The 170455-nt window shown below is 74.9% G+C and carries 138 protein-coding genes and 1 pseudogene; 69 read left to right on the forward strand and 70 right to left on the reverse strand.

The window, feature by feature from the left end; genetic code table 11:
* The first annotated feature begins 103 nt into the window (after positions 1–103).
* Positions 104–856, forward strand: a complete 753-nt coding sequence (locus AB0F71_RS16825) for a class I SAM-dependent methyltransferase (RefSeq protein WP_360234083.1) — start codon at positions 104–106, stop codon at positions 854–856.
* 129 nt (positions 857–985) lie between these two features.
* On the forward strand, positions 986–1942 hold the full coding sequence (locus AB0F71_RS16830) for a phosphatidylinositol-specific phospholipase C (RefSeq protein ID WP_360234086.1): 957 nt from the start codon (positions 986–988) through the stop codon (positions 1940–1942).
* 15 nt (positions 1943–1957) lie between these two features.
* Here the strand turns inward: AB0F71_RS16830 and AB0F71_RS16835 are convergent, their stop codons facing one another.
* The gene (locus tag AB0F71_RS16835; RefSeq protein ID WP_360234089.1) at positions 1958–2932 is read right to left on the reverse strand and encodes a DUF2690 domain-containing protein; all 975 of its coding nucleotides are present in this window, start codon (positions 2930–2932) and stop codon (positions 1958–1960) included.
* A gap of 375 nt (positions 2933–3307) precedes the next feature.
* Here AB0F71_RS16835 and AB0F71_RS16840 point away from each other — a divergent pair, with 375 nt between their 5' ends.
* Positions 3308–3892, forward strand: coding sequence for a helix-turn-helix domain-containing protein (locus tag AB0F71_RS16840; protein WP_360234091.1), 585 nt, complete (start codon positions 3308–3310; stop codon positions 3890–3892).
* A gap of 127 nt (positions 3893–4019) precedes the next feature.
* Here the strand turns inward: AB0F71_RS16840 and AB0F71_RS16845 are convergent, their stop codons facing one another.
* From AB0F71_RS16845 to AB0F71_RS16870, 6 genes are all read right to left on the reverse strand, one after another.
* Positions 4020–4784 (reverse strand): D-Ala-D-Ala carboxypeptidase family metallohydrolase, encoded by a 765-nt coding sequence (locus AB0F71_RS16845; protein ID WP_360234094.1) that lies wholly within the window; start codon positions 4782–4784, stop codon positions 4020–4022.
* A 79-nt stretch (positions 4785–4863) separates the two neighbouring features.
* The gene (locus tag AB0F71_RS16850; RefSeq protein WP_360234096.1) at positions 4864–5583 is read right to left on the reverse strand and encodes a peptidoglycan-binding protein; all 720 of its coding nucleotides are present in this window, start codon (positions 5581–5583) and stop codon (positions 4864–4866) included.
* A gap of 280 nt (positions 5584–5863) precedes the next feature.
* Positions 5864–6952, reverse strand: a complete 1089-nt coding sequence (locus AB0F71_RS16855; protein WP_360234099.1) for an N-acetylmuramoyl-L-alanine amidase — start codon at positions 6950–6952, stop codon at positions 5864–5866.
* Positions 6953–7228: 276 nt separating this feature from the next.
* On the reverse strand, positions 7229–7987 hold the full coding sequence (locus AB0F71_RS16860) for a DeoR/GlpR family DNA-binding transcription regulator (RefSeq protein WP_360234102.1): 759 nt from the start codon (positions 7985–7987) through the stop codon (positions 7229–7231).
* A 105-nt stretch (positions 7988–8092) separates the two neighbouring features.
* The gene (locus AB0F71_RS16865; RefSeq protein WP_360234104.1) at positions 8093–8959 is read right to left on the reverse strand and encodes a class II fructose-bisphosphate aldolase; all 867 of its coding nucleotides are present in this window, start codon (positions 8957–8959) and stop codon (positions 8093–8095) included.
* A gap of 73 nt (positions 8960–9032) precedes the next feature.
* Positions 9033–9905, reverse strand: coding sequence for a sugar isomerase (locus tag AB0F71_RS16870; RefSeq protein WP_360234107.1), 873 nt, complete (start codon positions 9903–9905; stop codon positions 9033–9035).
* 221 nt (positions 9906–10126) lie between these two features.
* On the opposite strand from AB0F71_RS16870, the gene AB0F71_RS16875 reads away from it, so the two are divergent.
* Positions 10127–11335 carry a 4-hydroxybenzoate 3-monooxygenase gene (locus AB0F71_RS16875; RefSeq protein WP_360234110.1) on the forward strand — a complete coding sequence of 403 codons (1209 nt, stop codon included), beginning with the start codon at positions 10127–10129 and terminating at the stop codon, positions 11333–11335.
* Positions 11336–11386: 51 nt separating this feature from the next.
* Positions 11387–13132: a methyltransferase gene (locus AB0F71_RS16880; RefSeq protein WP_360234113.1), complete on the forward strand. Its 1746-nt coding sequence runs from the start codon at positions 11387–11389 to the stop codon at positions 13130–13132.
* 67 nt (positions 13133–13199) lie between these two features.
* Here AB0F71_RS16880 and AB0F71_RS16885 read toward each other — a convergent pair whose 3' ends face one another.
* From AB0F71_RS16885 to AB0F71_RS16905, 5 genes are all read right to left on the reverse strand, one after another.
* Complete coding sequence (locus tag AB0F71_RS16885; RefSeq protein ID WP_360234116.1) at positions 13200–14846, reverse strand: multicopper oxidase domain-containing protein; 1647 nt, start codon at positions 14844–14846, stop codon at positions 13200–13202.
* Between the two features lie 120 nt (positions 14847–14966).
* Positions 14967–15665: a hypothetical protein gene (locus tag AB0F71_RS16890; RefSeq protein WP_360234119.1), complete on the reverse strand. Its 699-nt coding sequence runs from the start codon at positions 15663–15665 to the stop codon at positions 14967–14969.
* 166 nt (positions 15666–15831) lie between these two features.
* Positions 15832–17067 (reverse strand): hypothetical protein, encoded by a 1236-nt coding sequence (locus AB0F71_RS16895; RefSeq protein ID WP_360234122.1) that lies wholly within the window; start codon positions 17065–17067, stop codon positions 15832–15834.
* A 31-nt stretch (positions 17068–17098) separates the two neighbouring features.
* On the reverse strand, positions 17099–18370 hold the full coding sequence (locus AB0F71_RS16900; protein ID WP_360234125.1) for a hypothetical protein: 1272 nt from the start codon (positions 18368–18370) through the stop codon (positions 17099–17101).
* Positions 18371–18476: 106 nt separating this feature from the next.
* Positions 18477–18701 (reverse strand): hypothetical protein, encoded by a 225-nt coding sequence (locus AB0F71_RS16905; RefSeq protein WP_360234128.1) that lies wholly within the window; start codon positions 18699–18701, stop codon positions 18477–18479.
* A 283-nt stretch (positions 18702–18984) separates the two neighbouring features.
* Here AB0F71_RS16905 and AB0F71_RS16910 point away from each other — a divergent pair, with 283 nt between their 5' ends.
* A complete protein-coding gene (locus AB0F71_RS16910) occupies positions 18985–19884 on the forward strand; it encodes a hypothetical protein (RefSeq protein ID WP_360234131.1) in 900 nt (299 codons plus the stop codon).
* The gene (locus AB0F71_RS16915) at positions 19884–21236 is read left to right on the forward strand and encodes a hypothetical protein (protein ID WP_360234134.1); all 1353 of its coding nucleotides are present in this window, start codon (positions 19884–19886) and stop codon (positions 21234–21236) included. The genes AB0F71_RS16910 and AB0F71_RS16915 overlap by 1 nt, the downstream gene beginning before the upstream one ends.
* Positions 21237–21326: 90 nt before the next feature.
* On the opposite strand, the gene AB0F71_RS16920 is transcribed toward AB0F71_RS16915, so the two are convergent.
* From AB0F71_RS16920 to AB0F71_RS16940, 5 genes are all read right to left on the reverse strand, one after another.
* Positions 21327–22340 (reverse strand): hypothetical protein, encoded by a 1014-nt coding sequence (locus AB0F71_RS16920; protein WP_360234137.1) that lies wholly within the window; start codon positions 22338–22340, stop codon positions 21327–21329.
* A complete protein-coding gene (locus tag AB0F71_RS16925) occupies positions 22337–23338 on the reverse strand; it encodes a hypothetical protein (protein WP_360234140.1) in 1002 nt (333 codons plus the stop codon). Before AB0F71_RS16925 ends, AB0F71_RS16920 begins: the two co-directional genes overlap by 4 nt.
* Positions 23339–23567: 229 nt before the next feature.
* Complete coding sequence (locus tag AB0F71_RS16930; RefSeq protein WP_360234143.1) at positions 23568–24041, reverse strand: ATP-binding protein; 474 nt, start codon at positions 24039–24041, stop codon at positions 23568–23570.
* A 185-nt stretch (positions 24042–24226) separates the two neighbouring features.
* Positions 24227–24670, reverse strand: a complete 444-nt coding sequence (locus tag AB0F71_RS16935) for an STAS domain-containing protein (protein WP_360234146.1) — start codon at positions 24668–24670, stop codon at positions 24227–24229.
* Between the two features lie 142 nt (positions 24671–24812).
* A complete protein-coding gene (locus tag AB0F71_RS16940) occupies positions 24813–25736 on the reverse strand; it encodes an RNA polymerase sigma factor SigF (RefSeq protein ID WP_360234149.1) in 924 nt (307 codons plus the stop codon).
* A gap of 206 nt (positions 25737–25942) precedes the next feature.
* Between AB0F71_RS16940 and AB0F71_RS16945 the strand changes: the two genes are divergently transcribed.
* From AB0F71_RS16945 to AB0F71_RS16970, 6 genes are all read left to right on the forward strand, one after another.
* On the forward strand, positions 25943–26386 hold the full coding sequence (locus AB0F71_RS16945; RefSeq protein WP_360234153.1) for an SRPBCC family protein: 444 nt from the start codon (positions 25943–25945) through the stop codon (positions 26384–26386).
* Positions 26387–26460: 74 nt separating this feature from the next.
* Positions 26461–26829, forward strand: coding sequence for a PRC-barrel domain-containing protein (locus tag AB0F71_RS16950; RefSeq protein ID WP_360234155.1), 369 nt, complete (start codon positions 26461–26463; stop codon positions 26827–26829).
* A gap of 98 nt (positions 26830–26927) precedes the next feature.
* Entirely contained in the window at positions 26928–27323 is a 396-nt protein-coding gene (locus AB0F71_RS16955) for an SsgA family sporulation/cell division regulator (protein WP_360234158.1), read from the forward strand.
* Between the two features lie 118 nt (positions 27324–27441).
* The gene (locus AB0F71_RS16960; RefSeq protein ID WP_360234161.1) at positions 27442–27645 is read left to right on the forward strand and encodes a hypothetical protein; all 204 of its coding nucleotides are present in this window, start codon (positions 27442–27444) and stop codon (positions 27643–27645) included.
* Between the two features lie 108 nt (positions 27646–27753).
* Complete coding sequence (locus tag AB0F71_RS16965) at positions 27754–28902, forward strand: mechanosensitive ion channel domain-containing protein (RefSeq protein WP_360234164.1); 1149 nt, start codon at positions 27754–27756, stop codon at positions 28900–28902.
* Between the two features lie 120 nt (positions 28903–29022).
* Positions 29023–29856, forward strand: coding sequence for a hypothetical protein (locus AB0F71_RS16970; protein WP_360234167.1), 834 nt, complete (start codon positions 29023–29025; stop codon positions 29854–29856).
* A gap of 6 nt (positions 29857–29862) precedes the next feature.
* Here AB0F71_RS16970 and AB0F71_RS16975 read toward each other — a convergent pair whose 3' ends face one another.
* Positions 29863–30729 carry an NAD-dependent protein deacetylase gene (locus AB0F71_RS16975; protein ID WP_360234170.1) on the reverse strand — a complete coding sequence of 289 codons (867 nt, stop codon included), beginning with the start codon at positions 30727–30729 and terminating at the stop codon, positions 29863–29865.
* Positions 30730–30997: 268 nt separating this feature from the next.
* Between AB0F71_RS16975 and AB0F71_RS16980 the strand changes: the two genes are divergently transcribed.
* Both AB0F71_RS16980 and AB0F71_RS16985 read left to right on the forward strand, forming a co-directional pair.
* Positions 30998–32164: an alanine--tRNA ligase-related protein gene (locus AB0F71_RS16980; protein ID WP_360234173.1), complete on the forward strand. Its 1167-nt coding sequence runs from the start codon at positions 30998–31000 to the stop codon at positions 32162–32164.
* 196 nt (positions 32165–32360) lie between these two features.
* Complete coding sequence (locus AB0F71_RS16985) at positions 32361–35345, forward strand: BTAD domain-containing putative transcriptional regulator (RefSeq protein WP_360234176.1); 2985 nt, start codon at positions 32361–32363, stop codon at positions 35343–35345.
* 88 nt (positions 35346–35433) lie between these two features.
* On the opposite strand, the gene AB0F71_RS16990 is transcribed toward AB0F71_RS16985, so the two are convergent.
* The 11 genes from AB0F71_RS16990 to AB0F71_RS17040 all read right to left on the reverse strand — a co-directional run bounded on the left by AB0F71_RS16990 (position 35434) and on the right by AB0F71_RS17040 (position 49100).
* Positions 35434–35697, reverse strand: coding sequence for a hypothetical protein (locus tag AB0F71_RS16990; protein ID WP_360234179.1), 264 nt, complete (start codon positions 35695–35697; stop codon positions 35434–35436).
* Between the two features lie 123 nt (positions 35698–35820).
* On the reverse strand, positions 35821–37404 hold the full coding sequence (locus tag AB0F71_RS16995) for a SagB/ThcOx family dehydrogenase (RefSeq protein ID WP_360234181.1): 1584 nt from the start codon (positions 37402–37404) through the stop codon (positions 35821–35823).
* 55 nt (positions 37405–37459) lie between these two features.
* Positions 37460–39484 (reverse strand): TOMM precursor leader peptide-binding protein, encoded by a 2025-nt coding sequence (locus tag AB0F71_RS17000; protein ID WP_360234184.1) that lies wholly within the window; start codon positions 39482–39484, stop codon positions 37460–37462.
* Positions 39477–41429 carry a hypothetical protein gene (locus AB0F71_RS17005; RefSeq protein ID WP_360234187.1) on the reverse strand — a complete coding sequence of 651 codons (1953 nt, stop codon included), beginning with the start codon at positions 41427–41429 and terminating at the stop codon, positions 39477–39479. Before AB0F71_RS17005 ends, AB0F71_RS17000 begins: the two co-directional genes overlap by 8 nt.
* A gap of 5 nt (positions 41430–41434) precedes the next feature.
* Complete coding sequence (locus AB0F71_RS17010) at positions 41435–42580, reverse strand: thiopeptide maturation pyridine synthase (RefSeq protein WP_360234190.1); 1146 nt, start codon at positions 42578–42580, stop codon at positions 41435–41437.
* The gene (locus AB0F71_RS17015) at positions 42573–43574 is read right to left on the reverse strand and encodes a lantibiotic dehydratase C-terminal domain-containing protein (RefSeq protein WP_360234193.1); all 1002 of its coding nucleotides are present in this window, start codon (positions 43572–43574) and stop codon (positions 42573–42575) included. The genes AB0F71_RS17010 and AB0F71_RS17015 overlap by 8 nt, the downstream gene beginning before the upstream one ends.
* Positions 43567–46320, reverse strand: coding sequence for a lantibiotic dehydratase (locus tag AB0F71_RS17020; protein WP_360234197.1), 2754 nt, complete (start codon positions 46318–46320; stop codon positions 43567–43569). The genes AB0F71_RS17015 and AB0F71_RS17020 overlap by 8 nt, the downstream gene beginning before the upstream one ends.
* A 185-nt stretch (positions 46321–46505) precedes the next feature.
* The gene (locus AB0F71_RS17025) at positions 46506–46670 is read right to left on the reverse strand and encodes a hypothetical protein (RefSeq protein ID WP_360234200.1); all 165 of its coding nucleotides are present in this window, start codon (positions 46668–46670) and stop codon (positions 46506–46508) included.
* A gap of 203 nt (positions 46671–46873) precedes the next feature.
* The gene (locus AB0F71_RS17030; protein ID WP_360234203.1) at positions 46874–47275 is read right to left on the reverse strand and encodes a TIGR03618 family F420-dependent PPOX class oxidoreductase; all 402 of its coding nucleotides are present in this window, start codon (positions 47273–47275) and stop codon (positions 46874–46876) included.
* A 113-nt stretch (positions 47276–47388) separates the two neighbouring features.
* A complete protein-coding gene (locus AB0F71_RS17035) occupies positions 47389–48018 on the reverse strand; it encodes an MBL fold metallo-hydrolase (protein WP_360234206.1) in 630 nt (209 codons plus the stop codon).
* Entirely contained in the window at positions 48015–49100 is a 1086-nt protein-coding gene (locus tag AB0F71_RS17040) for an S-(hydroxymethyl)mycothiol dehydrogenase (RefSeq protein ID WP_360234209.1), read from the reverse strand. Before AB0F71_RS17040 ends, AB0F71_RS17035 begins: the two co-directional genes overlap by 4 nt.
* A gap of 656 nt (positions 49101–49756) precedes the next feature.
* On the opposite strand from AB0F71_RS17040, the gene AB0F71_RS17045 reads away from it, so the two are divergent.
* The gene (locus AB0F71_RS17045) at positions 49757–50977 is read left to right on the forward strand and encodes a cytochrome P450 (protein WP_360234212.1); all 1221 of its coding nucleotides are present in this window, start codon (positions 49757–49759) and stop codon (positions 50975–50977) included.
* Complete coding sequence (locus AB0F71_RS17050) at positions 50974–51249, forward strand: ferredoxin (protein ID WP_360234215.1); 276 nt, start codon at positions 50974–50976, stop codon at positions 51247–51249. The genes AB0F71_RS17045 and AB0F71_RS17050 overlap by 4 nt, the downstream gene beginning before the upstream one ends.
* Before the next feature lie 109 nt (positions 51250–51358).
* On the opposite strand, the gene AB0F71_RS17055 is transcribed toward AB0F71_RS17050, so the two are convergent.
* Positions 51359–52606, reverse strand: a complete 1248-nt coding sequence (locus tag AB0F71_RS17055) for an aminoglycoside phosphotransferase family protein (protein ID WP_360234218.1) — start codon at positions 52604–52606, stop codon at positions 51359–51361.
* A gap of 187 nt (positions 52607–52793) precedes the next feature.
* The gene (locus tag AB0F71_RS17060; RefSeq protein ID WP_360234221.1) at positions 52794–53780 is read right to left on the reverse strand and encodes a helix-turn-helix transcriptional regulator; all 987 of its coding nucleotides are present in this window, start codon (positions 53778–53780) and stop codon (positions 52794–52796) included.
* Between the two features lie 342 nt (positions 53781–54122).
* Between AB0F71_RS17060 and AB0F71_RS17065 the strand changes: the two genes are divergently transcribed.
* From AB0F71_RS17065 to AB0F71_RS17115, 11 genes are all read left to right on the forward strand, one after another.
* On the forward strand, positions 54123–55520 hold the full coding sequence (locus tag AB0F71_RS17065; RefSeq protein WP_360234224.1) for an IS256 family transposase: 1398 nt from the start codon (positions 54123–54125) through the stop codon (positions 55518–55520).
* 348 nt (positions 55521–55868) lie between these two features.
* A complete protein-coding gene (locus AB0F71_RS17070) occupies positions 55869–56027 on the forward strand; it encodes a hypothetical protein (RefSeq protein ID WP_360234227.1) in 159 nt (52 codons plus the stop codon).
* 118 nt (positions 56028–56145) lie between these two features.
* Positions 56146–56358, forward strand: a complete 213-nt coding sequence (locus AB0F71_RS17075) for an MbtH family protein (protein ID WP_360234230.1) — start codon at positions 56146–56148, stop codon at positions 56356–56358.
* Positions 56359–56514: 156 nt separating this feature from the next.
* Positions 56515–66282 carry an amino acid adenylation domain-containing protein gene (locus AB0F71_RS17080; protein WP_360234233.1) on the forward strand — a complete coding sequence of 3256 codons (9768 nt, stop codon included), beginning with the start codon at positions 56515–56517 and terminating at the stop codon, positions 66280–66282.
* Between the two features lie 187 nt (positions 66283–66469).
* Positions 66470–80065, forward strand: a complete 13596-nt coding sequence (locus AB0F71_RS17085) for an amino acid adenylation domain-containing protein (protein WP_360234236.1) — start codon at positions 66470–66472, stop codon at positions 80063–80065.
* A gap of 83 nt (positions 80066–80148) precedes the next feature.
* Positions 80149–81195 (forward strand): SAM-dependent methyltransferase, encoded by a 1047-nt coding sequence (locus AB0F71_RS17090; protein ID WP_360234239.1) that lies wholly within the window; start codon positions 80149–80151, stop codon positions 81193–81195.
* On the forward strand, positions 81195–82235 hold the full coding sequence (locus tag AB0F71_RS17095; protein WP_360234242.1) for an aminotransferase class I/II-fold pyridoxal phosphate-dependent enzyme: 1041 nt from the start codon (positions 81195–81197) through the stop codon (positions 82233–82235). The genes AB0F71_RS17090 and AB0F71_RS17095 overlap by 1 nt, the downstream gene beginning before the upstream one ends.
* A 58-nt stretch (positions 82236–82293) precedes the next feature.
* Positions 82294–83598, forward strand: a complete 1305-nt coding sequence (locus tag AB0F71_RS17100) for an MFS transporter (protein WP_360234245.1) — start codon at positions 82294–82296, stop codon at positions 83596–83598.
* Between the two features lie 170 nt (positions 83599–83768).
* Entirely contained in the window at positions 83769–84893 is a 1125-nt protein-coding gene (gene hppD / locus AB0F71_RS17105; protein ID WP_360234248.1) for a 4-hydroxyphenylpyruvate dioxygenase, read from the forward strand.
* Positions 84890–86041, forward strand: coding sequence for an alpha-hydroxy acid oxidase (locus tag AB0F71_RS17110; RefSeq protein ID WP_360234251.1), 1152 nt, complete (start codon positions 84890–84892; stop codon positions 86039–86041). The genes hppD and AB0F71_RS17110 overlap by 4 nt, the downstream gene beginning before the upstream one ends.
* Positions 86038–87336 carry a PLP-dependent aminotransferase family protein gene (locus AB0F71_RS17115; RefSeq protein WP_360234254.1) on the forward strand — a complete coding sequence of 433 codons (1299 nt, stop codon included), beginning with the start codon at positions 86038–86040 and terminating at the stop codon, positions 87334–87336. The genes AB0F71_RS17110 and AB0F71_RS17115 overlap by 4 nt, the downstream gene beginning before the upstream one ends.
* A gap of 55 nt (positions 87337–87391) precedes the next feature.
* Here AB0F71_RS17115 and AB0F71_RS17120 read toward each other — a convergent pair whose 3' ends face one another.
* Positions 87392–88243 carry a PhzF family phenazine biosynthesis isomerase gene (locus AB0F71_RS17120; RefSeq protein ID WP_360234257.1) on the reverse strand — a complete coding sequence of 284 codons (852 nt, stop codon included), beginning with the start codon at positions 88241–88243 and terminating at the stop codon, positions 87392–87394.
* A gap of 110 nt (positions 88244–88353) precedes the next feature.
* Complete coding sequence (locus AB0F71_RS17125; protein WP_360234260.1) at positions 88354–88509, reverse strand: hypothetical protein; 156 nt, start codon at positions 88507–88509, stop codon at positions 88354–88356.
* A 20-nt stretch (positions 88510–88529) separates the two neighbouring features.
* On the opposite strand from AB0F71_RS17125, the gene AB0F71_RS17130 reads away from it, so the two are divergent.
* Positions 88530–89843, forward strand: a complete 1314-nt coding sequence (locus AB0F71_RS17130) for an MFS transporter (RefSeq protein ID WP_360234263.1) — start codon at positions 88530–88532, stop codon at positions 89841–89843.
* Positions 89844–89952: 109 nt separating this feature from the next.
* On the opposite strand, the gene AB0F71_RS17135 is transcribed toward AB0F71_RS17130, so the two are convergent.
* Positions 89953–92724, reverse strand: coding sequence for a SpaA isopeptide-forming pilin-related protein (locus AB0F71_RS17135; RefSeq protein WP_360234266.1), 2772 nt, complete (start codon positions 92722–92724; stop codon positions 89953–89955).
* Between the two features lie 290 nt (positions 92725–93014).
* On the opposite strand from AB0F71_RS17135, the gene AB0F71_RS17140 reads away from it, so the two are divergent.
* From AB0F71_RS17140 to AB0F71_RS17150, 3 genes are all read left to right on the forward strand, one after another.
* The gene (locus AB0F71_RS17140) at positions 93015–93818 is read left to right on the forward strand and encodes an MBL fold metallo-hydrolase (RefSeq protein WP_360234269.1); all 804 of its coding nucleotides are present in this window, start codon (positions 93015–93017) and stop codon (positions 93816–93818) included.
* A 16-nt stretch (positions 93819–93834) separates the two neighbouring features.
* Positions 93835–94257: a nuclear transport factor 2 family protein gene (locus AB0F71_RS17145; protein WP_360234474.1), complete on the forward strand. Its 423-nt coding sequence runs from the start codon at positions 93835–93837 to the stop codon at positions 94255–94257.
* Positions 94258–94375: 118 nt separating this feature from the next.
* Complete coding sequence (locus AB0F71_RS17150; protein WP_360234272.1) at positions 94376–95608, forward strand: FAD-dependent oxidoreductase; 1233 nt, start codon at positions 94376–94378, stop codon at positions 95606–95608.
* Here AB0F71_RS17150 and AB0F71_RS17155 read toward each other — a convergent pair.
* Positions 95605–96789, reverse strand: a complete 1185-nt coding sequence (locus AB0F71_RS17155; RefSeq protein ID WP_360234275.1) for an SPFH domain-containing protein — start codon at positions 96787–96789, stop codon at positions 95605–95607. The two genes, AB0F71_RS17150 and AB0F71_RS17155, sit on opposite strands and share 4 nt — an antisense overlap.
* 54 nt (positions 96790–96843) lie before the next feature.
* A complete protein-coding gene (locus tag AB0F71_RS17160; RefSeq protein WP_360234277.1) occupies positions 96844–97080 on the reverse strand; it encodes a hypothetical protein in 237 nt (78 codons plus the stop codon).
* 173 nt (positions 97081–97253) lie between these two features.
* Between AB0F71_RS17160 and AB0F71_RS17165 the strand changes: the two genes are divergently transcribed.
* Positions 97254–97670, forward strand: a complete 417-nt coding sequence (locus AB0F71_RS17165; protein WP_360234279.1) for a DUF3592 domain-containing protein — start codon at positions 97254–97256, stop codon at positions 97668–97670.
* A gap of 51 nt (positions 97671–97721) precedes the next feature.
* On the opposite strand, the gene AB0F71_RS17170 is transcribed toward AB0F71_RS17165, so the two are convergent.
* Both AB0F71_RS17170 and AB0F71_RS17175 read right to left on the reverse strand, forming a co-directional pair.
* Entirely contained in the window at positions 97722–98402 is a 681-nt protein-coding gene (locus AB0F71_RS17170) for a GPP34 family phosphoprotein (protein WP_360234282.1), read from the reverse strand.
* 54 nt (positions 98403–98456) lie between these two features.
* Positions 98457–99014: a hypothetical protein gene (locus tag AB0F71_RS17175; RefSeq protein ID WP_360234285.1), complete on the reverse strand. Its 558-nt coding sequence runs from the start codon at positions 99012–99014 to the stop codon at positions 98457–98459.
* A 163-nt stretch (positions 99015–99177) separates the two neighbouring features.
* Between AB0F71_RS17175 and AB0F71_RS17180 the strand changes: the two genes are divergently transcribed.
* The 3 genes from AB0F71_RS17180 (at position 99178) to AB0F71_RS17190 (ending at position 102596) form a co-directional block, all read left to right on the forward strand.
* On the forward strand, positions 99178–99783 hold the full coding sequence (locus AB0F71_RS17180; protein ID WP_360234288.1) for a hypothetical protein: 606 nt from the start codon (positions 99178–99180) through the stop codon (positions 99781–99783).
* A gap of 77 nt (positions 99784–99860) precedes the next feature.
* Entirely contained in the window at positions 99861–100850 is a 990-nt protein-coding gene (locus AB0F71_RS17185; protein ID WP_360234291.1) for a trypsin-like peptidase domain-containing protein, read from the forward strand.
* Between the two features lie 60 nt (positions 100851–100910).
* Positions 100911–102596, forward strand: a complete 1686-nt coding sequence (locus tag AB0F71_RS17190) for an alkaline phosphatase family protein (protein WP_360234294.1) — start codon at positions 100911–100913, stop codon at positions 102594–102596.
* Positions 102597–102707: 111 nt separating this feature from the next.
* Here AB0F71_RS17190 and AB0F71_RS17195 read toward each other — a convergent pair whose 3' ends face one another.
* From AB0F71_RS17195 to AB0F71_RS17205, 3 genes are all read right to left on the reverse strand, one after another.
* A complete protein-coding gene (locus tag AB0F71_RS17195; RefSeq protein WP_360234297.1) occupies positions 102708–103310 on the reverse strand; it encodes a GNAT family N-acetyltransferase in 603 nt (200 codons plus the stop codon).
* 277 nt (positions 103311–103587) lie between these two features.
* On the reverse strand, positions 103588–104004 hold the full coding sequence (locus AB0F71_RS17200; protein WP_360234300.1) for a hypothetical protein: 417 nt from the start codon (positions 104002–104004) through the stop codon (positions 103588–103590).
* A gap of 3 nt (positions 104005–104007) precedes the next feature.
* On the reverse strand, positions 104008–104565 hold the full coding sequence (locus tag AB0F71_RS17205) for a universal stress protein (RefSeq protein WP_360234303.1): 558 nt from the start codon (positions 104563–104565) through the stop codon (positions 104008–104010).
* A gap of 235 nt (positions 104566–104800) precedes the next feature.
* On the opposite strand from AB0F71_RS17205, the gene AB0F71_RS17210 reads away from it, so the two are divergent.
* The 7 genes from AB0F71_RS17210 to AB0F71_RS17240 all read left to right on the forward strand — a co-directional run bounded on the left by AB0F71_RS17210 (position 104801) and on the right by AB0F71_RS17240 (position 111562).
* On the forward strand, positions 104801–105094 hold the full coding sequence (locus AB0F71_RS17210) for a hypothetical protein (protein WP_360234306.1): 294 nt from the start codon (positions 104801–104803) through the stop codon (positions 105092–105094).
* A gap of 63 nt (positions 105095–105157) precedes the next feature.
* The gene (locus AB0F71_RS17215) at positions 105158–105505 is read left to right on the forward strand and encodes a GntR family transcriptional regulator (protein WP_360234309.1); all 348 of its coding nucleotides are present in this window, start codon (positions 105158–105160) and stop codon (positions 105503–105505) included.
* Complete coding sequence (locus AB0F71_RS17220) at positions 105502–106506, forward strand: DUF1648 domain-containing protein (RefSeq protein WP_360234312.1); 1005 nt, start codon at positions 105502–105504, stop codon at positions 106504–106506. The genes AB0F71_RS17215 and AB0F71_RS17220 overlap by 4 nt, the downstream gene beginning before the upstream one ends.
* A 180-nt stretch (positions 106507–106686) precedes the next feature.
* Entirely contained in the window at positions 106687–108426 is a 1740-nt protein-coding gene (locus AB0F71_RS17225; RefSeq protein ID WP_360234315.1) for an ABC transporter permease subunit, read from the forward strand.
* Positions 108427–108439: 13 nt separating this feature from the next.
* Entirely contained in the window at positions 108440–109759 is a 1320-nt protein-coding gene (locus AB0F71_RS17230) for a nitrate/sulfonate/bicarbonate ABC transporter ATP-binding protein (protein ID WP_360234318.1), read from the forward strand.
* A gap of 117 nt (positions 109760–109876) precedes the next feature.
* Positions 109877–110647: a hypothetical protein gene (locus AB0F71_RS17235; RefSeq protein WP_360234321.1), complete on the forward strand. Its 771-nt coding sequence runs from the start codon at positions 109877–109879 to the stop codon at positions 110645–110647.
* 138 nt (positions 110648–110785) lie between these two features.
* Positions 110786–111562, forward strand: coding sequence for an SAM-dependent methyltransferase (locus tag AB0F71_RS17240; protein WP_360234477.1), 777 nt, complete (start codon positions 110786–110788; stop codon positions 111560–111562).
* A gap of 44 nt (positions 111563–111606) precedes the next feature.
* Here AB0F71_RS17240 and AB0F71_RS17245 read toward each other — a convergent pair whose 3' ends face one another.
* Together AB0F71_RS17245 and AB0F71_RS17250 are read right to left on the reverse strand one after the other, a co-directional pair.
* Positions 111607–112269 carry a response regulator transcription factor gene (locus tag AB0F71_RS17245; protein ID WP_360234324.1) on the reverse strand — a complete coding sequence of 221 codons (663 nt, stop codon included), beginning with the start codon at positions 112267–112269 and terminating at the stop codon, positions 111607–111609.
* Positions 112266–113462: a sensor histidine kinase gene (locus tag AB0F71_RS17250; protein ID WP_360234327.1), complete on the reverse strand. Its 1197-nt coding sequence runs from the start codon at positions 113460–113462 to the stop codon at positions 112266–112268. Before AB0F71_RS17250 ends, AB0F71_RS17245 begins: the two co-directional genes overlap by 4 nt.
* Before the next feature lie 125 nt (positions 113463–113587).
* On the opposite strand from AB0F71_RS17250, the gene AB0F71_RS17255 reads away from it, so the two are divergent.
* Positions 113588–114499: an ATP-binding cassette domain-containing protein gene (locus AB0F71_RS17255; RefSeq protein ID WP_360234330.1), complete on the forward strand. Its 912-nt coding sequence runs from the start codon at positions 113588–113590 to the stop codon at positions 114497–114499.
* Positions 114496–115383 carry an ABC transporter permease gene (locus AB0F71_RS17260; protein ID WP_360234333.1) on the forward strand — a complete coding sequence of 296 codons (888 nt, stop codon included), beginning with the start codon at positions 114496–114498 and terminating at the stop codon, positions 115381–115383. Before AB0F71_RS17255 ends, AB0F71_RS17260 begins: the two co-directional genes overlap by 4 nt.
* On the opposite strand, the gene AB0F71_RS17265 is transcribed toward AB0F71_RS17260, so the two are convergent.
* Complete coding sequence (locus tag AB0F71_RS17265) at positions 115346–116902, reverse strand: MFS transporter (protein WP_360234336.1); 1557 nt, start codon at positions 116900–116902, stop codon at positions 115346–115348. The two genes, AB0F71_RS17260 and AB0F71_RS17265, sit on opposite strands and share 38 nt — an antisense overlap.
* Before the next feature lie 192 nt (positions 116903–117094).
* Here AB0F71_RS17265 and AB0F71_RS17270 point away from each other — a divergent pair, with 192 nt between their 5' ends.
* From AB0F71_RS17270 to AB0F71_RS17290, 5 genes are all read left to right on the forward strand, one after another.
* Complete coding sequence (locus tag AB0F71_RS17270) at positions 117095–119164, forward strand: MDR family MFS transporter (RefSeq protein WP_360234339.1); 2070 nt, start codon at positions 117095–117097, stop codon at positions 119162–119164.
* 193 nt (positions 119165–119357) lie between these two features.
* Positions 119358–119774, forward strand: coding sequence for a hypothetical protein (locus tag AB0F71_RS17275; protein ID WP_360234342.1), 417 nt, complete (start codon positions 119358–119360; stop codon positions 119772–119774).
* Between the two features lie 35 nt (positions 119775–119809).
* On the forward strand, positions 119810–120415 hold the full coding sequence (locus AB0F71_RS17280; protein WP_360234480.1) for a LysR substrate-binding domain-containing protein: 606 nt from the start codon (positions 119810–119812) through the stop codon (positions 120413–120415).
* An 81-nt stretch (positions 120416–120496) separates the two neighbouring features.
* Positions 120497–120655: a hypothetical protein gene (locus AB0F71_RS17285; RefSeq protein WP_360234345.1), complete on the forward strand. Its 159-nt coding sequence runs from the start codon at positions 120497–120499 to the stop codon at positions 120653–120655.
* Positions 120656–120927: 272 nt separating this feature from the next.
* Complete coding sequence (locus AB0F71_RS17290; protein WP_360234348.1) at positions 120928–121365, forward strand: hypothetical protein; 438 nt, start codon at positions 120928–120930, stop codon at positions 121363–121365.
* Between the two features lie 19 nt (positions 121366–121384).
* Here the strand turns inward: AB0F71_RS17290 and AB0F71_RS17295 are convergent, their stop codons facing one another.
* From AB0F71_RS17295 to AB0F71_RS17305, 3 genes are all read right to left on the reverse strand, one after another.
* The gene (locus AB0F71_RS17295; RefSeq protein WP_360234351.1) at positions 121385–122365 is read right to left on the reverse strand and encodes a 1-phosphofructokinase family hexose kinase; all 981 of its coding nucleotides are present in this window, start codon (positions 122363–122365) and stop codon (positions 121385–121387) included.
* Positions 122362–123390, reverse strand: a complete 1029-nt coding sequence (locus AB0F71_RS17300) for an ROK family protein (RefSeq protein WP_360234354.1) — start codon at positions 123388–123390, stop codon at positions 122362–122364. Before AB0F71_RS17300 ends, AB0F71_RS17295 begins: the two co-directional genes overlap by 4 nt.
* A gap of 141 nt (positions 123391–123531) precedes the next feature.
* Complete coding sequence (locus AB0F71_RS17305; protein WP_360234357.1) at positions 123532–124575, reverse strand: zinc-dependent alcohol dehydrogenase family protein; 1044 nt, start codon at positions 124573–124575, stop codon at positions 123532–123534.
* Positions 124576–124684: 109 nt separating this feature from the next.
* Here AB0F71_RS17305 and AB0F71_RS17310 point away from each other — a divergent pair, with 109 nt between their 5' ends.
* The gene (locus AB0F71_RS17310; protein WP_360234360.1) at positions 124685–125602 is read left to right on the forward strand and encodes a LysR family transcriptional regulator; all 918 of its coding nucleotides are present in this window, start codon (positions 124685–124687) and stop codon (positions 125600–125602) included.
* A gap of 49 nt (positions 125603–125651) precedes the next feature.
* Here AB0F71_RS17310 and AB0F71_RS17315 read toward each other — a convergent pair whose 3' ends face one another.
* On the reverse strand, positions 125652–126689 hold the full coding sequence (locus tag AB0F71_RS17315; RefSeq protein WP_360234483.1) for an aldo/keto reductase: 1038 nt from the start codon (positions 126687–126689) through the stop codon (positions 125652–125654).
* A 132-nt stretch (positions 126690–126821) separates the two neighbouring features.
* Between AB0F71_RS17315 and AB0F71_RS17320 the strand changes: the two genes are divergently transcribed.
* The 4 genes from AB0F71_RS17320 to AB0F71_RS17335 all read left to right on the forward strand — a co-directional run bounded on the left by AB0F71_RS17320 (position 126822) and on the right by AB0F71_RS17335 (position 130476).
* Positions 126822–127442: a TetR/AcrR family transcriptional regulator gene (locus AB0F71_RS17320; RefSeq protein WP_360234363.1), complete on the forward strand. Its 621-nt coding sequence runs from the start codon at positions 126822–126824 to the stop codon at positions 127440–127442.
* 109 nt (positions 127443–127551) lie between these two features.
* Positions 127552–128253 (forward strand): C39 family peptidase, encoded by a 702-nt coding sequence (locus AB0F71_RS17325; RefSeq protein ID WP_360234366.1) that lies wholly within the window; start codon positions 127552–127554, stop codon positions 128251–128253.
* A 220-nt stretch (positions 128254–128473) separates the two neighbouring features.
* Positions 128474–130003 carry a HAMP domain-containing sensor histidine kinase gene (locus AB0F71_RS17330; protein ID WP_360234369.1) on the forward strand — a complete coding sequence of 510 codons (1530 nt, stop codon included), beginning with the start codon at positions 128474–128476 and terminating at the stop codon, positions 130001–130003.
* Complete coding sequence (locus tag AB0F71_RS17335; RefSeq protein ID WP_360234372.1) at positions 130000–130476, forward strand: GerMN domain-containing protein; 477 nt, start codon at positions 130000–130002, stop codon at positions 130474–130476. Before AB0F71_RS17330 ends, AB0F71_RS17335 begins: the two co-directional genes overlap by 4 nt.
* Positions 130477–130524: 48 nt before the next feature.
* Here AB0F71_RS17335 and AB0F71_RS17340 read toward each other — a convergent pair whose 3' ends face one another.
* Positions 130525–131592 carry a TerD family protein gene (locus AB0F71_RS17340; protein ID WP_360234375.1) on the reverse strand — a complete coding sequence of 356 codons (1068 nt, stop codon included), beginning with the start codon at positions 131590–131592 and terminating at the stop codon, positions 130525–130527.
* A gap of 58 nt (positions 131593–131650) precedes the next feature.
* Complete coding sequence (locus tag AB0F71_RS17345; RefSeq protein ID WP_360234378.1) at positions 131651–132949, reverse strand: cytochrome P450; 1299 nt, start codon at positions 132947–132949, stop codon at positions 131651–131653.
* A gap of 69 nt (positions 132950–133018) precedes the next feature.
* On the opposite strand from AB0F71_RS17345, the gene AB0F71_RS17350 reads away from it, so the two are divergent.
* Positions 133019–134392, forward strand: a complete 1374-nt coding sequence (locus AB0F71_RS17350) for a pyroglutamyl peptidase (RefSeq protein WP_360234381.1) — start codon at positions 133019–133021, stop codon at positions 134390–134392.
* Positions 134393–134446: 54 nt separating this feature from the next.
* Here AB0F71_RS17350 and AB0F71_RS17355 read toward each other — a convergent pair whose 3' ends face one another.
* Entirely contained in the window at positions 134447–134932 is a 486-nt protein-coding gene (locus AB0F71_RS17355) for an inorganic diphosphatase (RefSeq protein ID WP_360234486.1), read from the reverse strand.
* 148 nt (positions 134933–135080) lie between these two features.
* On the opposite strand from AB0F71_RS17355, the gene AB0F71_RS17360 reads away from it, so the two are divergent.
* Positions 135081–135905: a hypothetical protein gene (locus tag AB0F71_RS17360; protein ID WP_360234384.1), complete on the forward strand. Its 825-nt coding sequence runs from the start codon at positions 135081–135083 to the stop codon at positions 135903–135905.
* A 170-nt stretch (positions 135906–136075) separates the two neighbouring features.
* Here AB0F71_RS17360 and AB0F71_RS17365 read toward each other — a convergent pair whose 3' ends face one another.
* The 3 genes from AB0F71_RS17365 to AB0F71_RS17375 form a co-directional block, all read right to left on the reverse strand.
* Positions 136076–136501 carry a hypothetical protein gene (locus tag AB0F71_RS17365; protein ID WP_360234387.1) on the reverse strand — a complete coding sequence of 142 codons (426 nt, stop codon included), beginning with the start codon at positions 136499–136501 and terminating at the stop codon, positions 136076–136078.
* 66 nt (positions 136502–136567) lie between these two features.
* On the reverse strand, positions 136568–137299 hold the full coding sequence (locus tag AB0F71_RS17370; protein WP_360234390.1) for a Mut7-C RNAse domain-containing protein: 732 nt from the start codon (positions 137297–137299) through the stop codon (positions 136568–136570).
* Positions 137300–137500: 201 nt separating this feature from the next.
* The gene (locus AB0F71_RS17375; protein ID WP_360234393.1) at positions 137501–138787 is read right to left on the reverse strand and encodes an MFS transporter; all 1287 of its coding nucleotides are present in this window, start codon (positions 138785–138787) and stop codon (positions 137501–137503) included.
* Between the two features lie 625 nt (positions 138788–139412).
* On the opposite strand from AB0F71_RS17375, the gene AB0F71_RS17380 reads away from it, so the two are divergent.
* Together AB0F71_RS17380 and AB0F71_RS17385 are read left to right on the forward strand one after the other, a co-directional pair.
* On the forward strand, positions 139413–141647 hold the full coding sequence (locus AB0F71_RS17380; RefSeq protein WP_360234396.1) for a molybdopterin cofactor-binding domain-containing protein: 2235 nt from the start codon (positions 139413–139415) through the stop codon (positions 141645–141647).
* 15 nt (positions 141648–141662) lie between these two features.
* Complete coding sequence (locus AB0F71_RS17385; RefSeq protein WP_360234399.1) at positions 141663–142127, forward strand: (2Fe-2S)-binding protein; 465 nt, start codon at positions 141663–141665, stop codon at positions 142125–142127.
* Between the two features lie 19 nt (positions 142128–142146).
* Here the strand turns inward: AB0F71_RS17385 and AB0F71_RS17390 are convergent, their stop codons facing one another.
* The 8 genes and pseudogenes from AB0F71_RS17390 to AB0F71_RS17425 form a co-directional block, all read right to left on the reverse strand.
* Entirely contained in the window at positions 142147–142770 is a 624-nt protein-coding gene (locus AB0F71_RS17390; protein ID WP_360234402.1) for a TIGR03086 family metal-binding protein, read from the reverse strand.
* A gap of 120 nt (positions 142771–142890) precedes the next feature.
* Positions 142891–143646: an SDR family oxidoreductase gene (locus tag AB0F71_RS17395; protein WP_360234405.1), complete on the reverse strand. Its 756-nt coding sequence runs from the start codon at positions 143644–143646 to the stop codon at positions 142891–142893.
* Between the two features lie 144 nt (positions 143647–143790).
* Positions 143791–144507 (reverse strand): methyltransferase domain-containing protein, encoded by a 717-nt coding sequence (locus tag AB0F71_RS17400; RefSeq protein ID WP_360234408.1) that lies wholly within the window; start codon positions 144505–144507, stop codon positions 143791–143793.
* Between the two features lie 147 nt (positions 144508–144654).
* The gene (locus tag AB0F71_RS17405) at positions 144655–145428 is read right to left on the reverse strand and encodes a transglycosylase family protein (RefSeq protein WP_360234411.1); all 774 of its coding nucleotides are present in this window, start codon (positions 145426–145428) and stop codon (positions 144655–144657) included.
* A 554-nt stretch (positions 145429–145982) separates the two neighbouring features.
* The gene (locus AB0F71_RS17410) at positions 145983–146651 is read right to left on the reverse strand and encodes a response regulator transcription factor (RefSeq protein WP_360234489.1); all 669 of its coding nucleotides are present in this window, start codon (positions 146649–146651) and stop codon (positions 145983–145985) included.
* A 201-nt stretch (positions 146652–146852) separates the two neighbouring features.
* Positions 146853–148520, reverse strand: a complete 1668-nt coding sequence (locus AB0F71_RS17415) for a histidine kinase (RefSeq protein ID WP_360234414.1) — start codon at positions 148518–148520, stop codon at positions 146853–146855.
* 36 nt (positions 148521–148556) lie between these two features.
* The gene (locus tag AB0F71_RS17420) at positions 148557–151163 is read right to left on the reverse strand and encodes a SpoIIE family protein phosphatase (protein ID WP_360234417.1); all 2607 of its coding nucleotides are present in this window, start codon (positions 151161–151163) and stop codon (positions 148557–148559) included.
* 179 nt (positions 151164–151342) lie between these two features.
* Positions 151343–151880: pseudogene (locus tag AB0F71_RS17425) on the reverse strand (Uma2 family endonuclease).
* A 149-nt stretch (positions 151881–152029) separates the two neighbouring features.
* Here AB0F71_RS17425 and AB0F71_RS17430 point away from each other — a divergent pair.
* Both AB0F71_RS17430 and AB0F71_RS17435 read left to right on the forward strand, forming a co-directional pair.
* Positions 152030–153355, forward strand: a complete 1326-nt coding sequence (locus tag AB0F71_RS17430) for a PQQ-binding-like beta-propeller repeat protein (protein ID WP_360234420.1) — start codon at positions 152030–152032, stop codon at positions 153353–153355.
* A 41-nt stretch (positions 153356–153396) separates the two neighbouring features.
* Positions 153397–154032: a uridine kinase gene (locus AB0F71_RS17435; protein ID WP_360234423.1), complete on the forward strand. Its 636-nt coding sequence runs from the start codon at positions 153397–153399 to the stop codon at positions 154030–154032.
* A gap of 5 nt (positions 154033–154037) precedes the next feature.
* Here the strand turns inward: AB0F71_RS17435 and AB0F71_RS17440 are convergent, their stop codons facing one another.
* The 4 genes from AB0F71_RS17440 to AB0F71_RS17455 all read right to left on the reverse strand — a co-directional run bounded on the left by AB0F71_RS17440 (position 154038) and on the right by AB0F71_RS17455 (position 157339).
* Positions 154038–154901, reverse strand: coding sequence for a DNA-formamidopyrimidine glycosylase family protein (locus AB0F71_RS17440; protein ID WP_360234426.1), 864 nt, complete (start codon positions 154899–154901; stop codon positions 154038–154040).
* 99 nt (positions 154902–155000) lie between these two features.
* Positions 155001–155453: a universal stress protein gene (locus tag AB0F71_RS17445; protein ID WP_360234429.1), complete on the reverse strand. Its 453-nt coding sequence runs from the start codon at positions 155451–155453 to the stop codon at positions 155001–155003.
* Between the two features lie 146 nt (positions 155454–155599).
* Positions 155600–156622 (reverse strand): zinc metalloprotease, encoded by a 1023-nt coding sequence (locus AB0F71_RS17450; RefSeq protein ID WP_360234432.1) that lies wholly within the window; start codon positions 156620–156622, stop codon positions 155600–155602.
* 114 nt (positions 156623–156736) lie between these two features.
* A complete protein-coding gene (locus AB0F71_RS17455; protein ID WP_360234435.1) occupies positions 156737–157339 on the reverse strand; it encodes an AAA family ATPase in 603 nt (200 codons plus the stop codon).
* A gap of 278 nt (positions 157340–157617) precedes the next feature.
* Between AB0F71_RS17455 and AB0F71_RS17460 the strand changes: the two genes are divergently transcribed.
* Entirely contained in the window at positions 157618–158049 is a 432-nt protein-coding gene (locus AB0F71_RS17460) for a HEAT repeat domain-containing protein (RefSeq protein WP_360234438.1), read from the forward strand.
* Between the two features lie 241 nt (positions 158050–158290).
* On the opposite strand, the gene AB0F71_RS17465 is transcribed toward AB0F71_RS17460, so the two are convergent.
* Positions 158291–159217: an LLM class F420-dependent oxidoreductase gene (locus AB0F71_RS17465; RefSeq protein WP_360234441.1), complete on the reverse strand. Its 927-nt coding sequence runs from the start codon at positions 159215–159217 to the stop codon at positions 158291–158293.
* A 142-nt stretch (positions 159218–159359) separates the two neighbouring features.
* Between AB0F71_RS17465 and AB0F71_RS17470 the strand changes: the two genes are divergently transcribed.
* Positions 159360–159713 carry a DUF6401 family natural product biosynthesis protein gene (locus AB0F71_RS17470; RefSeq protein ID WP_360234444.1) on the forward strand — a complete coding sequence of 118 codons (354 nt, stop codon included), beginning with the start codon at positions 159360–159362 and terminating at the stop codon, positions 159711–159713.
* Between the two features lie 422 nt (positions 159714–160135).
* Here AB0F71_RS17470 and AB0F71_RS17475 read toward each other — a convergent pair whose 3' ends face one another.
* Entirely contained in the window at positions 160136–160942 is an 807-nt protein-coding gene (locus AB0F71_RS17475; protein WP_360234447.1) for a hypothetical protein, read from the reverse strand.
* A 387-nt stretch (positions 160943–161329) separates the two neighbouring features.
* On the opposite strand from AB0F71_RS17475, the gene AB0F71_RS17480 reads away from it, so the two are divergent.
* Positions 161330–162025 (forward strand): alpha/beta fold hydrolase, encoded by a 696-nt coding sequence (locus AB0F71_RS17480; protein ID WP_360234450.1) that lies wholly within the window; start codon positions 161330–161332, stop codon positions 162023–162025.
* Positions 162026–162208: 183 nt separating this feature from the next.
* Here the strand turns inward: AB0F71_RS17480 and AB0F71_RS17485 are convergent, their stop codons facing one another.
* Complete coding sequence (locus tag AB0F71_RS17485) at positions 162209–163360, reverse strand: citrate synthase/methylcitrate synthase (RefSeq protein WP_360234453.1); 1152 nt, start codon at positions 163358–163360, stop codon at positions 162209–162211.
* Positions 163361–163518: 158 nt separating this feature from the next.
* Here AB0F71_RS17485 and AB0F71_RS17490 point away from each other — a divergent pair, with 158 nt between their 5' ends.
* The 3 genes from AB0F71_RS17490 to AB0F71_RS17500 all read left to right on the forward strand — a co-directional run bounded on the left by AB0F71_RS17490 (position 163519) and on the right by AB0F71_RS17500 (position 167279).
* A complete protein-coding gene (locus AB0F71_RS17490) occupies positions 163519–164817 on the forward strand; it encodes a citrate synthase (RefSeq protein ID WP_360234456.1) in 1299 nt (432 codons plus the stop codon).
* Between the two features lie 222 nt (positions 164818–165039).
* Positions 165040–165783, forward strand: coding sequence for a response regulator transcription factor (locus AB0F71_RS17495; RefSeq protein ID WP_360234459.1), 744 nt, complete (start codon positions 165040–165042; stop codon positions 165781–165783).
* Positions 165780–167279 (forward strand): HAMP domain-containing sensor histidine kinase, encoded by a 1500-nt coding sequence (locus tag AB0F71_RS17500; RefSeq protein ID WP_360234462.1) that lies wholly within the window; start codon positions 165780–165782, stop codon positions 167277–167279. The genes AB0F71_RS17495 and AB0F71_RS17500 overlap by 4 nt, the downstream gene beginning before the upstream one ends.
* Here AB0F71_RS17500 and AB0F71_RS17505 read toward each other — a convergent pair.
* The gene (locus tag AB0F71_RS17505; protein ID WP_360234465.1) at positions 167236–168330 is read right to left on the reverse strand and encodes a helix-turn-helix domain-containing protein; all 1095 of its coding nucleotides are present in this window, start codon (positions 168328–168330) and stop codon (positions 167236–167238) included. The two genes, AB0F71_RS17500 and AB0F71_RS17505, sit on opposite strands and share 44 nt — an antisense overlap.
* Positions 168331–168560: 230 nt before the next feature.
* On the opposite strand from AB0F71_RS17505, the gene AB0F71_RS17510 reads away from it, so the two are divergent.
* The gene (locus tag AB0F71_RS17510; protein WP_360234468.1) at positions 168561–169181 is read left to right on the forward strand and encodes an isochorismatase family protein; all 621 of its coding nucleotides are present in this window, start codon (positions 168561–168563) and stop codon (positions 169179–169181) included.
* A 257-nt stretch (positions 169182–169438) separates the two neighbouring features.
* On the forward strand, positions 169439–170455 hold a 1017-nt coding region (locus AB0F71_RS17515), incomplete at its 3' end, for a winged helix-turn-helix domain-containing protein (protein WP_360234471.1).

The following is a 170455-nucleotide window of genomic DNA, read 5'->3' on the forward strand; positions in this document are numbered from 1 at the left end:
CCCGGAGAACCGGGCGGCCATTCTCCAGGAGCCATCGAGGGCAACCACGCCATCAGCCACACCCGGTCCTCCCGGACCGACCAACATTCTTAAGGGCCCCGCCATGAGCGTGACGAATCGGTACCGGGACGCCTGGGAGGGCTTCTGGAGCGAGGCGCCCGAGGAGCCCGGGGCGGTGATCTGGGACGCCGAGCCGGCCCTCACCGCGGAGCGCCACCTCGCCCTGTTCCGGCCCCACCTGCACGACCCGCACCTGCCGGTGGTCGACCTGGGCTGCGGCAACGGCCGCCAGACCCGCTTCCTCGCCGAGCACTTCCCCCGGGCCGTCGGCGTCGACCTGTCCGGCACCGCCGTCGAGCTCGCCCGGCGCCAGGACCGGGCCGGACGGGCCGAGTTCGCCCAGCTGGACGCCACCGACCCGGCCGCCGTCCGGGCCCTGCACGAGCGCCTGGGCGATGCCAACGTGTACGTGCGCGGGGTGATCCACCAGAGCGAGCCGGCCGACCGCCGACCGGTCGCCGAGGCGGTCGCCACCCTGCTCGGATCGCGCGGCCGGGCCTTCCTGGTCGAACTGGCCGAGTCCGCCAAGGAGGTGCTCAGGGGGCTCGCCCAGTCCCCGGCCGGGCCGCCCGCGAAGCTGCGCCCGGTCCTCGCCCACGGACTCACCCCCGCCGAGGTGGCCGACGCGGCCTTCGACGGGCTGTTCCGCTCGGCCGGCCTCACCGTCCTCGCCAGCGGAGAACTGCCGCTGTCCCTCACCGAGTTCACCCCCGAGGGCGAACGGATCGAGCTGCCCGCCTGGTGGCTGATGGTCGGCCCGGACGGCCCGGACGGCCCGCTGCCCGACCCGCGCTGAACCCGTTGACGCCGCGGCGGCGTTGGACGAGTGTCAGGACGGACGGTCGTCAGGACTGACCAGTCGTCAGGACGGACGGTCGCCAGGACTTGTCGTCGCAGCCGCTCGCGGGGCGGAGGGAGCCGGGCCATGGGCATCGCACGTCGTGATCTTCTCAGGTGGGGCGCGGGGGCGGGCGGTGCGGCCGCCGTCGGCGGCCTGCTCGGGGCACCCGCCGCCCGGGCCGCGGGCGGCCCGGCCACCCCGGGCGGGGTGCCGACGGACAGCTGGATGGGCCGGCTGGACGGCAGCCTGTCCCTGCTCGACCTCACCGTCCCGGGCACCCACGACTCCTGCTGCCAGAACCCCTGGTACGGGACGGAGTGGTCGCACACCCAGAACTGGGGCATCCCGCAGCAGTTGCAGGAGGGCGTCCGCTTCCTCGACATCCGCTGCAACGGCCTCCAGGGGGCGCCCGACGAACTCGGGATCTACCACTCCGACAACTACCAGCACATCCGGCTGCAGGACGTGCTCGACCAGTGCCGCGCCTTCCTGACGGCGCACCCGGGCGAGACGCTCCTGATGCGCCTGCGCAACGAGCGGGCCGGCGGCCAGGCCCTCGACGACCCGGAGTTCCAGCGGCGGGTCGACCACTACCTGGACACGCTGGGCTACCGCGACCTGTTCCACCTCTACGGCTGGCCCACCCTGGGCGCGGCCCGCGGCAAGGTGGTGCTGCTCGCCGACTTCGCCAACCCCTGGGGCCTGATCGACTGGTCCAGCGGCCAGAACGCCTGGTTCGACACCCAGGACGTCTGGCAGACCGGCGGCACCGACCCGCTGGGCGACAAGGGCCGGTACGTCGTCGCCCAGTTCGACAAGGCCTTCGCCAATCCGCAGTATCCGCGGATGTTCGTGAACTTCCTCAGTTACGCGGGCGGCTACTGGCCCCGGACCAGCTCGCAGGCCGTGATGGACCGGGCGGTCTACCCGTACCTGAGCGCGCGCACCCGGCAGCGCGCCCGGTTCGGCATCGTCCCGATGGACTTCCCGGACCTCCATGTGAACGTGCTGCAGATGCTCGTGGACAAGAACTTCGTGTGAACACCGGAGGGACCGTCAGGAGGAGGGCGTCGCCGTCGGCGTGAGACCGGGGGCGGTGGTGGACAGGGCCTGTGCGCGGGCGGCGGGGCCGGAGAGCGGCAGGGTGCAGTTGTCGCCGTCCTTCTGGTGGCCGCACACCTGGAGGATGGTGCCGGGCGCATCGGCGTCCACCATCATCGAGTAGTTGTCGTAGCCCCAGTGGATCAGAGCGGTCTCCTGCCCGCCGGTGCCGGTGGAGACGGTGGCGCTGTCCCCGGGGGAGCCGTCGGTGATCCCGGCCCAGGCGGCCCGGCAGCGCGGGCTGTAGTGGAGGTACAGGACGACCTTGCCGATGGTGCCGGTCAGCACGGTGTGGTCGTCGGCCTCGCACCCCATGGCCTGCGGGTCCTTGCCGGCGCAGCCGACGGACTGACAGAGCTGGGCGGGCAGGGCGCCCGTGCTCACCGCGGGCGGGGCGGGCGAGCGCCCCGAGGAGGAGGCGGCGGCGCTGCCACCGCCGTTCAGGCCGTGCAGGTAGAGGCCGGCGACCAGGAGGAGCACGGCGACGGCGGCGACCGTGACCAGGGCCTGCGGCCGCCGCCAGAGGGCGACGCGGGCGACGGGGAGGGACACCGGGACGGGCAGCGGGACGGGTACGGGGTCGGCGGCGGGGGCAGCAGCCGCGGTCGGCTCCACGGCGGTCGCGGCGGCCACGGCGGTCACTGCGCCGGGCGCGGACTCAGCGTCCCGCGCGGCCTCGGCCTGCCGCAGCAGGGAGGTGAGCAGCACGGCGTCGCAGTCCAGCGCGGCGATCAGGCCGGCCAGGGCCTGGGAGGTGATCAGCCGCTTGCCGTTCAGCCAGCGTTCCCAGGACGCCTTGCTGAGGTAGGTCAGCCGGCCGAGCTCGGCGAGCGAGATCCGGTGCGCGTCCTTGACGGCACGCAGTTCCTCGACCAGGCGTCGAGCGGGCTCCGAAAGATCGTCAGGGAGCGGTTTCCAGTGCTGACTCACGTGGGGGGCACCTCTGGCGGGTCGACGACAGGCGCGAACTGATCTTCTTTCGGATGATCAGTTTAATCTCTCCGTCCCTGGGCTCCCGCCCGGTTCGGCGCCACGTCCCGCGGAACGTCTCAAGGGATTCCTGATCCGCGTCCCAACCCGCAGCTCAGGGCCCCGGGGACGACGCACACCGTCTCAGAAGCCCCGGAGACGGTCGAAGATCGGTGCCCGATCCCGCAGAGTTGGCCGCGCCGGGTAGCCCAGAAGTCAACACCGGTTCTGGCCCGGGTAAAGACCTCGACGCAGCCAGAGCGGACGGGGGCGCTCGGTGCGGTTTTGGATCAATGCACCACAACGGTCATCTCAGAGGAAGTTCGGGGAAACCTCATGGGCCGCCACTACGCGTCCGAGATCACGTCACCATCGCCTGAGTCACTCACATCACTCACGTCACGCACATCGCCCACGTCACCCACCTCGCCCGCAACGGTCGCAGCACCCACCGCGGCGGTATCGGCCGCTACGGCCGCCGACCGGCTCGCCGGTGAGCTGCAGTCCTTGAAGAACGGTTCGGGATTCACCTACGCCCGGCTCAGCGAACGCACCCACTACGCGAAGTCCTCGTGGGAGCGCTGGGTGAACGGGAAGCAGTTCCCCCCGCGCGACGCGGTGCACAGCATCGCGACCGTCTGCGGGGGCGATGCCGAGCTCCTGCTGGAGCTCTGGCACCTCGCGGAGAGCCGACGCCTGATGTCGGCCGCGCCGGATGCCCCCGCGCCCGGCGCAGCCAGCTCCCCAACCGGGACGGCCGACGGACCGTCGGCCGACGCCCCGGGCGGGGAGGACCACCCGGAGTGCCCGCACCGTCGGCAGGCCGCCCTGCTGCGGCGGGTGGCCCTGGTCTCCCTCGCGGTCGGCGCGGGCGGGGTCCTGGCGGCCGCCGGCCGGCGGTCCGTCCGGCGGGAGGCCTGACCTCCCTGGTCCCTGTGGGCAGCACAGGAACCTCGACGAACCCGCCGGCACCACCGGCACCACCACAACAGAGCGGCACCGCGCCCTTGGGGAGGGCGCGGTGCCGCCGCCGGCGTGGCGTCCGCCGTTACGCGACGCCGTCCTGCCACCACCAGAAGCCCGAGCCGTAGCCGGAGTGCTCGATCCGGCTGTCCACGTGCTGCCAGGAGACGGTGTGGGTCTCCAGGCCCGAGAAGCCGCAGGTCTCGGCGATCCGGTAGACGTCCAGCGTGGACAGGCCGGAGACCGCGGTGTCGGCCGCCACCCCGTAGGTGTGCATGGAGTTGGAGGCCCCGCCCACGGAGGCGTTGTACGCGGTGCTGCGGAAGCCGGAGTTGATGGTGACCGCGCGGTCGCCCGCCTTCTTCCGCAGCGCCTCCAGCTTGTACATGGTGCGGCGGACGTTCTCCTTCACCTCGTCGGCGCCGACGTTGCCGCCGCCGAAGCCCGAGCCGTCGTGGCTGGTGAACTCGGACCAGTTGAAGTGGGCGGTGGAACCGTCCGACTTCTCCAGCGAGTTCAGCACGCCGAAGGTCTGCGGGCCGGCCACGCCGTCCGCGCTCAGCCCGTAGGCGGCCTGGAACCGGCGCACCGCGGCCGCGGTGCCGGGGCCGAAGGAGCCGTCCACGGCCACGTAGGTCTGCGAGGCGGAGTCGGCCGCCCAGCCCGCGACCCGGATCTGGAGTTCGGCCACGGCCGAACCGGAGGAACCCTGGCTCAGGTTGCCGGACCAGCCGTAGGCGGCGGCCGGGCGGGCGAGGCCGAGGTCGGCGACCGCGGCGAGCCCGGCGGCGGCCACCGCGCCGGTGCCGTAGCGCAGCAGGGCGCGACGGTTGAGGGAAGAGCTGTTCACCACGTGCTCCTTCGAGGAGTCGACAGGGAAGGGCGTCGGACGGGGCGGTGCGGGTGACCGGTCAGGACCTGCCGTCCGGTCAGTACCAGTTGTGGGCCTGCCAGAAGCTCCAGGCCGAGCACGGGTCACCGTAGCGGCCCTTGATGTAGTCCAGGCCCCACTGGAGCTGGGTGGCCGGGTTGGTCTGCCAGTCGGAGCCTGCGGAGGCCATCTTGTCCCCGGGCAGCGACTGCGGGATGCCGTAGGCGCCGGAGGAGGGGTTGGTGGCGTAGACCTTCCAGCCGCTCTCGTGGGTGTAGATCTGGTCCAGGCAGCCGAACTGGCCGCTGACGCTCCAGCCGTGGCTGGGGAACTTCCACTGCGCGGTGATCTGCACCGTCCGGGCGACGCCCATCGCGTTCATGGTGGCCGGGCCGGCGATGCCGTCGTTGCTCAGGTTGTGGGAGTGCTGCCAGGTGCTGACGGCGCTGGTGGTGCCCGCGCCGTAGGCGCCGTCGGCGCCCGAGCCGGCCACCCGCTGGACCTCCTCGACCTTGTTGTGCAGGGCGAGTTCGGTGCGGCCGCCGTACACGCCGTCCTCGTCGAGGCCGTTGTCGTGCTGGAAGCTGCGGACGGCGGCGGCGGTCTGCGGGCCGTAGTTGCCGTCGACGCCGCTGCTCGCGAGGTAGCCGATGCCCACCAGGTTGCGCTGGACCCAGGTGGTGCTGTCGATGGCCTGGGCCTGTGCGGGCAGCAGGGCCAGCACGGCGGCGGCGAGCACGCCTGCGGCGAGCGCGCGCAGGGCCGGGGTTCTCTTCACGGTCGATCCCATTCCGTCGGGTGCCTGTCGGTCGATCAGGCGGTGCCGACCACTCTCGGGGGGCGGCCGCCCGTCCCTCCAGCAGTCGGCGGCACCAGGGACGTCCCGGGCCCGCCGGGGACGGTGGGCAGCGGCCGTGGGACGGGCGTGGGACGGGCCCGGCCGGGAGCGGGAGCGGCGTGGGACGGGCGTCGGAGACGCGTGGGACGCGCCGCGGAGACGCGTGGGACGCCGGTGGCCGGCCCGTCGGCGCGGACGGGCCGGCCACCGGGAGGGCGGGTCAGGCCAGCAGCCGGCTCCAGGTACGGGCGTCCACCAGGCCGTCGGCCGGCAGCCCGGCGGAGGACTGGAAGGAGGTCACCCCGGCCTGGGTGCCCGGGCCGAACGCGCCGTCCACGCTCACCTGGATGCCGTGCGCGACCAGCTGGCTCTGCACGGCCTGCACCGCGCTGCCCGAGGCACCGCGGGCCAGCGGCGCCACGGCCTGGCTCCAGGTCTGGTTGCCCGCGACGCCGTCGGCCGAGGCGTGGGTGGTGTTCTGGAAGGCCGTGACGGCGGCCTGGGTCGCGGGCCCGTACGCGCCGTCCACGGTCAGCGACTGGCCGCGCTGCACCAGCAGGTACTGCAGCGTCCTCACCTGCTCGCCCGAGGCGCCGCTGCTGAGCACCGGCCAGACCGGGCCGGTCGGGTCCCCGCCGATCCGCGCGGCGACGTCCCGGCGGATCTGCGGGATCAGCGCGTAGAGGCGGTCCCCGGGGCACTCGGTGTTGTTGAAGTCCCGGTGCCCGTAGACCTGGTAGGCGCGCAGCCCGTACTGCTGGCAGATGTAGGTGATCAGGTCGATCAGCGCGGCGTACTGCTGGCTGCGCGGGTCGACGGTGCTGTACGTGCCCTCGTTCTCGATGCCGATGGCCACCGTGTTCTGCGCGGTGCAGTGGGCGCCCTCCACGTGCTGGCCGCCGCCGCGCAGGGTCGCCAGGCTGCTGTGGCGGCCCTCCATGATGTAGGCGCCGCGGCTGACGGTGAAGTGCTGGCCGGTGTCGATCCAGTGCTCGCTGTCCATCTGGTAGGTCTGCATCGAGCGGGCCAGCGCGAACGCGGCGGCCTGGGAGTAGTCCGTCACGTTGGGCGTGGCGGTGTGGTGGACGATCACCTTGTCCGGCGCGCCGGACACGAAGTTGAGCGGGCTGCTCGCCGGGCGGGCGCCCCAGGCGCCGGTGTCGGCGATCACCGGGCCGGTGGCGGCGGAGGCCACCCCGCTGGTCAGGGCGGAGCCGAGCAGGGCGCCGGTGCCGACGGCGAAGGCGCCGGCCAGGAAGGTGCGGCGGCCGGGGCCGACGGGGGCGGAGGCGGGGTCAACGGCGTTCATACGGGACTACCTGGTCCTTCGGGGGGCGGGAGGAGACGGAAGGACCCCCTGCCCCGGGCCTGCTGACGGCGCGGGGGCAGGGGGCCTGCACGGCAGTCACGCTAGGAGCGGCGCGAGCCGGTCCGCCACGCTTCGCCGTCCCCTCCCGCGTCCCAGCGCCGTCCCGGGACGACGCCGCCCGGGTCCTGGACGCCGGGCCCCGCTCGCCAGGCCCTGACTGTCAGGCCCCGCTCGTCAGGCCCTGACTGTCAGGCCCCGAGTGCCGGACCCCGCTCGTCAGGCCCGCCGCACCCGGACGCCGCTCTCGGCGATCGCCTGCTCCTGGGCGTCCGGCAGCCCCGCGTCCGTCACCAGGTCGTGGACGTCGGTGAGCGGGCAGATCGAGGCGAAGGTGACCCGGCCGACCTTGGTCCGGTCGGCGAGCACGACGGTGTGCGCGCTGCTGCGCAGGAACGCCCGGTCGGTCTGGGCCTCCATCTCGTCGTGGGTGGTGCAGCCCTGCTGGACGGTCAGCCCGTCCACGCCGATGAAGGCGAGGTCCAGGTGGTACTGGTCGAGCATCCGCTCGGCGGCCGGGCCGACCAGCTCGTAGCTGGCCGAGCGGGCCAGGCCGCCGATCACGACCAGGCGGACCTCGGGGCGGACGATCAGCTCCGCGGCGATGTTCACCGCGTTGGTGACCACGGTGAGGTTGCCGCGCTCGGCGAGCACCCGGGCCAGCTCGGTGGTGGTGGTGCCACCGGTCAGGCCGACCACGGCGCCGTCCGGCACCAGCTCGGCGGCGGCCCGGGCGATCCGGCGCTTCTCCTCCGCCTGCTGGTCGCTCCGGTGCCGCAGCGGGATCTCCAGGTTGACCGCCCCGGTCACCGCACCGCCGCGGGTGCGCTGGAGCAGCCCCTGGTCCTGCAGTTCCTGCAGGTCCCGGCGCACGGTCGCGTCGGACACCCCGAGCAGGTCGGAGAGCGTCCGCACGTCCGCGCTCCCCGCCTCGGCGATGTGCGAGACGATTCTGGCGGCGCGATCAGCTTTGAGCATGGACGGAGTGTAGTTCAGCCCGGGTCGACGGTCGGTGACTGCACCCGCGAACAGCTCCGCGCACCCTCGCGCAGCGAACCGCGCACCCCGGCGGCGGGCGGCGGTTCAGGGCGAGACGGCGGCCCGGTCCGCCGGTCGGGGCGCGGTCAGGAGGCCGAGCAGCCGGGTGACCTCGCGGGCCACCGCCGCCCTCCCCTCCCCCAGGTACGTCCGGGTGTCCACCAGTGCGGGGTCGGCGGCGAGCCGGCCGCGGACCGCCTCGGTGAAGGCCTTGTTGAGGTGGGTGGCGATGTTGACCTTCGTCATCCCGTGGGCGACCGCCGCCGCGAGCACCGGGTCCGCCACCCCGGAGGAGCCGTGCAGCACCAGCGGCACCGGGACGGCGGCCCGCAGCGCGGCGATCAGCCCGAGGTCCAGCGCGGCGGTGCGGGTGAGCATGGCGTGCGAGGTGCCGACGGCCACGGCCAGCGCGTCGACGCCGGTGCGGGCCACGAACTCGGCGGCCTGCGCCGGGTCCGTCCGGGCGCCGGGGGCGTGCACCCCGTCCTTGCCGCCGACCTCGCCGAGTTCGGCCTCCACCCAGACGCCCGCCGCCCGGCACTGCCGGGTCACCTCCGCGGTGGTGCGTACGTTCTCCTCGTACGGCAGCGCCGAGGCGTCGAACATCACCGAGCCGAACCCCAGGGCGAGCGCCTCCGCCACCAGCGACCGCTCGGTCGCGTGGTCGAGGTGGACGGCCACCGGCACGGCGGCGGCCCGGGCCACCGCGAGCGTCGCCGCGCCGATCGGCGCCAGGCCGCCGTGGTAGCGCACCGCGTTCTGGCTGAGTTGCAGCACCACCGGTGCCCCGGCGGCCTCGGCCCCGGCGACGATGGCCTCGGCGTGTTCCAGCTGGATGACGTTGAACGCCCCCACGCCGTGGCCGCCGCTCACCGCGGGCGCGACGATCTCTCCGGTTCCGATCAGGGTCACGGTGCTCCTCCGGGCTGTGCCGTCAGTGGGCGGGCGGGGCCGGCCGCGGGCGGGTGCTCCGCGGGCCGGCCGGTCACGGCTGGTCCAGCACGATCGAGCGGGTGAGGTGGCGCGGCCGGTCGGGGTCGAGGCCGCGCCGGACGGCGAGGCCGACAGCCAGGCGCTGGACCCGGACCAGTTCGGCCAGCGGGTCGAGTCCGGGCACGCTGATCGCGGCCCCGGTCGCCCCGGCCTGGTCGACCAGGCCGGTCGGCGGGGTGTCCAGGAACCAGACCAGGCCCTCGGGGCCGCTGACGCTGATCGGGCCGTGCCGGTACTCCATCGCCGGGTAGGCCTCGGTCCAGGCGGCGGAGGCCTCCCGGACCTTGAGCGCGGCCTCGTTCGCCACCCCGCAGCTCCAGCCGGTGCCGAGGAAGGTGAACTGCCGTGCCTCCAGGGCGCCCCGGGGCAGCGGCTCGGCGAGCGCCGTACGGGCCTGGGCGGGCAGGTCGGCGGGGGCGGCGCCGAGGTGGGCGCGCAGCAGGACGAGGGCGGTGGTGGCGAACCTGGTCTGGACGACGGACCGCTCGTCGGCGAACTCCAGCGCCACCAGGTGCCGGGCGGCGGCGCCGACCGGGGTCCCGGGGTCGGCGGTGATCGCGACCGTCTCGGTGCCGCCCACCCGGGCGAGGGCGTCGAGCACCTCGGTGGTGGTGCCGGAGCGGGTGAGCGCGACGATCCGGTCGTACCGGCGGCCGAGCGGGAACTCGGAGGCGGCGAAGGCGTCGGTCTCGCCGAGTCCGAGGGATTCGCGCAGCGCCGCGTAGGCCTGGGCGATGTAGAGCGAGGTTCCGCAGCCGATGACGGCGACCCGCTCACCGGGTTCGGGCAGGTGTTGCGGGGCCAGTTCCAGGGCGCGCTGCCAGCAGTCGGGCTGGCTGGCGATCTCTTCGTCGACGTGGGCCATCAGGTCCTCCTGCGCGAGACTGCACGATTGTGCGTAAAGATGATCGATTTATAGTCGAGACCTCCATCATTGCGCAACAGTGCGCAGTCCCGATCAGCTTCGAGCAGCACGCCTCGCGGCCGGTGATGGTGTGAAGAACCGGCGAAGATCATCACCCTATTCACCGATCCGAGCGATTTCGGCGCCTCGTTGTATCCGGCGGTGGCTATGCTCCCCGTACTGTGACTGAACGTCAGACGAGCCGAACAGCCCAGGAATCCGCCGATGTCGTCATCCTCGGCGCCGGACCGGCCGGACTCACCCTCGGGAACCTCCTCCACGCCGCCGGAATCGACTGCGTCGTCCTCGAACGGGCCGACCCCGACCACGTCCGGACCAGGGCCCGGGCCGGGTTCCTCGCCGCCAACACCGTCCGGGTGCTGGACCGCCACGGCCTCGCCGACGGCCTGCACCGCCACGGGAAACCGCACGGCACCTGCGAGTTCCGCACCGAGGACGGCAGCTTCCGCCTCGACTACGGCGCCCTCGGCCGCCGCGAACTCCACACCGTGTACCCCCAACAGGACCTGGTCGCCGACCTCCTGACGCACTACCTGGCAGCGGGCGGCCGGATCGCCTTCGAGACCGAGGCCCAGGTCGTCGAAGGCACCGACGGCCCCGACCCCACCGTCACCGTGCGAGACCCCGAAGGCCGCCCCGCCCGCTGGCGGGCCCGCTACGTCGCCGGCTGCGACGGCCGCCACGGCGCGGCCCGGCGCTCGCTGCCCGCCGGCACCCGCCGGTACCAGCGCGACCACGGCGTCTCCTGGCTCGCCCTGCTGGCCGAGGCGCCCCCGAGCATGGACGCCGTCGGCTACGCGATGCACCCCGACGGCTTCGCCGGCCACATGACCCGCACCGCCGACATCACCCGCTACTACCTCCAGTGCCGGCCCGGCACCCCCGCCGACGCCTGGTCGGAGGACCGGATCTGGACCGCGCTCGACCGGCGGCTGCGCGCCGACGAGCACGGACCGCTGCAGCACGGCCGGATCCTCCACCGCTCCGTCGTCCACCTGGAGTCGGACGTGCTCGACCGACTCCGGTACGGCTCACTGCTGCTGGCCGGGGACGCCGCCAGCCTCCCCGCCCCGGCCGCCGCCAAGGGCGCCAACCTGGCCGTCCTGGAGGCGGAACTGCTCGCCGAGGCACTGATCGACGAGCTCCGCCGGGGCGACGCCCGGGCACTCGACCGGTACTCCGCGCGCTGCCTCACCCACATATGGCGGGCCCAGGAGTTCGCGCACTGGATGATCCAGCTCCTGCACTCCCCCGTCGGCCAGGCAGCGGAATCGTTCTTCCACGAAGCCATGCGGCGCTCCCGCGTCGAATCCCTGCGCACCTCGCGCACCCACCAGGACTGGTTCGCCGAGAACTACGTCGGCATCTGACCCGCCCTGCCCACCGGGCGCCCCCGCCCCCGCACCGAGGACACCCTCCCCATGACCGCGACACCCCCGGACGACACCGCCCGCCTGCGTGCGACGGCCGAGTTCGTCAGGGAGCACGACACCGCGAGCCTGCTCCCGCTGCTGCTGCCCGACCTCGACGGACCGGAACTGCGGGCCGTGGCCGACCGCTGCCGCTTCTCGCACGCCGCCCTGCTCGTCCTGCCCCCGGACGGCGCCGCGCTCCGCTCCCAACTCGCCTCCTGCGGACTGGAACCCGACGCACCCGCGCAGCCCAGCGTGGTGGTCCGCAGCCGGCTCGCCCGGCGGCACGGCCGCGCCGAGGCCGAGCTCGACGTCAGCATCCTGCGCCCGCCGGTCTCCGGCCCCGACGGGGAACGCAGCGTCGAGGTGTTCGTGCTCACCGTGCCGCCCGGCTCCGACCTCGCCGAACTCGCCGCCCACGAGCGCGCCCACGAGCACGAGGCCCACCTCGCCTTCGACGTCGCCCACCCCGACCCGCTGGCGCTGCGCGGCCTGTGCGCATTGCTCACCCGGCACGGCGCCGCCCCGGACGGCGGCGGCTACAACCCCCACGAGGACTCCACCGTCCTCTACTTCACCACCCCGGGCGGCTCCCGCACCGGCTACCGGCGGGTCGAGCTGCACGCCCACGGCGACCACCGCACGGTGCTCGCCGACCACCTGGGCGAGGACCCCACCCAGCGCTCGGCCGAGACCCTGCTGCACCAGCTCACCGGCGCCTGGACCACCCAGGCCCTGGCGGTCAGCGCCCGGATCGGCCTGCCCGACGCCCTGGACACCCGCACCGCCACCGCGCCGCGGCAGCTCGCCGACGCACTCGGCGCGGACCCGCGGAGCCTCGCCACCCTGCTGCGCTACCTCGCCATGCTGGGCGTCGTCGCCGAACACCCCGACGGCTACCGGCTCACCGGCACCGGCGCCCTGCTGCGCGCCGACGCCCCGGCCTCGATGCGGCCGCTGGCGCTGATGTACGGCGGCCCGTTCTACCGGTCCTTCGCGGAGCTGGAGCACACCGTGCGCACCGGGGAGGCCGCCTTCGACCACCTCTTCGGCGAGAACCACTTCGACCACTTCGCCCGCGACCCCGAACTCGCCGAACTCTTCGACCTGTCGATGGTCGCCGGCTCCCGGATGTTCGACCCGCTCCCGGACCACCCCGTCATCACCGCCGCGGGTTCCCGCACTCCCGCCGGCACCGTCGTCGACATCGCCGGCGGCAACGGCGAACTGCTCGGCCGGCTGCTCGCCGCCCACCCCCGGCTGCGCGGCGTTCTGCTGGAACGCCCGCACGCCGTCGAGGCCGCGCGCCACCGTCTCGACGCCGCCGGGCTCGGCGGGCGCTGCGGGTACCTGACCGGCGACTTCGCCGACGTCCCCGGCGACGGCGACGTCTACGTGCTGTCCCGGGTGCTGCACGACTGGGACGACGGGCGCTGCGCCGAGATCCTGCGGCACTGCGCCCGGGCGATGCCCGCCCACGCCGACCTGCTGATCGTCGAACGGCTGCTGCCCACCGACGGCTCGCCCTCGCTGGCCACCGCGTGGGACCTGCACATGATGGTCAACACCGGCGGCCGCGAGCGCCGCGCCGACCACTACGGCCGGCTGCTCGCCGACGCCGGGCTGCACCTGCTGGAGCACCGTCCGCTCCCGCTGGGCGCCGCCGTCCTGCACGCCCGGCGGGCCGCCGTCCCGACCCCGACCGGCCCGGCCCCGACCGGCCCGTCCCCGGCCCTGGCCCGCACCGGCGCGTAGTCCTCGGGTGCCCCGCCGCCGTCGCCCCGCCGCCATCACCCCGGCGGCGGGGCACTCCGACCGCGGGTCAGGACCGGCGCGGCGCCACGTACTCGACGGTCTGCATCATCCCGAGGTCCTCGTGCTGGAGCTGGTGGCAGTGGGCGACGGCCCGGCCGGTGAAGTCCTCGTACCGGACCAGGAAGGTGACGGTGTCGCCCGGTCTGCCGCCGGCCAGGTCGACGGTGTCCTGCCAGACCGGCGGGTCGAGCCGCTCGCCGTTGCGATGGGTGACCAGGACGTGGTTCGTGTGCAGGTGGAAGGGGTGGTGGAAGGCGGGGTTGGTCTCGGCGGTGCGCAGCGTCCAGCGCTCGACGGTGTCGAGCTCCAGGGTGTGGTTGACGAAGCCGGGGTCGAACAGGCCGTAGGCCGGGTCCCGGCTGGGGTCGCCGCTGGGGTCGGCGGCGGGGGTCGGGTTGCTCCCCAGCATCCGGAAGGCGTTGGGGAACGCACCCGGGAAGACGCCCGGATCGACGTGGAAGAGCACCTCGCGGTCCGCGTCCGGGTTCGCGATGTCGCCCTCGTCGAGGAACGGCTTGCCGGCCGGGAGCGTGGTCGGCAGCTCCATCGGCGGGTCGACCGCCTCGCCCGTCACCTCGACCGTCATCAGCGGCGCGGTCAGCCCCTCGACCCGCAGGTCGTAGCTGCCGGGGTCGTCGACCCGGACCAGGACGTCGGCCCGGCCGCCCATGGTCAGGCGCACCGCATCGGTGGCGACCCCGGCCGGGAAGGTCACGCCGTCCTGGGCGATCTGGTGGAGGGCCAGGTCGCCGCCGTCGCCGGTGAGCCGCAGCACCGGCGCGGTGAACGCCGTCGCGCAGACCAGCCGCCAGCGCTGCACCTCGCCCGGGCGCAGCGTCACGGTGGGGCCGACCGCGCCGTTGACGGTCAGCACGGCCGGGACGGCGGCCAGCGCGTTGCCGGAGTCGAAGTCGGGGACCGTGCCGTCCTTGAGGCGCAGCTCGTTGAGGCAGACCACCAGGTCGGCGGCGGCCGCGATCTCGGGGACCTCGTCGACGTCGCCCTCGATGATCAGGACCCCGGCCATCCCGCCGACGATCTGCACGGAGGTGGCCCCGTGCAGGTGCGGGTGGTACCAGTAGGTGCCGGCCGGGTGGTCGGCCGGGACGTCGATGGTCGTCACGTACTGCGGTTCCGGGGCGCCGGCCTCGACCTCGTCGGCGGTGCGCGGCTCGAACACCCGGAGCACGTTGTCGGCCTCCCCGGTCGGGTCGACGTGCAGGCCGTGGGTGTGCAGGTTGAAGCTGTTGAAGCCGTGCGGCCGGTTGTGGTCGCCGTCGTGGGGTTCGTTCGGCGGCAGGCCGTTGACCTGGGTCAGCCGCAGGGTGTCCCCGGCGCGCAGCCGCAGGGTCGGACCGGGGATCGCCCCGTTGTAGGTGCGGGTGGTGACCGTCCCGTAGCCGGGCACGACGGTGTCCGTGAACCGGACGTCGAGCGTCTGCTCCAGCACCGCCCCCGCCCGGTCGGGCAGCCGCCGCGCGGTCCGCACGGCGGGCTGCGGGAACGGCTGCGGGAACGGCTGGGGGAACGGCTGCGGCGCGGGGGCGGCCGCCGCGTGCCGCCGGGAGAGGATCCCCTCGGACGCGGCCACCAGCGCGGCGGTGGGCAGCGCCTTGAGCAGCGACCGACGACTGATTCCGACATTTTCGCTCATGGTCGGGCAATCTAGGTCAACCCGTCCAGGCGGTCCGGAAAGCACACCGGGCACCGCCGGACATTGCCCGATCATGACCTCGGCCCGGCCACCTGACAGCCACCTGACGACCACCTGACCTCAGCCGGACCAGACGGTCACCGTCGCCTCCAGCTGGTAGTCCGCCGGGGCGATGGAGTCGACCTTGATCAGCGCGGTGCGGCCCCCCGGGGTCCTGAGGCAGATCATCGTCCCGACACTGACGTGGGCCGAGTCACCCGGATGGCTGGCGGCCCAGTCCGCGCAGGCGGCACCGGAGGGCGGCGCCTGGCCGGTCCAGATGCCGAAGCTGTCGTGCTCCGAGTTGATCTCCTCGCGCACCACCGCCGTCGTGGCGGTGAAGCCCGTCGCGTAGATGCCCTGGGGGAAGCCGGGGTGACGCCCCGGCGGGGTGAGGTCGAAGTCCGCCCCGCCCTCCATCGTGATGGCGACCTGGCCGCTCCAGACCACGGCGGGCCCGGCCGAGGAGGGCTGCGCGGCCGAGGAGGGCGGCGCGGCCGTGACCCCACCGGCGGTGGTCGCCACGGCGGTGGCCGGCCCCGCAGCCGCACCGCCCGGCCCCGACCCCGCGCTCACCGGCGGCGCCGTCGGCGTGCCGTCGTTCGGCAGGATCGCCGTTCCCAGGATCAGCGCCAGCACCCCGACCGCGACCACCCCGACCCGGGCGCCCCAGCTCTGCGGCCCCGGCAGGTTGATCCCGGCACCGCTCGCCGCCTCCTTCGCGAAGGCCACAACGAAGCAGAGCAACCCGAACACCCACAACGTGATGGTTCCTGCCACGGACCCCGTCCCCTGCCTGCGCCACCCAACGCGAACGCGCAGATGCTACAAGGAAGCTGACATCAGGGCAGGTCATTTCCCCCGAGGCCGGTCCGCCACCGACCACGACCGCCCGGCCCCGGCGGGAGGCAACGCCGGGGCCGGGCGGTCGTCCGCCGCCGGAGCGTCAGTTGGCCAGGCTGAAATCGCCGCCGACCGGGGCGGCGATCTTGTCGACGCCGGTCAGCGCGGTGAGCGAGGTCACCGGGCTGCTGCTGTCCGTCGTGGTGCCGTTGGCCAGCTGGCCGGAGCCGTTGGCGCCCCAGGACTGCACGGTGTTGTTGCCCAGTAGGGCGACGGTGTGCTCGCGGCCGCCGGCCACCAGCTGCACGCCCATGACCCCGGGGACGGGCACGGGGGTGATCCGGTAGTCGGTGGTGCCGTCGCCGAGCTGGCCGGAGGTGTTCTGGCCCCAGGCCTTGAGCTTGTTGTCGCTGTCGGTGACGGCCAGGCTGTGGTTGCAGCCCGCCGCGAGCTGCGAGACCCCGCCCAGCCAGATGCCCTGGGTGTCGACCGGGGTGTAGCGGCTGATGGTGCTGTTGTCACCGAGCTGGCCGGTGGCGTTGTAGCCCCAGGCCTTCACCGCATTACCGCTGGTGGGCTTGGACGGGCCGCTCGGCGGGCCGACCAGGGCCAGGTTGTGGTTGCAGCCGGCGGCGATCCTGGTCACCCCGGTCAGGTTGCTGACCGGGGAGGGGACGTTGCGGCTGGCCGAAGTGCCGTCGCCCAGCTGGCCGTTGATGTTGTAGCCCCAGGCCCAGACGGTGCCGTCCTCGCGCAGCGCGAGGCTGTGGTTGAGGCCGCCCGCGATCGCGACCACCTTGTTGAGGCCCTCGACCCGCACCGGCACGCTGCTGTCCGTGTTGGTGCCGTTGCCCAGCTGGCCGTAGTTGTTCTTCCCCCAGGCCACCACGGTCTGGTCGGCCAGCAGCGCGAGGCTGTGCGAGCCGCCCGCGGCGATGTCGGTGGCGTTGGCGAGGTTGACCACCTGGCCGGGCGCGTTGTGGCTGAACACCGAGCCGTCGCCCAGCTGACCGGAGCCGTTGGCGCCCCAGGACTGGACCGTACGGTCGGTCAGCAGCGCCAGGCCGTGGCCGTTGGTGGGCCCGGCACCGCCGGCGGCGATCTTCACCACCTCGGCGCTGGTCAGCCCCAGCACGGTGGTGGCGGTGGTGCGGAAGTCCGTCCAGGTGCCGTCGCCGAGCTGGCCGGAGCGGTTGTTGCCCCAGGACTTGAGGCGCTTCTCCTGGGCGTGCGCGGTGCCGGCCGGCACCGCCGCCAGGCCGAGCGCGGTCAGCGCGGCCACCGCGGCGGCGAGCGCCGGACGCTGCCGACTCCGCTGCACGGTAGGGGAGTTCGTCATGTGCTGCCTTCCTGCATGAAGGGGTGGGAGGTCAGCGCGCGAGGCTGAAACTGCCGCTGGAGGGGGCGGCGACCATGGCGACGCTGCCGGACTTGGCCAGCACCTGCACCGGGGTGAGGCGCTGGGTGGTGGTGCCGTCGCCCAGCTGGCCCTTGTCGTTGAGGCCCCAGGACTGGACGGTGCCGTCGCCGAGCACCGCCAGGTTGTGGCCGGCGCCGGAGGCGATGCCGACCACACCGGCCGCCCCGAGGACGGGCACGCTGGTGTTGCGCTGGGTGGTGGTGCCGTCGCCGACCTGGCCGTTGGCGTTGTTGCCCCAGGCGCGCAGGGTGCGGTCCTGGAGCAGGGCGACACTGTGGGTGGCGCCGGCGGCGAGCGCGGTGACGTTGGTGAGCTCCAGCACCTGCACCGGGTAGGGCTTGTTGTTGTTGACGGCCGGAGTGGTGGTGGTCGCGGTGTCGTCGCCCAACTGGCCCTTGTCGTTGAGGCCCCAGGACATCACCGTGCCGTCGGCGAGCAGCGCCAGGGCGTGCGAGGCCCCGGCGGTGATGCCCTTGACGGTGGTCAGCTCGGGCACCTGGACGGCGGTGGTACGGGTGGCCGGGGTCGGGTTGGGCACGGTGGCGGTGGAGCTGGCCGGCCTGGGGGTGACGCCGAGCTGGCCCTTGTCGTTGTTGCCCCAGGTCTTGACCGTGCCGTCCTTGAGCAGCGCCATGCTGAACGTGTCGCCGGCCGCGATCGCCTTCACGTCCGCGAGCCCGGCGACGGTCACCGGGAGCGAGGCGTTGGTGGTGGTCCCGTCGCCCAACTGGCCCTTGTCGTTGAGGCCCCAGGACATCACCGTGCCGTCCTTCAACAGGGCGAGGGCGTGCGAGCCGCCCGCGGCGATCGCGTCGACCCCGCCCAGCCCGGCGACCAGGCCGGGCACCGCCCACTCGTCGGTGGTGCTGGTGGCGCCGTTGCCCAGCTGGCCCTTGTCGTTCTTGCCCCAGGCCTCGACGGTGCCGTTGGCGAGCAGGGCGAGGCCGAAGCCGCTGCCGGCCGAGCCACCGGTGCCCCCGGCGGCGACGGAGTTGAGCTCGGCCCCGGACAGTCCGACCACCGAGGTCGGGGTGAGCCGCTGGGTCTTGGTGCCGTCGCCCAGCTGTCCGCTGGTGTTCAGCCCCCAGGCGCGCAGCCGCAGGTCGTACGCGGAGGCGGCGGAGGTGGGCAGCGCGACGGAGCCCAGCAGGGCCAGGCTCGCCACCAGGGCGGGGGCGGCGGTCGCGGGCAGGGCGCGGAGCTTGCGGTGCAGCGGGTGCATCTCTTCCTCACGTTCGGGCGGGTACGGGGGCATGGGGATGCCCGGGCGACGGCAGGAGGGTGCCGCCGCTCGGGGTCGGGCCGGCGGTGCGTCAGAGGCAGGTGCGTCAGAGGCAGGGGCGCGCCGGGCCGCGGCGGACGGGCCCGCCGATGACCAGGGCGGGCGGCGGCAGCGGACGGTGGTGGGCCTGGGTGGCGGCCTCGCCGCAGGGCGACACCGGGCGCACCCCGGCCGGGGCGGCCGCGGCGGCGGGGGTCGCGCCCAGCAGGGGCAGGGCAAGGAGCAGGACGCAGATCTTCGGGGCTCGGGCCGTTCCGGAATGGGGTGACATGTCGTCCCTCGCGGTGCGGCCGCGCGACGGCACGGCCGCACGGCCTGGATGGGAATGAAGATCGGATTCCCGGAATACCTGCCCCGTGATCGGAACGGCCGTGCGGTATCGAACGGGTTTCCACCTTGTTGGCTCAGCCCGATCGTTCGTCGTCGCCCTATCGGACCGTCAGCTGTTGCGGACAGTGACCGGGGCCCGAAGCATGGACCGCCGGGGCCCGGTGATCATCAGTCGCCTCGATCGCAACTGCCCGCCACATCCGCCGAATTCAGTGGGAGAGACCGTGCCGCGAGCGAAACGAGCCAGACTTCTTGCCGTCACCCTCGGTGGCGCCATCGCCCTGGCGACCCCGACGCCCTCGGGGGCGGAGGACACCCAGCCGGCCGTGGTCCCGAACGGCACGTTCTCCTCGCCCACCGTCCCCGCCGGTACCACCTGGGTCCCGGGCGTCGACGGCTGGACCGGCGGAGGGGTCGGCTCGGCCGCCCGCGCCGCCCACCCGCAGGGCTTCCAGGCCGCCTCGCTGCACTGGGGCAGCAAGGCGGTCCCGCTCAGCACCCGGCTGCGCGGCGTACGGACGGGTGCCACGGTGACGCTGACCTGGGACGACAACCCCGACAGCTGCCCGCCCCAGGGCGCCGCCAAACGGACGTACACCGTGTCGGTCGCGGGCCCGGCCAACACGCCCGGCGCTTTCAGCACCAACACCCCCAACGGCAGCGCGAACTGGTACCTGGGGCGGGCCTACTCCTTCACCGCCGCCGAGGACGCACCGCAGATCACCTTCGCCTCGACGACCACCGACTACCTCAACTGCGGCCTGCTCATCACCAACGTCGCCGCCAAGCAGACCGCCCCGCTCCAGACCCCGCCCCGGCAGGACCCGTGCTCAGGAGACGCGGCCAGCAGCCCCTCCTGCAAGGACGTCGCCGACAACAAGGACCAGATCTCCAAGTGCCCGCCCAGCAACAAGGACTGCCTGGCGAGCGTCGCCGGGAACGGCAAGGAGCAGCACGACGGCATCGACAAGGAGACCCAGGCGCTGGACGCCTTCAACAAGGTCCCCCGCGACCAGGACCCGAACACGGCCGTCTCCGAGCTGTGCACCCTGCCCAACGCGCTCACCGACGGGGTCAAACCCGGTGACGCCGTCATCCCGCCGAGCGACTGGTGGGTCTGCTGATGGGGCGCCGCCTGCTGCTCCGCACCGGGTCCTCCCTGGCGGCGGCCGGCCTCGCCCTCGCCGCCGGGCCGCCCGCGCGGGCCGCCGACACGGTGGACGTCCCGGTGGCCAACGGCACCTTCGCCCAGCCCGTCGCGCCCGACAACGGGACCGCCGCCGGGCACACCGACTGGTCACCGGAGAACAACGGCGTGGTCTTCGGCAAGGCCCTCGCCCAGCACCCCTCCGGCTACCAGGCGGCCTCGCTCAACTGGAACGGCGCCGCCCTCGCCCTGCGCACCCGGCTGTGGGGCGTGAAGGCGGGCTCGCACATCACACTGAGCTGGGACGACAGCCCGGGCGTGGACCGGCGCTGCACCTCCGCGCAGCTCAAGGACGGCCAGACGTACAACGTCTCGCTGATCGCCCCCGGCAACCCGCCGGACCCGCAGATCACCACCAGGGGCACCGACACCGTCGGCACCGCCAGCTGGACCACCGGGCGGACCTTCGGCTTCGACGCCCCCGAGGACAACCCGATGGTCTCCTTCGACTCCGCCGAGCAGCGCGACTCGCGCTCCTGCGGCCCGCTGATCACCAACGTCACCGCCCGGCAGACCCCGGCCCCGGTCGACCAGAAGGTCCGCAAGGAGCAACTGCCCGCCCCCAAGGCCTACAAGGGCAACGAGCCGCTGGAGCCGGGCATCGCGGTGGACGACTGCGAAGGCGCGGCGGCCAACTGCGTGTTCACCGTGGACAAGGGGTCCTCCTACCAGTACTACGGCCAGACCAGGATCATCGGCGAGGTCTACCTCAACTGCAGCCGCAACGCCGTCGTCGACGACCGGCGGATCGAGGTCACCGAGCCGCCGTACGACAACCTCACCCAGTACTACGCGCTCAAGGGCACCCCGCTGACCCCCAACCGCTCCGACATCTCGCAGAGCCGCCCCAACCTGGCCGCCCAGGCCGCCGCCGGGTTCAGCGCGGCGGGCGGCAACCCGGCGGCCGTCTCCACCGGCAACCCGCTCACCTGGAGCCGGACCAGCACCAAGGGGATCAACCCCACCATCCAGCCGGGCGAGGTGAGTTGGATCGAGGTGCAGCCGGCCCGGGAACGGGTGACGGGCAGTTTCAGCAACGCCCGCAACAAGTACCGGCTGGACGCGATCTTCGACGTCCCGGCCACCTCCCTGCCGGACCGGTACTTCCAGCGCACCGGCCCGCTCACCGACGTCGAGCTCCAGCGCTGCGGCTCCGCCCGGCCGACCGCCGGCACCCCGGACAACGGCGCCGGGCCGGACAAGCGCCTGCTGGCCGTCGACGCGCCGCCCGCCGGGGTGGCGACCAGGACCGTCCCGCTCAACCCCTGAACCCGCTCAACCCCTGAACCCGCTTGCCCCCCTTGAACGGCCGCCCGCCCGTGCGTACGGGCGGGCGGCCGGACCGCTGGACGGCGGGGGTCAGACCAGCGGTGCCCAACTCCCCTCGGGTGTCCGCCGGTACCGGGCGGTGGGCCGGGCTCCGCCCCGGTGCGGCGGCACCTCGACCAGGCCGCCCTCCGGGGCAGCGGCCGCCGCGCGGCCACCCGGGCCCGGCGTGGGGTCGGGCGCCGGGGTGAAGCCGGGACGCACCGTGAGGCAGTAGTTCAGCGCGCTGAACGTCTGCGCCACCACGGTGCTGACGTTCACGCTCGACGGGCTGTCCACCACGATGTTCTTCACCAGCTTGCCGGTGCCGTTCACGCTCAACTCGCCGACCGTGCGGGTCATCGCGTTCAGCACCCCGAACTGCAGCTCGTCGCCCGACTTCACGGTGAACTTCACCTGGGTGGTCTCGGTGCTGGTCCGTTTCCAGGTGTGCGAGTACGCGGCCTGGAAGGCGAGCGCGTAGCTGGCCTGCGCGCTGAGCTTGAGCTCGGCGGAGCCGGAGACCGTGCCGCCGACGCCGATCGAGGCGCCGTTGACGACGTCCGTGGTGGGGCCCTTGTCCGCCGACGGGCCGTGGTCCGTGTGGCTGATCCCGGTGGTGTTGTCGACGCCGGCGCTGGCCTCCACCGTGGTGGTGTTGTCGACGGTGCCCACCAGGGTCGCGCTGCCGGAGATCTCGCCCGCGATGTTGTCGGTGGTGCTCGACTCCAGCGACACCGTCCGCTCCACCGTCATCGGCTTGTTGGTGCAGTTGATCACCGCGTTCCCGGCCGAGACCACCGCCGTGGTGCGCTCCCGGGAGAGCCCCGGGATGATCCGGAACGAGCACCCGTGTTCCTGCCCGCAGCCGTGCGCCACGGCGCGGGCGTCGGGCAGCGGGGCGCCCCCGTCGAAGGCCTGAGCCACCAGGGGCGCGTCCGGATCGGCCGCCGGGGCGTCGGCGCCGCCCTCGGCGAGGGCGGGCGCGACCGAGGCCAGCAGGGTGGCCAGCGCGGCCGTCAGGACCAGCGAGCGGTACGGCACGGCGTGCCCCGCCCGGCGCTTCACCGCTGCTCCCAGGTGGCCTGCGCGGTCCGGACGTACACGGCGTCCGGCGCCCGCCCCGGCGGCTCCGGCGCGGTCTCGATCAGCCCGCCGCCGGCCGACCGGCGACCGCCCGGGCCCGGGTTGCCGCCGGAGCCCGAACTCGGGCGCAGCGAGAGGCACTTGTCCGGCCGGGCGAAGGTCTGGGCGACCACCGAGCTGACGTTGACGCTGGAGGGGCTGTCCACCGTCACGTTCTTGATCAGCTTGTCGGTGCCGTTCACCGCCAGCTCCCCGACCGTGCGCGCCGTCGCGTTCAGCACCCCGAACTGGATCTCGTCACCGGGGCTGACGGTGAAGACCACCCTGGTGGACTCGGTGCTCTGGACCTGCCACTCGCGCGAGAAGGAGGCCTTGAAGGCCTGGGCGTAGGTGGCCTTGGCGCCCAGGTGCAGCGCGTTGGAGGCGCCGACCGTCACCGGGAAGGCGACGGTGTTCTCCACCTTGTCCTCCGTGTACGGGCCGGTGTCCTTGTTCGGCCCGACCTGGTTGACACTGTTGGTCATGCCCGGCTTCACGGTGCCCGTGGCGGCGGCGGTCACCGTGGTGTCCACCCCGCCCTCCAGGGTGGCGGTGCCGGAGATCGCGCCGCTGATGTTGTCGGTGCTGCTGGTCACGAAGGTGACGGTGCGGTCGATCTCCATGTCCGAGTCGGTGCAGTTGATCGCCGCGTTGCCCACCGAGAGCACGGCGCCCATGAACTCGCGCGGCGCCCGGTCGTACATCCGGAAGCTGCACGCCGAGGGCTTGTCGCACAGCCTGGTCACCTCCGCCGCGGAGGCCAGCGGCTTCTCCCCGGCCAAGGCCTGCGCCACCGGGAGCGCCGGGCGAGCGGCCCCGCCGCCGTCGGCGGCGCCGCTCGGCACCGCGAGCGGGACCAGGACGGCTATGGCGGCCCCGGGGACCAGCAGGGCGAACCGGGCGGCGTACCGCCACGTCGGCGGGCGTGCGGAGACGACCACGGATGCTCTCCTCTTCCTCGGAGGGTGGGTGCCGACCGGGTCGGGCCGGGCCCGGGCCGGTGGTTCCGGTGCCCGGGTGCTCCCGTGCCAGAGTGCCCGGGTGCTCCGGTATCAGGGTGCTCCGGTGCCCGGGGTGCGTCGGCTTCCCCATCCTCCGCGAGAGTCGCATCGCAAGCGAACGGTCGGCGCGTGATCGTGCGCCATTCGATGATCCGTCAGTGCGCGCCCGTCAGTTGCCGGGCCGCTCCGGAGGCCGGGCGTCGATCTCGGCCCAGACCGTCTTGCCGTCGTCGTGCGGCACCGCGCCCCAGCGGGTGGCGGCCTTCTGCACGATGAACAGCCCGTGCCCGCCCGGCAGGCCCGGGCGGTGCGGCCGGCGCGGCTCGGGCAGGTCGGTCGAGCGGTCGCTGACCTCGATCCGCAGCCGGGCCGCGGAGGCGTCCAGGACGAGGTCGACGGGGCCGCCCGCGTGCAGCATGGCGTTGGCGACCAGTTCGGCGACCAGCAGCACGATGTCGTCCTCGGCCCCGCCCGGGCCGGTCGGCCAGGACCAGTCGGCGACGGCCTGCGCGGTGTACGCCCGGGCCCGGGCGACGGGCTTGGGCTGCCCGGCCAGGTGCAGGCGCCGGCGCTGGCCGCCGGGCGGCAGGGTGGGTCCGGTGCCCGGCCGGTCGCCGTCCAGGGTGGCCCGGCTGGTCGTCATGTGCGGGTTCCCCTTCGGTTCCGGTTCGGTTCCCGTTCGGTTCCGGCGCCGTGCTCCCGGCGCCGGGTGCCGCTGTGTACGGCTGTGTACCACTGCGTACCGCTGTGTTCCACGTCGTTCCGCTGTCGTCTGCTCGGTTTCCCGACCACAAACGAATTATGCGTGCCGACGGGCGGCCGCGGCGCTCACCGGGGTGCGGTGGCCGCGGCCTCCACGGTCGGGTGGAGCGAGAACACGGCGTCCGTGCAGGTCAGTTCCAGCAGCCGCTGCACCGTGACGGACGGCGCCGCGAGCCGGAAGTCCACGTCCGCCGCCGCGGCCGAGAGCCGGGTCTGCAGCAGCAGGTTGAGGCCGGAGGAGTCGCAGAAGCCGACCTGGGCGAGGTCGACGACGAGCAGCGGCGGGCGCTGCTCCACCAGTTGGTCGAGGGTGCTCCGGGCGGGGGCCAGGGTCTCGATGTCGAGATCGCCGGCCAGGGCGCAGACGGCCGCCCCCGCGTCGGTGCACCAGGTGTGCACGGCCAGGTCGGGCCCGAGCGGGGCGCCCGCCCCGGAGGCGTCGGAGGGTGCGGTGGTCGGCGGCACGGTCACGGACTCGTTCTCTGCGGGCATCGTCTTCTCGGCTGGCATCGTCGTCGTGTTCCCCTCAACGGGTGTGCTCCACGAGCGTACGCACGCCACCCGGCCCGGGACCAGGCCGGGGGGCAAACCGGCCGGGTGGCGGTGGGTGGCGTGCGTCGTGTGGCGGTGCGCCCGGTGACCGTGCGGCGGTTCAGTCGGCGGTGAGGTCCGCGCGCAGGTGTTTCAGGGTCCGGCTGAGGAGCCGGGAGACGTGCATCTGGGACAGCCCCAGGCGGGCACCGATCTGCGACTGGGTGAGCTCCTCGCCGAAGCGCATCGACAGGATCTGCCGGTCGCGTTCCGGCAGGGCGGCGACCAGGGGCTTGAGCACGATCAGGTTCTCCACCGTGTCGAACCGCGGGTCCTCCTCGCCGAGCCGCTGGGCGAGCGGGCCCAGCTCCTCCTCACTCTCGGTCACCGGGGCGTCCAGGGATCCCGCGGTGTGGCCGTTGGCGGCGGCGAGGCCCTCGACCACCTCCTCCGGCGACAGGTCGAGGTGCTCCGCCAGCTCGGCCACCGTGGGCGCCCGGCCCAGCCGTTGGAACAGCACGTCGCGGGCCTTGGCAAGGGTGATGCGCAGTTCCTGGAGGCGGCGCGGCACGTGCACGGCCCAGGTGGAGTCCCGGAAGTGGCGGCGGATCTCGCCGAGGATGGTCGGCAGCGCGAAGGTCACGAACTCGGCGCCGTGGTCCGGGTCGTAGCGGTCGATCGCCTTGATCAGGCCGAGCGAGCCGACCTGGAGCAGGTCCTCCTCGGGCTCCTGGCGGTTGCCGACCCGGCGGATCGCGAAGCGCACCAGCGACAGGTTGAGCTCGATCAGCGTGGCCCGGACGTACGAGTACTCGGGAGTGCCCTCCTCCAGCGTGGCGAGCCGGGCCAGCAGCACCCTGGTCAGCTCCCGCGCGTCTGCGGGGGCGACCTGCTGCGGGTCCTCGATGCCGGCGAGCTCGGGCAGTTCCGGGTGCCCCGGGAGCCCGGGGAGCCCGTGGACGACGGCCCGGCGGGCGGCCGGCGCGGCCTGGTCCGGGGCCGGGGCGGTCACGCGGTGGAGGAGTTCGTCACTGGTCGTGGCCATGTCGGTCCTTTCCCCTCGGCGTACGGTCCGTCCCCGGGTACCCGCCGTGGACCGTTCCATGCCGGTTCCCCTTGTGAGGATTGCGTGAACGAACGACCCGGGCCGCGCTGCGGTGACACTCGCCACACTCCGCGCATGCCGCCCGGGGAACGGGGCACCCGGACGGGACAGGACCGGAGCGCGAGGAGGAGAGGGAGGACCGGACGATGGGACGGATCGAGGAATCGGTCGAGATCGCGGCGCCGCTCGGCGAGGTCTACCGGCACTGGGTGCACTGCGAGGACTTCCCGCAGTTCATGCGCGGCGTGGTCAGCGTGGACGTCACGGGCGGCGGCGCCAGCAGCTGGGTGGTCGAAACGGCCGGCGGCCGCCGGGAGTTCGAGGCCGTGACCACCGAGGTGGTGGAGGGCGAGCGGGTGGCCTGGGACGGCGGAACGGGCCCGGTGCGGCACAGCGGCGTGGTGACCTTCCACCACGTGGACGACCGCACCACCCGGATCATGCTCCAGCTGGAGGTCGAACCGCACGGGCTCTGGGCCCACCTCGCCGAGGCGCTCGGCTTCGTGGACCGCCGGATCATCGACGACCTGAACGACTTCAAGCACCACGTCGAGCGGGACACCGCGCCCGGCACCGCCCCGGGGGCATGAACGCCCGGATCGGGGGCAGCCGAGCCGTACCGGCCCGAACGGGACCGGACGGGACGGAACGAACGGAGGCAGTCATGACCGCACGCCGCACCATCTGGGAATTCCGCACCTCCGCCGGCCACACCGCCGGCACCGACCTCATCGGCTTCCACGTCGAGGCCACCGACGGCGCGATCGGCAAGGTCGACAAGCTGTCCGAGGAGGTCGACGAGCAGTACCTGGTCGTCGACACCGGGCCGTGGATCCTCGGCCGGCGCGTGCTGCTCCCGGCCGGGACCGTGACCCGGATCGAGATCGGCGAGCGGAAGGTCTACGTCGACCGCTCCAGGGACGAGATCCGCAACAGCCCCGACCTCGACGCCGGCGGGCCCGACCAGGAGATCGACACCCGCGGGCGCTTCGGGCCCTACTGGGACCCGTACTACGGCGGCCGGATCCTCTGACCGGGCCGCCCGAAGCACAGACCGAGCAGTCAGCGACGACGGACGGGGGGCGGCCCCAGGCTCCCCCCGTCCGGACCACCCGGGAAGGGGAACCCTCCATGGAACGTCTCACCACCCGGATCACCATGCGACTGATGACCGGCGACGACCGCAGCCGGGACCTGGACGTCGACTGGTCCTACCGGGACGACGAACCCCACGCGGCGGAGCTGGACTTCACCTCCTACCAGGCGAACGCGGTCTGGTCGCTCTCCCGCGACCTGCTGCTCGCCGGGCTGCACGCGCCCGCCGGCGAGGGCGACGTCCACGTCACGCCGTTCGACGACACCCACGTCCTGATCGCGCTGGCCGGCGCCGAGGGCGTCGCCCTGCTCGCGGCCCCCGCGGCGGCGGTCGCCGGCTTCCTGGCCCGGACCGTACGGCTGGTCCCGCCGGGGCAGGAGCACGAGCGGATCGACTGGGACCGCGGCCTGCACGACTTACTGGCCGCCTGAACCACCGGCGGCCACCTGCACCGACTGCACCGAACCCGACGAGTGCACCGAACCCGCCGAGCCCGGCGGACCCGCCGGGCCGTACGGCACGGCACCGCACCGAGAGGAGCACCCGCCCATGACCACCGCCCCCGCCCGCCCCGGTCAGCCGCCGCCCGCGCCGGAGCCCCCGGCGCCGCCGTCCAGGCCGCTGCTGCCCGACCCGCCGCCCCCGCCCGGCTCGCCCGTCCCCCCGCCGGGCCCGCGCCCGGTGCACCGGCCGGCCCCCGAACCGGCCGCCCCGCAGCCGGGCCGGCCCCACCCGGTCGAGCCGCCCGACTGAACCGCCCGACCGAGCCGGCCGACCGAACCGGCCCGCCCCCGGGCCCCGGGCCCCGGCCCGGGCCCCCTCCCCCAACTCGCCTGCCAGCAGCGGAAAGGAGAGCCGCAGATGTGGTGGAGCCTGCTCCGCCTGGCCGTCGTCGGCGTCGCGGCCGCCCTCCTCACCTACGGCCTGGACCGGGCCGTCCGGTCGGCGGCCCGGCGGCTCTCGGCCCCCCGGGGTGTCGGTGACGTGCCGGAGGTGCTGCGCCGGTGCCGCCACCCGGTGCTGGCGCTGACGGCCTGTCTGCTGCTCTCCGCCGCGCTGCCGTGGATCGCCGCCCCGCCCGCCGCCCGCGAGGGGCTGCGGCACCTGGCGGTGATCCTGGCGATCACCTCCGGCGGCTGGCTGTGCGGCCGGCTGGTGGCGATCCTGGCGGAGGGCGCCGCCCGGCTCGCCGTGCACCGCCGCGAGCCGGCCTGGGCGGGCCGCGCCCGGACCCAGGCCGTCCTGCTCGGCCGGATCTGCCAGGCGGTGGTCGCCGTGGTGACCCTGGGCGCGGTGCTGATGACCTTCCCGGCGGTGCGCGGCGTGGGCACCAGCCTGCTGGCCTCCGCCGGACTGGTCGGCGTGGTGGCGGGCGTGGCCGCCCAGAGCACCCTGGCCAATGTCTTCGCCGGGGTGCAGCTGGCCTTCGGCGACCTGGCACGGATCGGCGACGTCGTGGTGGTGGCCGGTGAGTGGGGGACGGTCGAGGAGATCACCCTGACCGCCGTGGTGATCGAGACCTGGGACCAGCGGCGGCTGATGATGCCGATGTCGTACTTCGTCGGGCGGCCGTTCGAGAACTGGTCCCGCCGCTCCAGCCGGATCACCGGCACCGCGCTGCTCCACCTCGACCACCACGCCCCGATCGGGCTGCTGCGCGAGGAGTTCGAGGACTACCTGGCCAAGTGCGAGCTCTGGGACGGCCGGGGCAGCGCCCTCCAGGTCGTCGACACCACGCCGACCACCATCGTGGTCCGGGTGCTGGCCACGGCGGCGGACGGCAGCGACGCCTTCGAACTGCGCTGCCGGCTCCGCGAGCACCTGATCGGCTACCTGCGCGACCGGCACCCGTACGCGCTGCCGCGCATCCCGGTGGCGGAGGCGCCCGCGCGGGACCCGGACGGCCGGGGGGAACCCCGCACCCCCCGGCCGGGTCCGGGCCCGGGTCCGGGCCCGGACCCCCGCACGCCGCCGCCGCGCACACCCCCGCCGCGCACGCCGCCGCCGTGACGGCCCGGCCGATCAGCCGGAGGCTCCGCGGCAGCCCGTCGGCGGATCCGTCCGACCCACCGGCGTCCGTCCGAGCCGTCGGCGTTAGGGTGAACGGATCGAATGATCACCAGGAGAGTCATGACCGCCGCCAAGCCCAGCGTCCTGCTCGTCACCGACCTCGCCTACCAGGCCCGGGGGCGCCGCTACTGCGACGAGGACATCCAGCTCTCCGCCCGGCTGCGCGAGGACTTCGACCTCGCCCTCTGCCACCCGCTCGACGCGGCCGCGCTGCTGGACCACTTCGACCTGGTACTGGTCCGCAACAGCGGTCCGGTGCTCAACTACCGCGCCGCGTACGAGCGCTTCCGGGAGCAGGCACTCGACCGCGGCACCCGCGTCTACAACCAGCTCACCGGGAGCGCCGACCAGGCCGGCAAGCAGTACCTGCTCGACCTCACCGCCACCGGGCACCCCGTCATCCCCACCGTCGACCGCGTCGCGGACCTCGACCGGCTGCCCGTGGTGCCCGAGTACGTCGTCAAGCCGAAGCTCGGCGCCGACTCCATCGGCCTGCGGGTCGTCCCCCGCGAGCGGCTCGACACCGTCGCGCAGGCCCGGGACGTCCTGATCCAGCCGCTGGTGCCGTTCCGCTACGAGGTCTCGTTCTACTTCGTCGACGACGCCTTCCAGTACGCCCTGCACGCCCCCGACCCGGAGCGGCGCTGGCACCTCGAACCGTACGAACCCACCGCCGCCGACCTGGAGTTCGCCCAGAGCTTCATCGCCTGGAACAGCATCGAGCACGGCATCCAGCGGGTCGACGCCTGCCGCACCCCGGAGGGGGAGCTGCTCCTGGTCGAGCTGGAGGACCTCAACCCCTACCTGTCGCTCGACCTGGTCGACCCGGCCGTCCGGGACCGCTTCGTCGACGCCCTCAAGGCCGCGCTGCACGCCTTCGTCAGGTCGTCCTGACGCCCGTCACCCGGCCCTGACCTGCCGGGCGGCCTCGGTCAGCACCGCGCCCAGCGGCAGGTCGACCCGGGCCACCGCCAGCTCGTCCCCGCGGGTCGCGCCCTGGTTGACGATCACCACCGGCGTGCCCGCGCGGGCGGCCCGGCGCACGAAGCGCAGCCCCGACATGACCGTGAGCGAGGAGCCCAGCACCAGCAACCCCTGGGCCGCGTCCACGAGTTCGAAGCAGCGCTCGACCCTCGGCCGGGGCACGCTCTCGCCGAAGAAGACCACGTCCGGCTTGAGCACGCCCCCGCACGCCGCGCACGGGGCGACCCGGAAGGCGGCCACCGGCTCCGGCGCCAACTCGGCGTCGCCGTCCGGGTTGACCCGGGCCGGGCCGTCCCGGAAACCGCCGTTCAGCTCCTCCAGCCGGCGGTCCAGCTCGCTGCGCGGGCTGGTCCGGCGGCAGTCCAGGCAGACCACCCGGTGCAGCCCGCCGTGCAGTTCCACCGCCGTACGGGTGCCGGCCGCGCGGTGCAGGCCGTCCACGTTCTGGGTGATCACCGCCGAGACGTGCCCGGACCGCCGCAGCTGCTCCACCGCCCGGTGCCCGGCGTTCGGCTCGGCCCCCGCGATCGCCCGCCAGCCGACGTGGCTGCGCGCCCAGTACCGCTGCCGGGCCGCCGCGCTCCCGGTGAACTCCTGGAAGGTCATCGGCGCCGCGCGCCGCCGGCTGCCCGTCTCGCCCCGGTAGTCCGGGATCCCGGACTCGGTGGACAGGCCGGCCCCGCTGAGCACCACCGCCCCGCGCCCGGCCAGCAGCCGCACCAGCGCCGCCAGGCCGGCCGCATCGGCCGCCGTGGCGCCGGGAGTCGTCGCGAACGCGTCCATGCCGTCCAGGGTAGGACGGCGGCCCGGAAAACCGGTGGTCGCCGGTGGGGCCGGGCGTTACCCTCGGGGGCATGGACGTCATGGACCGAAGCACCAGCGCAGCCGCGCGAGCCGCCAGCTCGCCGGTTGCCGCCGCCTGACGTACCCCCTCCCCCGGCGACCGGAAACGGTCCGCCGGTGGTGTTCCCGGGGCGTTCGCTCCCCCGGTCCCGATGATCGCGCGGCTCGTTCTCCGGCGCCTCCCTCCCCCCGAGAAGGAGCCACCGCCATGAACACCGACCAGCTCGTCCGCGTCTTCACCGAGTACTTCGAGGAGCGCGGCCACCGCCGGATCACCGGCTCCACCCTGCTGCCCCCGCCCGGCGACCCGGTGCTGTTCACCACCTCCGGCATGCACCCGCTCACCCCGTACCTGGAGGGCCGTCCGCATCCGCTCGGGAGGCGGCTGGTCAACCGGCAGCGGTGCCTGCGCACCACCGACCTGGACGAGGTCGGCGACCGCACCCACCTCACCGTCTTCGAGATGCTCGGCAGTTGGTCGCTGGGCGACTACGAGGGCCCGCAGAGCCTCGACTGGGGCTACGGACTGCTCACCGACGGCCTCGGCATCGACCCGGGCCGGCTCCACGTCACCGTCTTCGGCGGGGACGACCGGGTCGGGCCGGACACCGGCTCGCTGGAGCTCTGGCAGGACCGCGGGGTCCCGGTCGAGCTGACCGTCGAGGACAACTGGTGGTCCAACGGGCCGACCGGCCCCTGCGGCCCCGACTCGGAGATCTTCCTCTGGACCGGCGACACCCCGCCGGAGTCGACCCCGACCCGGGACGACCGCTGGGTGGAGGTGTGGAACCACGTGATGATGCGTCACCGCCGGCTCGACGACGGCTCGCTGGTGCCGCTCCCCCAGCGCAACGTGGACACCGGGCTCGGCCTGGAGCGGCTCTCCTCGCTGCTCCAGGGCCGCTCCTCGGTCTTCGAGTGCGACGTCTTCGACCCCTGGCGCCGCCTGCTGCCGCCGCTGTGGGAGCTGGACGAGCCGTCGCTGCGCCTGGTCGGCGACCACCTGCGCTCGTCCGTCGTGGTGATCGGCGACGGCGTGCTCCCCGGCAACACCGGCCGCGGCTACGTGCTGCGCCGTCTGGTCCGCCGGGTGCTCACCGTGCTGCGCCGCGACGACCCGCGGCGCGGGCTCGGGGACCTGCCGCAGGAGCTGGTGCGGCACACCCTGGACCGCTTCGGCCAGGACGTGGACCCGGAGTCGGTGCGCCGGGTGCTGCTCGACGAGGAGCAGCGCTTCGACCGCCTGCTGGAGCGCGGCCGCCGGCTGCTCTCCAGCCCGCGCTTCCGCGGGCCGCTCGGCGAGGACGACCTCCGCTACCTCCACGACACCCACGGCCTGCCGCGCGAGCTGGTCCTCGAACTGCGTTCGCAGTGACGGACGGTGGCGGGGGCGGTACGGCCGGCCGTGCCGTTCCGCCCCCGGCACCGCCCCCGGGCCCCGCCCCGGACCCCGACCCCGGCCCCGGTCGCCGCCGCCGAGGGGCGCTGACCCGACCGGCGCGGCGGCCCTGGTGGATCGGGCTGGTGCGTGTAAGGTAAGTCGACTTTTCGGGGGGCGGGGGAAACGGAACGTGGTTCAGGACGAGTGCGCGCCGGCACGGCTGCGGTTCAGCCTGCTGGGGCCGATCGGCATCGAGGCCGACGGACGGGCCGTGCCCCCGGGCCCGCCCCAGCAGCGGGCGATGCTGGCGGCGCTGCTGCTGCGGGCCGGTCGCCCCGTCACCCTGCGCGAGCTGCTCGACGCGCTGTGGGGCGCCGAACCGCCCTCGTCCGCGGTGATGGTCCTGCGCACCTACGCCTGGCGGATCCGCCAGCGGCTCGCCGGCCCGGACGCCGACGGGCCCAACGGCACCCGCCCCAACGGCACCAGCGCCGACGGCGGCGCGCCCGTGGCGCAGCTGCTCAGCTCGGTGGGCGACGGCTACCGGCTGTCCGTACCGCCTGAGTCCGTGGACGCCCACCGGGCGGAGCGGCTGGCCGCCACCGCCGCCCGCGCCTGGCGCAAGGGGCGGCAGAAGGAGTGCGCCACCCTGCTCACCGAGGCACTGTCCCTGTGGCAGGGCGAGCCACTGGCCGGCGTGCCCGGGCCGCTCGCCGAGGCCGAGCGCTCCCGCCTGGCCGAGCTGCGGCTGACCCTGACGGAGCAGCGCTTCGCCGCCGAGCTCGCCCGCGGCCGGCACCACGCCCTGGTGTCCGACCTCACCGCGTTCGTCCAGCAGCACCCGCTGCGCGAGCAGAGCTACGGCTTCCTGATGCAGTCCCTGTACGCGGCCGGCCGACAGGCGGACGCACTCGCCGTCTTCGCCCGGGCCCGGCGGACGCTGGGCGAGGAACTGGGGATCGACCCCGGCCCGGAGCTGTGCGGGCTGCACGGCCGGATCCTCGCCGGCGACCCGGGCCTGCTGGCGCCCGCCCCGGCCGCAGTCCTCACCCCGGCGCCGGAGGGCGTCGTCCGCCCGGCCCAACTTCCGCCGGACATCTCGGACTTCAGCGGCCGTGCCGAGGCCGTCCGGCAACTGGCCGCGGCCCTGACCGGCGCCGACCGGACCGTCCTCGGCGTGGTCTCGATCAGCGGCATGGGCGGCATCGGCAAGAGCACGCTGGCCGTCCGGGTCGCCCACCAGGTCCGCGACCACTACCCCGACGGCCAGTTCTACGCGGACCTGCGCGGCACCAGCGGCGAACCGGCCGACGCCGCCGCCGTCCTGGGCAGCTTCCTCGGCGCGCTCGGCGTCGCCGCCACCGAGCTGCCGCGCGCCGTCGAGGACCGCTCCCGACTGCTGCGCAGCCTGCTCGACGGCCGCCGGGTCCTGCTGCTGCTCGACGACGCCCGCGACCTCACCCAGCTGCGCCCCCTGCTGCCCGGCTCCGGCGACTGCGCGGTGATCGTCACCGGCCGCACCCGGGTCCCGGGGCTGTCCTCCCGGGCCCACCTCGACCTCGACGTGTTCGCCGTCGACGAGGCCCTGGACCTGCTGCGGCAGGTCATCGGCGGGCCGCGGGTGGCGGCCGAGCCCGCCGCCGCCGACGACGTGGTCGGCCTCTGCGGCCGGCTGCCGCTCGCCGTGCGGATCGTCGCCGCCCGGCTGGCGGCCCGGCCCCGCTGGGCACTGGCCCGGCTGGTCACCGCGCTCACCGACGAACGCCACCGGCTCGACCAGCTGCGTGTCGGCGGCCTGGCCGTGACCACCGTGTTCGAACTCGGCTACCGGCAGCTGAACGGCGTCCAGGCGTACGCCTTCCGCACCCTCGCCCCCTTCACCCGGCCGACGATCGCCCTGGACGCGGCGGCGGCCGCGCTCGGACTGGGCCCGGAGGACGCCGAGGAGGTACTGGAGTCCCTGGTGGACGCGGCCCTGCTGGAGTCGCCGCAGCCCGGCCGGTACCGCTACCACGAACTGCTGCGCAACTACGCCGAGCAGCGGCTGCTCCCGCCCGAACGGCCACCGGTGGCCGCCCGGCTGCTGCGCTTCCTGCTGGCGGGCGCCGTCGCGGCGTTCCAGCGGGCCGTGCCGGGGGATCCGGTCGGCACCACCTTCACCGTCGCGGGCGCCGCCCGCTTCGCCGACCTGGCCGGGGCCAGGGCCTGGGTGGTGCGGGAGTTCGACGGCATCGCCCACGCCGTCGGCGCGGCCGTGCGCTCCGCCCCCGATCCCGCGCTGCTCGACGTCGCCGCCGATCTGCTGGTCGCGTGCAGCGCCTTCGGCCGGGACATCTCCTCCGGCCGGCTGGGTTCGGTCGCCCGCGAGGTCGCCGAGGCCGCCGAGTCGGCCGGCCACCACCGGGCGGCCGGCCGGGCTCGCTTCGTCTGCGGCAACGTGGCCGTCCAGGCCACCCGGCTGGACGAGGCCCGTGAGCACACCACCCGGGCGGCGGACTCCTGCCGGCGCGCGGAGGACACCGTGATCCTCCGGCAGACCTGCAACGACCTCGGCGTCATCGCGCTGTTCCAGCAGCGCTACGCCGACGCGGTGCGCAACTTCGACCAGGCGCTCGCGCTGGCCCGCCTCCTCGGCCACCGGTCCGGGGCGCTCGCCACCGCGCTGAACGCCGCCGTCGCCCGGCTGCGCAGCGGCGCCGCCGAGGAGGCGGTGGCGATCTGCGACGAGGAACTGCTGGCCCTGCGGGACGTCCCGGACAGCCACGGGGCCGCCCACGCCCTGGGGATCCGCGGCCGCGCACTGCACGAACTCGGCCGCCACGACGAGGCGTTGGCCACCTACCAGGAGTGCCTGGAGCTGTGCCGCACGGCCGGGCTGCCCCGCCAGGAGGCGATGGCCCGCTACCGGCGCGCCGACACGCTGCGGGTGACCGGCCGACCGGCGGAGGCCCTGACGGAGGCCCGGGCGGCGGTGACCCACCTGGAGGGCGCGCGCGACGGCGAACGCGACCTGGCGTACGCGTTGCAGGTCCTGGCCCGGACCGAGGCCGAGCTCGGCGACCGCGCGGCGGCCGAGGAGCACGCGGCCCGGGCGTACGGGTCGCTGAGCGCGCTGGGGCTACCGGAGGCGGCGGAGGCCCAGGAGCTCCTCGACCGGCTGCGGTCCGGGGCCTGAGCGGCGGACCTCCCGGATCGCCCGGATCGCCCGGATCTCTCGGGGATCCGCCGCGCTCGGGGATCCGCCGCGCTCGGGACCCGAGGGCTCAGAGCTGCTGGCCGGGCGGCAGCGGCCTGGAGGCGATGGTGTTCCACTCGTCGGTCACGTCGATCCGCAGCCGGGGGTTGCCGGTCTCGCCGTCCGGGGCCGTCGTCCCGGACTGGAGCGTGGCCGCCGACGGCGACGGCTGGGCGGAACGCTCCGCTGCGGCCGGGGCCGCCTGGGCGGCCGTGGCCGCGAGCAGGACGGCACCGGTGGCGAGGCCCAGCAGCGTGGCGGCGCGCTCGGCGGCCTTGGGAACGCGGTTCATGGGGGGACTCCAGTTCGTTGCGGAGGCGGTTGCGGAGGCGCACCGGAAGGTGTGCCGACTCGGTGAGCTTCGCAGCCGCCGATAGACAAATGATCAACGCGCCTCCCGGGCGGCCCGCAGGCCCTACACCGGGAAGCCGAGCGTCGGGCCGGGCCTGGGGGTGCCGATGTGCAGGGCGCTCAGGCTGGTCAGCCCGTCGGCGGGGAGGCCGAGGGCCTCGTCGGTGGCGGCGCAGGAGGCGTCGGACCGGATCCGGGCGGACAGTCCCAGTGCGGCCGCCGCCAGGGCGGCCCGTTGCAGGGCCAGCCCGGCCTCGATGTGCGCCAGGCGGTACCAGCGGTCGCCGTACGCGTCGATCCCCGCCTCCAGGGCGGCGACCGGCAGGACCGTCAGCGGCGCCTCCAGGTAGTCCAGCCGGGTCGGTGGCGCGGCCAGCCCGGCGGCGATCCGTTCCGGCGCGCCGGGCGGGACGGGCAGCGGGACCAACTCCCCGCCGCGGTACGCGTAGCAGCCCGGGGCGAGGCCGGTGACGTCGCGGACCACGCAGCACAGCGCGACCGCCGCGGGTGCCGTCGCGACCCCGGCGAGGTCGCCGGGGTACCCGGCGGCCGCGGCACCGAGCACCGCCGCCACCGCCCGCCGGTCCATCGGCACCGGGAGGAACCCGTTGCTCGCCGAGGCGCGCCGCGTGACCCCCGCGCGGAGTCCGGCCGGGCCCAGGGGGGCGGCGTCGGGCAGCCGGACCGCCGGCTCGGCCCCGGGCGCGGGCGCGGGCACCGGCCGGGCGGGTTGGACCGCGTCCGGCCGTTCGGCCAGCGAGGCCCCGTGCACGGCGGCGGTGTAGGGCAGCAGCCCCAGGATCGAGGTCGGCGGTGTCACCGGCACGGCCGCTGCCGACGGCGCCGACGGCGGTTCGTCCGGGCCGGGGGCGGGGCCGGGGCCTGGGTCGGGGCCCGAGCCTGGACCTGGGCCGGGCGCCGGGGCGGCCGGGTGGCGGAGCGTCAGGACGGCCGTGACGCTCTGCCGGTACGGGTCGAGGCCGAGTAGCGCGTCGACCGGCCGGTCGTCCTGGCGCAGCCGCACCCCGACGGTGGCGCCCAGCGACTCGGCGACCGTCTGGGCCTGGGCGAGCAGCACCCCGGTCTCCTGCTGTTGCAGCCGGTAGCCGAACTCCCGGTACTTCACGGCACTTCGCCAGAACACCGCCGTGAGCACGAGGACCAGGTCGGGCGCCTCGCCGGTGCCCGGGGCCAGGGCCCTGCGGTGGTCCCCCGGGCGGACGGCGACCAGCCGGTGCCCGACGCCGTCGTAGTGGTACACCGCCGCCGGCCGTCCGGGGGCCGCGCCGAGCGCGAGGTAGGCCTCGATCGGGTAACGGGCGCCCCCGCTCGGCGCCGGGCGGCAGTCGCCCTGGCCGGGCGGTGCGGCGAGCGCGGTGCCCGTCGCCGGGTCCACCGGGTACATCCAGTTCGCCCTGGTCCGGCCGAGCAGTTCGCGCATCAGCGTGCCCAGGACGGCCGGCCAGTCGGGCGGGCCGTCCGCCGGTTCCCACGGCAGCGGCACGGTGGGGCGGTCGGCGTGGACGAGGGTCGCGGGCGGGAGCGGGCCCGGGGACTGCGGGAGCGGTCCGGGGTGGCGGCCGTACGGCAGGTAGGCACGGGCCGCCGCCCCCGGTGCCGGGTCGGTGGGAGGAGTGCTGGGTGACACGGATGACCTCTATGGAGTGTCGGGGGGTCGGTCGCGGCGGTTCGGTCGCGGCGGTTCAGGGGAACGGGTGCGGGTCCGGGTTGAGGTCCGCCGGGGTGAGGTCCCGGTCCCGGTGGCCCAGCAGCCGGGGCACCGTCAGCAGCCGCGGCAGCCCGTGGGTGCGCCGGAACCGGTGCCCGAAGGTCATCGGCAGCGTGCCGGGGACCAGCACCTTGACGCAGGACAGCCCGCCGGCCCGGTGTTCGGCCGAGGTCTGGTCGACCACCACCACGTCCAGACCGGTGCCGGTGAACCGGCCGACCAGTTCGGTGAGGTCCCCGATCAGGTCCCGGTGCTCCGGCCAGGGGGTACCGGCGGCCACGGCGGCCAGCGGCACGGGCGGCGCACCGGCGCCGAGGAAGCCCAACCGCTCCCGGGCGGCCGGGTGGCCGTACAGGGTGGCGTGGTCGTCCATCGTCCGCACCTCGGCCGGGTCCGCCAGCATCCGGGCCGCCCGGTCCGGGTCGTGCCGGCGGTCGGCGCCGGACAGGAAGCCGGTGAGCTCGGAGAGGCTGCGCAGCAGGGCCCGTTCGGCCGTCAGCGCGGTGCCCGCGCCGCAGAGCAGGTTCAGCCCGCGCGGTGGGGCGGATCCGGCGGCGGGGTCGGCCTCGGCCAGCACCCAGAAGGCGGGGACCCGGTGCTCGGTGGCGGTGGCGAACGCGCGCAGCCGGTAGCCGAGCCGGTGCCGGGCGAGCTCGGCGAGCAGCGGGATCCGGCGGTCGGCGGCCGAGGCCAGGTCGACCTCCGGCGCGGGCAGCCGGGCGTACCAGGTGAGCAGGAAGGCGTCGCGCTCGGCGACCTCCAGCAGCCCGTGCAGCACCGCCTCGGCCGGGCAGTTGCCGAGGGCGCAGCCGTTGGAGGTCTCGAACACGAAGGAGTCGTCGAGTCGGCCGCGGTTGTAGTAGGCGTAGCTCTCGGGCACCAGGACGGGCAGGCCCCGGGCGAAGGAGTACCCCCACACCCAGCGCAGTTCCCGGTCGGGGGTGTACGGCGCGAACGGGAAGCCGGGGAGGCCGTGCTGCTCGGGGTGGTGCAGACCGAGCCGCCGGGGGTCCACGGCGTGGTCCGCGATGTCGCGGAACCGGGCCGTGACGGTGGTGCGCCGACCGCGCGGGGCCTCGCCGCCCAGGCGCTCCAGGGCCTCCAGGACGGCGGCGAGCCGGGTCGAGCCGAGGTCGGTGGCGTGGCCGTAGCCGTTGGCGCTGGCGTGCACGGCCCGGGAGGGGGCCGTCCGGGCGGTGGCGCACAGGGCGGCGGGGGTGGACCAGGTGTCCACCGATGCGATCACGCCGGTGACCGGGTCGACGTAGCGGTCCGCGAGGACCTCCGGGTCCGGCTGCGCGGTGCGGGGCACGTCCGGGTGGAGCTTCGGCGCGGGCGGCAGCGCGAGTACGGCCGCCGCCGCGCTGTCGGCGGGCAGGGCGCCGCAGTCCGGGCAGTACGGGTGCGGCAGCAGGGCGCTGCGGGAGGTCTCGCCGCTGTCCGCCGCCACCCGCAGCACCGCGTCGGCGGTGCGGGGCGTGACGGGGGCGGGGGCGTGGGTGGAGGCCGGGTCGGCGAACGCGGCGAGCCGGGCCGTCTCCTCGGTGACGAGCTCCCGGACGGCGTCGAGCAGCAGCGGGTTGGTCCGCAGCGCCGGCAGGTCGGGCGGGAGCAGCTCACGGCAGGCCGGCTCCGCGCTGTTGTCGCGCTCACGCAGCTCGGCGCAGCCCGGGCAGCCGGGACGGCCGGGGAGACCGGCGGGCCCGAGCACCACCTGTCCGGCGAGCAGTCGGACCGGCAGCCAGGGGCGGCCGTGCGCTGCCGCCCAGGCCCGTCCCCGGCGCAGCGGCTCGCGGTCGCCCGGGCCGACGGTGGTGACCACCAGGACGTCCGGGACGTTCGGGATGTTCGGGACGTCCGGGCCGGGCTGCCCCAGGGCCTCGGCGGTGACGGTCCGCCAGTCGGGGTCGGCGGCGAGCCAGGGCGAGCCGAGCAGCGCGACGGTGACCGCGCCACGAGTGCCACGAGCGACGCGAGCGGGTGTGCGGAGGTCAGTCACGGAGCAGCACCACCCGGGTGAGGTCGGGCAGGACCGCGGTCGCCTGCGGGTCGAGGTCCAGCGGTACGGCGACGGCCCGCAGGCCGGTGGTGGTCCGCAGCGCCGCGGCCAGCGCCGCCAGGTCCGGGGCGACGGCCGCGGGGCGGGCCGAGCGCCGTGGCGCGAGCTCGGGCTCGCGCCCGGGCACGCCGATCGGCGGAACCGGCTCGGGCCGGTAGCCGGGCTGGTCCTCCGTCCTGGACTGCCAGGCCAGCAGCGCGCGTTCGGCCGAGCGGGCCACCGCCTCGGCCAGGTCGCGCCCGGCGGCGGCGACGGTGTCGCCGCCCAGCCGGGTGGCGCAGGCCGGCACGCCGGTCGCCGCGGTGAGGTCGTAGAGGGCGGGCTCGCCGACCGTGCCGAGCAGCCGCAGCAGGTGGCCGGTGCGGGGGGCGGCGGCGAAGTCCGCCGGATCGAGCGCGGTGGTCCCGGCCCTGGCGCCGCCGGGCGCCCCGGCCAGCAGTGCCTCCACCTGGTCGGCGAGGCCGAGCCAGCGCGCCTCCTCGGGCGAGCGGCCGCCCGCCGTGCCGCGCGGCCGCTGCCCGGCGGTGCGGTCCGGGAACGCGGTCGACAGCGGCACCGGGACGGTCCGGCCGTCGGCCAGGTCCACCCCCTGGAGGGTGGTGCGGCCCTCGTCCGCGGCCCGGCCGGCGGTCGCGTCCGCGGCGTAGGCCGCCAGACCGGCCAGCACGGCGCCGACCCGCGCCTCGTCCCGTTCGAGGCCCGAGCCGACGGCCGGTACGTCCAGCGGCTCGCCCCGGTAGCCGTGCGGGACGGCCCGGCAGACCCAGAGCGGGGACTGGGTGAAGTCGGCCTCGTCCACCGCGCCGAGCAGGCCGGTCCGGGCGTCGACGACGCGCGCCGCGCGGGCCAGCAGGTCCGCGTCGGCGTCCGCATCGGCGTCCGCGTCGGCGTCCGCGGGCTGCGCCGCCGCGCCGACGGCCACGGCCGCCGGGTGGGGCAGGACCGGGTGGCGGGAGCCGGCCAGGGTGTGCAGGTCGGTGCGGGCCAGGGCGGGGGCGGCGGAGGTCCCGGGGGCGGGCGGCAGGTCGTCCAGGCCGGTCAGGGCGCGGAACAGGCCGAGGACCAGCCGGTGGGCGAGCAGCCCCGGGACGGCGCCGCCCAACGGCGCCTCGCGGTCGCCGTCGCGCGGCGGCAGCAGCCGGTGCCAGCCGGATGCGGCGGCCCCGGCGTCGGCCGGGCCGAACCAGGCCTCGCCGCCGCCGAGCAGCAGCTGGGCCGGGGTCAGGCCGGCGGCGGCGCAGTGCTCCGCGGTCGCGATCAGCGCCCGGCGGGCGGCCCCGAAGCCCCCGTGCGCCGTCCGGACCTCCAGCACGGCCCCGACGCGCGGCTGCTCCGGCAGGTCCGACCCGTCCGTCAGGTGCACCCGCTGGGCCTGGTCCCGTCGCTGCGCCGACGCGGCCCGGCTCAGCTCACCGAACGCGGCCGCCTCGGCGACCACCTCGACGTCCCGGCACCCGGTCCGCAGCAGCGCGCGCAGCGCCGCCGCCCGGAGCGGCCCGTCGGCGACCAGTCGCACCCGGGTCTCCCGGTAGCGCTGGAAGCGGTGCTCGGCGGAGTCCAGCGCGTAGCGCAGGAACGCGATCTCCGGTGCGTACTCGCGCAGTTCGTGCTCGGTGAGGCCGTGCGGCAGGTCCTCCCGGGCGTCCTTGACGAAGCCCAGCCGGTGCAGCAGCAGCACGAGGTCCCGTACGGCGCCCTGCTTGTCCGCCGGGAGCGGGGCGGTCAGCTCGTCCAGGGTGCGGCGGCCGGTCAGGTGCGGGGTCAGCCGTCGCAGCCACTCGTACGCCTGTGGTCCGGGCAGGACCCAGGAGCGGTGGCCGGCGTGCAGGTAGGCGCCCTCGGGGACCGGCACGCAGCGGACGTCGTCGTTGAGTTGGGGTCGCATCCGGCTCAGCTCCGCTGCGGGTCGGTGGGTGCGGGGACGGGTTCGGGGACGGGTTCGAGGGCGGGCTCGCCGGGATGGCGCTCGGCGTAGGCGCGGGCCCGCTCCAGCGCGCTGACCCCGAAGGTGGACTCGACGGTGCGGGCGGTCAGGTAGCAGAGCAGGAAGCGCTGGGTCATCGAGAGGCCCAGCCGGTCGAGGTGGGTGTACAGCTGGTTGATCGCCAGCCGGTGGCCGCGGAACCACGTCGTGGACATCACCTCGCTGCGGTACGACTCGTTGCCGAGCAGCAGGCCGAGCAGTTCGCCGAGTCGGGGCTCGGCGAGCAGGGGGGTGCGGGCGGCGTGGTCCAGGTCGATCAGCCCGCCCTCCAGCAGCGGCAGGGCGGCGGCCTTGCGGTCCCGCACGTACCCGGCCCACTCGGCGACGAAGGGCAGCTGCCCGGTGCCGTCCAGGGTGTCGAGCACCGCGGCCAGGTCGCGGCCGAGTTCGCCGCGCAACTGCTGGAACCGTGCCTCGAAGGCGGCCCGGACGGCGGCCGGGTCCGCGCACTGGGCGAAGAAGCCCTCGGCGTGCGAGGCGAAGGACATGAAGCCCCTGGACACCGGCGGCAGACTGGTGTGCGCGAAGGCGAACATCAGCCACAGCGCGGGCCGCAGCCGGCTGTGGCCGGTGCGGCGGACGTGCTCCAGCACGGGGAAGGCGAGCCGGCTGCTCGCGGCGTGGCCCGCGTCCAGCAGTTCGGCCAGCAGCGGGCTCCCCAGGACGTGCCGACGGTCCTCGTACGGCTCGGTCTGGAGGGTGTTGTCGGGGTACCACGGCGACAGCGGGCCGCGCTCGTCCAGCAGCGCCGCCCTACGGGCGTGGCCCGCGGTCTCCCGGGCCTCGTCCAGGACGGCGGTGGACGGGCTGCGCCGCAGGAAGGCGGCCAGCCGGAGTTCGGCGGCCGGCTGCACGATCTCGCGCCAAGCACTGTCCGTGGTACGGAAGTTGAGCCGTACGTGCGGGCCGCGCCGCCAGTGGCGCTGGAAGTACGGCTGCTCGATCACGTCGGCGAGTTCGGCGAACAGGGGGCGCACGGCGTCCAGCAGCAGCGCGTCCTTGTCGTCCTGGTAGTAGCGGATCTGGAGGCTGCGCCAGTCGGTGTCAGTCACGGTGGTACCCGGTCCTCGCGGGGTCGGTGGATGGGTCGGCGCGGCCGGCGCCGGAGGGGGCCGCGGTCAGCCCGGACTCGACGAGGCGCCGGATGCGCTGCTCGACGCCGTGGTCGAGGCCGAGCCGGTTGTGCAGCAGGTGGACGCAGCGCAGCAGCACGGCCAGCACCGCGCGCTGCCCGGGCGCGGCGGAGCCGGGCGTCGGGACGGCGGTGGGGTGGGGGGCGGTGATCCGCAGCCGGCCGCGGGCGTGCAGGCCGAGCAGTTCGGCCCGCAGCTCGCGCACCGAGCACAGCCAGCGGTCCTTGGGGCCGCTGCCGGTGGCCGGGCCGTCGGCCTGCCGCCAGCCGCGGGCCACCCGGTCCGCCATCGCGGGGTCTGGCGCGCCGCCGGGGCGGGCCCGCAGCGCGGCGGCCAGCCGGCCCCGGTCGGGCTCCCAGGCCGCGAGCGTCAGGATCAACGCGTCCGCGCCGAACCCCGCACGCTGCGGCCCGGTCGCCCCGTCGGCGAGCAGCCCGAGCGCGAGGTCGCTGGAGAGGGTGAAGTGCCGCTCCACCGCGCGGACCGCCTCCGGCCCGCCGAACACCGCTTCCTCGGGCCGGTACCGGATCTCCTCGACGGCGTCGTGCTCGCGCACCGACCGGTCGTGCTCGGCGAGCCCCTCGGCGGCGGCCAGCCGCTCGGCCCAGGCCGCGTAGTCGGCGGGCGGCATCCGCCCGGCGGACGGGTGGGCGTCGAGGTGCCGGCCCAGCGCGGTCCGGGCCCGCTCCCGCACCGCGGCCGCCCGGGCGGCCGTGCGCGGCAGCAGCCGCAGCCGCAGGTGCGGGCCGCCCTCCCAGTAGCGCAGGTAGAAGTACTCGTCGATCAGCCCGTCCCGCCGCAGTTCGGCGACCAGCGGCCGGACGGTCCGCACCAGCAGCGCGGTGGCGTCGGCCGTGCTGAACGCGTGCAGGCTCAGCCACTCCCGGCCGCTCCCGCGCCCCGGCTCAGCCACGACCGGCCCCCGCCGTCCGAGCGGCGGCACCGGGGTCGGCGCACGGGTCGGCGCACGGGTCGACCTCGACCACGTACTCCACGACCCGTCGTCCGAGGCCGCCGAGGACGGGCGCGGCCGCCGGGTCGGGCAGCGCCTCCTGGAACAGCAGGACGCGGTCGGGGCGGGTGAGCAGGCGGTGGAACAGCAGGACCAGGTCGGGGTTCGCGAGGTCGAGGAACATCGGCTTGCGGTCGCGCAGTTCGCCGAGGTCCCCGGGGCGGCGCGGCTCCCGGCCGCCGGCCGACCGCTGCGGCGCGGGGCGGTCGGGGACGGCCCGTACGAAGGTGCGTTCCGGTACGCCGTGCCGGCGGGCCCAGTCGGTCAGCCGCAGCAGGTAGTGGGCCTCGTGCTCGCCGCGGCTCTGCCGTGGGACGGCGTCGGCCCGCACGCACCACGAGGCCCGGGCCACGACGACCCGGCCGACGGCGGTGCGCGGCCGGTGCAGGACCTCGCGGGAGTGCTCGGCGGGCGTGGTCGTCAGCAGCTCCCACAGCCCGGCCGAGGGCCCGGGGGTCTCGCCGAACAGCCTGACCAGGAGCAGCATCAGCGGCGGCAGCAGCCGGTCGGCCATGGTGCCCAGGTGCAGCGGCCGGACCTCCGGCCCGTCGGGTCCGTGGCGCAGCACGAGCCGCCGCCGGAGCGGGTCGTGGTCGACGAAGAACTCGGCGGCGGGCAGGCGTTCGGCGGCGGGCCGGGCGCTGTCGACGCCCGGGATGTCGATCTCGAAGCGGACACCGTCGGCCCGCAGGTTGAGGTTGCTGCCGAAGGCGCCGCCGCTCTCGGCGAACAGCACGCCGCCCGGGACGTCTGCACCCAGGTCGGTGTCCGCCGTCCGGTCGGCGAAGTCCGCCGTCCCGTAGGCGAGCTCCGGCAGGGCTCGGCGCAGCCTGGCGGTGCCGTGCCCGTGGCCGGCGCCGACGCCGTTGAGGACGAGGTCGAGGTCGCCGTCGTCGTCCCGGCCGGCCTCCTGCACGTAGCAGGACAGCCGCCCCGGGGCCGACCGATCGGGCGCCAGGTCGGCGAGCAACCGGTCGACGGCACGGGCCGGGAGGCGGACGACGCCGTCCCCGTCGGCGGGGTGGTCGCGCAGGAAGGCGATCGCCTCGGCCCGCAGCCCGGCGAGCTCCCGGACGGCGGGCACCGGGCTGGCGCCCGGCGGGTGCCCGGCGGCCGTGGCCGGGTTGAGCAGTGCGCCCAGTTCGGCCGCGGCGCTGCCGGGCCGGGCGTCCCGGAGCCGGGTGACCAGGGCGCGGTGGAACAGCGGGAACGGGACGGGCCCGGCGTGGTCGGCGAAGACCTCCGCCGCGACCAGCCGCAGTGCGGCGTCGGGCCGGAACAGCGCGAGCAGCCGCCCGACGGCGGCGAGGTCCGCGAGCGCGCCCGCCCAGCGCCCGGGGTCGCCGTGCAGGACGACCTCGGTGAAGACGGCGTTCTCGTGGAAGAGGTTCTTGCGGGGCGGCGCCTGGGTCCGGTCGCCGGGCGTGCCGTGGGTCTCCAGCAGACCGGTGATCTCCCGGTCCACCCGCCGGTGCAGCGCCGTCCGGACCGCCGCCGACTCCCCGGGGTAGGCCGTCAGGGCGCGCCGGACGGCCTGCAACTCCCGCTGCCCGTCCGGGAGTTCCCAGCGTTCGAGGTGGCGCAGCAGTTCGCCGAGGTGGTCCGGGGACTGGTCGGCGAACGGCAGCGCCGCCTCCAGCAGGCCGACCTCGACCAGCTTGGCAAGATAGGCCGTCGCCGCCGCCGTGTCGGGCCGGGCGGCCGGGCGCCCGGCGCGGGCCGCGAGGTGGTCGCGCAGTTCGGCGCCGGTGCGCGGGCCGCCCGCCCGCAGGAAGTCGACGCAGGCCCGGGTCGCCCCGTCCGCGGCGACCGACAGCACCCGCTCCGACCAGCCCGGTGCGACGAACCAGAAGCGGCCGTCCTCCTCGCACAGCGTCGGGTTGACCCGCAGCACCCGGCCGCGCGGCGGCGTGCGCGGTCCGGCCAGCGCGTGCGCCAGCCGCTGCATCACCCAGACGTTCGGCTCGACGACACTGCGCCAGGCCGTCGCCCCGGTCGGCGCGACGGCGGAGCCGCAGCGGCGCCACTCGCCGAGGCCGGTCACGGTGAAGGTGGCGTACGGGCTGGTCTTGGCGGCCGCCCGGGCCAGGTACTTGACCAGGCGCAGCCTGGTGCGGCGGGCCAGCTCGGTGCCGGCCGGGGCGTCGAGCCACGCGGTGAGCGCGTCCGAGAGCATCGGGTTGCCCTGGACCAGCCCGTGACGGAAGGCCGGGGTCGCGGCGTGGCGGCGCACGGCTGACAGAGCGTCCGGGAGGTCGCGGTCGTAGCGGTCCGGGAGCGCCGCGAAGTCCTTCCGGTGGGCGCGCAGCGCCGCCAGCCAGGCGTCGATCCGCTCGGTGAGGACGGCCGGCAGGGCCTGCCGGACCGCGTCCGACCAGACCGCCGGACCGGGCGCGCTCGCGCCGTGGAGGCTGCGGCGCAGCGCCACCACCCGCGGTTTCAGCTCGGAGCCGGCCAGCGCGCCGATCACCGGGTGGAGGGCGTCGGCCAGCAGTGCGCCCTCGCGGGCCAGCCGGTCGCGTTCGGCGAGCAGGTGGTCCACGGCGGCTCGGACGGCCGGTCGGCGCAGCTCGTACAGGGCGTCGGCCGGCAGGCCCGCGACGCGGACGGCGAACCGGCTGACGGCAGGGGTGGTGGGGGCAATCACGGTGGGAACGCCGTTTCGTCTCCAGAGGGTCCGACGGCTCTTCCCAGCGCGCCGGAGGGGTACCGCCGGTCAGTCACCGGTGGTCGTGGTGGCGGGAAGCGTCCCGCGGGCCCCCGCCGGGTCCGACGGGACCCGCGGGACGCTCCTCAGTGGCTACCCGTGAGCCGGGTGCCCTGCCCGGTCGATCAGGTCAGGCTGAAGTAGCAGTGGCAGCCGTAGGGGGCGCAGGAGGCGCCGACCTCGGTGTGCGCACTGTCGGTGGCCAGCGAACCGATGGCGTCGCCCTCGGCGAGCTCGATGCCGGTGACGTCCAGGGCGTCCAGGTCGAGCGAGTTCAGCTGCATGTCCATGGTGACGGTCCTTCCTCTCGTTCCGTCGGCCCGTTCGGGCTGACAGGAGAACCTTCACAAGCGCCGATCTACAGCCGATATACGGAAGTGCCGTCAGGTCATGGGCGCCCTGCACCAGGGCCTCGCCCGGCCGGCGGACGCGGGACCGTCCGGCGCGGCGCGCGGCGAGGGGCAGGGTGGGGTGCGGCCCGGTGGCGGTCGGGTCAGGGGCGGCCGAGGACGGCGGTGACGGTGATCTCGATGACGACCCGGTCGGGGTTCTCGCGCGGCGGGCGGTAGCGCTCGGCGTAGCGGCGCTCGGCGTCGGCGACCTGCTCGGCCGAGTCGCGCAGCACCGCGACGCCCTCCAGGGTGGACCAGCGGGCCCGGTCCACCTGGCAGACCGCGACGCGCAGTCCCTCGGGGCCGGCCGCCGCCACGTTGCGGGCCTTGCGGCTGGTACGGCTGGTGATCACCCGGGCGGTGCCGGTCGCCGGGTCGAAGGTCACGCCGACCGGCACCACGTGCGGCGTGCCGTCGGGCCGGGTGGTGGTCAGGGTGGAGATGTGCCGCTCGCGCCAGAAGGCGAGGAAGGCGTCGTCGAGGTCACGCGGGTCATGGGCCATGATCGCGATCGTACGACCCCCGGGGCGGCGCTCCGCCCGGGGGCCGTACGACGTGCGGCAGGCGGCCTGGGCCTCGGTGGCCGCGGGCGGTCCACTCCGGCAGGGCCAGGGCCTCAGTGGCCGCGGGCGATCCACTCCGGCAGGGCCGGGGCCTCGGCGCCGATGGTGGTCGGGTCGCCGTGGCCGGTGCGCACCACCGTGTCGGCCGGGAGCGACAGCAGCCGCTCGCGGATGGACTCGATGATGGTCGGGAAGTCCGAGAAGGAGCGTCCGGTCGCGCCCGGGCCGCCGTGGAACAGGGTGTCGCCGGTGAACACGGTGCCGAGGCCGGGGGCGTGGAGGCAGACCGCGCCGGGCGCGTGGCCCGGGGTGTGCAGCACGGTCAGCTCGGTGCCGGCCACCTCGATCCGCTGCCCGTCGGCGAGTTCGCCGTCCGGGAGCCGGTCGGGGTGGGTGAGCTTCCACAGCGGGAGGTCGTCCGGGTGCAGCAGGATCGGCGCGCCGGTGCGCGCGGCCAGGGCCGGGGCGGCGTCGATGTGGTCGTTGTGGGCGTGGGTGGAGACGATCGCCAGCAGCCGGCGGCCGCCGAGCGCGGCCTCGATGGCGTCGGCGTCGTGCGCGGCGTCGATCACCACCGCCTCCTCGTCGTCGCCGACGATCCAGACGTTGTTCTCCACCTCCCAGCTGCCGCCGTCGAGTTCGAAGGTCCCGGCGGTGACCAGGCGGTCCACCCGGGCGGTCACAGGATCACCACCGAGCGGAGGACGTCGCCGCCGTGCATGCGCTCGAAGGCCTGCTCCACCTCGTCGAGCCCGATCCGCTCGGTGACGAAGGCCTCCAGGTCCAGGCGGCCCTGGAGGTGGAGGTCGATCAGCATCGGGAAGTCCCGGGAGGGCAGGCAGTCGCCGTACCAGGAGGACTTGAGCGCGCCGCCGCGGCCGAAGACGTCCAGCAGCGGCAGTTCCAGGGTCATCTCCGGGGTCGGCACGCCGACCAGGACGACGGTGCCCGCGAGGTCGCGGGCGTAGAAGGCCTGCTTGTACGTCTCGGGCCGGCCGACGGCCTCCACCACGACGTCGGCGCCGTTGCCGCCGGTCAGCTCCCGGATCGCCTCGACCGGGTCGGTGGTACGGGAGTTGACGGTGTGGGTGGCGCCCAGGGAGCGGGCCTTCGCCAGCTTGCGGTCGTCGATGTCCACCGCGATGATCTTCGCCGCGCCGGCCAGCCGGGAGCCCATCACGGCCGCCCCGCCGACGCCGCCGCAGCCGATCACGGCGACGGTGTCGCCGCGGCCGACGTTGCCGGTGTTGATCGCGGCGCCGAGGCCCGCCATCACGCCGCAGCCCAGCAGGCCCGCGACGGCCGGGTCGGCGGCCGGGTCGACCTTGGTGCACTGGCCGGCCGCGACCAGGGTCTTCTCGGCGAAGGCGCCGATGCCCAGCGCCGGGGACAGCTCGGTGCCGTCCAGCAGCGTCATCTTCTGCTTCGCGTTGTGGGTGGCGAAGCAGTACTGCGGGCGCCCGCGCTCGCAGGCCCGGCACTGGCCGCACACCGCGCGCCAGTTGAGGACGACGAAGTCGCCCGGCCCGACCTCGGTGACGCCCTCGCCCACCGACTCCACGACGCCCGCGGCCTCGTGGCCGAGCAGGAACGGGAACTCGTCGTTGATGCCGCCCTCGCGGTAGTGGAGGTCGGTGTGACAGACGCCGCACGCCTGGATCCGCACCACCGCCTCGCCGGGCCCCGGGTCCGGCACCACGATCGTGGTCACCTCCACGGGTGCGCCCTTGGCGCGCGCGATGACTGCCTTGACCTGCTGGGCCATCCGATTCCACCTCCGTCGGCCGGTACGGCTACGCACCGGCGTGACCTGCGACAAACGACTGCGGGAGAACTCTAGAAGCACTTCCGAAGGAGTGCCTACGAAGGGTAGCGCCCGCCCGGCCGGGGGCACGTGCCACGGGCATGTCCGGCAGTCCTGCCCGGCCCACCCGGCGCTCGCCCCCGCGCGGGCCCCGCGCGGCCCCGGTTCGGCCCCGGCGCGGCCTCGGACCAGGGGCGCGCGGGCGGCGCTGAGCGCCCGTCAGCGTGCCACGAACTGCCCGGAAAGCGCCGCCGTTGGCTGGAAGTGCCGCAGACGGGCACCCCGCCGTCCACGTACGGTCGTAGCAGAGACGGTCCACGCGACCACGCTCAGCACACCCGCCCCACCTGACGGCACGCCACCGCGCGCCGCTCGTGCCGGGCGCGTACCGACCGTACGCCCCCGCACGTTTCGCGCCATCCCGCGCCATCCCGGGCACGGGCCCGCGCCCCCGCGCGGGCAGCGTTCCCGGTCCCACCGCGTCCCACCGCGTCCCACCCGCACCGCCGGCCCCGAGTCGAGCCGCCCCGGCCGAACCGCCCGTCCCCGCACGAACCCCGGATCCACCCCCCGTCGGGCCGCCCCGCGCGGTCCCTGCCCTGGAGTCTGGAGTACGGATGTCCACCGAGAACAGCGCGACCGGTGCCGGCACCGGCACCGCCCCGCTCCCTCCGCTGCACTGCCTGCGCCACCTGGAGCCCGGTCCGCCCCGGCTCGCGGCGCTGCCCACCGGCACGCCGGTCTGGCTGGTCAGCCGGCACGCCGACGTCCGGCAGGTGCTCACCGACCCGCGGCTCGGCCGCGCCCCGCTCTACGCGCCGGACGCGCCGCCGCTCATGGTCACGCCCAACATCCTGGACGACCCGCAGAGCATGCTGAACATCGACGGCACCGAGCACCAGCGGCTGCGCCGCACCGTGCAACGGGCCTTCACCCCGCGCGCGATCGCGCGCTGGAAGCCCTGGGTCGCCTCGGTGATCGAGTCGCTGATCGACGAACTGATCGACCACGGCTCCCCCGCCGACATCGTCGCCACCTACACCCGGCCGCTGCCGGTCCTGGTGATCAGCCGGCTGATGGGCCTGGACAACCTCGACAGCAAGCGGCTCGCCCACTGGAGCGACCACGCGCTCTCCACCACCGCCTACAGCGCCGAGGCGATCGCCACCGCGATGACCGAGTTCGCGGCCTTCGGCGCCGAGGTGATCGCCGAGCGCCGTGCGGCGCCCGGCGAGGACCTGGTCAGCAGCCTGCTGGCGGCCGCCGCCGAGGACGGCTCGATCACCGAGGGGCAACTGATCGCCCTGGTCATCGGACTCGTGGTGGCCGGTCACGAGACCACCATGACCAGCCTCGGCAACGCCCTGGTCTACCTGCTCGAGGACGGCCGGGACGCCTGGCAGCGGCTCGCCTCCGACGAGGCCAGCGCCGCCGCCGCGACCGAGCAGATCCTGCGCGCCGTACCGCTCGGCGACGCCGCCGAGCACATGCCCGGGCTGCTGCGCCGCACGGTGGAGGACGTCGAGATCGGCGGGGTGGTCATCCCGGCCGGCAGCGTCGTCGCCGCCGACACCGGCGCCGCCAACCAGGACCCGGAGGTCTTCACCGGGGACCTGCGCACCGAGCTGTTCTCCCCGCTGGCCGCGCCGATGCTCACCTTCGGCGCCGGACCGCACCACTGCCTGGGCGCCTGGCTGGCCCGGATGGAGCTGGAGCTCGCCCTGCACCGGCTGGCCCGGCGGCTGCCGGCGCTGCGGATGGCCGACGCGGCCCGGGACATCGACTGGCGGCGCGGGCTGCTCACCCGCAGCCCCAACACGCTGAGGGTCACCTGGTGACGGGGCCGACCGGGCCCGCCGACACCGCGGCGGCCGAACCCGTGCTGGTCCGGGTCGACCGGGACCGCTGCATCGGCTCCGGGATGTGCGCCCTGAGCGCCCCCGAGTCGCTGGCCCTCGACACCGACGGGCAGGCCCGGCCGGTGGCCGGGTACGCGGACGGTGGCGCGGAGTTGACGGACGGGCTGACCGAGGCGGTGGAGTACTGTCCGGTCGAGGCGCTCACCCTGCTCTCGGCCCGCGGCGGCCACCGGATCGAACCGCCCGAGTGACCCGCCGGACCGGGCGAGCGCACAGCCCCGTGACGCAGTGATCCCGTGACCCCGTGACCCCGGTGGCGCCTGCTGAGACTGCGGCAGCAGGCGCCACCGGGCCGGTCGGTCAGAACGGGGAGGACGGTCGGGACGCGGCGGCCAGGGCGGCGCGGAGTTCGGCGGCCGGGTCGCCCTCGTGGTACGGGCGTTCGCTGGGCTCGATGTGGTCCAGGAACTCCTGGTAGCGCAGCGCGTAGGCCACGTGGTGGAGCGGAGCGGCGAGTTCGAGGGCGCGCTGCGGGTCCGAGCCCGGGGCGTGCTCGCGCCAGGCCGCCGTCCAGACCTCGGCGTGGTGGCGCCAGGCCGCCGGGGTGAGGTAGGCCCGGGGGCGCAGCCCGTCCAGGGCCGGGTGGCCGAGGCAGGCGTCGGCGTAGTCGACCACGACCGGGCGGGCGGCGCCGGTGCGCCAGTTGCCGGGGTGGAAGTCGCCGTGCAGCAGCGTCTCCGGGAGGCCGCAGGCGGCCAGTTCGTCCAGCAGCGCGGGCAGTTCGGCGGCGAACCCGTGCAGCCGGTCGCGTTCGGGCGCCGTCAGGTCGGTCTCGGCGGGGAGCCGGTCCAGCAGCGTCGTCAGCTGGGCGTGCAGGGTGGCGGGCGTGCGGTCGCGCAGCCCGGCCAGGGCCATGGGCCGTCCGGCCAGGGCGGCCTGGGCGGCGACGAAGCGCGGGACGACGTCGGCGACGGTCGCCTCGTCCGGGCTCCAGCAGTCCTCGCCGGGGACGTGGTCGAGCAGCAGTCGGCCGGCGGCCGGGTCGGCGGCGAGCACCGGCGGGACGAGGGTGGGGTCGACCCCGCCGAGCAGCGCGATCACCTCCCCCTCGGCGGCGTTGAACTCCGGGCCGGTGGTCTTCAACCAGGCGTCGGCACCGGTGGGGGAAGGGAAGCGGAAGAGGGCGGACAGGTTCCAGGTCCGGATCTGCCGCGCGGCCCCGGTCGGCCGGCCGAGGTCGGCGAGCCGCTCCTGCGCCCAGCCCAGCGCCGAGCGCAGCCCGTCCGGGGTGGCCCAGGCGGCCCGCCGGGCGGCGGGGGCCAGCAGGGCGGCCGTCCCGGCGTCCGGCGGGCGGGGTGTCAGGGCGGCGGGCGCCCGGAGCGCCTCGGCGTGGTAGCGGACCCGGCCGCCGTGGCCCGGGTCCGCGCTGTGCCCGTCGAGCAGTCTGGTCACCAGGACCGGCACGCCGGCCAGTTCGGTGGCCCGGGCGACCACGCCGTCCACCGCGGACCACCAGCCGAGGTCCGTCTCGAAGGGGCCCAACTGCCCGTAGTAGGCGCTTCCGTGGGTGAGGTCGACGGTCACGGTCCGGCTGTTCGCTCGCTGCATCCGAGCAGCTTCGCCCACGGCGCGAGGCGGCGGCGACCGGTTTTCCCCGGGGCCGGACCTGCTCGCCGCCGGGGGCCGCGGTGAGGCTGCGCTGCCCGAAGCCTCCTGCTGGGGTTCCGCCCGGTCCGTCCCACCGGGGAGCGCCACCCCGGTCCGCGTCACCCGGGCGCTGTCACCGGGGCCGACGTCAGAGGTCGTCGAGCGGCTCGTCCAGGACGCCCTCGCGCGCGATGATGTAGCCGAGGTGGCCCCGGCTGCGGCTGCCGAGGAGCTCGCTGGCCTTCTGGATGTGGCTGGAGACCGTACGGGTGCTCATCCCGAGGCGGGTGGCGATCGCCTCGTCGGTGAAGCCGTTGACCATCAGCCGCAGGACGTTGCGGCGGGTGCGGTCGGTGAGCAGCTGGGGGCGGTGGTGGCCCTCCAGGTAGGTGACGGGCTCGGCGCGTTCCCACATCAACTCGTAGATCTTGAGCAGGTACTCGACCAGGGGCGGGAACTGGATGAGCACCGCGGCGGCCTCGCGCTGGGCGCCGGCCGGGATGAAGGCGGTGGAGCGGTCGCAGATGATGACCCGGTCGAAGACCTCGTTGAGGGTGCGCACCTGGGCGCCGCGGGCGGAGACCTGCTCGATGTAGGCCAGGGTCGGGCCGTGCGAGCGGACGGTGTGCTGGTACAGGGTGCGCTGGCGGACGCCGCGTTCGGCGAGGGCGAGGTCGCGCGGGAGGGCGGCGGCCAGGTGGTCGGCGCCGCGTCCGCCGCCGGGCTGGGCGGTGCGCAGTTCCTCGGTGCAGTCGGCGACGGCCTTCTCCAGCGCCGGGTTGATCTCTTCGCCGGCCAGCTGGCGGATCGGGAGCTGGGCCTGTCTCATCACGTCGCGGTAGGCGTGCTCGGCGGCGGTGAAGGCGGTGCGCAGTTCGGCGAGCTGCTCCTGGTGGGCCAGCACGGCGAGTTCGAGCGGCCGGGTCAGGCCGGTGACCGCGAGGTCGGGCGGGACGGGGGCGAGCCGGTGCCCGGCGCCGGGCAGGGTGCGCAGCAGGCCCATACTGAGCAGGCATTCCGGGGCCTGTCCGGCGACGGCGCCGCCCTCGGCGAGTGCGACCCGGTAGAACTCGACCCCCCGGTCACACAGTTGGGGTGTCCCCTTTTCCGTGCTGGTGTCCTGGCATGGGCACATCTGGGCATCCTTCCGGCTTCGGCATTGCGCTTTCACGAATGCCCGCACCGGCAACAGCCAGACGTCCGGAAGGGCAGGATGGTGCTCACCTGCCGTTCGGACGCATCCCCCCCGGGCCACGACAGCCGCGAGTGTACGCGCTAAGGACGCGGAAATCAGCGGTTGTCGGCGAAACCGGGCATGCCCGGCAACGGCGTCCGACGGTGGTGACGGCGAGGACGACCGTACCCGGTTGCGGTAACGGGCGGGTGGCCGCCGCATTGCGCGCGTCGCCCCGTCAGGGCGGCCGGAGCGAAGGGCCGGTGAACCGGCCCGGCCGACGGACGGACGGAGGGCACCCCCTTGTTGCGAGCTGATCCCGACCCGCCCCCGCCGGTGGAGACCCCCGGCCCGGTGGACCCGGCCCGACTGGTGGATCCGGCCCGACTGGTGGACCCGGCCCTGCTCGGGGACCCGGCCCGGCTGGTGGATCCGACCGGGCTGGTGGACCCGGCCGGGCTGGTGGACCAGCGGCTGGTGCGGCAGCTCGCCGAGGCTGCCGCGGCCCAGGTCGGCGCGGGCTCGGTGCAGTTGCTCGGCGACGGCGGCCTGCTCCAGGCGCTGGCCAAGCAGTTGATCGAGCGTGCGTTGGAGCTGGAGTTCCAGGAGCACCTGCGCGGCCCGGGCACCAACAACCCCGCGGTGGCGGCCGGCGGCCCGGGCGGATCCGGCGGACCGTCCGGCCACCGTGGCCCCAACGGCCCGAACGGCGCCCGGGCCAGGCGCTTGCTGACCGAGATCGGGCCGGTCGAGGTGCGGGTGCCCCGGGACCGGGAGGGCAGCTTCGCCCCCCGTACGGTCCGCCCCCGGGCCCGTCGGCTGCCGGGGCTGGACCGGCTGGTGGTCTCGCTCACCGCGCGCGGCCTCAGTTCGAGCGAGCTGGTGGCGCACCTGGCCGAGGTGTACGGGGTGGAGATCAGCCGGGAGACCGTCTCGGCGATCACCGACCAGGTGCTCGACGAGCTCGACGACCGGCGCGGGCGCCCGCTGGACCCGGTGTACCCGGTGGTCTTCGTCGACTCGGTGCGCAGCGGGCGTTCGGGCGGCCCGCTGGTGCACCTGGCGCTGGGGATCTCCACGGACGGGCTGCGCGAGGTGCTGGGCCTGTGGCCGGCCGCGGACGGCGAGCAGTGGCCGCAGGTGCTGGCCGGGCTGGCCGAGCGCGGGGTGCGGGAGGTCTGGGTGCTGGTCGGCGCCGCCGGTGCGGGGCTGACCGAGGCGGCGGCCGCGCGGTGGCCGCGTACCGTGGTGCACACCTCGGTGGCGCACCTGCTGCACGCCGCGCTGCGGCACGCGCCGGGCGAGGACTGGGGCGGGCTGGCCCAGGTCCTGCTCGAGATCTGTACCGCGCCCACCGAGGCGGCGGCGCTGGAGCGGTTGGGCCGGGCCGAGCGGGAGTGGGGGCCGGGCCACCGCGAGGTGTTCCGGGTCTGGCGGGCGGCGTGGCCGCTGCTCGCCCCGGGGTTCCGGTTCGGCCCGGAGGCGCGGCGGCTGCTGGCGGGCGGCGGGGCGCTGGAGCGGCTGCACGCCCGGCTGCGCCGGATCGAGCAGGCCGCGGGGCGGGTGCGGGACGAGCGGGCCGCGCTCAAGCGCGTCTATCTGGCGACCCTCGCCCTGGAGTCGCCGGCCGGGGCCCGCCGGCCGTGGACCGGGGACTGGCCGGCCGTCCGCGCCGAGTTGCGCCGTGGGTCTCGACAGTGACGCTCAACTACCTTGTTCTTAACTGCAGTTGAGATTGCCTCAGCAAGCCCGGCGGTGACCTGTCGCGGGCGCCACCGACCTCCGTCGACCCCCGGCTCCCGACCTCCGGGGTGGGGTTCCGGCCATGGGCCGGACCTCCGTGCGCCCGCCCTCCCACCACTGATCTGACAGACCCAGGTGCTCTTTGCATCAGTTCTGCCCGATTTTGGCACAGTCTGTTCACGCTTCCGGTTCCCGCATTGCGTGATCCCGATAACGGCCAGAGCTTCCACGCCAGTTTGGGCCTCGGCAGGATTCATTCACAGCGAGGAGCGCACACACCGCCCGCCTCAGGAAGAGGAATTCGCCATGACGAATCTTGCCGATCGCATTCACAAGATGCTCGGAATTCTCGCCGTTCTGCTGGTCGCCGGGATCGGCCTCCAGATCCACGCCGCACCGTACCAGTCCACCGTTGCCGCAGGTCCCTCGGCCGTGCACGGGGACGACTCCGGCTGGGGCCCGTGAACGCACTGGCGCAAACTCGGGGCGAACTCGGTGAACCGCCGGCCGACATGAGCCGTTCACCGCGCGCCGAGGAAATTCCCCCCTCCTCGTAATTCTCCGAACAGAGAGGAAACCGACGATGGCGAACCCGTTCGACGACCCCGAGGCCGACTACCTCGTCCTGGCCAACGACGAGGGCCAGCACTCGCTGTGGCCGGTGTTCAGCCCGGTGCCCGACGGCTGGCACCAGGTCTTCGGCGCGGCCCGCCGGCCGGAGTGCGTCGAGTACGTGGAGCAGCACTGGCAGGACCTGCGGCCGAAGAGCCTGATCGCCCACCTGTCCGGCCACTGACCGGCCGTCACTGAGGAGCCTCAGTAGGGCCACCGGTTCACGGGACCACCGCCACCGAGCGGCCGTCACCGACGCACCGCCGTACGGCCACTGGCCCACCACGCCGACCGGGCCGACCGCCCGCGGGTCACGCAGCAACGAGGGAGAGAGAACCAGATGTCCGGGGACCAGCAGACGCACAGAACCGACCCGCGGCCGGGACCGGCCGAGGTGCTGTGTCGACTGTTCGCGGAGGTGCTCGGCCGGGAGTCGGTCGACCCCGCGGCGGGCTTCTTCGAGCTGGGCGGCGACCGGCCCGCCGCCGTACGGCTGCTGGCCCGGGTGCGCGCCGAGCTCGGGTTCCGGGTGCCACTGCCGCTGCTGCTGGACGCGCCGACCCCGGCCGACCTGGCCACCCGGCTGGCCGACCCGGCCCCGACCGCTCCCGACCCGCGCCCGACCCTCACCTCCCTGGTCGACGCCCAGGTCGCCCGCACCCCGGACGCCCCCGCGCTGTACGCCGGGTCCACCACCCTCACGTACGCCGAACTGGACGCCCGCGCCAACCGGTTGGCCCGGGTGCTCGCCGCCCGCGGCCTGGGCACCGAGGACGTGGTCGCGCTCGCCCTGCCCAAGTCCCCCGAGGCGGTCGCCGCGATCCTGGCCGTGGCCAAGACCGGCGCCGCCTGGCTGCCCGCCGACCCGGCCTACCCCGCCGAGCGGCTGCGCCACATGCTCACCGACTCCCGCGCCGCGCTGGTGCTCACCACCGCCGGCACCGCCGAGCGGCTGCCCGACACCGGCGCCCCCCGGCTGCTGCTCGACTCCCCCGAGCACCTCGCCGAGCTGGCCGACCGGCCCGGCACCCCGTTCACCGCGGCCGAGCGGGTCCGGCCGCTGAGCGCCGACCACACCGCGTACGTCATCTACACCTCCGGCTCCACCGGCCTGCCCAAGGGCGTGGCCGTCACCCACACCGGGCTGCCCAGCATGATCGGCACCCAGGTCGCCGTCACCGGCGTCGGCCCCGGCAGCCGGGTGCTCCAGGCCGCCTCGCTCAGCTTCGACGTCTCCGTCTCCGACCTGGCCGTGGCGCTCACCACCGGCGCCGCGCTCGTCCTCCCCCGCGAGCAGAGCCAGCTGGTCGGCGAGGCGCTGGCCGAGCTGATCGACCGGTACGGCGTCACCCACGCCGACCTCGCCACCGCGATGGCCGCCACCCTGCCGGACGCCCCGCTGCCGACCCTGCGCACCCTGATCGGCGGCGGCGAGGCCATCCCGCGCGAACTGGCCGCCCGGCTAGGCCGGGACCGGCTGATGCTCAACAGCTACGGGCCGACCGAGACCACCGTCATCGTCACCATGAGCGAGCCGCTCACCGGCACCGAGCAGCCCCCGATCGGCCACCCCTGCCAGGACGCGCGGATCCACCTGCTGGACGAGCGGCTGCGCCCGGTGGCGCCGGGCGCCGTCGGCGAGCTGTACGTCTCCGGCCCGCACCTGGCCCGCGGCTACCTGGGCCGCCCCGGCCTGACCGCCGACCGCTTCGTCGCCTGCCCGTTCGGCGCCCCCGGGAGCCGGATGTACCGCACCGGCGACCTCGGCGCCCTCCGCCCGGACGGCCAGCTGGACTTCCTCGGCCGGGCCGACGACCAGGTGAAGATCCGCGGCTTCCGGGTCGAACTCGGCGAGATCGAGCAGACCCTCTCCGCCCACCCCGGGGTCCGGCAGGCCGTGGTGCTGGTCCGCGAGGACCGCCCGGGCGAGCGCCGGCTGGTCGGCTACACCGTCGGCGCCGCCGACCCGGCGGAGCTGCGCGCCCACTGCGCCGGGCAGCTGCCCGACCACATGGTGCCCGTCGTCGTGGTGCTGGACCGGATGCCGCTGACGCCCAACGGCAAGGTGGACAAGCGCGCCCTGCCCGCGCCGGTGCTCGGCACCGCCGAGGAGGGCGGCCGGGCCCCGGCCGGCGAGGTGGAACACACCCTCGCCCGGCTGTTCGCCGAGGTGCTGGGGCTGCCCCGGGTCGGGGTCACCGACTCCTTCTTCGAGCTCGGCGGCGACTCCATCGTCGCCATCCAACTGGTCTCCCGGGCCCGGCAGGCCGGACTCCGGCTCACCCCCCGCGCCGTCTTCGAGGCGCCCCGCGTCGAGGCGCTGGCCCTGCTCGCCCGCCCGCTGGAGGGCCCGGTCGCCGTCGAGCCGGCCGAGGCGGGCCTCGGCGAGGTGCCGCCCACCCCGATCGTGCACTGGCTGTCCCGGCAGCAGGGCGCCGTCGGCAGCTTCTACCAGTCCACCCTGCTCACCCTCCCCGCCGGGACGGGGCACCCGGAGCTGGTCACCGCTCTCCAGGCGCTGCTCGACCACCACGACCTGCTGCGCGCCCGCACCTCCCCGCTCGCTGAACGCCCCTGGACGCTGCACGTCCCCGCCCCCGGCGCCGTCCCCGCCGAGGGCCTGCTGCGCACCGCCACCGGCCCGGCCGAGCCGGACGCCCTGCGCGCCGCCACCGAGGCCGCCCGCGACCGGCTCTCCCCCGAGGACGGCCGGATGGTCCAGGCCGTCCGCTTCGACGCCGGCCCGGACCGGCCCGCCCGGCTGCTGCTGGTGATCCACCACCTGGTGGTGGACGGCGTCACCTGGCGGATCGTCGAGGAGGACCTGCTCACCGCGCTCGCCGCCGCCCGCGCGGGCCGCACGCCCGAGCTCCCGCCGGTGCCCACCTCCTTCCGGCGCTGGGCCCAGCGGCTCACCACCGAGGCCCGCAGCGACCGCCGGGCCGCCGAACTCCCGTACTGGCAGGCCGCGCTGGCCACCCCGGACCCGCTGCTCGGCGCGCGCCCGCTGGACCAGGCGAAGGACACCTACGCCACCGGCGGCGCCCTGCGCGTGGTGCTGCCCGCCGACACCACCCGGGCCCTGCTGACCGAGGTGACCGCCGCCTACCACGCCCAGGTCAACGACGTCCTGCTGACGGCGCTGGCCCTGGCCCTCACCCACTGGCGCGGCGACTCGGCGGACCACGACGGCGCCGTGCTGGTGAACGTCGAGGGGCACGGCCGCGAGGAGGTGGTCGAGGGCGTCGACCTGCACCGCACCGCCGGCTGGTTCACCTCCGTCTACCCCGTCCGGCTCGCCCCCGGCCCGCTCAGCTGGGCCGAGGTCACCGACGCCGGACCGGCCCTCGGCCGGGCCCTCGGGCTGGTGAAGGAGCAGCTGCGCGCCGTCCCCGACAACGGCATCGGCTACGGCCTGCTGCGCCACCTCAACCCGGCCACCGCCGAGGTGCTCGCCGAACACGCCGATCCCCAGGTCGAGTTCAACTACCTCGGCCGCTTCCAGCCCGAGGGCGTCAGCGCCGAGGACGTGCTCGCCGGGGCCGAGGCGATGACCGAGGGCGCCGCCCCCGACCTCGCGCTCGGCCGGGTGCTCGGCCTGGACGCCACCACCGTCGACACCCCGCAGGGCCCGCTGCTGGTCGCCCAGTGGTCCTGGGCCGGCGAACTGCTCGACGAGGACCGGGTACGGGCACTCGCCGAGGCCTGGTTCACCGCCCTGCGCGCGCTCGCCGAGCACGCCGAACGGCCGGACGCCGGCGGGCACACCCCCGCCGACTTCCCGCTCGTCTCCCTCGACCAGGACGAGATCGACCGGCTCGCCGAACTCCACGCCCCCGCGGAACTGGTGGACGTCTGGCCGACCTCCCCGCTGCAGCAGGGCATGGCCTTCCACGCCGCGTACGACACCGAAGGCGCCGACGTCTACACCTCCGTCTGCACCTTCGACCTCACCGGCCCGGTCGACGCCGACCGGCTGCGCGCCGCCGCCGAGGCCCTGCTGCTGCGCCAGCCCAACCTCCGGGCCGGCTTCCACCAGCGCCCCGACGGCCCGCCCGTCCAGGCCGTCCCGGACCGGGTCGAACTGCCCTTCACCGTCCTCGACCTGACGGGCCACGCCGATCCGGAGGCCGAGGCCGACCGGATCGCCGCCGCCGAGTACGGCCGCCGCTTCGACCTCGCCCGGCCGCCGCTGCTGCGCTACACCCTGCTCACCCTCGCCCCCGGCCGGCACCGGCTGATCGCCGCCGCCCACCACATCCTGCTGGACGGCTGGTCCACCCCGCTGTTCGCCGAGGAGCTCTGGGCCCTCTACTTCCGGCAGCCGCTGCCCCCGGCCGCCCCCTACCGGGAGTACCTGCGCTGGATCACCGGGCGCGACGGCGCCGCCGCCCGCGACGCCTGGGCCCGGGCCCTCGCGGGCGTGGACGAGCCCACCCTGCTCGCCCCCGGCCGTACCGCCGCCGCCGCCCCGCGACTGCCGCTGCGCCTGCACACCGGTCTCACCCCGGCCGTCACCGAGGCGCTCGGCCGCACCGCCCGCCGCTACGGCGTCACCCTCAACACCCTCGTCCAGGCCGCCTGGGGCGTCCTGCTGGCCCGGCTCACCGGCCGCACCGACGTGGTCTTCGGCACCACCGTCTCCGGTCGGCCGCACGACCTGCCGGGCGTCGAGCGGATGATGGGCCTGCTCATCAACACCGTGCCGGTGCGGGTCACCCTCGACCCGGCCGAGTCCTGGGGGCAGCTGCTGCTGCGCCTCCAGCACGAGCAGTCCGCGCTGCTGGACCACCAGCACCTCAGCCTCACCGAGATCCAGCAACTCGCCGGACTGGCCAGCCTGTTCGACACCGTCACGGTGTACGGCAACTACCCCGACCCGTCCGCCCTGGACACCGCCGACCCGAGCGGCGCCACCCGGGTCACCCTGGTCGAGGACGTCGACAGCGCCCACTACCCGCTGCTGCTCGCCCTCACCCCGGGCGACGGCCTCCAGTTGCGGCTGGACCACCAGCCGGACGCCTTCGGGACCGCCGAGGCCCGTACGCTGCTGGACCGCTTCCTCGCCCTGCTCGACCGGATCGTCGCCGATCCGGCCGAACTCCTCGGCACCGTGGACGTGTTGACCGAGGCGGAGCGCGAGCAGCTGCTGACCGGCCGGCACGGGCCGGTGGCCGAACTGCCCTCGGGTACGGTCCCCGAGCTGTTCGAAGCACAGGCCGCCGCGACGCCCGAGGCGATCGCCCTGGTCGCGGGCTCCGTCGAGCTGACGTACGCCGAACTCAACGCCCGGGCCAACGGTTTGGCGCTGCGCCTGGTCGAGGCCGGGGTACGGGCGGAAACGCCGGTTGCCCTGCTGCTGGAGCGCTCGCCCGCGCTGGTGGTGGCCGTGCTGGCGGTGCTCAAGGCCGGCGGCAGCTACGTCCCACTGGACGACGCCCAGCCGCAGGAACGCCTCGCGGCCGTGCTGGCCGACGCGGGCGCCCGGATCGCCGTCACCGACCGCGACCACCCGGCGCTGGCCGGACTGACCACCCTCGCGGTCGGCGAGGAGACCGCCGCCAACCTCGATCTCCCTTGGCGGGCGTCCCAGTTGGCCTATGTGATGCACACCTCCGGCTCCACCGGCACCCCCAAGGGCATCAGCGTCACCCACCGCTCGATCGTCGACCTCGCCCTCGGCGGCACCTTCGCGGGCGGCGCCCACGACCGCGTCCTGGTCCACTCGCCCACCGCCTTCGACGCCTCCAGCTACGAACTCTGGGCCCCGCTGCTCTCCGGCGCCCGCCTCGTCCTCGCCCCCGCCGGGCGCCTCGGCGTCACCGAACTCACCGACACCATCGAACGCGGCGGCGTCACCGCCGCCTGGATGACGGTCGGCCTGTTCAACGTGCTGGCCGCCGAGTCGCCGCGCCTCTTCGCCGGGCTGCGCGAAACGTGGACGGGCGGGGACGTCGTCTCGCCGGCCGCGCTGCGCCGGGTGCTGGAGCACTGCCCCGGGCTGCGGGTGGTGAACGGCTACGGCCCCACCGAGACCACCACCTTCGCCACCCACCACCGGATGACCACCGCGGCCGAGGTGCCGGACAGCGTCCCGATCGGCCGCCCGCTCCCCAACACCCGGGCCTACGTCCTCGACTCCGGCCTGCGCCCCGTCCCGGTCGGCGTCCCCGGCGAGCTCTACCTCGCCGGGCCCGGACTGGCACGCGGCTACGTCGGCCGCCCGGGCCTGACCGCCGAACGCTTCGTCGCCGACCCGTACGGCGCCCCCGGCACCCGGATGTACCGCACCGGCGACCTCGCCCGCTGGACCATCACAGGCGAACTGGAGTTCGTTGGTCGAGCGGACAACCAGATCAAGCTGCGCGGCTTCCGGATCGAACTCGGCGAGGTGGAGGCGGCGTTCACCGCCCACCCGGCGGTCGGCCAGGTCGTCGCCGTGGTCCGCGAGGACCGGCCCGGCGACAAGCGGCTGGTCGTCTACGTCACCGGCGGGGCCACGCTCGAGGACCTGCGCGCCTTCGTCGCCGACCGGCTGCCCGGCTACATGCTCCCGGCCGCGACCGTCCCGCTGGACGCACTGCCGGTCACCCCCAACGGCAAGGTCGACCGTCGCGCCCTGCCCGCCCCCGACTACCGGGGTGCCGAGGGCCGGGCCCCGCGCACCGATTCCGAGCGGGCACTGTGCGAACTCTTCGCCGGGGTCCTCGGATTGGCGTCGGTGAGCATCGACGACGACTTCTTCGACCTGGGCGGCCACTCCCTGCTCGCCACCAAGCTGGTCAGCCGGATCCGCACCGCCCTGGGCGCGGAGCTGCCGATCCGTGCCCTCTTCGACAGCCCGACCGTGGCCGCGCTGGCCACCGCGCTGGCCACCGCCCTGGCCGCCACCCTGCCCGCCGTCGACGCCCCGGCCCGCCCGGCGCTTCGCCCGCAGGCCCGGCCGGCCCTGGTGCCGCTCTCCCCCGCCCAGCAACGCCTGTGGTTCATCGAGCAGTTCGAGGGCCCGAGCGCCCTCTACAACACGCCCGTCGCGGTCCGGCTCACCGGCGCGGTCGACCGCCCCGCGCTGGAACTGGCGCTGCGCGACGTGGTGGCCCGGCACGAGGTGCTCCGCACCCTCGTCCCGACCACCGACGGCCAGCCGCACCAGCTGGTCACCGACGCCCCCGAACTCGCCCTGCGCGCGGAGCCGGTGGCCTCCGAGGACGCGCTGCGCACCGCCCTGGCCGCAGCCGGCCGGGAGGTCTTCGACCTCGCCCGCGACCTGCCCGTCCGCGCCACACTGTTCTCCCTGCCGCACGACGAGCACGTCCTGCTGGTCCTGATGCACCACATCGCCGGCGACGGCTGGTCCGTCGCCCCGCTCTTCCGCGACCTCGCCACCGCCTACCGGGCCCGCCACGCGCACACGGCACCCGACTGGCAGCCCCTGCCGGTCCAGTACGCCGACTACGCCCTCTGGCAGCGCGAGCTGCTCGGCGACCAGGAGCACCCCAGCGCCCTGCTCACCGCCCAACTCACCCACTGGCAGCAAGCCTTGGCGGACGCCCCGGAGGAGCTGGCGCTGCCCTACGACCGCCCGCGACCGGCCGTACCGACCCACCGCGGCGGCCTCGCCACGGCCGTCGTCGACGCCGACCTCCACGCCGCGCTCGCCGAGTTGGCCGCCGGACGGCAGGCCAGCCTGTTCATGGTCCTGCAGGCCGCCGTCGCCACCCTCTACACCCGCCTCGGCGCCGGCACCGACCTCCCACTCGGCACCCCCGTCGCCGGACGCACCGACGAAGCCCTCGACGACCTGGTCGGCTTCTTCGTCAACACCCTGCTGCTGCGCACCGACACCTCCGGCAACCCCGGCTTCCGCGAGCTGCTCGACCGCGTCCGCCGCACCGACCTGGACGCCTTCGACCACCAGGACATCCCCTTCGAGCGCCTGGTCGAGCAGCTCAACCCCACCCGCACCCCGGCCCGACACCCGCTCTTCCAGACGCTCGTCGCGCTGGAGAGCCGCGCGGCCGTCCCGACCGCCTTCGGCGACCTGGCCTGCGCCGAGCACCCCTTCGAGCTGGACGTCGCCAAGTTCGACCTGTCCTTCCGCTTCACCGAACAGGGCCCGCAGGCGGGTCTGACGGTGGCGATCGAGTACGCGACCGACCTCTTCGACCCGGCCACCGCCACCACCCTCGCCGAGCGCCTGCTGCGGGTGCTGCGCGCCGTCACCGCCGACCCCGACGCGCCGATCGGCACCATCGATGTCCTCGGCCCGGCCGAGCGCGAACAGCTGCTCACCGGCTGGAACGACACCGCCGTACCCGTCCCGGACGCGACCCTGCCCGAGCTGTTCGAGGCCCGGGCCGCCGCCACCCCCGACGCCCCCGCCGTGGTCACCGACGGCGGACGGCTGAGCTACGCCGAACTCGACGCCCGGGCCGAACACCTGGCCGCCGAGCTCGCCGAAGCGGGCGTCGGCGCCGACACCCCGGTGGTCCTGCTGATGGACCGCTCCGCCGAGCTGCTGACCGCCCTGCTGGCCGTCCTCAAGGCCGGCGGCAGCTACGTCCCGCTGGACGACCGGCACCCGGCCGAGCGGCTGCGGCAGATCACCGCCGAGACCGGGGCGGCGCTCGTCCTGGTCGACGCGGCCCACCGCGACCACCCGCTCGCCGCCGACGCCCCCTGCCCCGTCCGGACGCTCACCCCGGAGTGCTTCGACGGCCCGCTGCGGCGCCGCTCCCACCGCCCCGCCGTCCACCCGGAACAGCTCGCCTACGTGATGTTCACCTCCGGCTCCACCGGAGTGCCCAAGGGCATCGCCATCACCCACCGGGACGTCGTCCAGCTCGCCACCGACCCGTGCTGGCAGCACCCCGACGGCCTGCGGGTGCTGTTCCACGCCCCGCACGCCTTCGACGCCTCGACCTACGAGATCTGGGCGCCGCTGCTCTCCGGCGGCCAGGTGGTCGTCGCCCCGGCGGGCGACCTGGACGCGGCCGCGATCGGCGCACTGATCCGGGCGCACGGGCTCACCCATGTGCACGTCACCGCCGGCCTGTTCCGGGTCATCGCCGAGGAGGACCCGGGCGTCTTCGCCGGGGTGCGCGAGGTGCTGACCGGCGGGGACGTGGTCTCCGCACCCGCCGTGCGCAGGGTGCTGGCGGCCGTCCCCGGGATCGGCGTACGGGTGCTCTACGGCCCGACCGAGATCACCCTCTGCGCGACCCAACTACCGCTGCCCGCCGCCGATTCGGTGCCGGACACGGTGCCGATCGGCCGGCCGATGGCGAACACCCGGGCGTACGTCCTGGACGACGGCCTCCAGCCCGTCCCGGTCGGCGTCCCCGGCGAGCTCTACCTCGCCGGAGCCGGCCTGGCCCGCGGCTACCTCGGCCGCCCGGCGCTCACCGCCGAGCGCTTCGTCGCCTGCCCGTACGGCGGCAAGGGCGAGCGCGTGTACCGCACCGGCGACATCGTCCGGCGCCGTGCGGACGGCGTGCTGGAGTTCCTCGGCCGCGCCGACGACCAGGTGAAGATCCGCGGCTTCCGGATCGAACTCGGCGAGGTCGAGGCCGCTCTCACCGCCCACCCCGCCGTCCGCCAAGCCCTCGCCCTGGTCCGCGAGGACCAGCCCGGCGACAAACGCCTGGTCGCCTACGTCACCGGCGACGCCACCCCCGGCGAACTGCGCGCCTTCGTCACCGACCGCCTCCCCGGCTACATGCTCCCGGCCGCCGTCCTCGTCCTCGACGCCCTCCCCGTCACCCCCAACGGCAAGGTCGACCGCCGCGCCCTGCCCGCCCCCGACTACACCGGCACCCCCGAAGGACGCGCCCCTCGCACCACCCAGGAGCGGAGCCTGTGCGAGCAGTTCGCCCAGGTCCTCGGGCTGGCCGCGGTCAGCATCGACGACGACTTCTTCGACCTCGGAGGCCACTCGCTCCTCGCCACCAAGCTGGTCAGCCGGATCCGCACTGCCCTGGGCGTCGAGATGACGATCCGCACCCTCTTCGACCACCCCACGGTCGGCGAGCTCGCCGACGCGCTGCCCGCGGCCCGCAAGGCCCGGCCCGCCCTCCGGCCGATGCGCCGGCCCGGCGGGCCGGCGTAGGCCCTCCCCGGCCCTGCGCGGATCCTCACCGGTCCGCGCAGGTCCTCCCCGGTCCTCGCGGATCCTCACCGGTCCGCGCAGGTCCACGCAGCTCACCGCTCGTCGCAGCTCGGGCGGGGCCACCGGCCGTCCCCCGGTGGCCCACCGCCCAGTCCCCACTCAGCACGTCATCCGTCGGAGGCAGACCGTGATCCCGTTGTCGTTCGCGCAGCAGCGGCTGTGGTTCATCGAGCAGCTGGAGGGTCCGAGCGCGCTCTACAACACCCCGTTCGCCGTCCGGCTGACCGGTGGGCTCGACGCCGCCGTCCTCACCCTCGCGCTGCGTGACGTGCTCGCCCGGCACGAGGTGCTGCGCACCACCTTCCCCGCCGTCGACGGCCGCCCGCAGCAGTCGATCGCCGAGCCGCGGAGCCCCGCCGTCGCCGCCGTCGAGGTGGCCGCCGTCCCGGTCGCCGACGAGACCGAGCTGACCGCCCGGCTGGCCGCGGCGGCCAAGCACGTCTTCGACCTCGCGACCGAACTGCCCATCCGCTGCACGCTGTTCTCGCTCTCCGCCGATGAGCACGTGCTGCTGGTGCTGATGCACCACATCGCCAGCGACGGCTGGTCCGTCCCCCCGCTCTTCCGTGACCTGGACACCGCCTACCGGGCCCGCCGGGCCGGCAGCGCGCCGCAGTGGGAGCCGCTGCCCGTCCAGTACGCCGACTACACCCTCTGGCAGCGCGAACTCCTCGGCGAGGAGGACGACCCGGAGAGCGTGCTCGCCACCCAACTCGCCCACTGGCAGCGCACCCTGGCCGAGGCCCCGGAGGAACTGGCCCTCCCCTACGACCGGCCGCGCCCGAGCTCGCCCACCCGGCTCGGCGGCGCCGCCAAGCTCGCCCTGGACGCCGAACTGTACGCGGACCTGGCCGAGTTGGCGGCCGCGGAACGGGCCAGCCTGTTCATGGTCCTGCAAGCCGCCGTCGCCACCCTCTACACCCGGCTCGGCGCCGGCACCGACCTCCCGCTGGGCACCGCGGTGGCCGGGCGCACCGACGAGGGCCTGGACGACCTGGTCGGCTTCTTCGTCAACACCCTCGTCCTGCGCACCGACACCTCCGGCGACCCCAGCTTCCGCGAGCTGCTGGCGCGCGTCCGCCGCCTCGACCTGGACGCCTTCGACCACCAGGACATCCCCTTCGAGCGCCTGGTCGAGCAGCTCAACCCGGCCCGCGTCCCGGCCCGACACCCGCTGTTCCAGACCATGCTGACGCTGGACAGCGACGAGGACCTCCCCGCCGACTTCGCCGGGCTCGACTGCCGGGAGCACGTCCTCGACCAGCACCTCGCCAAGTTCGACCTGTCCTTCGCCTTCGTCGAGCAGCACGACGCACAGGGCGTCGCCAACGGCCTGACCGGCGCGGTCGAGTACGCGGCGGACCTCTTCGACCACACCACCGCCGCCACCCTCGGCGAGCGCCTCACCCGGGTCCTGCGGGCGGCCGCCGCCGACCCCGAGGCACCGATCGGCAGCATCGAGATCCTCGACCCGGCCGAGCGCGAGCAGCTGCTGACCGGCTGGCACGGGCCGGTGGCCGAGCTGCCCTCGGGTACCGTCCCCGAGCTGTTCGAGGCCCAGGCCGCCGCGACGCCCGGGGCGATCGCCCTGGTCGCGGGCTCCACCGAGCTGACGTACGCCGAACTCAACGCCCGGGCCAACGGCCTGGCCCTGCGCCTGGTCGAGGCGGGCGTCGTCGCCGAGACCCCCGTCGCCCTGCTGCTGGAACGCTCGCCCGCCCTGGCCATCGCCCTGCTCGCGGTGCTCAAGGCCGGCGGCAGCTACGTCCCGCTGGACGACGCCCAGCCGCACGAGCGCCTGGCGGCCGTGCTCGCCGACGCGGGCGCCCGGATCGCCGTCACCGACCGCGACCACCCGGCGCTGGCCGGGCTGACCACGCTCACGGTCGGCGAGCAGACCGCGGAGAACCTCGAACTCGGCGTTACCAGCGAGCAGTTGGCCTACGTGATGCACACCTCCGGCTCCACCGGAAAGCCCAAGGGCATCGGCGTCACCCACCGCTCGATCGTCGACCTCGCCCTCGGCGGGGCCTTCACCGGGGAGCACCTCGCCCGGGTCGCGGTGCACTCCCCCACCGCCTTCGACGCCTCCACCTACGAGTTCTGGGCGCCGCTGCTCTCCGGCGGCCGTCTCGTCATCGCCCCGCCCGGGCGGCTCGGGATCGCCGAACTCGGCGACCTGCTCGGCCGGCAGCAGGTCTCCGGGGCCTTCATCACCGTCGGCCTGTTCAACGTGCTGGCCACCGAGTCGCCGCGCCTCTTCGCCGGGCTGCGCGAGGTCTGGACCGGCGGGGACATCGCCTCGCCGACGGCCATGCGGCGCGTCCTGGAGACCTGCCCCGGCCTGCGGGTGGTCAACGTCTACGGCCCGACCGAGACCACCACGTTCGCCACCCGCCGCGCGATGACCTCCCCCGAGGAGGTGCCGGCCGCCGTGGTGCCGATCGGCCGCCCGCTGCCCAACACCAGGGCGTACGTCCTCGACGAGGCCCTGCGGCCCGTCCCGGTCGGCGTCCCCGGCGAGCTCTACCTCGCCGGGCCCGGCCTGGCCCGCGGCTACGTCGGCCGCCCGGCCCTCACCGCCGAGCGCTTCGTCGCCGACCCGTACGGCGCCCCCGGCACCCGGATGTACCGCACCGGCGACCTCGCCCGCTGGACCAGCACAGGCGAACTGGAGTTCGCCGGTCGAACGGACGACCAGGTCAAGGTCCGCGGCTTCCGGATCGAACTCGCCGAGGTGGAGGCGGCGTTCGCCGCCCACCCGGCCGTCCGGCAGGCCTTCGCGACGGTCCGCCAGGACCAGCCCGGCGACAAGCGCCTGGTCGCCTACGTCACCGGCGACGCCCCGCTCGACGAGCTGCGCGCCTTCGTCGCCGACCGGCTGCCCGGCTACATGGTCCCCGCCGCCGTCGTGCCGCTGGCCGCCCTGCCGGTCAACTCCAACGGCAAGGTCGACCGGCGCGCCCTGCCCGCCCCCGACTACGCCGCCGCCACCCCCGGCCGGGCGGCCCGCAACGCCACCGAGCAGACCCTGTGCGCGCTCTTCGCCGAGGTGCTCGGAACCGCCGAACCGAGCATCGACGACAACTTCTTCGACCTCGGCGGGCACTCCCTGCTCGCCACCAGGCTCGCCGGCCGCATCCGCACCGCCCTCGGCACCGAGCTCCCGCTGCGCACCCTCTTCGACCACCCCACCATCGCCGCCCTGGCCCAGCACCTCGGCGAGTCCGCCACCCCGGTGCGGGCCGGGCTGACGGCGCGCACCCGCCCGGAGCTGGTGCCGCTCTCCTACGCCCAGCAACGCCTGTGGTTCATCGACCAGTTCCAGGGCCCGAGCGCCCTCTACAACACCCCCTTCGCCCTCCGGCTCACCGGCCCGGTCGACACCGGGGCGCTGACCGCCGCCCTGCACGACCTGCTGGCCCGGCACGAGGTGCTGCGCACCCTCTTCCCCGTCGCCGACGGGCAGCCCCACCAGCTGGTCGCCGACTCCGTCGAGCCCGCCCTGACCGTCACCGCCGTCGCCGACGAGACCGAGCTGGCCGGGCTGCTGGACCGGGCGAACTCGCACGCCTTCGACCTCGCCACCGAACTTCCGCTCCGGGCAACGCTGTTCTCGCTCCCCGGCGAACGGCACGTGCTGCTGCTCCTGCTGCACCACATCGCCAGCGACGGCTGGTCCGTCGCCCCGCTCTTCCGCGACCTGGGCGAGGCCTACCGGGCCCGCTGCCAGGGAGGCGCGCCGCAGTGGGAGCCGCTGCCCGTCCAGTACGCCGACTACACCCTCTGGCAGCGCGAACTCCTCGGCGACGAGGAGGACAAGGACAGCCTGCTCGGGCAGCAACTCGCCTTCTGGCAGGAGTCCCTGGCCGACCTGCCGGAGGAACTGGCCCTCCCCTACGACCGGCCGCGCCCGGCCGCACCGAGCCACCAGGGCGAACTGGCCGAGTTCACCGTCGGAGCCGAACTACACCAGCGGCTGGTCGAGTTGGCCACCGCCAACCGGGCCAGCCTGTTCATGGTCCTGCAGGCCGCCGTCGCCACCCTCTACACCCGCCTCGGCGCCGGCACCGACCTCCCGCTCGGCACCCCCGTCGCCGGACGCACCGACGAAGCGCTCAACGACCTGGTCGGCTTCTTCGTCAACACCCTGCTGCTGCGCACCGACACCTCCGGCAACCCCGGCTTCCGTGAACTCCTCGACCGGGTCCGGCAGTCCGACCTCAGCGCCTTCGAGCACCAGGACGTGCCCTTCGAGCGCCTGGTCGAACAGCTCAACCCCACCCGCACCCCGGCCCGCCACCCGCTCTTCCAGACGCTCATCGCCCTGGAGAACCAGGCGAAGGCGCCGCAGTCCTTCGGCGATCTCCCCTGCGGTGAGCTGGAGTTCGACCTCAACGTGGCCAAGTTCGACCTCTCCTTCGGCTTCGCCGAGCTGAGCGGACCGAACACAAAGGACGGAGCGAACGGACCGAGCGGCCCGAACGGCCCCGGCGGCCTCTCCGGCGCGATCGAGTACGCGGCCGACCTCTTCGACCACGCCACCGTCGCCACCCTCGCCGAGCGCCTGCTGCGCGTCCTCCACGCCGTCGTCACCGACCCCGACGCGCCGATCGGCACCATCGAGATCCTCGACCCGGCCGAGCGCGAGCAGCTGCTGACCGGCTGGCACGGGCCGGTGGCCGAACTGCCCTCGGGCACGGTCCCCGAGCTGTTCGAGGCCCAGGCCGCCGCGACGCCCGAGGCGATCGCCCTGGTCGCGGGCTCCACCGAGCTGACGTACGCCGAACTCAACGCCCGCGCCAACGGCCTGGCCCTGCACCTGGTCGAGGCGGGCGTCGGCACCGAGACCCCCGTCGCCCTGCTGCTGGAACGCTCCCCCGCCCTGGTCATCGCCCTGCTCGCGGTGCTCAAGGCCGGCGGCAGCTACGTCCCGCTGGACGACGCCCAGCCGCACGAGCGCCTCACGGCCGTGCTCGCCGACGCGGGCGCCCGGATCGCCGTCACCGACCGCGACCACGCCGCCCTGACCGGACTGACCACCCTCACGGTCGGCGAGCAGACCGCTACCAACCTCCACCTCACGATCACCGGCGAGCAGTTGGCCTACGTGATGCACACCTCCGGCTCCACCGGCACCCCCAAGGGCATCGGCGTCACCCACCGCTCGATCGTCGACCTCGCCCTCGGCGGCACCTTCGCGGGCGGCGCCCACGACCGCGTGCTGGTCCACTCGCCCACCGCCTTCGACGCCTCCACCTACGAACTCTGGGCCCCACTCCTCTCCGGCGCCCGTCTCGTCCTCGCCCCCGCCGGACGCCTCGGCGTCACCGAACTCACCGACACCATCGAACGCGGCGGCGTCACCGCCGCCTGGCTCACCGCCGGACTGTTCAACGTCATGGCCACCGAGTCGCCGCGCCTCTTCGCCGGGCTGCGCGAGGTCTGGACCGGTGGCGACGTGGTCGCCCCCGCCGCCGTCCGCCGCGTCATGACCGCCTGCCCCGGCCTGACCGTGGTCGACGGCTACGGCCCCACCGAGACCACCACCTTCGCCACCCACCACCGCATGGCCACCCCGGCCGAGGTCCCCGCCACTGTCCCGATCGGCCGCCCGCTGCCCAACACCCGGGCCTACGTGCTGGACGACGGTCTGCGCCCCGTCCCGGTCGGCGTCCCCGGCGAGCTGTACGTCGCCGGAGCCGGCCTGGCCCGCGGCTACGTCGGCCGCCCGGGCCTGACCGCCGAGCGCTTCGTCGCCGACCCGTACGGCGCCCCCGGCACCCGGATGTACCGCACCGGCGACCTCGCCCGCCGCACCGCCGAGGGTGTGCTGGAGTTCCTCGGCCGCGCGGACGACCAGGTGAAGATCCGCGGCTTCCGGATCGAACTCGGCGAGGTCGAGGCCGCGTTCGCCGCCCACCCCGCCGTCGGACAGACCCTCGCCCTGGTCCGCGAGGACCAGCCCGGCGACAAGCGCCTGGTCGTCTACGTCACCGGCGAGGCCACCCCCGGCGAGCTGCGCGCCTTCGCAGGCGAGCGCCTCCCCGGCTACATGGTCCCGACCGCCGTCCTCGTCCTCGACGCGTTCCCCGTCACCCCCAACGGCAAGGTCGACCGCCGCGCCCTGCCCGCCCCCGACCACACCGGCACCCCCGAAGGACGCGCCCCCCGCACCGGCACCGAACACACCCTCTGCACCCTCTTCGCCGAAACCCTCGGCCTGCCCGCCCTCAGCATCGACGACGACTTCTTCGACCTCGGCGGCCACTCCCTCCTCGCCACCAGACTGGTCAGCCGGATCCGCACCGCCCTGGACGTCGAACTCCCCATCCGCACCCTCTTCGACCACCCCACCGTCGCCGCCCTGGCCGCCACCCTGCCCGCCGTCGACGCCCCGGCCCGCCCGGCGCTGCGCCCGCAGGCCAGGCCCGAACTGGTGCCGCTCTCCCCCGCCCAGCAACGCCTGTGGTTCATCGACCAGTTCGAGGGCCCGAGCGCCCTCTACAACACCCCGTTCGTCGCCCACCTCAGCGGCGCCATCGACACCGAGGCCCTGGCCGGGGCCCTGGCCGACGTGGTCGCCCGGCACGAGGTGCTGCGCACCACCTTCCCGGCCACCGACGGCCGACCGCACCAGCTGATCGCCGCGAACGCCGAACCCGCCCTGCGCACCCGCACGGTGGCCGACGAGACGGAGCTGCGCGCCGCCGTGGCCGAGGCCACCGGCGAGGTGTTCCGCCTCGCCGAGGACCTGCCGATCCGGGTCTCGCTGTTCTCGCTGAACGCCGAACGGCACGCCCTGGTCGTCCTGCTGCACCACATCGCCAGCGACGGCTGGTCCGTCGGCCCGCTGCTGCGCGACCTGGACACCGCCTACCGGGCCCGCCACGCAGGCGCGGAACCCGACTGGCGGCCGCTGCCCGTCCAGTACGCCGACTACACCCTCTGGCAGCGCGGCCTGCTCGGCACCGAGGACGACCCGACCAGCGCCCAGCACACCCAACTCGCCCACTGGAAGCAGGCCCTGGCCGAGCTGCCGGAGGAACTGGCGCTCCCGTACGACCGGCCGCGACCGGCCGCTCCGAGCCACCGCGCCGGGACGGTGGAGTACCGGCTGGACGCCGAACTGCACCGGCGGCTCGCCGAGTTGGCCACGGCCAACCGGGCCAGCCTGTTCATGGTCCTGCAGGCCGCCGTCGCCACCCTCTACACCCGCCTCGGCGCCGGCACCGACCTCCCACTCGGCACCCCGGTCGCCGGACGCACCGACGAAGCCCTCGACGACCTGGTCGGCTTCTTCGTCAACACCCTCGTCCTGCGCACCGACACCACCGGCGACCCCGGCTTCCGCGAACTCCTCGACCGCGTCCGCCGCACCGACCTGGACGCCTTCGACCACCAGGACATCCCCTTCGAGCGCCTGGTCGAGCAGCTCAACCCCACCCGCACCCCGGCCCGCCACCCGCTCTTCCAGACCGTCCTCACCGTGAGCAGCGACCCGGTCCCCGTACTCACCCTGGGCGGGGTGAGCGGGGCGCTGGAGGGCGCGGGCGAGTCCCAGGCGCACTTCGACCTGAACTTCAACTTCACCGAGCAGCACGCCGAGGACGGCACCCCGCTCGGCGTGGCCGCGGCCGTGGAGTACGCGGCGGACCTCTTCGACCACGCCACCGTCGTGACCCTCGCCGAACGGCTGCTGCGCATCCTGGACGCCGCCGCCACCGACCCGGACGCGCCGATCGGCACCATCGAGATCCTCGACCCGGCCGAGCGCGAGCAGCTGCTCACCGGCTGGAACGACACCGCCGTCCCGATCGCCGACAGCACCCTGTCCGAGCTGTTCGAGGCCAGGGCGGCCGCCACCCCCGACGCGGTGGCCGTGGTGTCCGACACCGAGCGGCTGAGCTACGCCGAACTCGACGCCCGGGCGGGCGCCCTGGCCTCCGTGCTGCTGGCCCGCGGGCTGGCGGTGGAGGAGCCGGTCGCGATCCTGATGGACCGCTCGGCCGAGCTGGTGACGGCGATCCTGGCGGTCACCAAGGCGGGCGGCACGTACGTCCCGCTGGACGCCCGCTACCCGCTGGACCGGATGCGGCACATCCTCGCCGACACCCGGGCGCAGCTCGTCCTGGTCGACCCGGCGCACCGCGCGCACCCGGTCCTCAACAGCGGCACCGGAGTCACCGCCCTCGACATCACCGCCCTCGACGCCACCGACACGTCCGCCGCCGCCCGGACCGCCCCCGCCGGCCGCCGCTCCCACCCCGGTCAGCTGCTCTACGTGATGTACACCTCGGGCTCGACCGGCCTCCCCAAGGGCGTCGCGGTGACCCACCGCAACGTCGTCGACCTGCTCACCAACCCGCACTTCCACCAGGGCCACCACGAGAGCGTGCTGCTGCACTCGCCCACCGCCTTCGACGCCTCCACCACCGAGGTGTGGGCGCCGCTGGTGACCGGTGGGCGGATCGTGCTGGCCGCCCCCGGGCAGCTCGACCTGCCCGCGCTGGCCGCGACCATCACCCGGCACGCCGTCACCCTGGTGCAGGCGCCCTCCGGTCTGCTGCGGCTGATGGCCGAGGAGACCCCGGAGGCCTTCCGCGGGGTGCGCCAGGTGTGGACCGGCGGTGACGTGGTGCCGCCGGAGTCCGTCCGGCAGCTGTTCCGGGCGTGCCCGGAGACGGACGTGGTCGCGGTGTACGCGCCGACGGAGACCACGGCCATCAAGACCACCTTCACTATGACGCCCGGCGGGGACGTCCCGGCCGTGGTGCCGATCGGCCGCCCGCTGGCCAACACCCGGGCGTACGTGCTGGACGACGCCCTGCGGCCGGTCCCCGCCGGGGTGCCCGGTGAGCTGTACCTCGCGGGCAACGGCCTGGCCCGGGGCTACGTCGGCCGCCCGGGGCTGACCTCGGAGCGCTTCGTGGCCTGCCCGTTCGGCGGCAAGGGCGAGAGGATGTACCGCACCGGCGACATCGTCCGGTGGAGCGCGGACGGCCTGCTGGAGTTCCTCGGCCGCGCCGACGACCAGGTGAAGATCCGCGGCTTCCGGATCGAGCCGGCCGAGGTGGAGGCGGCGCTGGCCGCCCACCCGGCGGTCGGGCACGCGGTGGCGACGGTCCGCGAGGACCGGCCCGGGGACAAGCGCCTGGTCGCCTACGTCACCGGCGACGCCACCCCCGGCGAACTGCGGGCCTTCCTGGCCGACCGGGTGCCCGGCTACATGGTCCCGGCCGCGATCGTCACCCTGGACGCGCTGCCGGTCACCGCCAACGGCAAGGTGGACCGCAGCGCCCTGCCCGCCCCCGACCACACCGGCACCCCCGAGGGCCGCGCCCCCCGCACCACCACCGAACGGGCCCTCTGCGCCCTCTTCGCCGAGACCCTCGGCCTGTCCGCCCTCAGCATCGACGACGACTTCTTCGACCTCGGCGGCCACTCCCTGCTCGCCACCAAGCTGATCAGCCGGATCCGCACCGCCCTGGACGTCGAACTGCCCATCCGCGCCCTCTTCGACCACCCCACCGTCGCCGCCCTGGCCGGGCACCTGGGCGAGGGCACCGGCCCGGTCCGCGCCCGGCTGCTGCCCCGGCCGCGCCCGGAGCTGGTCCCGCTCTCCCACGCCCAGCAACGCCTGTGGTTCATCGACCAGTTCGAGGGCCCGAGCGCGCTCTACAACACCCCGCTGGTGCTCCGGATCGGCGGCACCCTCGACGCCAGGGCGCTGGCCGCGGCGCTGACCGACGTGGTCGCCCGGCACGAGGTGCTGCGCACCACCTTCCCGGGCGCCGACGGCCGGCCGCACCAGCTGATCGCCCCGAGCGCCGAACCCGCCCTGCACACCCGCACGGTGGCCGACGAGGCGGAGCTGCGGGCGGAGCTGGCCGCCGCGAGCCGGGAGGCCTTCGACCTGGCCGCCGAACTCCCGCTGCGGGCCACGCTGTTCTCCCTGCCGCAGGGTGAGCAGGTGCTGCTGGTGCTGATGCACCACATCGTCAGCGACGGCTGGTCCGTCGGCCCGCTGCTGCGCGACCTGGACACCGCCTACCGGGCCCGCCACGCAGGCGTGGAACCCGGCTGGCGGCCGCTGCCCGTCCAGTACGCCGACTACGCCCTCTGGCAACGCGAGCTGCTCGGCGCGGAGGACGACCCGGACGGCGCCCAGCACCTCCAACTCGCCTACTGGCAAAAGGCGCTGGCCGGGCTCCCGGAGGAACTGGCGCTCCCCTACGACCGCAAGCGGCCGCTGTCACCCACCCGCCGCGGGGACACCGTCGAGTTCCGGCTCCCGGCCGAACTCCACTCCGCCGTCGTCGAGTTGGCCCGGGAGAGCCGCACCAGCGTGTTCATGGTGGTGCAGGCCGCGCTGGCCGCCACCCTGGGCCGGCTGGGCGCGGGCACCGACATCCCGCTCGGCACCCCGGTCGCGGGCCGCACCGACGAGGCCCTGGACGAGCTGATCGGCTTCTTCGTCAACACCCTCGTCCTGCGCACCGACCTCTCCGGCGATCCGAGCTTCCACGAGCTGCTGGAGCGGGTGCGGCGGGCCAACCTGGAGGCCTTCGAGCACCAGGACGTGCCCTTCGAGCGGCTGGTCGAGGCGCTCAACCCGGCCCGCTCGACGGCCCGGCACCCGCTGTTCCAGGTGATGCTGACCTTCGCCGCCGGGCCCGAGGCCGAGGCCGCCCTCGACTTCGCCGGCCTGCCCGCCCGGGTGGAGCCCTCGGCGGCCGAACTCGCCAAGTTCGACCTGGCCTTCGGATTCAGCGAGCAGCTGGCCGCCGACGGTCCCGCTGGTCCCAGCGGCCCGGGAGGTGCCCCCACCCCGGCCGGGATCGGCGTGGTGGTCGAGTTCGCCGAGGAGCTGTTCGACCCGGCCACGGTGACGGCGATCGGCGAGCGCTTCGTGCGGCTGCTGACCGCCGTGGTGGCCGACCCGGCCCGCCCGGTCGACGCGGCGGAGATCCTCGCCCCCGCCGAGCGCACCCTGATCCTGGACCACTGGAGCGCACCCGCCGATCGGCCGGGCGCCGCACCCGCCGATCGGCCGGGCGCCGCACCCGCCGGTCGGCCGGACGCCGCCGAACTCCGCACCGTCCCGGAGCTGTTCGCGGCCCAGGCGGCCCGGACCCCGCAGGCCGTGGCGGTGGTCGACAGGGAGGAGCGGATCGACTACGCCGAACTGGACGCCCGGGCGAACCGGCTGGCCCGGCTCCTCGCCGACCGCGGCGTCGGCCCCGAGCGCCTGGTGGCGCTGGCGCTGCCCCGTTCGGTGGAACTGGTGGTCGCCGTGCTCGCGGTGCTCAAGGCCGGCGGCGCCTACGTGCCGATCGACCCGGACTACCCGGCCGACCGGATCGCCTACACCCTGGCCGACTCCGCCCCCGCACTGCTGCTCACCACCACCGCGGCCGCCGAGCGACTGCCCGACCCGCAGCTGCCGTTGCTGCTGCTCGACACCCCGGGGACGGCCGCCGAACTCGCCCGGACACCCGCCGGGCCGCCCACCCCCACGCTCGGCCCGGACCACCCGGCGTACGTCATCTACACCTCGGGCTCGACCGGCCGGCCGAAGGGCGTGGTGATCCCGCACCGCAACGTCGCCCGGCTGTTCGCCGCCACCGACCACTGGTTCGCCCCGGGCCCGGAGGACGTCTGGACGCTGTTCCACTCCTACGCCTTCGACTTCTCGGTCTGGGAGCTGTGGGGCGCGCTGCTGCACGGCGGCCGCCTGGTCGTGGTGCCCTTCGACACCAGCCGTTCGCCCCGGGAGTTCCTGGAGCTGCTGGTGCGCGAGCGGGTCACCTTCCTCAACCAGACCCCGTCCGCCTTCTACCAGTTGATGCAGGTCGACCAGGAGGAGCCCGAGCTGGGCGCGCGACTCGCCCTGCGCCGGGTGGTGTTCGGCGGCGAGGCGCTCGACCTGGCCCGGCTGGAGCCCTGGTACCGGCGGCACGCCGAGGACGCGCCGCTGCTGGTCAACATGTACGGCATCACCGAGACCACGGTGCACGTCTCCTACCGTCCGCTGGACGCCGCCACGGCCGCCGGGCAGTCCCGGTCGCTGATCGGCGCGGGCATCCCGGACCTGCGGCTGTACCTGCTGGACTCCCGGCTGCGCCCGGTGCCCGCCGGGGTGCCCGGCGAGCTGTACGTCGCCGGGGCCGGCCTGGCCCGCGGCTACCTGGGCCGCCCGGCGCTGACCGCCGAGCGCTTCGTCGCCGACCCGTACGGCGCCCCCGGCACCCGGATGTACCGCACCGGCGACCTCGCCCGCTGGACGGCCTCCGGCGAACTGGACTACCTGGGCCGGATCGACGCCCAGGTGAAGATCCGCGGCTTCCGGATCGAGCTGGGCGAGATCGGCTCGGTGCTCAGCCGCCGCCCCGAGGTGGCCTCCGCCGCCGTGGTGGTGCGCGAGGACGCCCCGGGCGAGAAGCGCCTGGTCGGCTACCTGGTGCCGGCCCCGGACGCCGGTCCGCCGGACCTGGACGCGCTGCGCACCCACCTGGCCGCCGAGCTGCCGGACTACATGCTGCCCGCCGCCCTGGTGCCGCTGGAGCGCCTGCCGCTGACGCCCAACGGCAAGCTCGACGAGCGGGCGCTGCCCGCCCCCGAGCCGGGCCGGGCGGGCGGCGGCCGGGCGCCGCGCACCCCGCTGGAGGAGGTGCTCTGCGGGCTGTTCGCCGACGTGCTCGGCCTGGAGCGGGTCGGCATCGACGACAACTTCTTCGAGCTGGGCGGCCATTCGCTGCTGGCCGGGCGCCTGGTCGCCGGGCTGCGCGAGCTGACCGGCAGCGCCGAACTCGGCGTCCGGGCGCTGTTCCGGGCACCGACCGTCGCCGGGCTGGCCGAACTGCTGGCCGCCGCCCGGGACGGCGCCCCCGCCGAGGAGGACTTCCCGGTGCTGCTGCCGATCCGCACCCGGGGCTCGCGCCCGCCGCTGTTCTGCGTGCACCCGGCGGCCGGGATCAGCTGGGTGTACACCGGCCTGTTGCGCCACCTGGACGCCGAGCAGCCGATCTACGGCCTCCAGGCCCCCGGCCTGGCCGACCTCTCCCGCCACCCGGCGAGCCTGGCCGAGATGGCCCACCGCTACCTGGCCGAACTGCGCGCGGTCCGCCCCGAGGGCCCGTACGCCCTGCTGGGCTGGTCCTTCGGCGGCCCGGTCGCCCACGCCGTGGCGGCCCTGCTGCGGGAGCAGGGCGAGCGGGTCGAACTGCTCGCCGTGCTGGACGGCTACCCGGAGCTGGACGAGTACGCCCGGTTCACCGGCGGCTCCCACGACCGCGATCCGGCGCTGCTCGCCGCGATCCTGGAGTCCCTCGGCCAGCAGGCCGGCGAGATCACCGACTGGCCCGCCGACGAGGCGGGCTACGCCGAGCTGGTCCGGCACGGCGCGGGCCCGCTGGCCGGGCTGAGCGGCGCCGGGGTGGCCCGGGTGGTCGAGGTCTTCCTGGCCGACCTGGCGCTGGCCGGCGACGCCCCGCTGCCCGGCTACGACGGCGACGCACTGGTCTTCGTCGCCGCGAAGGACCGCCCGGCCGACGCCCCCGACCCCGAGAGCTGGCGGCCCCACGTGGGCGGCCGGCTGGAGGTCCACGAAGTGCCCAGCACCCACGGCACGATGACCGGCCCGGAGGCCCTCGCGGTCATCGGCCCGGTGCTCGCCGACCGCCTGCGCGCCCCCGCGCAGGACCCCACGACCCGCCCCTGAGGCTCCCCCCGCACACCGCGACACCCTCCGCACCACCACGCCAAGCGGCCGCGACCCGGCCACCACGAGGAATGGACACACCGATGCAGACTGCCGTTATCCCCGACACCTGGCGCGGCGTCACCCCGGCGCCGATCTCGTCGACCGACGCCTACAACGGCTTCATCGCCGCCAACGTGATCTTCGCGCTGGACCGGATCGGCGTGCTGGAGCAGATCGGCCGCGGCGAGGCGCTCTCCGCCGCCGCAGTGGCTGCCCAGGGCGGCGACACCGCCCGCACCGAGGCCGTGCTGCGCGCCGCCGCCGACTACGGCTACCTCAAGGCCGACGGCGCCGGCTACCTGCCCACCGAGGCGGGCATCGAGATCGCCGCCGCCCGCGGCTACTTCACCTGGGCGGTCGGCGGCTACCACGACGTGTTCGGCCGCGCCGGGCACCTGAGCACCGGCTCGCACCACTACAACGCGGACGTCTTCCGCGACGAGGCGATGGTCGCCCTCGGCTCCGCCCAGTGCGACCAGTCGATGTTCGCCGCGCAGCTCACCGACGTGCTCTCCGGCATCGACTTCCGCACCATCGCCGACCTGGGCAGCGGCACCTCCGCCCGGGTCCGCCGGGTGGTCTCCCAGCGCGAGGGCAGCCGCGGCCTGGGCATCGACATCAGCCGCCCCGCCACCGACATCGCCCGCGCCGACATCGCCGCCGCCGGGATGCAGGACCGGGTCACCGCCGTCCGGGCCGACGTGCTGGGCCTGCTCGGCACCCAGATCGACAACGACGCCGAGGCCGCCGAGGTGGCCGAGGTCGACACCGTGATGAGCTTCTTCCTGCTGCACGACCTGCTCGCCGACCCGAGCACCCGCTCCTCGATCTTCACACGGATGCGCGAGGCCTTCCCCAAGGCCCGCACCTTCGTGCTCGGCGACACCATGCTGCGCGGCCCGGGCGAGTCCCAGAGCGCGATGCCGGTCTTCTCGGTCGGCTTCGAGCTGGCCCACGCGATGATGGGCGTGCCGCTGCACACCAAGGAGACCTACGAGCAGCTGTTCACCGACGCCGGGCTGCGGATCGACCGGGTCGAGGCGCTGGCCACCCCGCACAGCTGGCTCTACGTCCTCCAGGCCGACTGATGGCCGCCGCATCCGGGGTCAGACACCTGCTGGCCCAGAACGAGCACCCGTACCCGCCGCTGCCGTCCGTGCTGACCGCCCTGGCGGGGGCGGTCGGCGACCTCAACCGCTACCCGGACTTCCGCCCGGAGCGCTTCGCCGGGATCATCGCCGACTGGCAGGGCGTCCCGGCCGCGCAGGTCGTGGTCGGCCACGGCTCGGCCGGCGTCGCGCTGGACCTCTTCCACTCCGTCGTCCGCCCCGGCGACAACGTGGTCCACTCGGACCCCTGCTTCGACGCCTACCCGCTGTTCTGCGAGATCGCCGGCGCCGAGGCCCGGTCCGTCCCGCTCGGCGCGGACGCCCGGCACGACCTGGCCGCGATGGCCGGCCGGGTGGACGAGCGCACCCGGATCATCGTGCTGTGCAACCCGCACAACCCGACCGGCACGGTCTACTCCTGGGCGGAGCTGACCGACTTCTTCCGCCGGGTGCCGGCCACCGCGCTGATCCTGCTGGACGAGGCCTACGTCGACTTCGCCGGGGGCTGGGCCGCCCCGGCGGTGCCGGACCGGATCGCCGAGTGGCCCAACCTGGTGGTGCTGCGCACCCTCTCCAAGTCGCACGGCCTGGCCGCGCTGCGGATCGGCTACGCGGTCGCCGAGGAGTCGGTCGCGCGACGGGTGCGCGGCGTCCAGGTGCCGTACGCGGTGAACCGGCTCCAGGAGGCGGGCCTGCTGGCCGCCGTCGCCGCCCAGGACGAGGTGGACCGGCGGATCGCCGAGATCGCCGCCGAGCGCGACCGGCTGCGGGCCGAACTGCTCGCCCTGGGCCGGTCGGTGCCGCCGAGCCTGACCAACTTCCTCTGGGTGACGGCGCCTTCGCCCGAGGAGCAGCTCCCGGTCAAGGCGGAGCTGGAGCGGCTCGGGGTGGCCGTCCGTTTCTACCCGGGCCAGGGCATCCGGATCGCCGTCGGCGAGAAGGACGCCAACGACGCCGTGCTCGAGGGCTTCACCCGCGCCCACCGGGCCGCCGCCGCACCGCCCAACCAGCCCCGCTAGCCCCGCCCCAGACCGGCACCATCCATCGCCAACGCAGCAGTCAAGGACAGGACAGCACATGCACCCACTTCTGGCGCGGCCGGAGTTCCGGCTCTACATCGCGGGACAGACGCTGTCCGTCCTCGGGGACAGCGCGCTCTTCATCGCCCTCGGCATCTGGGCCAAGGTCCTGACGGGGAGCAGCTCGGCGGCCGGTCTGGTGATGTTCTGCTACGCCGTCCCGATGCTGCTGCTGCCGCTCGGCGGCCTGGTCGCCGACCGGGTCCGCCGACGGCCGCTGCTGGTCACGGTCAACCTCGTGCTGGCGGTGGCGGTTTCGCCGCTGCTGCTGGTCGACGGCCGCGGCCACCTGTGGATCATCTACGGCACCGCGGTGCTCTACGGGCTGGCCGGGGCCGTCCTCACCCCGGCCCAGAGCGCGATGCTGCGCACGATCCTGACGGAGCGTCAGGACTTCGGCGCGGCCGTCGGGTTCACCCAGACCATGCGGGCGGGCACCACCCTGGTCGCGCCGCTGGTCGGTTCCGGCCTGTACGGGTGGCTCGGCGGCCGGGCCGTCGCCCTGGTCGACATCGGCATCCTGCTCGCGGCCGCGCTCGCCTTCCTGGCGCTGCGGGTGCCCGAGACCAAGCCGGAGCCGTCCGGGCGGCACTGGCGCACCGAGGTGCTGGCGGGCTTCCAGCACCTGCGCTCCACCGCCTCGCTGCTGCCGCTGCTGATCGCGACCACCGCCACCGCGACCGTGCTCAGCTTCCTCCAGCCGGTGCTGTTCTCGCTCATCCAGCACGGGCTGAACCGCTCGCCGCAGTTCCTGGGCGTGCTGGAGACGGTGGAGGCGGTCGGGGCGCTCGCCGGCTCGGTGCTGGGCGGCGTCCTGATCGGCAAGCTCGGCCCCCGGAGGACGGTGATGCTCGGCTCGGCCACCTTCGGGGTCGGCGCCCTGCTGCTGCTGGCGCCCTCGGTCTGGGTGGTGTCGGCCGGTCTGCTGATCGCCGGGGCCGGCATGCCGGCCGGTGTGGTCGGCCTGGCCACCGCCGCCCAGTCGCTGACCCCGCCGCAGCTGATGGGCCGCACCCAGGCGGCCGTCAACCTCTCCCTCACCGCCCCGCAGGCGATCGCCATCGGCGTCGGCGCCGGCCTGGTGGCCGCGCTGGACTTCCACACGGTGCTGGTCGCCATGGTGATCGGCGCGCTGCTGTCCGGCCTCTACCTGCTGGGCAAGCCCGACGCGGTGATCGAGGAGGACGAGGACGAGGAGGAGTCGGCGGAGCAGGCGGCCGGGGAGCTCACCCCGGCCCCGGCCGAGGACGCCGAACCGGCCGAGGTGCCCGCCGAGGCCACCCCGCGCCTCCAGTCCACCTGACCGGCCCGCACCACCCGGGCCGCTACCACCCGTCCCCGCGCCACCCGTTCCCGCACCACCCGTCCCCGTACCAAAGCACCTCGCCACCGGCCCGCCCCGGCGGCGGCCCTGCCGTACCGCACCGCCGCCGGGGCGGGCCTCCGCGCACTCCTCACGAGAGAGCCCCTCAGATGCCCGACCGTTCCTCTCCCGACACCGCCCTCACCACCGACAGCACTGCCGAGGCACCGATCGAACTCACCCTGGACCACGTCGAGTTCTACGTCACCGACCTCACCGCCGAGGTCGCCCGACTGACCGCGGAGTACGGCTTCGACCTGCTCGTCCCGCCCACCGAGCGCGGCGGGAGCGCCGAGCGCTGCGTCTCCGCCCTGCTCGGCCAGGCCGCGATCCGGCTGCTGCTCACCCAGCCGCTGGCCGCCGGCCACCCGGCCACCGAGTACCTGGCCCGGCACGAGGACGGCGTGGCCGCGCTGGCCCTGCGGGTCCCGGACGCCACCGCCGCCTACCGCGCGCTGACCGGGCGGGGCGCCGACGGGCTGCGCCCGCCGCAGGCCGCGGACGGCTGTGTCACCGCCGTGGTCGGCGCCTTCGGCGACGTGGTGCACACCCTGGTCGAGCGCGGCCCGGACGTCCCCGCCGACCGGATACCCGGCCTGCCCGACGCGGCCCCCGTGACCGGTGCCGCGGAGGTGGGCCTGCGCTCCGTCGACCACTTCGCGGTCTGCGTCCCCTCCGGTGGCCTGCGCGCGACCGTCCGGCACTACCAGGAGGTCTTCGGCTTCCGGATGGTCTTCGAGGAGCGGATCGAGGTCGGCGCCCTCGGCATGGACTCGATGGTCGTGCAGAGCCCCGACCACAGCGTCACCCTCACCCTGATCGAGCCGCTCACCCCGGACGCCGGCGGCCAGATCGCCTCCTTCCTGGCCGACCACGGCGGCGCCGGGGTCCAGCACGTGGCCTTCTCCTCCGCGGACGCCGTCCACTCCGTCTCCACCATGGCCGCCCGCGGCGTGCCCTTCCTGCGCACCCCGGGCACCTACTTCGACGCCCTGCCCGCCCGGCTGACCCCGCTGCGGCACTCCCTCGACGAGCTGCGCGACCTCAACCTGCTGGTCGACCAGGACCACGACGGCCAGCTGTTCCAGATCTTCACCCGCTCCCAGCACCCGCGCGGCACCTTCTTCTTCGAGGTGATCGAGCGCATCCGGGCCCGCAACTTCGGCAGCAACAACATCCGTGCCCTCTACGAGGCCGTCGAACTCCAGCGCAACGCCAGCGAAGTCGCCGGATGAGCGCCCCGGTCCTGACCCCGCCGGGTGCGGGCACCACCGCGGCGCGGCAGCCGCTGTCCGTCGCCGAGTACGAGCAGGCGGCCCGGGCCGCGCTGAGCCCCCAGGTCTGGGACTGGCTGGCCGGCGGCGCGGAGCAGGAGCGCACCCTGGCCGCCAACCGGGCGGCCTTCGAGCGGCAGGCCGTGGTGCCCCGGGTGCTCGCCGACGTCTCCGACTGCGACACCTCCGCGACCCTGGTGACCAGCCGGTCGGCCCTGCCGGTGGCGGTGGCCCCGATCGCCTACCACCGGCTGTTCCACCCCGAGGGCGAACTCGCCTCGGCCCGGGCGGCCGCCGCGGCCGGGGTGCCGTTCACCGTCGGCACGCTCAGCAGCGTCGGCTTCGAGGAGCTGGCCGCGACCGGGGCCACGCTCTGGTTCCAGCTGTACTGGCTGCGCGACCGGGCCCGGCTGCTCGACCTGGTCGCGGCCGCCGAGGCGGCGGGCAGCGAGTGCCTGGTCGTCACCGCCGACGTGCCGTACATGGGCCGCCGGCTGCGCGACGCCCGCAACGCCTTCGCCCTGCCCGGGGACGTCCGCGCGGCGCTGCTGGAGGGCGGCGCCGCCGGGCGGGCGCACCGGGCCACCGCCGAGGTCTCGGCGGTGGCCGCGCACACCGCCGAGCTGCTCTCCCCCGCCGTCACCTGGGCGGACCTCGGCTGGCTGCGCGAGCACACCCGGCTGCCGCTGGTGGTCAAGGGGGTGCTCGACCCGGCGGACGCCCTGCGGGCCGCCGAGCTGGGCGCCGCGGCCGTGGTGGTCTCCAACCACGGCGGCCGCCAGCTCGACCGGGCGGTGCCCTCGTTGACGGCCCTGCCGGCCGTCGCCGAGGCGCTGGCCGGGCGGGACTGCCAGGTGCTGCTGGACAGCGGGGTGCGCGGCGGCGCGGACGTGCTCGCCGCGCTGGCCCTCGGGGCGTCCGGGGTGCTGCTCGGCCGCCCGGCGATCTGGGGCCTGGCGGCCGCCGGTGAACCGGGCTGCGCCCGGGTGCTGGAACTGCTGGCCGCCGAACTGCGGCACGCCCTCGGCCTGGCTGGCTGCGCCGACCTGACCGCCGCCGCCACCCTGCGCACCACCCCCCTGCCCTGCCCCGCCTGGAGCGCCCCGTGACCGTCACCGCCCCACCGCACGAGCTGCGGCTGACCGACCTGCACCCCTCCCTCGCCGACCCGGCGATGACCTCGATGAACCTGCTCAACGAGATCTCGATCCGCTACCCGGAGGCGGTCTCCTTCGCGGCCGGCCGCCCGGCCGAGCAGTTCTTCGACCTGGACGCCGTCCACCGCTACCTGGACCGCTACACCGAGCACCTGCGCACCGAGCGCGGACTGTCCGAGGAGGCGGCCCGCCGCCAGGTACTCCAGTACGGGCGGACCAAGGGGATCATCCACGAGCTGATCGCCGCGCACCTCGCGGTGGACGAGGGCATCGAGGTGCCCGCCGAGTCGATCGTGGTGACGGTCGGCTGCCAGGAGGCGATGTTCCTGGTGCTGCGGGCGCTGCGCCGCGGCCCCGAGGACGTGGTGCTGGCCGTCTCGCCCACCTATGTCGGGCTGACCGGCGCCGCCCTGCTGGCGGACCTGCCGGTGCGGCCGGTGGCCGACGGCCCGGACGGGCTCGACCTGGCCGACCTGCGCCGGCAGCTGGCCGCCGCCCGGGCCGAGGGGCTGCGGCCCCGGGCGCTCTACCTGGTGCCGGACGTGGCCAACCCGAGCGGCGCCAGCCTGCCGCTGGAACTGCGCCGGGAGCTGCTGGAGCTGGCCGCCGAGGAGGACTTCCTGGTCCTGGAGGACAACCCGTACTGCGTGTTCGCGGGCGAGGAGCGGCTGCCCTCGCTCAAGGCGCTGGACACCGCACGGCGGGTGGTCCACCTCGGCTCCTTCGCCAAGACGGCCCTCCCGGGCGCCCGGGTCGGCTACGTGGTGGCGGACCAGCTGGTGGCGGACGGCGCGGGCGGCACCGGCCTGCTGGCCGACCTGCTCGGCATGATCAAGAGCATGACCACGGTGAACACCTCGCCGATCGCCCAGGCCGTGATCGGCGGCGCACTGCTCGTACACGGCCACAGCCTGCGGGCCGCCAACACCGAGGTCGCCGCGCTCTACCGGCGCAACCTCGCCCTGGTGCTGGCGGGCCTGGCCCGGCGCTTCCCGCCGGGCAGCGGGGTGACCTGGAACGAGCCGCGCGGCGGCTTCTTCCTGGTGCTCACGGTGCCGTGCGTGGTGGACGACGCCCTGCTGGAGCTCTCCGCCTCGCGGTACGGGGTGATCTGGACGCCGATGTCCCACTTCTACCCCGGCGAGGGCGGGGAGCGTCAACTGCGGCTCTCCGTCAGCCAGGTGGACCCGGCGACCGTCGACCGGGGCCTGGACGGCCTGGCCGCCCTGCTCGCCGACAGCTGCTGACCCGGTGGCGGGGGCGCCGGTCCGGGACCGGCACCCCCGCTTCCCCGCTTCCCTGCTACGGGATCGCCACCGCCGTCCCGGAGACCCGCACCCGGGTGTCCTCCGCCCGCAGTTCGACCCGCAGCACGCCCGGGCGCCCGAGGTCCTCGCCCTGGTGCAGCGTCAGCACCGCCGGGGCGGTCACCGCGCCCAGCTCGCGCAGGTACGCGCCGAAGGCCGCCGCGGCCGCGCCGGTGGCCGGGTCCTCGACCACGCCGCCGACCGGGAACGGGTCGCGGACGTGGAACACCTCGGGGGCCTCGCGCCAGACCAGCTGCAGGGTGACCAGGTCACGGGCGTTCATGAACGCGGCCAGCCCGTCGAAGTCGTAGTCCAGCCGGGCCAGTCGGGAGCGGGTGCCGGCGGCCAGCACCAGGTGCCGGGCGCCCGCGTAGCCGATCCGCGGCGGCAGCGCCGGGTCCAGGTCGGCGGCCGACCAGCCGAGCAGCGCGAGCGCCTCCTCGACGTCCGCCGCCGACACCTCCTCGACCTTCGGCTCGACGCTGGTGAGCGTCGCCCGCAGGCCGTCGTCGCCGGGCTCGACCTCGACCGGGACGTCCCCGGCCGCGGTGCTGAACACGTACCGCCCCGGGCCGGACCGCCCGGCGACCGCGACGGCGGCGGCCACCGTCGCGTGCCCGCAGAACGGCACCTCCAGCAGCGGGCTGAAGTACCGCACGTGGTAGGCGCCTTGCTCGCCGCCCGGGGTCAGGAAGGCGGTCTCGGAGTACCCGACCTCGGCGGCGACGGCGAGCATCCGCTCGGCGGTCAGTCCGGTGGCGTCGAGCACCACGCCGGCGGGGTTGCCGCCCTCGGGGCGGTTCGAGAAGGCGGCGTAGCGGAGGATCTCAGGGGCGTCGTCGGTCATGACCGGACGAACGTGCTCCGGCTGCCCACTGTTCCCGTCGTTCCCGTCGTTCCCGTCGTTCCCCCGTTCTCGCCGTTCTTGTCCGTCCCGCCATTCGTGCGGCACGGCGTTCACTCGGCGAGCGGCGAGGGCGCGAAGAGCAGGCGCTCCTCGGGCAGGCCGGTGATGTCGATGGTCACGCTCACGGCTGTGATCCTGCCATCCCCTCCGACCTGCTCCGCCGTCGTTTGACGCCATCCGTCAATCCACGCGACACGCGGCGCCACCTGGGCGGACCGTACCGGCCATGAGCCTGATCCAGGAGAAGTCCGTCCATGTCGACGCCGCCGTCCGCACCCCCGAACCGCCCGCCCCGCCGACCGTCCCGCCGACCGGCACCGGCCGCGGCAACCCGTCCGCACTGCTGGGCCTGCTGACCGCCGCCGGCGGTCCCCGGTACGCGGCGGCCCTCGCCGTCGACGCGGTGGGCGGCGGCATGCTGTACCCGTTCCTGCTGCTGTACGGCGTCGGGGTGCTGCACCTGCACGCCGGGGCGGTCGGTCTGGCCCTGTCGGCCGGGATGGTCGCCGGGCTGGTGATGGTGCCGCTGACCGGCCGTTGGATCGACACCGGCGCCCGCACCCTGCCCGCGGCCGTCACCCTGGTGGTGCGGGCGGCGGGCGCGCTGGTCCTGCTCACCGCGGACGGGCTGCCGTTGTTCACCGCGGCGGCGGTGCTGTTCGGCATCGGCGGCCAGTCCTGGCCGGCCACCCACACCGCCGTGGTGAGCACCCTGACCGAGGGCCGGCTGCGGGACGCGGCGCTGGCCGCCGGGCGCTCGGTGCGCAACGCGGGCCTGGGCGCGGGCGCCCTGCTGGCGACGGTCGCGGTGGCCGGCGGGACGGACGTCATCCGGGTGCTGGCCGGGCTGACCGCCGTGGCCTGCCTGCTGGCCGCCGCGCTGGTGGCCTCGCTGCGGGTCCGGGCGCCGCAGACGGTGGTGGAGCGGGCCGAGGAGGCCGGAGACGGCGGCGAACCGCTGCGCCGGATCACCCTGTTGAGCCTGGCCAACCTGCCGTACGCGTTCTGCTTCGACGTGCTGGAGGTGGCGCTGCCCGCGCTGCTGGTGCTCCAGCTGCACGCCTCCGCGGCCTGGTCCTCGGGCCTGTTCGTGGGCAACACCGTGCTGGTGATCGCACTGCAGCTGGCGCTGGTGCTGCGGTTGGCGAAGCGCTCCCGGCAGTCGGTGCTGGCTGCCGCGGGGGCGGCGCTGAGCCTGTCGTACCTGGGTTTCTGGGCGGCCGGGTCGCTGGGCGGGGTCCCGGGCACGGTGGGCATCGTGCTGGTGTCCGTGCCGTACACGCTCGGCGAGATCCTCTACTCCGGCTCCGGCACGGCCCTGGTGACGGCCATCGCGCCGCCGCACCTGCTGGGGCGGGCGGTGGCCCGCTGGGAGCTGTCGATGGGGGTCGGCCGGGCGGCGGCTCCGGCCGTGCTGACGGCGCTGCTGGCCGCGGGGCCGGGTCTGCTGTGGGGCGGGCTCGCGGTGACCACGGCGGTCGGGGCACTGGCGGTGCTGCGGCTGGCGCGGACGGAGGAGCAGGACCTCCCGATGGGATGACCTGCAGGCCCTGACCTCCGGGCACGCCGGTGGCCGGAGGCGCCGCCGTCGGCTCCTCCGGCCACTTCGTCAGGTCAGGCGCTCAGGCGCTCAGGCGCGGGACGGTCCGTCAGGCGCGCCCTCCGTGCAGGCCGGGCACCGGGGTGCGGTCGGTGTTCGGACCCCACGGGTGGTCCGGCGGGTCGCACGGCTCCGGCGGGCACGGATCCGGCGGGCACGGCTCCGGCGGACACTTCTTGCTGTCCGCGACCGTGATCTCCACGCACGGGCAGTCCTTGGTCAGTTCGACCGTGGACACCGCGTCCTGCGGCAGCTCGTACCCGGGGGGAGCGACGACCTCCTGCCAGTAGTACGTCCCCAGCGGGAGGTTGTCCGCCGAGCACACGCCGTTGACGTCGGTCGCGCACAGCGGGCCGACCGCCGTGTCCGCGTCGGCCCCGGTGGTCTGCAGACCGGGCACACCGTTGGTCTCCCGCCACAGCTGGAAGACGGCTCCGGCCAACGGCTTGCCCGTCTCGGCGTCCACCTTGGTGACGGTGGTCTTCCCGGTCTGCGTGGCCGTCTTGGCGTCCTTGACGGTGACCGGGATGTTCTGGCCGTTGGTGTCCAGCACCACCGTCGTCACCGGCTGCTGCGGCAGGTCGTACCCGGCCGGGGCCGCCGTCTCCTGCCAGTAGTACGTCCCCAGCGGCAGGCCGTCGGCCGAACAGACGCCCGAGGCCGGGGTGGTGCAGGCCGAGCCGACCGCCGTGTCCGGATTGGCCCCGGTGGTCTGCAGCCCGGGCACACCGTTCGTCTCCCGCCACAGCTGGAAGGTGGCGCCTGCCAGCGGCTGCCCGGTCGCGGAGTCCACCTTCGTCACCGAGGTGGTACCGGTCGGGGCGACGGTCCGGGTGTCCTGGACGGTGACCGGGACGGTCTGCCCGTTGGTGTCCAGCACCACGGTCGTCACGTTCAGGTCCGGCAGCTCGTAGCCGTTCGGCGCGGAGACCTCCTGCCAGTAATAGGTGCCCAGCGGCAGGCCCTGCGCCGTGCAGAGACCGTCCGCCCCCGTGGTGCAGGGCGAGCCGACCGCCGTGTCCGGGTTGGCACCCGTGGTCTGCAGGCCGGACACACCGTTGGTCTCCCGCCACAGCTGGAAGACCGCACCCGCCAAGGGCTGCCCGGTGGCGGAGTCGACCTTGGTGACGGTCGTGGCGGCGGTCGGGGCCGTCGTCCTGGTGTCGGCCACCGTCACCCCGACGTTCTGCCCGTTGGTGTTGAGCACGACCTCGGTCACATTGAGCTGCGGCAGCTCGTACCCGGGCGGGGCCGCCGTCTCCTGCCAGTAGTAGGTACCCAGCGGCAGGCCGGTCGCCGAGCAGACGCCCGAGGCGGGCGTGGTGCAGGGCGAGCCGACCGCCGTGTCCGGGTTGGCCCCGGTGGTCTGCAGCCCCGCGACCCCGTTGGTCTCCCGCCACAGCTGGAAGGTGGCGCCCGCCAGCGGCTGGGAGGTCGCCGAGTCGACCTTGGTGACACTGGTCGACGCGGTCTCCACCACCGGCGACTTGGTGTCGGCGACGGTGACCGGGACGGTCTGGCCGTTGGTGTCCAGCACCACCGTCGTCACCGGCTGCTGCGGCAGGTCGTACCCGGGCGGGGCCGCCGTCTCCTGCCAGTAGTACGTCCCCAGCGGCAGGTCGCCGACGGTGCAGACACCGTCCGCCCCGGTGGTGCAGGGGGCGCCGACCTTGCTGTCCGGGGTGGTGCCCGAGGTCTGCAACCCGGCGACCCCGTTGGTCTCCCGCCACAGCTGGAAGGTGGCGCCCGCCAGCGGCTGCGAGGTCGCCGAGTCGACCTTGGTCACACTGGTCGACGCGGTCGGGGCTGGCGGGTTGCCGCAGTCGGGCAGGTCGCCGTTGAACGGGTAGGCGTGGAACTCGGTGCCGGTCATGCCCGAACCGGAGTTGTGCAGCAGCGAACCGGTGGTGAAGAAGCGCCCGTTCAGGCCGGGCAGGTTCATCGTGCTGGTGCTGGCCGGGTTGCCGACCAGCACGCTGCCCTGGAACTGCCCGGAGCCCGTGAGGGTGACGGTGCTCGCGGTCGGGAAGTTCCACAGCAGACGGGGGCGCAGCTGGTTCCACGGGTCGTTGTCGTCGAAGCTGCCGCTGTAGGTGTTGACGGTGCGGGCTCCGCCGACCAGGTTGACCAGCACCGTCGCGTTCGCGGGGATCCCGGTGAAGGCGACGCCCTGGGTGGAGCCGCCGTTGCCGACCAGGTCGAAGTCGACGTTGAAGACCTGGAGCGCGGAGCTGCCGTCGCCGGTGAACAGGGTCTGGTAGCCCTGGTTGACGGCCGTCCCGGTGGCCGGGCGGGGTGTGCCGACCCCGGCGTAGCACTCGCTCGCCGACTGCAGTTGGCCGCGCAGCGGCGCGTAGGCGGCGACGGCCTGGGCGTCCTGGACCGTCGTCCCGGTGATGGTGCCGGTGGCGGTGCCCGCGTAGCGGACCACGCCGCCGTCCGCCAGCAGCCGCTGGCCCGGGGCGACGGTGACGTTGCCGCCGGCGGTGAGGAAGTCCGCACCGTCGGGCGGGGGCACCCGCGAGCCGACGCCGGCGATGCCGACGTTGTAGCCGGAGCTGGCGCCGGCGGCCTTGTTCTGGTTGAAGCTGCCGAGGGTCACCACGTGGCCCTCGGCCTCGGCGGCCGAGCCGGCGACGTTGAAGTCACCGCCGACGAAGATGTTGATCCCGGCATCGCGGCCCGCGAAGGGGCCGTTGTTGACCGGGGGGAAGGTCGCCGGGCAGTCCGCGCCCAGGCAGGGCCCGAGCCCGCCCGGAAGGCCGGCCGCCGAGGCCTGGGTGGGTGCGACGAGTGAGATGGCGAAGGGTACGAGCGTCAAGGCCAGGGCGGAACTCATCGCCTTGCCTAGTCGGCGTCTCCAGCCGACGGGTGGTACCGCCGGTCTCTGACTGGGCTTCACCTCGGTCCTCTCATGACGTGAACACGATGGGGCCCTGGAAGTCTGCTGGGGCGGGGCCCGGGCGACGGACGACGCGCACGGGGTGTCGCCCGAGCACGGGGCGGAGAGCACCCGATCGGCAGCACCCGTCGACGCTCCGGATGCGCGCCGGTTCCCCGGCAGGGATCCTGGCGACGAGGCGTGCCCGGCCCGAGGAAGGATCCGTACGCATGAGCGCTCTCGACTTCGAGATCATCGACGCCCCCGACAGCTCGCTCAACAAGACCGCCGTCCTGGTCACCGGGCCGAACGACGCCCTGCTGGTGGACGCCGGGTTCACCCGCTCCGACGGGCGCCGGCTGGTCGAGCGGGTGCGCGCCAGCGGCAAGCGGCTGACCACCGTCTTCGTCAGCCACGGCGACCCGGACTTCTACTTCGGCGCCCAGGAGATCCAGGACGCCTTCCCCCGCGCACGCTTCCTGGCCACCGCCTCGACCGTCCAGCACATCCAGGACACCAACGAGGACAAGCTGCGCGCCTGGTCGCACCTGGGCCCCGAGCTGCCGACCCGGCTGGTCCGGCCGGAGGTGCTGACCGGGGACGAGATCGTCTTCGAGGGCCACCGGTTCGAACTGCGCGGCGCCGACTTCCACCTCCCCGACCGGCACTACCTGTGGCAGCACCACCACCGCGCGGTGCTCGGCGGGGTGCTGCTCTTCGAGGGCCTGCACGTGTGGACGGCCGACACCCCGACCGCCGCCCAACGGGCCGCCTGGATCGACCTGTTGGACGGCATGGAGGCGCTCCGCCCGACCTGGCTGGCGGCCGGCCACCGGGTCGCCGACGCGCCCACCGACCTCAACGCCCTCGACCACACCCGCGCCTACCTGCGGGCCTTCGAGACCGAGCTGGGCCGGGCCGCGGACGCCGCCGCCGCGAAGGAGGCGCTGGAGCGGCGCTTCCCGGACCTCGGGCTGCGGATCGCCGTCGACATCGGCACCAAGGTCGCCATGGGCGAGATGGCGTGGGGGTGAGCGCGCGGTGATCGAGATCCCCAGGGACGTGGCCGGCTTCGCCGAGTCCGCCTCCCCCGCGGACGTGGTGCGCCGCCAGTACCTGGCCTCCGCCAGGGGCGACCTGGCCGCGCTGCGCAGCACCCTCGCCGACGACGTCGAGTGGACCGAGATGGCCGGCTTCCCGCTGGCCGGCACCTACCGCACGCCGAAGGGCGTCACCGCCAACGTGATGGAGCGGCTGGCCGCCGAGTGGGACAACTGGACGGCGCACGACGACCTGTACGTGGTGGACGGCGAGAACGTGGTGGTGCTGGCCCGCTACACGGCCGTCCACAAGGCCACCGGACGACCGCTCGCGGTCCGGGTCGCCCACCACTTCGTCGTGCGCGGCGGCCGGATCGTCCGCTTCGAGCAGTTCACCGATACCGCGCTGGTCAGGGAGGCGGCCACGCCGTGAGGCCCCCGTTCACCCGTACGGGCGAGCGCGGCGCGGCGCGCCCGGCGCGGTCTCGACACACCACCCGTTCGGCGGCAGGCTGACCCCGGATCGTCGACGGAGAGCAAGGAGTCGGGCAATGGCGGGCAGCGAACGGCCGATCGTGATCGTCGGAGCCTCCCTGGGCGGCGCCAAGGCGGCCGAGGCCCTGCGCGGGGCCGGGTACCGGGGCGGCATCGTGCTGATCGGCGAGGAGCACGAGCGCCCGTACGAGCGCCCGCCGCTGTCCAAGGGCTACCTGCTCGGCAAGGAGGCCCGGGAGAAGATCCACGTCCACCCGCCGCAGTGGTACGCCGAGCACGACGTCACACTGCGGCTCGGCACCCCGGTCGTCGCGATCGACCCGGCCGCCCGCACCGTGACCCTCGCCGACGACGGCGAAATCGGCTACCACAAGCTGCTGTTGACCACCGGCTCGGTGCCGCGCCGGCTGCCGGTGCCCGGCGCGGACCAGGACGGCGTGCTCTACCTGCGCCGGGTCGAGGACAGCGACCGGATCAAGGCCGTACTGCGGCCGGGCGCCCGGATCGCGGTGGTCGGCGCCGGCTGGATCGGCCTGGAGGTGGCGGCCGCGGCCCGCGCGGCGGGCGCCGAGGTCACCGTCCTGGAGTCGCTGGAGCTGCCGCTGCTGCGGGTGCTCGGACGCGAGGTCGCCCAGGTCTTCGCGGACCTCCACCGCGACCACGGCGTGGACCTGCGCTTCGGTGTGCAGGTCGCCGAACTGACCGGCGCCGACGGCACGGTGAACGGCGTGCGGCTCGGCGACGGCACCGAGCTGGCGGCCGACGCCGTGGTGGTCGGCATCGGCATCTCCCCCGCCACCGCGCTGGCCGAGGCCGCCGGGCTGGAGGTGGACAACGGCATCAAGACCGACCAGCACCTGCGCACCTCGGACCCGGACGTCTACGCGGCCGGCGACGTCGCCAACGCCTACCACCCGCTGTTCGACCGGCACCTGCGGGTCGAGCACTGGGCCAACGCCCTCAACCAGCCGCAGACCGCCGCCCGGGCCCTGCTGGGGCAGCCGGACGCCGTCTACGACCGGGTCCCGTACTTCTTCTCGGACCAGTACGACGTGGGCCTGGAGTACGTCGGCTACGTCGAACCCGACGGCTACGACCGGGTGGTGTTCCGGGGCGACCCGGCCACCCGGGAGTTCATCGCCTTCTGGCTGTCCGGGGGCCGGGTGCTCGCCGGCATGAACGTCAACGTGTGGGACGTCACCGACCCGATCCGCGAACTGGTGCGCTCGGGGCGGACGGTGGACGTGGACCGGCTCGCGGACCCGAACGTCCCGCTCACAGAAATCTAGGCCGCGGGGCGGCGGGGTGTCGGTTTGCCGTCGGCGGCCACGGCCGTCGAACGCTGGAGGGAGTGCAGGATGGCCAGGCCCTGGCTGACGATGCCGGCCGCCACCTGGTTGACGCCGTCGCTGCCGTTGAGGACGGTGAGTTCGGCGCCGGACATGCCCCGGGCGGCCGCGTCCGCGAGGAGCGGGAGGTTCTCCACGATCCGGTTGGCGGCGATGAGCTCCTGGTTTCCGCCGCGCAGGGATTCGGCCCGGGCGGTGTTGGCGTCCGCCTGCGCCTGGGCGAGGGCCCGCTCGCTGTAGGCGCTGCCGTCCGCCTCGAACTTCACCCGGTCACGGGCGGCTTCGGCCAGCGTCCGCTGCCGGTACGCCTCCGCGTCCGCCGGGCGCCGTACCTCGGCCTCCAACTGCTGCGCCGCCAGCGCGGCCCGGCGCTGGGCGAGGGCGGTCTGCTCCTCGATGACGTCCTGGGAGGCCCGGGCCTCGGCGAGCGGGCCGGCCTGGGCGGCGCGCGCCCTGGACTGCTCCGTCTCGGCAAGGAAGCCGGCCCGCTTGATCGCGGTGTCGCGCTCGTACTCGGCCTTCAGGGCGGCCGCCTGCTGCTCCCGTTCGGTGGCCTCCTGGTCGGCCTTGGCCTGGGCGATCCGGGCCTGGCTGGCGACCGCCGCCACGTGCGGCGCGGCCAGGTTGTCGATGTAACCGGTCGAGTCCTCGATCTCCTGGATCTGCAGCGCGTCGACCACGATGCCCAGCTTCTCCATCTCGCCGTGGCTGCCCGCCATCACCTCCTGGGCGACCCTGCTGCGTTCCCGGATGATCTGCTCCACGGTCAGCCCGCCGATGATCGACCGCAGGTGGCCGGCGAAGATCCGGCCGACGAGTTCCTCCATCTGCTCCTGTTCCGAGAGGAAGCGACGGGCGGCGTTGGCGATCGACACGGCGTCGTCGCCGACCTTGAACACGCAGACCGCGCGCACGGTGAGCCGGATCCCCTGCTGAGTGACGCAGTCCTCGGCGATCTCCGCCTCCCGAAGGGCCAGGGAGAGCATCCGGACCTTCTGCTTGACCGGCAGGACCAGGCTGCCGTGGCCGGTGACGATGCGGAACTGGGTGTCCTGCGCCTGGTGCTTGGAACCGGATATCAGCATCGCCTCGTTGGGCGCGGGAACGTGCCAGAAGAACATGATCGACCACCTGACCTGTTGGGCCACCTGACCTGTTGGGGCTGTGACGCGCGGCTACGACGGCAGTAGCTCGACGATGACCGAGCGGGCCGAGAGCGCGTCCACCACGACCACCCGGACGTCCCGGCCGACCGGCTCCGAGCACCAGGCCGCGAACACCTCCGAACCGCCCCTCAGGGCCACCAGCACCTCGCCCGGACCGTCCAGCGGAATGGGCACCGTCACCTTGCCGACGGCCCCGATCGGGCTCTGCCACGAGTCATCGGCCGGGGACATCCGCTCACGCGCCACCGGCGCCTCCGCTCACCAGGTCCGCCGCACCCGAGACGCTTTCCACGGTACTCCGACCGCGGGCCGGCGCCCGCAGTGGACCGAACCGCTGCTGAGCGTCAGGACCGCCCGCCCTCGGCGATACTGGGAGTTCGGGGAGTCTCGGGGCTGGTAATCGGGCTGGGAGGCACGCGGTGGGTGGGACGGCCGGGTTCGCCGTGGTGGTGTTCGGGGCGTTGGGCGGTGTGGTCGCCTACCTCGCCGGAGTGGTCGGGCTGCGCGAACTGCGCCGGCTGCGCCGGGTCGGGGTGCCGGTCCCGGCGCTGGTGCGGTCCCGCGTCGCGACCCCGGAGGACCGGGCGCTGCCGCCGCGGCCGCTGCTCCAGTTCGAGACCGCGGACGGCCGGGTGGTCGAGGTGTTCTCGCCCGTCCCGTCCACCGCCCGCCACCCCATGCCCGACGGCGGCTACGTCCCGGTGCGCTACGACCCGGCGGACCCCCGGCAGGTGCTGGTGGACGGGCGGGAGCGGGTGCGGCTGGAGTACGGCTTCGTCGCCCTGGGGCTGCTGATGGTGCTGGCCTCGATCACCCTCGGTGCCGCCGTGCTGTGAGCTCCCGCCACCGGCCCGCCGGCCCGTCCGACGTGCACGGGCCCCCGGGCCTCAGGCCGTCGCCGCAGCGGTGGTCGCGGCCGCCGTCGCGGCGATCACGGCGGCCATGGTGACCTGCATGTTCCGGATCGCCTCGCGGACGGAGTCGCCCGCCCAGTCGCCCGCGGCGATCTCGGCGAAGCGCGGCTCGACCTGCTTGCGCGGCAGGTCGGGGAAGGCCAGCCGGTGCAGCCTGGCCGAGTGCAGCAGGGCGATCAGCGCGGCCGTGCGCAGCTCCGGCTCGGCGCCGTCCAGGACGACGGCCGTCAGGCGCTCGCGCAGCGCGCGCTCCACGCTGCCGTCCGCCTCCGGGTAGAGCCGGACCGGGAAGATGCCGAGGACGCGGCGCCGCTCCTCGGTGACCAGGCCGCGGTCGCAGAGCCGCAGTTCGGTGTCCCGGAGCACGGTGGCCCGGTCCTTGGTGAGCCAGTCCGCGGCCTTGGCCCGGCCCGGGCGCCGCCCGCCGATCCACTCGTCGAGGCGTTCCAGCCGGCCGTCCAGCAGCGGGTCACCCGTCGGGGTGCGGTCGACCACGGTGAGCCGGCCGTCGGCCACCTCGACGCGTCCGGCCAGCACCAGTTCGGCCAGCAGGCCACCGGTGGCGGCCCAGGCGGTGCTCGCGCCCTCCTTCGGTGCGCCGGTCCGGTCGTCCAGCGAGAGCAGCACCAGCTCCTCGGCGAGCGTGACGTGCATCGGGGGTCCTTCCTCTCTCATCGCCCGTCGGCCCTCATCGGCGCGGAGCGGCTCTCATGATCGCAGGGCCTCGACCAGGCGCCGGGCCCGGGTGTCCTCCGCCAGCAGCACCCTCAGCAGCGGCTCGGCGCCGCCGTCCGCCGCGCCGCCGGACAGGTAGGCCTCGACCGAGCGCGGGTCGGCGGGCAGCGTCACCTGTCCGGCGTCGAGGGCTGCGTGTGCCCGGGCGTGGTCGAGGCCGAGCCCGGCGAGCAGCTCACCGGCGTTCGCCTCCGGCGCCAACTCCGGCTCCTGCCTCGCCACTTCGTGGAGCGCGAGGAGGGCCAGCAGGACGTGCTCGGTGCCGGGCGTGCGGCGGCCGAGGCGCTCGGCCTGGGCGTCCGCCTCCAGCCGGATCCAGGCCGACCGCCCGGCCGACCCCGGCGACAGCAGCCGCTTCCAGCGCGGGGCGCGGTGGGCGCGGCGGGCGAGCAGCGCCTCCCGGGTCGGGCGCAGCAGGGCGGCGGGGCCGCCGTCCGGCCCGTCGGCACCGCCCGTTCCGTCGGCGCCCGTTCCGCCCTGCGCTTGCCGGTTCGACTCCAGCTCGGTCGTCTCCAGCTCGGTCGTCTCCATCGGGCCCCTCCCACGGATGCGGATTTGCCTGAACGATACGCCCACTTTGCTCGTCTTTTGCAATTTTCCCGCGCATCAAGAAGGCGTCAGGACCGACGCGGGCGCGGAGGTGGGCACCGCCGCACCGAAGGCGATCTTTCCCGCCCATGAGAAAGTCATTCCTGTGATCGTCATACCCAACCCGGTGCAGCGACGGCCCGGGCGCCTCACCGCCGTCGCCCTGCTGGCCGCCGCCCTCGCCCTGACCGCCTGCGGAACACAGCGCGCCACCCAGCCGACGGCGGCCGCGCCGACCACCCCGACCAGCACGGACGTCCCGAGCGCCACACCGTACGCGGAACCCGGGGCCGGCGACGGCGCGCCGCACTACCGAGAGAACAACGGCTCCCGGATCGCGCGCGACCTGTCCCCCGCCGCCGAGCAGGAGGCCCGCCGGGAGGCCAACCGCATCGAGCCCGTCCTCAAGGGGCTCTGGGAATCCGGCACCTGGGACCCGGCGAGCGTGCGCACCGCACTGCTCCGGCTCGGGTACCCGTCGGAGGACGCCAGGCCGAACACCACGCAGACCGTCGGCGCGCTCACCGTGCGGCCGGGCGAGCCGCGCTTCACGAGCGAGCGGGACTACGTCACCCCCGAGGGCGCCTCGATCAGCCTCCGGGTCCGCCCCGACGCCTGCGTCATCGGGTTCGTGCAGCCGACCAACTACCAGGTGCGGACGAGCGGCCCGTACCCCGAGACCGGCTGCTTCGAGCCGCCGTTCGCGCACTGAGCCCGTCGGCGGAAGCCTCGGCGACGCTCCGTTGTTGCTACCGGGTGGACCCGGACCTCCGTAAGGGGTGAGCACCCATGGCCGACACCATCCCCGGCCCCGGCCCCGAGCGCGCGCCCGGGGCGGAAGCGCCGCTGGACGCCTACTCGCGGATCGTCACCTCCGTCGCCGCTGCCGTGACGCCACGGGTCGCCGCCCTGCACGTCCCCCGGCGCGGCCGGGACGGCTGGTTCAGCACCGCGCTCGGCTCGGCCGTGGTCTTCACCGAGGACGGCTTCCTGCTCACCAACGCCCACGTCGTCGGCCACGCCGACGCCGGCACGCTGGCCTTCGCCGACGGCACCACCGCGCCCTTCCACACCATCGGCGCCGACCCGCTCTCCGACCTCGCGGTACTGCGCGCCGACGGCCCGACCCCCTCGCCGGTGGCGCTCGGCGAGGCCACCGGGCTGCGGGTCGGGCAGCTGGTCGTCGCCGTCGGCAACCCGCTCGGCCTGGCCGGGACGGTCACCGCGGGCGTGGTCAGCGCGCTCGGCCGCTCGCTGCCCGCCCGGGCCGGCAGCGCCGTACGGATCATCGACGACGTGATCCAGACCGACGCCGCGCTCAACCCCGGCAACTCCGGCGGCGCGCTCACCACCGCCGACGGCGAGGTGGTCGGCATCACCACGGCGGTGGCCGGGAACGGGCTGGGCCTGGCGGTCCCGATCAACGCCACCAGCCGGCGGATCATCGCCGCCCTGCTCGCCGACGGCCGGATCCGCCGCGCCTACCTGGGCCTGGCCGGGGTCCCGGCCCCGCTGCCGCCCGCCCTGCGCGAGCGCACCGGGCAGCGCACCGGCCTGCGGATCGTCGAGGTGGTCCCCGACTCCCCGGCCGCGCACTCCGGCCTGCTCGAGGGCGACCTGCTGATCACCGCCGCCGCCGAACCCATGGGCAGCGCCCAGGCCCTCCAGCGGCTGATGCTCGCGGACGCCATCGGCCGCCCGCTGCCGCTCACCGCCCTGCGCGGCGGGGCCCTGGTCGACGTGATCGCCGTCCCGGCCGAACTCCCCACCGAGGACTGACCGACCACCCACCGGCGTGGGTCTTTGACGGTCCGTCACCACTCCTGCTGGGGTGAGCGCATGGAGCCCATCGAACGCATCCGGCAGGCGATCACCCACGAGCGGGAGGAGTGGCACGCCTGGCTCGCCGGGCTGCGGTCCGGCCGGGCACCGGCACCCCAGGGGCGGATCCGGCACGTCTTCGTCCTCGTCCTGGAGAACCGCTCGTTCGACCACATGCTGGGGGTGTCGACCGGCACGGTGGCCGCCGGCAGCCTCCGCCACGGCGTCGGCACGGACGCGGTGACCGGCGCGCCGACCACCGTCGACGGCCCCGACACCCGCGCGGGCAACCACCACGCGGGCAAGGACTACCCCGTCCGGATCGGCGCGCCCTTCGCCCTGCCCGTCGACCCGCCGCACGAGTTCTGCGACGTCCAGCTCCAGCTCGCCTCGACCGCCATCACCGGCCGTCCGCACGACGACCGGTGCGCCTACGACGGCACCTACCCGCCGATCACCCTGGACGGCTTCGTCGACAACTACGTCAACGAGGCGACGGTGAAGCAGAACGCCGAGGCCCTCGCCGACCCCGGCGCCGTCATGGCCTGCTTCACCGCCGAACAGCTCCCCGTCCTCAGCACCCTGGCCCGCGAGTTCGCCGTCTGCGACCGCTGGTTCTCCGCCCTGCCCGGGCCGACCTGGCCCAACCGCTTCTTCCTGCACGCGGCGAGCTCCGCCGGCCTCGACCACAGCCCCGACCCGGTCGACACCGTCCGGTCGCGGCTGAGCGGCTACACGTTCGAACGCGGGACGCTCTACGAAGCCCTGGACGGCAAGGGCCTCCCGTGGCGCGTCTACGCCGGCGACGCGCTCCCCCAGGTCAGCGCGCTCGCCGGGATGGACCTGCTGACGACGCTGGAGCACTACCACCACCTCGACGACCTGACGGAACACCTCCAGGACCCCGCGTACCCGGCCGCCTACACCTTCATCGAACCGAACTACGGCCACGTCCTCACCCACGGCGGTGACTTCCGCTGCGGCAACAGCCAGCACCCGCTCGGCGACGTGACCGACGGCGAGGCGCTGATCAAGTCCGTCTACGAGGGGCTGCGGCGCTCACCGCTCTGGGAGTCCAGCCTGCTCGTCATCACCTACGACGAGCACGGCGGCTTCTACGACCACGTGCCGCCACCCACCGCCGTCCCACCGGGCGACCGCACCGACCCGGAGCACAGCGCCCACGGCTTCCGCTTCGACCGGCTCGGCGTCCGGGTGCCCGCCGTCGTCGTCTCCCCGTGGGTCCCGGCCGCCGCACCCGGCGGCACGGGCGGGCGGAACTGCAACCTGATCGACCACACCCAGTACGACCACGGCTCGCTGCTCGCCACCGTCGAGCGACTGTTCGGACTGGCCCCGCTCACCGACCGCGACGCCCGGGCGAACGACTTCCTCCACCTGCTCTCCGCCGACGCCCCGCGCGAGGCGCCCCACACCCTGCCCGACCCGGCCGAGTCGGGTGTGTCCTGGAAGGCGGAGGCCACCGGCCCGGCCGATCCCGGCCGGCCCGTCACGGCGACGCTGCGCGGGTTCGTCGAGACGGCCGCGATCCAGGAAGCGCGCCTGCACCCGCAGGAGCACGACCGGATCCGCCGGCGGGCCGCCGGGATCGGAACGGTGGCCGACGCCGAGCGGTACCTCGCGGACATCGCCGGACAACTCGGCCGGGCCGGGCTGCGCATCGCCCGGCCGCCCCAGGACTGACCCCGCCGCCCCACCACCGTGGCGGACGGCTGCGCGGGCAGGCCGAGCCCGACGGGAACCCCGCAGCGAGGTCGGACACCGAGTGCGGGGAAAGGGCCTCCAGGGCCTGTCCTACGCGCCCGGCGCGCGCCGCATCGTCCAGAGGGTCGGGCCGTCGGCCGGCAGCCGGACCTCCTCCAGCACCTCGAAGCCGAAGTGCTGGTAGACGGCGAGGTTCTCCCGCTTGGAGGACTCGAGGTGGACCGGCAGGCCCGCGGCGTCCGCCCGGGCCAGGCCGGCGCGCAGCAGTGCGGCGCCCTGGCCGCGGCCCTGGGCGGCCGGGTCGGTGCCGAGCAGCGCCAGGTACCAGTGCGCCTCCTGCGGCGCGGTCGCGGCGGCCGCCGCCACGCACTCCCGGAACCAGCCGGCCCGGTCGCCGAGCAGCGCGGCCAGTTCCCGGATCGTCCCCTCGTCCGGCACGGCCTTCTCCTGGGCCTGCGGCGCGACCCAGATCGCGGCCGCGTGCCCGGTGCGCTCGCACACCCCGTACGGCAGGTACTGCCGGGTGAGCAGTGTGTCGAAGTAGCCGACCAGCGCGGCCGGTCGGGCGGCCTCCTCGGGGAAGAACCAGCACATCATCGGGTCGTCGCCGAAGGCCCGGGCCAGCAGCCGGGCGGTCGGCCCGACGTCCTCGCCCGTGATGCTCGTCGGCCGGTCCGCGTTCGTCATCCGCATACGGACATCCTCCGCGCCCTTATCCCGGGCCACCAGGGTGGGGGGCACCAACTCGGCCACGACGAGCGGGACATGACGGTGCGCGGGGGTGGCGGTGGAGTGGCCGCTGCGGGCGGCGGGCCCGCTGTCCGAACGTCGGCCACTCCACCGCGGGGCGCCGGGGCGCCCCGCCTTCACCTGTCTTCCACCGGTCGCCGCGGGCTCCGGAGTACCGGCCGGGGCCCGGGGGTTCGGCGGCAGCCCGTCCCCGTGCGGGGGCGGGCCGTCCACGGGCGCCTCAGACCGTACGGTCCAGGCGCAGCAGCGCCACCCGCACCCGGCGCCGGGGCAGCGCCGCGGGCAGCGGGAGCAGCAGTGCGGCGGCGGTGAACGCCGCGTAGTGCCAGGTCTCGGGCCAGGCGCCGGACCAGCCGAGCTCGGCGTGCCGGTGCTCGGCGAAGGCATTGCAGCACAGCCAGGCGGCCAGGCCGACCAGCGGCGCGGCCCACGGGCGGGAGAAGTGCCCGACCAGTACGCACAGCGCCAGGTAGGCGGCGAGCGCGGGCGCCCCGGAGTGCAGGGCGCCGACCCGGCCGAGGGCGAGCGCGAGCAGTCCGCCGCCGAGCAGGGCGATGGTGCCCGAGGTGCCGGGCGCCGGCCGCTCCAGCACCGGACGGAAGCGGGCGCCGCCGGGGCGCACCGAGTACATCCGCACCCGTCAGCGGCCCTTCGCCGCGAGCGGTTCGGGCGCCGGGGCGACCGTCAGGTGCCAGCGGGTGCGGCGGTGGAGCGCCTCCAGGTCGTGCAGCAGCTCGGGCACCGGGACGACGAGGACGGGGCAGCCGGCCCGGCGGGCGCAGTACGCGGACACCGACCGCCGCAGCCGGCGGCGCAGCGGGCCGCCGCTGCGGCCGAGCACCAGCAGGTCGTCCGGTCGGTCGGCGACGTGCACCAGGGCGGGGCCGGTCTCGCCGCGGATCACCACGGGCTGCATCAGCACGTCGGGGCCGTCCGTGCCGAAGGCCGCCGCCAGGGCTTCGTCCAGGCGCCGCTCGGCGGCCTCCCGCACGGCGGCGAGCAGCGGCGGGCAGGGCGAGCGGCGGTAGCCGTGCTCGCCGCCCGGGGGCTCCCAGGCGAGCACCGGCCACAGCACCGCACCGCGGTCGCGGGCCTCGGCCAGGCCGCGGTGCAGCGCGGCCAGACTGCCCAGTGACCCGCTGACCCCGACCACCACCCTGGGTGCCGTGCCGTCCTGGTGCCGCCCGTCGCCGTGCATGATCCGTCCTCGTGTGGTTCGGTCCTCCGTCACTGCCCACCCAATCGCCTCCCGGCCGCCCGCCCGGCCCTCGTTGACGCCTCCCTGACGCCCCGGGCGGCGTTCCGTACGCACTCCATACACGGACCGGCGCGCCACCCTCCGGTGCGCTCTGCGGTACGCCCTGCGTGCGCCCTCCGGGGGCAACCCGGTCGTTCCGGGCGAGGCGCGCGCCTCGGACGGTTATGCATCAGGAATGAAAATCACCCTTCGCGCCGCCCTCGGCGTCCCGCTGATGACCGCCGCCGCCCTGGCCCTGACCTCCGTTCCGGCCACCGCGGCCACCGGGGACCTCGCCATCAACGGCACCACCCAGACCGATCCCTCGGGGTGCTACGCCCTGGACGGGACCGCCAGCGTCGTCGACAACCTCACCGACCGGGCGGCGGAGATCCACTCCGGCGCGGACTGCACCGGAGAGGTCGTCGAGGTGATCGCCGCCGGTGACGACAGCCGCGTCACCGGGGCGCAGAGCCTCTTCATCCCCTGACCCGGTTCGCCCCCCGAGCGGCCGGTGGCACCACGATCGGATGGTGCTATCGTCACTAGCACCATGTTGCTGAAGCTGGACCTTGGCGACGCCCGCCCCCTGCACGAGCAGGTGGCGGGCGCGATCAGACGGGCCGTCGCGGAGGGCGAGTGCGCCCCCGGCGACAAGCTGCCGCCCGCCCGGGAGCTGTCCCGGGCCCTCGGCGTGAACACCAACACCGTGCTGCGCGGGCTGCGCGCCCTGCGCGACGAGGGGGTGCTGGAGTTCCGCCGGGGCCGCGGCATCACGGTCGCCACCGATGCCGACACCCGTAGCGAACTGGTCGAGCGGGTACGGCAGTTGATCGCGGACGCGGCCCAGGCCGGCTACAGCAGGAACGATCTCGTGGATCTGATCAGGGGGATGTCGTGAAGGACGAAGAAGCCGCCGGGGAACCCGCCCCGGACCGGCCGGTGCGCCGGACGGCGCTGTGGGGGGCCGGGGTCTGGATCCTCGGCGTGACGGCTCTGCTGGTCGCACTGCCGCTGACCGCCCGGGACCGGCTACCGGAGCAGGTGGCCACGCACTGGAGCGGGAGCCGGCCGGACGGTTCGATGCCGCTGACGGCCGCGGCGCTGTTCCCGGCCGGCGTCTGGCTGCTGGTCGCGGCCGGTCTGGCCACCGCGCTGCGGTTCCGGCCCGGCCCGGCCCGCGGCGCCGCCGGACCGGTGCTGGCCGGCACCGGGGTGCTGCTGAGCGGCGCACAGGCCTCGATCGTGCGCGCCAACCTGGACCGGGCCCGCTGGCAGGACGCCGCACCGATGGGCATCGAGGTGCTCCTGATCATTCTCGCGGCCGGCCTGGCGGGCGTGCTGGCCTGGCTGGCGACCCGGCCGGCCGCCGACGGGCCCGCCCGGCCCGGCGGGCCGGTGCTGGAACTCAGGGCCAGCGAGCGGCTGGTCTGGCTCTCCCGGGCCTCCAACCACTGGATGCAGGTGGTCGCCGCAGTGATGGGCCTGCTCACGGCGGCGGGCCTGCTGCTCGCCGCGGCCGGGCGCACCGAGTCCGTGGACTGGGCGTCGGTGGTGCTCTTCGGCCTCGGCGCCGTCGCCCTGCTGCTCTGCTCCTCGGTCCGGGTCCGGGTGGGCGACGACGGCCTGCACGTCGGCTTCGGCCCGTTCGGGCGGCCTGCCCGGCACCTCGCCCCCGAGGAGATCGCCTCCGCCCGGGTCGGCTGGCTCAACGCCCGGCAGGCCGGCGGCTGGGGCTTCCGGGTCTTCCGCGGGGGCACCAGCGTCTTCCTGCGCTCCGGCGAGTGCCTGGTGGTCCGCACCAGGCGCGGGACGGACTTCGTGATCAGCGTGGACGACGCCGAGCGCGGCGCGGCCCTGCTCAACGCACTCGTCCAACGGGCCGGCACGCCGAACGGCTGACCCCGGTCCGGCCCGCCCGCCCCCGCCCGGCCCGCCACCCGTGAGCAGCCCTCCGGTGGCGGGCCGGTTCGTCTGCCGCGAGGCTGGTGCGCGGTCGGACCCGCGCGATCGGACCCGCGCAGTCGGACCCGGCACGGCGGACGAGCGGGCAGGCCGAAGAACGGACGGACGGTGGTACGGGTGACCGGCGGCAACGGCGGTTTCCCCTCCCGCGGTGTGTGGCGCCGCCCCGGGCTGCGCTGGGTGGACGTCCTGGTCGGCGCCGCCCTGGTCGCCGGACTGTACGGACTGCTGCGGCTCGCCCCCTCGCTCGACGCGCCGTTCCTGGCCGACCAGGCCCCCGCCACCGTCTCCACCGACCCCGCCCGGCTGCCCTTCTACGCGGTGCGCTCGCTGCTGCGGATGTTCGTCGCCCTGATCGCCTCGGTGCTGTTCACCTTCGTCTACGCGACCGCCGCCGCCCGGATGCGGCGGGCCGAGAAGGTGCTGCTGCCGGTCCTCGACATCCTCCAGTCGGTGCCGATCCTCGGCTTCCTGTCGATCACCGTCACCGCCTTCATCAACCTCTTCCCCGGCTCCACCCTCGGCCTCGAATGCGCGTCGGTCTTCGCCATCTTCACCTCGATGGCGTGGAACATGACCTTCGCGTTCCACTACTCGCTGGTCAGCCAGCCGCGCGAACTGGACGAGGCGGCCCGGGTGATGCGGCTGACCAAGTGGCAGCGGTTCTGGCGCCTGGACGTGCCCAGCGGCATGATCCCGCTGGTCTGGAACGGGATGATGAGCTTCGGCGGGGCCTGGTTCTTCCTGGCCGCCTCCGAGTCGATCAGTGTGCTCAACCACCGCTACGCGCTGCCCGGGATCGGCTCCTACGCGGCCACCGCCATCGGCAACGGCGACCTGGGCCAGGTCGGCATCGCGATCGGCGTGATGGTCGTCATGGTGATCGGCGTCAACGTGCTGTTCTGGCGGCCGATGACGGCCTGGTCCGAACGCTTCCGGGTGGAGGAGTCGGAGGCCGCCGACCGGCCGCGCAGCCTCGTCCTCGACCTGCTGCGCCGCTCCAGCCTGCCGGAGCTGGCCGCCCGCCCGCTGCGGCCGGTCGGGCTCGCCCTGGACCGGGCCACCCGGGTCTTCGGCCTCGCCGAGCACCCGCTCGCCCGGCCCGCCTCCCGGGAGCGCACCGGGGACGTGTTCTTCGCCGGGGCGGTGGCCGCCGTGGTGGTGCTCGGCGCCTGGAAGGCCTTCGACTACGTCCACACCAGCGTCGGCCTGGGCGAGTTCGGCCACGCCTTCGCGCTCGGCGCGGCCACCTTCGGGCGGGTGCTGGTGCTGCTCGTGGTGGCCACCGTCGTCTGGGTGCCGGTCGGGGTGTGGATCGGCATGGACCCGAAGGTCACCCGCTACGCCCAGCCGGTGGTGCAGGTGCTGGCCAGCTTCCCGGCGAACTTCCTGTTCCCCTTCGCCACCGCCGCGTTCGTCGCCCTCGGCATCTCGCTGAACCTCGGCTCGGTGCTGCTGATGGCGCTCGGCGCCCAGTGGTACATCCTGTTCAACGTGATCGCCGGGGCCTCCGCGATCCCCAGCGACCTGCGCGAGGCGATGACCGGCTTCCAGGTCCGGGGCGGGCTGCGCTGGCGGACCTTCGTCCTGCCGGCGGTCTTCCCGTACTACGTCACCGGCGGCATCACCGCGGCCGGCGGCGCCTGGAACGCCTCGATCGTCGCGGAGGTGGTCGACTACGGCACCCACCACCTGACCGCCACCGGGCTCGGCTCGTACATCGCCGAGGCCACCGGCACCGGCGACTTCCCCAGGATCCTGGTCGGGGTGAGCGTGATGAGCTGCTACGTGGTCGCGCTCAACCGGCTGCTGTGGCGCCGGCTCTACCGGCTCTCCGAGACCCGCTACGCCCTCTGAGGAGACCCACGCGATGACCGCCGCCCCCGCCCGCACCACGATCGTCGAGGCCTCCGCCGTCACCAAGACCTTCACCACCCCGGACGGACGGGCCCTGCCGGTGCTGGACGACATCAGCCTGCACCTGGCCGAGGGCGAGATCGTCGCCCTGCTCGGCAAGTCCGGCTCCGGCAAGTCCACCCTGCTGCGCTGCCTGGCCGGGCTGATCCCGCCCTCCTCCGGGACGGTCAGCTACCGGGGCACCCCGCTGCGGGCCGCCAGCCCGGGAGTGGCGATGGTGTTCCAGTCCTTCGCCCTGCTGCCCTGGCTGACCGTCCAGCAGAACGTCGAACTCAGCCTCCAGGCGCGCGGGGTGGGCGAGGAGGAGCGGCGCGAGCGGGCGCTGCGGGCGATCGACCTGATCGGCCTGGACGGCTTCGAGGGCGCCTACCCCAAGGAGCTGTCCGGCGGGATGCGCCAGCGGGTCGGCTTCGCCCGGGCGCTGGTAGTCGAACCGGACGCGCTGTTCATGGACGAGCCGTTCTCCGCCCTGGACGTGCTGACCGCCGAGAACCTGCGCAACGAACTGGTCGGCCTGTGGGAGGGCCGCGGGGCCCCGGTCAAGTCGATCCTGATCGTCACCCACAACATCGAGGAGGCGGTGCTGCTGGCCGACCGGATCCTCGTGCTGTCCTCCAACCCCGGCCGGATCCGCTCCGAACTGACCGTCGACCTGCCCCGCCCGCGCGACCGCCGCACCCCCCAGTTCGAGGCCCTGGTCGACACCGTCTACGGCATCCTCACCGGCCGCGAGGAGCAGCCCGCCACCGAACCCGCCGCCCGTCAGGCCGTCACCCCGATCACCACACCGTTGCCGCCGGCCACCGTCGGCGGGCTGGCCGGCCTGCTGGAGATCCTGCTGGCGATGGGCGGCGAGGAGGGCCTGGCCGAGATCGCCGACGAGCTCAACTTCGAGGTCGACGACCTGCTCCCGCTGGTCGACGCCGCCGTCCTGCTCGACCTCGCCCGCACCACCGACGGCCGCTTCGCCATCACGCCCGCCGGCCGCGAGTTCGCCGCCGCCGACATCCTCACCAGGAAGCAGCTGTTCGCCCGCCAGGCCGCCCGCCGGGCCCCGCTGGTGCGCGCCGTCGTCCAGTCCCTGGCCGCCACCAGGGACCACAAGCTCCGCGAGGACCTCTTCCTCGACCTGCTGCGGTCCGGCTACGACACCGCGGACGCCCGGCGCCAGTTGGAGACCGCCATCGACTGGGGCCGCTACGGCGAGCTCTACGACTACGACGCGGACGACGCGGAGTTCGCCCTCGAACCCGGCGCCGAGGCCGCGTTGTAGGTCGAGGCCGGAGCGCAGGCCGCCCGACAAACCACCCGATCCGGTGGTGGGTCGATCTCCTCCTGCGGGTACACCAGTTGACGGCCAACCATCGCGCTCACCAGCGAGGAGGCATCCGTGACCGACGACCGGAGTGCCGGAAACACCATCGAGATCCCCGATTCCCCCGACTCCCCCGACTCCCCCCGACGGACCGTCCAGGACGAACGGACCGTGACGTTCCTGCGTTTCGGCGTCGGGGCGATCGGCGTGCTGCTGCCGCCGGCCCTGCCGCTGGGCAACTGGCTGGCGGACGAGCTCACCGGGCGGGCCACGGACGGCTTCTGGCCCGCGTCGATGAGCGCCGCGTACTACGGCGGCACCCGGAACATCTTCGTGGGCGCCCTGTGCGCGCTCGGGGTGTTCCTGATCTGCTACCGGATGGACCAGCGGGACGACCGGTGGAGCACGGCGGCCGGGGTGTTCGCGCTCGGGGTCGCGCTGTGCCCGACGACGCCGTCGGACCCGACCGGGTTGCAGCGCACCGTCGGGGTGTTCCATCTGGTGTTCGCCGGGCTGCTGTTCGTGATGCTGGCGCTGTTCTGCCTGTACTCCTTCCGCAATCCGCGCTCGGCGCAGCCGGCCCGGGTGGCCACGGCGTACCTGGCGGCGGGGGTGCTGATCCTGGTCGCCCTGCTGGCGGCGGTGGTGACGGGGCTGTCGGGGTTCGGGGCCGACTGGGCGGTGCGGCCGGTGTACCTGTGCGAGTGGGTGGCGACCTGGGCGTTCGGTGCGGCCTGGATCGGTGCGGCGGTGGAGCTGGCGGCCGGGCGCGGCGGCCGGGCGGGTGCGCTGCCCCGACAGGCGGTGGGGCTGGAGGTACGGAGTCCGGAGGCGCCCCTCACCTGAACCTTCGTCATACCGTCACACCGGCGAACCGTTACCATGCGCACCAAGACCGGCCGCCCTGGCGCCCGGTGACGGATGCCCGAAGCAACGGGGAGCGAGAGCGTGACGGACGAGCACTACCCCTCGGTCGACCTGCGGATGGACGTGCCCCACTCCGCACGGGTCTACGACTACCTCATCGGCGGGAAGACCAACTTCGAGGCGGACCGGGCCGCCGCGCACGCCTCCGTCCGGGCCTGGCCGGCGCTGCCGACGTCCATGCGGACCACCCGCGCCTTCATGCAGCGCTCGGTGCGCCACCTCACCGAGCAGTACGGGGTGCGGCAGTTCCTGGACATCGGCACCGGCATCCCCACCTCGCCCAACGTGCACGAGATCGCCCAGGCGATCGCCCCCGAGGCCCGGGTCGGCTACGTCGACAACGACCCGATCGTGCTGACCCACGCGCGCGCCCTGATGGACAGCACGCCCCAGGGCCGCACCTGTTACGTGGACGCCGACTTCCGGAACCCGGAGTCGATCATCGAGGACCCCCGGCTGCGCGAGATGCTCGACCTCTCGCAGCCGGTGGCGCTCTCGCTGATCGCCATCGTGCACTTCGTGCTGGACGAGGACGACCCGCAGGGCATCGTGCGCCGCTTCATGGACGCGCTGGCGCCCGGCAGCTTCCTCGCCCTCACCGTGTTCACCGGCGACACCGACCCGGTCGGGGTGGGCGGCGTCGGCCGGGAGTACAACGCCCGCGGCATCCCGCTGCAGATCCGCGACAAGGCCGAGACCGAGGCCTTCTTCGACGGCTACCGGCTGCTCGACCCGGGGGTCACCCTGGTCCACCACTGGCGGCCGGACCCGGACGCCCCGGCGATCCGCGACCGGGACATCGCGATGTACGCGGGCGTGGCCGTCAAGGACTGACCTCACCGACGGGGCGGGACCTGATCGGCCGGGGCCTGTCCGGGTCAGCCGGGAACGGCGACCAGGCCCGCCTCGTAGGCGAGGATCACCAGTTGGACCCGGTCGCGGGCGTCCAGCTTGGCGAGCAGACGGGTCATGTAGGTCTTCACGGTGGCGATGCTGAGCACCAGTTCGGCGGCGATCTCGGTGTTGGACAGGCCCCGGCCGACCAGGGTGAGGATCTCCCGCTCCCGCTCGGTGATCACCTCCAGCCGCCGCGCGGCGGCGGCCGGTGCGGGCTTGGGCTGCTGGGCCGCGAACGCCCCGATCAGCCGCCGGGTGACGCTCGGGGCGATCAGCGCCTCCCCCGCGGCCACCACCCGCACCGCGGCGAGGATGTCGTCCAGCGCCATGTCCTTGACCAGGAAGCCGGAGGCCCCGGCGCGTAGCGCCGCGTACACGTGCTCGTCCTCGTCGAAGGTGGTGAGCACCACGACCTTCGACGGCCCGCCGGCGGCGGTCACCTGCCGGGTGGCCTCGATGCCGTCGGTGCCGGGCATCCGGATGTCCATCACCACGACGTCCGGCCGCAGTTCGGCGGCCAGCCGGACGGCCTCGGCGCCGTCGCCCGCCTCGCCGACCACCTCGACGTCCGTCGTCTCGGTGATCACCATCTCCAACGCGGCCCGCACCAGCGGCTGGTCGTCGGCCAGCACCACCCGGATCATCGGCCGACCCCCGCGGGGACGGGCAGCCGGGCGGCGACCCGGAAGCCGCCGTCCGGGCGCGGCCCGGCCTCGAACTCGCCGTGCAGCAGCGCGACCCGCTCGCGCAGCCCGGCCAGGCCGAAGCCGCTGCCGGGCGTGGAGCCGTGGCCCCGGCCCCGGCCCCGGTCGGCGACCTCCACCCGGAGCTCCTCCGCCCGGCTGCGGTCGACGGTCACCAGGCACTCGGCGGCCCGCGCGTGCCGGACCACGTTGGTCACCGACTCCTGGATGATCCGGAACGCCGAGAGGTCGATCTCCGGTGGCAGCGGGCCCGGTTCGCCCGTGCGCCGCAGCTCCACCCGTACCCCGGCCGCGGTGGTGGTCGCGGCCAGCCGGTCGAGGTCGGCCAGGCCCGCCGGGACGGTGTCGGACACCTCGCCGTCGGCCTGGCGCAGCGCGACCAGCATCCGGCGCAGCGCGGCCAGGGTCTCCCGACCGGCCGCCTCGATCTCGCCCAGTGCCTGCTTGGCCCGCTCCGGCCGGCGGTCGATCACCCGGCGGGCCGCGCCGGCCTGGAGGGCCACGATGCCGATGCTGTGCGCGACGGTGTCGTGCATCTCCCGGGCGATCCGCAGCCGTTCGGCGGTCACCGCCTCGGCGGCGGCCCGGCTGCTCAGGGTCTCGGCGTGCTCCCGGTTCTGCCGCACCGAGCGCCCGGCCAGCCAGGCGACCAGGGCCAGCAGCGCCGCGCCGTCGGCCGAGCCGATGTGGGTGCCGGTGAAGATGCCGACGGTGTTGCCGTGCACCAGGCCCATGTGCAGCACCAGGAAGAGCGCCGCCACGGCGAAGGCGGCGCGCGAACTGCGGCGCGGGGCATGGGCGGTGATCAGGAACAGTGCGACGTACACCGCCAGCAGGGCGGCCGGGGACACCTGGGTGTGGCCGGCCCAGCCGTCGGTCTCCGTCCAGGTGGCGATCAGCAGCACGACGACCGAGAGCACCGGCAGCCGGCGCACCAGCGCCGCGCCGACGAAGGCGATCGCGGTGTCGCCCAGGGTGAAGGCGAGACCGCCGTGCAGGGCGGCGCCGCGGTGCAACGGGCTGGAGGCGCCGAGCAGCACGGCGGGGTAGGCGGCGGCCACACACCAGGCGAGGGCGACCCACGCCTCGGGCGGGACACGCCGGATGAACGGGGGCGTAGGTGTCGCGGGCATGGTTCAAGATCGTAACGGTGGGGTCGGGCGCCGTCATCCAACCCTGGTTGTACGACCGGGGCCGACCCGCGGTGTCGACACCGGTCCGATGCGGCGGCCGGGGCTCCCCCGGCACTGTGGTGCCCATGATCGAAGTCATCGAGCTGACCAAGCAATACGGCCGCCGCACCGCCGTCGACCGGCTGACCTTCACCGTGCGCCCCGGCCACGTCACCGGCTTCCTCGGCCCCAACGGCGCCGGGAAGTCCACCACCCTGCGGATGGTGCTGGGCCTCAACGCCCCCACCTCCGGCACCGCCACCGTGGGCGGCCGGGACTTCCGCGGCCTGCCACGCGGCCTGCGCGAGGTCGGCGCCCTGCTGGACGCCGGGGACGTGCACGGCGGCCGCACCGGCGCCGCCCACCTGCGGGCGCTGGCCCTCGGCAACGCGATCCCGCGCCGACGGGTGGACGAGGTGCTCGCCGAGGTCGGCCTCGCCGACGCCGCCGGGCGCCGGATCGCCGGCTACTCGCTGGGCATGAAGCAGCGCCTGGGCATCGCCGGGGCCCTGCTCGGCGACCCGCCCGTGCTGCTCTTCGACGAGCCGCTGAACGGGCTGGACCCGGAGGGCGTGCTCTGGGTGCGCGGACTGTTCCGCCGGCTCGCCGACGAGGGCCGCACCGTCTTCGTCTCCAGCCACATGATGGCCGAGATGGAGCACACCGCCGACCGGCTGGTGGTGATCGGCCGCGGTCGGCTGATCGCCGACGAGAGCCTCGGCGAGTTCGCCGCCCGGGCCGGACGCGCCGCCGTCAGCGTCCGCGCCGCCGAACCCGACCGGCTGACGGCCGTACTGCGGGCCGCCGGCGCCACCGTCCGCCCCGGGCCGGACGGCGGCCTGGACGTGACCGGTCTCGACGCCGGACAGATCGGCGAACTCGCCCTGGAACAGCGCCTGTTGCTGTACGGCCTGACCGAACGCGGCGCCTCCCTGGAGGAGGCCTTCATGCAACTGACCGCCGACAGCGTCGAATACCTCGCCGGAGACCCCCGTTGAACACCCCCCTGCGCTCCACGACCCCCGTGCACTCCTCGGCCCCTGCCCGATCCGCACCCCCCGTCCGATCCGCGACCCCCGTCCGCCGGGCCCGCTTCGGCGACCTGCTCGCCGCCGAGTGGCTCAAGTTCTGGTCACTGCGCTCGATCCCCTGGGTGCTCGCCGTCGGCGCGCTGGTCATCCTCGCCGCCAATCTCAAGTCCGCCCAGTACACCCACGACCACTACACGCCCGGCGACGGCGACCCGACGACGATGAAGCAGGAGGCCCTGAACGTCTCCTTCATCACCGGCTCCGCCGACGTCGTGATGCTGCTCTCGGGCGGTCTCGGCGCGATCGTCATCGCGGGCGAGTACGCGACCGGCCTGATCCGCACCACCCTGGCCGCCGTCCCCGACCGCCGGGCCGTGCTGCTCGCCAAGGCGGGCGTGCTGACGGCCGTCCTGCTCGGCTTCGGCATCGGCACCGCGGGCCTGTCCTTCGCCCTCACCCAGGCGATGCTGGCCGACCAGGGCATCGGACAGTCGATCACCGACCCGACGGCACTGCGGTACGTGGCGGCGGCCGCGCTGTTCGCCCCGGTCTGCGGACTGGTCGGACTCTGCCTCGGCACCCTGATCCGGCACAGCGCGGGCGCGGCGGTGGGCACCATCGTGCTGCTGTTCTTCCTGCCCTCCGTCGTCACCGAGCGCTACCGCTGGAGCGCCGACCTCCTGCACGCCCTGCCCTTCTCAGCCTGGGGGCGCCTCGCCCGCACCACCCTGGCCGGGATGCGCCCCACCGACTACCCCGCCACCGTCGCCGGCGCCTGGACCACGTACGCGGTGTGGGCGCTGGCCTCGGTGCTCATCGCGGTGGCGGTGATCCGGCGGCGCGACCACTGACGGCGCCGTGACCACCGCCCGGGCCGGCCTCGCGCCGGCCCGCGCACTGGTCGGCGAGGGCGACCAGCAGGGCCGCCAGGACCAGACCGGCCGCGACCGTGACGCCCAGTTGGAAGGCGAGCGCCCAGTCCGGCCGGCGTCCGGAGGCGTGGGCGAAGAAGACCGAACCGACGACGGCGATGCCGACCGCCGAGCCCACCCGCTGGGCGGTCTGCAGGACGCCGCCGGCGCTGCCCGCGCGGGCGAGCGGGACGTGCTGGAGCGTGAGGGTCTGGTTCGGGGCGATCACCAGACCGCTGCCCACCCCGGCGACCAGCAGCGGACCCACCGTCGCCCAGCCGACCGACTGCCCCGACCACAGCTGCACCGCCAGGGCCGAGGCCAGCAGGCCGACCAGCACCAGCAGCAGCCCGAGCACCACCAGCCGCCGGCCGAGCCGGCCCACCAGCCGCCCGCCCACCGGCGCCGCCACGCCCGAGCCGACCGCGAAGGGGGTGATCGCCAGGCCCGCCGTCAGGGCCGAGTAGTGCAGGCCCGCCTGAAGGTAGAGCGTGAAGATGAAGAAGATCGCGGTGAACCCGGCGAAGTACACCAGCGACAGCAGCACCCCCGCCGCGTACGGCCGCACCGCGAACAGCGCCATGCTGACCAGCGGTTCGCGCCGCCGGGCGTCCTGCCGCTCCCCCGCGTAGTGGCGCTCCCAGCCGACGAAGGCCGTCAGCAGCACCGCCGCCAGCGGCAGCAGCAGCCAGCGCGCCGGGCCGTGCCACTGCTGCTCCTGGACGAAGGGCAGCAGCAGGGCGACCGTCCCCGCGCCGAGCAGCAGCACCCCGAGCGGGTCGAAGTCCCGGTGCCCGGCCCGCTCGGCGGCCGGGCGGGGCGGCGGCAGCAGCCGGTAGGCGACCGGCAGGGCGGCCAGGCCGATCGGCAGGTTGACCAGGAACACCCAGCGCCAGCCGTCCTGCGGGCCGAACAGGTGGATCAGCAGCCCGCCCAGCAGCGGCCCGACGGCGGTGGACAGCCCGATGGTCGCGCCCAGCACGCCGAAGGCCCGGCCGCGTTCGGGGCCCTGGAACAGGGTCTGGATGAAGCCGGACACCTGCGGCACCAGCACCCCGCCGGCCGCGCCCTGGAACAGCCGGGCCAGCACCAGCCACTCCTGGTCCTGGGCCGCCCCGGCCAGCGCGCTGGCCGCGGTGAACAGGGCCAGCCCGGTGAGGAAGACGGCCCGCCGGCTGCGGGCGTCGCCGAGCCGCCCGGCGGGGACGAGCACCAGGCCGAAGGCCAGCGCGTAGCCGCTGAGCACCCACTGCAGACCGCTGTCGGACATGTGCAGTCCGGCCCGGACGGTGGGCAGGGCGACGTTCACGATGCTGACGTCCAGCAGGGTCATGAACCCGGCGACCAGGCAGACCGTCAGCGCCCGCCAGCGCCGCACCTCGGCCCGCCCGCCGACGGCGGAGGCGCCGGGCGGCTGCGGGCACGGGCGCTCCGCGTCGCGGGCGGGTGGGGCGGTCATGGGGAGCCTCCTCCCGGCGCCCGGGGGCTGGTCCCGGCTCTGCTCCGGCCCATCCTCACCTGGGCCGAACCCCGCCGCCACCCGAACCCCGTCCGGCCCCATCCGACCCCGGGCGGCCCCGGACGCGAGGGGTGTTCACCCGAACGGACGAACCGGATCGCGACCGGCCACCACGCCCCCGAGGCTGGCGGCATGACCGTCGCCACCGAGACCCAGCCCTCCGCCCCGCCGGTGCTCGACGTACGGCAGCGGAACGTCGTCTTCGCCACCATCGTGCTCGGCATGCTGCTCGCCGCCCTCGACCAGACCATCGTCGGCACCGCGCTGCCCACCATCGTCTCGGACCTCGGCGGCGCCGCCCACATGTCCTGGGTGGTGACCTCCTACCTGCTGGCCGAGACGGTGGCCACCGTGCTGGCGGGCAAGTTCGGCGACCTGTACGGGCGCAAGCTGATCTTCCAGGTCTCGGCGATCGTCTTCGTCGGCGGCTCGTTCCTGTGCGGCCTGTCCACCAACATGACCCTGCTGATCGCCTGGCGGGCGGTGCAGGGCATCGGCGCGGGCGGGCTGATGGTCACCGCCATGGCGCTGATCGCGGACGTCATCCCGTTGCGCGAACGCGGCAAGTACCAGGGTGCGATCGGTGCGGTGTTCGGCCTGGCCACCGTCATCGGGCCGCTGCTGGGCGGGCTGTTCACCGACCACCTGTCCTGGCGCTGGGCGTTCTACGTGAACGTGCCGATCGCCGTCGTCGTGGTGATCGCGGCCGCCCGGACCATCCCCTCGGTGCGCTCGGCGGTACGGCCGGTGATCGACTACCTGGGCATCGCCCTGGTCTCGGTCGGCGCCAGCGCCCTGATCCTGGCGACCAGTTGGGGCGGCAACCAGTACGCCTGGGGCTCCGGGGTGATCATCGCCCTGTTCGTCGGCGGCGCGGTCGCGCTCGGACTGTTCTGCTGGGCGGAGACCCGGGCCGCCGAACCGATGCTGCCGATGCGGCTGTTCCGCAACCCGGTGTTCGCGGTCTGCTCGGTGCTCAGCTTCATCGTCGGCTTCGCGATGCTCGGCGCGCTGACCTTCCTGCCGACCTTCCTCCAGTACGTGGACGGCGACTCGGCGACCGTCTCCGGCGTGCGGATGCTGCCGATGGTGATCGGCCTGCTGATCGCCTCGATCGCCAGCGGCAACGTGGTCAGCAAGACCGGCAAGTACCGGCTGTTCCCGATCGCCGGCACCCTGGTGATGGCCCTCGGCCTCTACCTGCTGTCCCGGCTCGAACCCGGCACCGGCACCGCGCTGGCCTCGCTCTACATGTTCGTGCTCGGCGTCGGCATCGGGCTGAGCATGCAGGTGCTGACCATCGCCGTGCAGAACACCGTCGACTACGCCGACCTCGGGACCGCCACCTCCGGGGTGACCTTCTTCCGCACCATCGGCAGCTCCTTCGGCACCGCCGTGTTCGGCACCATCTACGCCAACGGCCTCAAGACCGAACTGGCCAAGGGCGTCGCCGCCTCCGCCCGGCTCACCGGCGCCGACCCGGCCGTCCTGGTACACGCCGCCGGGAGCCCGCAGGGCCTGCACAAGCTGCCCGCCGAGCAGGCCGCGCCGATCATCCAGTCGTACTCGGACGCCCTGCACACCGTGTACCTGTGGACCATCCCGGTGGCCGTGGTCGGCTTCGTGGTCGCGCTGTTCCTCAAGCAGGTGCAGCTGCGCGACACCACCCGGGCCGGCTCCACCGACATGGGCGAGGGCTTCGCCCAGCCGACCACCAGCGACTCCGACCCGCACCTGGAGTACGCCGTCGGCAAGATCGTGCGCGGGGTCGACCTGGACACCGTGCGGACCATCGTCGGCGACGCCGACACCCGCGTCGACCTCGCCGGAGCCTGGGCCCTGATGGAGGTGGCCGGCCACACCAAGGCCCTCGGCCACGCCTCCCTCGACCTCATCGCCACCCGCAAGAAGCTGCCGCCCGAGGTCCTCGAACCGGTCTTCGACCGAATGGCCGCCGAGGGCTACCTCACCCGCGACGGCGACCGCCTCACCCACACCGAGGCCGGCACCCAGGAGGTCCGCGCCCTCGCCCGCGCCTGGTCCGGCTGGCTCAACGCCCGCCTCGACGCCGACGCCGGCCGCCCCCGCAGCCCCCAACTCCGCACCGCCGCCGACGCCATCGCCTGGCGCCTCCTCGCCGAGGACCTCGCCAACGGAGTCCCGGCCACCGCCCGCCCGAAGGACAACGCCAAGGTCCGATGAGGGCCGCCCGCCGGCCCCGGCTCCCTGCCGTGTCCCGGGCCCCGCTAGGAAGGGTGTCGACCAGCGCGGCCAGGTCGGCGCGCACGCCGTCGTTGACAAGAGCGAGATCGGCGCGGTAGCAGGTCCCGTGAGTATGCGCCGTCGACGCTCCGTTTGCTGGTCACTCCTACAGGGGTGACGCTGGAAGACGAAGGTGGCTAGGGTCGACTGGCTGCCTCTTCCTGAGATTCAGGAGGTAGAGGTGCCAAAGTCATTCCGAATCAGGTATAGGGGCCAGCAAGGGCGAATACCCAAGAACTTTGGGTTGCCCGGCGTTGTCCACACCCGGCACGCTGTGGTCCACGTAACCGCTGGCGAAGTGAGGGACGCAGGGCCCAGCGAAATCCAAACTCCTGGCGGCCATTCCGTTGAACAGGACTTCATCTACAACCTGGGCGACGCGAACGTGTGGGTCAGCAACATCTCGCCACATGGCGAGAACGACCACTTCCAAGGCGAGGAAGGCGGCGTCGAGTTCGTCCTTCACGTGGACTACAGTCAGCCGGTTGATGTTGGCGTCACAATCTGCGTTGACGACGAGCCTCCAGGGTTTATTGATAACGACAACTGAGGCTCTTTCACGTCGGAATCGACCCATGTTCGCCCCTGTCCCGGTCGCTGTCCGGCTTCGCGGCCCGGCACCCGCGGGTGGAGCTTGAGTTGGTGACGGGCCAGCCGCACGAGCTGGTGCCCGACCTGGAGGCGGGCCGGCTGGACGCGGCCGTGGTCTTCGAGCACCCGCTGGACCCGTGGTACCGGGAGTCGACGGTGCAGGTGCGGGTGTTCTTCACCGAGCCGCAGTTGGTCGTGCTGCCGCCCCGGCACCGGCTGGGGCGGCGCCCGGTGGTACGGCTGGCGGAGCTGGCGGACGAAAGCTGGATCGGCACCCACGGCGGCGGCACCGGTGAGCCGGTGCTCGAACGCGCCTGCGCGGCCGAGGGGTTCCGCCCCGGGTGCGCTGCCGCAGCGACCACTACCGGGTCACCGTCAACCTCGCCCGGGCGCGGGATGGGCGTGGCGCTGATCCCCGCGCTCGGCCTGGCCGACGACGCCGGGGTACATGTCTGCCGGCCGGACCACCCCCAGTTGCACCGCCGGATCGGGATGACCCGGGCCTCCAACCGCAATCCGGTGCTGCACGCCTTCCGCGCCGAACTCGACGCCGCCGCAGCGGAGATCGGTTCGCTGCTGCAGCGGCGCCGGGCGGGCTGAACCCCTGCCGTTCCCTGTGCCATGAGCTGCTGGTGTGTCATGCTTCTGGCGTCAGTATCCATTTCAGCTGATTGGACTCCGATGACCCGCCGGATATCCGCCCTCCTGATCGCCGCCGCCGCCCTGCTGTCCCTCGGGGCCGCTTACGGCCAGCACACCGCGCCCCGCACCGCCACCGTCGCCGAGGCCCCCGCCAGTACCGCCGGCGGCCACACCGCCGAGCGCTCCGAGCACCACTGACCGACGCCACGGCCCCGGGCGGGGCTCACCCGGCCCCGCCACCGCACCTCACCGGGCCACCGCACCGGGCCGCAGCACCTCGACGGACCGCTACGCCTCACCGAACGCGGAGCACTTGACCCGCCCGGGCCCCGGTCGGCCGGCCACCGCGCACCGCGACCCGGTCGCCGACCACCGCCACGTCCGCCGGGCGGGCGGCAGCTAGGCTGGCCACCCGTTTCGGCGAGTTGGGAGATCAGGGCATGCCGGGGAGAGCGTCGACGGATGAAGCCGTGCACCTGTTGCAGGGCGAGTTGCAGGCCGGGCAGCGTGCGGTCGCCGATCTGAGCACGGAGGACGCCTGGTCGGCGTTCCTCCGTTTCGGCCGGGCCCGCTTCGACACCCCGGACACACCCGACGCCGACGGGCTGCTCTTCCAGTACGGCACCTACTCGTTCGATGGCCCGCCGACGTTCTCGCTGGACCTCACGCGGCAGTTCGAGATCAACGACAGCAGCGGTGATCACCACCACTACCTGCAGGTCCACTGCGAACTCCGGTATGACTCCGCCGCTCCCCTGAGTGCCTTGGGCAGCTTCGAGTCGTGGTTCTTCCACGACACCGAAGACGATCTCGATCAGTGGGCCGAGGGGCTGACCGATCGAGGGGCCTGGGCGGTCGTCCGCGAGCACAGGCCCGTGGAGATCAGGGTCTACCGAGAGCAGGTATGACCGGAGCCGGACCGACCGTTCACGCAGGGTGCGGTCCGCCTTGCGGGCCGGAGGACGGGGGCCGGGTGGGGGTCGGCCCGGGCGGGTGGACGGGTTCGACCCGGACGAGTGGCAGCAGCCGGCGCCGGTCGGCCGGGTCGAAGCTCCCGGCCAGCGGCGCGAGCACGGTCGCCGCGGACAGGGCGACGGCCTCGGCCAGCCGCTCCGGCCATGGGGTCCCGGCGACCAGGCCCGCGGTGAGCGCGGCCACCGCCGAGTCGCCGGCGCCGGTCGGGTTGCCGCGCACGTCCTCGGGTGGGCGGGCATGCCAGTCGCCCTCCGGCGTGCTGGCGAGCAGCCCGCCGGGGCCGAGGGACACGACGACGGCTCGGGCACCGGCGGCGCGCAGCAGCCGGGCGCCGGTGAGCGGGTCCACCGGCCCCGCCGTCGCGGCGAGTTCGGCCGCGTTGGGCTTGATCAGTGCCGGGCCGGCGGCCAGTCCGGCGAGCAGGGCGGGCCCCTCGGCGTCGAGGACGGCGGGCACCCGCGCCTCTACGGCGAGGGCGACCAACTGCCCGTAGGCGTCCGGCGGCACGCCGAGGGGCAGCGAGCCGGACAGCACGACGGCCCGGGCGGTGCGCAGCAGTCGGCGGTAGCGGACGGTGAAGTCGGACCACTCCTCGGCGGTGACGGCGGGGCCGGGTTCCAGGTAGACGGTCGCGTCGCCGGTGGCGTCCTCGACCACGGCGACGGTGCGCCGGGTGGAGCCCGCGATCGGGAGGAGTTCGTCGCGCAGCCCGGCGGCCGCGAGGTCGGCCCGCAGGGCCTGCCCGGTGGCGCCGCCGACCAGGCCGCTGACCACGGTGTGGTGACCGAGCGCGGCGAGCACCCGGGCGACGTTGACGCCCTTGCCGCCGGCCAGTTCGGTGACGGGCCCGACCCGGTTGCTGCCGTGTTGGGCCACCCGGTCGAGACGGTAGGTGACGTCCACGGCGGCGTTGAGGGTGACGGTGAGGATCACGACGCGCCTCCGGGCGACGAGACGTGGACGAACGGGCCCCCGGTCGGCACGTCCCCGGCCGGAAGGTCCCCCGCCGGCAGGTCCCCCGCCGACAGCTCCCGGGCCAACAGATCCCGGGCCAGCAGGGCCGCACCGAGGCAGCCCGCACTGCGGCCGTGTTCGGCCGCGACCAGCCGGGGCGGGGTACGGAACGCCAGCCGCTCGGCGAGTGCCGTGCCCAGGGGGGCGAGGAGGTCCGCCCCGGCCCGGGCGAGGCCGCCGCCGATCACGATCCGCTCCGGGTCGAGCAGAGCGGTGGTGGCGGCCAGGCCGTCGGCGAGGGCCGCCACCGCCTCGGCCCAGACCTCGACGGCGACGGGCTCGCCGGCCGTCGCCCGCCGGTGCACGTCCTCGGCGCCGAGGTCCGGGGCGCCGGTGAGCCGGGCGTGGCGGCGGGAGATCGCGGAGGCGGAGGCGACGGTCTCCAGGCAGCCCCGGCCACCGCAGGCACAGCGCTCGCCGCCGGGCCGTACCACCAGGTGGCCGAGTTCGCCCGCGATGCCGCGCGCGCCGCTCTGTGGGCGGCCGCCGGTCACCACGGCGGCGGCGATGCCCGTGCCGACGGGGACGAAGACGAAGGAGTCGCTGCCGCGCCCGGCGCCGAGGCGGGCCTCGGCGAGGCCGCCGGCCCGGACGTCGTGGCCGAACGCGACCGGGAGGCCGAGGTGTTCGGCCACCCGGTCGCGGATCGGGAGGTCGTGCCAGTCGAGGTTGACCGCCTTGACCACGGTGCCCGCTGTCTCGTCGACCAGGCCGGGCGCGACGACGCCGACGGCCCTGGGCGGGGCTCCGGCCCGCCGGGCCAGCTCGGCGAGTTCGGCGGCGCAGCCGAGCACGGTGTCGAGGACGGCGCCGCCGCCGCGGGCGGGCCGGGTGGGCCGGCGCTCGCTGCGCAGGACCGTTCCGTCCTCCGCCACCACGGCGCCCTTGATCTCGGTGCCGCCGATGTCCAGGGCGATGACGTTCCCGGCGGCGATGTGGCCCATCGATCCCCCTGCTCGAATCTGCAATGAGTTGCTTGAAGCTGAGCAAAAGATAGGGCAGTCGATCAACTTTGAACAAGAGGGCAGCGGGGGAACTGGTGATCGCGACACCACACGACCCGACCGCCCCCGGGACGACTTGCCTCAGAAGGCGATGCGGACCTTGAGCGCCGAACGCTCGTCCATCGCCCGGTAGCCGTCGGGGACGCCGTCGAGATCCACCGTGCGGTCGAAGACCGCGCCGGGGTCGATCGCGCCGGAGAGCACGTCCGGCAGCAGCTCGGGGATGTAGGCCCGGGCCGGGGCGACACCGCCGGCCAGGGAGACGTTCCGGTCGAACATCTGCGAGATGTCCACACCGGCCGAGCCGCCGTGCGGCACGCCGACGTAGCCGACCGTGCCGCCGTCGCGGGCGATGGAGACGGCGGTCCGCATCGACTCCTCCGTGCCGACGGCCTCCAGCACGGCGTGCGCGCCGAGCCCGCCGGTCAGCTCCCGGACCGCCTCGACGGCGGCCTCGCCGCGCTCGGCGACGACGTCGGTGGCGCCGAAGTCGCGGGCGATCGCGGTGCGCCGCTCGTGCCGGCCGAGCGCGATGATCCGCCCGGCGCCGAGCCGGTGGGCGGCGAGCACGCCGCACAGTCCGACCGCGCCGTCGCCGACCACGGCGACGGTGGCACCGGGGCGTACCCGGGCGGAGACCGCGGCGTGGTGGCCGGTGCTCATCACGTCGGAGAGGGCGAGCAGGCCGGGCAGCAGCTTCTCCTCACCGGCGGCCTCCCGGGGCAGCCGGACCAGGGTGCCATCGGCGAACGGCACCCGGACGGCCTCGCCCTGGCCGCCGTCGGAGCCGACCTGGCCCCAGAAGCCGCCCTCGGGGCAGGAGGTGTGCAGGCCCTCCCGGCAGAACTCGCAGGTGCCGTCCGACCAGACGAACGGGGCGAGCACGAAGTCGCCCGGCGTGAAGCCGGTCACCTCGGCGCCGACCGCCTCGACCACGCCGAGGAACTCGTGGCCGATCCGCTGCCCGGGGACCCGGGCGGCGACGCCCCGGTACGCCCACAGGTCGCTGCCGCAGATGCAGGCGTTGACCACCCGCACCACCGCGTCGGTGGGCCGCCGGACCACCGGGTCGGGCACCTCCTCGATCCGGATGTCGTTGGGGCCGTGGATCACGGTGGCACGCACGAAGACACTCCCGTACTGCTCGGGGACTGGGGTCGGGGCAGTCAGGTTCGCCGTCCGCCCGCCTCCGCGTCCAGCTACATCTCCTACAGCAGGCCCTTAAGCTGGGCTGATGCTCGACGTCCGACGACTCGTCCTCCTGCGCGACCTGGAGGCGCACGGCACGGTGACCGCCGTGGCCGAACTCCACCGCGTCACGCCCTCCGCCGTCTCCCAGCAGCTGCGGCTGCTGGAGGAGGAGGCCGGTACCGCGCTGCTGGAGCGCACCGGACGCTCCGTCCACCTCACCGCGGCCGGGCACCGGCTGGCCGCGGACACCGGGGCGGTGCTCGCGGCGCTCGAGGAGGCCCGGGAACGGCTGCGCACCGGCGCCGGGGAGCCGACCGGCCCGGTGCACCTCGCCTGCTTCCCGAGCGCGCTCGTCCCGCTCGCGGCCCCGCTCGGCGAGGCCCTGGAGCGCGCCCACCGCGGCCTGGAGGTGCACATCACCGAGGCCGAACCCGAGGCCGCCGTACGGCTGTTGCTCCAGCGCCGGGCCGATGTCGCGCTCGTCTACCGCTACACCAACCTCGCCGCGCCCCCGCACCCCGGCATCGAGACCCGCACCCTGCGGACCGATCCGCTGGTCGCGGTGCTGCGGGCCGACCACCCGGCCGCCGCCCCGGCGACGGCCGCGGGCGGCGCGGGGGTCCCGGTCGACCTGCGGGAGCTCGCGGACACCTCGTGGATCACCGCCCCGCCGCAGACCCCCTGCGGGGACGCCGTCCTCCAGGCCTGCCGCTCGGCCGGCTTCACCCCGCGGGTGCGGCACACCTGCACCGACTTCGCCGCCATGACCGCCCTCGCCGCGAGCGGCGGCCACACCGTGCTCATCCCCCGGCTCGCCACCGACCGCCTGCCGCCGTCGCTGACCGTACGGCCGGTGTCGGACGCCACGCTCACCCGCACGATCGAGACGGCGGTCCGCCAGGGCACGGCCCACCAGCCGACGGTCGCCGCCTGCCTCGAAGCCGCCGCCCGGCTGGGCTGAACACGGCGGGGCTGAATACGGCGGGGCCCGGAGAACGGCCCCGGCGGGATCAGCCCGCGAGCGGCGGGTTGAGGCGGGCGAAGGCCTCCTGGCGGCGGTACGGGAAGTACGGGTAGGGCGCGGTGCGGGCGCTGGCGGCGTCCAGGCGGGCGACCTGCTCCGGGGTCAGCGACCAGCCCACGGCGCCGAGGTTCTGCCGCAGCTGCTCCTCGTTGCGGGCGCCGATGATGACGGAGGAGACGGTCGGGCGCCGCAGCAGCCAGTTGATCGCCACCTGGGGGACGCTGCGGCCGGTCTCGGCGGCGACCTCGTCCAGGGCGTCGACCACCCGGAACAGCAGCTCCTCCTCGACCGGCGGGCCGTAGTCGGCGGTGTCGTGCAGCCGGCTCCCGGCCGGGAGCGGCTCGCCGCGGCGGATCCGGCCGGTGAGGCGGCCCCAGCCGAGCGGGCTCCAGACCAGGGCGCCGACGCCCTCCTGTTCGGCGAGCGGCATCAGCTCCCACTCGTAGTCGCGGCCGACCAGGGAGTAGTAGACCTGGTGGGCGGCGTAGCGGGGGCGGCCGTGGCGCTCGGCCAGGTCGAGGGACTTCATCAGCTGCCAGCCGGAGAAGTTGGAGACGCCGGTGTAGCGGATCTTGCCCGCGCGGACCAGGTCCTCCAGGGTGGCCAGCACCTCCTCGATCGGGGTGGCGGCGTCGTAGGCGTGCAGCTGGAAGAGGTCGAGGTGGTCGGTGTCGAGGCGGCGCAGCGCGTCCTCGACGGAGCGGACCAGCCGGGCCCGGGAGGTGCCGGCGTCCTGGGGGCCGTCGCCGAGCGGCAGGCCGGCCTTGGTGGAGATCAGCACCTGGTCGCGGCGGCCGCGCAGGGCCTGGCCGAGCACCTCCTCGGCGGCGCCGTCGGAGTAGACGTCGGCGGTGTCGAAGAGGGTGACCCCGGCGTCGAGGGCGATGTCGAGCAGGCGGCGGGCCTGCTGGACGTCGGTGCTGCCCCAGGCGCCGAACAGCGGGCCGCGGCCGCCGAAGGTGCCGGTGCCGAGGCTGAGGGCGGGGACCTTGAGGCCGGAGGCGCCGAGGCGGCGGTACTCCATGCCGGTGGAGGTGGGTTCGGTGGAGGTGGACATGGCGGTGCCTTCCTCGAAGCCCCTAATGGGACTCTGGTTCCGTTAGGATGGTTCGAAGCTAGCAGACCCCGCCCAACTAATGGAACAGGAATCCCGTTAATGGTCGACGAGCCCTCCTCCCCCGGCACCGTCCGCCCCGGCGGCCGCACCGCCCGGGTCCGCGCCGCCGTCCTGCGGGCCGCCGAGGACGCCCTGGTCGAGCACGGCTTCGCCGGCCTCGACCTCGGCGACCTCGCCCAGCGCGCCGAGGTCGGCCGCACCACCGTCTACCGGCGCTGGGGCAGCACCACCGCCCTGCTCGCCGACCTGCTTTCCGACATGGCCGAGCAGTCCCTACCGCGCACCCGCAGCGGCTCGCTCGCCGAGGACCTGCGGGCCAACGCCCGACTGGTCCGGCGCACCCTGGCCGACCCCAGGCAGGGCGCGCTGTTCCGCGCCGTCCTGGTGGCCGCCAACGGCGACCCGGGCACGGCCGAGGCGCTGCGGCACTTCTACCGGCGCCGGGTCGGGGAGTGGGCGCCGTGCGTCACCGAGGCTGTCGAACGCGGCGAACTCCCGCCCGACACCGACCCGTTCGAGGTGATCCGGGCCGTCTCCGCGCCGCTCTACTACCGGATGCTCACCACCGCCGAGCCGCTGGACGAGGCCGCCGCCGACCGCGCCGCGGCAGCCGCCGAGGCCGCCGCCCGGGCGGGGGCGTACCGGCGGGCCGCGGGCTGAGCCGGTCATCCGGTCAGCCGGTCAGCCGGGAGCACCGACGCATACGGTCCGTCACCTGATCGTCGCCCACCGGCTGCGGAGCGCGACCATCTTTCGTAGCGTCATGCCCATGTCGATCACCTCACGCGCGCGGGCGACCTGGCTCGCCGTCCTGACCACCGCGACCCTGACCACCGCGACCCTGGCGGCGGGCGCCGGCCCCGTGTCGGCCGCGCCCGCCGCCGCCCCCGCCGCCTCCGTGCCGTACTACGAGCAGCAGCTCGGCAACGACTGCGAGGCGGCCGCCCTGCGCATGCTCCTCGCCGCGCGCGGCGTGACCGCCGACGACCAGCAGATCCTGGACCGGATCGGCGTCGACCGGGAGCACCCCGAGTTCGGCCACTCCGGCCCGCGCTCCGGCGACCCCTACGAGGCCTTCGTCGGCGACCCGGACGGCTCCGAGACGGCCGGCACCGGCTTCGGCGTCTACTCCCCGCCCGTCGCCAAGGCCGCCCGCTCGTACGGGCTCACCGTGCGCCAGGACGGCTCGGGCATCTCCGTCCAGCAGCTCAAGGACGAGCTGGCCGCCGGCCACCCGGCGGTCGTCTGGGTGGACTACCTCTGGCGGCACCTCCGGAGCACCACCTACACGGCCTACGACGGGCGGAGCGTGCTGTACGCCGGGCCGGCCGAGCACACCGTCGTGGTCACCGGGTTCAGCGGCGGCCGGGTGTCGCTCAACGACCCCGCGCGGGGCCGGACGACCGTCTCCGAGGACGACTTCGCCGACGGCTACGCCACCTACGGGCACATGGCGGTGGTCATCGACTGAGCGGCGCCTGCGCAGCCTGTGAGCGATGTATGAGTTTTTGGCAAGAACCCGGCCCCGACCCCCACCGGTGGCGCGTTCCCCCAGGTCAACCCCCGATACTGGCTCCCATGGCACGGCTACTCCTGATCGAGGACGACGACTCCGCACCCGAGGCCCCGGCGCTCGGCCCGCGCTGCGGGCTGCGCCGCGGCCTCGGCTGCGGCCACCGCTTCGGGCCGCAGTGACCGCCGCCGCCACCCCGGGCCCCGCACCGGCCACCGCCCCCCGACCGTCCGACGACCCGCCCCCGCGGCCGGGCCCGCACCCGCCGCGGCTGGTCCGGCTGCGCCGCGCCGTCGCCGGGCTGCGGCCGCGCCTGCTGGTCGCCTTCGTCGCCGTCGCCGCCCTGAGCGCACTGGCCACCGCCACCCTCACCTACCGGGCCGCCACCACCTCCACCCTCGACCTGACCAAGGACACCGCCCTGGACGAGCTGCGCCGCCGCGTCGACGTGCTCGCCCCGGCCCTGCCCTTCCCGCCCACCCAGGGCGAACTCGACCGCCTGGCCGTCCAGTTGTCGGGCACCGGCGGCTTCCGCGACTGGCGGGTGCTGGCCTCCTACGGCACCGAGCACTCGGAGTGGACCCAGTCCGTGGCCGTCCCGCCGGCCCTCCAGCACACCGTCGACTCCGGCCACGCCGCCTTCCAGCGCTTCGCCGCCGACGGCCACCCCTGGCTCGCCGTCGGCGTCCCCGTCACCTACGCGAAGGGCGGCCCCGCCGGGGCGTCCGGGCTCACCGTCTACGCCCTGCTCCCCCTCGACCGCGAGCAGAGCGCCGCCACCGCCCTGCTCGCCGGCGCCGCCGGGGCCGGGGCGTTCGCCGCCGTACTGGCCGCCGGACTCGCCCTGCTGGCCGCCCGCCAGGTGCTGCGGCCGGTCCGGGCGCTCGGCGACGCCGCCCGGGCCCTGGCCCAGGGCAAGCTGGACACCCGGCTGACCGTCACCGGGCACGACGAACTCGCCCAGCTCTCCAAGACCTTCAACCACACCGCCCGCACCCTCCAGGGCACCATCGAGGAACTGCGCGCCGTCGAGTCCCAGGGCCGGCGCTTCGCCGCCGACGTCTCGCACGAACTGCGCACCCCGCTGGCCGCGATGCTCGCCGTCACCGACATCCTCGACGAGGACGCCGAGCAGCTGCCCGCCGACACCGCCACCGCACTGCGCATGATCAGCAACGAGACCGTACGGCTGACCAGACTGGTCAACGACCTGATCGAGATCTCCCGGCTGGACGCCGGGGCCGCCCCGCTGCGCACCGAGACCGTCGACGCCGCCACCGCCGTGCGCGAGACCCTCGACCTGCGCGGCTGGGGCGAGCAGGTCGACCTCGACCTGCCCGCCGCCCTGCCCGTCCGGCTCGACCCGCGCCGCTTCGACGTCGTCGTCGCCAACCTGGTCGGCAACGCCCTGCGACACGGCCGCCCGCCGGTGCGGCTCGCCCTGCGGGGCAGCGAGGAGGAACTGGTGCTCACCGTCACCGACCACGGTCCGGGCATCCCGCCCGCCGAACTCCCGCACCTGTTCGACCGCTTCTACAAGGCCGACAAGTCCCGGGCCCGCTCCGAGGGCAGCGGCCTGGGCCTGGCCATCGCCCAGGAGAACGCCCGGCTGCACGGCGGCCTCATCGAGGCCGCCAACGTGCCGGACGGCGGAGCGGTGTTCACCCTGGTCCTGCCCCGCGGGCTGGACGGGGAGGAGGAGTGGTGACCGTCCGCCGACTCGTCCCGCTGGCCGCCGCCCTGCTGCTGACCGGCGGCTGCTCGATCTCCACCACCGGTTCGGTCCGCAGCGGCCAGCCGGCCACCGGCGTCCAGCCCGGCACCCGGCTGTACCTCCTCGACCAGCACGGCATCCGGCCCGCCATCCGCCCGGCCACCCGGCGCGAGGACCTCCAGCAGACCCTGGACACCCTGCTCGCCGGGCCCGACCGGACGGAACAGCGCGCCGGGCTGTACAGCGACCTCCCCAAGGGCGGCCGGGTCCAGGCCACCGCCACCCCCGGCGTGGTCACCCTGCGGCTCTCCTGGCCCGCCGCCTCGCTGTCCGCCCCCGCCATCCAGCAGCTCGTCTGCACCACCGAGGACGCCCCCACCACCGGCCCGGTGCCGAAGGTCGCCATCGTCAGCAGCGACGCCCCCTCGGCCATCCAGCAGCAGTGCGACCTGCATCGCACCGGCTGAGCGGGGGCGTCGCTGACGGCCGAGCGAAACGACTGAGCAGGAGACGGCTTAGAAGAAGGAGTCGTCGTCCTCGTAGTAGTTGTTGACGACCACCTGCGGCTCGTCGTCGCTCAGCGCCTCGTTGAGCAGCATGCCGCCGACCAGGCCGGCCGCACCCGCGCCGATCATCGCGCCGGTGCCGAAGCGGCGGCCGCCCTGCTCCTGCTGCTGGGCGGGCACCTGCGGCTGCCCCTGCTGCGGGTACCCGGCCTGCGGATAGCCGGGCTGCGGGTACCCGGCCTGCGGCGGGGTGTAGAAGGGCGGGACGGTGGTCTGCACCCGCTGGGCGCAGGCGGCGCAGGCCTCGACCTGGCGCGGCACGCCCCACTGCGGCTGCCACAGCACCACGGCCGAACCGGCGCCGTGGGTGGGGTCGAAGAAACACGTCACGGGTGAACTCCCTGTAGCTGGCTGGGCCTTCGGAACGGCGGGGACGGCCGGCGGTGCCACCGGCGCGGCCGGCACGGGCGCGGGAACGGGGGCCGGGGCCGGGGTAGGAGCCGGAGTCACCGGCGCGGGCTGCAGGACGTCGACCCCGAAGTCGGTCGCGATGCCCGCGAGCCCCGAGGCGTAGCCCTGCCCGACCGCGCGGAACTTCCAGTCCGCGCCGTTGCGGTAGAGCTCGCCGAACACCATGGCCGTCTCGCTGCCCGTCTCGGGCGTCACGTCGTACCGGGCCACCTCGGTGCCGCCGTCCGCGTCGACGACCCGCACGTACGCACGGCGCACCTGGCCGAAGCTCTGCCGCCGCTGCGCCGCGTCGTAGATCGCCACCGCGAAGACGACCTTCTCCACCTGCGCCGAGACGTCCCCGAGCCGGACCTCGATCCGCTCCGCGTCCTCGCCGCCCCCGCCGGAGCCCAGGTGGCGGACCGCGCCGTCCGGGCTCTGCAGGTTGTTGAAGAAGACGAAGTGCTGGTCCGTGAGGACCTTCCCGGACGGGCCGCACAACAGCGCGCTGGCGTCCAGGTCGTACCCGGCTCCGGCCGTCCACCCGAGGCACACCCGGACGGACCGCACGCCGGGCGCCTGCCGGTTCAGGGAGACGTTGCCACCCTTCGTCAGGGCCACACTCATGGGGCTTCCTCCACCACCGTCCGAATCACGCTGTTCGACCCCGACAACGCTGTAGAGCTCACGCCGGTTCCCGCCCGTCCGGCCGGATGCGGACGGGGAGTTCCAGCAGGCCGCGGGCCCGCAGCGCGGGGCGGTGGCGCAGCTCCTCGGCCGGGGCGTCCAGGGCGAGGTCGGGGAAGCGGCGCAGCAGGGCGGTGATCGCGAGCGCTGTCTCCAGCCGGGCCAGCGGGGCGCCCAGGCAGTAGTGGATGCCGTGGCCGAGCGCGAGGTGGCCGCTCTCCCGGCGGCGCAGGTCGAGCCGGTCGGGGTCGGCGAACTGCTCGGGGTCGCGGTTGGCGGAGGCCAGCGCGAGCAGCACCGTCTCCCCGGCCGGGACGGTGACCCCGCCGATGGTGACGTCCTCGCGCGGGAAGCGGCGGATGGCCAGCGGGGCCGGGCCGTCGAAGCGGGCGAACTCCTCGACGGCGCCCGCGATCAGCTCCGGTTCGGCGCGCAGGGCGGCGAGCTGCTCGGGGTGGGTGAGCAGGGCGAGGACGGCGTTGGCGATCAGGTGGACGGTGTTCTCGTAGCCGGCGAAGAGGATCAGGAAGGCCAGCGAGGTCAGTTCGTCCTCGCTCAGGCGGTCCTGGGCCTCCCTGCCCTGGACCTCCGTGCCCTGGACCTCCGTGCCCTGGGCGTCCCCGCCCGGTCCGCCGCCCTGGGCGTGCTCGTCGCGGACGGCGATCAGGTCGGAGAGCAGGTCGTCGGCCGGGGTGGTGCGCTTGCGCTCGATCAGGCCGGTGAAGAAGCCGAGCATCGCCTTGACGGCGGCGCGGGCCTGCTCGGGGTGGTCCGGGTCCGGGGTGATCAGGGTGTCGGTCCAGGCGCGGAAGTCCTGCCGGTCGTCCTCGGGGACGCCGAGCAGGTCGCAGATGACGGTGATCGGCAGCGGGGCGGCGTAGGCCGCGAGCAGGTCGACCCGGCCGGACGGTCCGGCGGCCGCCTCGACGGCGTCGAGGAGCTGCTCGGCGACGCGCTCGACCGGGGCGTGCAGGGCGGCGATCCGGCGCGGGGTGAAGGCCTGCCCGACCAGGCGGCGGATCCGGGTGTGGTCCGGCGGGTCCATGTTGAGCAGGTTGGCGTCCAGCGCGGGCGGCAGCGCGAGGCCCCGGTAGTTGCCGGGGGCGGCGTGCGAGCGGTCGAGGGCCAGGCGCGGGTCGGCCAGCGCCCGGCGGACGTCCGGGTAGCGGGTGACCAGCCAGACGGGCAGCCCGTCCGGGCCGGTGACCCGGTGCACGGGCGCCTCGGCGCGCAGCGCGGCGTAGGCGCCGTAGGGGTCGCTGATCAGGGACTTCACGGTCGGATCGAGGGGTGTCACCCGCTCAGCCTACGGGTACGGCGCAGGCACCCTGGCGGGGCGTCAGCCCGCCGCCTAGTGTCAGTGGACATGACAAACGCCCGCCGCTCCGCCACCACCTGGTCCGCCACCACCCGCTCAGACACCACCCGCTCAGACACGACCCGCTCCGACCTCACCCGCTCCACCGCCGGCCGGACCGCCCGCCGCTCCGCCGCCGTGGTGACCGCGCTCGCCGGCGCCCTCGCCGCGCTGCTCGCCCCCGCCGCCGGGGCCCAGGCCGCACCGGCCGGCTGCCGGACCGTCACCACCGCCCCGCTGGACGCCGAACAGGCCCGGCTCCAGGACGCCCGGACCGCCGCCTTCACCGAGCGGTCCGGCCTCGCCGACCTGCTCCACGGCTTCCCCGCCGCGCTCTGCTCCGCCCGCACCGCCGACCGCGCCCAGCGGGTGGTCGACAGCTGGGGCCGCAAGCTCTGGCAGGCCGGCCTCGACCGCGCCCAGGGCCGCCGCCCCGGCGGCGAACTGCCCGCCCTGGACGACCGCCCGCTGTACTGGGCGCGACTTGCCATGACCGTCCGACTCGCCCAGTGGCAGCCCCGGTTCGACGTCGACCACGCCGCTCTGCGGGCCCGTTTCGAGGACGCCTCGCGCGGCCTCGGCGACGGCTTCGCGGACGAACCCGACCCCGGCGTCCGACGGATCTTCGTCAGCGGCTTCGACCCGTACGGCCTGGACACCGAAGCGCGCCGCGCCAACCCCTCCGGAGCGGCCGTCCTGCAACTGCACGGGCAGCGGATCACCCTCGCCGACGGCAGCACCGCCGAGGTGCGGGCCGTCGTCCTGCCGGTGCGCTACCGCGACTTCGACCAGGGCATCGTGGAACGCGCCTTCGGCCCGCACCTGGAGCCCGGCGGCCCGCAGTCCGCCGATCTGATCACCAGCATCAGCCAGGGCTACCCCGGCACGTTCACCCTGGAGGCCTGGGCCGGCCGCGCCCGCTCCGCCGACCCGGCCACCGACAACCTCGGCGCGCTCTCCGGCGGCACCTGGCAGCACCCGGTGGACGCCCCGGGCCTCGGCGACGGCCCGCAGTTCATCCGCACCACCCTGCCCACCGACGCGATGACGGCCGTCCAGCAGCCCTACCCCGTGCTGCTCAACACCCCCGTCACCGAGATCCCCGCAGGCGCCACCGACCCGGTCGACCGCCCCGACGGCCCGACCCCGGGCTCCCGCGCCGTCGCCGGGGGCGGCGGGGGCTACCTCTCCAACGAGGTCGCCTACCGCTCCAACCGCCTGCGCCTCGACCTCGCCCCCGGGCTGCCCGGCGGCCACCTCCACACCCCGGTCCTCACCGGCCTCCCGGACCAGCAGGACCGCGTCACCTCAGCGGAGTTCGAGCAGAACGAGGCCGCCATCGCCGCCCAGGTGCGCGCGATCCTGAGCAGCGCGCGGCTCTGAGTCGGTGCACCCCGCTGAGCCCGGGCCGGGCCCGGGCTCAGCTGCGGCCCGGGCTCAGGCTGGGCGGGCGAAGCGGGTGCCGGCCGCCCGGGCGCGCGAGTCGGCGATCTCGGCGTAGGCGGCGTCCCGTCCCGCCCAGTGCGAGCCCTCGACCGACTTGCCGCGCTCCAGGTCCTTGTAGACCTGGAAGAAGTGGGTGATCTCCAGCAGGTCGAACTCGGGCAGGTCGCCGATGTCCCGCAGCTCGGCGTAGCGGGGGTCCCGGGCCGGGACGCAGAGGACCTTCTGGTCGGGGCCGCGCTCGTCGCGCATCACCCACATCCCGACCGCCCGGCAGGTGAGCACACAGCCGGGGACGGCGGGTTCGCCGCCCAGCACGAGTGCGTCCAGCGGTTCCCCGTCGCCGCCGAGGGTGCGTTCGACGTACCCGTAGTCGGCGGGGTAGCGGGTGGCGGTGAAGAGGGTGCGGTCCAGCCGGATCCGGCCCGCGTCGAAGTCCATCACGTACTTGTTGCGCGATCCCTGCGGGATCTCGATCATCACCTCGAACTCCGCCGGTTCCACGGGCTCCACGGGCTCCACCCTCGCCTCCTCCACTGGTCCTGGGAAGATTGTCCGCCGTCAGGGCTCCGTGAGCAGCTACCGGAACGACACCCGTCGTTCGGGCCCGGCCGATAGCATCCGCACCATGGGGAGCTGGCAGGTCACGGTCATGAACCACCGTCGCGAGTCCGGCGGCCGTCCACAGGGGCGCCCGGCGGGGCCGTTGGCGCGGCGCGACGGCTGGGCCGTGCACGGCGGGGACGGCGAGCTCAGCTGGGTCGACCCCACCGGCGAGGTCCGCTGGCGCCGCCCCTGCCCGGGCCGGCCGAACGCGGCGCACCTCTCCGCCGACCGGGTGCTGGTCACCACCGACTCCTTCGACTACACCGCCTGGGGCCACCTCGGCCCGGCCCTGCTGCTGGACCTCGCCGACGGCACCCTGGTCGCCGAGCTGCGCGGGGAGCGCGGTGCGGCGCTCGGCGACGGGCGCTTTCTCCTGGGCCTGGAGGGATACGGCGCCTTCGACACCAGGGCCCACGACCGGGACGGCGCCGTGGTCGACTCCTGGCGCAGCTACGGCCACTACGTGGTCGGCGCGGTCGGCACCGGCCTGCGGGTGGTGGAGACCGACGGCCGCCACCCCACCGGCAGCCGGGTGGTGCGGCTGCTGCCCGGCGGGGTGGTCCAGCCCGGCCCCCTGCTGTGCGACGCCCTGGCCCCCGAGCCGCTGGTGCTGCCCGACGGCACCCTGCTGGTGCTGGACGCCGGAGTGCTGCGCGCCGTCGGACGGGAGCTGGACGACGCGGTGCTCGCCGAACTGCTCCCGCTCGACCCCGCCGACCGGCCCCGCTTCACCGGTTCGCTGCGCCGCAGCCCCGAGGGCCTGACCGCGACCCTGGTCGAACGCCACCCGACCCGGATGGGCAGCTACAGCTCGCACATCTGGACGCTCGGCCTGCGGACCGGCTGATCAGCGCAACTGTCCTCGCACCACCGGCAGTTCCAGCACCGAGACCGGCCGGAGGTCGATCGCCGCCCGTTGCACCCGTCCCTGCGGGAGCGGGGTGGCGACGGCGGCTGCGGCGGTGCGGCGTGACCGCCGGTGGCCCGTCCTCCCCGTCCCCCCCGTCCGCCCCCGGCTCATCGGCCGGTCGCCTTCCAGGGGCCTTCCTCGGGGCGCGCCTCGGTGTCCGTGCCCGGCCAGGGCGGCATGGTGACGGCGGTGATCCGCAGCGGCCCGTCGGTGTCCGGATCGGCCCGGAACTGGAAGGCGGTGCCCAGCGGGATCGAGACGGCCGTCCCCGGGGCGAGCCGGTGGACCTCCTCCCGACCGTGCTGGCGCCGCCACAGCTCGCCGTGGCCGGCCGTGACCTGCCACAGCTCCTGCACGGTGGCGTGCGAGACGGCGTGGGTGACCTGCCCGGGGGCGAGTTCGAAGACCGCGAGGCTGCCGAGCCCGTCCAGGACCAGCAGCGGGCGGACCTCGGCGCCGTCGGGCGCGGTCACCACGGGGGCGTCCGCTGTCTCGGCGCTCTCGAAGGGTTGGTGCACCGGCTGATCGCTCATCCGACGGCCCGTCCTCTCTGTCCGACCCCGGGGGAATCTGTCCGACCCCGGGAGAACCCGGCTCCGCTACCTAGGGACTCCCCCGAACTCGCGCACCGCGTCGGTGACGATGGCCTCCAGCCGGGCGTGGTGGGCGCCGCGCCAGTAGGCCTGGCCGCAGTCCGCGCACTGGGCGAAGGCGTCGTAGGAGCGCTCGGTGCCGTCGTGCAGCTGCTCGCGCACCGTGGTCTTGCTCACCGTGCGCAACGTGCCGTTGCAGGTGGTGCACCGGCTCCAGGGGGCCAGCGGCGGGGCGAAGCGGGAGAGCACGTCGCGCAGTTGTTCGGCCGGGCGGTGGCTGTAGACGTACGCGCCGGCCCACAGTTCGCGGCGGCGCAGCAGGCCGCGGTCGCGCGAGAGCATGACGCGCTGTTCGGCGGCGGAGCGGGCGGCCAACGCGGCGTCGCCGATGTCGGGGTTCTCGTACGCGGCGTCGATGCCGAGCAGGCGCAGTCGGCGGGTGAGGGTGCCGAGGTGGACGTCCAGCAGGAAGCGCGGCGGGGCGGGCGAGGGCTGCGGCCGGGCGACGGCGGCGACGCTGACCTGCTCGGCGTCGGCCGGGACGTACGAGTCGGGCACCGGGCGGCCGTCCACCAGCAGGCTGCCGACCTCGGTGAGCGGCACGCCCAGGGACTCGACCAGGTGGCCGAGGCTGGAGGTGCCGTCGGTGCGCAGCGCGGTGCGGCCGGCCCGCCGGGGCGCGGAGACGAAGAGGTGCAGCTCAGGGGCGAAGTCGAGCCAGATCTGGGGTCTGTCCACGCGGCCAGCATGCCAGCGGTCGGCGGGCCGGTGCCAGCGGTTTCCGATGCCCCCGCGCGGGGCGCTGCGCGGCGGGCCCGCGGAGTAGCATCGGCCGAATCCGGAACAGCGGCAGCGGCGGTTGGAGCGTGCGATGACCGGGAACGAGCGGCGGGCCCCCACGGGCGGGCCCGCGGCGCCGTACGGCGGCGACGACGACCTCTACGGCGCCTCGGCGGCGGTGGCCCCGACGGCCGAGGAGGACGGCGCGGGAGCCGGGGGCAGGTAGTCGCGGTCGCGCGCCGCCCAGCGGGCCACCGGGCCCATCGCGTACCCGGCGGCCAGGAACACCCCGCCCAGCACCAGCCAGCCCGCGAGCCCGCCGTCGAGCAGCAGCGCGGTGAGCAGCAGCGGCCCCAGGGTGCGGGCGACGGCGACGCCGGTGCCGAAGAAGCCCTGGTACTGGCCGATCCGCTCCGGCGGCGCGAGGTCGAAGCCGAGCTGCCAGGAGCCGGCCGACTGCCGCATCTCGCCCACCACCTGCAGCACGGCCGCGACCACCAGCAGGGCGGCGAACGCCCACACCGGGACGGACAGCACGGACAGTCCGCAGACCGCGCAGGAGGCGAGCAGCAGCACCCCGGAGGAGCGCACGGCCCGGACGGCCGAGTCCAGTCCGCTGACGTCGCGGGCCGCCCGGACCTGGAAGGCCAGCACGGCCAGGGTGTTGAGCACGAACAGCGCCGAGCCGAGCCAGCCGAGGCCGGGGGCACGCTGGGCGATCCACAGCGGCAGGATCAGGCTGAGCATCGGCATCCGCAGCAGCAGCACGGTGTTGACCAGGGTGACGGCGGCGTAGCGGCGGTCCCGCAGCACGGCCAGTCGCGGGCCGGCGGCCGGGTCGGCCGGTGCGGGCGGGGCCTCGGGCAGCCGGCGCAGCACCAGCGCACCGGCCAGGAAGCCGAGGGCGGTGACGGTGAAGGCGCCGAAGTAGGCCCCGGGGGTGCCAATGGTGAGTGCGATGCCGCCGATGGCGGCGCCAACGGCCAGTCCTCCGTTGAGGGTTGACTGGAGGTGGGCGAGCAGTCCGGTGCGCTCGGCGGTCGGCACCAGGCCCGCGACCAGGGCCTGCCGGGCGGCGGTGAGGCCGGACTGCGCGGTGGCGTAGAGGCAGACGGCGAGCAGGAACAGCGGGTAGGAGCGGACCACCAGGAGGACGGCGACCACACCGGCCGTGGCGAGCGCGAGGGCCACGGCGGTGCGGCGCGGGCCGCGCCGGTCGGCGAGGGCGCCGAGCGGGACGCCCGCCAGCGAGCCGAGCGCCCAGGCGACGGCGAGGCCGAAGCCGAGGGCGGTCGGCGACATCCCGATGACGCGGGTGAAGTAGAGCGCGGAGCAGGTGTAGTAGGCGCCGTCGCCCACCGCGCTCGCCAACTGGGCTGTGGCGAGCGTGCGTTGGGGGCCGGCGGGGGGCAGCAGGGCGGGCCGGGCGGCGCTCTGGTTCGGCACTTCTCTCCTGTCGGATCCAGGCGGGCGGTCATGCGGACAGTCATGCGGACGGACATGCGGGCGGCCCTGCGGACGGTCGACCGCGCAGGCGGTGGACCGGTCGGACGGGCGGCGCGCGGGCCGGACGTTCGCTACCGCTCGGAACGCTCCTCGGTGGGACGGGGTCCAGCCTAGGGAAGAAGTGGACCGGCCGACAGGTCCATTGATCTTGAATTTTCCCGGTCCACTTCCGTGGTCCCGCCGCACCGCCGGACGATCCGTGAACTCCCGTACGACGGAACCCTGTTGATCGTCCGGCAGCATCCCGAGCGGCCCGCCGACGCCCGGCCCGCCCGGCCGAAGACCCCTCCGTACCCGCTCCGACTCCCCCGGACGAAGCGGACCGGACACCTCCACCACCCGGCCGGAGGGCCAAGATTGGCCGTGTTGACCCGTCAGTAACGCCCTCCTATGCTCATCGGCGTCCGCTCTCCGGCACTGGGGCCGAGGCCGTCCGCGCCCGCCCGATCCGGCGCCGTCTCCGGCTCGAAGGGCCCCTCCCATCAGTACCTCCACCGCCCCCTCGGGCCGCGCCGACCGCGAGGACCCCACCGGCCCCGCGGAGCCCGTACGGCCCGCCGAGCCCGTGGACCGTGCCGAGCCCGGTGAGCCCACCGGCCGTCGCCGCTTCCTGACCTACCTGCTGGCCGCCCCCACCCTCACCGTCGCCGCCCGGTTCGGCCTCGACGCCGCCGCGCCCGCCACCGCCCGGGCCGCCGAGCGCACCGCCGCGGCCACCCGCGACGCCGCCGCGCCCCCGCAACTGCTCGGCCTGCCCGGCATCCCCGACGTCCTCGACCTCGGCGACGCGATGATCCTCGCCGGCCTGCCGACCTCCCACCTGCTGGTGCTCGAAATCACCCCCGCCGGGCGTGCCGCGCTGTACCTGCCCCGGCTGGAGGTCGGCCAGGGCCTCACCACCGCCATCGCCATGCTGGTCGCCGAGGAACTCGACGCCGACCTCACCGACGTGGACGTGCCGCTCTCCGACGGCCGCCCCGAACTGCTCTTCAACCAGCTCACCGGCGGCTCCAACTCGGTGCGCTCGCTGTACGACCCGGTGCGCGCCGCGGCCGCCGCCGCCCGCGCCCGGCTGGTCACCGCCGCCGCGAACCGCTGGAACGTTCCCGCGACCACCCTGCGCACCGCCGGCTCCGCCGTCCTCGCCCCCGACGGCCGGCGCCTGCGCTTCGGCGAACTCGCCGCCGACGCCGCCACCGTGGCCGTACCCGCCGTCCCCACCACCCCCAAGCCGGCCGACCAGCGCCGCCTGGTCGGCCGGCCCACCGGCCGCATCGACGCCCGCGACATCGTCACCGGCCGCGCCAAGTACGCCGGAGACCTCCAGATCCCGGGCGCCGCGCCCACCGTCGTCGCCCGCCCGACCACCGTCAACGGCACCCTCAAGTCCCTGGACGCCTCGGTCGCCCGCGCCATGCCCGGGGTCCTCGCCGTGGTGCAGATCCCCACCGGCGTCGCCGTTCTCGCCGAGACCTTCGACCAGGCCCTCAAGGCCCGCGACGCGCTGCGCACCACCTGGAACCCCGGCCCGGCCGCCGACCTCTCCACCGAGGACGTCCGGGCCCGGCTGCGCGCCGCGCACGCGCCGTTCCTGCTGCCGCCGCTGCTCACCCCGTACCTGGACGGCGAGTTCGACTTCGCCTTCGTCAACCACGCCCCGATGGAGGTGCTCACCGCCGTCGCCGACGTCCGGCCCGGCCGCGCCGAACTCTGGTTCGCCGCCCAGAGCCCGATCATCGCCCAGCAGACCATCGCCGCCGAACTCGGCCTGCCGCAGAACGCCGTCACCGTCCACGTCGTACGCGGCGGCGGCTCCTTCGGCCGCCGGCTGTTCTTCGACGCCGCCCTGGAGGCCGCCCAGATCTCCCAGGCCGCCGGCCGCCCGGTCAAACTGATGTGGACCCGCAACGACGACATGCGGCACGGCCGGATGCGCCCCGCCAGCCACCACCGCATCCGCGCCACCTACGGCCTCGGCCAGGTGCTCACCTGGGAGCACCGCGCCGCCACCGTGCGCACCGACCTCTCGCACGGCCTCGGCGAGGCCCTCACCGGCGCCGGGTTCAACCTCTCCGTCGCCGGGATCAGCCTCGCCCAGGCCTTCTTCCTGCTCACCGAGAAGAACCCGTACAACGTCGGCGTCCCCACCCAGCTGCTCGCCGAACTCCCGCTGCCGCTGCACACCGGCAGCTGGCGCTCCGTCTACTCCGGCATGGTCCGGGTCGCCGACGAGATCATGATGGACGAACTCGCCCGCCGGATGGGCCAGGACGAGGTCGCCTTCCGGCGCGCCCGGGTGCGCGACGCCGCCGGCCGGACCCTCCTGGACACCGTCGCCAAGGCCGGCAACTGGGGCCGCCCGATGCCCGACGGCCAGGCCCAGGGCGTCGGCTACCACGACGAGAACGGCGGCCGGGCGGCCTACCTGGTCGAACTCGACGCCACCGACCGCGCCAACCCCCGGGTCACCAAGGCCGTCATCGCCGCCGATGTCGGCCAGGTCATCAACCCCCGTGGTCTGGAAGCCCAGTTGACCGGCGCGCTGATGGACGGCATCTCGGTGATCCTGCAGGCCGGCAACCACCTCGACAACGGCGCCTTCCGGGAAGGCAGTTACGCCGACTTCCACTACGCCCGGCAGCGCAACGCCCCGCCGACGGTCGAGATCCACCTGATGCCGCCCAGCGGATCTCCGGGCGGGGCGGGCGAGTTGGGCGTGCCCGCCGCCTCCGCCGCCGTCGCCAACGCCTACGCCCGCGCCACCGGCACCAGCCCGCGCTCCTTCCCGATCAACTTCTGAGGACCTCGACTCCCCATGCCCACCCACACCTTCGTCCTCAACGGGCAGCCCGTCAGCGTCGACGCCCCGGACGACATGCCGCTGCTCTGGGTCCTGCGCGACAAGCTCGGCGTCACCGGCCCCAAGTACGGCTGCGGCGTGGGCGTCTGCCGCGCCTGCACCAGCCACCTGGACGGCCAGGAGTTCCAGCCCTGCACCCGCTCGGTCAAGGACTGCGCGGGCCGCACCGTCACCACCATCGAGGGCCTCGCCGACGGCGACACCCTCCACCCCGTCCAGGAGGCCTGGATCGACTGCGACGTCGCCCAGTGCGGCTTCTGCCAGCCCGGCCAGATCATGACGGCCGTCGCCCTGCTACGCCGCACCCCGAACCCGACGGACGCCGACATCGACCAGATCCAGAACATCTGCCGCTGCGGCAGCTACCCCCGCATCCGCGAGGCCATCAAGCGCGCCGCCACCACCGGCCAGGCCCACTGACCGCGCGCCGCAGAGGACCCTATGCGCCGGTGCCCGCCGCCGGGTCGCGGCCGAAGAAGGCGGCGAGCCGGTCGTACGCCGGGGCGTCCGGCGGGGCGGGGACTTCGGGGCCGAAGGCGTGGTGGTCGGCCTCGTCGCCGCGGTACTCGGGTTTGAGCGCGCCGTGCGCCCAGTCGAGTGCCGCCCGGGCCACCTGGTGGTCCAGGCCCTCGGTGGACCGGCCGGTGGCGCGGGCCAGGTCCCAGGCGTGGACGGCGAATTCGGCGGTCTGCTGGTCGACCGGGAAGCGGGCCGGGAGGGTGGCGCCGCCGGGGAGCTCGACCGTACCGGTGAGGTCCCCGGCGGCGCGCCAGGCCTCGACCAGCCGCTCGGCCCCGGCTTCGAAGGCGTGCAGCCAGTCCTCCTCGACCCGGTCGAAGGGCCGGCTCCAGTCCGGCTGCCCGCCTTCGGCCCGGACGGTGAACTGCCGCAGGTCGTACAGGAGGTGGCTGATCAGGTCGCCGACGTCCCAGGAGCGGCAGGGGGTCGGGTGGCCGGCCAGTTCCACGCCGGTGCCGTCGATCAGCCCGGCGGTCTGGGCGAGGGCCCGGGCGAGCAGCTCGATCGGGTCCACCGGCTCGGCCGGGTCGTCCACCGCGGTCATGGCACACCTCTCGGTCGGGCGTGGGGCGCACGGGCCGTGCCGGGCGATCGTAAGCGTGGTCGCCGACGACCGCCCGGCACGACACCGCCACCCCCGCCGAACGGGAGACGCGCCCGGAGGTCAGGCGGCGAAGCCGCCGTCCACCGACAGTTCCGCGCCGGTGACGTAGCGGCCGTCCTCGCCCACCAGGTAGGAGACGGCGCCCGCGACCTCCGCCACCGTGCCGTAGCGGCCGAGGGCGACGAAGCCGCGCTGGAAGTCGGCGGACTCGCCGTCGGCCGGGTTCATGTCGGTGTCGATCGGGCCCGGGTGGACGAGGTTGGCGGTGATCCCGCGCGGGCCGAGCTCCCTGGCCAGCGCCTTGGTCAGGCCGATCAGCGCGGCCTTGCTGGTCGCGTAGAGCGCGGCGCCGGGGAAGACGACGCGCTGGGCGATGCAGCTGCCGATGCTGACGATCCGCCCGCCCTCGGTCAGGTGCGGGACGGCCGCCCGGGCGTACAGGTACGGCGCCCGGACGTTCACCGCCAGCACCCGGTCGACCTCCTCGACCGTGCTCGCCTCGATCGGCCCGCCGGCCCCGACGCCCGCGTTGTTGACCAGTACGTCCAGCCGCCCGAACCGCTCGACGACCGCCGCCACGGCCGCCTCCACCGCCGCCGGGTCGGCGCTGTCGGCGCGCACGGCCCAGCCCGTCCGCCCCATCGCGGTGATCTTGGCGACCACCTCCTCGGCCCGCTCGGCCGAGCCCTGGTAGCTCAGCGCCACGTGGGCGCCGTCCTCGGCCAGCCGCAGCGCGACCGCGGCCCCGATCCCCCGGCTGCCGCCGGTCACCAGGGCCACCTTGCCGTCGAGCGCCGCCGCACCGTTCATCGTCATGTCCTCGGATCTCCTTGTGCACCGTTGTTCCGATCGCGTCCCGGCCGGGTGCCGGCCGGCGTTCCGCTCTCGGTGGGTGAGTCGATCCTGTTCCGGATTCCTTGACGTCTCCGGCGGTATTCGGACGTTGCGTTCAACATTCAACTACGACTCCGCGCGCCCCCGGGGCACGACCGCCCGCCGGTAGTACGACCCGACCGCCGGCTGCCCGGTCCAGTTCGGCCCGGCCGACGGGTCGGCACCCGCGTACTCGAACGGCAGCGCGACCGGCCGTCCGCCGTCCAGGAGCAGCAGGTGACGGCGCGGGCGGTACTCGACCCCGGCCGCCCGCAGCGCGGCCAGCACCGCCCGGCCCGCTCCGGAGCCGTCGGGGCGGCGCACCGACTCCGGGTCGAAGTGGGCGGCGAAACGGCCGTCCGGGCTCAGCCAGGAGGCGGCGCGGGTGATCGCGCCGAGCTGGTCGCCGAGGTAGTGCAGCCCGTGCACACAGGTGATCAGCTGGTACGACCGCTCGGGCGCCCAGTCGGCGAGCGCCGCCGTCACCAGGCGGAGCCGGGCCCCGGCCGGCGGGACAGCCGGCGGGACGGGCGGCGGGACCAGCGGTCCGAGCAGGTCCACCCCCGTCAGCTCGGCGCCGGCGGGCAGCGCTGCGGCCGCCTCGACCAGCGCCCGGCCCTCCCCGCTGCACAGGTCCAGCCAGCCGGGCGCGGCGCCGCCGTGCTCCCGGAGCCAGGCGGCGGGGTCGAAGCCCAGCTCACGGGTGTAGCTGTTGACGCCGCGGAGCCCGCGCCCGCGGTTCATCGTGCTGTTGGCCACCACGGAGGAGGCGGTGAGCGCACTGTCATCGATCAGTCGGACCATCGGACGACCCTATCGACGCGGAAACCCGGCACGCCGAAGGGCCCAGGCGCGAGGACGCACCCGGACGCGCCGAACGGCCACCCCACGCAGGGGTGGCCGCCGGAGCGCGCCGGATCTCACCGGATCTCACCGGTGGGCGGTGGAGCGTCAGACGGTCAGCGTCTGCCCCGGGAAGATCAGGTCCGGGTCGGCGCCGATGGTGCGGGCGTTCTTGCTGTACAGGCCGTCGGTGTCGACGCCGAACTTGGCGGCGATGTCGCTCAGCGTGTCACCGCTGCGGACGGTGTACTCGCCACCGGCGGTGTTCTTCGCCGCCGCCGGAGCGGACTGCACCGGCTTGGCCGACGGACGGCCCTGCGGGGCCTGCGCGGCGTTCGGCTTCGCCTTCGGGGCGGCCGCCTTCGGAGCCGCCTGCTGGGCGGCCTTGGGGGCCGCCTTCGCGGCCCGCTTGGCCGGCTTGGCGGCGCTCGCGGGCCGGTCCGCGGCACCCGAGCCCGCCGAGGTGTCGACGGCGGCCGGCGCGCCGCCCCTGCTCAGGCCCGCCTTCTGGGAGCACACGGGCCAGGCGCCCGGCCCCTGCGAGGCGAGCACCTTCTCGGCGACGGCGATCTGCTGCGCCCTGGTCGCCTGGTGGGCCTGGGGAGCGTACGCGGTTCCGCCGTACGCGGCCCAGGTGGAGGGGGTGAACTGCAGTCCGCCGTTGAAGCCGTTGCCGGTGCTGATGCTCCAGTTCCCGCCGCTCTCGCACTGGGCGACGGCGTCCCAGGTGGAGGAGGGTGCGGCGGAGGCCGAGGTGGCCGTGACGAGGCCGGCCACCGGCAGGGCCGCGACGGCGGCGCCTGCGACGACCGCCATCCGCAGGCGGTTGCGCTTGCTGGTGGTGGTCTCGGTGGCAGCGGCGGTCTCGTGACGGGAAGTCATGAATGTCCTCTCGACAAGCCCCGGGCGGGCAGGCGGAACCAGGCCCGGGACACGGGCCGGTCGGTTGCGCTCACCTCACTCGTCGGGCGGCCGGCCACGTGTCGGACGTGCCGTGCCGCCCCGGCCACCTCCACTCGCCGACGGCCTCTTCGAGCCGGTCTCGTCGGCGGGCACCGCCCTCGCGCCGGGGGTCAGTCGGCGGGCCGTGCGTCGGGGTGAACCCGGGTGGCGCTCGTTGCGCCGCCAAGAAAGCTAGGGGCACATCCGAGGCTCAGCAAGCAATTCTTGGTTCTCGCAGGTCAGTTGACTGTTACCGGCGGTATCGATCAAGAAACGGAGCCCGGTTCGACCGCATTTGACCGCATTTCAGGGATCGGACGATCAATTTCCGTGCCCTCGCTCACATCTGTCCGTTCGTGAACTCCCGCACACCATCGACCGTCCGCGATCAGGAAGTGACGGATCGTCACCAGGACATCCGGAGTTCCCGGTTCGGACCACCGGTCGAGTGGGATCCGTCACCGGCGACACGCTCCGCAGCCGAGCAACCCCGCTCAGCTACGGCCGTCGAGCTCCGCGTCCCGCGCCAGCAGCGCCGCCTGGACCCGGTTCTCACAGCCCAACTTGGCCAGGATCCGGCTGACGTAGGTCTTCACCGTCGCCTCGCTCATGTGGATCCGGGCCCCCGCGTCCGCGTTGGACAGGCCCTCCCCGAGCAGCGCCAGCACCTCCAGCTCGCGCCCGGTGAGCACCTCCAGCCGGCGCCGCGCCTCGGCGCTGCGGGTGGCCGCCGAGCTGCTCCGCCCGGCGGCCAGCGAGTCCACGATGTGCCGGGTGGCGGCCGGGGAGAGGAAGGCGTTCCCGCCAGCCGCGGCCCGGACGGCCTGGATCAGCTCGTTCGGCGCGGTGTCCTTGAGCAGGAACCCGGCGCCGCCCTCGGTCACGGCGCGCAGGACGTTCTCGCGCTCCCCGAAGGTGGTGAGGATGATCGCCCGTGCGCCGGGCGCGACCCTGCCGAGCTCCCCGAGCGCCGTCAGTCCGTCCATCACCGGCATCTGGATGTCCAGCAGGACGACGTCCACCCGGTGCGCCCGGGCCAGCTCCAGCGCCTGCCGGCCGTCGGCGGCCTCCGCGACCACCTCGATGTCCTCGGCCGACCCCAGGATCATCCTGATCCCGGCCCGGATGAGCGGCTCGTCGTCGGCGACGAGGACTCGGATCACGCTGGTCATTCCCCTCGAACGGTGGTGCGGCTGGAACCCCATCCTCACATCCCGGCCGCGCCCGCCTCCCGCCCGGGGCCCGGCGGAACCGACCGGCACGGCCCCGGACCGGACCCGAACCGGCCCCGGACGCCCGGACGGCACGGCGGCACGGGCGGCACGGGCGGCACGGCGGCACGACGCCCGGACGGCACGGCGGCGTCAGCCGGTCACGTACTCCACCTTCTCCACCAGCACCCCGCCCTTGAAGCAGAACCGCGCCACGCGGTTGTCCGACCAGGAGTCGCCCTGGCCGTCCTTCTCCAGCGAGAACCAGCGGCAGTGCGAGTCCTCCGGCCGGGGCGGCCCGGCGGACTGGAAGTCGGAGGTGAAGAAGTCGTTGCCGGGCGGGAGCTGCCGCAGCACCTCGCCCCGCGAGTCGCCCACCTGGATCCGGTCGTAGACCGACTGCTGCACCGTCGCGTCGTTGGCGCCCCGGACGAAGGCCACCACGCCCCAGGCCACCAGGCTCGCCAGGATCAGCATCACCGCGCCCACCCCGGCCGCGCAGCCGAGCGCCGGGCGGCGCCGGGCGCCCTCCGCGCCGTCCACCGGCGGCAGCCCGCCGACCGCCCAGTCCTCCTCGGCCGCCAGGGCGGCGGCGCCCTCGGCCTCCGCCCCCTCGTACGGGAGGACGGCGGCCAGCCGGAAGCCCCCGTCGGGCGTCGGGCCGGCGTGCACCATGCCGCCGACCAGCCGGGCGCGCTCCCGCAGGCCGGTCAGCCCCTGTCCGCCGCTCACCACCGACCCCGCGCCGGCGCGCGCGCCCACGAGCTCCGGCGCGGGGGGGTTGGTGACCTCCACCACCAGGGCGTCCGGCTCGTACCGGAGCGCGACCGCGATCGGCGCGCCGGGGGCGTGCTTGTGCGCGTTGGTGAGCGCCTCCTGCACGATCCGGTACGCCGCGTGGTCGACCGCCGCCGCGAGCGGCCGCCGCTCGCCCTCGACGCCGAGCTCCACCACCGCCCCGGGCGCCCGGGAGGACTCCACCAAGCCCTCGATCCCGTCGACCCCGCCGCGCGGGGCCGCCGACCCCTGGGCGCCGACGACCGCGGGCGGCAGCGCCGTCGACTCGTCGTGCAGCACCCCGACCACCTCGCGCAGCTCGCGCATGGCCGCGACCGCTGCCTGCCGCAGCACCCCGACCGCCTCCCGCTGCCGGTCGCCGAGGGTGCGGTCGACCTCCAGCGCGCCCGAGTGCACGGAGATCAGCGCCAGCTGGTGGCCCAGGCTGTCGTGCATGTCCTGGGCGATCCGGTGCCGCTCCCGCAGCCGGGCCTGGTGCACTACCATCGCCCGCTCGCGCACCAGCTGGTCGTTGCGCTCGCGCAGCGCGTCCAGCAGGGCGCGGCGCTGCGCCCGGTAGCGGCTGTAGAGGGCGGGCAGCGCGGCGAAGACCAGGAAGACGCCGAGCGACAACCCGATGATCAGCTTGGGCGAGTACGAGGCGCCGTCCTTGAGCATCCCGAACATGGAGAACATCAGGTAGCTCAGCACGAAGGCGCCGACCAGCCGCCACACCCGGCCGATCCGCGCCCCGGCCACCCAGCCCGCGCACACCAGCAGCGGGAACGGCCCGAGCGACCAGCCCGCCAGCGTCCCGGCCAGCACCAGCACGGTCGCCGGGAACCCGCGCCGCAGCAGCCACAGCGCGGCGACGGCCAGCCCGAAGGGCACCGCCAGGTCGGTGGCGGTGAGGATCTCCAGCAGGGCCGCCAGCAGGCCCATCAGCAGGGCCGCCACGGCCTCGCCGACCACCCGGCGGGGGCGCCAGGGCCCCGGGAGGGCCGTCCGTACCGCTTTCGACCAGGCCCGTGCGATTGCTTCCACCCGTCGAGGCTAACCGGGTGACCGCCCCGGCCGCGGTCACCCTTCGTCGCCGCCCGGACCGACGAAAGTCGCCGCTCCTCCGCCGCCCGCGCTGCCCGGCCCGCCGCCGTCCACGCCGCCCGCACCGCCGCCGCCCGCGCTGCCCGGCCCGCTCTCCGGCTCGAAGGCCGTGAGCAGCAGCGCCACGTCGTCCACCCGCCCGGTCGAGCCGACCTCGCGCAACAGCCGCTCGGCCAGCTCCTCCAGCTCCTCCCCCGCCCGGCCGTGCGCCAGCGCCGCGCGCAGCCGGTCCACCCCCTGGTCGATCGCCAGCGCCGGGTCCTCCACCAGCCCGTCGGTGTAGAGGACCAGCAGCGACCCGGGCCGCAGCCGCAGCTCGCTGACCGGGTACACCGCCCCGTCCGCCACGCCCAGCAGCGGCCCGCCCGGCACGTACAGCGCCTCGGCCCGTCCGTCCGGGTGCCGCAGCACCGGCGGGAGGTGGCCGGCCCGGCCGATCCGCACGGTGCCGTCGGCGGGGGTGAGGCGGACCAGGCAGCAGCTGGCGAGCAGCCCCGGGTCGAGGTCGAGCAGCAGCCGGTTGGTGCGGGCCAGAACCTCGCCGGGCGGCTCACCGCTGCTGGCGAACGCCCGTACGGCGCTGCGCAGTTGGCCCATCGCGGCGGCCGCCCCGACACTGTGGCCCTCGACGTCGCCGATCACCAGGGTGAGGTCGTCGCCGGTGACGATCGCGTCGTACCAGTCGCCGCCGATCTCCATGCCCTGGGTGCCCGGCAGGTAGCGGGCGGCGGTGCGGATGCCGGGCACCTGCGGGAGCCGGTGCGGCAGCAGGGCCTGTTGCAGGCCGCGGGCCAGCGTGAACTCGGCGTCGTACAGCCGGGCCCGCTCCAAAGCCTGGGCGATGAAGCCTCCGAGGCCGGTGAGCAGTCCGCGCTCCTCGACGGTGAAGGGGTGCGCCCGGTCGAACCCGAGGATGCAGCTGCCGACGGGACGCCCGGAGGCGATCAGCGGCAGGAAGGCCCAGGCGCCCATCTCGTCCAGGGCGAGACCCGGGTAGGCGGCGGCGAGCTCGCGCACCGACTCGAAGAAGATCGGGGTGCCGGTGCTGAGCGCCTCCGCGCCGGGGACGCGGGCGTCCAGCGCGGTGCCCTCGAAGCCGTCCAGGAAGCCGTCGGGGTAGCCGCTCTGCGAGACCAGGTGCAGCCGCTGGTCGCGCACCGCGTAGATGGCGAGCTCCTGGCCGCCGAAGGCCGGCAGGAGCTCCTCGGCCACCGCCCGGCAGACGTCCCGCACGGTGACCGCCTCGGTGAGCGCGCCGGCCAGCTGGAGCAGGTGGTGGGTGCCGCCGATGCCGCCGCCGCTACCGCTGCCCGCACCGGCCGTGGCGGCGGGCGGCGCCACGGCGGTCGGCGGCTCGGCCGCGCCCGGCGGGGGGTCGGCGGCGACCACCCGGGCGGTGACGCCGTGCGGGTCGGGGTAGAGCGAGAAGGCGAGCCAGCCGTCCGGCGGGCGGACCGCCAGGAAGGCGGTGGGCTGCTGGGAGATCAGGGCGGCGCGGTAGCGGTTCTCGTAGAAGGGGTCGGCGAGCCAGGGCAGCACCTCCCAGGGGTGGCGGCCGACCAGCTCCTCGGCGCCGGCCCCGAGCAGCGGCTCGGCGGCCCGGTTGACGTAGCCGATCAGGCCGTCCGGGTCGAGCGAGACCAGGCCCTCGTGCAGCCGCTCGACGGCGGCGGCGGCCGCGGTCAGGGTGCGGACGTCCAGGACGGCGCCGACCAGGTGGGTCCCGCCGCCGGTGATCGCCCCGGGCACCCGGGCCCACAGCTCCACCGGGTACGGGCGGCCGCCCGGTCCGAGCACCCGCACCCGGGCCGCCAGCACCTCGCCGTGCTCCAGGGCGGTGCGGGCGGCGGCCCGGAACTCGGGCACGTCGCCGGGGGCGATCCGGCGGGTCAGGCAGCGCACCGTGCCGTCGAACTCGCCGGGCGCGAAGCCGAAGATCTCCCGGAACCGCACGTCCGCCGCGAGCACGCCACGGGCCACGTCCCAGTCGAACAGCCCGACCCGGGTGGTCGGCACCGACGGCGGCGCCAGCTCCACCACGGCGGCGTCCCCGGCCGGCTCCACCGGCTGCCCGGCCGCCGCCACCCCGGCGAGCCCCGCGCCCAGCCGGGAGGCGACCGCCTCCGGGCGACCGCCGTCCCCGGCCGGCACCCCGTCGTCCGAGGCCGGCCACAGCACGCTGAGCACCCCGAACCGCTCCCCGCCGTGCTCCACCGGCACGCAGACGGAGACGAAGTCGTACGGCAGCCCGACGGCCAGCTGCGGGAAGCGCCGCAAGGTGTCCTCGGAGTCGGACAGCGTGACGGTCCGCCCGGTCCGGAAGCAGACCGCGACCGGCAGCGGTCCGGCGGCCGCGACCCGGCGGAACGGACTCATGATCGACAGCGGCACCCCGACGAGGGTCCGCAGCACCAGGGACCGCCCGTCCCGCGAGCGCAGGTGCACCATCGCCCCGTACGCCCCGGTCGACGCCAGCACCTCCCGGACGGCCTCCGCCAACAGCTCGTCCCGCGCGTGCGCCGCCTCCGGGCCCGCCGCACGGACCGGTTCGGCGTCCCCGCCGGTCGGCCGCGGATCGCGCATGCTCCCTTGCTACGTCCGGCCCGGAACCGTGTCAAGGCGAGCCCTGCCCGCCCCGGGCGGCCCACCGGCCCCACCCGCACCGGCACGGACGCCCCGCTCGCCCGGCCGAACCGCTCCACCCGCACCGGCACGGACGGCCCGCTCGCCCGGCCGAACCGCTCCACCGGGCAGGTGACGCGCTACGGCAGACCGGTGAGGTCGACCTCCACCGGGTACGGCACCGCGGCCTTCACCAGTCCGGTGAACACCTCACCGGCCCGGTACACCCGGCTCGCCTCGTCCAGCACACAGGTGTGGACGACCGGCACCCGGCCCGCCGCCTGCTCGACCCGCCAGTAGTAAGGGAATCCCGGCCTGTGCGTACTGGTCGGGCTTGACCACCCGGTCGGTGGTCTCCGAGCCGGGCGCGACGACCTCGACCACCAGCAGCACCTGCTCCGGCCGGGCCGGCCCCTCGTCGACCAGGTCGGCCCGGTAGACCGCCACGTCCGGGCGGCGGTTGTCGAGCGGCACGTCCCGCAGCCGCAGGTCGAAGCCGCAGTCGGCGTTCCAGGCGGCCCCGCCCGCCTCGTCCAGGGCGTTCGCCACCAACCGCGCGATCCGGCTGTGGCGGGCCGAGCGGCTCGGACGGGCGACCACCGCCCCGCCGACGATCTCCACCTCGGCGCACTGCTCCTCGGCCCAGCCGTCGTACTGCTCGGCCGTCACGGTGGACATCCTCGGGCCTCCTGGGCGCGCCGGTACTCGTTCCGTCGGACGCAGCGTAGTAGCCCGGCGGTCGCCGCCTGGGATGGTTCGGGGACCGTTCGATATCCTCCCCGGCGGGTGGTGGCACGGTGGCCGCCGGGGGTGGGAGTGAGGACCGGATGAAGTCGCCCGAGGGGCCCGTGCAGGACGCCGCCTGGCAGTGGGACGGAGAGGCGGACGGTGCGGACGCGGTGTCCGGGGACGTGCTCGGCGGTGGGGGCCCGGACGGCGGCGGTCCCCGGCTGAGCCGGCGCGGGCTGCTGATCGGGGCCGGGGTGCTGGCGGCCGGCGGGGCGGCGTGGGCGCTGGGCCGGGTGGAGGGCGACGGGCCGACGCCGTCGCCGTCGCCGAGCGGGCCGCAGCCGACCGCGACGTCCGGGCCGACGCCGCTGTGGACGTACCGGGGCCCGCAGGCGATGACCCCGGAGCGGCTGCTCGCCGCGCCACAGGGAGCGGCGTTCCTCTCCAAGGCGGGGTGGCAGGCCCTCGATCCGGACACCGGTCGCCCCGGACGGCTGCTGGTGTTCGACCCGCCGGCGCCCAAGGACTGGCCGAGCGACCGGGAACTGCCCGCCGGAAAGGTCGCGGTCTGGCGCGACTACCTGTACACGGCCACCTCCCGGGGCCACCTGGACGCCCACCACCTCACCGACCCGGCCGCCGACTGGAGCCTGGCACTGCCCGACGAGCTGGACGGTCAGGTCCAGCTCACCTGCCTGAGCGCGGGCGTCCTCTACGGCTGCCTGTCGAGCTGGCCGCGCTCGGACGGCTCGGTGCCGAGCAGCCGGATCTTCGCCGTGCGGCTGGACCAGCGCTCCCTGCTCTGGTCCGTCGCGGTCGACCACCAGGAACGGCCCGTCGCCGCCACCGCCCCCTACGACAAGAACCTGCTGGCCTGCGTCCGGTCGACCGGCGAACGGATCGAGCTGGTGGTCCGGGACGCCACCACCGGCGAGGAGCTCTCGACCGCCGCCGTCAGCCAGGACTTCGGCTGGTGCGTCGCCTCCGGGGCGTCCTTCCTCGTGCCGGACAGCAACGGCGGGGTGTACCTGCTCGGCCCCGACGGCAAGCCGGTCTGGAACCACACCGCCGCCCGGGGGGAGTCGTGGCGGGCCCTGCCGCCCGTCCCGGACGCCGCCCGGGTCCTCGTGCTGCGCAACGACGGCGTCGTCACCTGCCTCGAGCCCCGGACCGGCGCGGTGCTCTGGTCCGTCAGGCTGCCGTTCCTGCTGGACAGCCGCAGCCGTCCGCTGGTCGTCGGCGGCACGCTGTACGTGCCCGGTCCGGCGGCGGGCGGGGTGGCCGCGATCTACACCGCGACCGGCACGCCGGGGTGGACCTTCCACGACTCCGGCCCGGGCCGGGACGTCTGGAACCTCGCCGCCGACGGCTCCCACCTCTACGCCGGCCACGACGACGTCCTGCACGCGCTCCCGCTGACCTGAAACCGCTGGGCCGCGAGCGCCCCGGGCGGCAGGATGTCCTGGTGCAGGTACACCCGATCTCTCCCGACAAGCTGGCCGAGCTGCTCGCCGACCGGATCACCGAACTGCCCGGCGCCGGCGAGCGGTGGCTGCGGGTCGCCGTGGACGGCGCCGCGGCCGCCCGGCCCGAGCTGCTCGCCGACGCCCTGGTGGAGCCGCTGCGGCTGCGCGGCCGCCCGGCGCTGCGGGTGTCGGCGGCAGGCTTCCTGCGCCCGGCCTCGATCCGGCTGGAGTACGGCCACCAGGACACGGACGCCTTCCACGACCTCTGGCTGGACGACGGCGCCCTGCTGCGCGAGGTGCTGGACCCGTTGGAGCCGGGCGGCACCGGCCGGGTGCTGCCCTCGCTGCGTGACCCGGTCACCGACCGCTCGACCCGCGCCCCGTACGTCCAACTCCCGCCCGGCGGGGTGCTGTTGCTGGACGGAGCCCTGCTGCTCGGCCGCTGGCTGCCGTTCGAACTGAGCGTCCACCTGGCACTCACCCCGGCCGCGCTGGTCCGCCGCACTCCGGCGGACCAGCAGTGGACCCTGCCCGCCTTCGCCCGCTACGAGGCGGAGACCGGGCCGGCCGAGGCCGCCGACCTCACCGTACGGGCGGACGACCCGCGGCACCCTGCCCTGGTCGAGCGGACCTAGCGGACCTAGCGGACCAAGCGGACGTAACGGGTGTGACGGGTGTAATGGTCCTGGGGGCCCGGGGCGGAGGCGGCCGTCGGGGCCGGCCCGCGCTGGCAGTACGGGCACCAGAACACCGCCCGGTCCCGCGGGGCGTCGCCCTGGCGCCCGGTCAGCACGGGCGTGACGCAGCGCGGGCAGGGGCGGCCCGCCCGGCCGTAGACCCAGTGCTGGTAGCCGGGCCGGGTGTCACCGGTGGTGACGTGGCCGGGGCGCAGCTTGTTGGCCTCCAGCATCTGCCGGGCCCGCTCCACCAGCCGGTCGGGGTGCGGCACCTGTCCGACCTCGGTCCACGGGGTGACCCCGGCGACGAAGCACAGTTCGTTGGCGTAGACGTTGCCGATCCCGGCCAGGTTGCGCTGGTCGAGCAGGGCCTCGACGAGCGGCCGGGCGGGGCGGGCGAGGAGTCGGCGGAGGGCTTCGACCGGGTCCCAGTCGGGGCCGAGCAGGTCGGGGCCGAGGTGGCCGAGGGCGCGCCCTTCGTCGCCGGTGCGCAGCAGTTCGACGACGGGCAGCCGGTAGCCGACGGCGGTGCCGTGCTCGGTGCCGAGGACGGCGCGGATCTGGAAGGCGGGGCCGCCGGTCCAGCGCTCGCCGGGGCGGTAGACCTCCCAGCGGCCGTCCATCCGCAGGTGGGTGTGCAGGGTGAGCCCGCCCTCGAGGCGGGTGAGCAGGTGCTTGCCGCGCGGGCGGACCTCCAGCACCCGGCGGCCGGCGAGCGCGGCGGTGGCGAGCGCGGGCACCCGCAGCTCGGCGCTGGTCAGCTGCTGACCGGCGAGGGCCTCGTGCAGCCGGGCCGCCACGCGGTAGATGGAGTCACCTTCTGGCATGTCTCCATTCTGGTCCGCGCGGCGGCCCGGTGCGCCACCGGCCCGGTGCGCCACCGGCCTGGTGCGCCACCGGCCCGGTGCGCCACCGGCCCCTGGCCGCTACCCGGCCTCGACCTGGCCCTCCCGCACCACGACCACGGGGCAGGGCGCGTGCTCGGTGACGTGGCGGCTGACCGAGCCGAGCAGCACGCCGGAGAAGCCGCCGAGACCGCGGCTGCCGACGACCAGCAGCGCGGCGCCCTTGGCGGCCTGCAGCAGGACGCCGGCCCCGTTGCCGGGCATCACGCTCTCCCTGATCGACACCTCCGGGTCGGTACCGACGATCTTGGCGACGCTCTCGGCCAGGGTCTTGCCGGCCAGCTCCTCGGGGTTGAAGGACTCCCCGGTGGGGACGGCCGTCCCGCCCCAGCCGTAGAAGGCGGGGTACTCCCAGGCGGTGACGGCGTCGACCGTCCCGCCGACGGCCTTCGCGTAGTCGAGCGCCCAGCGCAGCGCCTGCTCCGAGGCGGGCGAGCCGTCGACGCCGACGACGATCCGGGGGTTGGCACTCATGCGGTTGCTCCTTCGGTCACTCCTGCTCGGCTGCTCGGCACGGATCGTCCGAACATAGATCAAATCGGGCATTCACCCGGCGGCTTCCAGGACGCCCGGGATGGCTTGCGACCCGGCCTCCTGGTTTCCCGGTTTCCTGGCTGCGGTCAACTGCGGTAGGCGTCCCAGGAGTTGGACATCCGCTGGGCCTGCCCCGGGGTGAACTGGGACATGCAGGAGTCGTAGCCGTAGTCCATGAAGTTGTGGATCGGGTCGAGCCCGCCGCCCGGGCAGGTGTGCCGGCCCTCGGGGCAGCCGTAGGCGGCGCTGCGCTCGGGCGGGGTGTCGTCCACGTAGTCGCCCGGGAGCAGGCAGCCGCCCTGGAAGGTGTGGAAGAGGCCGAGCCAGTGGCCGATCTCGTGGGTGGCGGTGTTGCCCTCGTTGTAGTGGGTGGCGGGGCCGCCGGGCAGCGAGTCGTCCAGGATCACCACGCCGTCGTCCGTCGGGGCCGAGCGGTAGGCGTTCGGGAAGGTCGACCAGCCGAGCAGGGACTGGCCGAGGTGGGCGGTGTACAGGTTGAGGGTGCCCTGGTCCCCCTTGCGCAGGGCGCTCTTCATCGACCGCTCGGCGGCGGCACCGGGGGTCATGCCGGAGTACCAGCCGGCGTTGTCGGTCCAGTCGGTGCCGGCCAGCTCGAAGTGGAACCGGGTGGGGGTGTTGCCCTCGCCCTGGCCGCCGTAGGTGGCGTTGAGGTGGTCGATCTGGGCGGCCACCACGCCCGCGTCCAGCCGGCCGGCGTCCCCGGAGTGGATCACGTGGACGTACACCGGGACGGTGGTCGGGGCGGCGGCCAGCTGCACGTGGGCGGGGCCGAGCTCGGTGAGCCGGTGGTCCAGGTCCGCCTGCATCGCCCGGGCCTCACCGGCGCTCACGGCGTTCGGGTCCCGGCCCGCCTGACTGCCCGCAGGCTTCCGGGCGGCGGCGGCACCGGTGGAGGCGGCACCGGTGGCGTCCGCACCGGTGGCGGCGGTCTCGGCGGCGGTCTCGGCCGCGGTGCCGTCGCAGACGGCCGCCACCGTACGGTGCGGGGCCGGGGCGGCGAACTGGCTCAGACCGGCCGCGGCAACCAGCGCGGCGGCGCAGGGGAACAGACGGGGGGCACGCGAGCGCACCCGGGCAGTACGGCGCATCAGCGCTCCTGACGGGGAGGTGACCAGGGAGGTGGCGGGGGGAGGTGACGGGGCACCGGCCGCGCCTCGGGCCCGCCCACCGGTGACCGGCGCCCGGCGCGGACCGGCCCGAGACTACGACGCCGAGAAGTCGATCTCCCGCAGGGCGCGCGCGGCACCCCGGTCGAGTACCACGGCCGACGCACAGCCGGCCGGCGGCCGCCCCGCCCTGAGCAGCTGCCCGCGCAGCCGGGCGGCCGCGCCCCGGTGCCGGGCGAAGGCGTAGCGCGAGACCCACCGGCCGCGCCGCCGCTGGCCCGCCCGGGCCTCCTGCGGGTCCACGTCGAGCAGCAGCAGGTGCACCCGGCGCCCCTGCCGGGCGGCGGCCCGGACCAGCCAGGACCGGACGAAGGGCAGCGTGCCGCAGTCGTGCACGGCCAGCGGCCCGCCGTCCAGCACCGCCCGGCGCAGCCGGCCGTAGTGCGCCAGCCGGGCCAGCGGCCGGTACAGCGCGTACGGGAGGCGGCCGGGCAGCCGGGACGCGTACTCCTCGCGGACCAGCTGGGAGTCGACCAGCGGGGCGCGGACACTGCGGCGCATCAGGGTGCTCTTGCCGCTTCCGGGCAGCCCGGTGACGACCAGCAGGTCGTCGGCGGGGTAGCGCAGCACGGCCGGGCCGGGGCCGCGCAGCTCGTGCACGCCGGCGCGGACCGTCCGGCCGTGGGCAGCGCGGTCCACGGCAGCACTGCTCTCGGCAGTGCGGTCCTCGGCAGTGCGGTCCTCGGCAGCGCGGGGCGGCGGCACCCGTGGCACCGCCGCCCGCGGTATTCGTGTCCCCGTCACCGGCCCTCCGCCCCCGCTTCCACTCGCGTTCCCTGCCACGAGCATGGCGTATGACCAAGAACGAGTAAAGACCCGTGGTCAGGGCGGGTATGAGGGCCTCGGTGGAGGCGGGGAGAGGCCCAGCGGGTCGCTCCCCAGCGGAATCGGGTCTCAGCTGCTGGCAGGATGGCCGAATGGACGACGCCACCGCCCCCACCCGGGCCGACGAGGTCAGCCATCGTGCGGCCTGCCCGTCGGCGGTGAGCGAGGCGCTCAAGCGGCTCGCCGCAGCCACACGCCACGACACCGCAGAGTTCGAGCAGGCGCTGTTCGGCCTGGCGCTGCTGTGCGCGGAGGCACCTGTTGAGGCTCTGGAACTCCTCGTCGCGGCTACGGCGGCACAGGATCCGATGCTGCGGCGCGCAGGGATCGAAGGCCTCGGCATCTTCGGCCCCGATGCTGTGGCGCACGCGCCGATCATCACCACCGCGCTCTCCGACCCGGATCCCGATGTGCGGGAGGCGGCGCAGGTTTCCCTCGAAGCCGTGCTCAGGCGGAACGAGCCCGACGAGGAACTCCGCGCCGCCGTTCGCCGGGCAGTCGAGCAGGTCGAGCAGGTCGAATAACGGCAGCTGGGAGATGTTGACTCCGGCGCGGTAGCGGGCGGCTATCGCGCGGAACTTGCCGTCCAGTACTCGGTCCGGTCCGGTGTCGTGCGCGGACGGCCGGTGCCGGCGCGCGCGCTCCGGGTGGCGTCACGGACCCGGCCGAAGGTGGTGGCGTCGCGTCGTCCCGGACCTGGACGTGCTCGAGGAGCTTCGCCCAGGTCCCGTCCGTTTCCCAGCGGGCGAACCGCTCGTAGACGGCCTAGCCGAGCTGCGGGGCCACCTGTGCGGCGACCAGCTCCAGGTGGTCGAGGTCACTCAGGTCGAGCACCTGGAGGTAGACCCGCTCACTGCCGACGGCCGCGTACCGGCCGAGCTTCTCCACCACCTCGCCCGGGGTGCCGGCCAGGCCGTTCTCCTTGAGCTCGGCCACCTCGCGGCCGATCACGGCGGCCCGACGGGCCACCTCGGCGTCGTCCCGGCCGACGCAGAGCACCAGGGCGTTGGAGTACACCAGGTCGTCGGCCGAGCGTCCGACCTGCTCGACGGCCGCCCGGACCCGGCCGAACTGGGCGGCGGTGTCGTCCAGCGAGGCGAACGGCAGGTTGAACTCGTCGGCGAAGCGGGCGGCCAGCGCCGGGGTTCGCTTCGGGCCCGAACCGCCGACCAGCACCGGAATGCGCTCCTGGGCGGGCTTGGGCAGCGCGGGCGAGTCGGTGAGGGTGTAGTACTCCCCGGCGAAGTCGAAGGTGTCACCGAGCTTGGTCCGCCACAGCCCGGTGATGATCTCCAGCTGCTCCTCCAGCCGCCCGAACTTCTCCTTCGGGAACGGGATGCCGTACGCGGCGTGCTCGGCCTCGTACCAGCCGGCGCCGAGGCCGAACTCCACCCGGCCGCCGCTCATCGCGTCGACCTGGGCCACCTGGATCGCCGTGACGCCCGGCAGCCGGAAGGTGGCGGCCGTCATCAGGGTGCCGAGCCGGATGGTGCTGGTGTCACGGGCCAGGCCGGCCAGCGTGATCCAGGCGTCGGTGGGGCCGGGCAGGCCGTCCACGTCGCCCATCTTGAGGTAGTGGTCGGAACGGAAGAAGGCGCTGAACACGCCGAGTTCCTCGGCGGTGCGGGCGACCTTGAGGAGGGTGTCGTAGCTCGCGCCCTGCTGGGGCTCGGTGAAGATGCGGAGATCCATGCGGGCCATTCTGGTACGGATCACCCGCTCGGGAACGCAGGGAATCGGCCATGCCACGGAACGTTCCGAAGGTGGCCAAGGTCTCAACACGGAACCGTCACGTCCCGGCTCGCCACCACGGCGCCTCGCCTACCGTGGACGGATGTTCGCGACCCCCGACGAGTCCTTCCGGCACTCCCCCGACGAGCCGGCCGGCTGCCCGCTGCCGGGCATCGTGGCCGCTTTCACGCCCCGGCTGGCCGAGTTCGCCTTCGAGCCCGGTTTCGTCGCGGCCGTCGACCAGCACGCGGCGATGCTGCGCGAGCTGCTGTACGCGCAGGGACCGGAGCTCGCGCCCCGGCCGCTGGACCGTGAGGAACTGTCGGACTACGCGCTCGGCTTCCTGGACGCGCTCACCGAGATCGGCTGGCGGGAGCCGGTCGGCTACGACTACGCCGTGACCAGGCTGACGGCGATCTGCTGGCTGGTGCGCAACCAGGGCCTGCTGGAGGTCTGATCCGAGGGGCGGAGGAGCGGAGGGGGCGACGCGGGCGGAGGGCGGGATCGGTGGACCCGCTCCGCCGATCCCGCTCCGCCGATGCCGGTCTGCCAATCCCGGACAGCGGAATCGCGGGTCGTGGGGGAAATATGCAGACCGGTCCACTGATGGCGACAGAAATAGGTAGACCGGTCTACAGGGCCTCTCGCTGAGCCCTGCAGACCGGTCTACCTATCTCGCATTGAGCCCGATGGATATGTAGACCGGTCTAGAGATCTCCCGTCAGGCCGGGTGGCCAGGTAGACCGGAGGAACCGGGTAGCCCCAGGGGACCGGGTAGACCGGGTAGACACCGGGGGCCGGGTAAACCGGAAGGGGAAATCGAGGGGAACCGGGTGGGCCGGGTGGACCGGGTGGACCGAAAAGGCCAGGTAGACCGGTCTACCGATTCTCACCCGGGTCGATCCCCGGCACCGGCGGGTTGCCCGGGCCGGTCTGGGTGGTCGGCCGGATCGGCTGGTTGGCCAGCGCGTCCGAGCGGCCGGCCTGGTAGGCGGTGCCGCGCAGCCGGGCGGTCTCCTGCTCCGCGCTGTCCAGCCACCGCTCCCAGCGCTGCCGCATCGGCATGATCAGGCCGCCGCCGACGCCGACCACCAGCACCCCGGTGACGGTGGCCAGCGCCGCGATCAGCACCGGTCCGGTGATCGCGGTCGCGATCCCGGCCTGGCCGAGCGCCGCGATCACCCCGAGCCCCACGATGAACGCCCAGGCCACCGTGGAGACGGTGCGCCCGTACGAGGCGCCCGACAGCGCGTTGCCAACGATGTCGCGCACGCCGTTGGCGATGGCCATCGCCACCACCACGATCGCGACCGCGACGATGCCCCTGGGCAGCCAGGCGACGATGCTGTGGATCATCACGCTGATCGGGTTCGGCCCGAAGACGCCGAAGGCCAGCTGGAGCGCCATCAGCAGGACCGCGTAGTAGACGATCTTGCAGATGATGCCGGTCATGTCGTACTTGGAACCGCTCAGGTACCGGGCCATCCCGGCCCGTGCGGCGACCTTCTCGGAGCCCACGCGGCGCAGCACGCGGTCCAGGATCCGGGCGATCGCCTTGGCCACGAACCAGCCGATGGCCAGGATCACCAGGAAGGCGATGAACTGCGGGACGACCTTGGCGATCTTGCCCCAGGCCTGGGTGAAACCCGACCCGAAGTCGACGGAGAGTGCGAGCTGCTGAGCCACGAAGTCCTCCACTCGGTGACACCGCGCCACGAGCGGCGCAGGCGACCCCCCTTTGTGGATAGCAGCACCCCGCCCCGGCCGCGCGCGCCGGAGTGTCCGGGATGGTTCCGTCGGGTGAACGGTCCCGCCATCCGCACGCGTACAGTGGCGGTCCGGGCCGACGGCGGCGGGGACGGGGGCCACGGACTACGGATCCACGATGACGGGGCGGGACGGAGCTGGACTGTGCTGGACGGTGCGAAGGTGAGCGGTGGCGGTGCGGGCTCGGACGCCACCGCAGGCGAAGGTACGGGCACGGGCACGGGCACGGGCGCAGGTACGAGTAACGGTCCGGGCTCCGGTCCGGGGACCGGTCCGGGTAGCGCGCACCGGGCGCTGCGCTGGCAGGTGCGGCCCCCGGCGGCCAGGGCCGCCGTCCTGGTCCTGCACGGCGGTGAGGAGCACAACCTCGCCCGGCCCCGCCGGCTCAACCTCCCGCTGCTGCGGATGCACGGCTTCCTGCGCGCCCTGGCCCGGGAGACCGCGGGTCACGGCGTCGCCGTCGCCACCGTCCGCTACCGCCACCGCGGCTGGAACGGCGCCCGCGCCGACGCCGCCCGGGACGCGTCCGCCGCGCTCGACGACCTGACGGCCGCGCTCGGCCCGGTGCCCACCGTCCTGGTCGGCCACTCCATGGGCGGCCGCGCCGCGCTGCGGGTCGGTGGCCACCCGTCCGTCACCGGCCTGGTCGCCCTCGCCCCCTGGTGCCCGGCCTCCGACCCCTGCGAGCAGCTCGCCGACCGCGACGTCCTGTTGCTGCACGGCGACCGCGACACCGTCACCCTGCCCGTCGACACCCGCGCCTTCGCGGCCCGCAGCCGCGCCGCCGGCGCCCGCGTCTGCGGCTACACCGTCACCGGCAGCGGCCACGCCATGCTCCAGCGCATCCCCGACTGGCACCGCGCCACCACCCGCCTCACCACCGCCCTCCTCGGCCTCCGCCCTCTCCCGGCCGAGACCGCCTCAGCGCTGGCCCTCCCGCCCACCTCCCCCGAGGCCCTCGCTCTCCCGCTCCCCCGCCAGCCCCGCACCGCCACCCCCTGACGCCGACGCCCGCAGGGGCCCTGCCGGCCGATGCCGGACCTCCCCTCCTCACGGTGCGGGAGCACCGCCGCTGCGCCGCGCCCCGAAGTTGCGCCGCGCCCCCGAAGTTGCTCCGCGCCCCCCGAAGTTGCTCCACGCCCCGCCGTTGCGAGTGGGACGAGACGGCCTGCGGCAGGCGGGCGGTCAGGCCGTCGGCAGCGGCTGAGGAGCCGCGGGGCCGGTGTAGCGGGCGGCCGGGCGGATGATCTTGGGGTCGGCGGCCTGCTCCAGGATGTTGGCACTCCAGCCGATCGCCCGGGCCGCGGCGAACGTGGGCGTGAACATCTCCCTCGGCAGGCCGCAGAGGTGCATCACCACACCGGCGTAGAACTCCACGTTGGTGTGCAGTTCGCGCCCCGGCTTCAGCTCGGCCAGGATCGCCTCGACCCGGGCCTCCACCTGGACGGCGAGGTCGACGAGTTCACCGCCGAAGGATTCGGCGACGCCGCGCAGCATGCGGGACCGCGGGTCCTCGGTGCGGTAGACGGCGTGGCCGAAGCCCATGATCCGGTCGCCGGCCAGTACGTGCTCGCGGATCCAGCCGTCGATCCGGTCCGGGGTGCCGATCGCGTCCAGTGTGTCCAGGGCCCGGCTGGGCGCGCCGCCGTGCAGTGGCCCGGAGAGCGCGCCGAGCCCGCCGACCAGGCAGGCGACGAGGTCGGCCCCGGTGGAGGCGATCACCCGGGCGGTGAAGGTGGAGGCGTTGAAGCCGTGGTCCACCGTGGAGATCAGGTACTGCTCGATCGCCCGGGCCTCGGCGGGCCCGGGCTCCTCGCCGGTCAGCATGTAGAGGTAGTTGGCCGCGTAGCCGAGGTCGTCGCGCGGTTCCACCGGTTGCCGGCCCTGCTGCAGTCGGTGCAGCGCGGTCAGGACGGTGGGCACCAGCGCGGTGGCGAACAGCGCGTCCTCGATCCGCTGCTCGGGCGTGGTGTCGTAGAGGGGGCGGATGCCGCGGTCGGCGGCGGCGACCGAGAGCGCGGCGCCCAGGGTGGCGAGCGGGCCGCCGTGCGCGGTGCCCGCCGCCAGCGCGGGCAGGAGCGGGCGCAGTGCGTCCGGCAGGCGGCGCAGTGGGGTGGTGCGGGCGAGGAATGCGGCGCGGCCGGCTGCGTCCGGCAGTTCGCCGAGGAGCATCAGGTGCCAGACGTCCTCCAGGGTGCGCTGTTCGGCGAGGTCGATCGCCGAGTACTGGCGGTAGCGGTAGAAGCCCTCCAGGCCGCGGACGTCGCCGAGTTCGGTCTCGGTGACCACGACGCCCTTGAGGCCGCGGGGGACCTCGATCTCGGTGGTGCTCGGCATGGCTGTGGCCCTTCTCGTGGATCTTCCCGGCTGCGTGCTTCCGGCGACGTTCTGTACTCTCCGACCGTTGATCCATGTTGTCAATGTTGATTGAAATCAATGTGTAATACTGTGGATCGTCAAGGCGCGGAGGCGCCACAGGACGACGAGGGCGGACGATGGCCGAACGCTTGACCACCCAGCAGGTCGCCGAGCAGCTCGGCGTGAAGGTGGAGACGGTGTACGCCTACGCCAGCCGCGGGCAGCTCAGCAGCGAGCGGGCTCCGGGAGGCAAGGGCAGCACCTTCGACGCCCGCGAGGTCGCCGAGCTGGCCACCCGCGGCCGTCGCGCGCCGGTGCGACCGGTGGCGGCAGCGCCGTCGGGCGCCGAACCGGGGTGGGGGACCGAACCGGTCGGGGTCCGGACCGGGCTGACCCTGATCGAGAACGGCCGGCTCTACTACCGCGGCCGCGACGCCGTCGAGCTGGCCGCCGAACACGGCTTCGAGGCCGGGATCGGCTGGTTCTGGGGGCTGGGCACCGAAGCGCCGGTGGAGCTGCGGGTACCGCCGGCCACTGCCGAGGCGCTGGCCCGTGCCGCCTCCACGCTGCCCGACGGGATCCGGCTGCCCGACCGGCTCCGGATCGCGGTCACCGTCGCCGCCACGCTCGACCCGCTCCGCTTCGACCTGCGCGAACAGACCGTCCGGGCGGCCGGGGCGGCTCTGATCGCCGGGATGGTGGAGGCCCTGCCGCGCACCGCGCCCGACCCCGGGCCCGACGCCCCGCTGGCCGCGCGGCTGTGGAGCCGGCTGGCGACCGCCGCCGCCGCGCCCGGGGAGCTGGCCTGCCTGGACCGGGCCCTGGTGCTGCTGATCGACCACGAACTGGCGGTCTCCACCGTGGCGGCGCGGGTGGCCGCCTCGGCGCGGGCGCATCCGTACGCGGTGGTCTCCGCCGGACTGGGTGCCACCGACGGCCCCCTGCACGGCGCGGCCAGCCCACTGGCGCACCGGATGCTCGCCGAGGTACTGGCCGACGGCGCGGTGCCCGTGGTCTCCGACTACCTGCGCACCGGCCGACCGATCCCGGGGCTCGGCCACCGGCTCTACCCGGACGGCGACCCCCGGGCGGTCGCCCTGCTCGACGCGGTCCGTCGACTCGACGGCGGAGCGGAGGTGGTGGCGGCGGTCGCCGCGGTGGAGGCGGCCGCGGGCCCGGCCGGCCGGCCCGCCCAGCGGGCCAACATCGACCTGGCGCTGGCCGCCATGGCACTGACCGCCGGACTGCCCGCGGAGGCCGGCGAGGTGGTCTTCGCCGTGGCCCGCACCCCCGGCTGGCTGGCCCACGCGATGGAGGAGTACCGCGAGGAGCCCCTGCGGATGCGGGCCCGGGCCACCTACACCGGACCGCGCCCGCAGGGCGCCGAGGCGGACTCCGGGACGGACTACGGGGCTGGCTCCGCGCTCAGTCGATGAAGTCCTCGCCGCTGTCAGGGGGTGGTGGCCGGCGCTCGCTCCCCACCGTGTTCGCCCAGGTCAGTCGCCTTGGGGGCCACAAACCGGTTCCGGTGCTCTCACGGGTCTCTCATCGCGGCGGGCCAGAATGCACGCCGCAGGGAATGGGCGCCGCGGAGTGGACGCCGCAGGAATGAACGCCGCGGCGGTGGACGCCGTCCACCGCCGAGCCGAGGGAGCACCATGGACGACACCGCCGCCCGCCCCGACGCCGCCGGCAGCGGCGACCGCCCGGACTGGCGCGTCCTGGTCGTCGACGACGAACCGGACCTGGTCGAGGTGGTCTGCGGCGCCGTCCGCTACGAGGGCTGGCAGGCCCGCGGCGCGACCACCGGCCTGGAGGCCGTCCGGGAGGCGGCGCACTGGCGGCCCCACGCCGTGGTCCTCGACGTGATGCTGCCCGACCTCGACGGACTGGAGGTGCTGCGCCGGATCCACGCCGAGCAGCCCGAGGTACGGGTGCTCTTCCTCACCGCCCGGGACGCCGTCGAGGAGCGGATCGCGGGGATCGCGGCCGGTGGTGACGACTACGTCACCAAGCCGTTCAGCCTGGCCGAGGTGGTGGTCCGGCTGCGCGGGCTGCTGCGCCGGGCCGCTCCGACGGACGGGCCGCGCCGGCCGCCCGCGCACGCCCTGGTGCTCGGCGACCTCGTCCTGGACGACCGGGCCCGCGAGGTGACCAGGGACGGCGAGACCGTCGAGCTCAGCCCGACCGAGTACGCGCTGCTCGCCCACCTGATGCGCCACCCCCGGCAGGTGCTCAGCAAGGCGCAGATCCTGGACGCGGTCTGGTCGTACGACTTCGGCGGGCAGGCACACATCGTGGAGCTGTACATCAGCTATCTGCGCAAGAAGCTGGACGCGGGCCGCAGCCCGATGATCCACACCGTCCGGGGCGCGGGCTACCTGATCAAGGCCGCGCAATGAGGCGGGCCGCCGCACGGGCCGTGCGGGCCCTGCGGAAGCTGCTGCCCCGTACGCTCCGAGCGCGCCTGATCGCCGGACTGCTGGTGCTGCTGGTGGTCACCTGCGCCGCCGTCGGCTTCGCCACCGCCGCCGCCCTGCGGCACTTCCTGGTCGACCGCCTGGACCAGCAGCTCGCCGAGGCCGGCGGCCGCTACGCCGCCAGCCTGGAGCACACCGGCACCGGCGCCGGCCCGGACACCCGGGCCCAGACCCCCGGCACCCTGGGCGTCCGGCTGCTCGGGGGCCGGGTCACCGCCGCCGGGGTGGTCGACGGGGACGCCGACGACGTCGACAACCCGGACGACGCGGACGACCGGGTCACCTTCACGCCCGACGAACAGCACCGCCTGGCCGCCCTGCCACCGGGCGGCCCGGCCCGCACCCTGGACCTCGGCGGCACCCTGGGCCACTACCGGGTCCGGGCGGTGGCAGGCCGGGACGGCGACGTGCTGGTCAGCGGGCTGCCGATGGGCCCGGCCGAGGACACCGTGACACGGCTGGAGACCCTGGAGCTGACCGTCTTCGCGATCGCCGTCGCCGCGGCCGGCGGGGCCGGGGCGGTCTGGGTCGGCTGGTCGCTGCGCCCGCTGCGCCGGGTGGTCGGCATGGCCGAGCGGGTGAGCGCGCTGCCGCTCGCCAGCGGCGCGGTGATGCTCGCCGAGCGGGTCCCGGACGACGACCCGCGCACCGAGGTCGGCCGGGTCGGCGCGGCGCTCAACCGGATGCTCGGCCACGTCGGCGACGCGCTGGCCCGCCGGCACGCGGTCGAGGAGCGGCTGCGTGGCTTCGCCGCCGACGCCAGCCACGAACTGCGCACCCCGGTCGCCGCCGTCCGCGGCCATGCCGAACTGGCGCTGCGCCACCCGGGCCAGGTGCCCGGCGAGGTGCGGCACTCGCTGGAGCGGATCGACGCCGAGGCGCTGCGGATGGGCGCGATCGTCGAGGACCTGCTGCTGCTCGCCCGGCTGGACGCGGGCCGCCCACTGGCCGGGGACGAGGTGGACCTCACCCGGATCGCGCTGAACGCCGTGGCCGACGCCCGGGCGGCCGGCCCCGACCACCGCTGGCGCCTGGCGCTGCCCGAGGAGCCGGTGCTGGTGCGCGGGGACGAGCACCGGCTGAGCCAGGTGGTGGCCAACCTGCTGGCCAACGCCCGTACCCACACCCCGGCGGGTACGGCGGTCGAGCTGCGCCTCGAACCCGGCGACGAGCACGTCGAGTTGAGCGTCACCGACGAGGGCCCGGGGATCCCGGAGGAGCTGCTGGAGCGGGTCTTCGAACGCTTCGTCCGGGGCGACCGGGCCCGCTCCCGGACCACCGGCTCGACCGGACTGGGCCTGGCCATCGTCCGGGCCGTGGTCCAGGCGCACGGCGGCACGGTCGAGGCGACCAGTCGGCCCGGCCGCACCACTTTCACGGTGCGGCTGCGTCAGCCCGTACGGCCGCCTCGGGCGTGACGGCCGCCTCGGGCGTGACGGCCGTCGTGGCGGTCGTGTCCGTCGTGGCCGTCGCATCCGGCACCGCCGTACGGAAGCGCCGACGGTAGTCGGTCGGCGTGGTGTCCAGCCGGCGGCGGAAGGCCCGCACCAGGGTGTCGGTGGTGCCGAACCCGCAGGCGGTGGCGATGCGTTCGAGGGTGTCGTCGCCCGACTCCAGCCGGTGGCGGGCGAGTTCGACCCGGGCCGACTCGACGTAGGCGCTCGGGGTGGTGCCGAGCTCGGACTTGAAGATCCGGACCAACTGCCGTTCGCTGAGGTGCGCGTGGGCCGCGAGCTCGGGCACGGTGAGCCGGCCGGTGAGGTTGCGCAGGACGTGGTGGCGCAGCTCCTCGATCCGCCGGGTGGTCGAGACCGGCTCCAGCGGGACGCTGAACTGGCTCTGGCCGCTGGGGCGTTTGAGGTACATCACCAGCTGGCGGGCGACCCGCAGCGCGAGCTCCTCGCCGAAGTCCTCGGCGACCAGGGCGAGCGAGAGGTCCAGGCAGGCGCTGATGCCCGCGCCCGTCCAGACCTCGCCCGCGCGGATGAAGATCGGGTCCGCGTCGACCTCGATCTGCGGGTACTCGGCGGCGAGTTGGCCCGCGGTCGACCAGTGGGTGGTGGCCCGCCTGCCGTCCAGCAGCCCGGCGGCGGCCAGCAGGTGCGCGCCGACGCACACCGAGGCGACCCGGCGCGAACGGGCCGCCAACCGGCGCACCTGCTCGACCACCTCCGGGTCGGCCAACGCCCTGACCCGCCCGGCCTGGTCGACCTCCACCGACCCGGGCACCAGCAGGGTGTCGATGCCGCCCTCGGCGGCGGCCCGGTCGAAGGTCAGGTCGGGCAGGATCCGCACCCCGGCGGCGGTGGTGACCGGCTCGGCGGTGGCGGCGGCCAGCACCACCCGGTAGCCGACCGCGTCACCGGTCTCCCGCCGGAGCAGCGCGAACACCTCGGGCGGTCCGGTGACGTCCAACAGGTCGACCCCCTCGAACAGCACGATGACGACCAGCCGCTGCGCGCTCTCCACGGGCCCTCCCCCTCTCGCTCGATCTCCGCCGACGCGGATGCGCCGCCACCGACGCCGGCGCCAACACCGCCACCGTCATCGACGCCGACGTCGGCACCCGACGCCGATGTCGGATTCTGCACGTTGGACGGCATTGCCGCCATGCCGGGCCCGCCCGTAGCGTTCCTGGGGCGGGCCGCACCACGCGTGACCTGCCCCGATACCCTCCCAGCCCCGAAGGCGGTACAGCCATGCCCGGCACCACCCCACGCACCCTCACCCCACGCACCCTCACCCTGCGCACGCTCACCGGCCTCGACGACAAGCCCGCCCGGCTCGGCGCGAGCACCCTCCTCCTGGTCGACTACCAGAACACCTACACCCGCGGCGTGATGGAGCTGACCGGCTGGCGCGAGGCCCTGGACGCGGCCGCCGGCCTGCTCGCCCGGGCCCGGGCCGAGGGCGCCACCGTCATCCACGTCGTCAACGACGGCGGCACCGGCACCCCGTACGACATCCGCGAGGAGATCGGGCGGATCCACCCGGCGGTGGCTCCGGCCGAGGGCGAGCGGGTGGTGGTGAAGCAGGCCCCGGACGCCTTCGTCGGCACCGAGCTGGGCGAACTGGTCGACGCGGCCGGCCACCAGGAGGTGGTGGTCGCCGGGTTCATGACCCACATGTGCGTCGCCTTCACCGCCGCCGGCGCCTTCCTGCGCGGCAACCGCCCCACCGTGGTCGCCGACGCCTGCGCGACCCGCCCGCTGAACTCCGGCACCGAGGAGCTCACCGCGGCCCAGGTCCACCGCGGCGCGCTCGCCACCGTCGGGGACCTGTACGGCGTGGTCGTCGAGTCGGCGGCCGAGCTGGACTGAGCGGCCCGCGGCCCGTCCGCCGACCACGCCCGCTGCTCGTCCACCGGCGTCCGCACCGGCGGGGCGCCCCGGTCCGTCACCCGGGGCACCCCGCCCGGGCGAGGCGACGACCACCGCCCCCGCCGGACCGCCGCCCCGCCGGCCCGCCGCCCCGCCGGCCCTCCGAGCCTGCCGGGCCCGAGGGCCACCGGGCAATCGATTCGGCCCTCGCCGAACGGTCTTGCGGACCGGCCGCCCACGGGGCGACGATCCTGTCCGTGCTGCGAATCATCTTCGGTGCGGACGACCTGGACCGCGTCCGGGTGGCGGAGCGTCCTGACATGTCGATGGAGCTGTCCCTCAGCGTCCACGGCCTGGTCAGCGGCCACTGCGATCCACGCTTCCAGGTGTGGCGCAACCGGCTGCGGGCGTCCTGGAACCCGCGGACCGCGCTGCTCTTCGACCTCTACACCCCCTCGGCCATCCCGGAGTTCCTCACCGTGCGCCGCGACCCCGGCGCCACCGAGAGCGCCACCGCCGAGGCGCCCGAGGAGCCGCTCCGCGACCACCTGCGATCGGTCGGCGGGACCCGGCAGTTGAGCGCCTTCGCGCGCAGCGTGGCGGCGGGCGACCGGCGGGCCCGGCGGCTGCTCGGCAACGTCACCGCCGACTACCAGACCCGCGCGATCGACCCGTACCGGCGGCAGATCGAGACCATCGTCACCACCGACCACGGCCGGCGCCGCCGGCTCGGCGAACCGGACCGGGTCCTCGCCTCGCTGCACCCGTCGGTCTCCTGGCGCCGCCCGGTGCTCAGCTTCCCGCTGGTGGGGTCCTGCCGGCACGACATCCGGCTGGACGGTCGCGGACTCCTGCTCCAGCCCTGCGTGTTCGGCCCCCGCCGCCCCGTCATCGCCCGCTTCGAGGACCCCCGGCAGCAGCCCGTCCTCCTCTACCCGGCGAGGATCGGCGGCCCCTTGCAGCCCGAGCCCGAACCCACCCCGAGCCGCAACCTCACCGCGCTGCTCGGCCAGACCCGCGCCGCCGCCCTGGAGGCCATCGCCACCCACGGCCCGTGCTCCACCAAGGACCTGGCCGGGCTGCTGGACATCTCCACGGCCTCCGCGAGTGAACACGCCACCGTCCTCGCCGACTCCGGCCTCACCACCAAGGACCGCGAGGGCCGCACCGTCACCCACCGCCCCACCCCGCTCGGCCGCGCCCTCCTCGCCGGCCACCTCCCTCCCCCGACCCGGCGTAGGGCGTCCACTGCCGCCCCCCGGGGGGCGGCAGTG

This window comes from Kitasatospora sp. NPDC028055 (genome assembly GCF_040637885.1).
Taxonomy (GTDB): domain Bacteria; phylum Actinomycetota; class Actinomycetes; order Streptomycetales; family Streptomycetaceae; genus Kitasatospora.

Bases quoted from the DNA above. Each gene is read 5' to 3' on its own strand.
- AB0F71_RS16825 (WP_360234083.1), top strand. From the start codon at position 104: ATGAGCGTGACGAATCGGTACCGGGACGCCTGGGAGGGCTTCTGGAGC.
- AB0F71_RS16830 (WP_360234086.1), top strand. From the start codon at position 986: ATGGGCATCGCACGTCGTGATCTTCTCAGGTGGGGCGCGGGGGCGGGC.
- AB0F71_RS16840 (WP_360234091.1), top strand. From the start codon at position 3,308: ATGGGCCGCCACTACGCGTCCGAGATCACGTCACCATCGCCTGAGTCA.
- AB0F71_RS16855 (WP_360234099.1), bottom strand. From the start codon at position 6,952: ATGAACGCCGTTGACCCCGCCTCCGCCCCCGTCGGCCCCGGCCGCCGC.
- AB0F71_RS16860 (WP_360234102.1), bottom strand. From the start codon at position 7,987: ATGCTCAAAGCTGATCGCGCCGCCAGAATCGTCTCGCACATCGCCGAG.
- AB0F71_RS16870 (WP_360234107.1), bottom strand. From the start codon at position 9,905: ATGGCCCACGTCGACGAAGAGATCGCCAGCCAGCCCGACTGCTGGCAG.
- AB0F71_RS16880 (WP_360234113.1), top strand. From the start codon at position 11,387: ATGACCGCGACACCCCCGGACGACACCGCCCGCCTGCGTGCGACGGCC.
- AB0F71_RS16885 (WP_360234116.1), bottom strand. From the start codon at position 14,846: ATGAGCGAAAATGTCGGAATCAGTCGTCGGTCGCTGCTCAAGGCGCTG.
- AB0F71_RS16895 (WP_360234122.1), bottom strand. From the start codon at position 17,067: ATGACGAACTCCCCTACCGTGCAGCGGAGTCGGCAGCGTCCGGCGCTC.
- AB0F71_RS16900 (WP_360234125.1), bottom strand. From the start codon at position 18,370: ATGCACCCGCTGCACCGCAAGCTCCGCGCCCTGCCCGCGACCGCCGCC.
- AB0F71_RS16905 (WP_360234128.1), bottom strand. From the start codon at position 18,701: ATGTCACCCCATTCCGGAACGGCCCGAGCCCCGAAGATCTGCGTCCTG.
- AB0F71_RS16915 (WP_360234134.1), top strand. From the start codon at position 19,884: ATGGGGCGCCGCCTGCTGCTCCGCACCGGGTCCTCCCTGGCGGCGGCC.
- AB0F71_RS16930 (WP_360234143.1), bottom strand. From the start codon at position 24,041: ATGACGACCAGCCGGGCCACCCTGGACGGCGACCGGCCGGGCACCGGA.
- AB0F71_RS16935 (WP_360234146.1), bottom strand. From the start codon at position 24,670: ATGCCAGCCGAGAAGACGATGCCCGCAGAGAACGAGTCCGTGACCGTG.
- AB0F71_RS16940 (WP_360234149.1), bottom strand. From the start codon at position 25,736: ATGGCCACGACCAGTGACGAACTCCTCCACCGCGTGACCGCCCCGGCC.
- AB0F71_RS16945 (WP_360234153.1), top strand. From the start codon at position 25,943: ATGGGACGGATCGAGGAATCGGTCGAGATCGCGGCGCCGCTCGGCGAG.
- AB0F71_RS16950 (WP_360234155.1), top strand. From the start codon at position 26,461: ATGACCGCACGCCGCACCATCTGGGAATTCCGCACCTCCGCCGGCCAC.
- AB0F71_RS16955 (WP_360234158.1), top strand. From the start codon at position 26,928: ATGGAACGTCTCACCACCCGGATCACCATGCGACTGATGACCGGCGAC.
- AB0F71_RS16960 (WP_360234161.1), top strand. From the start codon at position 27,442: ATGACCACCGCCCCCGCCCGCCCCGGTCAGCCGCCGCCCGCGCCGGAG.
- AB0F71_RS16965 (WP_360234164.1), top strand. From the start codon at position 27,754: ATGTGGTGGAGCCTGCTCCGCCTGGCCGTCGTCGGCGTCGCGGCCGCC.
- AB0F71_RS16970 (WP_360234167.1), top strand. From the start codon at position 29,023: ATGACCGCCGCCAAGCCCAGCGTCCTGCTCGTCACCGACCTCGCCTAC.
- AB0F71_RS16975 (WP_360234170.1), bottom strand. From the start codon at position 30,729: ATGGACGCGTTCGCGACGACTCCCGGCGCCACGGCGGCCGATGCGGCC.
- AB0F71_RS16980 (WP_360234173.1), top strand. From the start codon at position 30,998: ATGAACACCGACCAGCTCGTCCGCGTCTTCACCGAGTACTTCGAGGAG.
- AB0F71_RS16990 (WP_360234179.1), bottom strand. From the start codon at position 35,697: ATGAACCGCGTTCCCAAGGCCGCCGAGCGCGCCGCCACGCTGCTGGGC.
- AB0F71_RS17005 (WP_360234187.1), bottom strand. From the start codon at position 41,429: ATGCGACCCCAACTCAACGACGACGTCCGCTGCGTGCCGGTCCCCGAG.
- AB0F71_RS17025 (WP_360234200.1), bottom strand. From the start codon at position 46,670: ATGGACATGCAGCTGAACTCGCTCGACCTGGACGCCCTGGACGTCACC.
- AB0F71_RS17030 (WP_360234203.1), bottom strand. From the start codon at position 47,275: ATGGCCCATGACCCGCGTGACCTCGACGACGCCTTCCTCGCCTTCTGG.
- AB0F71_RS17040 (WP_360234209.1), bottom strand. From the start codon at position 49,100: ATGGCCCAGCAGGTCAAGGCAGTCATCGCGCGCGCCAAGGGCGCACCC.
- AB0F71_RS17045 (WP_360234212.1), top strand. From the start codon at position 49,757: ATGTCCACCGAGAACAGCGCGACCGGTGCCGGCACCGGCACCGCCCCG.
- AB0F71_RS17055 (WP_360234218.1), bottom strand. From the start codon at position 52,606: ATGCAGCGAGCGAACAGCCGGACCGTGACCGTCGACCTCACCCACGGA.
- AB0F71_RS17060 (WP_360234221.1), bottom strand. From the start codon at position 53,780: ATGTGCCCATGCCAGGACACCAGCACGGAAAAGGGGACACCCCAACTG.
- AB0F71_RS17070 (WP_360234227.1), top strand. From the start codon at position 55,869: ATGACGAATCTTGCCGATCGCATTCACAAGATGCTCGGAATTCTCGCC.
- AB0F71_RS17075 (WP_360234230.1), top strand. From the start codon at position 56,146: ATGGCGAACCCGTTCGACGACCCCGAGGCCGACTACCTCGTCCTGGCC.
- AB0F71_RS17080 (WP_360234233.1), top strand. From the start codon at position 56,515: ATGTCCGGGGACCAGCAGACGCACAGAACCGACCCGCGGCCGGGACCG.
- AB0F71_RS17090 (WP_360234239.1), top strand. From the start codon at position 80,149: ATGCAGACTGCCGTTATCCCCGACACCTGGCGCGGCGTCACCCCGGCG.
- AB0F71_RS17095 (WP_360234242.1), top strand. From the start codon at position 81,195: ATGGCCGCCGCATCCGGGGTCAGACACCTGCTGGCCCAGAACGAGCAC.
- AB0F71_RS17100 (WP_360234245.1), top strand. From the start codon at position 82,294: ATGCACCCACTTCTGGCGCGGCCGGAGTTCCGGCTCTACATCGCGGGA.
- hppD (WP_360234248.1), top strand. From the start codon at position 83,769: ATGCCCGACCGTTCCTCTCCCGACACCGCCCTCACCACCGACAGCACT.
- AB0F71_RS17110 (WP_360234251.1), top strand. From the start codon at position 84,890: ATGAGCGCCCCGGTCCTGACCCCGCCGGGTGCGGGCACCACCGCGGCG.
- AB0F71_RS17120 (WP_360234257.1), bottom strand. From the start codon at position 88,243: ATGACCGACGACGCCCCTGAGATCCTCCGCTACGCCGCCTTCTCGAAC.
- AB0F71_RS17130 (WP_360234263.1), top strand. From the start codon at position 88,530: ATGAGCCTGATCCAGGAGAAGTCCGTCCATGTCGACGCCGCCGTCCGC.
- AB0F71_RS17140 (WP_360234269.1), top strand. From the start codon at position 93,015: ATGAGCGCTCTCGACTTCGAGATCATCGACGCCCCCGACAGCTCGCTC.
- AB0F71_RS17150 (WP_360234272.1), top strand. From the start codon at position 94,376: ATGGCGGGCAGCGAACGGCCGATCGTGATCGTCGGAGCCTCCCTGGGC.
- AB0F71_RS17155 (WP_360234275.1), bottom strand. From the start codon at position 96,789: ATGTTCTTCTGGCACGTTCCCGCGCCCAACGAGGCGATGCTGATATCC.
- AB0F71_RS17170 (WP_360234282.1), bottom strand. From the start codon at position 98,402: ATGCACGTCACGCTCGCCGAGGAGCTGGTGCTGCTCTCGCTGGACGAC.
- AB0F71_RS17175 (WP_360234285.1), bottom strand. From the start codon at position 99,014: ATGGAGACGACCGAGCTGGAGACGACCGAGCTGGAGTCGAACCGGCAA.
- AB0F71_RS17185 (WP_360234291.1), top strand. From the start codon at position 99,861: ATGGCCGACACCATCCCCGGCCCCGGCCCCGAGCGCGCGCCCGGGGCG.
- AB0F71_RS17190 (WP_360234294.1), top strand. From the start codon at position 100,911: ATGGAGCCCATCGAACGCATCCGGCAGGCGATCACCCACGAGCGGGAG.
- AB0F71_RS17195 (WP_360234297.1), bottom strand. From the start codon at position 103,310: ATGCGGATGACGAACGCGGACCGGCCGACGAGCATCACGGGCGAGGAC.
- AB0F71_RS17205 (WP_360234303.1), bottom strand. From the start codon at position 104,565: ATGCACGGCGACGGGCGGCACCAGGACGGCACGGCACCCAGGGTGGTG.
- AB0F71_RS17210 (WP_360234306.1), top strand. From the start codon at position 104,801: ATGAAAATCACCCTTCGCGCCGCCCTCGGCGTCCCGCTGATGACCGCC.
- AB0F71_RS17215 (WP_360234309.1), top strand. From the start codon at position 105,158: ATGTTGCTGAAGCTGGACCTTGGCGACGCCCGCCCCCTGCACGAGCAG.
- AB0F71_RS17230 (WP_360234318.1), top strand. From the start codon at position 108,440: ATGACCGCCGCCCCCGCCCGCACCACGATCGTCGAGGCCTCCGCCGTC.
- AB0F71_RS17240 (WP_360234477.1), top strand. From the start codon at position 110,786: ATGGACGTGCCCCACTCCGCACGGGTCTACGACTACCTCATCGGCGGG.
- AB0F71_RS17245 (WP_360234324.1), bottom strand. From the start codon at position 112,269: ATGATCCGGGTGGTGCTGGCCGACGACCAGCCGCTGGTGCGGGCCGCG.
- AB0F71_RS17250 (WP_360234327.1), bottom strand. From the start codon at position 113,462: ATGCCCGCGACACCTACGCCCCCGTTCATCCGGCGTGTCCCGCCCGAG.
- AB0F71_RS17255 (WP_360234330.1), top strand. From the start codon at position 113,588: ATGATCGAAGTCATCGAGCTGACCAAGCAATACGGCCGCCGCACCGCC.
- AB0F71_RS17265 (WP_360234336.1), bottom strand. From the start codon at position 116,902: ATGACCGCCCCACCCGCCCGCGACGCGGAGCGCCCGTGCCCGCAGCCG.
- AB0F71_RS17270 (WP_360234339.1), top strand. From the start codon at position 117,095: ATGACCGTCGCCACCGAGACCCAGCCCTCCGCCCCGCCGGTGCTCGAC.
- AB0F71_RS17285 (WP_360234345.1), top strand. From the start codon at position 120,497: ATGACCCGCCGGATATCCGCCCTCCTGATCGCCGCCGCCGCCCTGCTG.
- AB0F71_RS17300 (WP_360234354.1), bottom strand. From the start codon at position 123,390: ATGGGCCACATCGCCGCCGGGAACGTCATCGCCCTGGACATCGGCGGC.
- AB0F71_RS17310 (WP_360234360.1), top strand. From the start codon at position 124,685: ATGCTCGACGTCCGACGACTCGTCCTCCTGCGCGACCTGGAGGCGCAC.
- AB0F71_RS17315 (WP_360234483.1), bottom strand. From the start codon at position 126,689: ATGGAGTACCGCCGCCTCGGCGCCTCCGGCCTCAAGGTCCCCGCCCTC.
- AB0F71_RS17320 (WP_360234363.1), top strand. From the start codon at position 126,822: ATGGTCGACGAGCCCTCCTCCCCCGGCACCGTCCGCCCCGGCGGCCGC.
- AB0F71_RS17325 (WP_360234366.1), top strand. From the start codon at position 127,552: ATGTCGATCACCTCACGCGCGCGGGCGACCTGGCTCGCCGTCCTGACC.
- AB0F71_RS17340 (WP_360234375.1), bottom strand. From the start codon at position 131,592: ATGAGTGTGGCCCTGACGAAGGGTGGCAACGTCTCCCTGAACCGGCAG.
- AB0F71_RS17350 (WP_360234381.1), top strand. From the start codon at position 133,019: ATGACAAACGCCCGCCGCTCCGCCACCACCTGGTCCGCCACCACCCGC.
- AB0F71_RS17355 (WP_360234486.1), bottom strand. From the start codon at position 134,932: ATGATCGAGATCCCGCAGGGATCGCGCAACAAGTACGTGATGGACTTC.
- AB0F71_RS17360 (WP_360234384.1), top strand. From the start codon at position 135,081: ATGGGGAGCTGGCAGGTCACGGTCATGAACCACCGTCGCGAGTCCGGC.
- AB0F71_RS17365 (WP_360234387.1), bottom strand. From the start codon at position 136,501: ATGAGCGATCAGCCGGTGCACCAACCCTTCGAGAGCGCCGAGACAGCG.
- AB0F71_RS17385 (WP_360234399.1), top strand. From the start codon at position 141,663: ATGCCCACCCACACCTTCGTCCTCAACGGGCAGCCCGTCAGCGTCGAC.
- AB0F71_RS17390 (WP_360234402.1), bottom strand. From the start codon at position 142,770: ATGACCGCGGTGGACGACCCGGCCGAGCCGGTGGACCCGATCGAGCTG.
- AB0F71_RS17395 (WP_360234405.1), bottom strand. From the start codon at position 143,646: ATGACGATGAACGGTGCGGCGGCGCTCGACGGCAAGGTGGCCCTGGTG.
- AB0F71_RS17400 (WP_360234408.1), bottom strand. From the start codon at position 144,507: ATGGTCCGACTGATCGATGACAGTGCGCTCACCGCCTCCTCCGTGGTG.
- AB0F71_RS17405 (WP_360234411.1), bottom strand. From the start codon at position 145,428: ATGACTTCCCGTCACGAGACCGCCGCTGCCACCGAGACCACCACCAGC.
- AB0F71_RS17420 (WP_360234417.1), bottom strand. From the start codon at position 151,163: ATGCGCGATCCGCGGCCGACCGGCGGGGACGCCGAACCGGTCCGTGCG.
- AB0F71_RS17430 (WP_360234420.1), top strand. From the start codon at position 152,030: ATGAAGTCGCCCGAGGGGCCCGTGCAGGACGCCGCCTGGCAGTGGGAC.
- AB0F71_RS17440 (WP_360234426.1), bottom strand. From the start codon at position 154,901: ATGCCAGAAGGTGACTCCATCTACCGCGTGGCGGCCCGGCTGCACGAG.
- AB0F71_RS17445 (WP_360234429.1), bottom strand. From the start codon at position 155,453: ATGAGTGCCAACCCCCGGATCGTCGTCGGCGTCGACGGCTCGCCCGCC.
- AB0F71_RS17450 (WP_360234432.1), bottom strand. From the start codon at position 156,622: ATGCGCCGTACTGCCCGGGTGCGCTCGCGTGCCCCCCGTCTGTTCCCC.
- AB0F71_RS17460 (WP_360234438.1), top strand. From the start codon at position 157,618: ATGGACGACGCCACCGCCCCCACCCGGGCCGACGAGGTCAGCCATCGT.
- AB0F71_RS17465 (WP_360234441.1), bottom strand. From the start codon at position 159,217: ATGGATCTCCGCATCTTCACCGAGCCCCAGCAGGGCGCGAGCTACGAC.
- AB0F71_RS17470 (WP_360234444.1), top strand. From the start codon at position 159,360: ATGTTCGCGACCCCCGACGAGTCCTTCCGGCACTCCCCCGACGAGCCG.
- AB0F71_RS17485 (WP_360234453.1), bottom strand. From the start codon at position 163,360: ATGCCGAGCACCACCGAGATCGAGGTCCCCCGCGGCCTCAAGGGCGTC.
- AB0F71_RS17490 (WP_360234456.1), top strand. From the start codon at position 163,519: ATGGCCGAACGCTTGACCACCCAGCAGGTCGCCGAGCAGCTCGGCGTG.
- AB0F71_RS17495 (WP_360234459.1), top strand. From the start codon at position 165,040: ATGGACGACACCGCCGCCCGCCCCGACGCCGCCGGCAGCGGCGACCGC.
- AB0F71_RS17500 (WP_360234462.1), top strand. From the start codon at position 165,780: ATGAGGCGGGCCGCCGCACGGGCCGTGCGGGCCCTGCGGAAGCTGCTG.
- AB0F71_RS17510 (WP_360234468.1), top strand. From the start codon at position 168,561: ATGCCCGGCACCACCCCACGCACCCTCACCCCACGCACCCTCACCCTG.